This window comes from Rhodopseudomonas sp. RCAM05734 (assembly GCF_052658035.1).
In genome coordinates, this window is record NZ_CP199742.1 from 5,096,880 (window position 1) to 5,319,921 (window position 223,042).

Genomic DNA, 223,042 nt, shown 5'->3' on the forward strand with positions numbered 1-223,042 from the left:
GGTTGCCTTTATGGTATTCTCGGGATGTTTCGACGAGGCCGCTGCCAATGCGGTCCGTTGGACTTTTGGTCGGTTACGCGCCGTTGGGAAGATCACGATTTCGGCTGGCGGACGCCATCGGAACAATGGCAAGTCATCCATTGGAGGCATCCGAGCCTCCTTTGTCAGCAGCGCGCCAGCCTTCCGGGTCGTTTTCCCAGGCCAATATTTCACTGCGTCGGTACGCCACTTTGCGCGCACCTATTTTTATCCGCCGTGGGAAGCGACCGATTTTCTCGCGGCGCCAGCGCGTGGTGTCGCTGGTGAGGGTCCGCTTATCGACCTCATCGGGCAAAAAGAAGGGGGATTGGTTCTCAGTCATAGTCGGCTCCTGGTCTACGCCCCATTTTTTAAAGACCTGATGGTCCTTAAAAATGCTGCGTGGCCTCGAAGCCGATGGTTCTTGTGTCCTCCGGGCGGGATTCGCTGTCAATGGCGCCCGTTGGGTCGAACTGAAACTATCAACGGTTCAAAAAGAGTTCCCAAGCCTTCATCAATTCCCGACGCTTTGCGAGTGCTGTCCCTCGCCGGTAAGCTCGTTCGCTGTCATCACCGACGAGGTGGCTCAGGGCCGCTTCGGCCGTTTCCCGGGCAAACTCGGTTTCGTCGCCGGCCCAGTCGCGGAACGAACTCCTGAAGCCATGAGGCGTGAATGCGCCGCCACCGGCCCGCCTGAGCGCGGCGGCTAAGCTGGCGTCGGATAACTGGGTACCGAGCTTCTGGCCGGGAAATACAAGCTCCGATTGCCGCTTACCGGCAATACGCTTGGCGAGATCAAGTATTTCGAGCGCCCGATCTGCCAGCGGCACCACGTGTTCCCGGGCTTCCTTCATGCGCTCCGGAGGTAGGGTCCAGATCGCTCCCAAGCGATCGATCTCGCTCCAGGACGTCCCGCGCGTTTCACCGGAGCGGGCGGCGGTCAGGATGCCGAACTCCAGCGCCAAATTCGAGATGGAGAGGTTCTGCCGGAGTTTCTGCATGAACGCCGGCACCGCGGCGTACGGCATAGCCGCGTGGTGCCCACGGCTGAGTTTTGCCCGGGGAGCCAGCAGTGCCTGGAGGTGCCCCTTCCACCTGGCGGGGTTCTCGCCGGCGCGATACCCGCTTGCGCGTGCCGCATCCAAGACGCGCTCTATGCGCATGCGAGTCCGGCTGGCGGTTTCAGGCTTGTCGTTCCAAATCGGCCGCAGCACTCTCAGGACATCCTCAGTTTCGATCTCGTCGACCATGAGGGGCCGGAGCGATTTGGCGTAGACCTGCAGCGTCATCACCCATTGGGCACCATGCTTCGCGTTCTTCCAACTTGGCCGCAACGCCTCGATCAAATCGTCAGCGACCTTTCCGAAGGTCGGCCGGGCGCTCTGATCTCGTTTAGCGGCCAAGGGGCTCTTTCCCGCAGCCAGCAGTTCGCGCGCGCCCCGGGCCTTTTCCCGGGCCGCGGCGAGGCCTACATCGTCGAAGGGGCCCAACCCCATTTCGACCGTTTTGCCGCGCCAACGGTACAGGAAGACCCACCGTTTAGCGCTGGAATCCGGCGAGACGGAAAGGTACAGGTTGCCACCGTCAGCGTGCCGGCCGGGCTTTGAAGCCAACTTTTTGAGCGCTGGCTGCGACAATCGATTTCGAGATCTTGCTACCATCAGCCCTAGCACTAGCCCTAGCCCTAGCAATGTGCTGCAATTTCACGAAATCATGTGAAACGATTTGCGGACTCCTGACAATGGATATGTTGGAAGTTATGCCTCGGAAACGTAGGTTACTGCCGTCATCTGACGATTCAAGAAATCGATTGAAAGACTAAATTGAAATCCCTCCGGCTCCGCCACTACTGGGTTATTTGAAGCACAGAATCCCGTTTCCTATCCGACATGTGTGCCTGCAACACGCTTTCGACGGGACACACCGTGGCGCGAGCGAGTCCGCAACGCATCTGCATCTCCGATCGCCCTCACCGTCATTGCTGCTTTCGCAGGGCGGTAATGCCAGACGCGATTCCCGTCATGGGCAGCCGCCACATCCGATGTTCGCTGGAAACGAGCCGGTGCGAACTGGCCGGACGATGGTCCGGACGACGTGGTTGCGCTTGATCCTGTTTGCATCCGCCCGGTCCCGCGCGCGGCAGATCATGGACCAGCCTGTCGGCGGCATCGCGCGATCCTGAAGACCTCCGCACAACTCGCCGGCCCCCTCCTCCCGACAACCGCGAAACGATACCGGTGCAGGTATGCATCCTGGCAACGTTGCCGGCCGGAGGATGTTCGCGCGCTGCGGCGAACCGCACGCGTCGAGCCTGGCGCCTGGAAGCGCCCCCAGATGCAACTTCTGCGAAGCTTTTGTTGCAGCCGCCAAGCGGATACAGTTGCGCGTCACTTGGATGACATTCAACAGGAACTGTCGATGACGGAAATGACGAACTCTGCGAACGCCAGCCGCGAAAGCTTCATGGCATTGGTGCAGAATGAGCTGGCTGCATTTGAGAAGCGAGAGCATGCGCTTCGGAAGCAGGCAAAAAAGGATCGGGCTGCCGAGCTGCGGCTGCCGGTCAACATCGAGAGTTAAATGCACTGACGGGATATATCCGCTCGCCCGACCGGCGATGTCTCGACGTCGATCGGAAAATATGCAGCGGCGCTGAGCGACGACAACCAGCGCAGCGCCCCGACCTGGGAGAATCGCATCTCCCAGAGGTTCGCTTTCATCGTCCGGTTAATCTCGAATATGCAGATCGGAGCTTGAAGGCTCCGGTCGCGACGGGGTTGAAACCCTTGAGGCTCCCCCGCCCCTCACTCGGCGCCATATCGACAGCCGGTCCCCGGAGCTATTCCTGCCGAGCGTCAGTTCACAATGGTGATCGAGAACCGCCAATTGATCGGTTGCAGCAATTCAGGCGGCGGCGCCTCACCTATGTTGCCGCGCAAAGCCCGACGCCAGCCCACCCGCCTGTTGGAGAGACCATGTTCATCATCACCCTTCGCTTCGTCGACAAGACCAAAGCCCCGCGGTTCATGGACGGGCACAATGCCTGGATCAAAAGCGGATTCGACGATGGTGTCTTTCTGCTGGTCGGCGGCCTCCAGCCGAACGCCGGCGGCGCGATCCTTGCGCACAATGCTTCGCTGGAGGAGATCGAAGCACGTGTGCAGGATGATCCCTTCGTCGCCGAAGGTGTGGTCAAAGCTGAAATCCTCGCCGTCACTCCGGGCCGCACCGATGAACGGCTCGCCTTCCTGAAAGCCTGAGCTATCAGCGCGACGATTGCCGGTCCGGACGGATGCCCACGTTGCCGACGGCGTGCGGCGACGTCCGGGTTCTCAGCGTTGGCTCAAAAGCCGTCTTTGAGAACGTGCCGACGCGATGCGGCGCGAAGGCTCGCGATCAATGGGTGGTCAGCCAGGCGCGGGCGGCGCGCTGGGCCGCGGCGACCTCAACCTCGGACATCATTTCGGCGACTTCGCGACGCATCGCCAGAGCATCCGCACGGCCCTTCATGGCGGCAAGATTGAACCATTTGTGCGCCGCGACAAGATCGACGATGCCCGAGCGACCGCACGACCAGTGCATTCCGCGATCGAACAGGACGTCCTGGATGGCGCTGGTATCGACCGGCTCGGCGGCGTCGAAGTTGATGATTCCCTGAAACATGCGATCTCTCCTTTTTATCGTTGCCGCCTCGTTCGAGTGCGGCTCCTGTCTGACTGTCCAACGTCCCGTCGCCGTTTTCCGGCTTGTGGGGATGATCATGACCGATAAAATTTGAAGAGCAGTTTAAGTATCGCGATGAACGGATTCTGAACGCAATCCTCACCGCCCACCGGCGAGTCACGTGAGATGCTGGTTTTGCTGGGCTTTATCGCCGGCGGCAGATTTGGTTTACCGTGTCGGTGAGCAGACCGATAACCATCCTGCCATGCAGGCCGCCGCAGCATCGCAAGCGCCCGGCCCTGCCCCAGGCGCACGGAGTTCTGACGCCTCAGACGTCGGGTCGATATGTTCGTGAAAGGGAAACAGCGAGCCGGGGACAAGCCGCACCGGCAAAGGACGAGGGCGTCGGCGAACACGTCAGGATCAGATTCCAATGGCGGTGAGCGCCGCTGAAACTGCGGACCGGAGATCCGCAACGAACAAAGAGCCGCAAAGCCGAAGCGCCGCGTTCTTTGCCGAACCGCATCACAGGAGGACAAGCCCCGCATGAGATAACGGTCCGGCCGTTTGACCTGATGTCTCGCCGACACCCTCTTCGTCAGCCAGAGCCTGCGTGCCAGATCACTTCGAGAAGCAACTGTCGTGGAGGCTCTGTGACGTCGCCGGCAGCAAGCCGCCGGCAGTTTCAGAAGAAGAGTTACTTCTTCTTGGCAACCTTCTTCGTCTTCTTGGCAGTCTTCTTCACTGCGCTCTTCGTTGCCTTCTTCACTGCCTTCTTCGCCTTCTTAGCTTTCTTGGCCATGTTGCCCTCCTGAATAAAAGTGATCGCTAGTCGCTGCGTGCACTCGGGAATCGAGATGCACTACATCCCGAATACACCAACACATTAGAAAAAACAGTGTCCCGCTTAAGGAAGTGTTGATGACACGATGACGCCATGCGTCCCACGCGCGCAACGACAACTCGACGGCTCGTACACGGACAATGCCAGAAACGCGCGGAAACTCTACATCTGCGTTTGTCAAGATTGTAGGAAGTGGCTGTGTCACAGCCACAATTCAGATTCGTGATATCAGATAAATACAACATTTACCCGCGGCTTCGAGTCGGCGCCGACGCACGAAAATAGCGGTCGCGGACTCTGAGTCGCGTTTTTTGGCAATGAAAAAATTTTCGGGAAAATCGCGTTGGGGACTTATCGTCCGTCGCTGCAACCGCATTTTTTGACGAATCGGCATCCCTGATTCGTGCCGCTGTTGTCGCCCGCGCAGCACGACGTCGCTTGCCGAACAGTGGATCACGCAGGCTGCAGCGACGCCGCAAGCGCGGCGCCGCAGGCCGTTCAGATGCCGAGCTTGCGCTTCAGGAGATCGTTGACGGCTTGCGGGTTGGCCTTGCCACCCGACGACTTCATCACCTGACCGACGAACCAGCCCATCAATGCCGGCTTGGCCTGGGCCTGCGCCACCTTGTCGGGATTGGCGGCGATGATCTCGTCCACCACCTTCTCGATGGCGCCCATGTCGGTCACCTGCTTCATGCCGCGGGCTTCAACCAGCGCCCGCGGATCGCCGCCTTCAGTCCAGACGATCTCGAACAGCTCCTTGGCGATCTTGCCGGAGATGACGCCTTCGCCGATCAGGTCAACTATGGAAGCCATCTGGACCGCCGACACCGGCGAGGATGTGATGTCCTGGCCTTCCTTGTTGAGCCGACCGAACAATTCGTTGATGACCCAGTTGGCGGCCAGCTTGCCGTCGCGGACCTTGTCGGCCAGTTTCGAAAGCACCGTCTCGAAGAACTCGGCGCTCTCGCGCTCGCTGACCAGCACGGCGGCGTCATAGGGCGTCAGCCCGAAGTCGCCGATGAAACGCACCTTCTTCTCGTCGGGCAGTTCAGGCAGGTCGGCCTTCAGGGCGGCGACATAGGCCTCGCTGAATTCCAGCGGCAGCAGGTCCGGATCCGGGAAATAGCGGTAGTCGTGCGCCTCTTCCTTGGAGCGCATGGAGCGGGTCTCGCCCTTGCCGGCGTCGAACAGCCGCGTCTCCTGGTCGATGGTACCGCCATCTTCGAGGACACCGATCTGGCGGCGGGCCTCGTAGTCGATGGCCTGGCCGATGAAGCGGATCGAATTGACGTTCTTGATCTCGCAGCGGGTGCCGAGCGGGCCGCCCGGCTTGCGCACGGAGACGTTGACGTCGGCGCGCAGGCTGCCCTTCTCCATGTCGCCGTCGCAGGTGCCGAGATAGCGCAGGATGGTGCGCAGCTTGGCCACATAGGCCTTGGCCTGCTCGGCCGATCGCAGGTCGGGCTTGGAGACGATCTCCATCAGCGCGACGCCGCAGCGGTTGAGATCGACGAAGGTCGAGGTCGGGTCCTGGTCGTGCAGCAACTTGCCGGCATCCTGTTCCAGATGCAGCCGCTCGATCCCCACCGTGAAGCTGTCGCCGTCGTCGGTGTCGACGATCACCTCGCCCTCACCGACCACCGGCGACTTGTACTGGCTGATCTGGTACCCCTGCGGCGAGTCCGGATAGAAGTAATTCTTGCGATCGAAGGTCGAGCGCCGGTTGATCTGCGCCTTCAGGCCGAGGCCGGTGCGCACGGCCTGGCTGACGCAATGTTCGTTGATGACCGGCAGCATGCCCGGCATCGCCGCGTCGACCAGCGACACATGGCTGTTCGGCGCGCCGCCGAATTCCGTGGAGGAGCCGGAAAACAGCTTCGAGTGGGAGGTGACCTGGGCGTGGACCTCCAGCCCGATGACCATTTCCCAGTCGCCGGTGGCGCCCTTGATGAGTTTTGACGGTTTGACAGGTGCGTTCATAGGCCGCTTTTACCCCGATGGCGGAACCGAGAAAACCCTAAAGGTGACTTGCCGTGCCGCCGAGGGCCTGTGGTCGCGGTCACATCCTGGCGGCGAAGGCCTTGAACACCGGACTTTCGCGCAGCACGTCGCGGCCGGCGGCGATCACGTCGTCGACCTGTTGCTGCGGCAACTGGAACCGGGTCGGCACCGCTTCGAGCACCTTGGCGCGGGCCGGATCGAGCTGGTCGAAGCCGAGACGCCCGATGAAGAAATTCAATTCCTTGCAATTCCAGCCCGGCCGCGCGCCGTAACGCGCACGCTCGGTCGATGACAGGCCGCAGCGCCATTTGATCAGCGAGGTCTGCCAGTCCTTCATGGCGCGATCGAACGCCGAATAGCTGGAGCCGACGCTGGCGTCTATGGTCGTGTCCACCGCCGCCGACAGTAGCTCGACGCCGCTTGGCCCCTCCACGGTGTTGATCCAGTTGCCCGACAGGCCGGCCTTGGAGTCCACCACCAGGAACAGGGCCCGGCGCAGCCGCACGGCCTGCTGCGGGGTCAGCGGTCCATAGGCCGTCTCGGACGACTCGCGCTCGATGGTGAAGCCTGAGATACCGTAATTGTCGACCAATCCGCCATCCATCAGCTTGATGAATGGCACCGCGCCTTCGCGGTAGCGCATGATCGCCTTGGCATAGGCGCTCAGCGACGGCGAGGCATTGCGATTGGTGGCGGCCTTGATGATCGACGGCGGCAACGGATCGTTGCAGGTGCCGGGAAACGCCTTGATCACGGCCGGCGCAAAGGCGATCGGCACGGCAGCCGAGGCTGCCACCGCATTGGAAAGCGGGTAGCGCGTCAGGTCGCTGCAGATCGCCGTGAAGGCCGTGGCGCCGAACACGAACGGCACCCGGTTATAGATATCGGAGGCGTTGATCCAGATGCGCGGCTTGCCGCTGCGGAAATGCTCAAAGGTGGCACCTTCGAACAGGTTGGCATCGAGCCACTTGGTGAAGCCGGTGGAGTCGTTGATGCCGCCGGAGAAGGCGCGGCCGATGGTGCCTAGCGACAATTCCGTATTGAGCCCCTCCTCCGCATTGCGCAGCAGGAAGCGCTCACGGAAATCCGACAGCGCGGCGCGCTTCTTCAGCCCGAAATAGGCCGCGGTGACCGAGCCGCCCGACACGCCCGAGATAAGGTCGACGTGATCGAGCATCGAGCCGCCGGCACCGCGGGTCGGTACCCGGTCCAGTTCCTGCAACACGCCGAACGAGAACGCCGCCGCGCGGGTGCCGCCGCCGGAAAACGACAGGCCGACAAGGGCATCGTCGAGCGTGACGGGATCCTCGAAACCGATCTTTTCCTTATTGGCAGAACTGGCATCGCTGAGGGGAACGTTGATGGGCAGGTTATGTACCGAGGCACAGCCGAGCAGGAGTGCGGACGTCACGACGACGAGACCGATAGAACGCAACCCACTCATCAAATTCACTGCCTTCAAAACCATTCGTCGATACGGCCACGGGCCCGCCCACTGTTCAGTCCGGTCACGACCATGTTGGCAAGGCTCAACCCACATCTGACCGCAAAGCGTTGCCATTTGATGCTAGCGCCGGGACCGCCGCATATGCGTCAGCAACATGGCTAACGAATGATGAAGTCGGTTGAGCGGAACAAGTTCCGTGGTCGCCTAATTCGGCGGCGAGATCGGCGCGGCGTCGAACACCAGGGTGAACCAGGTCCCCTGCCCGCGAAGGCTGACGGCGTTGAATTTGACGTTCTTGGCATTTTCCTTGAGCGTCTGCAGGATCAGCGCGCCGAGCTTGCGCGGCGATGGCCATTCCTGGCCTTCGCCGAGGCCCACGCCATCGTCGGACACCACCGCCGTGACCTCGCCGCCTTCCTGCTTGCAGATCAGCTTGAGCTGGCCGCCGTTGCGCCCGACGAAGGCGTATTTCAGCGCGTTGGTCAGCATCTCGTTGACCAGCAGCCCGGCGGGCATGGCGACGTTGATCGACAACGGGCAATAACCGACCTCGAGCTTGAGCTCGATCCCCGGCATCGCGCTGGCCTGCATCACCGCGGTCGCGATGTCGGACAGATACTGGCCGAGATCGATCTCCGGCGCGGCGTTTTCCGCCGACAAGGTGCGGTACAACACGGTCAGCGCGTCGATACGGCTGGCGAGTCGCGCCAGCGCCACCGATTCCCCCTCGGCGGCGGAGCGCGCCTCCAGCCGGATCAGGGCGGTGACCAGTTGCAGGTTGTTCTTCACGCGGTGCTGCAGTTCGCGCATCAGCATATCGCGGTCGCGGATCTGGTTTTCGAACTGCTCGATCTGTGCCCGCTCGCGCCCACCCACATCAACCAGCGCCGCGATGCGAAAACTCTCGATGCCGTCGTCGCTCTCGATCACCGACGCGTAGGCCTGCACGACAACCAGGCGGTCGACCGGCACGGCCGGACGGAACACGCCGATGAAGTCCTCGCCGTCGCGGATCGCCTCACCCAAGGTCTGCTCCGCATTGTCCTCATTGAGAAAGCCGTCGAGGCTGGTCCAGCCATGGCCCTCGACATCGGCCGCTGTCATCGACATCAGGGCCTCGAAAGCCCTGTTGATGTAGACGACATGCTGCTCGGCGCCGGCCCCGCGCGACACGGCGACCGCGACCGGCGCATAGTCCAGCAGATGCTTGTACCTGTCGTTCTCGAGCGCCAGCGCAAGCTTGGGCGAGCCCAGAATCTGATCGACCTGCTGGGAAGGAGGAAGTCCGTCGTCGGCGCTCATGGAAGGTCCACGCTCATGGAGAAAGCATGACGAATGGTGGGCAAAAACGCAACGCTAAAGCCGCAGTGCAGCGTTGGGAATTCAGGCCCACCATTTCGTCGGGGAAAAGCGTCCGGCGGACTGCTCGATGACCTCACCGAGCGAGAACAGCGTCTCTTCGTCGAACGGTCGGCCGATCGGCTGCAGCCCGAGCGGCAGGCCCTGCGCGTCCTTGCCGGCGGGAACCGCAATGCCCGGCAGGCCGGCCATGTTCACCGTCACGGTGAAAATGTCGTTGAGATACATTTCCACCGGATCCGCGCCGCCCTTCTCGCCGATTCCGAACGCCGCTGACGGCGTCGCCGGGGTGAGGATCGCGTGGATGCCCTTGGCAAAGCAGTCCTCGAAATCCTTCTTGATCAGGGTGCGCACCTTTTGCGCGCGCAGATAGTAGGCATCGTAATAGCCGGCCGACAGCACATAGGTGCCGATCATGATGCGGCGGCGGACTTCGGCGCCAAAGCCTTCGGCACGCGTATTCTCATACATGGCGTCGATCGTGCGGCCGGGCACGCGCAGTCCATAGCGAACGCCGTCATAGCGCGCGAGATTGGACGAGGCTTCGGCAGGCGCCACGATGTAATAGGCCGGCAGTGCGTATTTGGTATGCGGCAGCGACACGTCGACCAGTTCCGCACCGGCTGCCTTCAGGGTCTCGGCGCCCTCTTTCCACAGCTTCTCGATTTCCGCCGGCATGCCGTCGAGACGGTACTCGCGGGGAATGCCGATCTTCATGCCCTTCACCGACTTGCCGATGGCCGCCTCGTAGTTTGGCACCGGCAGGTTGGCGGATGTCGTGTCCTTGGAGTCGAAGCCGGCCATGGAGCCCATCAGGATTGCGGCATCACGCACCGTCCGCGCGATCGGCCCGGCCTGATCGAGCGACGACGCGAAGGCGACGACGCCCCAGCGCGAGCAGCGGCCATAGGTCGGCTTGATGCCCACCGTTCCGGTGAAGGCTGCCGGCTGACGGATCGAGCCGCCGGTGTCGGTGGCGGTGGCACCGAGGCACAGGCCGGCCGCCACGGCGGACGCCGAGCCGCCGGACGAGCCGCCGGGGACCAGGTTGGTGTCGGAACCGTCGCGGCGCCACGGATTGACCACCGGGCCGAAGCAGGAGGTTTCGTTGGACGAGCCCATGGCGAACTCATCATTGTTGAGCTTGCCGAGCATCACCGCGCCATCGCGCCACAGTTGCGCGCTCACGGTGGACTCATACGGCGGTATGAAATTGCCGAGAATCTTCGAGCAAGCGGTGGTGCGGACGTCCTTGGTGGCGAACAGGTCCTTGATCCCGAGCGGAAGCCCGGCCAGCGGACCGCCCTCGCCCCTGGCGATCTTCGCATCGGCCGCAGCCGCCATGGCCCGCGCATGCACCGGCGTCTCCAGAACGAAGGCGTTAAGCACCCGGGCGTTCTCGACCGCTACAATATGCGCATCGGTCAGTTCGACCGACGTGAAGGATTTTTTCGCCAGGCCATCACGGGCCTCGGCGAGCGTCAGCGACGTCAGGTTTGTCATCTATTTATTGACCGGGCTGCAGAAGAACGGAGAAAGCGTCTTGTCGTTTTCCGGCGCATCGCGGCGGAGTTTGTCTCTGGCCTTGTCGGCCGCCTCGAGCTGGTCGAGCACGGCATCCATCGCCTTGTCGGGATCGACGATCTTGCCCTGCTTCTCGAGGGCATCGAGGTAGTCCATGTAGAGCTGATAGGACTTTTCGTCGTCGCAGAGCATGCACATGCGATTTTCCTGTCTCGTCCGGACCGTTACTCGACAACTTTCGGCACCAGAAAGAAATGGTCTTCGCTCATCGGCGCATTGCCGATCACCTTGTCGGCGATCTCGCCATCGTTGATCTCGTCGGCGCGCCTGGTCATTTCCATGGGGGTCACCGAGGTCATCGGCTCGACGCCCTCGACATCGACCTCTGACAGCTGCTCGACGAAGGCGAGCATGGCATTCAGCTCGCCCTGTAGATGGGGAACTTCATCCTCGGTGACCGCGATGCGCGCGAGATGCGCGATACGGCGAACGGTGGCAGCATCGACCGACATTATATAAGGCCTCTGGGGCGGAACGCCCACGCAGACCGCCGTATAGCAGACGGAGGTTTCGCGCCGCAACCGCGCGGCGCGCGCCATCAGCCCCGCAGCCCGGCCATCCGCTCCAGCGCCGCCGCGGCCAGCGACCGGGTCAGTTCCGCCGCCGGCAGCTCGGTGCCCAGACCGACCGCCTGCCCGGCCCACAGATTGGTAAAATCGCTGCGGCCGAGCTTCTCCGCCGCCGCCTTCAGCGGTCCCAGCGCCGTCGCGGCATGCGGGAATGCCGGGGCGTCGGCCGAGACCGGCCCGACCTCGCGCATCACCCGGTTGATCACGCCGCGCGCCGGGCGCCCGGTCATGACGTTGGTGATGACAGTGGACGCGTCGGTGCCGCCTTCGAGCGCCGCACGGCCGATCGGGCTCACCCTAGATTCCGGACAGCGCAGATAGGCGGTGCCGATCTGCACTCCGGCGGCACCCAGCGCAAAGGCCGCAGCGATGCCGCGTCCGTCACCGATGCCGCCCGCTGCGATCACCGGCACCTTCACCGCATCGACCACCTGCGGCAGCAGCGCGAACAGGCCGGGCTGGGTGGCAATGTCGTCGGTCAGAAACATGCCGCGATGGCCACCAGCCTCAGCGCCCTGGGCGATGACAGCATCGACCCCGCGCTGCTCCAGCCAGATCGCTTCCTCGACGATGGTCGCCGAGGCGATCACGCGGCAGCCGGCTGCCTTGACGCGGGCCAGCAGCGCCGGCTCCGGCAGACCGAAATGGAAACTGACCACCGCCGGCTTCAGCTCCTCGACCAGCTCGCACATGGCGGCATCGAACGGCGCACGATTGGCGGCATTGTTCGGCGCGTCGGGATCGATGCCAAGCTCCTGGTAATAGGACGCCAGCCGCTTGCGCCAGCCGGCCTCGCGCGCGGGATCGGCGTCGACCGCGGTGTGGCAGAAGTAATTCATGTTCAGCGGCGTCGAGACCCGCTGCCGGACGATATTGATCTGCTCGCGCGCCTTGTCCGGCGAGATCATCGCGCAGGGCAACGAGGCCAGCGCCCCACCCTGTGCGGCGCCGATCATGATGTCGGCGTCCTGCACGCCCGCCATCGGCGCCTGCACGATGGGAAACTCGATGCCGAACAGGTCGATCAGTCTGCGGTCAGGCCACATGGTGTGCTCACGAAGTGATGGGGATCGGCCCGCGCCTCATTGCCGTGCCGGAGGTAACCCTAGCACGGCGTATGCGAGGAGAGCTATGCGACGGCGCGGGGCCTGAGCATCCAGCGGCGCAGCGCGACGCCGGCCCAGATTGCCTCGACCAGTCCGAACGGCCAGGCGCCCTGCAGGAAGCCGTAGATCGATCCCAGCCCGCAGGCGACGGCAAAGGCCAGCACGAACCAGTGGCTGCGATCCTCCAGCGCATAACACACCAGCATGGCGGTGACGGCGAACAGTCCGTAAAGGGTCAGGGCGTCCATGGATGGGCTCAGGTCCGGTGGTCTGCAGGGCACCCTTAGCAGCCGCGCGGTGAGCCGCCAATCCGCGGCGATGGTTGCGGATCGTCGCAATCAGCATGTTTCGGATCACCGGCGCGCGTGTTAAGCGGAGCCATGCCTGCACCCATTCTGCCACTCATCGAGGCCGCCCCGCTCTGGCCCGCCCGCGGCGCGCTGATCGGTCTCGACCTCGGCACCAAGACCATCGGGGTCGCGGTGTCCGACCCCGACCGCCGGCTCGCCACCGGCGTCGAGACCGTTGCCCGCACCGCCTTCAAGGCGGATGCCGCGCGGCTGGTCGTGCTCGCCGGCCAGCGCGGCATCTGCGGTTACGTGCTCGGCCTGCCCATCAACATGGACGGCAGCGAGGGACCGCGCGCGCAATCCACCCGCGCCTTCGCCCGCAATTTTGCCCGCCTGACCGAGCTGCCGATCGCGCTATGGGACGAGCGGCTGTCGACCTCGGCGGTCGAGCGCGAATTGATCGCCAACGATGTCAGTCGCGCCAAGCGCGCCAAGGTGATCGACGAACACGCCGCCATCTTCATCCTGCAGGGCGCACTGGACCGGCTGACGGTCCTGAACAGACCGCCAGAGACGCGCTGACCATGCTGACGGTGTTCGGCGCCCTCGTTCCGGTGTTCCTGCTGATCGTGCTCGGCTTCGCGCTGCGCCGTCTGCTGCTGAAAAAGGATATCGAGTGGATCGGTCTGGAACAGCTGGTCTATTACGTGCTGTTTCCGGCACTGCTGATCGATACGCTGTCGCGCGCCAACCTGTCGTCGGTGCCGATCGCCGGTGTCGGCGGCGCGCTGCTGCTGGCGGTCCTGGCGATGTCGGCGCTGTGCCTGTTGCTGCGGCCTTGGTTGGCGCGCAGCCTGGATGTGGACGGCCCGGCCTTCTCATCGGTGTTTCAGGGCGCGACCCGCTGGCAAACCTTTGTGGCGCTCTCGGTGGCCGGCAATCTGTGGGGCGAACTCGGCATCACCCTGGCCTCGGTGGCGATGGTGGCGATGATCCCACTGCTCAACATCTTCGCTGTCTGGGTGCTGGCGCACTACGCCTCCCCGCAAAAACTGGCGTGGCCGAAAATCCTCCTGACCATCGCGCGCAATCCGCTGATCTGGGCCTGCGTCGTCGGGCTGACCATGAACCTCACCCATCTCTCCGTGCCGCGCCCGCTGCATGAATTCCTCGACGCGCTCGGGCGCTGCTCGCTGGCGCTGGGCCTGCTGGTGGTCGGTGCCGGCCTTCACCTCGAAGGCTTGCGCCGCCCCGGCGCGGCGGCGGCGCTGACCGTGGTGCTCAAGCTGGTGGTGATGCCGGCCATGGCCATCGCGCTCGGCATGGCATTTGGCCTGTCCGGCTCAAGCCTCGCAGTGGTGGCCTGCTGCGCCTCGGTGCCGTCGGCCTCGAACGGCTACATCCTGGCGCGCCAAATGGGCGGCGACGCGCCGCTGCTGGCGCAGATCCTGACACTGCAGACCATGCTGGCGGTGGTCACCATGCCGGTGTTCATCGCTTTCGTCGGCTGATCTCACGGGTGGCTGGCCAGCCAGATGCTCTGCACCGTCGCGGCAAGATTGTTGAGGCCGTGCACGAAAACCGTCAGCCAGATCGAGTTGCAGCGATAGCGTAGCCAGCCGAGCAGCAGGCCGATGGAAAACACCTCGCCGAAGAAGAACCAGTCATATTGCAGGTGCATCGCGGTCCACACTGCGGATAACAGCAGGATGGCCCCCGCCGGCCGCAGAAAGGATTCCGACCAGCCGCGATAGAGAAAGCCGCGAACGAAGAACTCCTCGGTCATCGGTGCGGCGACGCAGAACGCCAGCACCAGCAACCATAACGCACCGTCGGCCTGGGCAGAGCGCAGCACGTCAACCATGAAGCCCGGCGCCACGTTGCGGCCCAGCGCCCGCGACAGGAGATCCCAGCAGCCGACCAGCACCATCAGACTGATGGCGCCAAGCACAAAGTTTCTCCACGAGGTGCCACGCAGCGCCAGATAGTCGGCGAACGGGGTGCCGGAGATCCGCGTCGCCAGCCAGATCGCCGCGCAGACCGCCGGCAGGCCCATCATCACCGACAGCGAGATGGTGGTGCCACTGCTCAGCATGGTCCTGAGCATGGAAAAATCGAAGCTCGAATCTCCGCGCAGGATCAGCCAGGCCACCACCGCCAGTTGGCCGAGAAACAGGGCCGCGAAGATGACCAGTCCCCACAGCGTGGTGCCCCAGAACTTCCAGATTCTTGGCGCGCGGGGCGACTTCACGGGGGCTGAGGGATCGAGCGGCGTTTCCGTCGAGGTCATGCAGGCAGCGCCCGCTGCAGCAGCGCCCGGCTCTGCGCCGCGGTAAAATCGGCACCGCCGTACATCGTGCTGCGTCCACTGTCGAGCCGCGTCTTGACGAACAATTCCGCATGCAGCGGGTGGACGATGTTCAACGCCGCGGCGGCAGCCAGCATCGCCAGCGTTTCCACCGCCTGACGCGCGACACGTTCGTTGTCTGGCCGCAGCATGGTCTTGATCGCGAACGACGCCGCCTCCGCGGCAGCGGGCAGACCGCTGGTCTCCGCCATCAGGGTCTGCAGCACGGCGACCGCCGCATCGCCCTCGCGCGACAAGGCGCGCAGCACGTCGAGGCACATCACGTTGCCGGAGCCTTCCCAGATCGCATTGACCGGCGCCTCCCGGTAATGCCGGGCCAGGATACTGTCCTCGACATAGCCGTTGCCGCCAAGGCACTCCATCGCCTCATAGAGGAACCCGGGCGCCGATTTGCACACCCAGTATTTCACCGCCGGCGTCAGCAGCCGCATATAGGCGGCTTCCGTAGGATCGGTGGCGGCCTGGTCGAACGATCTGCAAAGCCGCATCACCAAGGCCGTGCAGGCCTCCACATGCAGCGCCATGTCGGCGAGCACGCTCTGCATCATGGGTTGGTCGGCAAGATGCTTCTGGAACACCGTGCGATGCCGGGCATGATGCAACGCATGCGCCAGGCCCGAGCGCATCAGCCCGGCCGAGGCCGTGGCGCAATCCTGCCGGGTCGGCTGCACCATCTGAATGATAGTGCGGATACCCTTGCCTTCGTCGCCGACGCGGAGCGCATAGGCGTCCCTGAATTCCACTTCCGAGGAGGCGTTGGAGCGGTTGCCGAGCTTGTTCTTCAGGCGCTGGAATTCGATCCCGTTGACCGAGCCGTCCGGCCGGAACCGCGGCATGAAGAAACAGGTCAGGCCGTCATCGGCCTGCGCCAGCACCAGGAAGGCATCGCACATCGGCGCCGACATGAACCATTTGTGGCCGGTGATCCGATAGGCATCGCCGTCGCGCATGGCGCGGGTGGAGTTGCTGCGCACGTCGGTGCCGCCCTGCTTCTCCGTCATGCCCATACCGATCGTCATGCCGCTTTTCGCACGCCATGGGGCGAAGGCGGGATCATAGCTGGTGCTGGCGATGATCGGCATGGCCTGCGCCAGCACGTCCGGCTGCGATGCCAGCGCAGCCACCGCAGCGCGGGTCATGGTGAGCGGACAAAGATGCCCGGTCTCGACTTGTGCCGCCATGTAGAAGCGCGCCGCGCGCAATACTTCCGATGCGCCGCCAGCCGGCTTGCCATCGGCGGTCCAGCCGGAATTGTGGATTCCGGCATCGACGCTGTGGGCCATCAGTTCGTGATAGGCCGGATGAAATTCGACCCGGCCGATGCGGTTGCCGCCTGCGTCGACGGTCGTCAGCACCGGAGGATTCTCGTTGGCGAGTCGACCGCGCTGCGCCATTTCGGCCGAGCCCCACAGCTGACCGAAACTGGAATGCGCGACGAAGCCAGAGGAGCCGTCATTGAATGCAACCGATTCCACCAGGGGGCGATCGGTTGCGAACAGGTCGATGTCCTCAAAGGGCGGCGACTGGTTGAATGCGTCGAGGTTCGCTGCAGACGTCATCGAGCAGTCCCGGCTGGAGAGATTCGCTGCAAGCTTACCCCAAATACCAGCGATTTCATGCCGGCGACTACGGGCTGCGCGGCACGGTCAATCGGCGAAGGCACTGTCCGTTTCAAATTGCACATCCTGGCGCTCCCGGTAGCCCAAACAGGGCGACAATGCGGCGGGTCCCGGCGGACAGATCGGGGGATAAGTCCGCAGCGCCGGACCGGACCCAGAATCGCCCTTGCCCCGCTTTTGAAGTCTCCTTATAGCTTTCGTTTTAATGACCCTTGCAACGAAATCGACCTTTGTCCTCGGCCACCGGCATTTGCTGGGCATAGAGGGCCTTTCCGCCGCCGAGATCACCGGCCTGCTGGATCTTTCCGAAGAATATGTCGAGCTGAATCGTCAGGTCGACAAGAAGCGCACCAGCTTGCGCGGTCGCACCCAGATCAATCTGTTTTTCGAGAACTCGACGCGGACCCAATCCTCGTTCGAACTCGCCGGCAAGCGCCTCGGCGCCGACGTGATGAACATGTCGGTGGCGTCGTCCTCGATCAAGAAGGGCGAGACGCTGATCGACACCGCGATGACGCTGAACGCCATGCATCCGGACATCCTGGTGATGCGTCATCACTCCTCCGGCGCGGTCGAGCTGTTGGCGCGCAAGGTCGACGGCTCCGTCATCAATGCCGGCGACGGCGCCCATGAGCATCCCACCCAGGCGCTGCTCGATGCGTTGACCATCCGCCGCAACAAGGGCCCGCTCGAAGGCCTCGTGGTGGCGATCTGCGGCGACGTGCTGCATTCGCGCGTGGCGCGCTCCAACATCATCCTGCTCAACGCCATCGGCGCGCGCGTCCGCGTGGTGGCGCCGTCCACCCTGCTGCCACCGGGCATCGAGCGCATGGGCGTCGAGGTGTTTCGCGACATGCGCGAGGGCCTCGAGGGCGCCGATATCGTGATGATGCTGCGGCTGCAGCGTGAGCGCATGAACGGCTCGTTCGTGCCGTCTAGCCAGGAATACTTCCAGTATTACGGCCTCGACCAGAAGAAGCTGGCCTATGCCAAGCCCGACGCGCTGGTGATGCATCCCGGCCCGATGAACCGCGGCGTCGAGATCGACTCCTCGTTGCCGATGGCGCACAGTCATTGATCCGCGAACAGGTCGAGATGGGCGTTGCCGTGCGCATGGCCGTGCTCGAAGCGCTCGCGCGCAACCTCCCGAATGCGTGACCTCATGCTGACCGATCGCCGCCCCATCCTGCTCGCCAACGCTCGCCTGATCGATCCCAGCCGCGATCTCGACGGCATCGGCGACGTGCTGATTGCCGATGGCGTGATCCGCGACGCCCGCCGCGGCATTGGCGCCGCCGGTGTCCCGGAAGGCACCGACATCGTCAACTGCGCCGGCATGATCGTCGCGCCCGGCCTGGTCGACATGCGCGCCTTTGTCGGCGAGCCCGGCGCCAACCACCGCGAGACCTTTGCTTCGGCCAGCCGCGCCGCCGCGGCCGGCGGCATCACCACCATCATCTGCCAGCCCGACACCTCGCCGGCCATCGACAATTCGGCCACCGTCGACTTCGTGCTGCGCCGCGCCCGCGACACCGCCATCGTCAACATCCATCCGATGGCAGCGCTGACCAAGGGCCTGCGCGGCGAAGAGATGACCGAGATCGGCCTGCTCAAGGCCGCCGGCGCCGTAGCTTTCACCGACGGCGACCACAGCGTGATGAATGCGATGCTGATGCGCCGCGCGCTGACCTATGCGCGGGATTTCGATGCACTGATCGTGCACTACACCGAGGACCCCCATCTGGTGGGCGAAGGCGTGATGAACGAAGGCGAGTTCGCGTCCCGGCTCGGCCTCACCGGAATTCCCAGCGCCGCCGAAGCCATGGTGCTGGAGCGCGACATGCGCCTGGTGGCGCTCACCGGCGGACGTTATCATGCGGCCTCCATCACCTGCGCGGAATCCATCGAAATCCTGAAGCGCGCCCGCGACGCCGGCTTGCGGGTCAGCGCCTCGGCCTCGATCAATCACCTGACGCTGAACGAGAACGACATCGGCCCCTACCGGTCGTACCTGAAACTGTCGCCGCCGCTGCGCACCGAGGACGACCGCAAGGCGCTGGTCGCAGCGGTGGCTTCGGGTCTCATCGACGTGGTGATGTCGGATCACAACCCGCAGGACGTCGAAACCAAGCGACTGCCGTTCGCCGAGGCCGAGGCCGGCGCCATCGGCCTCGAGACCATGCTGGTGGCCGGGCTGCGCCTGGTCCATGCCGGCGAACTCGATTACACCACCCTGATCCGCGCCATGTCGACGCGGCCGGCCGAACTGCTCGGCCTGCCCGGCGGCTCGCTACGCGCCGGCGCCGTGGCCGACGTCATCGTCATCGATCCCGACACGCCCTGGGTGCTCGATCCCGCCGAGTTGCAGTCGCAGTGCAAGAACACGCCGTTCGACGAAGCCCGCTTCACCGGCCGCGTCGCCCGTACTATTGTCGGCGGGCGCACGGTGTTTGAACATGTTTAGGCGCGACCAGCAAAAGTGGAATCCGGTTTTGCGTCCGGTCGCGCCTCATAGTGAGGCCCAATGATCGTCGTTTATGCCTTTGCCGCAGCACTCGGCTATTTCCTCGGCTCAATCCCGTTCGGCCTGGTGCTGACGCGCCTCGCCGGCACGCAGGACATCCGCACCATCGGCTCCGGCAATATCGGTGCCACCAATGTGCTGCGAACCGGCCGCAAGGGCCTGGCCGCCGCGACGCTGCTGCTGGATGCGCTGAAGGGCACCGTGGCGGTGATCATCGCTGGCAGCGTCGGCGGCCCCTATGCCGCGATGATCGCCGGATTATGTGCTTTCCTCGGCCACCTCTTCCCGGTCTGGCTGAACTTCAAGGGCGGCAAGGGTGTCGCGGTCTATATCGGCATCATGCTCGGCCTGTTCTTCCCGGCCGCCATCGTGTTCTGCCTGGCCTGGCTGGCCTGCGCCTTCACCTCGCGCTACTCGTCGTTCTCGGCCCTGGCCGCCAGCGCCATCACGCCCATCTTCCTGTGGTGGTACGCTTCACCACAACTGGCGATCCTGGCAACGATCCTGACCCTGCTGCTCTGGTACATGCACCGCGAAAACATCAAGCGGCTGCAGGCGGGGACCGAAGGCAAGATCGGCGCGAAGTAGCGCCTACACAACTAAATCTCCGATCCGCCTCAGCGCTTGGCCTTCTCCGACCAGCGATTGTGAAACGTGTTGCTGCATATTCGCGAGGCTCATCCATCCTGTCCGACGCCGATCGTATTCCTGCATGCGATCGGCACCAGCGGTTGGATGTGGGAGCGGCAGTTCAGCGACCTGACAGACTTTCATTGTCTGGCGCCGGATATGCCCGGACACGGCGGCAGCCGAGCCATTCGCTGGCAGTCGTTCGAGCAGTCTGCCGACCTGATTGCAGATCTCATCCGCCGCAAATTTCCGGGCAAACGTGCCACCTCGTCGGGCTCTCGCTAGGTTCCTATGTCGGTCTGCAACTGCTGGCGCGCCATCCCGAAGTCGTCGGGCGCGCGATCCTCAGCGGTCTCAATGTCCAGCCGCTGCCCCACAAATGGCTGCTGAATGCGGCGGCCTACCTGATCGCGCCGCTGATCAAAACAGGGTTTAGCGCCCGTCTCAACGCAAACGCACTCAAGATTCCGGCGGATCAGTTCGACGGTTACCGCCAGTCGCTGCAGGAGCTATCGCTCGGGAGCTTTATCACCGCCAGCCATAATGCGACGGCCTTCACTGTTCCAGCAGCGATTGCGCGCTTGCAAACCCCTACCCTGCTGGTGGCCGGCGCGCGCGAACATCCGATGATCCTGAAGTCGCTTAGTCAGCTTCACAGGCTGCTCCCGAGGTCACAGGCACTGCTCGCCCCGGACGCCGGCCATGGCTGGAACGGCGAGCGCCCTGCGCTGTTCTCCGCGATGGTCAGGTCGTGGTGCATGGCCGGCGAGTTGCCGCCAGATTTGATAAAAGTCCCTTTGTGATGATGCAGATTGGCTGGCCTGCGCCTTCAACTCGCGCTACTCGTCGTTCTCGGCCCTGGCCGCCAGCGCCATCACCCCGATCTTCCTGTGGTGGTACGCTTCACCACAACTGGCGATCCTGGCCACGGTCCTGACCCTGCTGCTCTGGTACATGCACAGCGAGAACATCAAGCGGCTGCAAGCCGGCACCGAAGGCAAGATCGGCGCGAAGTAGCGCCTCCGCGCAGCCGACCGAGATCGTGCCGATGCGGTCGCGGCGCCCGATGATGCGGCATCGGCCGGAAAATCCTGCCTTCTCCGGCAGGACTTTCCGACCTCGTGTCCGTAGCGATCAGCAAAAACACGAATAACTTCAATCCATTCCTCCCGGTCCGGCACTTGCATTAGGCTCTGTGCCGAAACACAAAATTTTGCCGGAAGGGGGCTCCCGTGATTGCAGGTACGTCCAACTACGCATCAGGTTACGTGCGTTTCGCACCACCCGTCTTTCGTCCGACATCGACGCCGGCCGACGCCCAGTCGGACCCATCGGCAGCAGCCGGCCAAACGAACGGCCAGCGATTTAAAGTCTCGGATCTTAAACTAATACAGGGGGCCCATTTCGTGTCCGAGGCCGACGTTCCCGGCTTGCAGGAGCGAATGGAGAAGAATGGGCTGAGGATCGACCCCACGCCACCGTCGGCCTCGAACGATGTGTTTCAAGCCGCCTACGCAGACGTGAAGGTCGACGGCAAGGTGGTCGCAACATTGCTGAACAACGGGACTGCCGTGATGACCAACGAGGCAGCAAAATCGATCGGCGACCAGGCCGACCCGCCCGGCCTCGCGGGACCGGATCTGGCGCAGTGGCGCGCCGACAGCTACGCAAGGTTGGTGGGCGGAAGCGTCGAGAAAGCGATCACAGCAATTTCGCAATCGCAATCCACACCGCCTCAAGCATCCTACGGCGCATCGCAAACGCAGGCCGGCGCCAGCACAGATTTCAGCGCCTGAGGCGCTGTACGCCTGACTTGTTGCGCACTACCTCAAGTTGCGGGATGCTGCCCTCGAGGGGCACCTGCGTGAACACCGACAACCAGACAGTTATCCATCTGACCGACGCCCAGCGGATCGACTGGCTGCGGCTGATCCGCAGCGACAACGTGGGTCCGCGCACCTTCCGCTCTCTGGTCAATCATTTCGGCAGCGCCCGGGCTGCATTGGAGCGGCTCCCGGATCTGGCGAAGCGTGGCGGCGCCGCCCGTCCCGGCCGGATCTGCAGCGAGGAAGACGCAAAGCGTGAACTTGCCGCCAGCCGGAAGCTTGGCATCGACTGGCTCGCACCCGGCGAAGCCGGCTATCCGCCGCGGCTGGCGGGCATCGACGATGCGCCGCCGCTGCTCGGTGTGCGAGGCGCACGCGACGCGCTGATGCGACCGATGATCGCCATCGTCGGCTCGCGCAATGCCTCCGGCGCCGGACTGAAGTTCGCGGAAAAACTGGCGCGCGATCTCGGCGACGCCGGTTTTGTCATTGCCTCCGGCCCGGCCCGCGGCATCGATCAGGCGGCGCACCGCGCAAGTATCAATAGCGGCACCATTGCGGTGCTGGCCGGCGGCCACGACAAGGTCTATCCGCCCGAGCACCTCGACCTGCATTTCGCCATTCTCGAACTCGGCGCGGCGATCTCGGAAATGCCGCTGGGGCACGTGCCGCGGGCGCGAGATTTTCCGCGGCGCAACCGGCTGATCTCAGGCGTCGCCCTCGGCGTCGCGGTGATCGAAGCGGCGCATCGTTCGGGCTCGCTGATCACAGCGCGGATCGCCGCCGAACAGGGCCGCGAAGTGTTCGCGGTCCCGGGCTCGCCCCTCGATCCGCGTGCCGCCGGCACCAACAACCTGATCAAGCAGGGCGCCATGCTGATCACCGAAGCCGCCGACATTATCAACGCCGTCGCGCCGATCATGGAACGGCCGGTCGATTTGCCCGGCCGCGAGCCGGATGAGGTCGCGTCGTTCGATGAGCCCGACAGCAGCGATCGCGCCCGCATCATCAACCTGCTCGGGCCGAGCCCGGTGGGCATCGACGACCTCATCCGCCTCAGCGACACAAAAGCGTCCGTTGTGCGCACCGTGCTGCTTGAACTCGAACTCGCCGGCCGGCTGGAGCGCCACGGCGGCGGGCTGGTGTCGCTGCTCTGAATCTCACTCGGTCGAATTGCGGCCGTCGAACTTTTGTCGCGCGGTCTCGATGTCCGTGAGGTGATGCCGGGCCCACGCGCCGAGCGCCATCACCGGCTCGCTCAGGCCGCGGCCGAGATCGGTGAGTTCATAATCGACCCGCGGCGGCACTGTCGGAAACACCGTGCGGGTGACGAGCCCGTCGCGCTCCAGTCCGCGCAGGGTCAGCGTCAGCATTCGTTGGGAAATACCGCCGACCATGCGCTTCAGCTCGTTGAAGCGGCGCGGCCGGTCGCCGAGCAGCATGATCACCAGCACGCTCCATTTGTCACCGACCCGCGCGAGCACCGCAGCGACGCCACGGCAATCGCTGTGGTCGGGCGTGCTCGGTGCCAGGACAGGCACATCGGTGTGCTCGAGTTTCAAAATTGTGCCTTCTTGTGCGTTCTTCGCCAGTCACTCATGTAGCGTCAGTTACAAATCTATACCAGAGGTGACTGATATGAAACTGCTCCACATCGACTCCAGCGTGCTCGGCCCCCACTCTGTCAGCCGGCAGGTGTCCGCGGCCATCGTCGACCGCCTCGTCAAAGCGACGCCCGGCCTCCAAGTGACCTATCGGGACCTCGCGCAGACGCCATTGTCGCATCTGTCCGGGGCGCATCTTGCCGCCGCTCAGGGCGCCACGCCGGATGCCGCACTCGCCCCCGACCTTGCCGCCGGTCAGGCCGTGCTGGAGGAATTCCTCGCCACCGACATCGTGGTGATCGGCGCGCCGATGTACAATTTCAGCATTCCGAGCCAGCTCAAGGCCTGGATCGACCGTATCGCGGTGGCCGGCAAGACGTTCCGATATAGCGCGGCCGGCGTCGAAGGCCTGGCCGGCGGCAAACGGATCGTTCTCGCCATGTCGCGCGGCAATTTCTATGGCGTTGGCGCACCGGCCGCGGCCTACGAACACGCCGAGACCTATCTGCGCGGCGTGTTCGGCTTCATCGGGGTCACCGACATCGAGGTCATCGTCGCCGAAGGTATCGGCGCCGGACCGGAGCATCGCGAGAAGGCGATCACGGGCGCCTTGCAGGCAGCAACGGATCTTCGCGCGGCATAGCGCCCTGTCATTCCCGGTTCGCGCGCAGCGCCAGCGCGCGCGAACCTCAGCGATTCCCATTGGAATGGCTGGAAATCCGGAGATGTTCAAACATATCGAGATTCCGGGTTCGCGGTCGGCTTACGCCGCCCGCGCCCCGGAATGACGAGCTTACCCGCGAAAGATCGGCGCACCGGCGGGCGACGCGGTGGCGCCGCCATCGACGAAGATTTCCGCGCCCTGGATGTTGGACGCATCATCGGAAGCGAGGAACAGCACGGTCTTCGCTACCTCCTCGGGCTTGCCGAAACGGCCGAGCGGAATCGCCTGTGAGATTCTTGCTTCGAGTGCAGTGACAGCGTCGGGCGTTGGCGCTGCCCGATTCCAGATCGGCGTGCTGGTGCCGCCGGGCGATACGACATTGACGCGGATGTTGCGCGGCGACAGTTCCGACGCCATCACCCGTGCCATGGCACGCACCCCGGCCTTGCTTGCGGCATAGGCCGCGTAGCCGGGATTGCCGAGCACCGAGATCACCGAGCCGTTGAGGATGATCGAGGCGCCGTCGTTGAGATGCGGCGCCGCCGCCTGAACCGTGAAGAACACCGCGGTGATATTGGTTTTCAGCACCGACTCGAAAACCTCCAGCGAGGTGCCGCCGACGGGCGTGCTGGCGCTGATGCCGGCATTGGCGAAGACGATGTCGAGCTTGCCGAATTGCGCCACCGCCCTGACGACCGCGGCTTCGGTGGCGGCCACGTCGGTGGCGTCAGCCACGATACCCAGCGCATTGGGCCCGAGTTCCTCGACAGCCGCATCCAGCCGCGCCTTGTCGCGGCCGGTGATCGCCACCCTCGCCCCCTCCGCCACGAATAGCCGAGCGGTGGCCAGCCCGATGCCGCTATTGCCGCCCGTGATCAGTGCCGTCTTGTTTGCCAGTTTCATCATTGCTCTCCGATCCAATCTGGTTGCATTTAAAAACCAGATAGACATTTAGAGTAAATGGTTTCATAATGCAACCACTTGGCCGCCGAAAAGCTTGCGCCCAGCCGGAGATGCGTCATGGCGAAACGAACAAGTCTGGAAACCGCCGCCTGCCCGATCGCCCGGGCGATGAGCGAAATTGGCGACGGCTGGTCGATGCTGATTATCCGCGACGCCATGATGGGCGTTCGCCGCTTCAGCGAATTTCAGAGGAAGCTTGGGCTGGCGAAAAACATTCTCGCCACGCGGCTGCGCGCGCTGGTGGCAAACGGCATATTGACGATGGAGGCGGCAGCCGACGGCAGCGCCTATCAGGACTATGTGCTGACGGCGAAGGGACGCGCGGTGTTTCCCGTTATGGTGGCGCTAAGGCAGTGGGGTGAAGATCACGCATTCGGCCCCGGCGGCTGTAACAACAGACTCGTGGACCGCCACACCGGCCAGCCGGTGCGAAGACTCGAACTGCGATCGGCCGATGGCCGGTTGCTCGGCGCGGGCGACACGGAAGTAAAGTCCACGATGTCAGGTGCCTGATGAGCTGGATCCGTTGCTCAGTCGCACCAGCACCTCACTGGCTTCCATCTGGGCCATGTCGAGCAGGTATGCGAGCGTCTCCAGGCCATGGCGGTGCGCAATCTGCGACAACTCGGTGATCGCATCCCGGAGATAATGGGCGGCCTCACCCGGGTCGCCATCGCGGACCGGCTCGTCGCCGCTGGATGACGTCATTGCGCTGGCCTTCCGTCGGTCACGGCTTGGGGCCGGCAAATGGGTCAAGTTTCGGCGCCACAATGCAACCAACGCGCGCAATTTACAACCATAAGTAAATGCGGCCTTGTGTTTTCCCTGTGCCATCAACACTTGACGATTTGACACGGGCATCCTCTAGACCCATGTTCGCCGCGAAACGGCCGACGCGACTCTCGCGGAACCGGCCCGAATTTCCCCTATAAGCTATTGGAATGACATGAATATCGTCATTGTCGAGTCGCCTTCCAAGGCCAAGACGATCAACAAGTACCTCGGCTCCGACTACGAGGTGCTGGCTTCGTTCGGCCATGTGCGCGACCTTCCTGCCAAGAACGGATCGGTCGATCCCGACGCTAACTTCCAGATGATCTGGGAGATCGACCCGAAGGCGGCAAGCCGGCTTAACGATATCGCCCGGGCACTCAAGGGCGCCGACAAGCTAATCCTCGCAACCGACCCTGATCGCGAAGGTGAAGCGATCTCCTGGCACGTGCTCGAGGTGCTCAAGGAAAAGCGCGCGCTCAAGGACCACAAGATCGAACGCGTCGTGTTCAACGCCATCACCAAGCAGGCGGTGACCGAGGCGATGAAGAACCCGCGCCAGATCGACGGCGCGCTGGTCGACGCCTATATGGCGCGCCGCGCGCTCGACTATCTGGTCGGCTTTACCCTGTCCCCGGTGTTGTGGCGCAAACTGCCCGGCGCCCGTTCGGCGGGCCGTGTGCAGTCGGTGGCGCTGCGCCTTGTGTGCGACCGCGAACTGGAAATCGAAAAATTCGTGCCGCGCGAATACTGGTCGCTGCTGACGACGCTGTCGACGCCGCGCGGTGAAAGTTTTGAGGCCCGCCTGGTTGGCGCCGACGGCAGGAAGCTGCAGCGCCTCGACATCGGCACCGGCGCGGAAGCCGAGGACTTCAAGCAAGCCATCGAAGCCGCGAAGTTCGAAGTCACCACCGTCGAGGCAAAACCGGCACGCCGCAATCCGCAGGCCCCCTTCACCACCTCGACGCTGCAGCAGGAGGCCAGCCGCAAGCTCGGCTTCGCGCCGGCGATCACCATGCGCATCGCGCAGCGTCTCTATGAAGGCATCGACATCGGCGGCGAAACCACCGGTCTCATTACGTATATGCGAACCGACGGCGTGCAGATCGACAGTTCCGCGATCGTGCAGGCCCGTGCCGTGATCGGCGAGGACTACGGCAAGCAGTACGTGCCGGAAGCTCCGCGGCAGTATGTGGCCAAGGCCAAGAACGCCCAGGAAGCCCATGAAGCGATCCGCCCGACCGACATGTCGCGACGGCCGGACAGCCTGAAGGGGCGGCTCGATAACGACCAGTACCGCCTCTATGACCTGATCTGGATGCGCACCATCGCCAGCCAGATGGAATCCGCCGAGATGGAGCGCACCACCGTGGACATCACGGCCAAGGCCGGCGCCCGCGTGCTGGAACTGCGCGCCACCGGCCAGGTGATGAAGTTCGACGGCTTCCTCGCGGTCTACCAGGAAGGCCGCGACGACGATTCCGAGGACGAGGACAGCCGCCGCCTGCCCGCCATGAGCGAAGGCGAGCCGCTGAAGAAGGAAAAGCTCGACGTCGCTCAGCACTTCACCGAACCGCCGCCGCGCTTTTCGGAAGCATCATTGGTGAAGCGCATGGAAGAGCTCGGCATCGGCCGGCCCTCGACCTATGCCTCGATCCTGCAGGTGCTGAAGGACCGCGGCTATGTGAAGCTGGAAAAGAAGCGCCTGCACGGCGAGGACAAGGGCCGCGTCGTCGTCGCGTTCCTGGAAAATTTCTTCGCCCGCTATGTGGAGTATGACTTCACCGCGGCGCTGGAAGAGCAGCTCGACAAGATCTCTAACAACGAGATCTCCTGGCAGCAGGTGCTCAGGGATTTCTGGGGCGACTTCATCGGCGCCGTCAACGAGATCAAGGACCTGCGCGTGACGCAGGTGCTCGATGCGCTTGACGACATGCTCGGCCCGCACATCTATGCGCCGCGCGAGGATGGTGGCGACCCCCGCCAGTGCCCGACCTGCGGCACCGGCAAGCTCAATCTGAAGGCCGGCAAGTTCGGCGCCTTCGTCGGCTGCACCAACTATCCGGAATGCCGCTACACAAGGCCGCTCGCTGCCGATAGCGAAGCCAGCGCTGACCGCATCCTCGGCAAGGACCCGAAAACCAACCTCGACGTCACCGTCAAGGCCGGCCGTTTCGGCCCCTATATCCAGCTCGGCGACGCCAAGGACTATGGCGAAGGCGAAAAACCGAAGCGCGCGGGCATCCCGAAGAACACCTCGCCCAGCGATATCGAACTCGATATCGCTTTGAAGCTGTTGTCGCTGCCGCGCGAAATCGGCAAGCATCCGGAGAGCGGCGAGCCGATCACCGCGGGGCTCGGTCGTTTCGGTCCGTTCGTCAAGCACGAGAAGACCTATGCCAGCCTCGAGGCCGGCGATGAGGTGTTCGACATCGGCCTCAACCGCGCCGTGACCCTGATCGCCGAAAAGATCATGAAGGGCCCGAGCGGCCGGCGCTTCGGCGCCGACCCCGGCAAGGCGCTCGGCGAGCATCCGCAGCGCGGCGGCACCATCACGGTGAAGAACGGCCGCTACGGCGCTTATGTCAGCGTCGACGGCATCAATGCCACGCTGCCCAGCGACAAGACGCCGGAGACCATCACGCTCGAGGAAGCCATCGCGCTGATCGAGGAGCGCGCCGCCAAGGGCGGCGGCAAGCCGAAGCGTGGCGCCAAGAAGAAAGCGCCAGCGAAGAAGGCTGCGGCCAAGGCCGATACCGCCGATAAGAAACCGGCCAAGAAAGCCGTCGCGAAAAAGGCGGCAGCGAAGCCCAAGGCCGAAGGTGCCGCGGCCAGCAAGGCGCGCGCGCCAGTCAAAGCCAAAACCACGCCGGCCAAGAAGGCCGCCAAAACTGTCGCGAAGAAGAGCGCGGGCAAGAACGGATAATTGTGAGTAAAAAGCGCGACACCGGCTTTCCGACCCAGGATGCGATCGTTGCGTTCGTGCGCACTCATCCCGGCAAGATCGGCACCCGCGAAATCGCCCGCGAGTTCGGCCTGAAGAACGCCGACCGCATCGAGCTGAAACGCATCCTGCGTGAGCTCGCCGACGCCGGCACCATCGCCAAGCGCGGCAAGACCATCGCCGAACCGCTGGCGCTGCCGCCGACCCTGATCGTCGATGTCACCGGTCGCGACAGCGATGGCGAGCTGATCGCCACGCCCGCTGAATGGGACGAAGTCGCCAGTGGCCCGGCGCCCAAGATCCGCATCCACGTGCCGCGCCGCCCTGCTGCCGGCACCGCCGCCGGTGTCGGCGACCGTGCGCTTCTGCGCATCGAGAAACTGGAAAGCGAAGGCGACACCGCCTCCTATCTCGGCCGCGTTACCAAGGTGCTGGACCAGTCACGGCCCCGCCTGCTCGGCATATTCAGAAAATTGCCGGATGGCGGCGGACGGCTGATCCCGGTCGACAAGAAGCAGGCCGGCCGCGGCGAACTCAATATTTCGAAGGCCGACAGCGGCGGCGCCGAGGACGGCGACCTGGTCAGCGTCGATCTGGTGCGCACGCGCGGCTATGGCCTCGCCTCCGGCAAGGTGAAGGAGCGGCTCGGCTCATTGGCTACCGAGAAGGCCGTCAGCCTGATCGCCATCCACTCCCACGAAATTCCGCAGGCATTCTCGCCTGAAGCGCTGCGCGAAGCCGAGGCCGCCAAACAGGCGACGCTGGCTGGCCGCGAGGACTGGCGCGACGTGCCGCTGGTCACCATCGATCCGCCGGATGCCAAGGACCACGACGACGCGGTCTATGCCGAGCCGGATCCGGATCCCGCCAACAAGGGCGGCATGGTGGTCATCGTCGCCATCGCCGACGTCGCTTTCTATGTGCGCCCGGGATCGGCGCTCGACCACGACGCGCTGATCCGCGGCAATTCGGTGTATTTTCCGGATCGCGTGGTGCCGATGCTGCCCGAGCGCATCTCCAACAACCTCTGTTCGCTGGTACCAGGCGAAGCCCGCGGCGCGCTCGCGGTGCGCATGGTGATCGGCCCCGATGGCCGCAAGCGCTCGCACAGCTTCCACCGCATCCTGATGCGCTCCGCGGCGAAGCTGAACTACGCGCAGGCGCAGGCCGCCATCGACGGCCGGCCGGATGATACCACCGGGCCGATCCTCGAGCCGATCCTGAAGCCGCTCTATGCCGCCTATGATCTCGTCAAGCTGGCGCGCGATGAGCGCGATCCGCTCGATCTCGACATCCCCGAACGCAAGATCCTGCTGAAGGCCGACGGCACCGTCGATCGCGTGATCGTGCCGCAGCGCCTCGACGCCCACAAGCTGATCGAAGAGTTCATGATCCTGGCCAACGTCGCGGCGGCCGAGATGCTTGAAAAGAAGGCGCTGCCGCTTATCTATCGGGTGCACGATGAACCGACTCTCGAGAAGGTTCACAACCTGCAGGAATTCCTGAAGACCCTCGACATGCCGTTCGCCAAGAGTGGCGCGCTGCGTCCGTCGCTGTTCAACAGCGTGCTGGCCAAGGTCAAGGGACACGATTCCGAACCGCTGGTGAATGAAGTGGTGTTGCGCTCGCAAGCCCAGGCTGAATACTCCTCCGAAAATTACGGGCACTTCGGCCTGAACCTGCGGCGCTACGCTCATTTCACTTCTCCTATCAGGCGATACGCGGATCTGATCGTTCATCGTGCGCTGATCCGTGGGCTAGGCCTCGGCGAAGGCGCCCTGCCCGATACCGAGACCGTGGAGACGCTGGCCGAAGTCGCCGCGCAGATCTCCGTCACCGAGCGCCGCGCCATGAAGGCCGAACGCGAAACCGCGGACCGGCTGATCGCGCATTTCCTCGCCGATCGCATCGGCGCCACGTTCCAGGGCCGCATCTCAGGCGTTACCCGGGCCGGCCTGTTCGTAAAGCTTGCAGATACCGGTGCCGACGGGCTGATCCCGATCCGTACGCTGGGCACCGAATACTTCAACTACGACGAAGCGCGACACGCGCTGGTCGGGACGCGCAGTGGCGCCATGCATACGCTCGGCGACGTGGTCGATGTGCGCCTGGTCGAAGCGGCGCCGGTGGCCGGCGCACTGCGCTTTGAACTTTTATCGGAAGGTCACGTTGAACGCAGAAGCCAGCGGCGCGAGGCGCGCGGCGATCGGTCTGCCGGCATCGGCCGGAACACGGGCGGCAGGTCCGCCAAGGGGGTCTCGAAGGGACCTTCGACAAAACCGGCCAAGCCACCGAAAAAGATCAAGCTTGGACGAAATGCCCGATTGAAGGCCAAGGCTGCGCAGGGCAACACGACGAACAGCAACGCCGGTGCATCGACAGCCGGCAAACCGAAAAAGCGGAAGGGCAAGTGATGACCGTTACGGAAACCAAGGTCTGGACCCCCGATGCCGTGGTCCCCGAGAAGCGCAATGTCTGGACGGCGATGAAGCGCGGCCTGCGCGGTCGCTGCCCGAATTGCGGCGAAGGCAAGCTGTTTCGTGCCTTCCTCAAGGTCGACGATCACTGTTCGAAGTGCGGACAGGATTTCACCCATCATCGCGCCGACGATCTGCCGGCCTATCTGGTGATCGTCATCGTCGGCCACGTGCTGGTGCCGGTGATTCTGTGGATCGAAACCGATTACGCGCCGGCGATCTGGCTGCAACTCGCTATCTACCTGCCGTTCACGCTGATTGCTTCATTGCTGCTGCTGCAGCCGGTGAAGGGTGCAGTGGTCGGCCTGCAGTGGGCCTTCCGCATGCACGGATTTGGCGACGGCAATCCGGACTGATACGCTGCCCCTCCGCGATCAAGAACAACAAGAAATTTCGGAGGATGGAATGAGCGAGGTCCAGGTCGGCAAGGAAGCGGATCACCATCCGTACAAGCGTCCGCGTGATGCCGCGACGCTGATGCTGGTGGACCGCTCCGGGCCGATCCCGAAAGTGCTGGTCGGCAAACGCCATGCAAACGTGGTGTTCATGCCCGGCAAGTTTGTGTTTCCCGGCGGCCGGGTCGATCCCACCGACAACAGGATCCCGATCGCCGCGCCGCTGCCGCCCGAACTTGAAGCCAATCTCGCCAAGGGCAGTCCGAAGACGCCGCCATCGCGGGCCAGGTCGCTCGCTGTCGCGGCAATTCGCGAGGCCTGCGAGGAGACCGGCCTCTGCCTCGGCCGCAAGACCGACGGCGTCGTGCCGAAACTGAGCGGCGGCTGGGAAGCGTTCAGCGATGCCGGCCTGCTTCCCGATCCCTCCGGTCTGTTCCTGATCGCCCGCGCCATTACTCCGCCCGGCCGCATCAAGCGTTTTGATACCAGGTTCTTTACCGCCGACGCATCGGCCATCGCGCATCGCATCGACGGCGTGGTCCATGCGGATGCCGAACTGGTCGAGCTGGTGTGGGTCGAACTCGGATCGGAGCACCTGGCCGACGCCCACGCCATGACCAAGAACGTGCTCAACCAGTTGCAGAAGCGCCTGGCCACCGGCCCGCTGCGCCATGACGCGCCGCTGCCGTTTTTCCACTGGTACGGCGGCAAGATGCAGCTCGACATACTGCCGGGCGAAGGCTGATTTCCGGGCATCGAAGCGACCGGTTTTCGAGTGATTAACCACTATTTTCATGGGATGGCCGGGAGCCACATACCGGCCCCCGCAGCGCTTGATCTCACCTTCAGGTTGCGATTGGATGCGCCCGGACCGGGCGTTTGCATTGTTCCAGCCGGAGAACGAACATGCGCGGCGTTGTGATCTTTGCAATCATGTTTGCCATCACGGGTGTCATCGATGCCGTGTACTTCAAGGGGCGCTACTTGAAGGATGCCGAAACGGCAATCACCGGGCTTGCATCGCTCGCGACCAAGATCGGCCATTGAACGCGCACTTGTCCCGGTGAAGTCGGCTGTGGACATCCGGCCGGTACTTAGCTCAAATTCAAATTTAATGAGCGACAGAATCCACGGGGCCGCTGAACATCGCGCGCCGCCGTTGCTCCATTGATGCGACGACGAGGTGCTACTCAACAAGTAGCCCGGCGACCTCTGACAAAATCAGCCCCAGTTTGGAAGCATTCTTAAAAACTCTCTAATGCAATCCGGCAAGGAAACCGCTAGCACTTGGATCTCCTGACGCGAGGAGTTCAGACGTGGGACAGTTGCACCGGATCGAAGAGGCCGAGCTTTCGACCTTCACTTCTGTATCGTTGCAATACCGTCAAACTGCAGCGGCGCTTGGCGTGCGGGCACATATGGAAGATGACCCGGTGAAAGTCCGCGCCATGCTTGATCTGGCTTTGGCCTGGATTCAACTCGCGGAGAACGAAGAGCTGATGGCGAGCGAATACCGCGCTGGCGACAACGAGTTCTGACGCTCGTCGCTGCGCCGAATTCGAATGGGCCACGACGCCGGCGGTCGGGGACAGCGGCGGGCAATTCTCACCTTCGACGCACGTAAATCGCAATAATCTTCTCGGTCCCCGGGGGTACCATCAGGCCGCGCTGTGCCTATCTCTGGCCGGTCATCACATGGGGATCTGGCAATGGCGAAGCGTCAGTTGCGGCTCGGGGCGTTCATGCGGCCGGTCAGCATTCACACCGGAGCCTGGCGTTATCCCGGCGCTCTCCCCGACGCCAACTTCAATTTTCCCGCTCTGAAGCAGATGATCCGGAAACTGGAGGCCGGCAAGTTCGACGCCTTCTTCATGGCCGACCATCTCGCCGTGCTCAACATGCCGATCGAGGCGTTGAAGCGCAGCCACACCGTGACATCGTTCGAGCCGTTCACCCTGCTGTCGGCGCTCGCCGCGGTCACCGACCATATCGGGCTGGTGGCCACCGGCTCCACCACCTTCGACGAGCCGTATCACGTCGCCCGCCGTTTCGCCTCACTCGACCACGTCTCCGGCGGCCGTGCCGGCTGGAACATCGTCACCACCTCAAATCCCGATGCGGCGCTGAATTTCGGCCTCGACGATCACATGGAGCATGCCGAGCGCTACAAACGCGCCCGCGAATTCTACGACGTGGTCACCGGCCTGTGGGATTCCTTCGCCGACGACGCCTTTCCGCGCGACGTCGAGAGCGGCATCTACATGAATCCCGACAAGATGCATGTGCTGGATCACAAGGGGAAATACTTCAAGGTGCGCGGACCGCTGAACATCGCCCGTCCCGTCCAGGGCTGGCCGGTGATCGTGCAGGCCGGCGCTTCGGACGACGGCAGGCAACTGGCAGCGGAAACAGCCGAAGCGGTGTTCACCGGCGGCGGTGCGATCGGCGATGCGCAAAAGCTCTATGCCGACATCAAGGGCCGTATGGACAGACTTGGCCGGAACCGCGACCATCTGAAGATCCTGCCCGGCGCCTTCGTGGTGGTCGGCGACAGCGTCGAGGAGGCCCGTGAGAAGCGCGCCCTGCTCGACAGCAAGGTGCACTACGCCAACGCCATCGCTTCGCTGTCGATCAGCCTTGGCACCGACGCCTCCGGCTTCGATCCCGATGGGCCGCTGCCCGACAATATTCCGGAGACCAACGCCAGCAAGAGCGGACGCCAGCGCGTGATAGATCTCGCTGCGCGGGAAAACCTGACGGTCCGCCAGCTCGCGCAGCGGCTCGGCGGCTACGGCGGTTCGGCCTTTGTCGGCACGCCCACGACCATTGCCGACCAGATGCAGGAATGGCTGGAGACCGAAGCCTCGGACGGCTTCAACATCATGTTCCCCTATCTGCCCGAAGGCCTCAACGACTTCGTCGACAAGGTCATCCCGGAACTGCAACGCCGCGGTATTTTCCGCACCGAGTACGAGGGAACCACCCTGCGGGAGAATCTGGGCCTGCCACGCCCCGAAAACCGCTTCTTTCCGGGCTAAAGGGCCGGATTCGGGCGGTTATTGCGACTGGAAAACCTTGACTTTGGGGCGTTCGAGGCTAGTTTGCGCCCCAACGCGGCCAGTGCTCTGGCTGTCACCGATTCCTGACATTCAGAGGTTTTGCCATGGCCAAAGCGGTCACCATCAAGGTTAAGCTCGTTTCCACCGCGGATACCGGCTTCTATTACGTCGCCAAGAAGAATTCTCGCACCATGACCGACAAGATGGTCAAGAAGAAGTATGACCCGGTGGCGCGCAAGCACGTCGAGTTCAAGGAATCCAAGATCAAGTAAGCGCTGTCTCTTCAGCTGCTGACGGATTGAACGGGACCCGAAAGGGTCCCGTTTTTTTGTTGTGCTGAAATGGACGCGTCGTCACCTTCAGGTGCGAGCCTTCGCGAGATCCGAAGGGCGACAGCGCGGGGCATCATCCTTCGAGGCTCGCCGAAGACGGCGAGCACATCAGGATGGCGGCGGAGATCGCAGAGCCGCTTACGCCGCCGCCGCAACCACGCGATTGCGGCCATCGTGCTTGGCACGGTACAGCGCCACGTCGGCGCGCTTGAGGACGTCGGCGATCGGCTCGCCCTTCTTTTCAAGCGTCGACAGGCCGATCGAGATGGTGACGTCGATCCGCTTGCTGCCCTTGTCGATGGAGAACGGCTCGCCGGCGATGGCACGGCGCAGCCGCTCCGCCACCATGCCGGCCACATGCTGGTCGGTCTCCGGCATCACGATGACGAACTCCTCGCCGCCGTAGCGACAAGCGAGATCGATGCCGCGGATCGACTTGCGGATACGCACCGCGAACTCGCGCAGCACGTCGTCGCCGGCATCGTGGCCGTGGTTGTCGTTGATCGATTTGAAGAAGTCGATATCGAGCATCATCAGTGCCAGCGGCTTGCCGCGCGTCGCGGCCTGCTCTGCCAGCGTCTCCAGATGGCTTTCCATGTAGCGGCGATTGTGCAGCCCGGTGAGGCCATCGGTGATGGCCATCTCGATGGAATTCTGCATGTTGTCGCGCAGGTGATCGGTGTAGCGGCGACGGCGGATCTGCGTGCGCACCCGCGCCAGCAATTCGTTCTTGTCCACCGGGCGCATCAGGTAGTCGTTGACGCCGATTTCCAGACCGCGCAACAGCCGGGCATTGTTGTCGGCGTCGGCGATCGCCAGGATCGGCACCTGCCTGGTGCGCTCCAGCGAGCGCGCCTGGCTGCACAGCCGAAGCCCGTCGAAATTTTCAAGGCTGAGCGAGACGATCAGCAGATCGTAGTTGCCATCGGCCGCATGGAAGAGCGCCTCGGCGGGGTTCGGCTCGACATCGACGGTATGCTCGGCCGAAAGCACCGGCGCCAGCCGCTCATAGGATGACGGCCGGTCGTCCACCAGCAGGATGCGGCCGCCCTTGCCGAGATCGGACACGGCGCTACGCTCGGGCGCCTGCACGCCGATTTCCAGCGAGGTGATGGCGCGCATGCGTAGTTCGTCAGTCATCATCTTCAGCCGGGTCAGCGACCGAACGCGCGCGATCAGCACCACGTCGGACACCGGCTTGGTGAGGAAATCATCGGCGCCGGCCTCGAGGCCGCGCACGCGATCGGCCGGGCTGTCGAGCGCCGTCACCATGACCACCGGAATGAAGTGCGTTGCCGGATTCGACTTCAGCCGGCGGCAGACCTCGAAGCCATCCATGTCGGGCATCATGACGTCGAGCAGAATGATATCGCATTCGGCGCGCGAGCAGATTTCCAGCGCCTGCGCGCCGTTCGATGCGGTGACCACATCGAAATACTCAGCCGAAAGCCGCGCTTCCAGCAATTTGACATTGGCGGGAATATCGTCGACGACCAGGATACGCGCGGACATCGAAAATCTCCCTACCCGATAAAACGTCGAACGGTTTCTATAAATTTGCCGACTGAAATTGGCTTGGACAGGTAGGCCTCGCACCCGCCCTCGCGAATGCGCTCCTCATCACCCTTCATAGCGAAAGCGGTGACGGCGACCACCGGAATCGCACGCAGTTCGGGATCGTCCTTGATCCAGCGTGTCACTTCCAGGCCGGAGACCTGCGGCAGCCGAATATCCATCAGGATCAGGTCAGGATGCAGCTTGCGCACAAGGTCGAGCGCTTCGAAGCCGTTGCTGGTGCCGGCGGTGTTATAGCCGTGGGCCTCCAGCAGATCGCGAAAGAGCTTCATATTGAGCTCGTTGTCCTCCACGATCAGGACGGTTTTGGCCATCCCATCCTCCAATCCCGAACGTCAACGTTCAATGACCGCCAGGCGAAGTGCGATCGCCGCGCAGCCAGACGTTTCCAAAGCGAATCCAGATGTCCGTCAGATCTGCTCCGGCCCACCCGACCAGAGCGCCTTTGTCACCTGTGCTATCTTCCACATCATGGAATCGCTCCGGTGACTTCGGCATGTTGCTTCAAAATAGAGACTATAAGTTACGGAAAGGCAAACGCAGGCGATGAAAAAAACCCGTCATAACCCGAAGGAAGTGGCTGAAATCGTTGCAATTCAGGCCCTTTCCTTTGTCGCCGGCGAGCCCGAGCGACTGGGCTTATTTCTGTCCGAGACGGGAATCGGGCCGGAGACGCTGCGGTCCGCTGCTACCGATCCTCAGTTCCTGGTCAGCGTACTGGACTTCGTGCTGCGCGATGACGAGACGGTGAAGGCGTTTGCCGCCGCCTCCGACCTCCACCCGACGACGATTGCGGCGGCGCGGCAGGCGCTGGGCGAATCCGACACACGTGACGCACCGTGACCGACCGCCCGCCAGAGCCGAGCGGACCGCGCTGCTTCTGCCGGGATTGCCTTGCTGACCAAAATGCCGGCGCGACGCGCTGCAGCGCCTGCGGCTCGCCGCGGCTGCTGCGTCACCGCGCCCTGCCCGCGCTGACCATGGCGCATATCGATTGCGACGCGTTCTACGCCACCGTGGAAAAGCGCGACAATCCGGACCTCGCCGACCGGCCGGTGATCATCGGCGGCGGCAAGCGCGGTGTGGTGTCGGCGGCCTGCTACATCGCCCGCACCTATGGCGTGCGTTCCGCCATGCCGATGTTCAAGGCGCTGGAACTCTGCCCCTCGGCCGCGGTGGTGCGGCCTGACATGGCCAAATATGTCCGCGTCGGCCGCGAGGTGCGCCGTGCCATGCAGGCGTTGACGCCGCTGGTGGAACCGCTGTCCATCGACGAGGCGTTCCTCGACCTCGCCGGCACCCAGGGCCTCCACGGCATGATCCCGGCAAAGGTGCTGGCGCGGTTTGCCGGCCAGGTCGAACGCGACGTCGGCATCACCGTGTCGGTCGGCCTGTCGGTGAACAAGTTCCTGGCCAAGATCGCCTCCGACCTCGACAAGCCCCGCGGTTTCGCGGCCATCGATCAGGCCGATGCCTGCGCCATGCTGACCGAGCGCCCGGTGGGCTTCATCTATGGCGTGGGACCGGCGACTGCTGAACGGCTGTCGCAGCGCGGCTTTCGCAAGATCGGCGACCTGCAGCGCGCCGACGAGGTCGAGTTGATGAAACAGTTCGGCGGCGAAGGCCGCCGGCTGTGGCGGCTGGCGCGCGGCATCGACGACCGCAAGGTGGTGCCGGACCGTGGCGCCAAGACCATCTCCAACGAGACCACCTTCAACGACGATATCCGCGACTTCGCGGCGCTCGAGAAGATCCTGTGGCGACTGTCAGAGAAGGTGTCGTCGCGACTGAAGAGCGGCGAACTCGCCGGCACGACGATCACGCTGAAACTGAAGACCGCCGACTTTCGCCAGCGCACGAGGTCGCAGTCGATCCATGCTCCGACGCAACTGGCGGCCAAGATCTTCGCGATCTCGCGCGAGATGCTGGCCAAGGAAATCGACGGCACCGCGTTCCGCCTGATCGGCACCGGCGTCAGCGCGCTGGTGCCGGGGTCGCAGGCCGGCGACACCGACATGATCGACCGCCGCTCCGCCGATGCCGAGCGGGCCATGGATGACCTGCGCAGGAAATTCGGCAACGCCGCGGTAATTCGCGGCATCGCCTATGACGGTCCTGAGAAGGCGAACGAGTAGCGGCGCCAAACGGCCTAGGCTCTTGCCCCGGACGCGATGCAATACCGAGTATAGCTTCGCAGATCCGGGGCCCATCTCATAGAAGCTGGCGTTCGTAGGGTGGGAAAAGGCGCTGTTGCGCCGTGCCCAGCATCACGCGCGGTAAGTAGACATGGTGGGCACGCATCGCGGCGCTGCGGGCGCCGATGCTTTGCCCACCCTACACCTACTTCACTTGCAAGGCTTGGAGTCCTTGACGTTGAACTTGCCCATGGTGCCGGAAATCACGAAATCATTGTAGTCCAGCACCAGCGAGCGCGACACGCCGTTCTCGTACAGTTCGAATGACATGGCATAGACCGGCGACTGTTCGCCGCTGCTGGGCTTGGCCGACTCGTCGTAATAGCTGACCGTCACCGGCCAGCGCGTCAGCGACTTCATCGCCTCGCTGGATGTCGCCGGGTCCGGCTCCTTGGCGGCGCGATCGCCGGGGATCGCCTGGCCGATCACGGTGAGCGTGTTGTAGACCTTCTCGCCGGTGTCGGAGCCGTCATAGACCTTGAGCTCGAGCACCGACTTGCCGTCGCGCGCGGCGGCGATGATGCGATGGATCTGCTCGGTGGGAAACACGGTGGCGCCATCGAGGTTGAACGTCTTCGTCACCGGCTGCTTCAGTTTCACGGTGATATGATCGCCACTGCGCTCGGCGATGCCATCGACCGCGCTGGGATCGCCGTCGTTCATCCGGGTGTCGATCTTGAACCGATAGCTCTTGCCTTCGCCGTCTTCCCAGCTGGTGGAGCGCAGGTCGCTGAGCGTGTTCTTGCCCTCGCCGCTCTCCAGCTCCGACACCTGGCGGAAATCCGAGGTGTAGCCTTCGCAGGCGCTGCCGGAGAAATTGTACAGGATGCGTCCGCGAGCGCTGTTGATCGCCGCGCTGCCGCGAGATTTCAGCAGGTTGAGTTCATACAGCGCCTGATGCGACAGGAACGGAGCATTGGCAGCGGCATGAGACGCGCGGATGCCAAGACCCGGCACGCTCGCAAGCACCACGGTTGCGAGCGCCAGCGAACCGAGGCGAAGGCGCGAGAGGGAGGATGGGCGGCGCATCATGTGTCCTCGAAGCAATGATTTGAACAATAAAGAGCGTCGCATTGCGCCGCAACTGGGGCTGATTGCCCGGAAAAGCAAAAATGGCTGTCGAAACGCCATATTTTCTGGTGCATGTCTGACTGCGATCAGCGAAACAGGTTGCGCCGGAACGTCTTGGCTTCAACCATTCGGCATTTACATCAATATCGGGGACGACAATGGCAGGAACGGTCGAGCAGAAACTTGCAGATCTGGGAATCACCTTGCATGAGCCGGTGAGCCCGGTGGCGAACTATGTCGGCTTCGTGCGCACCGGCAATTTGCTGTTCGTGTCCGGCCAGGTCTGCGTCAATCCGGAGGGCAAGCTGATTGCCAAGGGCAAGCTCGGCGCCGGCGTCACCGTCGAACAGGGCAGCGCCGCCGCGCGCGGTTGCGCCATCAACCTGCTGGCCCAGATCAAGGCGGCGCTTGGCGATCTCGACAAGGTCGTTCGCGTGGTCCGGCTCGGCGGCTTCGTCAATTCGGCGCCGGATTTTACCGACGGACCGAAGGTGCTGAACGGTGCCTCCGATCTGATGGTCGCGGCGTTCGGCGACAAGGGCCGCCACGCCCGCACCACAGTCGGCGTTGCCTCCTTGCCTGCCGATGCGGCGGTCGAGGTCGAAGGCGTGTTCGAAGTCGCCTGACGGAAACCCCCATGCGTGCACCCGACTGGTTGACCGCCCGCCCCGTGGCGCATCGCGGCCTGCACGACCGCGCCCACGGCGTGATCGAGAACATGCCCGCTGCGATTCGCGCCGCCATCGCGGGCAACTTCAGCATCGAGGTCGATCTGCAGCTCACCAGCGACGGCGAAGCGATGGTGCACCATGACGACATGCTCGGCCGCCTCACCGACGGCACCGGCGCGTTGCGTGACAAGACTGCCGCCGAGCTGCGACAGATCTGCTTCAAGGACACCGACGAGCGGATGATGTCGCTGAGCGATCTCTGCGCCATGGTCGGCGGTCGCGTGGCGCTGGTGCTCGAAGTGAAAAGTCACTTTGACGGCGACCGTAAACTCGTTGGGCGGGTTGCAGAAATCCTGAAATCCTATCGCGGCCCGGTGGCCGGCATGTCGTTCGACCCCGACCAGGTGCTGGCGCTGCGCCAGCAGATTCCGGACCTGGTGCGCGGCATCACCGCGCAGCGCAGCTATGACGACGGCGAGTGGAGCAAGCTCTCGGCGGCACAGCGTGCCGACATGCTTCATCTTCGCCACGCCTTCCGGACCCGACCGCATTTCGTCGCCTACTGGGTCAACCAGTTGCCGGCCCCGGAGCCGTGGATCGCCCGCCACGTCTTCGGTTGTGCCTTGCTCGCCTGGACCGTGCGCACCCCGGAGCAGCGCGCCGCCGCGACTGCCTATGCCGACCAGATGATCTTCGAGGGTTTTGTGCCTGGCGCCTGACCCTTGAAGTCATCAGCGCGATGCACAATGTTAGGGACGGTCACCGCGACGGCTGATCGCAACTGACCGGTTCAAGTGATTGATGACGTCATCGGACATAACCCTCGAAGCCCTGTCCTCCATCAGCCAGATCGCGGCTTCCGACTGGGACGCCTGCGCGACTTCGGGCAGCGACGTCGGCAATCTCCGCACGCTTGATACGCTGGCCTCCGCCGCCCCCGGCGGGCATCACTGCATTACCTCCGCTTCGACCTACAACCCATTCATTTCTCATGCTTTCTTGCTCGCATTGGAGAAGTCGAATTCGGCCTGCATCCGCACCGGCTGGGCCCCCCGCCACCTCGTCGCCAAACGCGGCGACGCGGTGATCGGCGTCGTGCCGGTCTATTTGAAATCCCATTCGCAGGGCGAGTACGTATTCGACCGCGGCTGGGCCGACGCCTATGAGCGCGCCGGCGGGCAGTATTATCCGAAGCTGCAGGCCTCGGTTCCCTTCACCCCGGCGACCGGACCGCGGCTGCTGATCCGCGATCCCCTCGATGTGGCACAGGTCGGGGCGGTTCTGGCCAACGGGCTGGTCGCGCTGTGCGGCGCCACCCATGCGTCATCTGTGCACGTCACCTTCGCGCGCGAGAACGAATGGAAGTTCCTGGCCGACAACGGTTTCCTGCAGCGGACCGACCAGCAGTTCCACTTCCACAACAACGGCTACGCCGGCTTCGACGATTTCCTCGCCACATTGAACTCACGTCATCGCAAGGCGATCAAGCGCGAGCGCCGCGATGCGCTTGCCAACGGCATCACCGTCCACGCACTGACCGGCGACGACATCACCGAGGATGCCTGGGACGCCTTCTTCGCCTTCTACATGGAAACCGGCTCGCGCAAGTGGGGCCGCCCGTACCTTACCCGCGCGTTCTATTCGCTGATCGGTGAAACCATGAGCCGTGACGTGGCACTGATCATGGCCAAGCGCGAGGGCCGCTGGATCGCCGGCGCCATCAACTTCATCGGCTCGGACACCCTGTTCGGGCGACACTGGGGCGCCGTCGAGCATCATCCGTTCCTGCATTTCGAGGTCTGCTATTATCAGGCGATCGATTTTGCCATCCGCCGCGGCCTCAAGACGGTGGAGGCCGGCGCCCAGGGCGAGCACAAGATCGCCCGCGGGTATCTGCCGCAGACCACCTACTCCGCCCATTACATCGTCGACCCCGGTTTCCGCCGTGCCGTCGCCGATTATCTCAAGCACGAGCGCGCCCACGTCGCCGCCGCGGTGCGCGAACTGACCGAGGCCGGCCCGTTCCGCAAGGGCGACATCGAGCGCACCGACGAAGAGCCGGCCTGAATTCTTCAGCCCGACTTGACCCGTCCCGTCGCGGCGGTGAAGAGTTCGAACAATGCTTCAGGAGGAACCATGACCGCCTACGATCCCAACAACATCTTCGCAAAAATCCTGCGCGGCGAGTTTCCCTGCTACAAGGTCTATGAGAACGACCATGTGCTGGCCTTCCTCGACATCATGCCGCGCTCGCCCGGCCACACGCTGGTGATCCCCAAGGCGCCTGCGCGCAATATTTTCGATATTTCGGCTGACGACTATGCCCACGTGGTCCGCGGCGCCCACAGGATCGCCGCCGCCGCGAAAAAGGCGTTCAAGGCCGACGGCATGACCATCGCCCAATATTCCGAGGCCGCCGGCGGCCAGGTGGTTTTCCACCTGCACATGCATGTGATGCCGCGCCACGACAATGTCGGCCTGCTGCCGCCCGCCTCGCGCAAGGAAGATCCAAAAGTGCTGGAAGACAACGCCACGGCCTTGATCGCGGCGCTGGAGAGCTTGTAAGCGAAAACGCCGGCTTTGCCGTCACCTCCACCGAAACCCAATTGCGTTTCGGTGGAGGTGCGCGCCTTGGGCGCCTCGAAAGGCGACGGCACCACGAGCGAAAGCGTTTCACCATGCATACTTCGAGGCTCGCCGAAATCGGCAAGCGCCTCAGGATGACGTTTGCGATTGTGGCGCGGTCTCACTCCGTCTGGACATCGCCGGGCTGCGGCGGCGCCAGCGGCGTGAATTCGCAACGATCGGGTTTGAGATCGAGCAAGGGCGTCTCGTCGAGACAATCCAGGCCGCGCACCAGCACCGTCGATCCCTCGATGCCGACCAGTTTCACCATCGACGTTCCCAACGGATTGGGCCGCACCGGCGAGCGCAAGGAGAATGTGCCGCGGGCACTACCGTCGTTCTTGGGGCTCTGCAACACCAGGTCGCGGCGCGACAAATGCAGCCAGTAGATCACTTCGAGATGCTTGTAGAGGTTCAGCCCCTGCAGCGCCGGCACCCAGGGCTCGAAGATCTCCAGCCGGCACACCGGCCCGTCATGGCGGCCCTGACGCGGCGTTTCCAGCCGCGATGTCCAGGGCGTGCGGATGCGTCCGATATAGACCAGCCCGGCGTGGTTCGGCTTCGGCGCATCGACCGCGGCTTCGCCAACCCTGACTTCACTCTCGCGAACCATCGGTCCCCCGTCTCAATCCAGCGAGATATTCTGCGCCTTGATCACCTTCGACCATCGCGCGCGGTCCTCGTCAACGAATTCCGCAATCTGCGCAGGCGTCCTCGGACGCAGCACCGGGAAGCCAATCTTCTCCAGCGCGGCGCGAAATGCCGGATCTTCCAGGGCGCGGTTGAGGCTGCCGCTGACCTTGCCGGAGATGTCGTCCGGCAGCCTGGCCTGCGCGGCGACGCCGAACCAGACACCGACGACATAGTCCGGATAGCCGCTTTCGGCCACCGTCGGCACGTCCGGAAGGTCGGGGCTGCGCTGCGCCGACGATACGCCGAGCGGTCGTAGCATGCCGGACTTCACCGGCGGGAGCGCCGTGGACAAGGTGTCGAACATCACCTGGATGTTGCCCGCCAACAGGTCGGTCAGCGCCGGACCTGCGCCCTTGTAGGGTATATGGGTCATCTCGACGCCGGTAATTTGCTTGAACATTTCGCCGGCGAGATGGATCGTGCCGCCGGTGCCAGCCGAGCCGAAATTCAGCTTGCCGGGATTGGCCTTGGCGTAGGCCACGAACTCCTTGACCGTCGTCGCCGGCACCGACGGATGCACCTCCATCACGACAGGGAGATCGGTGACGATGGCCAGCATCTTGAGATCCTTCTGTGGATCATATGGTAGCTTTTTGTAAAGCAGCGGGTTGAGCACCATGATGGATGCCGCCGTAACGAACAGCGTGTAGCCATCTGGCTCGGCGCGCGCCACCGTCTCCGCGGCAATGGCGCCCTGGGCACCCGGCTTGTTCTCAACGATCACGCTCTGCTTCAAGTCCCGGCCGACATAGTCGGCGAGCAACCGGGCCAGGACATCGGTGGGGCCGCCCGCGGCGTAAGGCACCACCAGCTTGACGGGACGCGTCGGATAATCGGCTGCGCCGGCAAATGGTGCAGCGAAAACCATTGCCGCAATGGTCATGCAGGACATCAGGGCGAATCTGGCGCGTGGCTTCATATCGTTTCCCCAGCAAATCTTATTTTTGAATTGGCTGGACAGTATCTGACAGCGATCAGCATGCAAGACCGGCAGGGCGCGGCGAAACCGCCGTCAGCCGAGCCACCATTTGCCGGCCAGCATAACGATCTCGCCCCACAGCACGCCGACGAAAATCGATCGCCGCGCCAGCATGAACACGACGAGCCCGACCGCCACCGCGCCGTAGCGCAACGGCGCGGGAATGCTGGCCAGTGCGCCGGGCGGCAGCACCAGGATCTGCGCGATCACGCCGGCGAGGATCGCGGTGGCCACCGCCCTCACCCACACCAGCAGTTCGGATTCCTCGTCAATGCCGCCGCCGAGCCAGAGGCCAAGCATGCGCCAGCTCTCGTTCGGCAGAAAGCCCGCCAGCAGCAGCACCAACAAGGCGTGCCAGTCGCCGATGAAGTCGCTCACCGCCGCCTCCACCGGTGCACGCCATAGGCGATGGTGCCGGCCGATATCCCACTGATCAGAATATCGACGCCGGTGTGCAGCAACGACACCAGCGGAAACAGCGCAAGGCCCAACACCAGCGCAACGACATCGGCAAGTTGCCGGCAGTTGCGCGCCGTGGACAGCAGGAACGCCAGCGGCGTCAGCAGCAGGATCGCCGCGCCGAACAGCGGCGGCAGATTGGCCGCGAGGTGATAGCCGATCACGGTCGCGGTCAGCGAGGTCGAGACCAGGCCGACACCGAGACCGTTGGTGAAGGCGATGCGTCGTTCGCGCGGCACCTGCGGCAGCAGCCGGAAGCACTCCACCCACAGCGTCACGGCGATGAAATGGGTCGGCAGGATCAACTGCCGTCGCCTGGTGGCCGGCGTCCTCATCATCGGCAGCACCGCCACCACCATGGGAAACAGCCTGACGGCGCTGACGGTGACCGCCAACGCCGCCTGCAACGCGGTGGCACCGAGGCCGAGGGTCGAGATCAGGATGATCTGCGCCGGGCCGGCCCAGACGAACAACGTCGATGCCATCGCCCAGCCGAGGCTGAAATGGGTGTCATGGGCCAGCGCGCCGATGCCGATATAGGTGGCGAACAGCACCAAGGTGAGCACGGTGGTGGCGATCGAGCGAACGCCGAACGCGAAGGCGGCCGCCGTATCGTGCCATTTCGCAGAGTCGAGTGCCGGAAGTCTCACTGGAGCCTTTCTTGACGAGGTTTAACGCCATACGCAGCCAAAAACGGCTTCGGTCAAGCGGCGGATTTACCTTAACAAAGCGTTTATCCGAGCGGGCCTGTTCAGAGGCCCACCACCTCAGGTAGCGTCTGAACGGTAACAGAGGATGGAAAATGCTTGATCGACGGCAGCATGTTCGCGGGCGGGTCTATTACGGCGGTCGCATCGCCTTCAACGGACGCAGTTCCACGATGGATTGCATCGTTCGCAATTTCTCCGATGCGGGCGCCAGGGTTGAGTTCGCCAATCCGGTCATTCTCGCCGGCGAGGTGGACCTGACCATCGAGCGCAAGCGCCTCGCCTTTCTCGCCCGCATGGTATGGCGGCGCAGGAACGAGGTCGGCCTGGTTTTCCGCCAGCCACGGCCGGTGCGGGAGGCGATGTCGCTGGACTGGGCGTTGCGGCTGCGTGCCAGCGAGCGAGCCAACCGCGTGCTGCGGCAGCACATCGCGACGCTGCGCTCCGAATACTGAGCGCTCAGCCCTTCATGGTCGAATTGCGCAGCACCAGGCAGGCCTGTCCGGCGCGCCGGATGCGGCCACAGAGTTCGTCGGCGTCGCCGCGCGTGTCGGTGCCGATGCGGACCTGGTAGAATGTCCGCGTTCCCCGGCTGCGCAGCAGCGTGCCCAGCAGGTTGGGATCGCGATCGCCGATCACGGCGCTGAGGCGCTTCATCGCGCGCGCATACATCATCAGCGCGCGATCGCGATTGAAGCCGGCGGCGAGCTGCACGCCCCACGGCCTGTTCTCGCCGAGTGTCACGTGCAGTTCGAGCTGTGTGACGAACGGATTGGGCGCGCGCTGCAGCAGCGCCATCAACGCGCGACAGTCCGACGGCGACGCGCGCTCCGGCACCTTGCCGTTCCGTCCCGCGGCCTGCCAGTCTTCTACCGTCGCGCCGGTGATAGCGCTCACGTAATTGCGCGTCTCGCCCGGCATGGTGCCCTTGCCGTCCAGCCAGTCCTGCACCCGCCGCGGTCCGGCATTGTAGGCGGCGGCCGCAAGACCGAGATTGCCGAACTGGTCGCGCAGTTCCTCGAGGAACTCCGCCGATTTCGGCAGCGCCTGCACCGGATCGAACGGATCGAGAAGCCGCCGCTCGTTCGCCGTGCCCGGCATGAATTGCGCGATGCCCTGGGCGCGCTGGCCGCCGCGCGTCAGCGGCCCGACCGCGTCGGCCTGAAACCGGCTCTCCTGCCAGATCACCCGGGCGAAGAACTCCAGCGGCAGATCATGGGCCGATGCCGCGGATTCGATCATCAGGCACATCGTCTCCCTTGTGCTCGAATTCTTCGCGCCGTCTTCCACCTTCGCCGGTTCGGGGGCGGCGTCGGCTTTCTCCGGGGGAATTGCCGCCGGCTCGCCCGGGCTGGCGGCTTCGACGGCGGGCGCCGGAGCGGCATCCTCGGCATGTCCGCTACCGCATCCGGCCGGCTGCGCGGCCAGCAAGAGCAGAGTCCCGATGATGGCTGAGATTCGCGTCATGCTCGGTCCGGCGGGCGCGTTCTTGACAGCGCGACCCCAGCAGCTAGCTATGGATGAAATGGGGCGTAAGCAGGAGTACTTGGGTTGACGACAACGCTCGATCTCGCAGTCCGGTTTCGCCGATGATGACGATGTCCCGATCCCCTATATGGCGCGCACCCGCGCCTATTATCAGGCAATCGGATACGACACGCCGTATCGCTGGGCGCATTATAATTCGGCGCCCTTTCAGCCGCTGAAGAAGCCGCTGGCGCAGGCGCGAGTCGCGATCGTCACCACCGCTGCCCCCTACGACCCCGCCAAAGGCGATCAGGGCCCTGGCGCGGCCTATAATGGCGGCGCGAAATTCTACCAGGTCTATGACGGCGCCACCTCTGACGACCACGACCACGACCACGACCTGCGCATCTCGCACATCGCCTATGACCGGGTGCACACCACAGCCGACGACAGCGGCACCTGGTTTCCCCTGCCCGCGCTCAGGCGCCTCGCCGCCGCCGGACGCATCGGCGAAGTCGCGCCGCGTTTCTTCGGCGCGCCGACCAACCGCAGCCACCGTGTCACCATCGACACCGATGCGCCGGAGATCCTGGCGCGCTGTCGCGCCGACGGCGTCGATGCCGTCGTGCTGGTGCCGAACTGCCCGGTCTGCCACCAGACCGTCAGCCTGGTGGCGCGGCATCTCGAAGCCAACGGCATCGCCACGGTGGTGATGGGCTGCGCCAAGGATATCGTCGAGCACGTTGCGGTGCCGCGCTTCCTGTTCAGCGACTTCCCGCTCGGCAATTCCGCCGGCAAGCCGCACGATCCGGAGTCGCAGGCCTTCACCCTGGAGCTGGCATTGCGCGTGCTGGAGTCCGCCCCCGGTCCCCGGACCACGGTGCAATCGCCGTTGCGCTGGCGCGTCGACGCCGAATGGAAACGCGACTACAACAATGTCGCGCTGCTCAGCGCCGACGAGCTGGCGCGGCGGCGCGCCGAATTCGACGCGCAGAAACAGATCGCACGCGGATTGCGCGACAGCGCTGCATAACATCACCCCAACGGCGGCTTCGTACCTGCCTCCCCCCTGTGGCCGCTCGCGGAAAATCCAGCGCCCCGGGCGCAGAGATTGATTGAATGCATCGACATGACGCGTTGATTCCCCCCAGCGCAGACGACGGCTTGTGCCGTCTCGGGTTTGGCCAGCGCTGCGAAAGGTTTGGTTTACGTTAACACCGCTTCCCTGCGCCTGCCCCGCGCCGGCATCTTCCCCCGGTTCCGGAACAGGATAGTGTCTGCGACTTATCCGAACCGGGGATGGACCATGGATGAACGTCGCAAGGGCCAGCGGGACAAGGTGATCTTTGGCGGCATCGCCTCCAGCCCGGATGGCGTGACCAAGGACTGCGTGGTGCGCAATATTTCGGAGTACGGCGCCCGCGTCGAGTTCAGGAATGGCATCCGGCCGCCGCTGGACAGGATGGCGCTGACCATCGCGCGAAAAGGCAAATCCTTCGTCGCCAAGATCATCTGGCTGCGCGACAACATCGTGGGCGTCGCCTTTACCGACCCGCCGGTCGACGCTGCGCCGCACTCCGATCTCGAAGAGCGGTTGCGCAAGTCCGAGAAGAAGAAGCGCCAGCTGCAGCGGCGCATCAAGGAATTGCTCGGCGAAGGCTGACGCGGTCGTCATTGCGGGGTCGCTCGCGGCTGCGTTCTCGCACCCCGGAATGACCATCCAAAACAAAACGGCCGGCGATCTCTCGCCGGCCGTTTTCGTTTGATACTGCGGCGCTCAGGCCTTGACCAGCGGCCCCTTCGAAGCCGGGCCCTTCGACCCGCCGGACCCTGATGGGCCCGACTTCGGCTTGCGCGACGCGGTGCGCTTGCCCGGCAGCTTTTCCGGCTTCGGCGTCACCGGGCCCTCAAGATACTCGAAGCCGATGCGCTCCTGCTCGATGCCGAGCAGAGGCTCGTCCTTGACCAGCACCACACGCACGTGGCCGCCGCCCTTCAGCTTGCCGAACAGCAGTTCGTCGGCCAGCGGCTTCTTGATGTGCTCCTGGATCACGCGAGCCATCGGCCGCGCGCCCATCTGCTCGTCGTAGCCATGCTGCACCAGCCAGGCCTTGGCGGGCTCGGACAGTTCGATCGTCACGTCGCGATCGGCCAGCTGGGCCTCAAGCTGCAGCACGAACTTCTCCACCACCATGCCGATGACGTCGGCATTGAGATGCGCGAACGAGACGATGGCATCGAGGCGGTTGCGGAATTCCGGCGCGAACTGCCGGTTGATCGCCTCGTGGTCGTCGCCTTCCCGCTTGCTGCGCGTGAAGCCGAAGGCCTGACGCGCCAGATCGGCGGCGCCGGCATTGGTGGTCATGATCAGGATCACGTTGCGGAAGTTGACCTGCTTGCCATTGTGGTCGGTCAGCCGGCCGTGATCCATGATCTGCAGCAGCACGTTGTAGAGATCGGGATGCGCCTTCTCGATTTCGTCGAGCAGCACCACGCAATGCGGATGCTGGTCGACGCCGTCGGTCAACAAGCCGCCCTGATCGAAGCCGACATAGCCCGGAGGCGCGCCGATCAGCCGCGAGACGGTGTGCCGCTCCATATATTCCGACATGTCGAAGCGAGATCAGCTCGACGCCCAGTGAGGCCGCAAGCTGCTTGGCCACTTCGGTCTTGCCGACGCCGGTCGGTCCCGAGAACAGATAGGAGCCGATCGGCTTCTCCGGCTCGCGCAGGCCAGCACGCGCCAGCTTGATCGACGCCGACAGCGCCTCGATGGCCTTGTCCTGCCCGAAGACGACGCGCTTCAGAGTCGACTCGAGATGCTTCAGCACCTCGGCATCGTCCTTCGACACGCTCTTGGGCGGGATCCGCGCCATGGTCGCAATCGTAGTCTCGATTTCCTTGATGCCGATGGTCTTCTTGCGCTTGTTCTCGGCCACCAGCATCTGCGCTGCGCCGGATTCGTCGATCACGTCGATCGCCTTGTCCGGCAGCTTGCGGTCGTGGATGTAACGCGACGACAGCTGCACCGCGGCCTCGATAGCCTCGTTGGTGTACTTCAGCTTGTGGTAGTCCTCGAAATACGGCTTGAGGCCCTTGAGGATGGCGATGGCGTCCTCGACCGTCGGTTCGTTGACGTCGATCTTCTGGAACCGGCGCACCAGAGCGCGGTCCTTCTCGAAGTGCTGGCGGTATTCCTTGTAGGTGGTCGAGCCCATGCAGCGGATCGTGCCCGAAGCCAAAGCCGGCTTGAGCAGATTCGAGGCATCCATCGCGCCGCCGGAGGTGGCGCCGGCACCGATCACTGTGTGGATTTCGTCGATGAACAGGATGGCGTTCGGGTGGGCTTCGAGCTCCTTGAGCACCTGCTTCAGGCGCTCCTCGAAGTCGCCGCGGTAGCGGGTGCCGGCCAGCAACGTGCCCATGTCGAGCGAGAACACGGTCGCCGCAGCCAAAACCTCCGGCACTTCGCTGTCGACGATGCGCTTGGCCAAACCTTCGGCAATCGCGGTCTTGCCGACGCCGGCTTCGCCCACGAACAGCGGATTGTTCTTCTGGCGCCGGCACAGCACCTGGATCGCGCGGTTGATCTCGGAGTTACGTCCGATCACCGGGTCGATCTTGCCGTCGCGCGCCTTCTTGTTGAGGTTGACGCAATAGGTGTCGAGCGCCTCGCCCTTCTTCTTGGACTCGTCGCCGCCCTTGTTGGTCTCAGTCTCCTCATCCACACCGCGCACCGGACGGGCTTCGGAAACGCCCGGCCGCTTGGCGATGCCGTGGCTGATGTAGTTGACCGCGTCGTAACGCGTCATGTCCTGCTCCTGCAGGAAATAGGCGGCGTGGCTTTCGCGCTCGGCAAAGATCGCGATCAGCACATTGGCGCCCGTCACTTCTTCGCGACCGGACGACTGGACGTGGATCACTGCGCGCTGGATCACGCGCTGGAAACCGGCCGTCGGCTTGGCATCGTCGGCGCCATCCGTCACCAGGTTTTCGAATTCGGTCTCGAGGTAATTCACCAGGCTGGTGCGCAGCTTGTCGAGATCGACGCTGCAGGCCCGCATCACCGCGGCGGCGTCGGAATCATCGACCAGCGAAAGCAGCAGATGCTCAAGCGTCGCATATTGGTGATGACGCTCATTCGCGATCGCAAGTGCGCGGTGGAGCGATTGTTCAAGGCTTTGAGAAAAAGTTGGCATTCCGCGTCCTCTTTGGCCCCCGCCATCATGATCGTCGTTGCTGCGTCAGGCAACAAGAACATTTCTCATATAGGTACGTATGATCGCGGCGGAAGATCGGGTTCCCGATGCTCGTTGTCTCTCCGAAGCCGACGCATGCCCCGCACCAGACATCCGCAAAGACGACTGGCCGACATACGCCGGAGCTCCGGCTCAAATGAATGCAAGACCCGTTCCTATTTCCGAGACTCGCAGCAAGGCTACTTCTTTTCCATCACGCATTGCAAAGGATGCTGGTGCTTGCGCGCGAAATCCATCACCTGGGTCACCTTGGTCTCGGCGATCTCGTAGGTGAAAATGCCGCACTCGCCGATCCCGTGGTGGTGAACGTGCAGCATGATCTGGGTCGCAGCCTCGACGTCCTTCTGGAAAAACTTCTCCAGCACGTGAACAACGAACTCCATCGGCGTGTAATCGTCGTTCAAGATCAGGACGCGGTAGAGATTCGGCTTCTTGGTCTTCGGCTTGACCTTGGTGATGACCGACGTGGTCGGCCCGCCCGGCGCGTTCGAACGACCCTCGTCGTCGGCCATCCCAACCGTACGGTGGTGGCTTCCGCGCTCGAGGGTGGGCTGAGTAGCCGGCATCTGCACCGCGCGTGGCGTGAATCTGTAATCTGTCTGGAACATGGCGTCTGTATTCGAAGCCCCAAGGAATTGCACCGCCCCAGGAACGGCCTCGCGAGGACGCCATCCCGATCTGGGGTAAATTTGCCGGATCGCCGCTTCCGATCGGCGCCGTCCCATCGGCTGGACCGACGAAGTGAATATGGGTTCCGGGGCGCCGGACCGCAAGCGCACCGACATGGCTTGTACCCAGTTCCGCGCTGGAGCGGCGGTGCCGCGACAACCGCGCAAGGGTTAACCGATCCTGTCCAATTTAGCGCAAATCGCGGTTCGACGCTTCAGCGGCTGTTGACCATGGCGCGCAAGGACCTCGGTCAGCGCGCCAGATAGACGGCTTTTTACCGGTTTTATCCGTCCGACTTTACCGCCTGTTTAGCCACGTGGGACGAAGTGGTATCCGGAAACTCAGCTTCTGGTGGTGGCGATGTCTATTCGGATGATTTCAGGTCGGCAGACGCTGCTGGCGCGGTTCGCCGGGCACCAGGGCGGCAACATTGCGGTCATGTTTGGCATCGCTTTGGTGCCAATACTCGGTTTCGTCGGCGCCGCGGTCGACTATTCCCGGGCTACTTCCGCCCAGGCGTCGATGCAGACCGCACTCGATTCCGCGGCGCTCATGGTGTCGAAGGACATCGGTGCATCCAACCTCTCGGCAAATGAGATTACGCAGCGGGCCAACACCTATTTCAAAGCGCTCTACACGAACAATGACGGCGTTCTTGCAAGCGCAGATGGCGTTCCAGCTATCACCGCAGTCTACACCCCCAGTACAGGCAAGGGCGCGACGGTGAAGCTCGATGTGGCAGCCACCGTAGCGACCAATTTCATGAAGATGGTCGGCACCCCGTCGATGACGATCAAAAGCGCGTCGACGACCAACTGGGGCAGCGTGCGGCTGCGCGTTGCGCTCGTGCTCGACACCACTGGATCGATGGAAGGCAGCAAGATCGACGCACTCAAAACGGCGACAACGAAATTGTTGGCTCAACTGAAGACGAGTGCCGGCAAGCCCGAAGATGTCTACGTTTCGATCGTGCCGTTCAGCCGATACGTCAACGTCAATCCGGCGAGTTACAATGCAACCTGGATCGACTGGAGCGGCTGGCTCGCCGCGCCGCCGAAAGGCACAACTCCAAGAAACTCAGTCGACTGGAAGACCGTCGGACCTGGTTCGACCTGTCCCTACTCCAGCAATACCCATGGCTTTTCCTGCATGGACCGGCCAGCCACGGACAAGGACGCGAAATCGGTCACAAAGATTCCGGCGAACGGCAATATTTGTCCGAGCAACGATGACGGCTCCCTGGACCGCCTGAGGTACGGGCGGCTTTACAACGGCTGCTACAACACCACCGGCAACTCCGGTTCCTACAAGCATATGTGGCGCCCAGCCGACTCGGTCAGTTCGCCAACGGCTACAGATATCGCCGCCACACCGGCGAAATCGACCTGGAACGGCTGCGTGACCGAGCGCGGCCTGTCGACAGGGCCCAGCAACGATTACGATCGGAAGGTCACGGCACCCGTGGCAGGAACGACGGCCAGCCTGTTTCCCGCCGAGCAAAATACGGCTTGCTCGCCGGTGATGCTATCGCTTGGCAATGACTGGGACGCCATGAATAATACCGTTAACGGCCTGTACCCCTTGGGGGGTACCAACCAGCCGATCGGCCTGGTGTGGGGCTGGCAGTCGCTGACCGGCGGAGGCCCGTTTCCGACCCCACCTGTTAAAGATATAAATTATGAGTATCAGGACATTATCGTGCTGATGTCCGACGGACTGAACACCCAGAATCGCTGGGATGGTGACGGCTATACGCCGGAACCAGACGTCGATAATCGGATGTACCAATCCTCGAGCGTCGGCACCTGCCCCAACATCTGGGCTGAAAAGATCATGATCTTCACGGTGCACGTCAATACCGACAACAGCACTGAATCGGCTTTGCTGAAGAATTGCGCGAGCACCAACAAGGATACCAAGGTGAAGGAATTCCAGATGGTGACGACCGCCAATGGTATCGGTGTGGCATTCGACAAGATCGCGACGCAACTCACCGCGCTTCGTATTTCAAAATAGGATCGCGCATCGCCTATAAAAAACGCCCGGCCGCGAGGCCGGGCGTTTCGATTCAGGATCGCGAAAGTCAGCGACCCGGCGTCATCTTGCTGACGAAACCTTCGAACGGCTTGTAAGCCTGCTTGGCGAGATCTGCGTAGAGCTCGCTGATCTTGTGAGATTCTGCGACGAATGCCTCATAGGCGGACTTGGCGTATTCGGTCTGGATTTCCATGGCCTTCTCCAGCGACTTCACGCCGGACAACTTGGCGACAAACGCGTTGCCGTCCTCGAGAGACTTCTTGGTGTAATCGCCGACCGAAGCGGCGATGGCCTGGGCACCGTTCTGCAGCGTGGTGGCCGAAGCGACCGCGCTTTCGAACTGCTCTTTGCCGTACTGCTGAATCTCTTCGACTTTGATCATTTGCAGAATCCTTTCCCAGACTGACGCATTATTATCGCCCGGGAGAAATTCCCCCGACGGCGTCATCTTCAGTGCGTTGCACAATGAAGTCAAATCGCCTGTGCGTTGCACAATAATACCTACCATCCGAGACAATTGCCGGGATGCTACGCAACAGTTCTTTAACCTTTTGGAAACCCGCCAGCCCTACCCTCAGCATCTGCATTGCTGCGATTCAGCCACGTATGAAAAGCCGCATGAGCACAGGCTCTTAGCCAGAATGGCCCACTGCTTTGCCATCCCGTCGATTGAGTTGCTCAGGCTGAACGCTACAACTGGAACAGGTTGCCGGCTTGCTGGGCATAATTTAGCCTCACGAGCCGGTGATTGAGACTGAAACTGGACGGGGAAGTTCATGCTTCGCACAAATTTGGCTTCCTCGCGCACGCTTCGAGTGTGCGCACTCGGGCTCGCCACGCTGACCGCCGCCGTCATCTTCACCACCGATACCGCAGACGCCCGCCGCCGACACCGCACGCGCCATCATCAGGTCAGCAATGGCGGCGGATACAGCCCCGCCTTCTCCTCGATCATCGTCGACGGCAATTCAGGCGCCATCCTGTCAGCCAACAGCCCTGACGGCTTGCGCCACCCGGCGTCGCTCACAAAGATCATGACCCTCTATCTGCTGTTCGAGAAACTCGAATCCGGCAAGATGTCGCTCGACACCGATATGAACGTCTCCTCCTACGCTGCAGAACAGGCGCCAACCAAGCTGGGCCTCCGCCCCGGCCAGACCATCAAGGTCGAGGATGCCATCAAGGGCCTGGTGACCCGTTCGGCCAACGATGCCTCGGTTGTCATTGCCGAAGCCATTGCCGGTGACGAGGATGATTTCGCCAAGCTGATGACCCGCAAGGCGCGCGCGCTCGGCATGACCCGCACGGTCTATCGCAACGCCAACGGCCTTCCAAACGACGACCAGGTCACGACCGCACGCGACCAGGCGACCCTCGGCCGCGCCATCCAGGACCGCTTTCCGCGCTACTACCGCTATTTCTCGACCGCCTCCTTCACCTTTCGCGGCCGCGCCATTAAGAACCACAACCACCTGATCGGCAGCGTGGAAGGCGTCGACGGCATCAAGACCGGCTACACCCGCGCTTCCGGCTTCAACCTCGTCAGTTCGATGCGCCGCGGCAACCGCCATCTGATCGGCGTGGTGCTGGGAGGCCGCAGCGGCGGCTCGCGCGATGCCATCATGCGCAACCTGCTGGCAGAGAACCTCGAAAAGGGCGCAACGCGCCGCACCGTGGCGGCCATCACCGAGCGCAATCCATCTGAAGCCAATACCGAGGTTGCCGAAGCCGAGGCGGAGGTCCGCCCGACCCAGACCGTCCAGGTCAATGGCGCCGTTCAGGTCGCTTCGGCCTCCCCCGATCCGGTCGAGACCCCGGTGCGACCGGCCGCGCCGGTCACCAAATCCGTGATCAGCGCTGCGACCGCCGCCTTGCCGGTCCCCTCCCGCAAGCCCGAGCCTGCCCCGTTCACCTCCGGCGTGATCCAGACTCAGCCGATTACCGCGATCCCCGGCTCCTCCGAGCCGATGAAGCCGGTCCGGGTTAAGACCGTTCAGGTCAAATCCGGCCAGTTCAAGCTGGCCTCGGCTGGTCCCGACCAGCCGGCGCCCCCCGTCACCAACACGGTCCAGCCGCGCAACGAGGCTGAAAACTCCAGCTCGCTGTATCAGCGCGCCGAGATGCCGCGGCAGCCGGCCAACCACGGAACCGGCCAGGGCCTGCTCGGCGTGCTGCCGGGCAACGGCCTCGGGCAAGGCGGCCAGACGATGGCCTATGCCGATCCGTCGCCGCGTACGCCGCCGCAGCCTCAGGCCGTCCAGCAGGCTGGCGCCATCAAGCCGGTGGCCAGCCACACCGGGTGGATCATCCAGGTCGGAGCGCTGGACAGCGAAAGCGAAGCCCGCCTTCGTCTCGACGCCGCGCGCGAACAGGCCCGCGGCCTGCTCGGCAAGGCCGACCCGTTCACCGAGCCGGTGGTCGGCAAGGGCGAGAAGAAGCTGTACCGCGCCCGCTTCGCCGGACTCGATCGCGACCAGGCCGAAGCAGTCTGCAAGACCCTGAAGCGCTCCGAGATTTCCTGCATCACCATCAAGAACTGATCACCACCACCGCATTCACAGACGTGCTGCCGAATGGCCGGGATCTTCCCGGCCATTTTGCATTTTGAAAGGCTGCCCTTCCGGGGCGCGAGGGCCCAGCCCGAGTGAACCCGGATCCGGCTTCGCCATCGGCCGCATCCTCAGCCCCGCCGCTTGGCGTGGCGGGGCATGACAAAGCCCCACAAATCCCCAGCGCGAAAACCTCTCGTCAAGACTTAGGCGCTACAAATTAACCACGGGGATGATCGACCACGCCGGACAACGGCGGGCGATGGGGCGTCCGGCGGAGAACAGAGCCAGCTCGCAGTTTGTAGCGTTGTTAGCGTGCTGGAGTTAGCTTTGATGAGTGCGAAGCAGAGTGTCCTTGGCCTCGTTTACACGGGCAGCCAGGTACGTAGACCCCCCTTGGTCGGGATGCAGTTTCTTCATGAGCGATCGGTGCGCCTTCCCGATCTCGTCACGCCCCGCCCCCGGCTTCAGGCCAAGGATCTGATAGGCCTCCTCAAACGTCATTTTGCTGCTCGACGCCGCGCCGCTTTGCCGCCCTGCCCCGTCAAACTGCGCGTCCTGACGCCAGGCGGGAAACCGGCGGTCAAGATAGCTTTCAAGTAACGCGATACTCTCGGCATCGAAGCTGGCGATCATTGCCGCCAGCTCCGGCAGGTCGAAGTCGTCGAGCGGCCGTCCCGCAAACGGGCCGGCCACGATGCGGCCGTTGAGCTGGCCGCTGTCGTGATCCAGCGTCATGTCGAGGAACTGCGATCGCACGTTCGAGGTCTGCCCCGCTGATTTGCGTGCGCTGCCACCACCGAATATGCCGCCGATATTGCTGAAGCCCGCGGTGCCGAACGGCGACCAGCCGAGCAGACCGGCACCGAAGATACCGAGCGGGATGGCCACCGCCAGCTCGCCCTTAATGCCGGTGAAAGCGGCCACTGCCAGCGCCACCACGCCGCCGCCGATCTTGACGCCGCGCGCCAGAATCGCGGGATTGGCCGCACGAAACATTTGCAGCAGCGTGTAGAGCACGAATACGGCGAGCGCGCCGGCGATCAGGGTAGGCATGAACCATACATAGTGCGTCACAGCCTGCCGCGAAAGCCGCCTGCCCGCGGCAACCGGCAGCGGGCTATTTCATTTGCCCGAGCAGCTGCGCAGCGCCGCCGCCGCTTTTCGCCAGCCGCAGCAGTGCCTCGCGGCCGCCTGCGGCATAGGCTGCGGCGGCGCGCAGCAGTTCGCGCAATTGCGCCGCGGCGCCGGGATCGAACCTGCACCAGGCGCCGCCGGTGAGCCGCGCCACCTCGCGGAACGCCTGTTCGGCGGCGCCGTCGTGGCCCTCCTGGAACATGAACACCGGCACCTTGAGCAGGCCCAACTCGCCAGCCCGGGCACAGAGGTCGTCCACGGATTCCTCCATGGCATCCCCCACGAAGACCAGCGCGCGGACGCCGGAGGCCACGGCCTCGCGGCGGGTCTCGGCGAGCACCTTGCCGATCTGGGTATGGCCGCCCTGGACCTGGATCTTGCCCATCAGCCGCGCCAGCCGGGCGGAGTCCGAGATCCAGCCACTGGCCCGGCACTCGTTCATGCCGCGATAGTAGACCAGCCGGATATCCAGGCTGCCGATCGCCGCCGCCTCGCGGAACATCTCGGCCTGCAGCGCGCAGGCCATGTCCCAGGTCGGCTGCCGGCTCATGGTGGCATCGAGCGCGAATACCAGCCTGCCCCGGCCACCGGCGCCCACAGGCGACAGCGCCCTGGCCTTGGCGACGAAGGCCGCGATATCGGCAGCGGCGGACGGCCTGGCCTCAGGCACCGCACCGCCGGAACCAGGTTGCTGCGTTCCGGAGCGGGTATTCGACTTGGAAACTGTGGGGTCAGTGGACATGGCGTCGCTCGGTTGGGCGAAGCCTATGTGGCGTGTGGAGCCGTCGCGGTCAATCAACCGGCAGGCCGGTCAATTGACCACCGGCGTGAACTGGGCGACCGGGCCGGGCGGAATCTCGGGGATCTTCACCTTGGTCCTGACCGGCGCCAGCTTGCTGTCGTCGTCAAGGAATTTGTCGAGCTGCCCCTGAATACGGGCCTTCAGAGCCTCCGGGCCCCGGTCGCTCAGGTCGGTATGCTGGGCACCGGTGTTGACCACGGTGATCCCGGCCTTCTCGCAAATGTCCTCGTCCGGCACCACGCCCGGATCCGGCTTGAACACGTTGTCGTGGGAGCGGAAAGACAGAATTTTGAACTTGCCGTCGGTCATGAACGGCACGCGCAGGTTATCCAGCGTCACGACTTTCCTGATCTGCTCAGGATGGATCTTGGCGAAGTACATCGAGATGTCGCCGCCATTGGAATGGCCGACCATGGTCAGATGATCGTAGTCCGAGTTCGGCTGGATCTCTTTCAGCTTCTTGATTGCGAATTCAATGTTGGCAACGCCGCGCTCATAGACCGGGAGTCGACCGACATAGAGTTCGCCGACCTTGGTGACCAGCGGCGCATCGCCGGCAAGATCGTGCTGGATGCTCACGGCCATATAGCCGCGCGCCGCGAACACGTTAGCGAGGAAAGAATATTCGGTGAACTTGACGGTATTGCCATGATTGAGCACGGCCACCGGCAGCGTGATCATCCCGGCATTGGCTTGCATTTCCTTGTCGCGACGCACGGCGACGTCAACTTCCACGGTTCGACCGCGGGCATCGTCGTAGAACGTCAGCGTTTCATGACGGATAGCCCACTTGCTCGCGGTGAGGTACGCGACAGCAGCCACTACGCAAACTGAAAGCAGGATCAGAATTCCGCGCTTCATGTTCGTCCCTTGGTCGGCCCTTCCGGGTCACAGCCTTTGGAGGATCAAATCCATCCGCCGCTTGTTCAGCATATATGTCACAGCGGCGTGACAGAAAGACCAAAATGTGTGATTCACCCGCTATAACGTTGTGCGACGCACCCTATTTATTGTGCAGACGCTAAGTTTCACATTGATCCACGTCAGCAATTTTAGACATTTTCGGTCCCCGTGATGGGCTGGAACGCCTATTATTGCAGTCCTAAATCAACTTCCGGCGGCGCCCTACGTTCCCGGGGAAGCAAATGTTACCTAAGTAGTTGGCTGATCCAAGAGGGACTTGGGAAATCGAACAGCACCCTCCTGCCATCGCCGGAGCGGCTAACCACAGCCAACCGTGCCGCCGGGCGGCGGCGAGTCGCCTGCCGACCGCGCTCAGGCGCCGAGGATATCGTGGACTTCCAGCGGCTGATCCAGCTGGGCATACCATTCGGCGCGGTTGGAAGCGCGTCGGCGGCCACGCTCATCGAGCGGCAGTTTGAGTTGGCGCAGCAGCCCGGTCACCTCTTCGCGGGCCGTCACATGGCCCATGCTGGGGCGCCGGCCGAGGGTGACTTCGTTGAGGTCATCGAGCGCCGTCAGGCCGCGGGGGAAGAACTCGCGATACACGACGCGCTCCGCAAATCCGTCGATCGCGCGGAAACCGAGCCGCTGCGACAACTGCTTCAGCCCGTCCGATACCAGTTGCTTGTTGTGCGACCCCAGCATCGACAACCGGTTGCGCACCACGATCCAGTCGGTCCCGGCGCCGTCAAGCTGGCGGCGCTTGCGACGTGCATCGCGCACCATCTCGGCATAGTGACTTGCGCCGGTCACCGCGTAGTCCACGGCATCGACGGTACCGAGTACGTCGAAGTCGAGGAAACTATCGTTGATCGGCGTCACCAGCGTATCTGCCATGGCATGGGCCAGTCGCATCAGATAGCTGTCGGAACCGGGCGTATCGATGACGATGAAATCACAGTCGCGCTCGACGGCGCTGACGGCAGCCATGAACTGCTCGAACTCGGCGGCTTCGTTGTCGGCGATCTGCATGGTCTCGCCGAGCTTGATACAGCAATGAAGCGGCACTTCGAGCTCGACGCCGCTGTGCCGCGCCCAATTGCTGCGGTTGGCGATGTAGCGGGTCAGGCTCTGCTGGCGGCAGTCAAGGTCAATGGTCGCAACGCGCTGCCCGGCCTTCAGCAGCGCGACGGCAATGTGCAGAGCAGTGGTCGACTTGCCCGACCCGCCCTTCTCATTGCCGAGCACGACGACATGCGCCGTGCCTTGCCTCTGACTGTTCTGCACCAGCATATCGCGATCCTTCAAACTATCTTCAAATCGCCCACGCCTGTGGTCAAGCTAAATGCGGATGTCCGGCGTCGGATCGCCCGCCATCCGTGCTTAATCATGAATCGCAGGGTGCGGCCGATGGCTGCAGCGGTCACGCCGGCGGGATCGGTTGGCGTCGAAGGCTTGGCGTCGAAGGCTTGGCGTAGAAGGCTTGGCGTCGACGGCCGCGCTTTGATAGAATGACAGCCCGGCCGCAAGGTCAGACCGCCCATGTTTTGACCCGAGATCGAGCCGCAATGTCACGTCCTCCCATCGTCGCCCGCACGCTCCCTGCCCTCCACAGAGCCCTTGACGGCCTGCGCGCCCGCAAGGCCACTTTGGCGATGGTGCCGACCATGGGCGCCCTGCACGATGGGCATCTGTCGCTGGTGCGGCTGGCGAAGCGGCGCGCCTCGAAGGTGGTGGTCTCGATCTTCGTGAACCCGGCGCAGTTCGCGCCCACCGAGGATTTCGGCGCCTATCCGCGAACCTGGAAGGCCGACATGGCCAAGCTTGCGGCCGAAGGCGTCGATCTGGTGTGGAATCCCGACGTCAAGATCATGTACCCGCCGGGCTTCGCCACCCGGATCATCACCGAAGGCCCGGCCATCGCCGGACTGGAAGACCGCTTCCGGCCGCACTTCTTCGGCGGGGTCGCCACCGTGGTCGCAAAACTGTTCGGGCAATGCCGGCCGGACCTTGCGCTGTTCGGCGAAAAGGATTTCCAGCAGCTCAAGGTGGTGACCCGGATGGCCGCCGACCTCGACCTCGGCGTCAAGGTCACCGGCGTGCCGACCGTGCGCGAGCGCGACGGTCTGGCGATGTCATCGCGCAACGTCTACCTCGCGCCCGCCGAGCGCGCTGCCGCGCCCGAGCTCTATCGAGCCATGAAGGCCACCGCGAAGCGTCTGAAGGCCGGGGACGACATGGAAGCCGCGCTGGCCGGCGGCGCCACCATGATCACCGACGCTGGCTTTGCGCTCGACTATTTCGAAGCCCGCCACGCCGAAACCCTGGCGCCGGTCGCCTCCATCAAGGATGGGCCGATCCGCCTACTGGTCGCGGCAAAAATCGGCAAGACGCGACTGATCGACAATGTCGGGGTTTGAACGGCGAGGCGCCGGTTCGAGCCAGGCCTAGAGCAAGCCGAGCTCGCGCAGTTCGCGGCGCATCGGCTCGGGCATTGCCTGGATGGAGGCAGCGGCCTTGCCGAGATCGGGCGGCGCGTCGCTGTCGGCGAGGTAGCGCCAGCCCTGGAACGGCCGCAGCGGTCGCGGCGCCACCGAGAACACCTTGGGCTGCATCACCAGCCGGCAGCGGTTGATGCCGGCTGAATCGCGGAACGGCTCGATGGCCAGCAGCTTCTCGCGCACCGCGATCTCGCCGCGGATTACCCAGTAGATCGAGCCGCCGTCGAGCAGTTCGGCATCCCGCTTCGGCACCATGCGGGTGATGTGGATGTGATGCTGCGGCGTGCCCTTTTCCTTGGCCACGCGAATGCGGTCCGCCACCCAGCCCTTGAACTCCTTGATAGAGTCGCAGCCGACGGCAAGCTTGATGAGGTGAAGGGCCATGGATCCGGGCGGCTGCAGCGACAGTTATGAGACGATCAGTTATCGGGTTCGGCGGCTGCCGGCGCAAGCTGCACCGGTGCGCTCTGCACAGGTGGGCGCGCCGGCTTCGGCGCCGGGGGCTTCTTGGCGGCCGGCGCGGCGGGACGCGGCGCCGCCGCCTGCGCATTGGCGGCGGCCGGCGGCGGACGCGGAGCCGACAGCGGCGGCTCGGGGGTCATGATATTGATGGGCGGAATCGAGGCGGAGGTCGGAAACTCGGCATTGGTCGGCTTGCCGGTGGGCACCGAGGCGGGCAGCGACGCCAGCCCGGTCAAGGGCTGCGGCGCGTTCCAGCCGGGCGCATAGCGGGAGACCAGACCGTCATAGGTGCGCTCCTCCATATTCGCGGCGATCTGGTTGTGGTCGGACAGCGCAGCATAGGCCGCGCAGGAACCCGGCTGGCAGCGATCGCGCGCCTGCAGCACATAGGCGACGAGGCCGTAGCGGTCGCGCTCCACGGCGCGGCGCAGCGCCGTCACACTGGCGGATATCTTCTTGTTGGCGGTAGCCACATCGCCTGCGGCGGTGAGCCGGTCGATCATCGCGCCGGTATAGGAAACCGCCGCCGCCACCGAGTCGGCCGAGCCGAACAGCACCTTCTCGCAGGCCGCCAGCACCGTATCACCGGCGATGTCGTCGACGCAGGCCAGCGCCGGCAGCGACACGGCAGGCTGCGCAAGGGCGGTCTCAGCCGATCCGCTGCTGCGCTCGCCGGCACCGAATCCGCGAATCGAGGCGGCCGCGGCGGCGCCGATCGCCAGCAGCGCGATCACCGCGAGCGCCCCGTTGGCAACGGATTTTTGGGCGCGCAACAGGGTGATCAGCACGATCAGTCCGAAGGACGCTGCCGCGCCCAGCGCCAGCCACATGGGGAATGTCGGCGATCGCCAGAGTTGTTCGAGCGACGTGGTCCAGGCCCAGTTCATCTATGAAGTCCCCGCTCGTCTGGCAGTTCGAAATCTGACGTTATGACCATCGCGCGTTGATCGACCGGTTCGATGGAAAATGATTGCGGAACGGCGGCTGCTTCCCCCGGACCAGCTTCACCGCAAGGCCAAACTGCGCGCGCAATATGCTGATGTTGTGGCGAAGCTGGCCGCCGCCAGAGTGACAGGCTCAGTCGATCTCGAACCTGTCGATCACGATGGTCTCGGCAAGACCCTCCCTGGTCCACTGCTGGAACGCCGGCAGGGCCATCATCGTATCCATGTAGCCGCGCACTTCCGGCGTGGTCGCTTCGACGGCGTAGGTCCGGAAACGGTGCACCACCGGCGCGTACATGGCGTCGGCGCCGCTGAAGGCGCCGAACAGATACGGTCCCGATTTGCCATAGCGCGTCCGGCATTCGGTCCAGCTCTGCTGGATCCGCGCGATGTTGGCCCGAGCATCATCGGACAGCGCCTTGGCGGCGATCGGCCGGTGCAGGTTCATGCCGCATTCGTTGCGCAGCGCCACGAAGCCCGAATGCATCTCCGCCGACACCGAGCGCGCATGGGCGCGGCCGGCGACATCCTGCGGCCAAAGTCGGGCTTCGGGAAAGCGCTCTGCCGCATATTCGATGATCGCCAGCGAGTCCCACACCGTGACGTCGCCATCGACCAGCGCCGGCACCTTGCCCGAGCGGGTGACGTCGAGAATGCGCTGCTTGTCTGCGGAGCCGGTATAGAGCGGAATCATCACCTCATCGAAGGCGATGCCGGCGGCGCGCAGCGCCAGCCACGGTCGCATCGACCAGGAGGAATAGTTCTTGTTACCGATCACCAGCTTCAACGTCATTTGCAGCTCCATTCGTGCTGCAGAGGTTGCCACGCATGCACGGCTGCGATCAAGCTGTACGGCGCATGCGGGTTGCCGCGACTCCGCATGCGTGCCAGCATTGCAGCCTGCCTGAGGATGAATTGATGATCGAATATTCGTGGATCGACGTATTTGCCGTCGGCTTTTTCATTTTGGAATGGGCCACCTACGCGATCACCCTGGAACGCAGCTCCTACGGTCGCGACAGCCTGTCGGCGCGGATGAACGTCTACCGCGAGGTGTGGATTCGCCGCATGCTGGAGCGCGAGGCCCGCATCGTCGACACCCACATCATGACCTCGCTGCAGAACGGCACCGCATGGTTCGCCTCGACCACGCTGATCGCCATCGGCGGCTCGCTGGCACTGCTGCGCGCCACCGACGAGGTGATGCCGATGCTGCAGAGCCTGCCGATCGGCTTCAGCGCCGCACCGGCAATGTGGGAGATCAAGTGCATCGGGCTGATCCTGATCTTCGTCTACGCCTTCTTCAAGTTCGCCTGGTCGTACCGGCTGTTCAACTATGTCGCCATCCTGATCGGCGCGATGCCGCTGGCCGAGAACCGCGACACGCCGGAAGCCGAGGCTCATGTGGTCCGTACCACCAAGCTGTTCGGCGCCGCGGCGCGCCACTTCAACCGCGGCCAGCGCGCATTCTTCTTTGCGCTCGGCTATCTCGGCTGGTTCGTCAGCCCGTGGGTGTTCCTGGTTTCGACCGCGGCGGTGGTGGTCGTTACCTGGCGGCGGCAGTTCGCCTCCAATGCCTGGGAGGCGATGGGGAAATAACAGCGTCGCGCGCTACCCGCCGGTGAAATCCTGCGGCGAGAAGACGAGATCGAGTATCTTCCATTCCTTGTACTTGGCGGCCGGCAGCATGGCGTAAGGCTGGCACGCCTGCAGCGCGCTGATCGCCGCCTGCATCAAGGCGGGCCCCTTGGCCGAAGCGCTGGCCTCGAGCAGCGTCGGCGGCCCGGCCAGCCGGCCGTCCGGCGCGAAATAGGCCCGCAGCACAATTCGCACCTTGTCGCCGGCCGCCACCGAGCCCGGCAGCGTCGAACAACTCTTCAGGTGCCGCCGGAAGGCGGCCGTATCCACCGGCGCGATGTCGGCCTTGGCAAAGGCCGCCGCGCCGATGCCGTCGCCATCGGGCAGCCCCAGCATCACGCCGTATTTGACAGTAATATCCGGTTCAGGCGCGGCGGGCGCTGGCTGCACCGGCGGCTGATCCGGCGACGCCGGCGGCTGGGCACTGGCTTGTGGCGCGGTCGCCTGAGGCTGTGTCTGAGCTTGCTGCTGCGGCGGCGGCGGTTGCGCAGGCGGCGGAGCGCCCTGTGGCGCGGCGGGCTGTGATGACGCCGCTTCCGGAGCAGCCTGCCGGGCGGCCTGCTGCGCCTGATGATCGAGATAAGAGAGTTCGGGCAGCCGGAACGGATCCGGCGGCTTTGGCGGCTCGGGCGCCGGAGTGGTCTCCGGGGCCTGCGGGGCTTCTGCCGGCGTGACTATATCGACTGCGATCGATTCAGATGGCACCGGCTCGAATGGCTGCGCGTCGGCCAGGATCAGGCCGGCCGCCAGCAGCAAATGACCGACCACCGAGACCACGATAGCCGCGCGAATGAGATGCCTTGGTTCCATTGCGATCTGAGACACTTCAACGCCACGCGATACCGCCCAGGCACGCCACCATAACCACCCTGCCGGGCCCCAGGGTCACTTATTTACCGCACCCGCCCGGACATTTCGACCCGGCGGCCGCCTCGCCTGCCCGCTGCGGCTTGCGCCTGACCGGCCGATGGCCCATGGCATCCTGATGTCAAAACCAGATTCGCGACCTGCTTCCGCCCCCTCCTTCGAAGAGTCCCTGCTCGATGCGCTGGCGCGGGCCGGCAGCGGCACGCTCAGCCCGCCGGAGATCGCGCATCTGCTGGCGCCCGAGGGCGACTGGCACGCATTGCTGATGCCGATCCGCCGTGCCGCCGTGAAACTGGCGCTGGCCGGACGGCTGGTGATCTACCGCAAGGGCAAGCCGGCCGACCCCAACGATTTTCGCGGCGTCTACCGGCTCGGCCTGCCGCGGCAGGACTGAGGCCTCGGCATCAATTGGCCCTCACGGCTCCGGCCCCGGAAACAGCGCATCACTCCGACCGGCCAGCCTGTAGGCCACCAGCCCGATCCATTCGTGCACGGCCACGTCGGCGCGCATCAGGCCCGCGCCCAGCATGTCGAACGGAATCGCCGCGTCCGACCAACCGCTGGTGCGCCAGTCGACGGGATAGGCCTCGACATCGAAGCCGGCAGCCCGGAACGTCCCGATCGCACGCGGCATATGGAATGCCGACGTTACCAGCAGCCAGCGCTCGCCGGGCTTCGGGTCCACCAGCCGGCGCGTGAAAACGGCGTTCTCGTCGGTGGTCCGCGACGCGGTTTCCAGCACGATGCGGTCTGCGGCGACGCCAAAGCTCTCCAGCAACTGGCCGGCAATGGGCGCTTCCGACATTGACGCCTGGATCAGGTTGGCGCTGCCGCCAGTGAACACGATGCGTGCTTTGGGATAGCGCCGCGCCAGTTCGAGCATCGCGAAGATGCGGGAGCCTGCTGCATCCAGTTCCAGGGCATGACGCGCCACCGATCGTTCTGAATCGATGGCGCCGCCAAGGACGATGATACCGTCCGGATCACGTCCGTCCGATTGCCAGGCCGGAAAACGCTCGCTCAGCGGCAGCATCAGCACGTTGGCGAGCGGCGAGTAGCCGAACAGCAGCAGCAACAGCACGCCGAAGGTCACCGTCAGCGTCCCGATACGTTGCCGCTTCATCAGCAGCAGCAAGGCGCCGATTGCGCAAACGCAGGCAATGGCGTTGGAAGGCAGGGTGATAAAACCCACAACCTTGGAGAGCGTGAAAAACATCGGCGATAACCGTCTGATGGACTGGCACCTGCATGGGCGATCCCGGCGCCAAGATCAATCCGCTGGCGACATCCGCGTCAGTCCCATTTCGGCGCGAAGCCGAAATCGGTGAGCCGGACGGCGGCGCGTCCCAGCGCGGAGATCCGCGCCATCTCGGCATCGGACAGCACGAAATCGAAGATCTCGATATTCTCCGACAGCCGCTCGATCTTCGAGGTGCGCGGGATCGCCACCACATTCTGCTGCACCAGCCAGCGCAGACAGACCTGCGTGGCCGACTTGCCATGAGCCTTGCCGATCGCGATCAGCGTCTCGTCGGTCTTGACCTTGCCCTTGGCGACCGGACTGTAGGCCACCATCGCCAAGCCGAGACGATGGCAGGCCTCCCTCACCTTGCTCTGGTCGAGATACGGATGGTACTCGACCTGATTGCAGACCAGCGGCTCCTTGCACAGCGCCACGGCCTCGTCGAGCAGGGCCACGGTGAAATTGGATACGCCGATATGGCGGGCGATGCCGAGCGTCTTGGCATGCGCCAGCGCGCCCAGCGTTTCCGCCATCGGCACATGCGCATTGGGCCAGTGCAGCAGCAGCAGATCCACTTCCGACAGCCGCAGCTTGACCAGGCTGTCCTTCGCCGAGCGTTCCAGATCGTTAGGCGCGAAATGCGTCGTCCAGACCTTGGTGGTCACGAAGATGTCGTCGCGCCGGACGCGCGAGGCGCGGATGCCCTCACCGATTTCTCGCTCGTTCTCATAAACCTGCGCGGTGTCGATATGGCGATAGCCGAGCCGGAGCGCCTGTTCGACAATCCGCGCGCAGGTCCGGTCACGCAGTTCCCAGGTGCCGAGGCCGAGGGCCGGAATCCTGGCGCCATTGGCTTCCACGACTTGCATCAGATCCTCCCGATCGGTTTGACGTCACGAGAACGGAAACTACGATCCTGATCATGTCCCGCATCGGCATGGACGGCAAATCGGCACAGATCCAGGCTCAGCTCGCGACGCCGGGCGCCAGCGCCGCAAACACGGTGTCCGGCGCGTGCGCGATCACTGCCAGCAGCGCGCGGGCCGGCCCACGCGGCATGCGCTTGCCCTGCTCCCAGTTGCGTATGGTCTCGACGGGCACGCCAAGCCGGGTGGCGAATTCGAGCTGGGTCAGTTGCGCGCGCTGTCGCAGGTCGCGCACCACGGGGTCGATCGACCGTGCTGCAACAGGCGCTGTCGATGCGGCAGGCATGTCCGGCGCGAGCGGTAACTCGCTTCCGTCGCGCAGTTCAACGATCCGTCCGTCCGCCTTGAGCCGCAAGCGCATGTTTGACCTCATCGACGAATGGTCGGACGATAGCGTTAAGGACAGGTGAAGACACCGATCGGATCGGTTCGCTCGCTTTCGCTGTTCCGGCGTGCCCGTACCGCATCGTCGATTGGCAACCGTACTTGCCGCCGACCTTTTGCAACGATATTGTTTGCAGATCGCTCTGGACCCGGTGAAAATCCGGGTGGCTCTTCCGGCCGCCGATCCGCTGGACCACGCACGCCGCTGCTGACAGGCCTCCCCCGCTTCATGCGGTGCCCGTTCGCGCGCTCCTGCGGAACTCTCTCTCATGAAATCGTCCTCTCCCCGCACCCACTCCGAGTGGTTTGGCGGCGCCATCAGCATCCCTCGCGATATTCTTGCCGGCATGGTCGGCACCTTCGCGCTGATCCCTGAAGTCATCGCCTTTTCCTTCGTCGCCGGCGTCGATCCGGAGGTCGGCCTGTTCGCTTCCTTCGTCATCGGCATTGTCATTGCGTTCGCCGGCGGTCGTCCCGCGATGATCTCGGGCGCTGCCGGTTCGGTGGCCCTGGTCGCCGCAGCGCTGGTCGGCAGTCATGGCCTGCAATATCTGCTCGCCGCCACGCTGCTCGCCGGGCTGCTGCAGGTCGTATTCGGCCTGCTGAAGCTCGACGTGCTGATGCGCTTCGTGTCGCGCTCGGTGCGCACCGGTTTCGTCAATGCGCTGGCGATCCTGATCTTCTCCGCACAGGTGCCGCAGATGCTCGGCGTCACCTGGCACACTTATGCGATGATCGGACTCGGCCTTGCCATCATCTATCTGCTGCCGCGCCTGACCACCGCGATCCCCTCGCCGCTGATCTGCATCGTCGTGCTGACCGTGATCGCGGTCGCCGTCCCGATGCCGATCCACACCGTCGCTGATCTCGGCCGCTTGCCGAACGCGCTGCCGGCGTTCAGCTTTCCCGGCGTGCCCCTGACCTGGGACACACTCCGCATCATCGCGCCCTATGCGCTGGCGATGGCCGCGGTCGGCCTGCTGGAATCGATGATGACCGCCAGCGTCGTCGACGACCTCACCGAGACCACCAGCTCCAAGGCGCGCGAATGCACCGGGCTAGGCCTCGCCAACATGGCCGCCGGCCTGTTCGGCGGCATCGCCGGCTGCGGCATGATCGGCCAGACCGTCGGCAATGTGCGATACGGCGGCCGCGGCCGGCTGTCGACGCTGGTCGCAGGCGTGTTCCTGCTGATCGTCATGGTGCCGCTGCGGCCGTGGGTCGCGCAGGTGCCGGTGGCGGCTCTGGTGGCGATCATGATCATGGTGTCGGTCAGCACCTTCTCCTGGGGCTCGATCCGCGACCTCGCCCGCCATCCGAAGGTGTCGGGCATCGTCATGCTGGCCACCGTGGCCGTGACCGTCGCGACCCACGATCTGTCGATGGGCGTCGTTGTCGGCGTGCTGCTCAGCGGCGTGTTCTTTGCCTTAAAGGTCACGCGCCTGATGGACGTGCAGGTCAGTCATGATGCCGTGACGGACACCCGGATCTACACCGTCTCGGGCCAGATCTTCTTTGCCAGCGCCGACATCTTTGCCGATCGTTTCGACCTGCGCGACACGGTGAGCGCGGTCCGCATCGATCTCACCGCCGCGCACCTGTGGGACATCACCGCCATCGCCGCACTGGACGACGTCGTCGGCAAGATGCGCCGGCACGGCATGGTGGTCGAGGTGATCGGCCTGAACCAGGCGAGCGCGGTACTGGTCCACCGCCACGCCCCGCTGTTGCGCGATCCACCGGCCGCGACTGTCTGATGGTGAAGGCTACTTCAGCCCGAACCACAATGTGGCGATGCCGAGGAAGGCGAAGAAGCCGACCACGTCGGTGACCGTGGTGACGAAGGTGCCCGACGCCACCGCCGGATCGGCCTTGACCTTTTCCAGCACCATCGGAATCAGGATGCCGCCCAACGCGCCGGCGACCAGATTGACCAGCATGGCGAGGCCGATGACCACGCCGAGCGCCGGAATCCTGAACCAGGCCACCGCGGCAATGCCGGTGATGACGGCAAAGGCGATGCCGTTGATCAGGCCGACCAGGCCTTCGCGGATGACCAGGCGCGTGGCGTTGTTGGGGTTGAGCTCGCGGGTCGCCAGCGCCCGCACCGCCACGGTCATGGTCTGGGTCGCGGCATTGCCGCCCTGGCTGGCGACGATCGGCGCCAGCACGGCCAGCGCCACCATCTGCTCCAGCTGGCCCTCGAACAGGCCGAGCACCGACGAGGCCAGAAACGCGGTTGCGAGGTTGACGATCAGCCAGCCGAACCGCCCCTTGGCGATGGTCCAGAAACTGTCGGACAGTTCTTCGTCCGACGTGACGCCGCCCAGCGCCTTGAGGTCTTCGTCGGCCTCCTCCTCGATGACGTCGACCACGTCGTCGATGGTGATGACACCGACCAGCCGGTTGTCGGAATCCAGCACCGGCGCGGCGACAAGGTTGTACTTGCCGAACATCCGCGCCACTTCCTCCTGGTCGTCGTTGACCGAGACGCGGCGGCGATCCTCGTCGATCAGGTCCGCCAGCGGCACCGGCCGGCGCGAGCGCAGCAGTGCGTCCAGCGACACCGCGCCCTGCCAGCGGCTGTCGCCGTCCACCGCGTAGATTTCATAGAACCGGTCCGGCAGGTCCGCGGTGTCGCGCATGTAGTCGATGGCCTGCCCGACATTCCAGTCCGGCGGCACCGCGATGAATTCGGTCTGCATCCGCCGTCCGGCGGAATTTTCCGGATAGTCCAGGCTGCGCTCGATGGCGATGCGCTCGGATTTCGGCAGCTTGTCGAGGATCTCGTCCTGGTCCTCCTCGTCCATGCCTTCGAGCAGCTCGACGGCATCGTCGGATTCCAGCTCGCGCATGCCCTCGGCGACGGTCTCCGGCTCGAGTTCCTCGAGGATCTCTTCGCGCACGGCATCGTCGACTTCGTTGAGCGCGGAAAAGTCGAAGTCGGCGCCGGTGAGCTCCACCAGGCTGACGCGCTCGTCGGCGTCGAGCGCCTCGATCAGGTCGCCAAGGTCGGCCTCATGCAGTTCGCCGACGATCTCGCGCAGGAACGCGCTGTCGGCCGCCTCGATCGCACGCGACACCGCCGCGACGAATTCGGACCGCAATTCGCCATGATCGTCGCGCATCGGCAGGTGGTGGGGCACCTTTTCCAGCACGGCGAGCTCGGTCCCATCAGCCATGCCGTACCTCGCCGGTTTGAATGCAATTGCGGAACTAGCGCGGTCTCGACAAAACGCGCTATCCATCGACGAGAACGAACCCGAAGCCGCATCTGGCATTACTCAATGGGCAAGGCCAAGCGCAATCGGAAATGTGCGGCGCGCGCGATGATCGGCCGGGAAAGTAACTTGATCGTGTTGAAGATTGCCATTGCTGTCCTGATCGCCTGCACCGCCGCCGCGCAGGCCGCCGACTGCCCGCGTAAGGACGCGCTGGGCACCGCCCGCGTTATGACGGTGGATCCGGCCGCCACTCCGCGCGTCGGCCTGCAGAGCTTTCCGCAGACCCTGCCGCTGGCGGACCATGAGGTGGTGCTGACCTTCGATGACGGCCCCAATCCGCCGACCACCGGAAAGATCCTCGACGCGCTGGCGCGCGAATGCGTCCATGCGACGTTCTTCCTGATCGGCCAGAGTGCGGCGGCACATCCGGCGCTGGTGCGGCGGATGGCGGCAGACGGCCACACCATCGGGCATCACACATGGTCCCACGCCAATCTCGGCGAGATCAGCCAGGCTGCGGCGATCGACCAGATCGAGCGCGGCATCGCGGCCGACGAGACTGCGCTGCAGGGCAAGCCGAGCAACAGCGTGCCGACCACGCCGTTCTTCCGCTTCCCCTATTTTTCATCGACTCCGGCGCTGCTCGAGGAGCTGCAAAAACGCAATATTGCCGTGTTCGGCGCGGACTTCTGGGCCAGCGACTGGAACAAGATGACGCCGCAGCAGGAATTGAAGCTGATCACCGACCGGCTGCAGGCGGCGCATCGGGGAATCATCCTGTTTCACGACACCAAGGCCCAGACCGCCGCGATGATGCCCGATTTCCTGCGCTATCTCCGCGACAACAACTACCGTGTCGTGAACATCGTGGCCGCCAGCGTCGACAAAACGGCGGCCCGGAAACCGGCCCCGTAGGCGCCGAAAACCCGGCAATCGCCGATATGATTAAGCGGGCGTTCATCGCCCTGCCGCTAGCTTCGATTTGCAATGGACAGAGTGACGGATCGCGTGATGACGAGAGTGGGGACGGGTCAACGGACAACACGGCTGACGCTGTGTCTGCTCGCCGGGATGACGCTGGCCACCGCTCGCACGGCCATAGCGGCCGACTGCCCCGGCAATCCCGGCGCGCTCGGCACCTCGCGCACCATCGTGGTCGATCCGACCGAACATCCGATCATCGGCACCATGCAGTACCGGGAAACACTGCCGCTCGAAGACCACGAGGTGGTGCTGACCTTCGACGACGGCCCGATCCCGAAATACAGCAACGCGGTGCTGGCGATCCTCGCCGAGCAATGCGTCAAGGCAACGTTCTTCGCGATCGGCCGCATGGCCCGGGAATATCCCGAAGGGGTGCGGAAGCTGATCGCCGCCGGCCACAGCGTGGGCACCCATAGCCAGAACCATCCGCTAAGCATGAACCGCATGCCGCTCGACCAAGCCAGGCAGGAGATGGACGACGGCATCGCATCGGTCAAAGCGGCGCTCGGCGACCCCGCGCGGCTGTCGCCTTTCTTCCGGATTCCCGGCCTGCTCCGCGCCGACCTGGTCGAGGACTACGCAAGATCCCAGGGCCTGCAGGTGTGGAGCGCCGATTTTCCGGCTGACGACTGGCGCCACGTGTCGTCGAAGACGGTTCACGATCTGGCGATGTCGCGGATCGCGGCCAAGGGCAAGGGCATCCTGCTGCTGCACGATATCCAGGCCCGCACCGTGGCAGCGCTGCCGCAGATCCTGGCCGACCTGAAGGCCGGCGGCTATCGGATCGTCCATGTGGTGGCAGCGACCCCCGACCGACCGAAGACGCCGACCACTCCGCAGCAATGGCAGTTGCATCCGACCTCGGAAACGGTGGCCATCTCGCGCTGGCAGAAGGTGCCGAGCTTTGCCTTTGCCGATGCGACCATGTTGCCCGCTCCCGCGGCCTTCGCCACAGACCAAGTGACCTCGTTGCCGGAATCCTTCAACAGCCTGCGGCTGCGCCGGCTGGCGCGCGGTGCCGTGCCGCTGCCGGAAGCCGCGCCATGGCCGCGGCCGACGACGCTCGAGCCGATGTTCGGCAAGGACACCTTGCCGGTGCCAGCGCAGGACCTGTTCCAGATCGGCGAGCGCAGCAACGTGCCGATCAAGGCGATGGTGCCGATGCCGCGTCAGGCGCGGCAGACGCCTGCCGCATCGCCGGCGCGCGCTGACAATCTTGCGCGACCGATTTCCATCGAAGCGGGCGCCGCGCGGCGCGCCATTCCCGGCAGCATGCCGGTGACCAGCCCGGGCCTGCAGCCGGGTCCGATCGGCGCACACTGAGCGTCAGGCGGTGGTGATCTTGGTCACGCAGAGGATCACGATCAGGCTGAGGAACAGCAGGTCGATATAGGCCTTCATCTCGCCGGACTGGCGCAGCTCCACCACTTCCTTGACGATGCCGCGGCGCGCGAGAGCCGCCGCCGGCCCCTCCCCGGAGAGACCGCCGAGCCGCCGCGCTTCGAGCTCAAGGCGCTCGATGCACTTGAAAAAGTAGAAGCTGCGCAGCGCCGATACCCCGCGCATCACCGCGTAGCCCATGATCAGACCGGCGAGAATCGCCCGCTGCTGGTAGCTGATATTGAAGTTGAGGCTGAAATAGACCATCGCCAGAAAGGCGAAGTTCGACGCGAAGCGGTAGGCGTAACTGAGATATTTCATGGTCCGCTCCAGTTTTGCTCCGACATCGATTGATCGGCGGTGCGGGCGGAGTGCTAATGGTAACTTGTTACAGGAAAACTAAGGCTGGACCACCAATTGCTCGGATCGCAATCATCCACAGGCCATCTAAGGCAGTCGATCATCGGTTCGGTCAACCATCAATTCCCAGGCGAGGATCGCGGCGGCAATCTGTAACATGCCGGTGGCAGTCTCCGCCCCGGACAGTGAATTGTCCACAGCTGCCGCAAGGGGGCCGCACCGATCAGCCGGCGACACCAAGGAAGTCGCTCATCAGCCTGGGATTGGCTGTGATGTCGGCAGGCGTCCCCTCGAACACAACATGACCGTTGTTGATGCCGTAGACGCGGTTCGCAAAGCTCAGCGCGGCCGCGACGTTCTGCTCGACCACGATCATGGTCCGGCCTTCAGCAGCCAGGTTACGCGCGACCTCGACCAGATCGCGCACAATCAGCGGTGCAAGTCCCTCGAATGGCTCATCCAGAAGGATAATGCGTGCGTCCCGGATCAGCGCCCGTGCGATCGCCAGCATCTGCTGCTCGCCGCCGGACAGGGTTCGCCCATGGGATTTGCGCCGCTCCTTGAGCCGCGGGAAGACCGCATAGATCCGCTCGAACGACCAGGCGTCCGGCGCAGTCAGTGCCGCGATGCGCAGGTTTTCCTCGACGGTCAGCCCGCCGAAGATGGCGCGCTCCTCGGGGACCAGTTGCACGCCCATGCTGGCGATGGCCGACGGCGGCAATCCCCCGATCTGCTTGCCATCGAGACGAATGCTGCCGCTACGCGGCGCCAGCACGCCCATGATCGAGCGCAGCGTCGTGGTCTTGCCGGCGCCGTTGCGACCGAGGAGCGCGACGACTTCGCCCTGCTCGACCCGCATCGACAGATCGAACAGGACATGGGAATCGCCATACAGCGTGTTGATCCGATCGATCTCAAGCAGGCTCATGTGCGTGCAACCCTCCCAGGTAGGCGTCCTGCACGGCCGCATTGCGCCGAATGTCATCCGCCGAGCCGTCGGCGAGCAGCCGGCCCTCGTAGAGCACGGTGATGCGCTCGGCCAGTTCGAAGATCGCATCGAGATCGTGTTCGACGATGACCACGGTCCTCGCGCGGGCGATATCGCGGATCAACGCACAGGTGGAAACCCGCTCGGCGGGGCTCATGCCGGCAAGCGGTTCGTCAAGTAGCAGCACGTTCGGACTGGTGGCCAGCGCCATGCCGATCTCCAGCCGCCGCTTCTCGCCATAGGCCAGAATATGCGCCGGCGTATCGGCGCGATCGCCGAGATCGAGCAGCGCCACGATGGCTTCGATCTGCTGCTCCACCGCGGGCAGGCTGTCGGCCCGACGCCACAGGTCGAGCCGCCACGCTCCACGCTGGCGGGCCAGTGCCGCGATACGCAGGTTCTTGCGCACCGACAGGTTGGCGAAGAGCTGGTTCAGCTGGTTGCTCTTGGCCACGCCAAGCTGGGCGGCCCGGCTGACGCCGACACCGGACAGCTTCTGGCCGAACAGCCGCACCTCGCCCGCTGACGGGCTGACCTCGTCGAGCAGCATCTTGAACAACGTGCTCTTGCCGGCGCCATTGGGGCCGATAACCGCATGGATGGTGCCACGACGCACCTTGAACGAGACGCCGTCGACAGCCTTGAGGCCACCATAGTGCCGCGCCAGCGCGCACGCCTCGAGGGCAATGTCGTCGGTGCCGGTCGCCGCCGCCGGCAACGGCAGGGTGATGTCGACAGGTCGCCTTGCGCCCGTGGCGACAACCACGCCCGCCTCGATAGCCTCTGTCCTGGCCTCCGCGGCGCGCAACCTGGCGAGGTTACGCCGCTCGCTCCACCAATGCGCGATCTCGCCGCCAATGCCCCGCCGCAATCCGATCACCAGAAGGATGAAGGCAATGCCGAGCACCAGCTTCCACAATGTCGCAAGACCGGGGATCAATTGCAGATTGTCGCGCAGCCACAGCCAGACCGCGGCACCGAGCAGCGGCCCGATCAGCGTCCCGGCGCCGCCGACGATGGTCTGCACGACGAGTTGCCCGGAGTGCTCCAGCGAGAACGCATCCGGCGGCATGTAGCTCTGAAACGTGCCCAACAAGCCGCCGGCAAGCCCGGCGTAAAGCGCGGCGATGACGAAGGCGGTCAGCTTGTAGGCCGGGACATGGTGTCCAAGCATTGCCACGCGGCCGGTGTTCTCCTTGATCGCGCGCAGGATGGCGCCGACCGGCGACGCGACGATGCGGCGCGCCAGCACATAACCGGCAAAGAAGATCACGGCGAACAGCACGTACATCGGCATGCCGGCGCTGATGCGCAGCGCGCTGGCGCCGAAGCCGAGCACCGGCACGGGAACGCCGGCTATTCCGTTCTCGCCGCCGGTGTAGTTCGACAGCGGCGAGTTCTCGATGAAATAGGCCATCTGGCCGAATGCCAGGGTGATCATCGTGAAGTAGATTCCGATCCGCCGCACCGCGAGCCAGCCGACCAGCAGCCCGAACACACCCGCGGCCAGCGTTCCCGCCAGCAGCGCCAGCCATACGCTGCCGAGCGTTCCGGACACCAGCAGGTAGGCGGTGACGAAACCGCCGACGCCGTAAAATGCCGCCTGGCCGAATGACAGCAGGCCGGTCAGTCCGAACAGGATATCGAAGCCGAGGCCGAACAAGCCCCAGTTCAGCACCCGGCTCAGCAAGTCCTGGGAGAATCCCAGATGCGGCAGCAGGACGGGCGCCGCAACCAGCGCCAGCAAAACCCCCAGTTCGGGAAGATAGGTGCGCACGGACCTGGACCAGAGGTCGCTCATACCCGACCTTCCGAACCGAACAGGCCCTGCGGACGCAGCACCAGCAGCAGGGCCATCAGCGCGTAGAGCATGACTTCCGAATAGGAGGAGTTGAAGGCGCTGGTCAGGCTGATGATCTCACCGGCGATGAGCCCGCCGACCACCGCGCCCGGGAACGAGCCAAGGCCGCCGAGCACGATCACCACAAAGGACTGGGCCATGAAATTGGCGCCCATATCGGGCGTCACCGAGACCACCGGCGCATAGAGCATGCCGGCGAGCCCGACGGCGACGACGCCGATGGCGAACACCAGCAGGAAGGCGCGGCGCACATTGATGCCGAGAATGCCGACCATGCCGGGATTCTCGATGCCCGCGCGCACCACCAGGCCCATCGAGGTGCGGTACAGAACGAGATAGAGACTGAGCAGCAGTCCGGCGATGATGGCGATCAGCTGCAGGCGATAGGTCGGATAGATCAGGAAACCGAGCTGGGTCGCGCCCTGCCCCCATGACGGCACCGGTACGCGCTGGGCGTTGCCACCGAAGCCGGCGCGGATGCACTCCACCAGCACGATGCCGATTCCGTAGGTGACGAGAATCTGGTCCTCATGCGGACGGTCGTAAAACAGACGGATAATGATGCGCTCGAGCAGGAAGCCGACCACCAGCATGAACACGCAGCCGATCGCCAGCGCCAGCACGAATGACGACGTGTATTGCAGGGCCACGAACACCGTATAGGCGCCCACGGCGAACAATGCGCCGTGGGCGAAATTGAGCACGCCGAGCGTGCCGAGGATGATCGTCAGACCGCTGCTGACCAGCGCCAGCAACGTGCCGAGGGCCAGACCGTTGAACGCCTGGGAGATGAGGACGGGCCAACTCGGCATTGCATTTCCTTCAGGTATAGGGGCCGAGCTTGCAGCCAAAGAAGTCCGGCGTGTTCATCACGCTTTCGCCATCGACCACATCGACGATATCGTAGAAATCTTCCGGATGCTTCATCGCCGCCGGCGCCTTGCCACGCAGGATCGGGATCGGCCGCACCATCTGGTGATCCTCGGCGCGGAAGTAGACCTTTCCGATGGTGGTGTCGTAGGGCGTCGCCTTGGAGGCTTCCATCGTCTTGATCACCTCGACCGGATGGAAGGTGTTGGCGCGCTCAACCGACATCGCCCACAAGTAAGTCTGCATGTAGCCGATATGCGCGCCCCAGCGCGGATAGTACTTGTTCTGGGCGACGAAGCTTTCCACGAACGTCTTGGCCAGCGGGTATTTGTCCTGCAGGCCCCACCAGAAATCGCAGCCGCCGTAGACGCCCTGCATCAGTTCGGCGCCGAGCTCCTTGTCCTGGAACGACGACAGGTTGGGCACCACCAGCTTCATGCGCTTCAGCACGCCGAACTGCTCGGCCTGCTTGGTGGAGGCCACCGCATCGCCGCCGAAGGCGATGTTGACGAACACGTCGGCGCCGCTGTTGGCGATGTTCAGCAGGGCCGAGCTGTAATCGGTGGTGCCGAGCGGCACGACTTCCTTGGCGACCTGCTTCCAGCCCTGTTCGGTCGAGAACTTGGCGAAGCTGTCGTAGACCGTGTGCCCGTAGGTGTAGTCCGGCACGAGGAAAGCGGCCTTGAGGTTCTTGCCGAGCGCCTTGGCGACGACGGGCGCGAGCGCCTTGGCGGCCATGTAGGCGTTCTGCTGCGAGCGGAAGCCATAGCGCTGGCAGTTCTTGCCGGTGATATCGTTGGAGCCGGCGATGCCGACCATGTACAGCACCTTTTCGCGGGAGGCGAGTTCTTCAAGCGCGATGGCGCTGGCTGACGACACCGAGCCCGACACCATGATGGCCTTGTCGCGCTGGATGAACTGCGTCGAGCTCTGCACGTCGAGGTTCGGCTTGCCTTCGGTGTCCGACACCTTGTAGCGGATCTGGCGACCGAGCACACCCTTGCCTTTCAGGCTCCAGGCCTTTGCGGCGTCGCTGCCGGCATTGATCTGCGCGATGGCCAGTTCGTAGCCGAGCTTGAGATCGCCGCCATCGCCGGAGAACACGCCGGTCAGGGGAATGGTCAACCCGACGAACACCGAGTCCGCGGTGACGCCGTCCGGAAATGTGCCGATGCTGGCCGGCGCCTGCGCCATAGCGCCGAATCCCGGCAATGCCAGACCTGCTGCGCCACCGACGCTTCCAAGCAAGAACTTCCGACGGTCAAACTGCATCACGCATCCCCTGTTTTCGATCACCGCCGGATGGCCGGTGAGCTGCGATTTCGACTGGGCCCGCGCCGGGCGGCGCGTGGCGGCGATGAGCGGCAGTTTCCGTTCACCCTGTAGCCTTTCACCTAGCAAGCATCGTGCCCTTCGCGCCGTCATGGCCGGTGCCGACCACCCATGCGCCGCGCGTGCGGCAAAATGCCTGCCTATCCTTCCAGTGCGAGCGGTTCGACGGGATCCGCGATCGCGGTTGCATCCGCCTCGTTGGTAAACGTCACCGGGTGAAGACGACGGCGGTTGACCCGCAGATCGAAAACGTCGAAGCGGTTGTAGTAACCGACCACATCGTGAAACTGCTTGGGCTCGACGCATTTGTTGAGATCGATATCAGCGTAGAGAATGCCCTCGTCCTCGCACAGCGACTCGCCGATCTGCTCGCCGGTGGGGTCGAGGAAGAACGACGCCGCGCGCGGCGTGCCGTCGAGCACGGCGGCGGCCGATGGATCGCGTGCCACCAGCATGTCGCGCGCCGCCTTGTCGAGCACGCCGGCAGTGACTAGGCCGAACACCTTGGCTTCGAAGCAATGCGCGCTGGCGCGAATGCGGGTCGCGGCGGCGATGTGGTAATTCACGCCATCGGAGGGCCGCCGCGTCGGCCACACCGGCGGCCAGCTCGAAATGTGAAACTGCTCGCCCTGCGCCATCAGCGCGTAGCGCGCGAGGGGATTGGTGTTCTCACCGCAGATCAGTTGCCCGATCCTGCCAATCCTGGTGTCGACCACGCGCAGGCCTGCGCCGTCGCCCGGACTCCAGATCAGCTTTTCGTAGAACGTCGGCACCAGCTTGCGGTGATGATTGAGGATGGCCCCATCGTCGCCGATCAGCAAATTCGAATTCCAGATCGCCCCGACGCTGGCCGGCGACTTCTCGCTGATGCCGATCGAGACGAAGATGCCCAGCGCCCGCGCTTCGTCGCGAATGGCCTTGACCTCAGGCCCGTCGACCAGCACCGACTGGTCGGCCATGCGCACGAACAGGTCGTGATTGTCGATCGGCGCCCACAGCGCGGCCCATACCGGGAAGGCCGGAATGAAGGTCTCCGGAAATGCCACCAGCGCCGCACCGTTGCCGGCTGCCTCACGGATGAGCGCCAGCGCCTTTTTCGTGGTCGCAGCCTTGTCCAGAAATACCGGCGCAGCGTGCACCGCAGCAGCCTTGAAGGTTGGAAGCATCGATCTGTCCCCTGTTCCTGGCAGGCTAGGTGGCTTGGCGCGCCGGCGGGTATAGGAAATTCTGCAACCCGGCTTGCAACCTGACCGCTGCGCCGCGATGCTGGCGATGCCGCGACGTTGGCACACCTCTTGCTGCTGGATGGCCATGCAGGATTTCAACGGACTCGACTGGGACGATCTCAAGGTCTTTCTCCACGCCGCGCGCGGCGGCAGCCTGGGCAGTGCCGCCAGACGGCTGCGTGTCGATCAATCCACCATCAGCCGCCGGATCGCGCATCTCGAGAGTACCCTCGGGATCGCGCTGTTCGAGCGGCTGCCGTCAGGCCTGCGCGTCAACGAGGCCGGCGACCGCCTGCTGTGCCACGCTGAGCGCATCGAGAGCGCGGTCATCGCCATGCGCGAGGACGTGCAATGCGGCGGCACGCAGATGGCAGGCCGGGTCCGGCTGGCCACCATGGAAGGCATTGCGTCGCTCTATCTCGCGGCGCGGCTATCGCGGCTGCGCCGGCAGCACCCCCACCTGACAGTCGAACTGCTGACGTCGCCGCAGACCGTGTCGGTCAACCGCCGCGAAGCCGATCTCTTCCTCAGCTTCTTCCAGCCGAGAGGGCAAGGCATGGTGTCCGAGCAACTCGGCAGCTTCCGGCTCGGCCTCTACGGTGCGCGGGATTATCTCGACCGCGAGGGAATGCCCGACAGCGCCGCCGATCTCGCACGGCATAGCTTCGTGACCTATATCGACGATCTGATCCAGCTCGACTCGGTGCGCTGGCTTGACGACATCATCAAGACGCCGAACGTCAGCTTTCACTCCAACAGCATGATCGCCCAGATGAACGCCGCTGCCGGCGGAATCGGTCTGGTGCTGCTGCCGAGTTTCGCGGTCGAGGGACGCCGTGACCTCATGCCGGTCCTGCCACGACAATTGTCAACCTCTCGCGAGCTCTGGCTCAACGTCCACACCGACCTGCAATTCGTGCCGCGCATTCGCGCGGTGTCGGGCTTCCTGAAAGCCACGTTCAAGGCGGATCCGACCATGCAGGCGAATACGTCCGGCGCGCAATTGCTCGATGCGTTGATGGACGGCGAACACCTCAAGCCCGTCATTCCTGCCCAGAGGCTGCAGGGTGCGGCGGCGATGGAGCGCGCCGCGCCGCGACGGACCACGCGCCTCTGATCGGATCGGTGACAGGAACAGGTGCGGATGATCACCGATCTAGATGATGGTCCGCATCGCGGGCTGCATTGCCTGACGCTCTATTTTCCCCAGCGCAGCACGACCGGATCGAGGCGCTTGGCAATCTCCAGAAGACCCGCGCGCGTCGCCGGATGCACGTTCTGCAGCGGATGGCGAACCATGTCCGACCCGATTACGCCGCCCTCCTTCATCAGGATCTTGCAGGCCTGCAAACCGCATTGCCGGTTCTCGTAATTGATCAGCGGCAGCCAGCGTGCATAGGCCGCCGCCGCCTCTTCACGTTGCCCGGCGAAATAAGGATCCACGATCTGCCGGATGCCGTCGGGGTAGCCGCCACCGGTCATGGCGCCGGTCGCGCCGGCATCCAGATCGGCCATCAGGGTGATGGCTTCTTCGCCGTCCCAAGGGCCGACAATGCTGTCGCCACCCGCCGCGATGAGATCGCGCAGCTTGGCGGCGGCCATCGGGACCTCGATCTTGAAATAGCTGACGTTGCCGATGTCCCTCGCCATGCGTGCCAGAAAGTCGACCGAGAGCGGCGTCCCCGCGACCGGGGCGTCCTGGATCATGATCGGGATGTCGATGGCATCGGAGACGACGCGATAGAAATCGAAGATCGCCTTTTCGGACACGCGAAAGGTGGCGCCGTGATAGGGCGGCATGACCATCACCATGGCGGCGCCGGCCTGCTGGGCCTGCCTGCTGCGGACGGCGCAGATCGACGAGCTGAAATGCGTGGTCGTGACGATGACCGGCACCCGGCCGGCGACATGCGCGAGCACCGCATGCATGATCTGGTCCCGTTCGGCGTCGGTCAGGACGAACTGTTCGGAGAAGTTGGCGAGAATGCAGATGCCGTTGGAGCCGGCGTCGATCATGAAATCGATACAGCGCCGCTGGCCATCGAGATCGAGCTCGCCGCGATCGTTGAAAATCGTCGGCGCGACAGGAAAAACGCCGCGATAGGTGCGAATGCTGGCTTGGCTCATCTTGGTCCTCTTCGGATGCGATTCTTGATTGTCGCGCGCCGCGAACCATCGCCGACCGGACAATCGACCGGTGGCGGCAGGATTGGCTCGCAGCCGGCGCAATCTCAACGCCATCGCCGGGCAAAAAGCAACTGCGGAGCCCGCCGCGCATACCGCGGGCTTGAACCGAAAGATGAGTGATTTCAACAAAGTATGAGGTGTGGTGCGCTCGGAGGGACTCGAACCCCCACCCTGTTACGGACTGCCACCTCAAGGCAGCGCGTCTACCAATTCCGCCACGAGCGCTAAAGAATCCGGCCCCGGACTTTCGCCCGACCGGATCAACCGGCGCCGATGTAACAAATCAATGATGGGGGGACAAGGGCTGCGGAGCGATCCGCACCACCTATCTGTGGTCTGCGCTCCGCGGCAACATTTGCTTGACTTCGACCGCGATGCGGTTGCGGTTGACCTGCACCACGCCGCTGGCGATCGGCAGGTTGTTGGCGAGGATCCGCACCTCATCCTGCTCGCCGGCATCCAGCTCAATGATGGCGCCGCGGCTGAGCCGCATCACCTGATGGACGGGCATCGAGGTGGTTCCGAGGACCACCATGATATCGACTGTGACATTATCGAGGGTTGGCACTGGGGACCTGAACTCACACATGCAAGATTGCATTGCCCAGAGATCAACACGTTATGGTTAGCCAATGGTTAATGATCGCCAGACCCTCGATTTGACGCCGTTTGCGCAGGCAACGGGCGCCGCAGCCGTGGAATGGCGGGTGTCCGACGCCCCCGTCGGCTATCCCGAATCCGTGGCGGCGATGGAATCACGCGCCGCGGCCATTGCCGCCGGCGAGGCGCCGGAACTGGTCTGGCTGCTCGAGCACCCCCCGCTCTACACCTCCGGCACCTCGGGCAAGGCCGGCGACCTGCTGGACGCGCGTTTCCCGCTGTACGAGACCGGGCGCGGCGGCCAGGTCACCTATCACGGACCGGGCCAGCGGGTTGCCTATGTGATGCTCGACCTCAAGGCGCGACGGCCGGACGTGCGGGCCTATGTGGCCGGCTTGGAAGAGATGATCATCCGCACGCTCGCCGCCTTCAACGTCAGGGGCGAACGGCGTGAAGACCGTGTCGGCGTCTGGGTCGCGCGGCCCGACAAGGGACCGGGTCACGAGGACAAGATCGCCGCCATTGGCGTCCGGCTGCGGCGCTGGGTCTCGTTCCATGGCATCGCCATCAATGTGGAGCCCGACCTCAGCCATTTTGAGTCGATCGTGCCGTGCGGCGTGGTCGATCCCCGCTATGGCGTCACCAGCCTGGTCGACCTCGGCCTGCCCGTTGGCATGACCGACGTCGACATCGCGCTGCGCCAGGCCTTTGCCGAGGTGTTTGGCGAAGCGGATGCGCGAATGGCGGAAACGACCGCCTGAATTTCCGATTCGAATGTCAAACAGCTAAGCGCTCTCGTTCTCGCGGCGCCTATGGCGTCCGAGGTGTGAGCAGTCCTCCCCTCCAGACATGAGGGGAGCGGCGCGCCGGCAGGCGCGGTTGTGGTAGTTGGGACGCGATCCGTCACGCCGTCGCAACGGCGAAGCGGGTCGCGGCGCCTGCAGGCGCGCCACCGCGGGGTTTATGGCGAGGGGACCGTGCTTCCGGGCTGGCACGTGAACTCCCTTTGGGAGCCACTCCGGCGGGATTTCGCCCGCCTTTCGCCATCCGCGTCCAGCCACTCAAGGCAGAGCCCCCGTAGTAGGGCCCGGACGGTGACCCCAGCCTCCCGGGGCGTGCTTGCGAGGCACGCGCGCGGGACACCGCATCCGGCTCCACTCTCAAGACGCCTCATGACAGCGCCCCTCGTTGAGCAGGACAAGGAGACTATAAGTCTGATATAGGATTTTTGTCAACGAGCATGTATCAACAAAATCAGATCGTCGATAGCACCGAAAACCGTTCGCCGGTGGCGCGCAGCTTTAAGGCGTCGGGATGGCCCTCCTCGTCAACCACGCCGTCGACGCGCGCCGCGGACGGGCCCTGGCGGCACAGCGCGATCATCTCCGCGACCACCTGTTCGGGGCCAGCGAGAAGCGCCTCGACACTGCCGTCGCGGCGATTGCGCACCCAGCCGTCGAGGCCGAGGCCTTCGGCGGTGAATTCCAGCCAGGCGCGATAGCCGACGCCCTGGACCCGGCCGCGGATGGTGACCTGACGGATCGCCTCGACCATCTATTTCTTCAGCCCAAGCACATCGGCGGCGCGCTGTTTGACGAGGGCCGCGCGGGTCACCCAGTCCATCAGATCCGATGACGCGAGGCCCTGCAACTCCTTGGGCGCAGCACCGTCGCGCACCGCCTGCAGGGTGGCGAAGATTGCCTGCGTCGCCGCGGCGATCGGCGCATGGCCCTGCACTGCGATGCGCACACGCTGCGCGGCCAGGAAGTCCCAGTCGGCCATCTCCTCGGTCGGGCCGCCGAGCACGATCGGCAGCGTGGTCGCGGCGCTGATCGCTTCGAGCTCGGCGCGCGTCTTGACGCCGGTGAACATCAGCGCATCGACGCCCTCGGCCTGATAAGCGCGTGCGCGCACGATGGCGTCATCCACCGAGGTGATCGACGCCGCACCGGTGCGGCCGACGATGACCAACGACGAGATCGCCGCGCGCCTGCAGCGCCGCCCTGATCTTGCCGACGCCCTCGTCATGCGAAATCAATTGCTGCTTCGAAACGCCATAGGCCTGCGGCAGCAGCGTATCCTCGATGGTGAGGCCGGCGGCGCCGGCCATCTCCAGCTCCTGCACGGTGCGGCGGACGTTGAGCGCATTGCCGTAGCCGTGATCGGCATCGACCAGCACCGGCAGCGTCGCCGCACGCGCCATGCGGCGCATCTGTTCGGCCAGCTCGGTGAGCGTGATCAGCGCGATGTCGGGATCGCCGAGCACCGCCAATGACGCCGCCGAGCCGCCGAACATGCCGACCTCGAAGCCGATGTCCTCGGCGATGCGCAGCGAGATCGCGTCATAGACCGAGGCCGGACGCAGGCATTTGTCGCCGGCCAGGATCTCCCGCAAAACGGCGCGGCGAGTGCGGAAGGTCATGCGAATTCGAGGATCAGCGCGTCGACCGCCAAGGTGGCGCCGGCGACAGCGTGGATCTTCTTGACGATGCCGTCGCGTTCGGCGCGCAGCACGTTCTGCATCTTCATCGCCTCCACCACCGCCAGCGTCTCGCCGGCCTTGACGTCCTGGCCCTCGGTCACCGCGATCGACACCACAAGGCCGGGCATCGGGCACAACAGCTTCTTGCCGGTATCGGCCTTGACGCCGACCGGCATCAGCCGCGCCGCGACCGCCTCGGCCTCGGTGAAGACATTGACGGCGACCTCATAGCCCTGGTGCGCGAGGCGGATGCCGTTGGGAATCGGCCGCACCTGCATGGCCACCACGTGGCCGTCGACGGTGCCTTCCCAGACCGGATTGCCGGGCGTCCACGGCGACACCAGCCGGTGCGGATTGCCGACGCTGCCGTCGGCCGCGACGAAGCGCACCGCCACGCCGTCGCCGTCGCGTGTCACGTCGAGCGCGATCTCGTCGCGCTCCAGCCACACCGCACGCCGGCCGGCCCGGGTCACGGCACGGCCGGTGAGCTGGCCGGAGATCTGTCGCTTGCGCTCACCGATCACATGGTCGATGGCCGCGGCCACCGCCGCGATGCGGCGCGCCACTTCGCCTTCCGGCGGTCGCGCGGCAAATCCCTTGGGGAATTCCTCGGCGATGAAGCCGGTGGAGAGGTTGCCCTCGCGCCAGCGCGGATGGTTCATCAAGGCCGACAGGAACGGAATGTTGTGACGGATGCCCTCGATGTAGAAGGCATCGAGCGCATGGGACTGCGCTTCGATCGCGGCGGCGCGCGACGGCGCGTGGGTGACCAGCTTGGCAATCATCGGGTCGTAATAGATCGAGATCTCGCCGCCCTCCTCCACGCCGGTGTCGTTGCGCACGGTGATGCCGTCGACGCTGCTCTCGGCGGGCGGACGATACTTGATCAGGCGGCCGATCGAGGGCAGGAAATTGCGGAACGGATCTTCGGCATAGACGCGGGATTCAACCGCCCAGCCGGTCAGCGTGACATCCTTCTGCGCCATCTGAAGCTTCTCGCCGGCGGCGACGCGAATCATCTGCTCCACCAGGTCGACGCCGGTGATCAGTTCGGTGACGGGATGCTCGACCTGCAGCCGGGTGTTCATCTCGAGGAAGTAGAAGCTCTTGTCCTGCGCGGCGACGAATTCCACGGTGCCGGCGGAATCGTAATTCACCGCCTTGGCCAGCGCCACCGCCTGCTCGCCCATCTTGCGCCGGGTGGCCTCGTCGAGCAGCGGGCTCGGCGCCTCCTCGATGACCTTCTGGTTGCGGCGCTGGATCGAGCATTCGCGCTCGCCGAGATAGATGACGTTGCCGTGCTTGTCGCCAAGCACCTGGATCTCGATATGGCGGGGGTCGACGATGAACTTCTCGATGAACACGCGGTCGTCGCCGAACGAGGACTTTGCCTCGGCGGTGGCGAGGCCGAAGCCTTCCTCGACTTCCGACGTCGAATAGGCGATGCGCATGCCCTTGCCGCCGCCGCCGGCCGAGGCCTTGATCATCACGGGATAGCCGATCTCGTCGGCGATCCGGATCGCGTGCTTGCCGTCGGTGATGACGCCGAGATGGCCGGGCACCGTGGAGACGTTGGCCTTGGCCGCGGCCTTCTTGGATTCGATCTTGTCGCCCATCGCGGCGATGGCGCCGGGGTTGGGACCGATGAAGACGATGCCTGCGGCTTCCAGCGCGCGCGGAAAGGATTCACGCTCCGAGAGGAAGCCGTAGCCGGGATGCACCGCCTCGGCGCCGGTCTTCTTGCAGGCCTCGATGATCTTCTCGATCAGCAGATAGCTCTCGCTCGCCGCCGGCGGCCCGATCAGGACGGCCTCGTCGGCCATCTCCACATGCAGCGCGTCGCGGTCCGCTTCGGAATAGACGGCCACCGTCTGGATGCCCATGCGGCGGGCGGACTTGATGATGCGGCAGGCGATCTCGCCTCGGTTGGCGATCAAAATTCGTTTGAACATGAGCTGTTTACTTGCAACCTTGGGGCGGGCTCCGGCCAAGCGGGCCGGCGGCGCAATGTGGCATGTGGACGCGGCTGTAACAATTCTGTCGCACAGAAAAACTACAGAATGGCAGCGGCCGAAACGGCCGGAACCGGTTCGAAATGGGGATTTCCATGCGCTGCGCCATCGCAATCTTGTCCGTTGGGCTAACCGTTCTTTCAGCCAACACGGCTTTCGCCCAAAATAGCCCTCCCCGCAACCTGATTTTGTTCGTTCCGGACGGCCTGCGGGCCCTCAAGGTGACCCCCGAAACCGCGCCGGCCATGGCCGCGCTGCGCGACAAGGGCGTCAACTTCAAGAACTCCCATTCACTGTTTCCGACCTTCACCATGGCCAATGCGTCGGGCATGGCCACAGGACATTACCTCGGCGACACCGGCACCTTCAGCAACTCGATCTATACTGGCCACCCCACCCCGGTGCAGAACGGCAGCACGATCCCGTTCATCGAGCATGACCAGGTGCTCGGCGACCTCGACGAGCAGTTCAATGGCGACTACCTCAACGAAGAGTCCCTGCTGAAGGCCGCGCGCAGTGCCGGCTTCAGCACCGCGGCCATCGGCAAGGTCGGCCCGACCCTGGTGTTTGACCACACAGAACGCACCGGCACCAAGAGCATCATCCTCGACGACCAGACCGGCGCTGTCGACAAGGACGGCAAGCTGATCGGCATTCCCCTCTCCGACGAGATCAAGGCGGCGCTGACCGCCGCCAACCTGCCGCTGGCGACGCCGTCGCGCGGCGACAACGGCAAGGCCGGCGATGCCAAGACTCCCGGCACCGTGGTCGCCAACATCGCGCAGCAGGGCTACCTCGCCGACGTCGCCACCAAGGTGGTGCTGCCGATGTTCAAGGCGCGCAACAAGCCGTTCGTGCTGGTGTTCTGGGCGCGCGATCCCGACGGCAGCCAGCACAACACCGGCGACAGCCTCAACACCGTGACGCCCGGTATCAACGGCCCGACCTCGATGGCCGCCATCAAGAACACCGACAACAACCTCGCGCAGTTGCGCAAGGCGCTCGACGATCTCGGCCTCGCCGCCTCGACCAACATCATCGTGTCCGCCGACCATGGCTTCTCGACGATCTCCAAGGAGAGCAAGACCTCGACGACCATCAAGGGCACCTACCCCGACACCCCGGCCGGCTTCCTGCCGCTCGGCTTCTTCGCCATCGACCTGGGAAGGGCGCTCGACCTGCCGCTGTTCGATCCCAACAGCAAGTTCGCTGCCGTCGCCGACAATGACTATCCGAAGGCCGGCAATGCCTACCTCGGCAAGGATCCCGCAAAACCGGAGCTGATCGTCGCCACCAATGGCGGCTCCAACCTGATCTACCTGCCGACCAAGGATAAGGCGCTTGCGGCACGTACCGTGAAGGCACTGCTGGCGCAGGACTATGTCAGCGGCATCTTCGTCGACGACTCGCTGGGCTCGTTCCCCGGCGCGCTGCCGATGTCGGCGATCAACCTGTCCGGCAAGGCGGTCACGCCGCATCCGGCCATCGCCGTCAGCTTCCGCTCCTACGCCACCGGCTGCGACGTCCCCACCAATTGCTCGGTGGAGGTCGCCGACACCGTGTTGCGCCAGGGCCAGGGCATGCATGGCAGTTTTGGCCGCGGCGACACCATGAACTTCATGGCAGCCATCGGCCCGGATTTCAAAACCGGATATGTCGACGCGCTGCCGGTCAGCAACGCTGACGTCGGCATCACCGCGGCCAAGCTGCTCGGCCTCAGCCGCAAGGCCAACGGTCACCTGATCGGCCGCGTCATGACCGAAGCCATGCCCAACGGCAAAACGCCGAAGGCGGTTTCGGACACCGTCCGCTCGAAGCCCGACGCCCAGGGCCTGCGCACCGTCCTGCTGTTGCAGCGCGTCGGCGAGCAGCGCTACTTCGACGTCGCCGGCTTCCCCGGCCGCACCGTCGGGCTCGATGCCGACAAGCCGAAGACGGCGGGGAAGTAAGCCCTGCTTAAGCTGCGGACCGGATCGGCTTCACCAGCAGCGAAGCGGGGATCTTCCACGCTTCGCTGATCGTGTGGATCATCTCCACGGTCAGCGCCCGGCGTCGGTTCAGTAGCTCGGACGCACGCGACCGCGAGCCCAGCAATTCCGCGAGCTCGGCCTGGGAATGGCCGAGCTCGTCGATGGCATAGTTCAGCACATCGATCGGATCAGACGCATCGGCATTCGGCCAGCGCGTGTCCTCGTACTTCTCGACAAGCGTTGCAAGAATGTCGAGCTTGTCGCCGTCTTCGGTGCCGACCGCGGCCCCCCAAAGCCGTTCAATTTCGCGCAGCGCGGCAAGATGATCGTCGTCGTTTCGAATGGGGTGAATGTCCATGATGCTACCCTTTTCAGAACTGCGAGACGGTCAAAGCGTCGATGCGATCATATTCGGCGTGCGTGCCAATGAACTTGATGAACGCAATGCGTCTGGCGAAATCAAATGCCACGATCATCCGAAAATTTCCGCCTGCGACTTCAAATCTCACACGCCTCCCGTCGAGAACCTTCGCACTCGGAGCAGCGCGGCGGACGTCATCCATCGAGCCCCAATCGCTTGCCCTGACCTGCGCTCGCCAGCGCATAAGCGCAATTATTGTCTCTGGATGTTTCTCTGCATAGGCAGCGAGCACGCGCCACGAGATAATGCGCATACAAAAGCATGTTCCCGGATCGGGAACATGGCAACAAAAAACGGCGGGACAAGCCCCCGCCGTTCTTCAAATTTAGATCTCGTGCGTCCGGCTTAAACGCCGAGGTCGAACACGTTCGGCAAAGCCAGCGGCATGGTGGCGGCGCCGACGATGGTGGCGACCAGGGTCATCAGCGTGCGGTTGCTGCGACGCTTGCCGCGCATCTGGCTGGCGATCCATTCCAGCACTTCGATGTTGACGCCGACGGCGCGGGTCGGCGCCCAGCTGTCGATCGCGGTGTCGGGCGACAGCGCCACGGCACGCGGCGGCACCGGCAGTCCGGATGCGGCGGCGGCGTGATGCACCACGGCCTTGGCAAACAGGTCGTCGAAGCGGCCTTCGTCGCTGCGATCGGCGGCGGCGTCGTTGATCTCGAACAGCGCCTCGGCCTCGTCGCGGCTGACCGGCTGGTTGGCGACACCCGCGGCCGTCAGGATGCGCGCGCACCAGGCGGCGTCATCGGCGTCCAGCGCGCGGGAAAAATGGATGCGGCCCCGGGTGGTCGGTCCCTCGCCGGTGATCACTCCGTCGCGCACGACCGCGAGGGCTTGCGCCGCCGTGATGCGATCCAGGATGCCGGAGGTCTCGATGGCGCCGATCTGTTCGGCGGGGGCTGCGGTGGACATTTGATTTTCTCTCATGGTCTTTTCATTCTGAACCCCAGCATTTTCATGCGGGTCTTAACGCTCGGTTAATAATCGGTCCCGTAGTCGCCCCGTCGTAAACAGGCGGTTATTGGTCGCTGCGGCGGGGTGCTTGGTTCAGGGATGTCGCAACCCGGTCAGGCGGGATTGGGCCGCCCAAGCGGCAATATCGCGGCGCCGCAGATTTGCCGCAGGCCGTGATTTTTCCGCCACCGCGGGGAGCGGTAAACGAAAGATTGCGGTCCGGAGCGCGCATGGAGAAGGATCTTGTCCTTTTTGCCGGCCGGTTCCCTTTGCCGTCCCTGCCCCGTATAGTCCCGTTGCGATTTTAAGCCGTAACTTGAACGAGATGAGGGCGAGACATGACACTCCAGATTGGCGCCGTGGCACCGGATTTCGAGGCCGAGACCACCGCCGGGCGCATCCATTTCCATGACTGGATCGGCAACAGCTGGGCGATGCTGTTCTCGCACCCCAAGGACTTTACCCCGGTCTGCACCACCGAGCTGGGCGCGCTGGCGAAACTGCAGCCGGAGTTCGACAAGCGCGGGGTCAAGCTGATCGGACTCAGCGTCGATCCGGTCACCAAGCACACGCTTTGGGTCGATGACATCAAGGAAACCCAGGGCTACGAGCCGACCTTCCCGATGATCGGCGACACCGACTACAACGTTTCGAAACTCTACGGCATGCTCCCGGCGGCCGTCTCCGGCGACGCCAACGTCCGCACCGCTGCTGACAACCAGACCGTCCGCAACGTGTTCATCATCGGGCCGGACAAGAAGATCAAGTTGGTGCTGGTCTATCCGATGACCACCGGCCGCAACTTCCAGGAAATCCTGCGGGTCATCGACTCCTTGCAGATGACCGCCAAGCACCGCGTCGCGACGCCGGCCGACTGGCAGCAGGGCGAGGACGTCATCATCGCCGGCTCGGTGACCAACGACGAGGCCAAGACGATCTATCCGGACGGATGGAAAGAACCGAAGCCGTATCTCCGCATCGTGCCGCAGCCGAAGTAGGTCGCCAGCACTGAACGACCAAGGGCGCCCCGCGATGCGGGGCGCCCTTTGATTTTCCGGAAGAGATATCAGCCACACAGTTCAGGCCGCCGTTGCCGCCCTCGCCGCTTCCGTGTCCCGGGCCGGCGGCAGTCCGAACATCCGGCCGTACTCGCGGGTGAATTGCGGCACGCTCTCATAGCCGACCGCGAACGCCGCGCTGCTCGCCGACAATCCCTCCGCAGCCATCAACCGCCGCGCCTCGATAAGACGCAACTGCTTCTGGAATTGCAGCGGCGACAGCGAGGTGACGCTGCGAAAATGCTGGTGGAAAGACGACGGACTCATTCCGGCTATCGCCGCCAGACGCTCGACCGGCAGCGGCCGCGCGAACTCGGTGCGCAGCACGGCGACGGCCCCCGCGATCCGCTGGGCGTGGCTGTCCTGCCAACCGAGCCGGCGAATGGCGGGGCCGTGCCGGCCGGCCAGCAGCCAGTAGTGCATCTCGCGCAGCATCTGCGGGCCCAGCACAGGCACCGCCGCCGGCCACTCCAGCAAATGCATCAGCCGCAGCGCCGCGTCGGCAACCTCGCCGTCTGTCGGTTCGACCCGCACCGCCGCACCTTCCGCCACGGTCAACGCCGCCATCTGCAACGTCAGTTCGGCGATCACCGCCAGATCCAGTTCGACAACCAGGGAAAGATAGGGCGCGGCGTCACTGGCGCGGGTGATCTGGCTGACAATCGGCACGTCCGCGGTGATCAGCAGCGAGTCGCCGGCGCCGAACGCAAAGAGATCGGACCCCATCGCCACCTGCTTGCTGCCCTGCAGGACGAGGCAGACCATCGGCTTCGAGATCGCGTGGACCAGGCCGCTTGGTGCGGTCGAACGGACGATCATCAGGCCACCAATGGGGCTCCGGGCAAACCCGGCCGGATCGGCAAAGGCCTCTGCATAGCGGCTGGCGACAATGAGCAAGGTTTCGGTCATGGCGCGATCCTAACCGATCGCCTGATGTCGCGCACCTGTCCTGGAGGAATAGGCAAGCATTGCCGAGGTTTCGGCAACGACGTCCGGAGGCCCGACCAGTATCCAGCCGGTCATCGCAACAGGAGTTGAAGCATGACCAGCATGACCAGCATCACCATCGTCACCGGCGCCAGCCGCGGACTCGGCCGCAATACCGCCCTCTGCATTGCCCGCCGCGGCGGCGATGTCATCGTCACCTATCAGAGCCGGGCGGAAGATGCGCAGGCGGTGGTCGCCGAGATCACCGCGATGGGCCGCACCGCAATCGCCTTCCCGCTCGACACCGGCAACATCGCCGGCTTCGCCGATTTCGCCGCCCGCCTGCGCGCCGCGTTGCGCACCCACTGGCAGCGCGACACGTTCGATCATCTCGTCAACAATGCCGGCCACGGCGACCATGCGTTGATCGAGCAGACCACCGCGGCGCAGTTCGATCGGCTGGTCGACGTGCATTTCAAGGGCGTCTACTTCCTGACCCAGGCACTGCTGCCGCTGATCGCGGACGGCGGTCGCATCGTCAACCTGTCGTCCGGCCTGACGCGAATGTCGTTCTCCGGCTATGCGGCCTACGCTGCAGTGAAGGGCGCTGTCGAAGTTCTCACCCGTTACATGGCCAAGGAACTGGGGCCCCGCGGCATTGCCGTCAATACGGTGGCACCGGGCGCAATCGAGACCGACTTCGGCGGCGGCGGGGTGCGCGACAATCCGGATATCAACAGGCTGTTCGCCGGCATGACCGCGCTCGGCCGCGTCGGGCTGCCCGATGACATCGGGCCGATGATCGCCAGCCTGTTGTCGCCGGACAACCGCTGGGTCAATGCGCAGCGGATCGAGGTGTCGGGCGGACAAGGCCTCTAGGACCTGATCGCCATGGAAGAAACCTTGTCCCGGACGCGATGCGGCACGAAGTGCTGCATCGCAGAGCCGGGACCGTTGCGAACTCCGGCTTCTGGTACGGTCCCGGCTCTGCGACGCACCGCGCTCCAAGCGGGGCGCAGTGCGTCGCGTCCGGAACACGATTCAGTAAAAGCCAATTCCGCTCTAGCCGGCGGCGCGCCGGCGGACAATGGCCCGCCGGCTCCCTACCTTACAGCTTCGGCACCAGCCAGTTGGTGATCAGCAGGCCGAGGCTCGCCGACAGCGCGGTGACGAAGCTGCCCCACGTCACGTCCACCAGTACCACCGGCCAGGTCCAGTGCTTGAGCAGCGAGAGCGACGTCAGCTCGAAGGTGGCGTAGCAGAAGAAGCCGAACAGCGCGCCATAGAGCAGCGTCGATTGCCAGGTGGCGTCGGGCGAGCCGCTGACGAAGACCAGGATGCCGACGATATAGAGCAGATAGAACAGGATCGCGGGCGCGAGGCGAACCTCGCCGAGCATGTCGCCGACCTGCGACTGGAAGAAACTCTTGGCCACGGTGCCGAGAAACAGGAAGTCGATGGGGATCAGGACGACGAACGTCGCCAGATAGAGAAATGCGTAGCGCTTCACGTCGGCCTCCGGAAAAGATCTGTTGCGCAATCTCATGATACGCGCCAGGGCGCACAAAGTTGCAAAAGATCGCTGGGGACGGACTGGAAACATTGCGCGTCGTCTGTGTTAAAAATGTCCGATGACCGACACATCTCCTTGCATCGTCTGGTTTCACGACGATCTCCGCCTCTCCGATCACCCCGCCTTGCACGCCGCGTCGAAGACCGGCGCGCCGGTGATCTGTCTTTATGTGCTCGACGAGCACAGCGCCGGCATCCGGCCGCCAGGCGGCGCGGTGCGCTGGTGGCTGGCGCAGTCGCTGCGCGCGCTGCTGACGAGCCTCGAGGCGATCGGTGGCACGCTGGTACTGCGCCGCGGCCGCGCCGCCGACGTGATCGCTGCCGTGGCGCGCGAGGTCGATGCGGCCCAAGTGTTCTGGAACGAGATCGCGCAGGTTCCGCATCTCGCCGTCGCCGACGAGGTGATCGCGGCCCTCGCCGACCTCAATGTCGGCGCGCAGAGTTTTGATGGCGACCTGCTCGCCAGGCCCGCCAGCGTGCGCACCAAGGAGGGCCGCGGCCTGCGCGTGTTCACGCCGTTCTGGCGGCGGGTGGTGGCGATGGGCGATCCAGCGAAGCCCCTGCTCGCACCGAAGGCGCTGAAGTCCGCCCCGAGAGTTGCGGGCGATTCCCTCGCTGACTGGCAGCTCGAACCATCGCGGCCGGACTGGGCCGCAGGCTTGCGCGCGACGTGGACGCCTGGCGAAGCCGCAGCGCACAAACGGCTGTGCAACTTTCTCAACAGCGGCATCGGCGGCTATGCGAGCGAACGCGACCGGCCGGATCACGACGGCACCTCGCGGCTGTCGCCGCATCTGCGGTTCGGCGAGATCAGCCCACGGCAGGTGTGGTACGCCGCGCGCTTCGCTGCCGCGGAACATCCAAAGGTCGCCACCGACATCGACAAATTCCTCAGCGAGGTCGGCTGGCGCGAGTTCTGCCGTCATCTCTTGTTCGACGTTCCCGACCTCGCCGAGCGCAATCTGCAGCCCGCGTTCGACGACTTTCCGTGGAAGGCCGACCGCAAGGCGCTGCGCGCCTGGCAACGCGGCCAGACAGGCTATCCGATCGTCGATGCCGGCATGCGCGAGCTCTGGCACACCGGCGTGATGCACAATCGCGTCCGCATGGTTGTCGCTTCGTTCCTCGTCAAGCACCTGCTGATCGACTGGCGCGAAGGCGAAAAGTGGTTCTGGGATACGCTGGTCGACGCCGATGCCGGCAGCAATCCTGCCAACTGGCAATGGGTCGCAGGCTGCGGTGCCGATGCCGCGCCCTACTTCCGGGTGTTCAATCCGATCCTGCAGGGAAAAAAATTCGATCCCGACGGACTCTACGTTCGACGCTGGGTGCCGGAGTTGAAGGCGATGCCCTCGAAGACCATCCATGAGCCGTGGAACGCTAGCCCGCTAGAGCTTGGCGTCGCCGGCGTCACGCTCGGCAAGAGCTATCCGACGCCGATCATCGATCACAAAGCGGGTCGCGAGCGCGCGTTGAAGGCCTATGCGGCGACACGAAACAGTTGACTACACGTCGCTCACACTTCATCTGAGAACCGAATCGGACTACCGTCAGAGAATCGATAACCTTTGGGGGATAAGATGAAAGACGACACTCCGATTTTGGAGCAGATGACAGACGCTCTCAGTAGCGCTGCCGATGCGACAAAAGAAGCCGCCACTTCCTTGGTGAAGAAGGTCCGCAAGGCCACCACCAAGAAAACGGCGAAGAAGCCCGCGGCAAAGAAAGCCGCAAAGAAGTCGACCAAGAAACCTTCGGCCAAGAAATCTTCGGCCAAGACAACCAAGAAAGCGAAAAAGACAGTGGCAAAATCAGTGAAGAAGACCGCCAAGAAGGCCTCCAAGGCAGCCAAGACCACCAAGAAGGTCGCCAAGAAGGCCGCGAAGAAGACCGTGAAGAAGGCTGCTCCGAAGAAGGCCAAGAAGGCCGCTCCGAAGAAGGCCAAGAAGGCTGCCAAGAAGTCCAAGAAGTAAGCATCACAGCCTCGCTGTGAAGTGAAAGCCTCCGGGTCCAAGCCCGGAGGCTTTTTCTTGGCCGGTGCTTCTTCACCTCTCCGCCGGTGGAGAGAGGCGCGATGAACATCGACGGCCCGATCCGGGCCAAAGGAAGCTCGCTCACGCCCCCGCGCGGTTGACGACCAGCACAGCAGCGCCGCAAGCGACCATGCCGATGATGGCGATGACATCGAGGGTCTCGCCGAACAGGATGTAGGCCATCAACGCGGTCACTGCCGGCACCAGATAGAACAGGCTGGCGACCCGGCTCGAGGCATGGCGACGCAACAGCCAGTACAGCAGGCCGACGGTGCCGATCGACAGCACGATCGCCAGCCAGCTCACCGCCAGCACGAACTGCAAACTCCAGTCGATCGTGCGACTCTCGAACAGCCACGCGCCCGCCGCCAGCATCAGCAGCCCGGCGATCTGCTGGATCAGGCTGCCGCTACGCCAGTCGATGTGGCCGCAGAAGCGCTTCTGATAGAGCGTGCCGAGGGTGATGGCGACCAACGCGGCGGCCGAAGCCAGCCAGCCCCAGCCGGCATCGCCGGAGATTGGCCTGCCGTACAGGATCAGCGCTACGCCAGCGAGCCCGAGCAGCAGCCCGCCCCACTGCAGCGGCGTGACGCGTTCGCCGAGCCAGCGATTGGCCAGCGTCGACGTCAGGATCGGCTGCAGTCCGGGGATCAGCGCCGACAGACCCACCGGCACCGAATGCGCCACCGTCAAGGCAGTGGCGGACAGATATACTCCCTGCACCAGCAGGCCGGCGACGATGCTGTGGGCGATGCCGGCGCGGTCCGGCCAGACCGGGCGCGTCAGGGTCGCCACCACGGCCATGATCGCGACCGCGATGACCATGCGCACCGTCAGGTAGGTGAACGGTTCCGCCCCCACCAGCGCGTACTTGGTGCCGATGAATCCGGTGCACCACAGCAACACGAAGACCACCGGTGCGGCGCGCGCCGCGACATCTGCAGGATGATGTTTCATGGATGCTGAGTGCCCGATCGTATGCTATGCGGCAATGGCGAATGATGCGGGGTACCTCACCGTCTCGCACATCGCCAGACATCGCCGACGTTGGAATTCCCATGAACGTTCGGAGACTGGCCGGTCCGCGATGTGGTGATGTTCTAACCGGAGATTGCCTTGCGCCTGCAATTCGAGACCGTCGACGTGTTCACCGCCGAGCAATTCAGCGGCAATCCGCTCGCGGTGGTGCTGAACGCCGAGGGCCTGTCGACGGCACAGATGCAGGCCATCGCAGCCGAGTTCAACCTGTCGGAGACCACCTTCGTGCTGCCGCCGAAGGACCCCGCGCACACGGCGGCGGTGCGCATCTTCACGCCGAAGGGTGAGATGCCATTCGCCGGCCATCCCAATGTCGGCACCGCCTATGTGCTGGCGCGGGCCGGCACGAGTTACGGCCGGCCGGTTGCCGGCGGGCGCGTGATGTTCGAGGAACAGGCCGGGCTGGTCCCGGTCGAGATCCTGCGCGATGGCACCGCAGTGACCGGCGCAAGACTCGCTGCGCCGCAGCGGCTGAGCATCGGCGCCGAAATTCCCGCCGAGCTGATCGCGGCGGCCTGCGGGATCGCCGTCGACGACATCGAAACCAGAAGCCACCGGCCGCTGATCGCCTCTTGCGGCGCGGCCTTCATCCTCGCCGAGCTGAAGAGCCGCGCCGTGCTGCAGGCCGCCATCGCCCATGCCGACGTATTCCGCCGCGAGGTGGCGAAACATCCGGTGACCAGCGTCCATCTGTACACTCAGGTCGACGAGCCCGCGCTCGACATCCGGACGCGGATGTTCGCGCCGCAGCACAACATCCCCGAAGACCCGGCGACCGGTGCCGCCAATGTCGCGCTGATCGGCCTGCTGGCGCAGCTGCAGCCGGAGCCAAACCTGACGCTCACCAGGCGCATCGCCCAGGGCGTCGAGATGGGGCGACCGAGCCTGCTGCATGCCGAAGCGACGAAGCAGGACGGCGCGGTGACGGCGACATTCATCGGAGGCAGTTGCGTGCCGGTGATGACGGGAACGATTGAATTGAATTGAGGCGCGACTGAGCGATAGCTGTCGCCCTCCGCGAAAGCGGGCGGCCCAGTATTCGCTGGCGTCCGCGATGATCGCAGGTGCTTCGGACTACTGGATCGCCCGGTCAAGCCGGGCGATGACAGCCGAGGGCGTTGCTGCGGCACCTCAAAAATCTTCCGGACAGGGATCGACGATCTTCCACAGCTCCATGCCGTTCTTGATCTTCTTCATCTCCGGGGTCAAGCCGCCGTTGCGGTTGATCCATTCCTTCACCGGCTGCGGGTAGTAGGACATCAGGTCCGAGGTGCCCTCGTAGCTGGTGACCTTGATGCCGAAGGTGAAGGCCTTGTCGTAATAAGCCTGGTGGAAGCCCAGGCTGGCACGCGGCGTGACGCAGATCTTGTTCATCGGCACGATGCCGAATACCATGGTGCAGGCGGAATTGCAGATGCCGTCGATGATCACCCGTTCCTTGCGGTCGCGGATGCGCTCGTACTTGGCCTTGTATTCGGTGACGTAGCCGCCGTGGTCGCGGGTGATGCGCAGATCCGCCTTCGCCGGGGTGGCGAGCAGCGCAAGCATCAGAAACGGGAGCAGCGGCAAACGCATGGAGCGATCGGGACCGGTAAGGGGCGGCGGACGGCAGGCATCCACCTGCCATCTGACTTTGGCCGGACTGTGTTGGCATTTGGTTAAGCATCGCAACAAAGCGAAAAATGGGCAGGCCACGTAGGGCGGATTAGCCGAAGGCGTAATCCGCCAGCAGATCCAACCCGGGCGCATCGCTCGGTTTAGCGAACAGATGCCTCTTAGTCACTGGGCACAATCTCGGCGGCGGGTTACAGCTTCGCCTAACCCGCCCTACCCGCTACGTCGCCAGCTAATCGCCTACCCGTTCAGGAACATCCGATACACCGGATTGCTGGTCTCGTCCTCATAGGGGTAGCCGAGCAGAGCCAGACGCTCGGTCAGCCGCGGTCGGTCGGCGGCGGGCACCTCGATGCCGACCAGCACGCGGCCGTAATCGGCGCCGTGGTTACGGTAGTGGAACAAAGTGATGTTCCAGTCCGGTCCCATCTGGTCGAGAAACTTCAGCAGCGCCCCCGGCCGTTCCGGGAATTCGAAGCGCAGGATCACCTCGTCGCGCAACGCCGGCGGGGCGCGGCCGCCGACCATATAGCGGATATGCAGCTTGGCGGTTTCATCGGCGCTGACGTCGAGCACCTTGTAGCCGAGCGCGCGCAACTCGGCGATCAGCGCGGCCTTCTTGTCGGAGACGTTGTTCAGCTTGAGGCCAACAAAGACATTGGCCTCCGCGGCATCGGCATAGCGATAGTTGAATTCGGTGATGGTGTGGTTGCCGATGGTCTGGATGAAGCGGCGATAGCTGCCGGGCTGTTCCGGAATGGTGACGCCGAGCAGGATCTCGCGCGCCTCGCCGATCTCGGCGCGCTCGGCGACGTGGCGCAACCGGTCGAAGTTGAGGTTGGCGCCGCTGTTGATGGCGATCAGCGCGCCGGTCCGCGTCGGATGGGCGGCCACGTAGCTCTTCAGCCCGGCCAGTGCCAGCGCGCCGGCAGGCTCGGACAGCACCCGCGTGTCCTCGAAGATGTCCTTGATGGCGGCGCACATCTCGTCGGTGTCGGCGGTGATGATGTCGTCCAGCAGGTCGCGGCAGATGCGGAAGGTCTCGACACCGGCCTGGCGCACGGCGACGCCGTCGGCGAACAGCCCGACGCGGTCCAGCACCACGCGCCCGCCGGCCGCGATCGCCGCCTGCATGGAGGCCGCATCGGCCGGCTCGACGCCGATCACCTTCGTCTCCGGCCGCAGGAACTTGATGAAGGACGCCACGCCGGCCGCCAGCCCGCCGCCGCCGATCGGCACGAACACCGCCTCGATCGGATCGGGATGCTGCTGCAGGATCTCCATGCCGATGGTGCCCTGCCCGGCGATCACATCGGGATCGTCATAGGGATGCACGAAGGTCAGGCCGCCCTCCTTCTCGAGGTGCCGGGCATGGGCCGAGGCTTCGTCGAAGGTGTCGCCGAACAGGATGGCGTTGCCGCCCCAGTAGCGGACGGCATCGACCTTGATCGGCGGCGTGGTGACCGGCATCACGATGGTCGCCTTGATGCCGAGCCGCTGCGCCGACAGCGCCACGCCCTGGGCGTGGTTGCCGGCCGAGGCGCAGATCACGCCGGCGGCGCGCTGCGCCGGCGAGAGTTGCGCGATCTTGTTGTAGGCGCCGCGGATCTTGAACGAGAAGATCGGCTGCAGGTCCTCGCGCTTGAGCAGCACCGGGCAATCCAGCCGCGCACCGAGCCGCACCATCGGGTCGAGCGGGGTCCGCAGCGCCACGTCATAGACCCGCGTATCGAGAATTCTGCGAACGTAATCGGTCACGGTTGATCCTTAAGCGGGAACGTCGCCGAGCAGCGACAACCGCCGGGCGTCAAGACGGCCATCGGGGTCTCTTAGGCCATCTTACCGTCGATCTCCAGCCCGACCCGGCCGGGACCAACTACCGCTCGCTACGTACCAGATGCACGCCGGCCGCGGCGGCCATGGCCGCCAGCGCAAACCAGGTGACGGCATAGACCAGATGATTGTTGGGAAGGCTGATCACGGTCAGGCCGCCCACCGGCCCGGCCGCGCCCGGAGTCGCAGCGGCATCGATGAAATATGGCGCGACATCGGTAAGGCCCCGCGCCGCGGCGATGGCGGCGACGTCACGGGCGTACCAGCGATCGGCGGCGGGATCGTTCGACCTGAGAAAACCACCTTTGGGCTCGGTGATGCGCAACAGGCCGGTGATCTCGACGCGTTGACCCACTGCGCCTGTTGCTGCGGGTTTATACTCCGACGAGACAAAGCCGCGATTGATCAGGATGGTAAAACCGGCGTCGGTGCGCAGCGGGGTCATCAGCCAATAGCCGCCGCCCAGCGCGGTGACCGCCTGCACCAAGGTGTCGCGGCCGGTGAGCCAGGTGCCGGCGGCACGGACATGGCGGTAGGCATCGGTGGATGCCGAGATGGCGGGCCAGGCAGCCGGCCCCGGGGCGTCAACGAGGGGGGCATCCACCCGTTGGTCGATCTGGCTGATGAGATTCAGCTTCCAGACCCGGCGCTCGAGCTGCCAGACGCCGAGCGCAGCCAGGCCGGCCCAGATGAGCGCAGCCAACGCGCACAGCAGATAGAGCCGCAAGCGCGAGCGAGGCGAACGTGCCGCGCCTGCGCCCGCTTTGGTCACGGCATCTGCTTCATCATGTCCGGCGACATGGGCATCATGTTGGTATTCAGATGGAACATGACCCACAGCGAGCCGCTGAGCGCGATCACAATGATCACGATCGTGAACAGCAGCGCCATGATGGTCCAGCCGCCCTCCGACTTGGTGTCCATGTGCAGGAAGTAGATCATGTGGACCACGATCTGCACCAGCGCGAAGCCTATCACCAGAAACGCGGTGACCTGCTTGCTGGTGATCACGCCGGACATCACCAGCCAGAACGGAATCGCCGTGAGAATCACCGAAAGACCGAAGCCGATCAGGTAGCTCCTGCGCGTGCCGTGGGACGGCGCATCGGCGGCATGGTGGCCAGCGTCGTGGCCAGTTTCGGCGTGGGCGGTCATCGCAGCATTCCCAGAAGGTAGACAAAGGTGAAGACGCCGATCCAGATCACGTCGAGGAAATGCCAGAACAGGCTGAGGCACATCAGGCGGCGCTTGTTGGCCGCGATCAGGCCGTGCCTGGCGACCTGCGTCATCAGCGTCACCAGCCAGACCAGGCCGAAGGTGACGTGCAGGCCGTGGGTGCCGACCAGCGTGAAGAACGCCGACAGGAAGCCGCTGCGCTGCGGCGTGGCACCGGCATGGATCAGCGTGTGGAATTCGTGCAGCTCGATGCCCAGAAACGCGAGGCCGAACAGGCCGGTCAGGGCCAGCCAGATCTGCATGGAGCGCTGCTTGCCTTCCTCCATCGACAGCATGGCGAAGCCGTAGGTGATCGACGACAGCAGCAGCATGGCGGTGTTGACGGCCACCGTCGGCAGCTCGAACAGGTCCTTCGGCGAAGGACCTGCGGCATAGTTGGCGCCGAGCACGCCGTAGGTCGCGAACAGGATCGCGAAAATGAGACAATCGCTCATGATGTAGATCCAGAAGCCGAGCATAGTGCTCATGCCTTCGGGATGATCGTGCTCGTCGGCCACATAGAAGGCCGGCAGCTCGGTGTCGGCCGCGGGAATGATGTTGGCGCTGGACATCGATCAGGCTCCGGCCGCGAGCAGTTGCGTGCGCGCATCTTCGGTCGCGATCACCTCTTCCACAGGAATGTGGTAGTCGCGGTGATAGTTGAAGGTGTGGTGGATGGCGACGGCGAGCAGCGCCACGAAGCTCAGCGCCGCCAGCCACCAGATGTACCAGATCATGCCGACCCCGAACACGACACTGAGGCCTGCGAGAACGACGCCGGTGCCGGTGCTCCTCGGCATGTGGATCGCCTTGAAGCCGGAGACCGGACGGACATAGCCGCGCTTCTTCATGTCGGCATAGGTGTCGCCGTCATAGATCACCGGGGTGAAGGCGAAATTGTAATCCGGCGGCGGCGATGACGTCGACCACTCCAGCGTACGGCCGTTCCAGGGATCGCCGGTGACGTCCCGCAGACGCTCGCGGTCGCGAATGCTGACGAAGAACTGCATCAGCATGGCGCCGATTCCGATCGCGACCAGCACGGCGCCGAAGGCGGCGATCATGAACCAGATCTGGTACGACGGATCGTCGAAGTGGCGCAGACGGCGCGTCACGCCCATCAGGCCGAGCACGTAGAGCGGCATGAAGGCGAAATAGAAGCCGACCACCCAGAACCAGAACGAGATCTTGCCCCAGAACGGATCGAGCTTGAAACCGAACGCCTTCGGGAACCAGTAGTTGACGCCGGCGAAGATGCCGAACAGCACGCCACCGATGATCACGTTGTGGAAATGGGCGATCAGGAACAGGCTGTTGTGCAGCACGAAGTCGGCCGGCGGCACTGCCAGCAGCACGCCGGTCATGCCACCGAGCACGAAGGTGATCATGAAGGCGATGGTCCACATCATCGGCAGCTCGAAACGGATGCGGCCGCGATACATGGTGAACAGCCAGTTGAAGATCTTCGCGCCGGTCGGAATCGAGATCACCATCGTCGTGATGCCGAAGAACGAGTTGACGCTGGCGCCCGACCCCATGGTGAAGAAGTGATGCAGCCAGACGAGGTAGGACAGGATGGTGATGACGGCGGTGGCGTAGACCATCGAGGTGTAGCCGAACAGGCGCTTGCCGGCGAAGGTCGAGACGACTTCCGAGAAGATGCCGAACGCCGGGAGAACCAGGATGTAGACCTCGGGATGGCCCCAGATCCAGATCAGGTTCACGTACATCATCGGGTTGCCGCCGAGATCGTTGGTGAAGAAGTTGGTGCCGACGTAGCGGTCCAGCGACAGCATCGCCAGGACCGCGGTCAGCACCGGGAAGGACGCGACGATCAGAATGTTGGTGCACAAGGAGGTCCAGACGAAGATCGGCATCTTCATCCAGGACATGCCGGGCGCGCGCATCTTGACGATGGTGGCAATCAAGTTGATGCCGGAGAGCGTGGTCCCGACGCCGGCCACCTGCAGCGCCCATATGTAATAATCGACGCCCACGTCCGGACTGTAGCCGATGCCCGACAGCGGCGGATAGGCCAGCCAGCCGGTGCGGGCGAACTCGCCGACGAACAGCGACATCATCACCAGCACGGCGCCGCCGACGGTCATCCAGAAGCTGAAATTGTTAAGGAACGGAAACGACACGTCGCGGGCGCCGATCTGCAGCGGCACCACGAAATTCATCAGGCCGGTGACGAACGGCATCGCCACGAAGAAGATCATGATCACGCCGTGCGCGGTGAAGATCTGGTCGTAATGATGCGCCGGCAGGAAACCGTCATTGGCACCGAACGCCATGGCCTGCTGGGCGCGCATCATCAGCGCATCGGCGAATCCGCGCAGCAGCATGATCAGGCCGAGGATGCAGTACATGATGCCGATCTTCTTGTGATCGACGCTGGTCAACCATTCCTTCCACAAATAGCCCCACAGCTTGAAGTACGTCACCGCGCCGACCACCGCGACGCCGCCCAGCAGCACTCCGATGAAGGTGACCAGCAGAATCGGCTCATGCAGCGGGAAGGATTCCAGCGTGAGGCGGCCGAATATCGGGCTAGTCGCAAGTTCAGGCGTCGACATATTCAAAACCGTTTCGAAGGTGTGATTGGCTGGGCTGGCCGATTAGCTGGGCTGACCGAGGCCGGCAATGCTGAACGGCCGCAGGCGCGGCAGGCTTGCATTTGAAAGACCTGGCTTCGGCAAGCCCGCTCCGGTGATGCCAGCCGGATCGCGCGGAAAGATTCGCGACGACGAAGTGTCGGCGCTTACGACGCCCATCGGCTCCGCGACGGTACAGAGCGCAGCGACAAAGGTTGGTGACGCGGTGAGCGGCGAAGCGCGGCGGGCATATTTGTCGGCGGCCTGCGGCAGCACGTTGTTGATGCTGGCCACGCCGCCACCGCCTTTGGCGTCGATGTGCATCATCTCGTCCATGCACATCTTGCCGGGTTGCACGCACATGTTGAGCGCAGCGTGGTAGAGATCCGCGTCCACCGAGGCGTAATAGCGCACCGGCTCGTTTTCGCTGGGCTTCTCGAGCGCGAGGTAGCCATCGCGACCGAGCGCGCCGCCAGCCTTCCTGACCTTGGCCACCCAGGCATCGAAGTCGGCGACACTCTGACCGTGGAAGCGGAACTTCATCCCGGAAAAGCCCGCGCCGCTGTAATTGGCGGAGAAGCCGTCATAGTCGCCCGGCGCATTGATCACGGCGCTGAGCCTCGTCTGCATCGCCGGCATGGCATAGATCTGCCCGGCCAGCGCCGGAATATAAAACGAGTTCATCACTGTCGCGGAGGTGATCTCGAAGCTGATCGGCCGGTCCACCGGCGCGGCCAGTTCGTTGACGGTGGCAATGCCAAGCTGCGGATAGATGAACAGCCACTTCCAGTCGAGCGCCACGACCTGGACCTTCAGGGGCTCCGTGCCGGGCTTGACCGGCTGGCCGGAGACGATCCGCTCGATCGGCCGGTAGGGATCGAGCAGATGGGTTCCGGTCCAGGTGATGGCACCGAGGCAGATGATGATCAGCAGCGGCGCGCCCCAGATCGCCAGTTCGAGCTGCGTCGAGTGATCCCAGTCCGGCTCATAACGCGCGTCGGTATTCGCCGCGCGATAGCGCCAGGCAAACAACACGGTCAGCGCGAGCACAGGAATGATGATAAGAAGCATCAGCCCGGTGGAGATCAGCAGCAGGTCACGCTGCCGTGCGGCCACGTCGCCGGCGGGGCTAAGGACCACCGCGTCGCAGCCAGACAACAATACCGCAAGCGGAGTCAGAATTGCGACGCGACAGAGGGATGAGCGGCTCAGCAGGCCGTGAAGAGATATGCGCATCAGCGGGCGATATACCCGCCGTGCCGCAGCGCACATTGGACATTTTGTCCAATCACGCACCGCGCCCGAATGGCGTACCCCGACGCTAGGCAGGGCTGCGGCTTCTGTAGATCAAGACCAAGGAATGACTGACGTCATGAGTTCGATGCCCGCCACCGACACGACGACGATTGAACATGATGCGCGGCGCATCAACACCCGCCATGACGCGCATGTCGCGCCCGGCGAGATCGCCATCGGCGTCATTATCGGACGAACCTCGGAATTCTTCGACTTCTTCGTTTATGCCATCGCGTCGGTGCTGGTGTTTCCGAAACTGGTGTTTCCCAATACCGACCCGCTGACCGCCACGCTGTATTCTTTCGCCATTTTTGCGCTGGCGTTCATCGCCCGCCCGATCGGCTCGCTGATCTTCATTTGGGTCGATCGGGAATATGGCCGCGGCATCAAGCTGACGATCGCCATCTTCCTTCTTGGCGGCTCGACCGCCGCAGTGGCCTTCCTGCCCGGGCATGCAGAGATCGGCGCCTGGTCGGGCATTTTGCTGGCGCTGTTTCGTCTCGGACAGGGCGTGGCGCTGGGCGGTGCCTGGGACGGACTCGCCTCGCTGCTGGCGCTGAACGCACCGGAAGAAAAACGCGGCTGGTACGCCATGATTCCGCAGCTCGGCGCGCCGATCGGCCTGATCATCGCCAGCGCGCTGTTCGCGTTCTTCATCACCAGCCTGTCGGCGGCCGACTTCCTGGAATGGGGCTGGCGCTACCCGTTCTTCGTCGCCTTCGCCATCAACGTCGTCGCCTTGTTCGCGCGGTTGCGCATCGTCTCGACACAGGATTACGCAAACCTGTTCGAGAGCCGCGAACTGCAGCCCTCCCCGGTGATCGAGACCGTGCGCCATCAGGGCCGCGACATCGCGATCGGCGCCTTTGCGCCGCTGGCCAGTTTCGCAATGTTTCACATGGTGACCGTGTTCCCGCTGTCCTGGGTGTTCCTGTTCACCAAGGAAGATCCGACCCGGTTCCTGGTCATCGAGATCGTCGGCGCCGTAGTCGGTATCGCCGCCACCATTGCATCGGGATTGATTGCCGACCGTTACGGCCGCCGCGCCCTGCTCGGCGTCTCCGCCGTGGCTATCGCGGTATTCAGCGGATTTGCACCGCAATTGCTGGACGGCGGCGCGGTCGGCGAAGTGGTGTTCATGGTCACCGGCTTTGCCCTGCTCGGACTGTCGTTCGGCCAATCGTCCGGCGTGGTGTCGTCCAATTTCAGCAGCATCTACCGGTACACCGGCGCGGCGCTGACGTCGGATCTGGCCTGGCTCGTCGGAGCCGGTTTCGCCCCCTTCGTGGCATTGTTCCTGTCATATCATTTCGGACTGCTCGCCGCCGGCGCCTATTTGCTGTCCGGCGCGGTGGCCACCCTCGCCGCCCTGGGAATCAACACCGAGCTGGCACGCAAGATTTCCTGATCGCACGGCAAGACCGCAGCGCGCGCATCGCACTCGCGATGCGGCTCACGCCATGCTAGCGTTTGGCCACCTTTCCGCACCGTGCTGCGTTCTGTGGGCCAGCCGCTATCAAGAGACTGCCGTGACTTTGCCACAGGCTTCGATTCAGGAGATCACCAACAGCAAGAACCTGCTGCTGCTGGTGACGCTGCGCTGGCTGGCGATCGCGGGGCAGATCGGCGCGATCGCCATCGCGACGCTCTGGCTCGACATCCCCCTGCCCGTTTTGCAGATGGCTTCGATCATCGGGTTTCTGATCGCGCTCAACCTGATCACCCTGTATCGCTACAGCAGCGGCGCCATCATCACCAATACCGAGCTGTTTCTTGATCTTCTGCTCGACGTCGTCACACTGACGGCGCAGCTCTACCTGAGCGGCGGCGCGACCAATCCCTTTGTTTCGTTGTTCCTGCTGCAGGCAGTGCTCGGCGCCGTGCTGCTGCAGACCTGGTCGACCTGGACCATCGTTGCCGTAACCAGCGGATGCTTCATCTGGCTGACTACGTCATACAACGAGATCGGATTTTCGGAGCCGATGCACAGCGGTGCGCATTCGCGGCTGTTCGCCGTGCACATCTACGGCATGTTCATCTGCTTCCTGCTCGCTGCCGTGCTGCTGGTGCTGTTCATCACCCGCATCAATCGCAATGTCCGCGACCAGGACCTGCGCCTCGCGGAATTGCGCCAACAATCGGCCGAGGAGGAACATATCGTCCGCATGGGGCTGCTCGCCTCGGGTGCAGCGCACGAGCTGGGAACACCGCTGGCAACGATGTCGGTGATCCTCAACGACTGGGAGCGGATGCCGGCGCTGCGCGCCGATGGCGAACTGGAGGCCGAGCTCATCGAGATGCAGACCCAGCTCAAGCGATGCAAAACGATCGTATCCGGCATCCTGCGCTCCTCCGGCGAAGAACGCGGCGAGAATTCCGAACGCACCAGCATCGTTAACTTCATCGACGGCGTGGTCGATGACTGGGAGGAAAGCCGCAACCCGAGCCGGTTCGAATACACCAACCGTCTTGTTGGCGATTTTGTGATCGCCTCCGACGTGCTGCTGCAGCAGATCCTGTATAATGTCCTCGACAACGCCTTTGAAGCCTCGCCCGCCTGGGTCGGCATCGACATCACCCAGAGCGGCGAGATGTTGAGCATCGCCGTCCGCGATGCCGGCCCGGGCTTTGCGCCGGATATGCTCGCCGAATTCGGCAAGCCGTATCGCTCGACCAAGCAGAAGCCGGGCAGCGGGCTTGGGCTGTTTCTTGTGGTCAACGTGCTGCGCAAGCTCGGCGGGCAAGCGACCGCCACCAACGTCCCGACCGGAGGCGCCATCGTCGAGTTGCGTTTGCCGATCTCCGCTTTGTCCGTCGAGGCCGCACATGTCCATTGATCCATCGCTGGTGATCGTCGAGGACGATGCGTCGTTCGCCAAGGCGCTCAAGCGCTCTTTCGAACGGCGCGGCTACCGGGTCACGGTGTGCGAACGTATCGAGGATCTGAGCGCACTCCTGGAGACGACGCCGTTGCAATATGCGGTGGTCGACCTGAAGCTGAACGGATCGTCTGGGCTGGAATGCGTCAAGATCCTGCGCGCTCGCGATCCCGACACCAAGATCGTGGTGTTGACGGGATTTGCCAGCATCACCACCGCCGTCGAAGCGATCAAGCTGGGCGCCTGCCACTACCTCGCCAAGCCGTCGAATGCCGACGACATCGAGGCCGCGTTCGACAAGGCGACGGGAGACAGTACGGTGGCGCTCACCAACCGCCCGACGTCGATCAAGAGCCTGGAATGGGAGCGCATTCACGAAACGCTGGTGGAAACCGAGTTCAACGTCTCCGAGACCGCGCGACGACTGGGCATGCATCGCCGCACCCTTGCGCGAAAACTGGCGAAGCGATCGTTGAGTTAGACCTTTATCCGATCGAGCGAACTCAGCACGACGTCCGGCGCAAATAGATCCGCTCGATCTCGGCTGCAAAACGATGTTCCAGCGCGGTCCGCTTGTTCTTCAGCGTGGGCGTCAGCAGGCCGGCGCCAATGGTCCATGGGTCCAGGGTCCACCACACCGCGCGCGGCGTCGCATAGGCCGGATAGCTTTTCACGGCGTCGGCAATCCGCCTCAGTAGAACTCCGGCTTCCGCCTGCGATCCCGGCTCCCCGCCCGCGGCCACCTTGCGCTTCTCCTGCTCCCAGACCTTCGGATTGAGCACCACGAGCGCCGCGAGAAACGGACGCCCCTCGCCGATCAGCATGGCCTGCTCGAACAGCGGGTCAGCGAGGATCGCGGTCTCGATATCGACGGGGGCGATCTTCTCGCCCGTGGAGGTCACCAGGATGTCCTTGATGCGGCCGGTGATGACGATGCGGCCGTCCTCGATGCGCGCCTGGTCGCCGGTGTGCAGCCAGCCATCGGCCTCCTTGACGCGGCTGGTCTCCTCCGGCTTGTGCCAATAGCCGAGCATCACGCTCGGACCCCTGACCTGCAGTTCCTGATCCCGACCGATCCTAATCTCGACGCCGTCCAGCGGGCGGCCGACCGAACGCGGGTCATTTTCCTCCACGGTATTGACCGCTATCACCGGCGACGTCTCGGTCATCCCATAGCCCTGCAGAACGTCGATACCGCACGACAGGAACATGCGAACGACGGTCTCGGCAATCGGCGCACCGCCGCTGACCGCCGCGCGCAGGCGACCGCCGAATTCGGCCTGCACCTTGTCGGCCACCAGGCGCTTCAGGACCGGCCAGGCCAGCCGGTCAAGCGGGTGCACGTCGCGGTTCGCGCGCTGTCGCGCGTCAAAGCGCCGTCCTCCGACGGCAACGGTCAAGTCAAACAGGGCACGTTGGACACCGCCGGCGGCTGCACGCCTCTGCATGATCAAAGCGTGGACGCGTTCATAGATCCGCGGCACCGAGACCAGCACCGTCGGCTTCACCTGCTTCAAATCCTCGGAGAGAAGCTGCACCGATCGCGCATAGGCCACGCATGCGCCCGCCGCGATCGGATAGTAATAGCCTGCGGTGCGCTCGAACGTATGCGAAAGCGGCAGGAAGGACAGGAAGAGATCGTCCTGGCGCGCGGCAATCCGGAGATGGATCGCCTTGACGTTCGCCACGATATTCTCGTGCGAAAGCATCACTCCCTTGGGCCGCCCGGTGGTGCCGGAGGTGTAGACGATGGCGGCAAGATCGCCCGGCTGAACCTCCACGTCATTCATCGCCGACGAGACGGCGGAACCGGGTTCGAGCCAGCGATCAAGCGCAACGATGCGGCTGTCGGTCGCGGCCGGGACGGACGTCCCGGGCAGGTTGGCACAGACCACGCGCTTGAGATTTGCGACGGCGTTGCCCGTCGAGACGATCGCCTGCCAGCGCTCTTCGGAATCCACCAGTAACAGAGAGGCCTGAGAGTCCTGCAAGATGTAGGCGATGCTGTCGGGATTATCGACGGCGTGCATGGGCACCGGCACGAGGCCGCGCGACAACGCCGCCTGGTCCATGGCGATGTGCGCGATTCCGTTCGGCATCAGGATGGCGACGCGTTCTCCGGTGGCAAATCCCTCCGCGGCCAGTGCATGTCGCCATCGCTCGAATTCGGTATCGATCTCCTGCCACGAATAGTCGACCCAGCGCCCCAGCCCCGCATCGAAATGGCGATACGCTGCGGCGCCGGGCGTCAGACGGACACGGCGGCGCAGCGGCTGGGGCAGCGTTCTTACGCCCGCAAGCGCATCCACGCCGCCTTGATCCTGCGTCACCGTGCCAGCCATGGAGTGCCCTTCGAATCCCACACCGCCTCCTGACGAGGCCGAGCGTTCATTCTATCCGGCTTCCATCACCCTCGACATTGATCCTCCGCATGGCGGCCACGCGATCGGATAGCAGCCAACGGCTATCCAAGCCACGCGTCGAGCCGCACCATCGGGAAATGATCGGTCAGACTCGCTGCGAGCCCGACGGCTGCCCGCGGTCGCGCGGATCGTCACGCTGGGCGGACGTGCAGCCGGAAGACGCACCGGCCCACTCAACGGCCCGATCGGTTGCTCACCATTCTGTCAGCAGCGCGCCGGCGCAGCGACGGCAGATTTCGCAGCTCATCGCGCAATTCCTGCCGCGCCCGCACCAGGGCCTGCCGACCGGCCAACGCCCGTCCCCGCAGCGACTGTTGCAGCGAGACATCGCCGAGGTGATCGATGACCTGATCGACCGCGTCGAGATGCCGGGAAAGATCATGCAGCCGGCCTTCCAGCGTCGCCGAACAGGACATCACATGGATCACGGCGTCATCCAGCCGCAGGTTGGGATCCAGGACGCCATCGTGACGTTCATTTGCAAATAGCAGGACGACGTTGCTCATGATGCAATCTCCGGGACGTGCGCATCCCGCTCAACCAACCGATATTTTCTACAACCTATCCGAGGCGGATGTTAAGCGTCGTTAACTTGCCTGCCCGTGAAACTACGGACCAGCGAGCGTCTTCTGCTGCCGACAGCAGACGATGCGATACGCGTGCCCACACTGCTATCGACGCGCCGTAAATCTGATCTGCGTCGAACTGCCGAAGGTCAATCGAATGTAACTTAGATTTTACACCCGCGAGCGCGGGTTCGCAGATCTGAGCAGTCGTTCAGGATCTCGCGTTCAGAGAAAACTCCGGTCGCGGACGCACGAGGTGGCGGTCTGACCGGTCAAACGACGCCCGCTCGCTACCTGACAAGAACGTGAATGAACCCGTCTGCAGAACACAGTGACCGCGCCCGGCTTGAGCGCCTGTTGAGAATGATCTCGCCAGGCGACAGCGTGGATGTCACGATCAACATGCTTCACCACGTCACCCTGCCGACCGGGTCCGACGAGAAGCGGGCGCCCGATCACCTGATCGAGTGGTTTCGCTCGCGCATGGCGTTTGACTGCACCGTAACGCCTGACCGTCAAGACGAACCGTCAAGGTGGACCTTCTACCGGCCGCTACCACACGGCGCCGCAGGACCGGCGTCAGACACCAGCACAACGGCCTGACCGCTGCAGCAATCTGCCGGCCGAGCTACAGATGCACCGGCGGCGCCTGGGTTCGCGCGCGCGGCCCGTAGTTACTAGCGGAAGCTGCGAAGGTCGTTCCCTCCGGCTGCTTCCTCGCCTCGCGTTTGCGAATGCGCTCGGCTTCGGCCGCATCGAGCGCACGGCGCAATTGCGCACTGCACAGCTTCATTTGGTTAATGGCCTCACGCCGCTCGAAGCGGGTGATCGATGGATTGGCAAGATCCTTCCAGACCACCGTAAGCAGGCGCTGGAGGCCGGCGATGTCATGGTCCAGTCCGTCGATCCCGGGCATCGAGAGGCTTTCAATCAGATGGGCAATATTGGGGAACTATCGCTGATTCTTGCCCTTTTGAAACGGAAGATAGCGCCCGTAATACTACGGCCCCCCTGCGATGCGGCGATTGCCGCGCCGAAACTAGCAGCCTGTTAAGCACATTTATCAACGTCGTTTTGCGACTCTCGTTGACGGTGCCCGCGTCCGCATTAAACGATGGCGCAGGACGGGGCATTCAGGCGATCTCGTCACATTTCAAGTTGGCAGGAGTTTATCATGTCTCGCGCATTTGCCGTCATCCTCGCGACCACCCTCGCCGCCGCGGCGGCGATCCCGACGGCGGCCTCCGCCGGCTGCTACAACTGCTACGTCCAGCCGCAGCCCTGCGTCACCTGCTATCAGCAGCAGGTTGTCCCGCCGCAGTACCGCACCGTCCAGGAAACCGTGATGGTCGCGCCAGGCCGCGTCATCGCCCACCGCACCCCCGCGCAATATCGCACGGTGATGGTACCGAAGACGGTGATGGTCGCGCCCGAAGGCGTGCAGTACGAGCAGGTGCCGCCGCAATACGCCACCCAGCAGCGCGTCGAGATGGTTGCGCTCGCCCGCGCCTACTACGTTCCGGTTGCGCCGCGCTGCGGCTCCTGCGGCTATTGAGACCGCAAGGCGGCAAGCGGGGCCGATCGACAGCCCCGCGCCGCGTCAAGAAATAGCGCCGATGAACTGGGCCAGCTCCGGCGTTCGGGGCGTGGCCATCAGGTCCTTCGGCGCCCCCTCCTCGTGCACCTTGCCGTGATGCATGAACACCAGCTTGGTGCCGACGTCGCGCGCAAACCGCATCTCGTGAGTGACCAGCATCAGCGTCATGCCTTCGGACGCCAGTCGCTCGACGACCTTCAGCACTTCGTTCACCAGCTCAGGATCCAGCGCCGAGGTGATCTCGTCGCACAGCAGCACCGTCGGCTGCATGGCGAGCGACCGGGCGATGGCCACGCGCTGTTGCTGACCGCCGGACGGCTGGCTCGGATAGCTGTCGAACTTGTCGGCCAGACCGACCTTCTCCAGCAGCGCGCGGGCCTGATCCCTGAGTTCGAGCGGCTGCCCCCTGTTGACCACCGACGGCGCCAGCATCACGTTCTGCCCTGCCGTCAGATGCGGGAACAGATTGAACTGCTGGAACACCATGCCGACATGGCGGCGCAGCTCGCGCAGATTGGTGGTCGAGCCGCCGACCTCCATGCCGTCCACGGTGATCGAGCCGGAATCGTAGGTCTCAAGGCCGTTCACGCAACGCAGCAGCGTGCTCTTGCCGGAGCCGGAGCGACCGATGATCGACACCACATCGCCGCGGCCAACATCGATGGAGACGCCCTTGAGGACTTCATTGGCGCCGAAGCTCTTGCGGACATCGGTGATCTTAACGAGCGGTGGCGACATCGGCTTTTCCTTCGAGGTGCTTGGCGTACAAGGACAGCGGGAAACACAGGCAGAAGTAGATCAGCGCGACCAGCGCATAGACCAGGAACGGCCGGAAGGTCGCATTGTTGAGCATGGTGCCGGCCTTGGTCAGTTCGACGAAGCCGATGATCGACGCCAGCGCCGTGCCCTTCACCACCTGGACCGAGAAACCGACCGTCGGCGCGATGGCGATCTTGGCGGCTTGCGGCAGGATGACATAGCGCATCTGCTCGACGAAGCTCATGGCAAGGCTCGATGACGCCTCCCACTGCCCCTTGGGAATGGCCTCGACGCAGCCGCGCCAGATCTCGGCCAGAAACGCTGCCGTCCACAGGCTGAGCGCGAGGCCCGCCGCGACCCACGGGCTGATCTCGATGCCGAACAGGGAAAGGCCGAAGAAGAACAGGAACAGCTGCATCAAGAGCGGCGTGCCCTGGAAGAACTCGATGAACATCTTGGTCAGGACCTCGAAGGTCCTGACCCGCGAGACCCGCAGGAACAGGATAGCGAGACCGACCAGGCCGCCGAGGGCGAACGCAACAAGCGACAGGACGATGGTCCAGCGCGCCGCCCACAGCAGGTTCGACAGGATGACCCAGAAACTGAAATCGCTCATGGCTCAACCTTTCGGGAATGCGAGGCGGCCGACGCCGCGCAGGATGAAACGCGCGACGATGGCGAGCAGCAGATAAAGCAAGGCAGCCACCACATAGACTTCGAAGGCGCGAAAATTGCGCGACTGCACGAAGTTGGCAGCATAGGTCAGGTCCTCCGCCGAAATCTGCGACACCACCGACGAGCCGAGCATCACGATGATGATCTGCGATGACAGCGCCGGATAGACTTTCTGGAATGCCTGCTTGAGCACGATGTGGCGGAAGATCTCGAACCGGGTCATGGCGAGACTGTCGCCGGCCTCGATATGGCCGGGAGGCACGGCCTTGATCCCGGCGCGGATGATCTCCGCCGAATAGGCGCCGAGGTTGATGACCATGGTCAGAAAGGCGGCTGTGGTCTCGTCGAGTTTGACGCCGAGCGCCGGCAGTCCAAAGAAGATGAAGAACAATTGTACGATGAACGGCGTGTTGCGGATCACCTCGACATAGCCGCGCACGATGGCCCCGGCCCATTTCGGCCCGAACGTCCGCGCCCAGGCACAGGCAGTGCCGAGCGCCACGCCGGCCACGGTCGAGACGGCGGTCAGCACGATCGTGAAGATCAGGCCTGCCAGGATGACGTTCCAGTAAGGCAGCAGATCGGAGAAATTGAGTGCGAATTTCATCGGGGACATCTCTCGCTGGCTGGTGACACCGAATGCCGGGGATCGCGGCCCGCTGCGTCCATCGCCGGAGCGATGAACGCAGCGGAAGCGCGCAACCTCAGATGTTGGCGGGGATCGGCGCCTTCAGCCACTTCTCGGAGATCTTGTTCAGTTCGCCGTCGGCCTTGGCCTTGGCGATGATCTCGTTGACCTTGGCCAGCAGCTTGTCCTCGCCCTTGTTCATGCCGACGAAGCACGGGCTGTCCTTGATCACGAATTTCGACACCGGCGCGCGGGCCGGGCTCTTTTCGGCAATCGCCGCGGCGACGATGTTGCCGGTGGCGATGATGTCCACCTGCCCCGACAGGAACGAGGCGATGGTCGCATTGTTGTCCTCGTAGCGCTTGATGGTGGCGGTCGGCGGCGCGAGCTTGGTGATTTCCTGCTCCTCGATGGAGCCGCGCGTGGCGCCCACGGTCTTGCCGGCGAGATCTTCCGGCTTGGCGATCTTGGCATCCTTGAGGCCGAACACGCCCTGGAAGAACGGCGCATAGGCATTCGAGAAGGCGATCACCTTCTCGCGTTCCTCGTTCTTGCCGAGGCTCGAAATCACCAGCTCGACCTTCTTGGTCTGCAGATACGGAATGCGGTTGGCGCTGTTCACAGGAACGACTTCAACCTTCACACCGAGTTCCTTGCCGATCAGATTGGCCATGTCGATGTCATAGCCGACCGGCTTGAGATCGGGCCCGGCGGAGCCGAACGGCGCAAAGTCCTGCGGCACGGCGATGCGGATGACTTTTGCCTTCATGACGTCGTCGAGCGCATCGGCGCGTGCACCGGCCGCGAAGCCTGCCGTCGCGGCGACGAGCGAGAGGGAAAGGGCAATCTGTCGGATATTCATGAGTCGGTCTCCTTTGGATGGGTTGCAAAGCCGGGCCGGCGACGGCCCCGAAAGGCGCGGGTGGACGTGAAAAAGGGCGTCTATTTTTCTGACGGGTGCGTGGCCTCCGCGTTGATGGGCTCCAGCGCCCGGCGCAGTTCTTCCAGCGGATCGAGCTCCGGCTTGACGCGCACGGTCAGGCCGGCTTCGACATTGCCGATGTGCGCGGCCATCAGCGCGATGGCGCGGTCGCGGTCGCCGCCTTCGAGGGCGGCCACGATTTCCTCGTGTTCGTTGCAGGACTCGGTGGCGTCGTGGCTCGACTGGTAGAGCATCGAGATCAGCACGGTGCGCGCGGTCAGATCGCGCAAAATCTCCGCCAGCACGTTGTTGCCCAGCGCGTCGGCCATGCAGACATGAAAATCGCCAAGCAGATAGCTGCGCGCGGCGACGTCGCCGGTGGTGATGGCGTCATTCTCCTGGCCGATATGCGCGCGCAGCCGCTGGATGGCCTCGGCCGAAATGGTCTCGACCGACAGCAGCAGCCCGATCTCAATGGCCCGGCGCGCCTGAAACGCGGTGCGCGCTTCCTCGATGGAGGGTTCGATGATGAACCAGCCCCGCTTGGAGCTGACCTGCACCACGCCGCGGGTCTCCAGCCGGATCAGCGCCTCGCGCACCACGGTGCGCGACACGCCGAACAATTGCACCAGCGACTGTTCGCTCAGGCGCGTGCCGGCCGCGATCCGTCCCGCCAGGATGGCGTCGATGATCCGTGCACAGATATCGGTCGATTGGAGCATTCCAGGCCTGCATACAGTGGTCGTGTACAGGACTTGTCAGCAAGGCTTGTGCCAATTGGCGACCTTCGAACAACTCTCGAAATATCAGGCACTTGACGAAAGTGGATGAATTTGGCGCCACGGTGATCCCGCCCGAGCCGCTTGCAGATGCCCGTTTTCCAGACAATTGCGGCTGCCGAGGTCGCGGCCAAATGATCGACGGAATGGGCCGCCTGCCCTGCCGCGGTGGCAGGCTTCATCCAGGCTTGATCGCCGTGTTCATCGCGCGCGGGTCGGCCCCAGGCCCTGGCAGCACGACACCATCAGCGGTTCGCCGTTATGCCGGCTGGGCCGGGCTTAGCGGTCAATCGGGCGGTTCGAAACGACCACGGCTATCCCAATAATTGGTCGCGCCAACTTCATGATCGTTTCCGCTCGGCGGCGCACGCGGAGTGTGCAGAAATGCGCGGTAGAGAATTACTAGAACCCCGATCAGCAGCAGCGTCGGAATGATCCAGTCTGGCATCGATCCATCCTTGTTGAGACTTCCGATGGGACTTCAGCTTTTCGCATTCGGTTCAATTGCCGGCAAAGCGCGTCGCCCGCAGCCGCCATGATGGCAAGGATCGGTTGGCGGATACGGGCACAACGATGAATGCATCTTGGCTCGTGGCCCTGCTCGCAAGCGCTACGTCACCGTTTCGCGAACGAAGCGGCGACAGCTGTTCAGAACAAGCACGGAACGGTTGTTCAGAACGACAACCGGGAAGCGTCGAAATTGCTTCGAATCAGATGGATAATTGGTGCGCCATTCTGAACAAAACTACGAACTCCTATGTCATTGAAATCACGATATAATTAAATTGGCGAGCAGTCCGTGCAGGCCTGGCTCGGCACATGCAACCCGATTCTTGCGATTGGTCGAGGGCACTATTCCTAGGCTCGCTTATGCCATCCCGACACCGCCGGCTGCGAGCGGCTGTCGATGCGACAATTTCAGTCACCCCGTATATCGCGGAAAGTCACCACTGAAACGCGATGCGTCAGAACGGGGCACTGAATCGATTGACCACAAAATCAATAAAGCTACGCAACTTAGGCGACATGCGGCAGTCGCGCAGATAAAGGAGATTCATCGGCCGAACGGATGGGGCGTAGCCCAACAGCAGGCGCGCGAGACGGCCGGACGCGATATCCTCCGACACCATGATTTCCGGCAGCATGACGATGCCCATGCCCGCCAGAGCGGCGCGACGCAACCCTTTGGCGCTGTCGGTCTGAAGGCGAGGGGCGAACGGGATACTGGTCTCGCCATCTGGACCAATCATCCGCCACACGGCCTGAACCGATCGCCATTCTGATCGCGGGGAATAGCTATAGGCCGGACAATCATGCCGGCCTAAACCCTCTGGTCTCATCGGTTCACCTCGCGCAGCCGGATAGGCCGGCACTCCGCAGATCGCCAGTCGGGGCGAAAGTGGCCGGGCGACCAGATCGGCGTCCGGCCTGATCGAGGTGGCCAAGCCTTACGCGGCCGATCGCGGAGCGGGATGCGAAGACGGCGGCTAAGGCCGCTCGTAAGGCTGTTTCAGAGTCGTCGGCACGTCAGGCTGCGCGAACTTCGGTGACGAAGCGGTTCACCTCGACCGTCAGATGCCCCGCTTGTTGCGATATCCTCTGCACGCGTGGTCAGGATTTCGACCAGGCTCCCGACCGTGGCCTCGAACGCGCTGACCAGTTGTTCCAGATGCACGGTTCGCCGCTCCCGCGCATGGCGTTCGGCCGCCTGTTCCGCCTCGAGCCGCCGCGCCTCCATTGAGCGTTGCTGCAACACACCGATGGCGCGGGATAGCACGCCAATTTCATCGCGCCAGGCGTCATAGCGTATGTCTGGCGCCAAATCGCCGCTCGCGACGCGCTCTATGCTGGCGGTCAGGTGGAGGATCGGCTTGGTAATGCGGCGCACGACGAGAACAACTACGCCGGCGACCACCACGATGACCATGAGCACAACCGCTGCCGCCAGAGCCAACTGGCGCCATGCGTCGGCGCGTTCATCGGCGATAGTCGTTGCGGCTGAATCATAGGCCGCATCGCGCAGGGCGATCAGCGTCTTCCACATCGGACCTACTTTGAGGTTATAGTCCGCAGCCCCATAGGGGAAGTCGCCCGTCGCGAAATGCCCGACCAGCATGCGCCGCTCGGCGCCGTAGCCGTTGATATAGGTTTCATGAATGCCGCGGACTGCCTGGTCCAACGCGGCTGGTGTGGACGGCGCGCCTTCCAACGTCACCAAGCTGTCCCAGATATGGTCGATGCAGCCTTGCAGGGTCAACAGCAAGGCGCGTTCAGCCTCGGCCGGCGGTTTATGGGCGCCGACGATATTCTGTAGCATGCCGGCCTGGCGACCGCCGCTGTCGCGCAGCTCCGTCACTGCACTCGCGACCTGTATGAAGCGGGCTGTCGCGCCGTCCTGCATCTGGATCTGCAACTCCTGCTCACGCATCAGGCCACCCACGGCCGCCGTGACAGCGGCCACTTTCACGGTCAACTCGTTGGCGGCATCGCCGCGCTGGTCGATCGCGCGCTGCATCTGCGCTGCGGTAAAGGCCCGCGTGTCCTCGAACTGCCGCACGATATCGGCCATTTTGGCCTGGAGTTTGTCGCCTGCAAAAGTGTTTCCATCGTTTCTGCGACGGCAGAAGCCCCAGCCGATGCAGTTGATGCGCTCCGACTGATTTCCACCGTGGCCGATCCCTGCTGTTCCACAGCCGAAGCGGCCCGAGGGATCCCGATCCAGCCGATGCTGGGTGCCGGTCGCATGCCCACATTCATGCAGCCACACGCCATAGAATGACGCTGCGTCGCGAAAGCGCTCGAATGCCGGCTTGACCACGGTGTCCGTCGAAGGACGATAGAACGCTGTGGGCCATCGGTGATCGTTTTGATGCCAAGGTTATTGATGAAAGCCTCGGCGTGATCGAGGCGCTCAGCCTCATCGAGAACAGGCACAGGCTTGGGTTCATAGCCATCGACCTGTGCCAAATTGAAGACCGAAAACGCCTTCGCAAACATCCGGCTGCGATCAGTGTCGGTGTCCTCACCGCTAGAATCATCGCCGTTATCGGAAGATCGCATTTCCTTCCAGAGAACGACGGTCGTCGCCTTCTCGCCCTTGCGCACCTGTGCCCCAAGCGCGCCCCACTGCCGGTAGGTTCCCCAAAGTCCACTGTCGTAGCCGGCGCTCAATGCGGCCACCCACAGCGCCAATGTATTGACGCTTCGATATTTGTTGCCGGTCGTTACATTGATCGGTCGGGCTGCGGCAGCCCCATCATGATGCCAGGGCATCTTGAATTCGCCGACACCGGCCTCAATGGCGGTCATGATCTCGGCGGTCACACGGGCATAGACATCGGCACGGCTGGCAGAACCAGAATTCTTGTCCATCTCGGGAACTCCCACGACGAGCGTTCGCGAGCCTCTCTCTCGAACCCGATCTCGTCACGGACCTTCCCGCTCATCTCTCGCTCTCATGTCTCGGCCTGACGCCAATTCAGGCCTCGGCAGTGAGTTCGGGCACCCGAATTCTTGTTGGCAGTCGTTTGAGGTTCACATGCTGGCGGCCGATCTTGCACCCCTCGACAGCCAGCAGGCCGCGCAACATCCGCAAACCGGCGAAGGGAAGCTCTAGATGTATCGACCTCGCTAGGCTCGGGACCCATTAATTTCTTGAGGTCTGATTGATCTGCTGATTCATTGGCGACGTGAGGAGGCGTTGCCAATGGGCGATTTGTTTCTGCTCTCGGAGGCGCAGATGGGCCGTATATGGCGGCCGGCCCAATGTCACCGTCAGGCTGCGCGAACGGTTGCTAGGAAGCTCTGTACCTCCGTCTTCAGGCGGGTGCTTTCCACCGAGAGCGATTGGGCCGCCGAGAGCACCTGCGTTGAGGCGGAGCCAGTCTCGCCTGCACCACGTTGGACATCAGCGATATTCGAGCTGACCTGCATCGTGCCCTGAGCCGCCTGCTGCACGTTCCGGGAAATTTCCTGTGTCGCCGCGCCTTGCTCTTCCACCGCAGACGCGATGGTCGAGGAGATCTCCGACATCCGACCGATGATCTCACTGATCTCCTTGATGGCGTCGACCGACTCGTCAGTTGCTGCCTGCATTCCTGCGATCTGTTTACCGATCTCCCCCGTTGCTTTCGCCGTTTGCTCCGCGAGCGCCTTGACCTCGGACGCCACGACCGCAAACCCGCGACCCGCCTCGCCGGCGCGCGCTGCCTCAATGGTCGCATTGAGTGCCAGCAGATTGGTCTGTCCCGCGATGGTATTGATGAGTTCGACGACATCGCCGATGAGGCTCGCCGCCTTCGATAACTCACCGACCCGATCGTTGGTCTTGTGCGACTGGTCGACCGCCTCAGTGGCTATCCTGGAGGACGCCTGAACCTGACGACCGATCTCGTTGACCGATGAAGTCAACTCTTCGCTGGCCGATGCTACCGACTGCACGCTTGCCGAAGCTTCCTCTGCCGCCGCCGCGACGACGGTCGACAGTTCCTGCGTCCTCTCGGCGGTCGTCGTGAGCGAATTGGCCGACGCTTCCATCTCGGTTGCGGCTGACGACACCGTCTGGATGATCTCGCCAACGGCGCCCTCGAAATCGTCGGCCAACTTGTGCATATCTCTTTTGCGCTGCAAGCTAGCGATACGATCCTGCTCTGCCTTGGCTTCGGCCTCCTGGCGGGCCTTTTCCGCCAGCATCTCCTTGATCTCGTTGACCGCGCGAGCAGTCTCGCCGATCTCGTCGTTGCGTTCGGTCCCGGTGATCTCGATGTCCTCACCCTTCGCAAGCCGTTGAAGAAGGCCAACCAGAGCCCGCATCGGCTTGGCGATTCCGAACTGGCCGATCATGAAGCCGGCGGAGACACCAAGCAGGACGCCGACAGTTGCCGCGACGATCATCAAGCGGGAGACTGTCTCATACTTCTCGGTCGCCGCCCTTGCAAAATCATCGACCCGCTCGTTCAGGCGGTTGACAACTTGCGCGATGTTGGTCTTCAGCTTTTCTGCTGTGACCATGCTTTTTGCGGCTGAGTCGCGCAACTGTCGGGTCTGGTCGTTCAACTGCATGTTCTTTGTGCCATCGGCGAGGCGAAGCATGTCCTCGGTGTCCTTCGCGTAGGCCGCCATGGCTTCGTGGACCGCCGGCATCATTGCTTTCGCCTGTTCGTCGCGAGTTGAGGCGACATCCTCGATGCGTTCGCGGTAGAGCTTCATTTCCGCATCGATGATTTTGCGGACTTGCGCGCGATTCTCGGGACTTGGATCTAGCGCGAGACTGAACTCCGCCCGGTTGATCGCGATCACGTTCTGGTTGGCGCGCGCTCCCTTCATCGTGCGGCGCGCGGCGACATTCATGTTGTCGGCCCCGTCATTGAGCTCACCCAATGCGCGGATGCCGAGCCAACTCATCGCAGCGGCAATGGCGGACATCAGGATGATAACTGCAAGGATTTTCGTAAGAACGCGGAAGCGGGCGAGAAAGGTCATACTACCCTCCGAAAAATGTGCTGCCCTCAATGGGATATTCCATAAAGGATAGCTCAGTGAACTTGCGCTATGGCGCCGTTCATCATTGGCACCGAATGCCGCGCGCAAGCGTTGCATCGAAGAACCGCCAATGATTGCAGATTGAATCGCCGGCGTTAAAAGCAGGTTAACTATCACTCCCGGACAATTACGGGCTGCAAGCGGGAAAGGGGTGCGTCTCATCGTGCAGCGAACTCCGTGCGCCCGCACGAAATCTCTATCGGCGAATTCCGCATCCAGATCGTCTTGGCGATCTCCCGCCTCGACAGGGTTAGTCCAGTCCGTCCACGTTCGGTCAAAAAATAGAACTGATACCACAGCCCGGACTCGACAAAAGGAGCGACGGGAATGGCGGCCTTTGCGATATCCTGGATGAGATAGCTGTTTACCGAGGCGAGCCCCCCACATCGGTCCGGCCGAAGTGCCGCGGCAATGCAGGCCGCCCGGCCGCCCCAGTCATAGCCGGCGAGTGCGATCTCCTCGTGGAGCTTGGTGTCGGGGTAGCGCCGGTTTGAAGACACCGGTCACAGGATCCCGTAGCGCATCGCGCTCCAGTGTTGCAATACGGAAAAATTCCCCGGTCGTGGCTAGCGAAAGCCGTGCGACTTCCATCACGAAAATACCACCAGTCTTCAAAATAAGGGCGCTGATGAAATCCGCAGCCGTCAGCAGCGATCCTAACTGTAGATGACCAAAAACGGCGTCGATATGAAAGTTCCATTTTTGTCTCTGGCAGGAAGAAGAAGATTCCAGGTTGAAACCTTCACTCTCGTTCAATCGGTACGTTAGAATTGGATCCTAGGAAACTCTCGCAACTTCGATCTTTCGATTGGTTCAGCTGATATTCAGGATGCGCAACCCCGGTTCAGCAGTTGAGGTTCTGGTGAGGACCGCTAGAGAGACTGCCGCTACAGATGGGGTAATTGGACCTCGTTCTTCGAAACTAAAGCAGTCAACCGCATGACCGTCGAGGCGGGTTGCTTTGGACTGAGTCAGCCATATGCTGCGCATCTTCAAACGAGATTGGACTTGGCTGACAATGCCAAAACGCTCGGGCCAGTTTACCAATTCTAAGGAGGGCCTGCTTAAATTTGAAAGAAATATTTGAAATGAGCCAGCACATTTTTCTTGGCGGAGGTCATATGGAAGAGCAATTCGATCTAGCCACCGTGCAATCGGCTGGTGCAAAGGAGACGATACGATCAAACGCGTTACGCTCGGCCGGTATCCTTGATAGCCGGCCTTCTCTGGACTTCGATTCCATAGTCCATCTCGCGTGCTCCATCTTTGACGCCCCAATCGCGCTTGTTTCACTTGTTGACGCCGACCGTCAATGGTTCAAGGCGAAGAAAGGGATCAACTTCGGCGAAGCACCCCGGGCGCTCTCGTTCTGCGGCAACGTTGTTGAAACGATGGAGCCGCTTATAGTTCAGAATGCGGCGGCTGATGGGCGCTTTTCGGCGAACACTTTTGTGTCAGGCCCTACTGCCGTCAAATTTTATGCGGGGGCTCCGCTACTTGAAGGTGGTATATGCTATGGTAGCCTGTGTGTGATGGACGTACGCTGCCGCACCTTCACCGAAGAAAATATGGAGCAGCTTGAAAGCTTGGCAACCGTTGCTGTTGGATTAATCCGGGGCCATAGCAAGAAAATGCGGATGCGCGAACAGCAGCGCGAACTCGAGCTTAGGCAGGCGCGGTTTGAGCAGACGGAGCGATCGGCCAAGGTTGGCGGCTTCGAGATGAATCTTAGAACTGGTGCCATAACCTGGTCCGATCAGGTCTTCCGCATCGTCGGCTTGCCCATTGGAACGCCGTTGAACGCAAAAAGAGTGATTGCCTGTTATGCTCCTGAAGAACGTGCGTCTGTCAAAGAGAGAATTCTCAATGCGAGAGGCGGTGCTGCAAGTGCACTCGACCGTCAATATCGAATCATCACGCCAAGTGGCGATGAGCGTTGGGTTCATATCGTCAGCGATATGGAAATTATTGAGGATGAGCCCCGTCGGCTGTTCGGCATCATCCAGGACGTCACTGAACGTGTCCTTCACGAGAGGAAACTTGTCGAGGCGGCTTGCACAGATAGCCTGACCGGACTTGAGAACCGTGCAGCCTACCTGTCGCACGTGTCAGAGATCATGATAGGCAAAGATCCGCACTTCGGATTATTGCTCATCGACGTCGATCATCTGAAACAGGTGAATGACACGTTGGGTCACGCGGCCGGCGATATGTTGCTGACGAGATTGGCCTCAAAGTTGAAATCGCAGCTCGGTGAACGTGGGCGGATTTTCCGTTTGGGCGGCGACGAGTTCGCTGCCGTTCTTTCAAGGCAGGTAACGCCCAAAGCTATGGCCGCGGTCGCTCGCCAGCTTATCCAACAGATTGCAGACCCTTTGACTGTTGCAAGCTCAACGCTTTTGCCAAAAATAACGATTGGGGGCGCGATGCTAGAACCCGGCATGGATGCTGCTGCACTCTCGCAAAACGCCGATTTTGCTCTCTATCACGCTAAGGAAATCTGTCGCGGCGGTTATCTTGAATTTGAACCGCGTATGCGGACGAGTATTGCGCGTCGCATTCACCAGACGAGGGAGGTTGAGAAGGCGCTCGTAGCAGGCCGTTTTGTTCCATACTACCAGCCGACAGTGCGGAGTAGCGACGGCGATATTTGCGGATTTGAGGCACTAGCGCGGATGAAGACTGACGACGGATCGGTCATTTCCGCCGGAGAATTCAGCGAGGCGCTCACTGATCCCAGTATATCATATAACCTGACGACGATCATGCTCGGCCACGTTGCCTCAGACATGCGTAAATGGATCGATAGAGGTGTTGATTTCGGTAGGATTAGTATCAACGTCGGTGCAGCTGATTTCCAGCGCGGTGACCTTGAATCCCGAATCCACGCAGCTTTGATCAAGAAGGGAATTAAACTCGACAAAATCGTCATTGAAGTGACCGAAACGGTATTCATGCAAGGACTTGAGGAAGCCGTTGCCGCGACGCTGCAGCGGCTTCGGGGGAAGGGTGTGCTGGTCGCTCTCGATGACTTCGGAACCGGTTATGCTTCGCTTACACATTTGCGAAGCCTGCCCGTTGACATCATAAAAATCGACAAGAGTTTTGTTGATACCATGTCTAGGGATATCTCCAGTCGCGCTATCATCGAGCTGGTGAACAAACTTGCGCTACAGCTCAAAATGAAGGTTACCGCAGAGGGCGTGGAAACCTTTGGCCAAGCCTCGTCCTTGCTCGAAATGGGCTGCAGCTCCTTGCAGGGGTTTCTCTTCGCAAAGCCTATGGAAGCCGAACTGGTAGAGCCGTTTATTTCACATAGGAGGTCCACACTTTACAAGAAATTTATTGGTAGAGATTGTTCCGCTTCAACCCCATTCAGACAAATTGAGGGACTTCCCGAAGTGTGAATCTGCGTGGAATAAAGGCTCTGACGCAACTTCGATGACGGTGTACCGCAACTAGGTGGCGCCTATCGGCCGGGCTTGCAGAAGATCGATCATCGCCCTTCCATACCGAAGCATCAAGCAGCGGCACTATCGCATCGCTGAGCACCAGATCAGGCGCCTCTTCGCGAACGGCGGCGACTCGTGCCGGCGAAAAGCCGCAGTGGCCGATCTCTTTGAAATGACTCTCCGTTTTCGGATATGGTGCAGCTGACGGAAGCGCGAGTGACACGCGTCACTGCGTTTACCGCTCTTGGCAGCCAGGTTCTTGAACTGATTCATTAGATCGAGCTACCGAGCAACGATGCGTCATCAAAATTGCGTCAGAGCCCAACTTCGATGCTTATTCACAGCCTATGCGCTCGACGCTGGCAAGGCCGCTCGGCTCTGGGACGTTTCGCAGCAGCTTATTGCGAATTCGGGGAAATGATCGGCGGCGACATGTCGTACATCGATCGATTGGCTTTTAAAACTTAATGGTCGTCCGCATCCCGAACACCAAGGCATCCGGAACTGGCGATGTGCTGGCAGGACGCCGAAGCGGCCGTCATAACCTGCCCCCTGCAGCACCCCGCCCACAGGGTTTCCAAAAGGGTCACTGTAGTAGGAAAACGTGAATTGCAGTCCTGCTTGCTCCAATCGGGGGCGAAGCCCTCCCGGATCGGTCAGTTGACGCAGGGGTCCGACCAGCGAGGACTCCATAAACACGGGCGTGGACACCGCTGTTCCGGGCTTTGATGAGTCATTTTGCGCCAACGCAGCACCACTAGCAAATGCAGCAACGGCGGCGACAATCGCACGCCTCGCAATGGAAGCGATGCGCTCCGAACAGGCCATCTGAACCATCTCGGTGTCTCCATAAACCACTTGCGCGAGGACTGTTCCCCGTCAGCACCCGTGAGACAAATTGAGGGACTTCACGAAGGGAGGGTTTCTGGTTCATCCGCGCGGCGTGCGGCGTTAATCGGCGTGGAGTCCCACGCCCTGTTCGGAGGAGTCGGTGGTTGGCATGACAAATGCGTCAAGCTGAACAAACGGAATTGCTGGCTTCATCGGCTAGGGCGGCCGATCTTCCTGAAAGCATCACACCGCGTCCATCGATCAACATTCGCAAAAAAGTCGGAGCGCCCGACGTTTTACGAATACGAAAATTTGCCTCGACGCGATGTTCATGTTATGTTCTTTTGCCGCGAGACTGAGCCGTTCCTTCTGGTAAACCGCAATGCCTGCGCAGATCGTCATCACCGAGAAAACCAGCCAGGCAAAAGATGTCCGTGCCGCCGTTGGCTCACGCTACGGGGATATCCTTCCGGCCGAAGGCCATCTGTTCGACCTACTCGAACCCGAGGATGTTGTTCCGGAGTGGAAGCGGTGGTCAGCGATCCTTTTGCGGCCGGAAGGCCTTTACGACACTCGCCCAGCAGAGGGCGGCAACAAAGCCGCCAAGCTCAAAGCCATTCGCGAGGCCCTTCGTACCGCCAAGCGGGTTTGGCTCGCCACTGATTGCGACCGCGAAGGCCAGCTAATCGGCCAGGAAATTCTTGAGCATTACAAATATAGCGGCGAAGTCCTGCGGGTGCTGTTTACTGCGCAGGACTCGCAGACCATCCGCGATGCATTCGGCCGGGCAAAGCCAAATGCCGAATACGCCCGCCTTTACGCCGCTGCCGTCGCGCGCCGGCAGGCCGACCAAATCTACAACTTGTCACTCACCCGGACTGCAACCGTCATCCTGGGTCGTGGCACGCGGAGAGTGATCGGCGTCGGCCGGGTGAAGACGCCGACCTTGGCCATTGTGTGCAAGCGCGAGTTGGAGATCCGGAACTTCGTGCCCCTCGCCTATTTTGAAGTTGTAGCCACAGCGAAAGTGGAGGGAGGCCGATTTCAGATGCGGCACGCGCCGCAGGATCGGATCGTTCGACGCGAGATTGCCGAAGAAGTCGTCAAAGCAGCCGAAGGCTTCGAGGGCGCGCTCGCTGTGCGTGTCGAAGATAAGCGACAGGGACCGCCCAAGTTGCACGATTTGCCGTCGCTGCAGAAACTCTGCGGCTCTCGCTTCGGCTGGTCCGCCAGCAAGACGCTTGAGGTGGCGCAGGAGCTCTATGATGGCCAGGGCAAGAAGATCATCACTTACCCGCGCGCCGAGGTGCGCTATTTGCCGGCGAGCTTGATTTCGGACGTGCCGCGGATCGTGGCCGGCCTGCGGGTGGGCCAATCGTTCAGCACGATCCCCATGCCCGAGCCGCCAGTCATCCGCAAGGGTGCGAGCGGCAACTTCTACGACAAGGGGCTGGAAGGCGCGAGCCATCACGCCGTCATTCCCAACGTCAACGCGATCGAAAAACTGCCGGAGGTCTGGCCTCGTCTGTCGTCTGACGAGAAGAAACTGTTCGATGTCATCGCGCGGGCATATCTGGCCGCCCTGATGCCTGACTTTCGCTACCGGCAGACAACCGCAACGCTCGACGTGCGCCGCTTCGAATTCCGCGCTGCCGGTCGCCAGCCTATCGATCTCGGCTGGCGAGCCGCCTTCCCAGAGTGGCAACCCGCCGACGAAAAAGGCGATGAGGCGCAATTGCTGCCGCCGCTGCGTAACGGCGAGACCGCACAACTGCAGGACCCCAAAATTGAGGACAAGGAGACCCGACCGCCACCGCGTTACAACGAAGGCACTCTGATCGAGGCCATGCAAAATGCCTGGCGCTTTGTTGAGGATGAGATTCTGCGGGACCGCCTGAAGGAAGCTAAGGGCATTGGCACGCCGGCGACCCGGGCTGAGATCATCGGCGGCCTGAAGAAGCAGGGTTTTCTGATTGCCCAGGGAAAGCACATCGTGCCGACCGAGGCCGGCCTATCGCTGTTCGGTGTTCTCAAACAGGCCGATCCGGCGCTAGTCGATCCGGGCGTGACTGCACAACTCGAATGCCTGCTCGACGATGTCGTCGTCGGCAAGCAGGAGATGGTCGGCGCAATCGACGCCGTGTGTGATGTCGCCCAACGCATCATCGGCAAGCTCATGGAAGGCGCCGCCGTCGGAGGGCCTCCCTTGCTTGGCGCCTCAATAGACAACGGTGCTGCAGCATATCCACCCACGCCTGCGATGAGGCGCTTTGCCGACAGCCTCGCCCGGCAAAACGGCATCAAACCTCCGCCCGGCTACAAGACGTCGATATCGATCTGCGGTGCGTTTCTCAAGCAGCAAGCCCCCAAGAAAGCCGACGGAAAAGCGCTCGGGAAGGCAGAACCGAAATCGATCAGTCCGGCACAGTTTTTGTACGCAACGAAGATCGCGCTCGGGAAAGGCGTCGTCATTCCCGACGAGGCCAAGGCCAATTCGGCTGCCATGGCGGCGTGGATCGGCTCGAACAAAGGCACGAAGCGCCGCAAGAGCGGTCGCAAGACCGCCTCCAGACCGCCGGGATCGACTGCGCCTCAATCGACAGCACCGAGAAAATTAGCCCGAAAACGAAAGGCTGATGCTGCCGCCGGCGCATCAATGCCCACCCAACCATATCCGGCGGCAGGGACGCCGCTGCGGATTCCTTATGGCAACAAGGATCTCGCTCTGAAGCTTGGCGCCCGGTATGGCTCGACGGGATGGTATGCCCCGCCTGGAGTTGATCTCTCTGCATTTGGCGAGCGGGGCTGGCTGTAGCGCTCGGCCGCTTCTGATGGTGACCCCCAGAGGAAATTCTATCGCCCCAGTTTGCATTGACAGTACAGGGACAACTTTGCGTCCCCGGCGTATCCCCAGCGCAAATTGAGACACACGTCGTGCAGCCAAATACGTCAGAGATAGCTTAGTTAGTTAGTCTATTTTGACACCATTCAGAATAGCAATTCTGAACTCTTATGTCATTGACATAGCAATATAATTTTTGGCGACCGATTTCATTGGGAGCCCCGCCTCACTGCCAAATCCCCGAATTCGGCGAAAAGGCAGCGCAAAACGCGTCTGCGGCTCTTTCACATCGGCCCAGCGCTCCTGAGCACCGCGATCGTCCGCAATGCGATATCGCGCATCAACCCGATCTCGGTCATGTCCCGTCCATCGGCGAGCGCTTTTGCGACGATCGCGAGCTCGCGCCAGCATAGGTCGGCCTCCGGTGGAGCCTCGCGCATCCATAGGGCCGTGCGCAAAACAATGTGAGCCCATTTATCACGATGTCGGGCGATGACGCTCTGCAATAGATAAGTAACAAGTTTGGCACGATCACCGCCGCGGGCGCGCTCCACCGCTTGAGCGACCAGCGGGTCGTCCTCGAACCAGGATTCTGCGACGGCCTCTAGCTCGGCAAGTTCGTTGCTCATCCGAAGCACCGATCCGAGCGTGGCGGGCTCACACATCGCCTTGGGGACCTCGGCGAACAGCCCGGCGAGCGTTTCACCAAAGGCCATACGCGCGGGCTGCCAATCGGCACCGCCGATAGTTTCGGCGACTTGGAGCAGGCCGAACGGCGGCGCTTCCCGTTTCTCGATAGTGAGCGCCAGTTCGTGCGCAACGATGCGATCGAGATATGATCGGGATACGGCAAGTGTTGGGGTATCCATCCCGGCGGCGGCGAGACTCATCTCGATCTGGCGGCGCGATTCCGGCTCGCCGCTCCAGGCATCCGCAATCCCGCCTTTGGTCAGGACCGACGATATCCGCTTTTTCCGTCCGGCCGGGGATATCAGCAGGAATCCCTGCGCTGTGGCACCATCGACGGCGGTGGCGACGATTGCCTCGATGCTGCCAGCGCCCCATGGCGCGCAATCGATCCCAGCCGCCCGCGCCTTGCGGATGACCGCGTCGACTTCGGCTCGCTCGTTCTCTGGTCGCCAATTGCGCATTGCGATCAGCCGCCGAACCTCTGTCGGCGTCAGCGAGGCAGCGACCTGTGCAAGCGCGCCGGCAACCGCCCGGCGCACAGTCGAATTTGGGTCGAGCAGGAACAGAACCGCGGCGCCACGCGCTTCGGGGATGCCGGCAAGCGCCAAGCCCACGGCAAAGGCGCTGCGGGTTTCCGTCGGCATGGCATGACCGCTTTCGATCAGCGAGCCCATGGCCAGAAACGGATCGCCGTCGCAGGCTTCGAGGATGCCGGCGAGAGCCGCGTGGACGTTGGTCGGAAGCGGACCGCCCTCGTCCGGGTAGACGGGCTGCCTTGCCGACGCCGCCGCAAGCTCAGGCGATGCCGAGATTTTCGACTGGTGCAGGGCTCCTCCCACAAAGGCAAACATACGGCCGTCGACGTTTCCAGCCTCGACCTGCGCGACGACGTCGGCCTGAAAATCCGCGATCAGTTTGGCTGCGTCCACGTAGCCGCGATCGGTGCGATAACGCAGATGCTCGAGCAGCCGCTGCAGCAGAACCAGATAACCGATCGCAAGCGGCTCATCCCGGCCGGCAGGGGGCATGTGGCGAGCCGCGCCCGTGAAGGCGGCAAAGATTTCGCGTGGAGAGCTTTCGCAATACCGATCGAAGGCATCATTGAATGGGGGCGGTCGACCCTTGGCGATCGCCTGCGCAATCCGTCTCGCATACTCATCCGTCGGCGAGGATTTTGGCTGGGTTCGGCTCATCGAGGCGCCTCCGCGAATCATTGGCAATGATAGCCGGGAGTTGGTTTCGCTCCTTTCAGATCTGGCGATATCCACTCACAAAATCGGCGCCCTTGGCGTCGGACAGGCTGAAAAGGAATTGCCCTGCTTGGCGGCCTCCTGTAATTCCGCCCGAGCTCTTCTAACTATTTGGTCGCCTGGCTATCGCGTAGCGAGTGCGCTCGATGTTACCACCTGATCGGAAAACAGATCGCGCGCACCCAATATCTTGTATCCAATTGACTGATAGCCAATGCGGCGTTTCGCAGCCATACGGGCCAGAACCGGCACTCTCATGTCGACATAATCATATATGATCACCTCGCGCTTGGCGTCGTTGAGACGATGCAGCCGGCCGGCGTACTGGGCAAGCGTGCCTTTCCATGCAATCGGCATGGTAAGAAAAAGGGTATCGAGGCGAGAATCATCGAAACCCTCGCCGAGGTAGCGTCCGGTCGCGACTATGACACGTTCCTCGCCTTGAGGAATTGCTGCGAGCCGCGCGGCGCTGTCGCGCCGCTGCTTCTCGCTTTGCCCACCGCGCAATACGACCACATGCCTAGCAAAACGCTCAAGACGCTTTGCGATGGTCTCCAAATGGGCGGTGCGCTCAGTTATCACGACGGGGGAGCGGCCCGCCTCAAGAGCACACAAGACGTCATCGAATATCAGATCATTGCGCACTTCATCATCAACCAACTCCTTGAAAACATCCTGAATGGAAGGAGCAGGGGTCCCCAATGTGGCTTGAAGTTGGAAGCTGGTATCCCGGATCCGCACCACGTGATCGAATGGGCGCTTGGCTGCCTCGGTTCGTGCATCCACGCGATGGCGAACGGGACCACATTGCATAACGATGATCGGGTGATGTCCGTCTTTTCGCGTAACCGTTGCTGACAGACCGAGAATGTAGCGAGCCTTGCTGCGGCGCGCGACCAGTTCAAAGCTTACCGCCGACAAATGGTGGCATTCGTCGACTACGAGATGCCCATAATTGCCGACGATATCGTCGACTTCTCCCTTGCGAACCAGGCTCTGGATCAGGGCGACGTCAACCTGACCTTTCGGCTTGCGACGACCGCCGCCGATCATGCCGATCGCGTCACGCGGCATAGCTGAGAACGCTGTGAGCCTCTCGATCCATTGATCCATCAGCTGACGGCGGTGAACGAGCATCAATGTATTGCGTCCGCGCTCGGCCATCATCCGGATGGCTAGGATCGTCTTACCTAACGCCGTCGTTGCCGCGAGCACGCCGGTGTCATGCGGCAACAGGGCTGTGATCGCGGCTTCCTGATCGGAGCGTAATGCGCCAGTGAAGGCAAATGGGATCGGCGCACCGATAGCGCGGCAATCTTCGATCGTTACTGCAATTCCAACTGACACGAGGAGATCGCGGACGGCGTCGAAGCAGCCGCGAGGTAAAGCAATGTGACGGCTGGTCAACTCTGCGCAGGAGATGATCCGAGGCTTGTCATGGGTCGATCGTCGCATTGCTTGTGCAGCGTAGAATTCTGGGTTCTGGAACGCCGCGAGACGAATAAGGCGCGCGGTCAAGGGTGGCGGTAGCGCGTGACGCAGGATGTAAATCTGGTCGGCCTGCACGATGGTGATCGCGCTTGGCAGTGGCTCGCTTATTGCTGGCGTTGGTTGTCGGCGCGATGGTGGGGCAAGCCACGGTTCTTCGTCTTCGTCGACAAGAGGAATACGTACGCCGAGAATTTTTCCAGATGCACTCGCTTCCTCGACCAGATGATCCACCCTCGATCGCGCGATAGGTTCAATCGCTGACAGGAAGGCCCATTGATCCAGATATGGCGAACAAGACTCGTCGATGAACACGCTGTTGCCAGCACTTCGCGCGAGTCCCTGAAGCGGCAAGGCAATCAAATTACCGAAGCCACCCGCAGGCATTGTATCTTGGCTCGGGAAAAACCGATCGTAGGATCCGAATCCGATATCGGGGACACGTTCCATCGTGTCGGTGATTAGGAAGGCCCCGAGACGGCGCGCTGACGCCGCCGGTATCGGTTCCTCGAAAAAAATCCAAGCGTGAGCACCGTTTCCGGATCGCGACCGCTCGACGGCAACAGGAATTTTGTGGCGCTGACAGGTCTCCCTGAACGCGAAGACATCTCTTCGCCATTCCCCTTCGTCGAAATCCGCGGCCAGGAACGAACAGGTATTATCCGCAAGCATCGGATAGACACCCATAACGAACGGGACGCCATTCGTGTCAGTCCCGCGTAGATGGCGATCGATCGACACTTCATCTACGGCCCGGAATGCCTGATTTGGACATGCCGAACATTTGACTTTTGGTTTTTCGCAAATCCCACGCTGCCACTCATTTGCACAGGCAGGTGCGTACCCGCTGCGCCCCGTCGTGCGATTCTCCCAACGGATGGGGAAGACATCTGAGCGGCCGCGGAAAAGCCGGCGAAACAGAGCAATCTTGTTTTCGATTGTCGAATTCCGGTCGATGGGATCGCCGGCTTTTGCCGAAGGGACCGCTTTGATGGCCGCGGCCTCTTCACTCAGCACCGATCGCAGGGTGTTAATCTCGGCTAAGATCTCCGCGCGCTCGCGTTCCAGCGCCGTGAGCCGCACCACGAGTTCGGTGATTCTGGCGTCCATTTGAGTCATCGTGAAGGTTGGCTTGCGCCAATATTATCCAATATCAGCTTGACGCAATTTTGCTTCGCCGGATAGCCCGCGCAAGAAGGGGGCCGATCACAATCGGCCGATCCAAGTCCCGAGTTCGCAGTTTTATTCTGAATGGTGGCAATTTGGCGCACTCGGAGCGATTCGAACGCCCGACCCTCGGAATCGAAATCCGATGCTCTATCCAGCTGAGCTACGAGTGCAGTGGCCGCACCATAGCTGCGAAAGCGGCGAAAGCCAGCCCCCGCGGCGGCGTGAACATCCGGTGCCCGCGGGTTCTCCACGGCGCCGGACCTAATGCCCAAGCGCGCTGGCTCCGCACGCGGTTCCCAGGCAACCGGCTTTCATGCCGGACGCGCCGCCCCGTGGCATGCCTCCTGCATAAATTACCCCGGGTCCATCGCTGCAACGATACGGGGGGTATCATGACGAATTCCGAATTCCGGGCCGATGATCACAGCATCGCGCCAATTCCCGACGCTGACCGGGACTCCACCGGGCCGCAGCAGATGTGGATCTGGGCGGGGGCCAATATCGCGCCGGTGAACTGGGCGCTGGGCGCGCTCGGCATCATCCTCAAGCTCGGCCTGATGGAGACCATCGCGGTCATCGTCATCGGCAACCTGTTCGGCTGCGCCATCTTCGCCGCCTTCACCGTGATGGGCCACAAGACCGGGGTCAACCAGATGGTGCTGGCCCGCTCGGCCTTCGGCCGCCGCGGCGCCTATCTGCCCAGCCTGCTGATGTTCCTGATGACTTTGTGCTGGATCGGCGTGAACACCTACTTCCCGGTCAAGATCTCCATGGCCATCCTCACCCCGTTCGGCGTCCCCGACAACGGCATCGCCACCTTCATCGTCACCACGCTGGTGATGGTGGTGCAGATGTGGATCGGCATCTACGGCTTCTACGCCATCCGCACCTTCGAGAAGTATACGGTGCCGGTGACGGTCGCCATCATGGTGCTAATGAGCGTGCTGGCCTGGAGCCAGGCCGGCGTCGTCAACTGGGGCCTGAAGAGCTCGCTGCCGCCGGGCGCCCATCTCGCTATGCTGTCGCTGCTGATGACCGCGGTCGGCGTCGGCTGGGGCATTTCCTGGGTCACCTGGGCGTCGGACTATTCGCGCTTCGTGCCGCGCAGCGTCTCGTCGAAAGAAGTGTTCTGGTACAGCTATATCGGCATGTTCGTGCCGAGCGTGTGGCTGGCCATCCTCGGTGCCACCATTGCATCGGTGACGCTCGACGCCGATCCCGCCAAGATGGTCTCTGCGGTGTTCGGCGGCTTCGCGGCGATCCTGGTGTTGCTGATGGTGCTGCACGGCCCGATCGCCAGCAACATTCTGAACGTCTATTCGGCGGCGCTGGCAGCGCTCAGCATGGGCCTGAAACTGTCACGCACAATGCTGGCGCTGATCGTCGGTATCGCCGGCTATCTGGTGACCATCTACTTCATCCTTGCACCGGACTTCGCCAAGGCATTCGACAATTGGATGATCAGCCTGCTGATGTGGATGAGCCCCTATGCCGGCGTCATCCTCACCGACTTCTACATCAAGCGCAAAGGCGTCATCGACGTGCCCGCGCTTTACGCCTCGCCGGAGACCAGCATCTATGGCGACATCAACTGGAACGGCATGATCGCCTTCGTCGCAGGCCTGGTCTGCGGCTGGCTGTTCCAGGACGGTCTGGTGCCGGCGCTGCAGGGGCCGATCTCCATCAATCTGCTCGGCGGTGCCGATCTGAGTTGGCTGGCCGGCATCGGCGTCGCCGGCGGCACCTATCTGCTGCTCGACAAGCGGACCGCGCCCGCGCCGATCGCCGTCACCGCCGGCGAATAACGCGGGCGGATCGCACACACAAAGGTCGCCGGCATCAGAAATGCCGGCGTCCTTCGAATGAGAAAGGGTTGGGCCGGAGCTGGCTATTCCACGCGGCTGAGCAACTCCCGCGATGCCAGCTTGACGTAGTCACGCTGCAGCGCCTCGTAGTATTCGCGCGCATCCGGGCAGCTCTCCTGCTCCGCCATGGTGCGGTACTTCTCGGCCTCTTCACGATAAAGCTCGGACTTGTCGGTGGTCATGGCATTCGCCTCCACCAGGAAAACCTCTCAGCGGCCGAAACGTTCGCTTTCCCGCGCGCGAGATATCTCGGGTTCCCCGGGGAACAGGGACCGGCGCTGATGCGTTTGCCTGAACGCGTGAGTTGCGGTGCGTGCGGACAACCGATCAGCGGGAGCGCCAATGAAGGATTTTTCCAACGCCTCCTTTTCCCCGGGCATGATCTCGGTCATGCAGCAGGCGCTTGACGGCGCGGTCGCGACGCTGCCGCAACCGGTCAGCTCCTCTCATGTGCAATCCATTGCCGAGTCGATCCTGCGCACCACCAAGGAAGGCGAGCGCGATCTGACCGCGCTACGGACCATCGCCCTGCTGGAATTGCAGATCGTCGATCGCAAGTAGCCCCCTGCGCGATCCCGGACGACATGTGCCGATCCCCGAACCTTACCGCGATTGAGGACACGTGGCCGGCGACGGTGGCGCGCAGCAAGCCCGACGAAAGTTGGTCTTGCTGCAGTGCAACCAGATGCATAAATGCGCGTTATCGCCTCATCACGGAGGTCGCCATGTCCTACGCACTGTTCTCCAATACCGTCCAGGTCAGCCAAGCCTTCCGCACCAAAGCGGAGGTGTGGAAACATGCCGCCGACAGCGGTCTGGTGATCGAGGTGTCTTCCGCCGAGGAAGATCCCCCGCGCCGCATTCTCGCCAAGGGCTATACTATCGACGCCTGCGCCCCGGATATCGCAGCCGGGCCGGCGGTCGGCGCGCTCAGCCTGGCGCCGATCATCACCGGCTGTTCGGTCAATCAGCCGTCGGCAGCCGCCGCATCGTGAATTCGATGGCACCGTCCGGCAATTCGCGCCAGCGCTCGACCTCGGTCATATAGGCCTGCCTGGGAAAACGATCGAAGAACGCCCGCGCGATCTGGCGGGCGTTTTCGCGCGAGTCCGTGAAGGTCTCCCGCAGGAAGCCATCTTCGGATGTCGGCGCGCGGCGTTGCCTGTCTCGCCGGCCGGCCATGCGTTCCGCCAGATCGCGCGGCGATTTCGGCATCGCGACTGCTCCACGAAAGATCGACCTTAGCTTGCCATGGCGGGCGTGCCGGTCAAGCCGCGGCAACAAGAAAGGGCGCCCCGTTGCCGGGGCGCCCTTTCCGTCTCGCTGAACCAAGGCGCTAAGGCGCCCTTTGCCAGGCTCATCACTGAGCGTTAGCGGGCGGCCTCAGCGAGGTGACAGCGCTTTGAGTGAAACACTGGATCACCTCCTTTCGTTGTTGATGGTCCCAACAGTATAGGAACGGTTTTCGCTTCTGTTAAGGGGCCATCGCGGCAGCGAGCCATGCATTCACGTCACGGAACCGGTCGGCCGACGAGCAGAACGCGAGCTGGATCCAACTCCCCAGAAGCGTGTCCCGGACGCAGCGCACTGCGCCTCCGTCAGGAGGCGTAGTGCGCTGCAGATCCGGGACCCGCCACAAACGATAGCGCCTGATACGGTCCCGGCTTTGCGGAGCGGCATAGCGGCGATGCAAGAGCATCGCCTGAGAATGCCGCACCGCGTCCGGGACAAGATTGGAACGCTTCAGTCTTGATGGCTCAGACTCTAGGTCATGCTGCCCGGCATGAAGCAACGGATGAGAATTCCGGTATCGCCCCGCATCGGCCAGACCATGGTGCGGCCCACGCGGTTGGGCGCGGTGATCACCGCTTCGTCGGGCACGTCCAGCCATTTGCCGTCGAGCCGCACGCGATAATGTCCGCCGCTGGACTCCCAGTCGACATCGCTGACCGCGCTGCCATCGGCATCGGAGCAGCACGGCCCCTTGCCTGATCGCAGACTGTCGAACCACGCCTTCAGATCCGGCGACGTGGCGGCGTACTGACCGTTGTCGCGCGCCATCACCGCATGCGACAACGGCAATGCTGCAGCGGCAAGTATCAGGACGCGTGCCGGCAATGATATCCGGCGACGTCTGCGGTGCCTGCCGCAGCGCGGTTGTTGGTATCTGGCTGCTTCGTCACGCAGACACGGCGCATCGGCGCCGGACATCATCCAGTCGCTCATTGCCTTGCTCCAGCTCCCGGCCAGTGCAACTATCGTCAAGAAACGTTATGCATTTCGCGGGCCATATTCCCGCGGCTTTTCGCGACGCTCACGCAAATCTCATCAGATCGTAAGAAGACGTCGGCAGCGACACCGACGCTGCAGGCAACGCAACACCTCACCCGCCATGCCGGCCAGGTTATTCCGCAGGGCGGTCACGACACACGCTGCACGCGGTCGAAATCACGCGCCGAAAGAGCTGTCAGCGATCGCCTGGACTGAGTCGATCGCGCCGCGGCTCTTGCGCCTGCCGCCCAAATCCGTCGGCGGACTGCTTCGATTACATCACAGCAGACTACGCGATTCCGGCCCAACCATGTCGCTACTCTTTGCGGTGCAGCGCAATTCAGCGTGATGAAAGCGCCCGCCCCCGCGCAACCTGCTGCCGGTGCGCGGGATTCGTTGACGCTGGTCCCCGGAATTTGGCATAAACACATTTGCGCGACTGGGGGACACGGTCGCGCCACCGGGACATTATGAAAAACGCATTGTATTCGATCCACGTCGATTTGCTCGATGGGCGCTCGGGCAAGGGTAGCGGTGTCGTGGTTTTTCGCGACGGCCAGATCCTCGGCGGCGACGCCTTCCTGTTCTATACCGGCAGCTATGTGATCAACGCCGAGGCCCGCACGCTCAAGGGCGAGATCACGGTCAAGCAGCACACGCCGAGCCCGGCCATGAGCCCGCTGTTCGGCGGCCCGCAGCCGGTCGGCATCGGCGTCACCGGCACCTACGACGACAAGTCCGCGGTGATGAACGGCACCGCGCTGGTCGGCAAGCACAGCCAGATTTTTCGCGCGACGCTGCGCTGGCTGGCCGATACCGAATGACTCTCCGCCGGTGAACCGGTCGCGACGCGGGCGCCCCAACCCTGCCCGCAACAGGCGCAGCGCTATTCCGCGACCACATCGGGCGGCGCCACCCGCGGCAGGATGATCTGGATCCGGGTGCCGTTGCCGGGATCGGAATGCAGGTTGAGCCGGCCGCCGAGGCGATTGGTGACGATGCTGTAGACGATATGCAGGCCGAGCCCGGTGCCGCCCTGGTCGCGGCGGGTGGTGAAGAACGGATCGAAGGCGCGGCGGCGCACCTCCGGCGTCATGCCGACGCCGTTGTCGGCGAACAGGATCTCCACATGGTCGGCGCCGGACTCCTGGATCCGGACCTCTACCTTGCCGCCCCCGCCGCTGGGAAAGGCATGCGCCACCGCATTGAGAAACAGGTTGGTCAGCACCTGGCCGTAAGGGCCGGGATAGGAGTTCATGATCAGGTTGGGCCGGCAATCCACCGACAGCGCCAGGTTCTGCGACCGCAGCCCCGGCTTCAGGCTCATCACCACCTGCTCGGTGAGATCTGCGAGGTCGAACTCGCGCTGGTCGGAATAGTTGCGGTCGGCCGCCACCTGCTTGAACGACTGGATCAATTCGGCCGCGCGGTTGAGATTGCCGACCAGCCGCGACGCGGCATCGCGGTTGGATCTCGATGAAGTCCATCAGGCTGGAGCGGCGCAGCTCGCCGCGCGCCACCTCCTCCGCGAACGTGGCGATCTTGCGCTCCAGCGACGACGCCACCGTGAGGCTGATGCCGACGGGATTGTTGACCTCATGGGCGACGCCGGCAACGAGGCGGCCGAGAGCCGCCAGCTTCTCCGCCTCGATCAGCGAGTTCTGCGTCTCGCGCAGATTGCGCAGCGCTGCCTCGGCGGCGTCCTTGGCCTTGCGCATCTCCTGTTCGCTGCGCTTGCGCTCGCCGATGTCCAGCGCCACCGTGACGATATTCTCGATCTTGCCGTCGGGCGACAGCAGCGGCTGCTTGTTGACCAGCCACTGCCGCATGGCGCCGGCCGCGTCCTGATATTCCTCCTCGTAGAAACCGAGGCCCTCCCCCGAGGCCAGCACGCGCTTGTCGGGGTCGCTGGTCTTGGCCGAGCCGTAGCGTGACATCAGTTCGCCGGTGGTGCGGCCCAGCGCCTCGTCCGGCTCGATGCCGAAGATGCCCGCCATGTAGCGATTCATCAGCACGTAGCGCAGCCGCTTGTCCTTGACGTTGATGACGGCCGGCACGGTGTCGATGACCTGCTGCAGCAGCCGGCGGCCTTCCTGCACCGCGGCCTCGGCACGCTTCTGGTTGGTGATGTCGCGCACGGTGCCCTCGTAGCGGACCACCGCGCCGGTCTCGTCGCGGACCGCGGTGGCGCTGTCGGAGAGCCAGAGGATCGTGTGTTGCCGCTGCCGCACCTGGTATTCGAACTCGCGCACCATGCCGTCGCGCTCCATCCGCATCTGGTATTCGGCGCGCGCGGCGGGATCGACATAGATGGAGCCGGCAATGTCGAGAGTGGCCCGGATCAATTGCTCCGGCGACTCGTAGCCCATCATCCGCGCCAGTGCCGGATTGGCATTCAGCAGCGCGCCCGCTGGAGTGGTCACATAGATGCCGTCGACGGAGCCTTCGAACAGCTTGCGGTAGCTCTCCTCGGCCAGGCGCTGTTCGGCCAGCGCGTGCACCGCCGCCTCGCGCGCGGCGTCGGCGTCCACCAGGGTCCGGCGGAACACTTCCGCGGCACGGGCGATGTCGCCAATTTCGTTGTCGATCTCGGTGGCGGGGATCGAAATATGCTGGGCGCCGCCTTCCAGCGCGCGCATGGCCCGGGCGATGGCCTTCAGCGGCCGCACCGTGCGGCGCACCACGAACAGGGCCGCCAGCAGCCCGACCAGGACGCCGGCACTGCCCAGCGCGATGCTCTGCCACTTCGCCTCGGTCAGGGTGCGCGCAAAGTCCCGCGACAGCACGCGCCCGCGCCGCGCGCTGAGTTCGCGCAGCAGTTCGGTGACGCGTCCGATCAGCCGACCCTCGGTGCCCAGCACCTCCTTGTCGAGATCGCTGATCTCGCTCTCGGTCCCGGCAATCGCAACGATGGCATCGGCATAGTCGTCGGCGGCGGTGCGCAGCGCGGGGTCGCCGATGGGCAGCGCGCGCATCCGCTGCGCCGCCTGCTCGGCGCCGAGCGGATCGCGCGCCAGCAAGGCGGAGCTGACCTCGTTCTGCCCCCTGAACAGGCTGCGGGCGGTGCCCCGGTCGGGCATCTCGCCGATCGCCGCCTCGAATTTCTCGCGCAGCGGCGCCAGCGTGCTGACCAGGCTGGCACGGCGGGCAATCAGCGCCGAAACCCGCTCAATCCCCTCCCGATAGCTGGCCAGCCTTGCGGCGACGCCGTCGATCATCTCGCGCTGCTCGGGCGCCAGCTCGATCCGGGTCTTCTTCAGCAGCTCGCCCAGCGTCGCGGCGGCTTGCGACACCCGCTCCGGACGGGCGTCGGGATCGGTGACGAAATCCCGCGCCGCCAGCCGCAGCCCGTTCATGCGACGGTCGATTTCCTCGGCGAGATCGCCCAGCGACTGCAGCCGCTGCAATTCCCCGAAGGTGTTGTCGATATGGCGGATCGCGACCACGCTGCCGATGCTCGTCACCAGGATGACCGCCAGCACCAGCAGAAACCCGCTGAAAGTCAGCTGGCCGATCGTAAGCGAGGACGAGCGGACCCGCCGAAAAAACGCCGCGACTGCAGAAAGCATGATGGGTACGACCGGCTCCAAACCGCGGCAATATAAGCCGAGTTTGGCCTGCGGGGGAACGGCCAAGCGTCGTCATGGCAGCTTGCGGGCGGCCCTTGCCTGACTATGATCGCCGGCCAAGAGGCGCGCAAGCGTCCGCATCGTTGATCACAGGGAGAACGCCATGAATATCACCCAGGGCCTGCGCCGGGTGCTGCAGACCAATCCGCTGGGCATCGCGACGGTTGACGGCGGCCGCCGCCGGAGCTGGCGTGACGTCGGCGACCGCGTGGCGCGGCTGGCGGGCGGGCTCAAGGGCCTCGGTCTCAAACCGGGCGACCGCGTGGCGGTGCTGATGCTGAATTCCGACCGCTATCTGGAGCTCTATCTCGGCGTCGCCTGGGCCGGTGCGGTGATCGTGCCGACCAACGTGCGCTGGAGCGCAGCCGAGATCGCCGACTCGCTGGTGGATTGCCGGGCTTCGGCGCTGGTGGTGGACGCCACCTTCGCCGCGATGGGCGTCGACCTCGTCAAGGCCATGCCGGCAACGGTGAAGCTGACACTGATCCATGCCGACGACGTAGCCGGCCCCTCCGAGGCCCATGATTACGAGCGCCTGGTCGCGGGCAGCGCCCCGGTGCCCGACGCCATGCGCGGCCGCGAGGACCTCGCCGGCATCTTCTACACCGGCGGCACCACCGGCCGCTCCAAGGGGGTGATGCTGAGCCATGGCAACATCGTCGCCAATTCGCTGCACATGCTGGCCGAGGGATTCCTGCCGGACGGCACGATCTATCTCAACGCAGCGCCGATGTTTCACGTCGCCAATGGCGGCGCCATGTTCGCCCAGCTGATCTCCGGCGGCACCAACGTGATCGTGCGGATGTTCAACCCCGAACTGGTGATGCAGGTGATCGAAAAGGAAAAGGTCACGTCGACCCTGATCGTGCCGACCATGATCCAGATGCTGACCGATCATCCGAATTTCCACACCGCCGATCTCTCCTCGATGGAGCAGATCATGTACGGCGCCTCGCCGATCAACCAGGCGCTGCTCAACCGCGCCATGGCCGGGCTGCCGAACGTTGAATTTCACCAGCTCTACGGCATGACCGAACTGTCGCCGCTGGCCACCCACCTGCCCTGGCACCAGCACTTCGGCGAGGAAGCCACGGCCAAGAACCGGCAGCGCGCCTGCGGCCGCGCCGCCATCGGCTGCGAAGTGCGCATCGTCGGCCCGGACCGCAAGCCGGTCGGCACGGGTGAGGTCGGCGAAGTCGCGGTGCGCGGCGACAATGTGATGATGGGCTACTGGGAGCGGCCGGAGGAAACGGCCAAGGCCGTGATCGACGGCTGGATGCACACCGGCGACGGCGGCTACATGGACGAGGAAGGCTACGTCTACCTCGTCGACCGCATGAAGGACATGATCATCTCCGGCGGCGAGAACGTCTATTCCATCGAGGTGGAGAACGTGGTGGCGCAGCATCCCGCGGTGGCGCAATGCGCGGTGATCGGCATTCCCGATCCGCAATGGGGCGAGACCGTGCACGCCATCGTCATCGCCAAGGCCGGCGCGCAGCTCAACGCCGCCGAACTGGTGGCGTTCTGCAAGGACCGCATCGCCGGCTACAAATGCCCGCGTAGCATCGACGTGCGCTCCGAACCGTTCCCGTTGTCCGGAGCCGGCAAGGTGTTGAAACGCGAATTGCGGCGGCCGTTCTGGGATGACACCGCGGCGGCGGTTCAGGCGAAAGCGGGATAACCTACCCGAGCCCGCCACACCCACCCCACCGTCATCCTGAGGCGCCGTCGCGTAAGCGACGGCCTCGAAGGATGGGCCGCAAGTTCCGACGCTCGTCGCCGCATCCTTCGAGGCTCGCCGTGGCGGCGGAGCAAGAGCTCCGCCTGAGGCGAGCGCCTCAGGATGACGGCTGTTGTATTTGCTGCGGCCTACGGCGCGCCGGTCATCTCAAACACCTCGCCGTCGTAGCCGGCCTCGGCGGGAATCCGCAGTTGGCGCTTGTCGCCGTCGCGGCTGACCACCGGCATGACGGTGACGATGGTGCTGGCGCGCGCATGGTCCAGCGCCGACTGCACGCCGGGCTGCTTGCCGAGCTTGATCAGGCTGCGGGTGGTCGGAAACGGCAGCGTGAACCGGCCGTTGTCGCCGCCTTCCAGCGCCTCGCGCGGCGACAGCCAGATCGAGTCGGTGGATTCCTTGCCGTCATGCATGCCGAGTTGCTCGGGCGGCGCGGCGGCGAGGAAGAACCAGGTGTCGAAACGTTTCTTCATGCCTTCCGGCGTGATCCAGTGCGCATAGGGCACCAGCAGATCGAGCGCCAGCACCAGGCCATTGTCGGCCAGAATCTGCGCAAAACTGATCTTGCCTTCGTTCAGCGCATCGCGATGGGCGTCGGCAATCTCGGCCGCCCGCGCCGCCGGGATCAGGTCGTCCGATCCGCGCAGCCGCGCCAGCAGGATGCGGCTTTCCTCGAAAGTCTCGCGAATCGCGGCAATGCGGAAGCTCAGCGTCGTGGCGTCGAGGCCGTCGCTGCCGGCATAGAGTTCTGGCCTGCCGATAATCTCGTGATCGCCAGCATCGACGCTGCCGCCGGGAAACACCAGCGCGCCGGAAGCAAACTCGATCTGATAGTGCCGCACCATCATGAAGACTTCGATGGCGTCCGACGCGCCTTCCCGCAGCAGCAGGATGGTGGAGGCAGGACGCGCAACGCCGGGCTCGCTGGCCATTCGAATTCACTCCCTGATCGGCATTCTTGGGGATGCTCAATCTGTAGGATGGGTAGAGCGTAGCGAAACCCATCACGTTCGCAACAACGATGGGTTTCGAGAACAAGCGCTTCCGCGCTTGCTCTCTCTACCCATCCTACAAGGTTATTACTCCGCCGCGCTGGCCTGCGGCGTCAGGTTGGCGCGCTTATCGAAACGGGCGACGCGCGACAAGAGATAGTCGATCTCCGCCTTGGCCATCGCGGTGATCGCCGAGCCGGGCTTGCGCTGCGCGGCCGAGGCAATGGCGCCGCGCTTGTGAAGCACGTACTTGCGCGCGGCGAGGCCGATGGCTGGCTGCTGCTCGTAGCGGATCAATGGCAGATGCGCGTCGAACAGGTCGTGCGCCTCATCGCGCTTGCCCTGCTTCGACAGCTTCACCACGTCGACCAGCAGTTCCGGGAAAGCATAGCCGGTCATGGCGCCGTCGGCGCCGCGCTCCATCTCGAAATCGAGGAACAACCCGCCATTGCCGGTGAGGATCGACAGCTCGCGCAGGGAGCCGTCCTTCTGGAAGCCGCGCAAGGCGGAGATCTTCTCGAGGCCCGGCCAGTCCTCGTGCTTGAGCATCACGCAGGACTTGGAGTCCATGACGATCTTGCGGATCACCGCCGGCGTCATCACCACCGTGAGGGTCAGCGGATAATCCTGCAGCACCCAGGGAATGTCGGAGCCGATGGCCTCCTCGGCCTGCTTGAAATAGCTGGTGATCTGGTCGTCGGTGCGCAGCGTCGGCGGCGGCGCGATCATCACGCCGGCGGCGCCGGCATCCATGGATGCCCGGGCCAGCGCGCGCATCGCGGCAAAGCCCGGCGAGGAGACGCCAACGATGATCTGCATCTTGCTGCCGGCACGCTTGACGAAGCGCGTGGCGACCACCTGGGCCTCCGCAGCCTCGAGCTTGGGGGCTTCGCCCATGATGCCGAGCACGGTGATGCCGCCGCAGCCGGCCTCGGCATAGAAATCGGTCAGCCGGTCGATGGACGCATCATCGACACGGCCGTCGTCGTGGAACGGGGTCGGTGCGATGGCAAAGGTGCCGGCGGCTTGGGGAGTCAGTTTCATCATGGGCCTCTGTGGATGGATGGGACCATTCTAGAGGGAAACATCGGGCTTGTCCGCCCCCTGTTCGTGTCCCGGACGCGATGCGGCATCTCAGGCGATGCCCTTGCATCGCCGATATGCCGTTCAACAGAGCCGGGACCGCCCAAAGCGCCGGCGTATCGGCCCCGGATCTGCAGCGCACCACGTCGCTTCGCGACGCATTGCGCTGCGTCCGGGGCACCAGTCCGTGCCTACGCCAGCACCGTCTTGCCGCTCTTGATCACCGTGACGTTGCGCTCTTTCACCTTGGCCTCGAACGACACCACGTTGCCGTCCTTCCACAGCTCCATGGTCACCGTCTCGCCGGGATAGACCGGCGACGAGAACCGCACCGCATGCTGCTTGAATGCCGACGGATCATAGTCGGCATAGGTCTGCAGCACGCCGCGGCAGGTGATACCGTAGGTGCACATGCCGTGCAGGATCGGGCGTGGAAAGCCGGCGCGCTTGGCGAATTCCGGATCGGAATGCAGCGGGTTGCGGTCTCCGCACAGGCGATAGACCAGCGCCTGATCGGGCCGCGTGGTGATATCGACGGTCTGGTCCGGCGCGCGGGTCGGCACCTTGTGCGGCTCCGGCTGGCCCTCAGAGGGACCGCCGAAACCGCCGTCGCCACGGGCGAAGCGCGACGCCACCAGCGTGGCCAGCGCCTCGCCGGCCTCGTTGCGCAGGATGGTCTGGTGGCGGATCACCGCGCCCTTATCCTTGCCCTTGTCGAAGACGGCGAGCACGCTGGAATCGGCGGTGATCTTCGCCGCCACCGGCAGCGGCCGGTGAAAGGTGATGTCGCGTTCGCCGTCGACCACCATCAACTTGTTCAGGTTCATCTCGCCGGGACCCGCCCCCCAAGCGGCCACCGACGCGAAGGTCGGCACCACCTTCAGCGGCCGCGGCGTGTAGGTGCCTTCATTGACGAAAGCCAGTTCCTTCTCGTCCATGGGATCGGCGCCCATGCCGATGCCATAGGCGTAGAGCATGACCTCGCGATCGGTCCAGCCATAAGGCTGTCCGATGTTCTTCATCGCCATCAGCGCGTCGTAGTTGATCGGCATGGGTGGTTTCTCCCTTTTTTTGCAGCGCTCATGATGGCGCCCTCTCAACATTCTCCGTTGTCGCCCCCGCGAAGGCGGGGGCCCAGTAAACACTGCCGTCGGTGTTTATTGGATCCCCGCATGCGCGGGGATGACACCTGAGGGTGCGGCAGCCGCAAGCATCTACGCCGGCGTGAAGAACGGCAGCGGTGCGCCGTCGGTGGGCTTCCACACCACCTTGACCTTCTGCCCGATTTTCAGCGTATCCATGTCGCAGTCGACGATGTTGGTCTGCACCGACGGGCCCTCCTTCAGCGTCACATAGGCGATGGCATAGGGACCGGTGGCGGATTTGCGCATCAGGCTGAAGGTGTAGATCTCGGCCTCGCCCGAACTCTCTTCCCACACGGTCTGGTCGGAGAAGCACAGCGGGCAGATCGAGCGCGGAAAATAATGCGCCTCGCCGCAGGCGGTGCAGCGCTTGATCAGGAACTTGCCCTGCTTGGCGGCGTCCCAGAACGGCTGCGTCTCGGGATTGCCCACGGGGGCCGGATACTTCTTCGCTTCAGTCATCACACGCGCTCCAGAATGGCGGTCGAGGCGGCGTGGCGCACGCCGAGCAGGCCGCCGGTGCCATGGGCGATGGCGAGATCGCAGTTCGGCACCTGCACCTTGGGATGGGCTTCGCCGCGCGGCTGGCGCACGGCTTCGAGGATCTTGGTCATGCCGCCGCGGTTGACGGGATGATTGCTGCACAGCCCGCCGCCGTCGGTGTTGAACGGCAGCTTGCCGACGCCTGAGATCAGGTTGCCGTCGGACACGAACTTGCCGCCGTCGCCCTTCTTGCAGAAGCCGAGATCCTCGAGCTGCATCAGCACGGTGATGGTGAAGCTGTCGTAGATCGAGGCGTACTTCATGTCCTGCGGCGTCACGCCGGCCTCCTCGAAGGCGCGCGGGCCAGACCACACGCCGGCGGAGTAAGTGAGGTCGAGATCCTTGCCGCCGCGCGGACCCTTCATGGCCTCGCCATGGCCGATCAGGCGCACCAGCGGCTTCTTCAGGCTCCTGGCGATTTCCGGCGTGGTCACGATCATCGCGCCGCCACCGTCTGAGACCACACAGCAGTCGAGACGGTGCAGCGGATCGGAGATCATGGGCGAATTCAGCACGTCCTCGACAGTGACGACATCCTTGAGCATCGCATGGGGATTCCACTGCGCGTGATGGGATGCTGCGACCTTGATCCAGGCGAGCTGTTCGCTGGTGGTGCCGTAGTCGTGCATGTGGCGCATGGCACACATGCCATAGGCATTGTGGGTGGTGGCGCCATAGGCAGTCTCGAAATCCGCCTCGGCGCCCTGCTGGCGCGGCGGCATCACGCCGGTGCGCGGCTTGCCGGCCAGCGTCACCAGGGCGATCGAGCATTTGCCGGCGGCGATGGCCTGCGCGGCGTGGCCGAGATGGATGATGTAGGAGCAGCCGCCGGTCTCAGTGGAATCGACGTGTCGCGGCTTCAGCCCGAGATAGTCGACCATCGGCCAGAGGCCGCCCGGCGCATCGCCGGCGCAGAAATAGCCGTCGACGTCCTTGTGCGTCAGCCCGGCATCCTCAAGCGCGCCCCTGGCGACTTCGGCATGCAGCCGCGCGACCGACTTATCGGGTGCGTGTCGTGTCGGGTGTTCGTAGATCCCGGCAATGTAGGCCTTGCCCTTGATGCTCAAGAAATTCTCCGCTGGCGTTACGTCCCTGTCGGTTTTTCTGACCTGTCGGGCACGCCTTGGCAAGCGCAACATTTCACGATGCGGATGCGAATTTCTCAGTGCGGAATACAGTTGCGAAATGGAATGCTGTCGTCGCCCGGCCTGCGCGCAATCGCGCGCCAGGACCGGGCGACCCAGTAAACATTGCCGCCGGTGTCTAATGGGTCACCCGGTCAAGCCGGGTGACGACACCAGAGTGTTCGGCTACGTCGTCGTAACACCCGCGGCATCGGCCCTACTCCGCTGCGATCTGCCGCGGTGCCGGCGGCGGATTGGCGAGATCGGCGGCGAGCTGCGCGTAGCGCGCCTTGCCGTCGTGCACCGACTTCTCCTTCACCGGGCCATAGCCGCGGATGGTGTCGGGCAGCGACAGCAACTCCACGGCGATGTCCAGCGTTTGCGGCGACAGCAGCGTCAGCACGGTGGCGACGTCCTTCTCGTAGCCGGCGATCAGGTCGCGTTCGAGCTTGCGGTCGGCGCTGTAGCCGAACACATCGAGCGCGGTACCGCGCAGGCCACGCAGCCCGGCAAGGATACGGAACAGCGGCAGCATCCATGCGCCGAAGGCGCGCTTCTTCGGCCTGCCCATTGCATCCACGCCGGGCAGCATCGGCGGCGCCAGGTTGAAGTTGATCTTGAAGTCGCCCTCGAACTGGTCAAGCACCTGCTTCTCGAAACGACCGTCGGTGTAGAGCCGCGCGACTTCGTACTCGTCCTTGTAGGCCAGCAGTTTGGCGTAGTTGATGGCGACCGCGCGCGGCAGCGCCTCGCCATAGCCATCGGAGGCTGCGCGCACCTGCGCCACCAGTTTGCGGTAGCGGTCGGCCAAAGCGACATTCTGGTAGTCGGTCAGCAGCGCACCGCGATGGACGATGATCTCGTCGAGTGACATCTCGTCCAGCGTCTTCGGCGCGATGGTTTCGTCGGCGCCTTTCAGCATGTCCGCCAGTCGTGCCGGATCGGCGGCGGCCAGGCGCCCGAGTTGGAACGCCAGCATGTTCATCTTGATCGACACGCCGTTGAGCTCGATGGCCTGCTCGATCGAGGCCGCCTGCAGCGGCAGCAGACCCTGCTGATAGGCAAAGCCCATCATTATCATGTTCGTGGCGATGGAGTCGCCGAGCAGCGCTTCGGCCGCCTTGGTGAAATCGAGGAAGGTCGACTCCTTCTTCAACGAGGCTTCCAGCACGTTATTGACGCGGCGGGTCTGGAAATTGAAATCGCGGTTGCGCACGAAATCGGCGATCGGGATCAGATGCGTGTTGACGATGCCGAAGGTTCGGCCCGCCTCACACAGTCCGATCGTATCCTTGGCAACGGCAACCACTTCATCGGCTGCGATCAGGAGATCGGCAGTGCCGGTGACGATGCGCGAACAGGTCACCTCCTCCGTGGTCTCGGCGAGACGAACATGGCTGAGCACCGCGCCGCCCTTTTGCGCCAGGCCCGACATGTCCAGGATCATGCTGGCCTTGCCCTCGATATGCGCGGCCATGCCGAGCAGCGCGCCGATGGTCAGCACGCCGGTGCCGCCGACGCCGCCAACGGCGACGTTGTAGGGCCGCTCGAGACCCGGTCGGCGCAAGGGCTCAGGCAACGCGCCGATAGTGCCGAGTTCGACCGGCGTCTTGCGCTTCAACTTTCCGCCATCGACGGTGACGAAGGACGGGCAGAAGCCCTTGAGGCAGGAGTAGTCCTTGTTGCAGCTGGACTGGTTGATGGTGCGCTTGCGACCCAGCGCGGTTTCCAGCGGCTCCACCGAGATGCAGTTCGACTGCACCGAGCAGTCGCCGCAGCCTTCGCAGACCGCGGGATTGATGATGACGCGGCGCTGTGGATCCTCCAGCGTGCCCCTCTTGCGGCGGCGGCGCTTCTCGGCGGCGCAGGTCTGCACGAACACGATGGCCGAACAGCCCGGCACCTCGCGCAGCGTCTTCATGACATGGTCGAGTTCGTCGCGATGCGCGAGCTTTGTCCCCGGCGCAATGGACGCGGCCGGATAGGCGTCGGGATTTTCCGAGACCAGGTAGATGTCGCGGATGCCCTCGCTGTGGAGCTGAAAAGTAATCTGCTGCGGCGACAACTCGCCGTCATGCTTCTGGCCGCCGGTCATGGCCACGGCATCGTTGTAAAGGATCTTGTAGGTGATGTTGGCTTTTGAGGCGATCGACTGGCGGATCGCCAGCGAGCCCGAATGGAAGTAAGTCCCGTCGCCGAGATTGGCGAAGATGTGCTTTTCGTCGGTGAACGGTGCGATGCCGGTCCATGGCACGCCCTCACCGCCCATATGGGTAAAGGTCTCGGTGTTGCGGTCCATCCACAGCGTCATGAAGTGACAGCCGATTCCGGCCAGCGCGCGTGAGCCTTCCGGCACCTTGGTCGATGTGTTGTGCGGACAGCCCGAGCAGAAATACGGCGTGCGGGTGATCGGCACCACGGCCTGCACCTGCGAGGCATCGCGGCCGTGAAACCAATCGGCCTTGGCGCGCAGCAGCGCGGCCACCTCCGGATCGATCTCCATGGCCAGCAGACGATCGACCAGCGAGGTCGCGACCTTGGCGACGCTCAGTTCCTCGGCGAACGGAAGGAAGCGGTGATCCTTGTCGTCCATCTTGCCGATAATGCGCGGGCGCACGTCGTCGCGCCAGTTGAACAGCTCCTGCTTGACCTGGTTCTCGACGATCTCGCGACGTTCCTCGACGATGAAGATCTCCTCGAGACCCACCGCGAAGCTGCGCACGCCTTCCGGCTCCAGCGGCCACGGCATGCCGATCTTGTACAGCCGCAGCCCGATCTTCGCCGCCACCTGTTCGGTGATGCCCAATTCGCGCAGCGCCTGACGCACGTCCTCATAGCTCTTGCCGGACGCCATGATGCCGAACCGGGCATTCGGCGAATCCATGGTGACGCGGTTGATGTTGTTGGCGCGGGCGAAGGCGATGGCGGCAAAGCCCTTGTAGTCCTGCAGGCGGCGATCCTGGTCGTACCGATCGTCCGGCCAGCGCAGGTTCAACCCGCTCGGCGGAATTTCGAAATCGGTGGGAATGTTGAACGGCTTGAGTTCGTTGTTGAGGTCGATCTCCGCGGTGGTCTCCACCGTCTCGGTGATCACCTTCATGCCCACCCAGCAGCCGGAATAGCGCGACATAGCGATGCCCAGCAGACCCATTTCGATCATCTCATGGATCGACGACGGATAGAGATAGGGCATCAGCGCCGACATGAAGGCGTGGTCGGACTGGTGCGGCACGGTGGACGATTTGGCGCCGTGGTCGTCGCCGGCGAGGCACAGCACGCCGCCGAATTTGGCCGAGCCCGCGGCGTTGCCGTGGCGGAACACGTCGCCGCAGCGATCGACGCCCGGCCCCTTGCCGTACCAGATGCCGACCACGCCATCATACTTGGCGCCGGGGGAGAGATTGAGCTGCTGGGTGCCCCAGATTGCGGTGGCCGCGAGATCCTCGTTGACGCCCGGCTGGAATTTGACGCCGTAGGTGTCGAGATGTTTTCGCGCCGCCATCAGTTGCTGGTCATAGCCGCCGAGCGGCGAGCCGCGATAGCCGGTAACGAAGGCGGCGGTGTTGAGACCGGCGGCGCGATCGCGGCGGACCTGAGCCATCGGTAGCCGCACCAGCGCCTGGATGCCGGTCAGGAAGATGTGGCCGGAACCCTGGGTGTATTTCTGGTCGAGACTGATCGGCCCCTGATTGATTCCCATTCCGCCCTCATTCGCTGCGATACTCGCTGGTCTTGCAGCGGCGCTGTTGTTGATCTTGAGACGGAGTCATCGACTCCATTAGAAACAGTCTATGTTGGTTTCCGAGGCCGGCGCACCTCAATTCTCCGCAACGGAGGTCCGCGAAACAACAACGCAATTTCGTTCTGGAACCGGCGACAGAGGCGACGGCTTGTGTCGCTGCAGGGCCGCCCTGCGCAAGGACGTAAGCCCCCTGCTCGCTCTGCGGCAGCGCAGCAAGGCTCCGCAATCGCAATAGTGCTGCGAATTAGGCAGCAAAAGGCGGAACATTGGCCTTTACCAGCCATTGGCTAGGGACCACCCTGACCACTCAGGCGAGGAGGATCATATGGCGCATGAGATTCACAGCGGCGCTCCCAGCAACAGCCCGGGCGCGACCGACTTCGGGACGGTTCATGATCACAAACCGACCAAGGCCATGATTGGCGTGGCGCTCATGATCGTGCTGGGATTCGTCTTCTACGAGCTGGGCGGCAAGTCACCCGCCGTGCACTCGTCATCCGCGCCAGTGGCGCACCAGACAATGGCGTCCAGCCACTAGCCCTCGACAGCTTCGGTTGCGTCGGGCACCGCATGCAGCGCCATCCGCCGACGCTGCGGCGCCGATACAATATGCCGCAGAACGGGCATGCTACGCCCGCGAATCGTCTGGTGAATCGCGCTGGCGGCGTCGGCAGCCTCCTCACGACGGGCGCCCCAGCGCATGGCACGCTGCACGAGGGGTTGCGACTGCGTCGACAGCGGTCCGGCCAGACGCCAGAACATCTGCATCACGCGGCCGAGGGCCAACTCTTCAAGCCCGTGCAGTTCGATGTCCTGCGGGACCGGAAACATCTCGACATCGACGATCGGACCGGCATCATCGCGCGGCGTCATGCGATGCGCGGTCGCGCCGAAGTGCCGTGCGCCGTCCTGCAGCGCGAGTCGCGCCGGCGCGGCGTCGGGATATTGCGGCGATCCCGGATGGAAACGATAGGCGCCGAAGCCGAGCTGTTCGAGCGTTTCGGGCGGCACGGTCGTCGGCGTCGCGAAGGCAATCAGGCGGGCGCGCTGCAGCCATTCGGACTCGATGGCGGCAAGATCGGCGACGGTGAAGACCGGATGGACCAGCAACTGCGAATTATAGCCGCGCAACACCGATGCCAAAGCGGCCTGCTCGACCGCGCCAGCGAGCAAAATGATCGTATCAAACATTTACGACGCCAGCCTGTTCAGATGAATCACTGCGCTGATTCTCGCAGCCAGCTGTTAAAATCTGATTAGCCATCGCCCGGCGCGCGGAACACCTGCCCGGCTCCGCTGTTTATCTTCCCGCACAGGAGGATCCGACATGGCCAACCCCATCAACCCGAACGATCCCTATCGCCCGAATGGAGCCGACGACGAGATGACGCGCCGCGCAGACCGCCTCGAGAAAATCCAGCCAGATCCGCAGCTCGCGGAGGCGCCGGCCAATGGCGGCCGGATCGCGATGGCGGCGCTTGGTATTGCCGTCATTCTCGGTGCGGTGTTCTATGGCCTCAATGCGGGGTCAATGAATCCCGCGGACAGCTCGAAGTCAGCGACGCAGAGTGCGCCGGCCGTTCAGGACAACGCCCAGACGACGCCCCGAACGCCCACCAACAACATCGCCGACTCCAAGCCGCCGGTGTCTCCGGGAGTTCGCGACGTGACGCCGCACAACAACCAGAACAACCAGCCCGGCGTAACCACGGGCGCAGCACCGTCGCGACCGCAGCCGCCGGCTAACGGGCGCGATGGCGCCGACGGCGGTACGCGAAACTGACTACGATCTGGCAGATCGTATTGACATCCCGGCCGGCGCTTCGACAAGCGTCCGTCCGGGCTGTGACGATCAGAGACCGTCGTGTCTGGTGCGACTATCGCTCGGTGCTTCTGCACGGTCCGTCATGCCATAGTCGCGGATAATGCCGGCGATGCGCAAACGATAGTTGGCAAAGATCTGCGCACGGCCGCGGCCCTGGGTCGCGCGGTGCTCAGGCGTATTGCGCCACGCAGCCACTGCCGCCTCGTCCCGGAACAGCGAGAGAGACAGTATCTTTCCAGGCTCGGTCAGGCTCTCAAACCGCTCCACCGAAATGAAGCCGTCGATCGTCGCAAGCAGCGGCTTCAGCTCGGCAGCAAGATCGAAGTACTGCTGACGATGTTCCGGCTTCGGCCAGACTTCAAAGATGACGGCAATCATCACAACCTCCCTTTTCCATCTGCCTAGCTCAGCTCGTGACCATACGCAAAAGCTGCGCCCCTGCGCCGGTGATGGCCAGCGCCACCGCCCGGGAAGATAGCCCGTTGGTGCCGCGTCACGGTCCATCGATGCTTCGGCTCTTTGCTATCGACGCATGACGTCACGGCCCGACAGCGCAATGAGTGCTGCCCTGTTCTGTGCGGGCACAACCTCGTCAGCGTCGCTGCCCTGCATCACCTCCGGTTGCCGAGCCATAACCGCGCCAAATACCCCCGGGGGTTGTACGACCCGAAAACTTCACCCTTAATTAAATGCAAGAGCCGACCGTGAATCCCGGAGGCAAAGGTAAAGCCCCACTCAAAACTCTCAAAAAATAGGGGGGCGTCTCTTGGCCCGGCTCAACTTTCGCATCGGCACCAAGCTTGGCCTGACGGCAGGCATCGGCGTATTGCTCATAGCGGGCATGATGACCAACGAGATCATCGGCAACGACTCGATCGCATTGTCGAGCCGGATGGTCCTCGTCAATACGTCCAACAAATCCGACCTGCAGGGAACCGACGTGTTGCTGGCGCGGACCGAGCTCGCGATGCGCAATATCGGCAGTGCCAACACGGTGGCCCAGATGGAGAATGGCCTGAAGGAGGTGCGCGGGCATCTCGCCGGAGCCAGCGCACTTCTGAACGCCGCCGAGCAGCGCGCCACACGGCAGCCGACGAAAGACGGCTATCGCGCGATCCAGGTGATCTTTCAGAAATATCTGACTATCGCCGCTGACCTTGCCGCGGCAAGGAAAGCCGCGCTCGATGGCGGTGTGGAACGCGCCCAGGCAACGCTGAACTGGGACCGCGCCTTCGACGGATTGCTGGCCTCCCCTGCTTTGGCCGCGCTACCCAATCATCGGGATATCGAGCTTGAATTGCGGACAGCGGACGGCGCCTACAACGCAGCGCGCGCCGCCGTCTGGCAGTTTGCTGCTGCGGCTGAGCCAAAGCAGATCGAACTCCTCTCCAGCGAGGCCGTCGTGGCGATCGACTCGCTCAAACGCGCGCGCAAGCTGGCCGGCGAAGCCGGTCAGACCGCGGTCATCGACACGCTGGTCGCGGCAGCCGTCAAGTTCAAGAGCTCAGCGGAAGCCGTCGCCAAGGCCGAAGACCGCAAATTCCACATCCGCGACGAGCAGGCAGCCCCGCTTGTCGCAGACATCGGCAGCCGCATCGTCAAGCTGACCGAGGTCGCCAACGGATTTGCCGCCATGCGGCAGGCCGAATTGCTCGCGGAACTGAGCCACGTCGCGACGGTTACGCTCGCGGTCGGCGCGCTGGTGGTGCTGGTGCAGATCGGCTCTGCGCTGTTCTCGGTGCTGACCATCGCCCGCCCGATCCGCCGCATCGGCGAAGTGCTGCTCGACCTCGCCGGCGGCAACAAGGCAGTCGCCATCCCCTATACCGAGCGCGGCGACGAAGTCGGCGACAATGCCCGCGCGGCACGCACCTTCCGAGACAATCTGATTCGCATCGAGCAGATGGAAGCGGAACAGAAGGATCTGGAGGCCGCCACTGCTGGTCGCCGCAAGGCCGAAATGGCCAAACTGGCAGACGCGTTCCAGGCGGCGGTGGGCGGCATCGTCGAATCCGTATCGTCGGCCTCCGGCGAACTCGAGAAGGCCGCGGGCACGCTGTCCGGAACGGCGGAAGAAACCCAGCAACTGTCCGGCCTGGTCGCCTCGGCCTCCGAGGAAGCTTCGGCCAACGTGGAATCGGTGGCCTCCGCCGCCGAAGAAATGAGCGCGTCCGTCACCGAAATCAGCCGACAGGTGCACGATTCCAGCCGCATCGCCGGCGAAGCCGTCAAACAGGCCGAGCTCACGGACGTGCGCATCAACGAATTGTCGGAGGCCGCCGGCCGCATCGGCGACGTTGTCAAGCTGATCACTGCGATTGCCGAGCAGACCAACCTGCTCGCACTCAACGCCACCATCGAGGCGGCCCGCGCCGGCGAATCCGGCCGCGGCTTTGCCGTGGTCGCCAGCGAGGTCAAGGCGCTGGCGGCGCAGACCGCGAAGGCCACCGACGAGATCAGCGTGCAGATCACCGGCATGCAGGCGGCAACCAGAGACTCCGTTGGCGCGATCAAGGAGATCGGTTCGACCATCAGCCGCATCGCGGAGATCGCCTCGATCATTGCCGCCACCGTTGAAGAACAGGGCGCAGCGACCTCCGAGATCGCCCGCAATGTCGGCGAAGCGGCCAAGGGCACCGCCCAGGTCGCGGAGAAGATCACGCAAGTCAACCGCGGGGCCAGCGCCACCGGCTCGGCCTCGGCCCAGGTGCTGATGTCGGCCCGCTCGCTGTCGAAGGAGAGCGGCAGCCTCAAGAGCGAAGTCGAGAGCTTCCTGCAGACTGTCAGGGCAGCCTGAACCACCACCGGGGTGCAATCGCCGCATCGCGCCCCGGCCGCCTCGTCGATCACCTCACTACAGCAAGCCGGCCGTCAGAGCTGGCCATGCGAAGCCTTGCCTTTTGTACGCAAGCATCCGGTCGTCAGGAGAGAAAAATGAAGATCAGCATCGTTGGCTGCGGCGCGACCGGGATCGCCATCCTGCGGCATCTTGCCGAACTGGCCTGTTCAGGCGGGGATCGCAGCCCGGTGTCGGAGATCCGGCTGTTCGACAAGTCGGGTTTTGACGGCGGCATGGCCTATCGCACCCAGAGCGATCAGCATCTGCTCAACATGCGGGTGTCGACCATGTCGATCCGCGCCGGCGACAGTCAGGACTTCCTGCGCTGGACATCGCGGGCCGGCGTTCCCTGCGAGGCCAACGATCACCTGCCACGCAAGGTCTATCGCGACTATCTCGAGGACGTCAGGCAGTCCGCCATCGAGCGCTGCCGCAATGTCGGCATCCGCGTCTCGGTCGAACATGCCGAAGTCGTCGCCATGCACCTCACCCCCGCCGGCGACATTGTGCTCGAGACGGATCGCCATGAAAGCTACGTGTCGTCGGTGATGGTATTGTGCACCGGGCACAACGTGCCCAGCGACAATTACAACCTCGCCGCCAGCAAAAACTTCGTGCCCGATCCCTATGCTGACTTCAGCTTCGCCGATCGGAGCGACCTGGAGGTCGGCATTCTCGGCAGCGGCCTGACCGCCATCGACAGCGTGCTGGCACTGGCGCGTAGCCATCCCTCCATCCGGATCACCTGCATGTCCCGCAGCGGCCTGTTTCCCACCGTGCAGGCGATCAGCAAGCCGGCTGCCGACGGCGAATTCCGCGACGCGCTGCGTCGCTACGTCGACGGCATCGGCCGGACCGAGGCCGACGACCTGGCATCCACCATCTCCCGCCTGCTGTACGCCACCACGGGATTGCGCTGCAACCTGTCGTTCAGCAACGACCATGCCGATGCACTCGCCGACCTCGAGCACAATATCGCACAGACCGAAGCGCGCGCACCGAACGTGACCTCCTACCTGACCGGCGTTGTCGACATCGTCTGCGACGCCTGGAGCAAGATGGATCACGGCGAGAAATCCCGCTTCATGACCTACTACAACTCCGGCTGGCTCAGGAACCGCTCCGCAATGCCGCTGGCCAATGCCCTCAAGGTGCGCGACCTGCTGCGCACCGGCCGACTGTCGACCCGTTCGTCGCTACGCACCGTGACCGCCATCGGCAGCCGCTTTCGGGCGACATTCGGAACCGGCAGCAGTTGCGATATGGATCATGTGATCGCCGCCACCGGCCCGTCCTATCAGCTTGATGCGCTGCCGCTCTATGCCGACATGCAGCGCCAGGGTCTCGTCGTTCTCGATGCGCATGGCGGCATTCGCTGCGACTACGACGACAGCCGCGTCCTCGACGAGCGCGGCAGCAAGCACAGCAACATCTTCGCGGTCGGCAGCCCGACCAAGGGCACGCACTTCTATGCCGGCGCGGTCGACATCAACCTGCGCCGCGCCGAATCCGTCATCGACACCATCCTTCGCAATGCAGAGCAACTGCGATCGCGCAGCACCGGCGCCGAGACCGCCGCCAAACTCGAAGCCGTGGACTGACCTTCCGTCATCAAGCCCGCCAGGAGCACCGCACATGAACTCCGTGACCACCCCCATCGACGAACTCGAACGCCTCGCCGATCTCGTGCATCGCCAGCATCCCTCCGTGAACACCCAGCTGCTGATGCCCGACGACAAATACCAGACCCGCACCGTCACCCTCGACGCGGTGATGCGCGAAGTCACCGACTGCATTGCACAGGAATTTCGCGGTCGTCGGGCCGCGGACTTCCCGACGCTGTATTGCGCCTGGGGCAAGTGCCGCGTCGGATCGACGGCGCTGACCAACCTGTTCGGTGTCGCCGGCATGCCGTCCTACTTCCAGCCGGTGAAGGTGGTGCTCCGCCACGCGCTGATGGGTCGTGCCGGCGCGCCGTGGGACCTGCCCTTCGCCGCCGACCACCCGGTGGTGTTCAGCAAGGAAATGGCTGGCCCTTACGCGCTGGCCGAGTGCCTGTTCCAGCCGCTGCAGCCATTGATCGAAGCCGGCTACCCCGCCGACAAGTTGCACTTCATCATGCTCGATCGTGATCCCGCCAGCTCGCTGGCATCGTGGATCGAGAAATGGTCGGACCGCGTGCCTGACGCGACCCTGATGCAGAACTTCGTCATCTCTTCGCTGAACACGCTGCGCGTCGAGACCTATGCCCGGCGCCAGGGCGTGCCGGTCACGCACTACGTTTACGAGGCCAGCAAGGAGCCGGTGCCATCGATCCGCGCCCTGTTCACACGGCTCGGGCTGGCGCATCGCTTCACCGAGGATGCGGTGACCGAATGGAACGAGATGGGCAGACTGGAATCCAAGGACGCGCGCATCACCTTCGTCAAGGAGCCCACGGTCTACACCGTCCCCGGCCTGCATGGCGAGGACACCGCCTATCGTTACCGGACCCGCAAGACCAGCGGGCTGAGCGCGGACCGGCTGGACCTGCTTGACCGCTTCGGCATCAACGGCATCTACCGGACGTCGGTGGAGGCCTGCATCCGCGACCTCGGCTTCGATGCGGCGACGGCAGAGCGTTTGTTCGGCGACGTGCTCGGTGTCGACGCATGATCGACACCATCGACTCTCCCGACATCGCGCCGGCAATCGCACGCGGCACCACCAGCCACCTGCAGCGGCTGGAGGCGGAGAGCATCCACATCCTGCGTGAGGTGGCGGCGGAATTCCGCAAGCCGGTGATGCTGTATTCGATCGGCAAGGATTCCTCGGTGCTCCTGCATCTGGCGATGAAGGCGTTCTTTCCCGGCAAGCCGCCCTTTCCGCTGCTGCATGTGGACACCACCTGGAAGTTTCGCGAGATGATCGCGTTTCGCGACCAGCGCGTCCGCGACCTCGGCCTCGATCTGCTGGTCCACATCAATCCCGACGGCATCGCGCAGGGCATCGGCCCGTTCAGCCACGGCTCGGCCGTGCATACCGACGTGATGAAGACCCAGGGGCTGCGCCAGGCGCTCGACCTGCACGGCTTCGATGCCGCAATCGGCGGCGCGCGGCGCGACGAGGAAAAGTCCCGCGCCAAGGAGCGCATCTTCTCGCATCGCAGCGCCGCGCATCGCTGGGATCCGAAGAACCAGCGGCCTGAGCTGTGGAGTCTGTACAATACGCTGCTGGCGCCGGGCGAAAGCATGCGCGTGTTCCCGTTGTCGAACTGGACCGAGCTCGACATCTGGGAATATATCCTGCTGCAGGATATCCCGATCGTGCCGCTGTATTTCGCCGCCCCACGGCCGGTGGTCGAGCGCGACGGTGCGCTGATCATGGTCGACGACGCGCGCATGACGATGCGGCCGGGCGAGACGCCGGAGCTGCGTTCAGTGCGGTTTCGTACGCTCGGCTGCTATCCCCTCACCGGCGCGATGCCCTCCACCGCCGCGACGCTGCCGGAGATCGTCCAGGAGATGATGGGCTCACGCACGAGCGAGCGCGAGGGCCGCGTCATCGACCGTGACAGCGCCGCGTCCATGGAACGCAAGAAAGCGGAGGGCTATTTCTGATGACCATGACCGATGAGCCGCTCGACCGCGCGCTCGACGCGCTGCACTTCGACCATGGCGACCGCCCGACCCTTCGCTTCGTCACCTGCGGCAGCGTCGACGACGGCAAGAGCACGCTGGTCGGCCGGCTGCTGTACGATTCCAAACTGCTGCTTGACGACCAGCTCAGCGCGCTCGAGGCCGAGAGCAGTATCGCAGGCAGCAGCGGAGCGCTGGATTTCGCGCTGCTGGTGGACGGCCTGCAGGCCGAGCGCGAGCAAGGCATCACCATCGACGTCGCCTATCGCTTTTTCGGCACCGCCCGGCGCCGCTTCGTGGTCGCCGATACGCCGGGCCACGTCCAGTACACCCGCAACATGGCCACCGGCGCCTCGCACGCCGAACTGGCTGTGGTGCTGATCGATGCCCGCAAGGGCGTCATCACCCAGACCCGCCGCCACAGCCATATCCTCGGCCTGTTCGGTATCCGCCACGTGGTACTTGCGGTGAACAAGATGGATCTGGTCGGGTTCGACGAGGATCGCTTCACCGAGATCGCCGTCGAATATCGCCTGCTCGCGGAAAAGCTCGGCATTGCCCACGTGCAGTGCATCCCGGTGGCGGCGCGCGACGGCGACAACATTTTTACGCCGAGCGCGCGGATGCCCTGGTACACCGGCCCCACGATCATGGCACATCTGGAGACCGTCGATGTCTCCGGCGATGTCGCAAGCCGGCCGATGCGCTTTCCGGTGCAGTGGGTGAATCGGCCCCATGCGGAGTTTCGTGGTTTCAGCGGCCGTATCGCCAACGGCACGGTGCAGCGCGGCGACGCGGTGACGGTGCAGCCGTCGGACCGCCGCAGCCACATCGCCCGCATCGTGACGGCCGACGGCGATCTTGACGCGGCCGTGGCCGGACAATCGGTGACGCTGGTGCTGGCCGACGAGGTCGACGTCAGCCGCGGCGACGTGCTGACGTCCGGTGCGCCGCCGCTAGTGTCGGACCAGTTCTCCGCGCATCTGGTGTGGTTCGACGACGCCGTCCTGCTGCCTGGTCGTCGCTATATCCTGAAATGCGGCAGCGCCACCACCGGCGCGGTGATCACCACGCTGAAGCACAGCGTGGCCATCGACACCATGGAGCATCAGGCGGCCACCACGCTGGCCGCCAACGAGATCGGCTGTGTCAATCTCAGCCTCGACAGGCCGCTGGTGTGCGAGGCCTATGCCGACGATCGCGCGCTCGGCAGTTTCATCCTGATCGATCCGATCAGCCATTGCACCGCGGCAGCGGGGATCATCGATTTCGCGCTGCGCCGCGCCAGCAACATCCAGTGGCAGACGCTGGATGTCGACAAGACCGTACGCGCCCGCCTCAAGCAGCAGAAACCCTGCGTGCTCTGGCTGACCGGCCTCAGCGGCGCCGGCAAGTCGTCGATCGCCAATCTGGTCGACCGCAGGCTGTGCGAACTCGGCCGCCACGCCTATTTGCTTGACGGCGACAATCTTCGCCACGGCCTCAACAACGATCTCGGCTTCACCGCGGAAGCAAGGGTCGAGAACATCCGCCGCGTCGCCGAGGTTGCAAAGCTGTTCATCGACGCCGGCATGATCGTGCTGGTGTCGCTGATCTCGCCGTTCCGCAGCGAGCGCGACATGGCGCGTAGCCGCCTTGCTGCAGGCGAATTCATCGAGATCCATGTCGCGACGCCGCTCGACGAATGCGAACGCCGCGACCCCAAAGGCCTGTATCGCCGCGCCCGCGCCGGCCAGCTGCCGAATTTTACGGGCATCGACTCGCCCTATGAGGCGCCGGAACAACCGGAGATCGTGCTCGACACCGCGGCGCTCTCGGCGGAAGCCGCCTGCGAGCGCATCATGGCCTATCTGCAGGACCATCGCTACGTGTAGTGGCCTCGCCGCTGCACGGCTGCATCCCCGAAACGTGAGGAGCTCTCACCTTACCTTCGCCACAAGCAGGCACCAAGCAGGCGCATCAATTGCCAACCGGATGTTCCCCGATGAAACGCCTGCTGCTGTCCGCCCTGCTCGCCACGCTTCCACTCTCTTTTGCCCATGGCGCCGAGCCGATCGCGCGTGAACCCTACGGCATCGGCCTCGAGGGTTTCGCCTATCCCTACCCCGTCAAGATGCTGCCGGTCGTCAATGACGGCGAGCAGCTCAACATGGCCTATATGGACGTGAGGCCGACGGCGAAGCCCAACGGCCACACCGTTCTGCTGCTGCACGGCCGCAACTTCCCGTCGAGCTACTGGGCGCCGGTGATCGCCGTGCTCAGCGACGCGGGCTACCGCGTCGTCGTGCCGGACCAGGTCGGCTTCGGCAAATCCTCGAAGCCCGCGGGCGACCTGCATTTCGACACGCTGGCGCGCAACACGATGGCCCTGATGAACTTTCTGGCCATTCCGCAGTTCGACATCGTCGCGCATTCGCTGGGCGGTATGCTCGGCGTGCGCCTGGCACGCGCCAATCCCGACAATGTGGATCACCTGCTGCTGGCCGCGCCGATCGGCCTCGAGGACTACCGCCTCTACGTGCCGCCGACACCTACCGAGAAGATCATCGAGACCGAGGACAAACTCACCGCCGAGGCGTACCGCAAGCAGCTGGAGGTCAATTACGCGCTGAAGCTGCAGCCGGACCAGGTGACGCCGTTCATCGACGCGCGATTCAACATCAAGGGCGCGGCCGACTATCCGCGCTGGCTGCGGGCCTTCGCGAGCTCGGCGCAAATGATCTATCGCGAGCCGGTGGTTCACGAGATCCCGCTCATCGCGCAACCGACCCTGTTCATCATGGGTGCCGACGACCACAACGCACCGGGCAAGCCCAACGCGCCCGAGGCATTGCGGCCGAAGATGGGCCAGAACGCCGATCTGGCCAAAGCGCTTGCCGCGCAGATGCCCAAGGCCAGGGCCGAGGTGCTCCCCGACGCCGGACATCTGGTGTTTCTCGATGCCGCACCGAAATTCAACGAGCTGATGCTGGCGTTCCTGGCGAGCAAATAGCGAAAATTGCAGCGCGGACGGGTCGGACGCACGTCGGTATATTCATCCCGTATTCAGGCAGAATCAGTTATCTGCGATAGTACGTGAAGGCTGACCGACGTCCGGACCTTCGCCACGCACCGACACGATCGCGGGCGTTTCGTTTGCAGTGCCGCCACGCGGCCAATGGAGGAAACCATGAAGAAGCTCTTTGCCGCGGCGGTGTTCGCCGCCACCGTCGGCGGACTCGGCGCAGCCAGCGCCATGCCGCTCGCGCCGTTGAACGCCGCCGACACCGCCGCCGTGATTCAGGTGGCGCAGGGCTGCGGCCCCGGCTGGGCGCGCGGACCGATGGGCCGTTGCCGCCCGATGGGACGCGGTCCGGTTGTGGTGGTGCGCCGCCCGGCGCCGGTGGTCGTGGTGCGTCCCGGCCGCGGCTACCGGCCGGGCTACGTCTACCGCCACGGCCGTCACTACTGAGCGGCGCGAATCCGAACACGGAAAACCCCGCTCACGCGGGGTTTTTTGTGCGCATCCATGCCGGCTATCTGCAGCTCTCGCTGCCGCCGGCAAACTGCGCGGCTTGGCCTTCGATCGGCCGCAGGCAGACATACCAGCCCTTGGCGCCCGGCGGAATCTGCTGGCTGCACGAGACCGTCTCGGTGCCCGCGGGCGTGGTGAAGCGGCACTCGACCTTGCAGGTGACCGGCCGGGTAGATTCATTGTCGGTCTTGACGATCACTGAATCCTTTGCCGGCGATACCGCGCAGCTATAGGCCCCCGCCGGCGGCGCCGCCGTCGTGCCGGCCAGGATCGCCATCATCGCTGCCATTCGCAGCTCACGTCCCCGCCGGACGGGCTCGCGGTTTGTGGGTGTCGCAAACACTGACATGGAACGGGGCACGGCAGACCTTCGGGTAATTGGCGCGGGATTGCACCGAACGGCATCGTTCGGCGCGATCCCGATTGGTCGCCCCTGCCGACCGAAGGTTCATACCGAAGGCGAACACCATCGCGCGCTGCGCCACCGCCGGACGACAGGGCGTCAGAACGCCCTACGCGTTGTCGCTGTCATAGACGAATTTAGGCATTTCTAGTTTGAGCCGGATCGCGAGCAACCGGAATGTCAGCCCGACCGCGAAGGCCGCGGCGATGACGAGATCCGGGCTGACCTGCAGCTTGATGCCGCCGATATACAACAGCCCGGTGACGATCGACACGCTGGCATAGAGCTCGCTGCGAAACAGCAGCGGCACGTCGTTGCACAGCACGTCGCGGAGCACCCCGCCGACGCAGCCGGTGATCATGCCGGCGACCACCACGATCAGCAGCGGCTGGTTCATGCCCAGCGCGATGTTGCACCCCATGATGGTGAAGACCACAAGGCCGATGGCGTCGAGCAGCAGAAAGATCGCATGGAAGCGATGCACGAAACGGGCAAGGCCGATGGTCAGCAGCGCAGCGCCGCCGGTCACCAGCAGAAGGTACGGGCTGTCGACCCACCACAGCGGATAGTGACCGAGCAGAACGTCACGCACCGAACCGCCCCCGAGCGCGGTGATGCAGCCGAGCATGGCGACGCCGAGCCAGTCCATCTTGCGACGCCCGGCGGCCAGCGCCGCCGTCATGGCCTCGGCCACCAGCGCAATCATCGCCAGCGGAAACAGCAGTGCTTCGGTATGCGGCATGAGAATCGACCAGAGTGGATGAATGCACTCTGTAGCACGAAACCGACGGACCGCCGCGCCGGCTGCTTCCCACGCATTGTCGCCACCGCGTTGGGAACCCGCAATGCCGTGTGAGTCCGAGGCCCGCATCAGCGAAGGTGATATGCGGGACTTGATGGGTCGTGTTTTAAACCCGGATGTCGCTTCGCTCGTCCCGGCTACGCTGACTTGGTTACCTTGCCGAAATCGCCGATTTTCCCTGCAGCATCCCAGCGATGCTCAGGTCCTCGTCAATCTCGGGCCAGTGAATACCCATCGGCATGATCTCGTAGTTGGCGCGCTGCGCAGGCGACGCCTGATCGAGGCGCGGGTACCAGGCGAGCGGCGTCGCGATCCTGCGACCATCGCGCAAGGTCACGATCAACTCCGTCGTAGTGCATTCGACCGACTGTGCTCGAAGATCGCCAACATCAATTTCCAAAGTGCTCATTCCACGCATCCATAAGGTCGGCTTGATGCATACGAAGATGACGGATGATACCGCCAATCTCGTGCGGCCGGAAGCCAATGTTAACGGCAACTGTCAGGTCGTGAAGCCAAAATTTCACTTCCATGTCTCCGCTGCGGACGTGCACGTGCGCTGGCTCTGCGCCATCCGCAGAATAGAAGAAGGCGCGATACGGTCCCCATCGCAAAACCGTCGGCATCTACCCTCCAGGTGCAGCCAGCCCCCCGATGGCACCTAACGACTCACAACGGCATGTTGTCGTGCTTCTTCATCGGCACATCCACCGCCTTGTCCTTCAGCATCGCCAGCGCGCGGGCGATGCGGCGGCGGGTGGAGTGCGGCATGATGACGTCGTCGATGTAGCCGCGTTCGGCGGCGACGAAGGGCGACAGGAAGCGGTCCTCGTATTCCTTGGTGCGCGCCGCGATTTTTTCGGCATCGCCGATGTCCTGGCGGAAGATGATCTCCACCGCGCCCTTGGCACCCATCACGGCGATCTGCGCGGTCGGCCAGGCGTAGTTCATGTCGGCGCCGATTTCCTTCGAGGCCATCACGTCGAACGCGCCGCCATAGGCTTTTCGCGTGATGACCGTGACGAGAGGCACGGTGCACTGGCTGTAGGCGAACAAGAGCTTGGCGCCGTGCTTGATCAGGCCGCCATATTCCTGCGCGGTGCCCGGCAGGAAGCCCGGCACGTCGACGAAGGTGACAATGGGAATGTTGAAGGCGTCGCAGAAGCGCACGAAGCGCGCCGCCTTGCGCGAAGCGTCAGAGTCGAGCACGCCGGCCAGCACCATCGGCTGGTTGGCGACGAAGCCCACGGTCTTGCCGGCGATGCGGCCGAATCCGGTGACGATGTTCTTGGCGAAGGTCTCGGCGATCTCGAAGAAGTCGCCCTCGTCCACGACTTTCAGGATCAGCTCCTTGATGTCGTAGGGCTTGTTGGGATTGTCGGGGATCAGCGTGTCCAGCGAGTAGTCGACGCGCTCGATGTCGTCGAAGCTCGGCCATTCCGGCACGCCCGACATGTTGTTGGCCGGCAGGAAGTCGATCAGCCGGCGCATCTGCAGCAGCGTCTCGACGTCGTTCTCGAACGCGCCGTCGGCGATCGAGGAGCGCGTCGCGTGCACGCTGGCGCCGCCGAGCTCTTCCGCTGTGACCACCTCGTTGGTGACGGTCTTCACCACATCCGGACCGGTAACGAACATGTAGCTGGTGTTCTTCACCATGAAGATGAAGTCGGTCATGGCCGGCGAATAGACATCGCCGCCGGCGCACGGACCCATGATGACCGAGATCTGCGGTATCACGCCGGACGCCTGCACATTGCGACGGAACACGTAGGAATAGCCCGCGAGCGCCGCGACGCCTTCCTGGATGCGCGCGCCGCCGGCGTCGTACAGCCCGATGATCGGCGCACGGGCTTTCATCGCCATGTCCTGGATCTTGACGATTTTCTGCGCGTGGGTCTCGGAGAGCGAACCGCCGAACACGGTAAAATCCTTGGCGAAGACGAAGGTCTTGCGGCCGTTGACGGTGCCCCAGCCGGTGACCACGCCGTCGCCGGGGATCTTCGACTTCTCCATCCCGAATTCGACCGAGCGGTGCTCGACGAACATGTCGAACTCCTCGAACGACCCCTTGTCGAGCAACAGCTCGATGCGCTCCCGCGCCGTCAGCTTGCCCTTGGCATGCTGCGACTCGATGCGCTTCTCGCCGCCGCCCAGCTTGGCGCCGGCACGACGGTCTTCGAGGGTGTCCAGGATGTCTTTCATGCGAGTCCCCAATGGCCGCGCGGGCCCTGCCGTTTCGTGGTTGGCTGCTGTCTAGCATGCGTTGCACGGGCTGGAAAATGCCCTATTCGGCGACCCGCCCGGCCCGGCAATTGACAGCGCAGCGGCGGCCCCGCTCAATGGCGGCCAAATCGCCGCCGGCCGCACCATTGCGCCGGACGAGCTAAAATGGAGGATTCCCCGATGCGCCACGCCTACGCAGCGATCGCAGCGGCCCTGCTGCTGAGCTGGCTTCCCGCTTCCGCCCAGGAGCCCTCGTCCAGACAGATCGCGGCCCGGGTCGAACTGCATCCGATCCCGTCGCTGACCCTGTCCGACCAGCAGTTTCTCAGCGGCGACGGCAATGGCAAGCCGGTCACCGTGACCGGGGAATTCCGTGTCGCGCAAGGCACCGGTCGAATGCCGGTGATCGTGCTGATGCACGGCTCCGGCGGCGTCGGCCCGAATGTGGAGCCGTGGACCCAGCAGTTCAACGCCATGGGCATCTCGACTTTCGTGATCGACGGCTTCACCGGCCGCGGCCTCACTTCGGTCAATACCGATCAGGCGCAACTCGGCCGGCTCAATTTCATCATCGATATCTACCGCACCCTCGACATTCTCGCCAAACACCCGCGCGTCGATCCGGACAGGATCATCCTGATGGGATTTTCGCGGGGCGGCCAGGCCGTGCTCTATGCCAGCGTCGCGCGCTTCCAGAAGCTTTGGAACAGGTCGGGATTGCAGTTTGCCGCCTACATTCCCTTCTACCCGGACTGCGGCACGACCTACCGCACCGACGCGGACGTGGTGGACCGGCCGATCCGGATCTTCCACGGCATGCCTGACGACTATAACCCGGTGGCCAGTTGCAAGGCCTTCGTGCAGCGGTTGCAGGACGCCAAACACGACGTGGTGCTGACCGAGTATCCCGACGCCCAGCACGGCTTCGACACGCCACTCAATGTCGGCACGGTGACGGTGGCCACCGGTGCGCAGTCCGTGCGCGACTGCAAGATCCAGGAGGCGGACGGCGGCGCGCTGGTCAATGCCGCCACCGACAAGCGGTTCACCTACAAGGATGACTGCGTGCGGCTCAATCCTCATGTGGGCGGCAACGCCGCCGCCACCCAGGCGGCGCGCCTCGCCGTCGGCGATTTCGTCCGCAAGGTGCTCAAGCTGGAGTGATCGCAGGACGATGGCTTTGCCGCGCGATTCGCCCTATACGCCGGTTCCAAACTTGGAGCAGGCGATATGGCGTATAGCGAGACCAACGTGACCAACGAGATCAACGGAGCTGCGACCGGCGGCGTGCTGTCGCTGCTGCGCTGGGAAGGTGTGGCGCTGTTTATCGGCTCGACGCTGTTCTACTTCATCTCCGGTGCGCCGTGGACCCTTTACGCGGTGCTCTTCCTGGCGCCCGACCTCAGCTTCCTCGGTTATCTGGCCGGCCCCCGCATCGGCGCCTTCGTCTACAACGCCCTGCACGCCACCATCGGGCCGCTGCTGCTGGTGCTGGTCGGACTGGCGTTGGCGGAGCCGATTTTCGGCTCGATCTCGCTGATCTGGCTGGCCCATATCGGCCTTGACCGCGGGATCGGCTACGGCCTGAAATATACCACCGGCTTCGGCTTCACCCACCTCGGCCGCATCGGCAAGGCCGCCGCCAAGGCCTGAGCGATCGCGGTGCGTCAGATCGCGCCGATATCGCTCAGGCACTGCTGCGTCAGCGTCATTCGGCTGGCCACGTGCCTGGGCTCGCGGACGTCGCAGTTCAGGGCGAACACGGTTTGCTCGGTGCCCTTCTCGGCCCAGCCCACCACCCAGCCGAGGCTGGGCTTGCCCAGTTCGGCGCCCAGCAGTCCGGTCTTGTAGCGGATGGTGGCATCGCCGACCTTCACCACCGGCAGGATGTCGCGCACCAGTTGCTGGCTGCGCGCCGCCGCCGGCAGCACGCCGCGGCGCAGCCGGTCGATGAAATCCATCTGCTCCATTGGATCGATGCGCAAGTCACCGGTCAGCCAGAACTGGTCGATGCCGCCGCCGATGTTGGAATTGCCGTAGTCGAATGCATTGAGATATTTCTGCATCCGTTCGGCGCCGATGCGTCGCGCGATCTCCTGATAGACCGGCACCGCGGATGCCGCGATCGCCGACCGTAGCGTGTGATCCTGATTCCATGCCGCGATGTCGCGCTTGACGCCGTCCCACTTGAACACGTCCTTGTCGGGATCGTCGACCACGTCGGTGTCCAAGGCGATCAGCGAGTTCGGAATCTTGAAGGTGGAAGCCGGCAACATCGCCTCGCCCGAACGCTCCTTGTCGCTGGCGACGATCAGGTAGTCCTCGGTCCTGTAGCCGACGAAGGTGCCGGCCGTCCCCTCATCGGCGAAGCGCTTGGCGAGACTGTCGCGTATCTCGCTGCGCTGTGGCGCGACATGGGCGAAGGCGCGCGACGGCATAGCGGTCGCAGCGGCAAGCAGGCCGAGGGTCTGGCGGCGGTTGATCAAGGCGGCACCCGATGCGAAGGACAATGCCGCACGTTGCGCGCCGCATCGTGGTAAAACGATGACGGCGCCCAGAAGTAGCCAAAGACTAGCGCAGGCCGCGCGACAGCTTGAGCACGAAGATCAGCACCTCGGCCACTGCCTTGTAGAGCTCGGCCGGAATTTCGTCGCCGATCTCCACGTTGGACAGCGCGCCGGCCAGCATTTCGTTTTCCTCGATGGGGATGTCGTGGGCGCGGGCGACCTCGACGATCTTGGCGCCGATGGCGCCCCTGCCCTTGGCGACGACCCGCGGCGCGCCGGTCTTGTCGTAGTGCAGCGCCACCGCAATCTGGTTCTTGGTCTGCACGGTCATAGCGCGCGGTCCAGGAAATGTCCGGCGGAAGCCGGCGCCGGCTGCGACGGCGGCGCGCCATCGCGGATCACGATATCGCCGGGATGCAGTTCGGCGCGAACCAGTGCCTGATTGAGCTGGCTGGCGCCATCGCGAAGCTGCTGCGCTGTCGCCGGCCGCTCTGCCCACATGCGCACCGAGGTCTTGTCGCCCTGCAGCGAGACCAGCGCATGCACCGGCCCGGCCGGCTCGACGTCGAGCGAAAACCGCGCCCGCCACACCTGCTGCGCCGCCTCGGTCGGATTGTCATTGCCGCCATCGCGCGAGATCTCGAACTGCGCGATCGCCGTGCCCTGCGGCATGGCGAAGGGAATTTCGAAGCTCCAGCGCGGCGAGGCCGGATCGATCCGCATCGACGATGCATCGCCGCGGTCCGGCAAGGAGGCGACCTGCATCAGCGTCTGCCGCGCGAGGGCGGCGTCGGTGTCGGCGAGCAGATGGCGAAGCGTGGTCTCGGGCGGCGCGTTGGCGACGATGGTCGCCGGCATCACCGGCTGCGCCGTAGGCAGCGCGCCGCGCAATGGCGGCGGCGGAATGTTGGTGTGCACGGTCGCGCTGTCGTCGACCTTCTGGGTTCGCATGCCCGTCACCGCCGGCAGCAAGGACAGCATCAGGCTGTCGCTGAGCCCCGCTTTTCCGGCGCTGGCCGCAAAGGCCGGATTGGCCTGCACGGCTTCCTGCAGCAGCGTCAGCGCGGCGCTGCCGGCCGCGGCACGCGCCGCGGACTCGGCCGGCGTCGGCGGTGTGAGGATGACCTGAACCGGCGCAGTATGACCGGCCACCTCGGCCGGAATCTCCGCAGCGGCGTTTGGTGCCGGCGACGCAGCTGTTTGCGCGGCGGGCAACGACGTCGCGATGGGCGCATCCGCCGTCTGCATAGCCAACAGAAAGGCCGTCTGCCCGTTCAGCACGACATCGGCCGCAACGCCCTGCGGGACGGCTGCAGCTATTCCCTGAGCGCCCTGCTGCATCGGCGCTGTTGCGGGCGCCGTCGCCATGTTGCCCAGCGTCGCGGTGAGGACCTGACGCAGCACAATCAGCGATGCCTTGAGATCCGGCGTGCTGGCCGACGGTGCTGCACCTGAGGCCAAGGAGGCTTCCAGGAACAGGCCAGATTTTTCGAACGCTTGCTGCACGGCAGCGCCGGTGAGGTTGGGATCGAGGTTGGGGCGCTGCGCCAGCAGCCGCGCCATGGCCTGCTGCAATTGCGGCGGCAGGTTCTGCAGCCCGCCGGCGGCGCCGAGATTGGCGAACAGCGGCGCCAGACTGGCCTGCTGGGTGGCAGCGATCTGCGTCGCGGTGGTGACCGCAAGCGCCTCCTGCGGGGTGAGCGGGCTTTTCACCAGAAGGATGGACGGAGCCTGCGCCGCAATGCTGTGCGCCGCGTCGGGCGCCAGCGTGACGACATCGCCCGATGCCGCGTTGGCGGGAGCGGGCAAGGCCTGCTGGTTGACCACGGCCAGCCTGATACCGTCAGACGTCTGCGACACCGCCAGTTGCAGGCTCTGGCCGGCCTGCAGCGGGACCTGCGTCTGCACGTCCAGGGATTGGCCGCCGATCGAGATCCGCGCCTGATCGGCGCCGAGCACCTGCAGCACCCGGGCGGTAATCACGCTGCCGGGCTGCATGACCACATTGGACACGCCGGGAATGGCGATGACCGGCGAGACGGGATTGACGACAAGCGACATGGGCTGCACCGGCTGATGGCCGACAAAGCCTAGCGCAACGGCGTAAACCTCTCGTTAACCCGGATTGGGCGCCAGCGCCCGCAAAACGCTTGCGGCGGCCTCGAAGTCGACCTTCTTGGCGGCGCGGCGGGCGGCGACTTCCTCGTCGATGCCCCACTGCTCGATGTTCCAGTCCTCGTCCACATGGGCCGCGGCCCAGACCTGATCGGCATCGAGCCGGCCGCGCAGCAGCGCCACTGCCAGCAGCGCCGAGCCGGTCACGGTCGTCACCAGATGCAGCGCCGCGACGCGCCACGGATCGGACGGCAACACCGCGCGCACCGCCGCAACGGCCGCATCGGGCTGGCGGACGTGGATGATGCCTTCGGCGAGGATGAAATGCGCGCCAAGCTCTTCGGCGGCCCAGAACAGCACCGGATCCCACGCCCTGGCCTCGCGCGCGACCAGCGCCTCGGGATGACCGGCGCGATAGAACAACAGGTCGGTGCCGACATATTTCGCGATGTCGTCGGCCACTGCAGCGACGTTGTCGCCGACCGCATCGATGACGCTGTTGGCGAGCCGCGTCAGCGGCATGGTCATCGGATTGATGAACTCCTGCTGCGCGTCCCATTCGGCGGCGATGGCCGCGGCGATGTCGCGGTTCGGCGCCGCCAGCGGTTGTCGCGACGGCGTGCGCACTGTCCTGCCATCGAGGGTGATAGCAAAACCCTCCGGCGTCTCATCGAAGCCGGCCTTGACGTGAAAACGCTTGCGCTGCGGCCCGCGCGTCGACTTGCGCACCGCCTCTTCCGGATCGAGCCCCGCCTGGCCATAGACCTCGTCGAACAGTTCACGCATCGATCAATTCAATCCCGGTTGAGCGGCTGAGTTTAGCTGAAGCATCGGTGCAGGCAAAGACGGCCTACCGGTTGGCGCAGGACCGCGAATAGGCGGCGCGTTCGTTGGGTCCAAGTCCGGCGGCAGCGCCATCCTGCAGGCAGCCGGTGACGCGATCGCCGAACGATCCGCGCGACTCGATCCCCGCTTTCGGACTGGCCGGCGTGGAATCCAGTTGCGGAACCACCGGCACGGTGATGGCGGGCGGCGGCGGTGGGGCCGGCGGCGGCGGCGCCAGCATTCCGCCGCCGGGCGGCAGGATCTGCGCCGAGGCAGCGCCGCCGGCAGCGAGCGTCACGGCGATGATAGCAGTCAGAATGAGGGAGGCGCGTTTTACCATCGCTTTCATGTCGTGCCGCCGTCGCGCGCGCTCAAGGGGCGCCGCCTCAACGCCGGACAATGTGATCGCCCGGCGGCTGGCGTCGTTCCCAGCCGACGCGCTCCAGTTCCGGACGATCGTCCTCGGCCCGGGGATAGCCAATGCAGAGATAGCCGATCAGCCGCCAGTCGCGGGGGACGCCCAAGGCGAGCGCGACAACGGCGGGATCGAGGATCGAGACCCAGCCGACGCCGATGCCCTCGGCGCGCGCCGCCAGCCACAATGTCGAGATCGCCGCGACCACGGAATAGTCGGCCATCTCCGGCATGGTGCGGCGGCCGAGACCATGGCCGACCTCGGTTGCGCGTTCGCAGAACACCGCGAGATGGCACGGCGCCTCGCGCAGCCCGGCGAGCTTGAGGCTGGCGTAGCGCGACGCCCGCTCGTCGCTGCAGGCGCCCAGCGCTTCGGCATTGCAGGTCGTGAAATTGTCGAGCACCGCCTGGCGACGCGCGGGATCGTCGACGATGACGAAACGCCAGGGCTGGCTGAGGCCGACCGACGGCGCCAGACAGGCGATCCCGATCAGGCGCTCGATCGTCCCATCGGGCAAAGCATCGGTGCGAAAATGCCGGATATCGCGACGCCAGCCGAACAGGTCATGCAGGCGCGTGCGAAAGGCGTCGTCGAACTCCGGCGCGGCGTGCGGGGGCATCGGATTCATGTCGCTGCCATCGTTCGCCGGACGCGGTGCACTGCGCCGCTTATTAGCGGCGTGGTGCGCCGCAGATCCGGGGCCCAGCTTTGCCAAGGAAGAAACCGGGATCCCGGATCTGCGGAGCGGCACTTCGTGCCGCACCGCGTCCGGGACACGATACCGAGTTCTACTCAATTCGAACGGATCAAGCTCCGACATCGTCACCGTTTTACTCTTCCGGCGCGTTCTCGATCGGATCGAAGCGATCGGCTTCGAGGCCGAGCAGATTCCACGACTGCAGCATGTGCGGCGGCAACGGTGCGGTGGCGTCGATGGTGCCGCCGCGCGGATGCGGCACCACGATGCGCCGCGCCAGCAGATGCAGCTTCTTCTGGATGCCGCCGGGCAGCCGCCAGTTTTCCTTGTTGAAGTATTTGGGGTCGCCGATAATGGCGTGGTCGATATGCGCCATGTGCGCGCGCAGCCGATGGGTCCGCCCGGTCACCGGCTTCAGCGACACCCAGGCCAGTTTTTGCGCGGACGTTTCGACCACCGCGTAGTACGTCACCGCGTGGCTGGCGCCCTCGTCGCCATGCTGGGCGACGCGCATGATGGTGTCTTCCTCGTTCTCTTCCTTGGCGAGATAGGTCGAGATGCGGCCCTGCTTCGGCTTCGGCACGCCGGCCACCAGCGCCCAGTAGATTTTTCGCGCCGAGCGCTCGCGGAACGAGCCGGTCAGCTTGGTGGCGGCAAAGCGCGTCTTGGCGATCAGGAGACAGCCGGCGGTGTCCTTGTCGAGGCGATGCACCAGGCGCGGCTTCTGGCCCTTGGCGTCGCGCATCACTTCCAGCATGCCGTCGACATGACGCACGGTGCCGGAGCCGCCCTGCACGGCGAGGCCGGCGGGTTTGTTCAGCACCATCACGTCGGCGTCCTCGAAGATGATCATCTCCTTCAGCGCGGCCAGCGTTTTTTGCGCGGCTTCGGAGAGTTCGCCGCCGCCGACTTTTGGCGTGTCGAGCTTGAGCGGCGGGATGCGGACGGTCTGCCCCTCCTCCAGCCGGTCCTTGCTGTCGGCACGCTTGCCGTTCACGCGCAGCTCGCCTTTGCGGACGATGCGCTGGATGTGGGAAAACGACAGGCCTTCGAAGCGCGCTTCGAGGAAGCGATCGACGCGCATGCCGGCCTCGTCGGCCGTGACGACAGCCATCTCCACCGCGGTCGGCAGCGGCGCCTTGGGCACCACCACCTTGGGCTCCGGCACGAAGGTCTCGGGATCGTAGGGCGGACGCTCGCGCTTCGGCTCGCGCTCGCGCGGCACGCGCGCCGGCGGACGGCCGCCGCGCGACGGCGGGCGGTCATTGCCGAACCGCTCGGTGCGCTGCGGACGCTCGGTACGTTCCGGACGCGCGGTTCGCGCCGGACGCTCGCTGCGGGCGCCACGGTCCGGGCTCTCGAAGCGGGCATCGCGCGGCTCGCGTGGCGCGCCTTCGCCCCATTCGGAGCGCTCGAGCGCGGCATCGATGCGGTTGCGCGACGGACGCACGGCGCCCGGGCGCTCGCCGAAGCTGCGATCAGATTTGGCGCGCTCCGGGCGCTCGGGACGGCCTTGCGTGCGTTCGCGCGGCGGACGCGCCGCCTGCGACCTGTCGCCAAAGCTGCGTTCGGGACGTTCGGATCGCTCGCTGCGCTGCGGACGCTCGGAGCGTTCGAACCGCGCCGGCCGCTCACCACGTTCCGGGCGCTCGGCCCGCTCCGGGCGTTCGCCGTCGCGGGCGCGCGGCGGCCGGGCGCTCATCGGACGATCGCTGCTGATGCGCCCGGCCTTGCCGAACGACGGCCGCTTGCCTTCGGGGCGCTCCGCGCCGCGGTCGCCCTTGGGGCGCGAGGTCTTGGAGCCCGTGGTGGTCCCCGCCGTCTTCGGACGCCCGCCCTTGCCGCGCGCGCCGGCAGGGCCGCGGGATTTGGCGAGGGGTTTCTTGTCGCGACGGCTCATGATGGGGCTCCGGGAGGTTGGCTTTGCGTAGCGCATAAGCGCTCAGGGGTCACGGTTTAATCGCCTGTCACGGGCAAATCGGCGCGTTCCCGCGGCTCGACGAGCCCGGGTTTTGCTGGGAGTCCGCCCCTCCGGACATGAGGGGTGGCGGCGCGCCTTGAGGCGCGATGGGTGGGTTGGTCACGATCCCTGCTGCGCCGTCTCGACGACGAAGCGGTGATCGCGTCGCCTCTCGGCGCGCCACCGCGGCGATTTTGGGCTCCAGGGCCGTGCTTCCGGGCCAGCACGTGGCTTGCGCCACTCCGGCGGGCTTTCCCCCGCCTTTCTCTGTCCGCGTCCAGCCACTCAAGGCAGACCCCCGCAGTAGGGTCGGACGGCCACCCAGGGCCTCCCGAGTGCGCGGGGATACGTCCTCCCCCCGCCCGCAGGCGCCGCCTCCCGCCCCACTCCAGACGCCTCATGAAGCGCCCCTCGTGGACGGGACGGATATGGATTATAGTCTTATGGGAATTTTGTCAATACTTGTTGAACAATTTGCGGCCACATGGCTGAGAAAACGTGAAGCTCGCATTTTCCCAAAAGCACTCTGTTTCGCACGACCACCAGCTTGCAATACTTGAGCTGAGCGGATGTCTAGTCTGCCCAAACCATTGCTTCCGTTGCAATACCAATCGATCGCAGAATTTGAGGATTGGTCCTGGAAAGGGCTCGCGCAAACTTTCTAGAGAACCAAACCCATTTCGACAAAGCATTTGTATTGTCGCCTTGCTTAAGATTATCGACGTTACTCTTTAACATCTGGACTATTTCGTCATACCACTCCTTTACACGAACTGAGTGGTCCTCGCCCGGCGCCGCCGCGGATCCCAGCAGGTGAAATATGTAGTCAAGACATGCGACACCATCTTCACCACGACTAATAAGCGAGACTCCCCTGGGTGACGATCGAGCGATCGAGACAGAGACGGAGATAGAACAACACGTGGATATATAGCGACCCGTGACTCAAGCTCATAGGCCTCGACCATTGCTGATCCAAAAACGACACCGTTAGAATGGTACAGTGGACCTTTGGAAACTCCGCCGCGAATGAGGAAACCAATGCTAAGTGCGGCGGCAGCAATTCTGGCAATTCTCAGATTTATGTCGAACAAAACAAGCCCTAGCGTCGTCTGCTCATCCTGACCAAGATCGATACGGCTCATCGGATAGCTAGCAACAATATGATCCGAAAATGTACTAATTGTTGGACGCAATCGAATTGCGCTCATGTTCGCGCCTGGTGGATCAGAATCGTTGGAAAATTCGCCTCTCATTGTTGAGATTGCGCGAAGGAGAAGCAGAAGCTTTAGTTGAATCGACTCGTCCAACTGGACGCTGGCACTACTGAATCCGAGAAAGTCGACGAATACGGTTACCTGATCTTCAAAGATCGCTTCCAAACTAATCTTCCCTATGATTGTGACAGCATTCACAGACGGCATACACCGTACCGCTCGTATACAATATTTCCACCCACTCAATCGAGCCTTCTTAGAAGCGGGAAATAGCGAGCACGGTTCGCCGGCTCTAATTTAGAGCAGACAACCAGCATAAATCTAAATTTACTTATACTTTTCGATTTGAATCGACCAGCAAGCGTAGGGTGGGTTAGGCCCCCTTGCGCCGTAACCCACCATCGTGAGCCGCGATCCGGAATCGGCGGGTTACGCCCTCGGCTAACCCGCCCTACTCGCTAGTCGATAATGTGGGCGGTACCATCCGCTTTCATCCGGGCGAGCCCGTCCTTCATCTGTCGCAACCGTTCGACGGTGTGTCCTTGCCAATTTGTCACCTCGGCAATAATCCGTAGAGGATCACGGGAACGATAGGACAGCGTTGGATTTCCCGGAAACTTCTTATCGGTCAGGTTGGGGTCATCCTCGATCGTTCCGGTGGGCTCCACTACATAAATGCGTTGCGGCGATTGGCCAGCGGCAAGCTCGGCGCCCCAGATCGCCGCGTCCAGCGTGCTCGCAAAATAAACCCAGGATAATGGTTTGGCATCGGTGAAATTTGACTTGTGGCCGGCGACGATCAGGTCACCGGCTTGCAGATCGGCACGCGTCCCGTGGAAAAACGATTGAGCGAACATGCTGGCGAGAGCTGACATGGGCCAGAATCCTTTTCAAACGAATCAAGGATCAACTCAATGGCACGGGAGCCCCAACTTGACGCAAGTCCCACCTCACGTTAGACAACAATAGTGGAAAGACGCCGATTTCCCCTTCTCCAAAATGATTTGAAATAGCGCCGGATCGGCGACTGCCTGCCGGCAGAGCCAAGCGTATTGTAGTAACACTACACTACACAATATGCGGTCCGGAAATATTGGGTTACGCGCTGAGCGCTAACCCGCCCAACTCGCTCTGCACGGACTTCACCGGGACCCCGGCTCTGCGAAGCAACACTGCGTGTTGCATCGCAGAGCCGGGGCACGATCCAGCGTGGCAAGCAAGCGTAGGATGGGTAGAGCCACCGGGTCGCGCGAAGCGCGCCCGATGATAAACTCCGCGAAACCCATCGCTCCCGTGCCGGTGGTTGATGGGTTTCGCGAAGACGCTTGACCCATCCTGCGCGCCCTCGCCCTACGCCGGCTGCTGCGGAATGCGCGCGATGACCTTGATCTCGAAATCGAAGCCCGCCAGCCAGTTGACGCCGACCGCGGTCCAGTTCGTATACGGCGGTTCGCCGAACGCGCGCTGCCTGACGGCGTTGACCGCATCGAACTGCGTGGCCGGATCGGTGTGGAAGCTGGTCACGTCCACAATATCGTCGAACGTGCAGCCCGCCGCCTTGAGCACCGCCGCCAGGTTGTCGAAGGCGAGCTGGACCTGCCGGTCGAAGACCGGCTCGGGCGAGCCATCCGCGCGGCTGCCGACCTGGCCCGAGACGAACAGCAGATCGCCGGAGCGAATGGCTGCCGAATAGCGGTTGATGTCGTAGAGGGCCTGCCGGCCCGGCGGAAAAACGGCGTCGCGCTTGGTCATCAGTGAAGTCCTTTCAATCGCGGGCGGCATCGGTTTGATCACGCCCCCCGCAGTAACGGATTTTCATATACGCTCCGTATGTGAGCAGGTTGTACACATACGGCGCGTATGTCAATATCCGCAGGCGCGGAACTTTGGAGTGCGCAGAAGCAATGCTGGCGACACGGCGGACGGATATGATGCAGGTGACCCGGGCCAAGCTCATTGCAGCGGCCCGGCAAGCCTTCGCGACCAGGGGCTATGCGGCGGCCTCGATGGACGACCTCACCGCGCAGGCCGGCCTGACGCGCGGGGCGCTCTATCACCATTTCGGCGACAAGAAGGGCCTGCTGCAGGCGGTCATCGCGCAGATCGATGCGGAGATGCTGGCGCGCGCCCATGCAGCACGGCTGCCCGCAAAGACGCCGTGGCTCGGATTTCTCAACGAGTGCGTCGCCTATATCGAGATGGCGTTGGAGCCGGAGATCCAGCGCATCGTGCTGCTCGACGGCCCCGCCGTGCTCGGCGATCCCTCGCAATGGCCGAGCCAGACCGCCTGCCTGCGCGCCACCACGCAGACCATCCAGGCGCTGATCGATGACGGCACGGTCAAGCCCGTCGATGCCGAAGCGGCTGCGCGGCTGATCAACGGCGCGGCGTTGAATGCCGCGCTATGGATCGCCGCGGCCGACGATCCCCACGCGGTGTTTGCCAAAGCTGTCGCAGCGTTCCGCCATCTGGCGGCCGGTCTGCTGAGGCAAGCGTGAGATTTTGCAGCAACGCGAAGCCCGCATGAGCGTAGCGACAACCGCCGCGCAAATTGGAACCGTTACCCCACCCATTACTTGGTGAGGCGCCAAGGGATGCGCGACGTCACGTCGCAGCAGGCATGAGGATACGGGTCATGAGCCATACCGCCGCCAGGATTTCAGATATCGGGCCGAAGCCGCAATCGTTCGACATTGAAAGCGCAACCAAGGCCAATACGGACTATCGATCCGTCGCATGGAGCGGGCGCTACTTGCAAGTGACACTCATGTCGATCCCGCCAGGCGGCGACATCGGCCTCGAAGCCCATCCGGAGACCGACCAGTTCATCCGCCTCGACGCGGGCCGCGGCCGCGTGCAGATGGGAGCCGCGAAGGACAAACTCTCCTTTGAAAAGGATGTCACGGACGGCTGGTGCGTGCTGGTGCCGGCCGGCACATGGCACAACGTCACCAACACCGGGACGACGCCCATGCAGGTCTACACGGTCTACGCGCCCACCCACCACGCGGCCGACAAGGTGCAGGCGACGGCGGCGGTGGCCAAGGCCGACAAGAAGGATGAACCGCCGGCATGGTCGGTGCAGCCCAAGCACGGGGTGGACAAGCATTGAGCAAGCGTGGGGTGGGTCAGGCGCCCTTGCGCCGTAACCCACCATCGTGAGCCGAGATCCGGAGTCGGCGGGTTACGCCTTCGGCTAACCCGCCCCACTCGCTACTCGCCCGCCGCGCTCATGCGGGCTACTTGCGACTAGCTAGCGTCGCACGCCGGAGAACGGCGACAGCGCGGGCAGCAGCGGCGAATTGATATCGCTGTCGCCCGATCCCTGCTGGGTGACGCTGGCCTCGAACGACAGGGTGACATTGGCTGTCGGCTGGAACGCGACGCCGGCGCGGGCGCGGTAGCCGGCGTTGATGCTGGCATCGCTCGAGAACGGCGCTAGCGGACTGCCGATGCCCGGCCGGTAGTTCAACTTGTCGAAGCCGACATAGACGCTGGACGGCAGATCGCCGGCGCCCTTGAAGGCGTAGCCCGACAGCGCGCTCTGATAGGAGAGCCCGCCGAAATCGGAGGCAGCGCCGTTCAACCCGAGACCGTTGAGACCGATATTGCCACTCTGGCTGCCGGCAAACATGCCGGTGCGAAAATTGTCGCGCCAGTCCGACGAGGCATCCTGCGCGACATAGCGGGCATCGAAACCCGGAAAGTTGCGATAGGTGCCGGCGCCGCCGGCATCGGTCCAGCCGCCGCCAAAACCAAACAGCCCGTTGGGCAGCCAGTATTGCACCGGCGCGACCTGGGCATGCGCCGGCGCGGCCGGGCATAGCGCGGCAAGGACGACGGCAAGCGTGCAGCAACGTGTGACAATCGACATCGGGCACCCGTGAAAACGCTTCGCGATCATACGCCCGGGAGGCCGCCAAGGCCAGCGAGCGCGCGACGGGAACCGCGACGCCTGGTCGCATTCCAGGGCGCGAGCCCGTGGGCGAGCGGACCCGGAATGACAGACGCGAACCTCGAAGAACATCGTAGGGTGGGTTAGCGCGCATCCACCTTCGCCCTGAGGGCTTCGGCGGACGAGCGCGCGTAACCCACCGTTTTTCGGATCGCAATGGCGGGTTACGGCGCAAGAGCGCCTAACCCACCCTACTCGTCCGCGTTCTTCGCTGCGCGCAGCCTTGCCCAGTAGTCGAGCCGCTTGCGGATCTCGCGCTCGAAGCCGCGGTCGGGCGGGTCGTAGAATTGCTGGCGGCCCATCGCTTCCGGGAAGTAGTCCTGGCCGGAGAAGGCTTCCGGCGTGTCGTGGTCGTATTGATAGCCGCCGCCATAGCCTTCGGACTTCATCAGTTGAGTCGGCGAATTCAGGATGTGTTTCGGCGGCAGCAGCGAGCCGCCCTGTTTCGCAGCAGCCGTCGCCGCCTTGTAGGCCATGTAGACCGCGTTGGATTTCGGCGCGGTGGCGATGTAGACGACGGCCTGCGCAATCGCCAGCTCGCCTTCGGGATGACCGAGAAAATCATAGGCGTCCTTGGCGGCGTTGCAGATCACCAGCGCCTGCGGATCGGCGAGGCCGATGTCCTCGACCGCCATGCGCACCACGCGACGCGCCAGGAATAGGGGATCCTCGCCGGCATCGAGCATGCGGCAGAGATAGTATAGTGCGGCGTCGGGATCAGAGCCGCGCACGGATTTATGCAGCGCCGAGATCAGGTTGTAGTGGCCGTCGGCGGACTTGTCGTAGATCGGCGCGCGGCGTTGCAGGATATCCTGCAACTGCACGGCGTCGAAGGTCTCGCCTTTTCGCGCGGCGCGCCAGACTTCCTCGGCCAGCGTCAGCGCGGCGCGGCCGTCGCCGTCGGCCATGCGCACCAGCACGGCGCGGGCTTCGGCGTCGAGCGGCAGCTTCCGGCCTTCGATGGCTTCGGCGTGGGCGTAGAGCTTTTCGATCGCCGCCGAGTCGAGCGACTGGAACACCAGCACGCGCGCGCGCGACAAAAGCGCCGCGTTGAGCTCGAAGGACGGGTTCTCAGTGGTGGCGCCGACCAGCACCACGGTGCCGTCTTCCATGACAGGCAGAAACGAATCCTGCTGGGCCCGGTTGAAGCGATGCACCTCGTCGACGAACAGCAGCGTGCCCTTGCCCATCTCGCGGCGGGCGCGCGCGGCCTCGAACACCTTCTTGAGATCGGCGACGCCGGAGAACACCGCGGAGATCTGCTCGAAATGCAGTTCGGTGGCATCGGCCAGCAGGCGTGCGACAGTGGTCTTGCCGGTGCCGGGCGGGCCCCAGAACACCAGCGAGCCCAGCGTGCGGGTCTCCAGCATGCGCGTCAGCGCGCCGTCGGGGCCGAGGATGTGATCCTGGCCGACGACATCCGCCAGCACCCGCGGCCGCAGCCGCTCCGGCAGCGGACGCGGCGCGTCATGCTCGAGGCCGGCGGCGGCGAACAGATTCGTGGACTGGGGATGTTTCGGGCTCATCAGCGCTGACCAACCTTGTCCCGGACGCTGCGCAGCGCGCGGGATCGCGCATCGCGCGGGCCAGCGTGGTGCGCTGCAGATCCGGGACCGTCAGAATCGACAGCGTTCGGTACGGTCCCGGATCTGCGGAGCAGCGTGAAGAACGCTGCACCGCGTCCGGGACACGAAAGATTTGCGTGCAATCTCATCCGCCGAGCGTGACGTTGAGCTGCTGGCCGCCGCGGACCAGCACGATGCGCCAGATCCGGCTGGGCTCGCGTACCGCCTTCTGCAGGTCGCTGGTCTTGGCGATCTTCTGGTTGTTGACTGCGAGGATGATGTCTCCCTTCTGGAAGCCGACGCTGGCCGCGGTGGCGTCATCGGCGAGCTCGGTCACCACCACGCCTTCGATGCTGGAATCCAGCCGCAGCTCGTCGGCGAGCGCCGGCGAGCTGTTGGCGACCTTCGCGCCCTGGAACGGCGAGCGGCCGGAGATGACGACCTCATCACGGCCGGTGTCCGGCGCAGTTTCCAGGGGAACCGTCAGCGTCACCGGCTTGCCGTTGCGCTGGACCTCGAGCTGCGCGGTGCCGCCGAGCGGGCGCGTGGCGAAGCGGTAATCGAAGGCATTGATGTCCTCGATCTTCTGGCCGTCCACCGCGACAACGAGATCGGAGAGCTTCAGCCCTGCCCGCGCCGCCGGACTGCCCGGCGTGACGCTGGCGACCAGCGCGCCGCTCGGCGCCTTGAGCCCGAGCGTTTCGGCAATCTCGGGGGTCACCGATTGCAGCCGCGCGCCGAGCCACGGCCGCTTCACGGCCTTGCCGCCGCTCTTGGCGGAAGCAACCACGACGCGCACCATGTTGGCGGGAATGGCGAAGCCGATGCCCTGCGAGCCGCCGGAGCGCGAGAAGATCGCGGTGTTGATGCCGACCAGCTTGCCGGTCATGTCGACCAGCGCGCCGCCGGAATTGCCGGGATTGATCGCGGCATCGGTCTGGATGAAGAACTGATAGTCGGTGATCCCGACCTGGGTGCGCGCCAGCGCCGAGACGATACCGTGGGTCACGGTCTGTCCGACGCCGAACGGATTGCCGATCGCCAGCACGACGTCGCCGACCAGCAAGTCGTCGGAGTTGGCGAAGTCCAGCGTCGGGAACTTTTCCTTGCCGTCCTTGATGCGCAGCACCGCAAGATCGGTGCGGCTGTCCTTGAGCACGATCTCGGCCTCGAATTCGCGCTTGTCGGCCAGCGAGATCTTGACCTGGTCGGCGCCCTCGATGACGTGGTTGTTGGTGACCACCAGACCGGACGAATCGACCATCACGCCGGAGCCCAGCGAGCGCTGCATCTGCTCGGGCTGCGGGCCGCCGCCGCCGAAAAAGCGGCGAAACAGCGGATCTTCCATCAGCGGATTGCGCACCTGCACGGTCTTGGCGGCGTAGACATTGACCACAGCCGGCTGCACCCGCTGCACGATCGGCGCATAGGACAGCCGGATCTCGTTCGGCGAGACGGGAACGCGGCGGTCCTGCGCCAAGGCACCGCCGGTCGCGGCAGACAGCAGGGTGGCACAAAGGGTCAATGTCGCAGCAGCGCGAAGATTGGGGAACATCAGGGCCTCTCAGGGAAATTACCGGCAATATAGGCCGTTCGCCGGCGCAATAGAAGGGTGCGTTGCCGGTAATCCCGGCCCACCGATCGGTTCGACCGGCGACCCCGCAGACCGGATCCGGGCGCCGCGAATGGCTTCAATGCGCGCATCACATGACGACCGTCATCTGTTTGTCAAAACAGTCTCGATGGGGCTCCGGAAAGACACAGTCGGCCACAAAAGACGGCGCTGCGATGCCGAACTTCAAAAAGGTGACTTCCCTTGAATCGCGATTGGCGCAACCAATTGGCCATCGCATCATCAGGGGTGATCTCATGAAAATCACGAGGAAGGCGGCCGCCGCTGCGGCTGGAGTTCTGGGCGTTCTCGCAGCATGTCCGGCGCGCGCCGAAACCGCCGGCGCCGACACGGAGATCGCGCTGCTGAAGCAGCAGCTCAAGCTGATGGAACAGAAGCTCGACAAGTTGCAGAAGCAGACGACGGCCAACACGGCGGCCGCCGCGCATGCCAACGCCAAGGCCACGACCGCCGAAGCAAAGGCCGACGTCAAGGTCAGCGTCGCCAATGCCAATGCGGCCTACACCAAGGGGCCGATCGCACCGCCGTCCGGCGTTGTCGTCACCATGCCGAACAATCGCCCGACGATCTGCAGCGCCGATCAGCAGAACTGCGTCGCCATCACCAGCCGCCTGCATTTCGACGCCGGCGGCTACGACTATCATCCGAATTCAGCAGCGACCTCGCCGCAACGGCTGGACAACGGCATCAACACCCGACGTGCCCGCATCGGCCTTGTCGGAAAATTCTTCGGCGACTGGAACTACTCTCTGGTCTATGACTTCGGCGGCAGCTCGGACGGCTTCGGCGGTGCGGCGGCAGGCTCGCTGCCGGGCGGCGGCGTCTCCGGCGTCGAGAACGCCTATCTCAGCTATACCGGCTTCAAACCCTTCGGCGGCAAACTCGCCATCGAAGGCGGTATCATGGATGTGCCATACACCCTCGACGAGGCCACCAGTTCCAACGATATCCTGTTCATGGAACGCGCTTCCGCGGGGATCATCGCCACCAACATCGCCGCCGGCGATTTCCGCTCGGCGTTCGGCGCCCGCTGGTACAATGATTCATTCTGGATCGGCGCCTACGCGACCGGACCATCCTCGGGCGCCATCCATTCGGCGTCGAGCGTGACGCCGAACGGCGCTACCGAGCAGTTCGGCACCGTCGTACGCGCCGCCGGCCTGGTACTCAGCGGCAAGGACTACTCGTTCCATCTTGGCGGCGACGCACAGTTCCTGATCGAGCCTTCGCACAATCTGGTCACCGGAGCGAAGACGCTCACGCTGAGCGATCGGCCCGAGCTTCGTCTCGACCCGACCTCGCTGGTTTCGACCGGAGCGATCGCAGGGGTTTCCGGCGCACAAGTCTATAGCGCTGAAGCGGCGGGCACCTACGGGTCGCTGTATTTCCAGGGCGAGTACTTCTGGTACAACATCGACCGCACCGCTTTTGCGGCGCTGCCGAGCCTGAAATTCGACGGCGGCTATGTCCAGGCGAGCTACGTGCTGACCGGTGAAAGCCACGCCTACAACGCGGCCACGGCCTCCTATAGCGGCATCAAGCCGGCAAACCCGTTCTCGGCGACCGGCGGCGGCTGGGGCGCCTGGGAAATCGCCGGACGCGTGAGCACCGTCAACCTCAACGACCAACTCGCGACCGCCAACGGCATCGCCGGCGGACGACAGACGGTCTACACCGCCGCGCTCAACTGGTACGTCAACGGCAACATCCGCTTCATGTTCGACTACCTGCATGGCGATGTCGCCAGGCAGATCAGCGCGGTCAATGCCGGCGATGCCGGGTCGAAGCTCGACGCCTTCGCGATGCGGACCCAGGTCGCGTTCTGATACGCCGCCTGAGACAAAGACGGGGGCAGCGCGGGCTGCCCCCGGGCACCGGATTGCTTGCAATTGGCCGGCTGCCGCGCCACTCCACCCGCACAGTCACGCGCGATCAGGAGATCCGGAATGAAGGCCGTCGGTTACAAGACATCCCTGCCCATCGATCAGGCGGACTCGCTGGTCGATTTCGAAGCTGCAAAACCGGAGCCGGCCGGCCGCGACATCCGCGTCGCCGTGAAGGCGGTCTCGGTCAATCCGGTGGACACCAAGGTGCGCATGCGCGCCGCGCCGCGCGACGGCGAGCCCAACAAGATCCTCGGCTATGACGCCGCCGGCATTGTCGATGCGGTCGGCCCCGACGTCACCCTGTTCAAGGCCGGCGACGAGGTGTTCTACGCCGGCTCGATCCTGCGCCAGGGCACCAATGCCGAGTTCCACCTGGTGGATGAGCGCATCGTCGGCCTGAAGCCGAAGACGCTGTCCTTTGCCCAGGCCGCGGCCCTGCCGCTCACCTCGATCACCGCCTGGGAACTGCTGTTCGACCGGCTCGGCGCCCTGCCCGGCCGCAGCGTCGACCCGCGCACCCTGCTGATCGTCGGCGGCGCCGGCGGCGTCGGCTCGATCCTGATCCGGCTGGCGCGGCGGCTCACCGGGCTCACGGTGCTGGCAACCGCGTCGCGGCCGGAGACGGTGAAGTGGTGCCGCGAGCTCGGCGCCCATGCCGTGATCGACCACAGCAAGCCGATGAAGGACCAGATCGCGGCGCTAAAGCTCCCGGAGGTGGCGTTGATCGCCAGCCTCACCGGCACCCAGGATCACTTTCCGGCGCTCGCCGACATCCTGGCGCCGCAGGGCAAGATCGGCGTGATCGACGATCCCGCCTCGGTCAACTTCTCGCTGCTGAAGGGCAAGGCCGGATCGCTGCACTGGGAATCCATGTTCACCCGCTCATCGTTCCAGACCGCGGACATGATCGGCCAGCATAGACTGCTCAGCGACGTCGCCGACATGATCGACAAAAGCGTGCTGCGCACCACGCTCGAGCAGACCTTCGGCACCATCAATGCCGCCAACCTCAAGCGTGCGCACGCGCTGATCGAGTCCGGCAAGTCGGTCGGCAAGATCGTGCTGGAAGGCTGGTAGCGCTCGAACGCACACAACTGTCGTCGCCCGGCCGGCGCGCAATTGCGCGCCAGGACCGGGCGACCCAGTACACTCAGGCCTGCGTGTACTGGGTCCCCGCTCCGCGCGCGCCGAAGGCGCGCTAGGCGGGGACGACAATCGTGGCCGGCGTCAGGCAATTGTCTGCACGATGCCGCCTTCGGCGCGCAGCGCCGCGCCATTGGTCACTGACGCTTCCTTCGAGCTGACATAGACCACCATGTTGGCGATCTCCTCGACGCTGGCGAAGCGCTGGATCAGCGAGGTCGGCCGGTTCTGCTTGACGAAGTTGGCCGCAGCCTCGTCCAAGGACTCGCCGTTTTGCCTGGCGAGATCCTTGACGAAGGTCTCGACGCCTTCCGACATGGTCGGCCCCGGCAGCACCGAATTGACGGTCACCGCCGTGCCGCGCGTCAGTTCGGCGAGACCGCGCGAGATCGCCGGCTGCGCCGTCTTCGACATGCCGTAATGGATCATCTCCTTGGGGATGTTGAGCCCGGACTCCGACGAGATGAAAACGATGCGGCCCCAGTTGCGCTTCAGCATGCCCTGCATGTAGGCGCGCGACAGCCGCACGCCCGACATCACATTGACTTCGAAGAAGCGGGTCCAGTCCTCGTCCGGAATGTCGAAAAAGCCCTTCGGCTCGAAGATGCCGGCGTTGTTGATGAGGATGTCGACGTCAGGCAATGCTGCGACCAGCTTTGCGCAGCCGGCGGCGGTGGAGACGTCGGCCGCGACACCCTTCACCTTGGCGCCCGGCACGGCCTTGACGATCTCCGCGACCGCGGCGTCAACCTTCGGCTGGGTGCGGCCGTTGACGACGACCTCGGCGCCGGTCGCCGCCAGCCCCCTGGCGATGGCGTGGCCGATGCCGGAGGTCGAGCCGGTGACCAGAGCCGTTTTTCCGGAAAGATCGATCTTCATCATTTTCTCCCGCTCGTCATGAGTTGCATCGCGCCGGCGACGTTCTGCGAAACACCTGCCCCGCCACTCGCAAGCTGAAAGTTTAGCTAGTGAGCCGGACCGCGCGACGGAAGGCCTGAATTGTCAGATCGCCCGAGCCTCTTACGCAACCGCAACGCAGGCTGCTCGACATATCGCGCAGAAAGGATGGCCAGGATGGTCACGATCACGACGACCATGCCGAGCCGGATCCAGAAACTTCCGGACCAGTTCGACACCAGTTGCTGGACCGGAAACGCGTACAGGTAGACGCCGTAGGAAATGTCCGCCCTGGGCATCAGCCAGGACGGCAGCGGCACCCGGTTCAGCACCACGCAGCCGATGACGACTGCGACAAGAAATCCCGCACTGCCACTGTCGCCAATCGCGAACCCCAGCAACAGCAATGCCATCGTCGCCAATGCCGGGACCAATCCGATCCGTCGCTCGAGCAGCGCAAGGCCGGCGCCGGAGGCAAAGATGACCGCGAAGGTGGCAAGATATTTCCCGTCGAGCAGCGGTGCGAGCGGCCGCGCCAGGCCGAACAGCATCAGCGCCGCAACGCCGGCAATCATGACAACGGCAAAGACCATCGGCTTGAACCGGCAACAGACCGCAATGATGGCCATTGCGAGGTATAGCTTCACCTCGTGCGGCAGGGTCCAGAGCGAGCCGTTGACGGCCCTCGGATAGATGTTGGCGTCGAACACGCCGGGAAGCTCGTAGTCGAGCCCGAACAACAGCGTTGAATTTCGCCACAGGAACGATAGCGGTGCGTTGCGCGCGAACAGGCCGCCTTCCGGCAGCAGATAGGCTGGCCACTCCCGCGTGGTGACGCAGGCGCCGAGAACGATGCAGAACGCGACGCAGACGACCAGCGCCGGAAAGATGCGGAACGCGCGGCTGGTCAGAAAGACGGCGACCGACTGCGACCTGAACAAGCTCTGCGCATTCAGATAGCCGCTGATGGCGAAGAAAATCAGGACGCCGAATCCGCCCCAGGTGGCGGCCCATGGAATCGCCTGCTCCGGAAAACCGGTCAGCGCGAACTGGTGCGACCACAGCACCATGAACGAAGCGACCAGGCGCATCAGATCGAAATTTCCAGACCGCTTGTTCATCCGGGCGCTCAATAAAAAAGCGGCGCACAAGGCGCCGCTTTTAAAAACCGCGATGGAAGTGGCTTACGCCGCTTCCGACTTCTTTTCCTGGGTCGGACCGGAATCGAGGCCCTTGGCATCCTCGTCGCGATCGACGAACTCGATGACGGCCATCGGCGCGTTGTCGCCGTAGCGGAAGCCTGCCTTGATGATGCGGGTGTAGCCGCCCTGGCGGTCGGCGTAGCGCTTGGCGATCACGTCGAACAGCTTGCGGACCTGATCCTGATCCTTCATTTCGCTGATCGCCTGGCGGCGCATGTGCAGGCCGCCCTTCTTGCCGAGGGTGACCAGCTTCTCCACGATCGGGCGGAGCTCCTTGGCCTTCGGCAGCGTGGTGACGATCTGCTCGTGCTTGATCAGCGACGCGCACATGTTGGCGAACATCGCCTTGCGATGTTCAGCAGTGCGGTTGAGCTTACGATGAACCTTACCGTGACGCATGATGTGTAGTCCTTATTCAATTGCCACGACGGTTCGTCGGACATGTTTCAGGTGGGCTGCCTGCGTTCGCCCCGAAGCGATGGCCGGGATGACCCGGCCACGCCAATTCGATTCTAGTAGTGGTCTTCGAAACGCTTGGCCAGCTCGTCGATGTTTTCCGGCGGCCAGCCGGGCACTTCCATGCCGAGGTGCAGACCCATCTGTGCCAGCACTTCCTTGATTTCGTTCAGCGACTTGCGACCGAAGTTCGGGGTGCGGAGCATTTCGGCTTCCGACTTCTGCACGAGATCGCCGATGTAGACGATGTTGTCGTTCTTCAGGCAGTTTGCCGAACGAACCGACAGTTCGAGCTCGTCGACCTTCTTGAGGAACGCCGGGTTGAAGGCGAGATCCGGAATGATCTCCTGCGCGACTTCCTTGCGGGGCTCTTCGAAGTTCACGAACACGTTGAGCTGGTCCTGCAGGATGCGCGCGGCATAGGCCACGGCGTCATCCGGCGTGATCCCGCCATTGGTCTCGATGGTCATGGTCAGCTTGTCGTAATCGAGGATCTGGCCCTCGCGGGTGTTCTCGACCTTGTACGACACCTTGCGCACCGGCGAATACAGGCTGTCGACCGGGATCAGGCCGATCGGCGCGTCTTCCGGACGGTTGTGCTCGGCGGCGACGTAGCCCTTGCCGGAAGCGACGGTGAACTCCATGCGGATCTCGGCGCCCTCGTCGAGGGTGCAGATCTGCAGATCGGGGTTCAGCACGGTAACGTCGCCCACGGTCTGGATGTCGCCGGCGGTGACGGCGCCCGGGCCCTGCTTCTTCACGACCATGCGCTTCGGGCCTTCGCCGAGCATCTTGATCGCGATGTCCTTGACGTTCAGCACGATGTCGGTGACGTCCTCGCGGACGCCCGCGATCGACGAGAATTCATGCAGCACGCCGTCGATGTGCACCGACTGCACGGCTGCGCCCTGCAGCGAGGACAGCAGGATGCGACGCAGGGCGTTGCCCAGCGTCTGGCCGAAGCCGCGCTCGAGGGGCTCCGCAACCAGGGTCGCGAAACGGGTCGGGTCGCTGCCGGGGGTGACCACAAGCTTGTTGGGTCGGATCAGTTCTTGCCAATTTTTCTGGATCGTCACTGTTTCACCCATCACTGCCAAGAGATCCTGCCGTCAAGATCACTGGCGTTGGAGAGCGCGGATCAGCCCGCGCGATACACATCAAACAAAAAAGTCGCGGACAGCCGGGCTGTCCGCGAGCATCAAATCAAACGCGCCGACGCTTGCGCGGACGGCAACCGTTGTGCGGGATCGTGGTGACGTCGCGGATCGAGGTCACCGTGAAGCCCGCGGCCTGCAGAGCGCGCAGCGCCGATTCGCGGCCCGAACCGGGACCAGCGACTTCGACTTCCAGCGTGCGCATGCCGTGCTCCTGCGCCTTCTTCGACACGTCCTCTGCGGCGACCTGCGCGGCATAAGGGGTCGACTTGCGCGACCCCTTGAAGCCCATCGTGCCGGCCGACGACCAGGCAATGGTGTTGCCCTGCGCGTCGGTGATGGTGATGGTCGTGTTGTTGAACGACGAGTTCACGTGCGCAATGCCGGATGCAATGTTCTTGCGTTCACGACGGCGGACGCGTGTGGCTTCCTTGCCCATATCAAACCTTTCAGAGGATCTCGAACGCCGCCGTAGTGCCAGCGGCTACACCAAAAATAACGACAGAAGCGGACCGAGGCCCGCTCCTGCTAATTCAAACCAGCAGATTACTTCTTCTTACCGGCGATCGACTTGGCCGGACCCTTGCGGGTACGCGCATTGGTATGCGTGCGCTGGCCACGAACCGGCAGACCGCGACGATGACGCAGGCCGCGATAGCAGCCGAGGTCCATCAAACGCTTGATGTTCATGCCGGTCTCGCGACGAAGATCGCCCTCAACCATGTAGTCGCGGTCGATCACTTCACGGATCTGCAGAACTTCAGCGTCGCTGAGCTGATTGACGCGGCGATCCGAAGGGATCTTCACCTTCTCGAGGATATCGGCCGCGTGCTTCTGGCCGATGCCATGAATGTACTGCAGCGCAATCAGAGCGCGCTTGTTGGTCGGGATGTTCACACCGGCGATACGGGCCAAGACTTCTCTCCTGTCACCAGTCCATCACGGACCGGCATTATATTCATTCTGTCGGGCGGGTTACCGCAAACGCGATACACGACGCCCGTCCCCTGAATTGGTGGGGCCCGGCATCGTTGGAAATACATCCGACTGGATACGGGGCCTTATTAAAGGATTCAACTTCGTTTCGTCAACCGCCTCTAGCGCTTGCTGCGCTTTTTCGCGGACTTCTTGGCGGTTTTTGCCGCTTTCTTGGTCACTTTCCGGGCCGCCGGGCCGGCCGACTTGGCCTTGGTCCTGGCGGAACTCGTTTTCGCCGCCTTGGCGGTCGATTTCTTGCTCGTCTTGGCCGGCTTCGTAGCCTTCTTGGCCGTTTTGGCGACCTTGGCCGCCGGCTTCGAGGCCTTCTTGGCCGCCTTTTTGGCAGTTTTCTTGACGGTTTTCTTGGCTGCCTTGGGGGCCGATTCGGCCTTCACGGCGGATACCTTCCTGGCGGACTTGCGCGCCGACTTCTTGGTCGTCTTCTTCACCGGCTTGTCGCTTGCCATCATGGCGGCGAGCACCCGGTTGACTTCCTGCGTCACCTCCTCGATCGGCATCATGCCGTCGATGGTGACCAGCTTGCGCTTCTCCGAATAGTAATGGACCAGCGGCTCGGTCGAGGTGCGGTAGCTTGCCAGCCGCTTGGCCAGCACTTCCGGCGTATCGTCGACGCGAACCACTTCGCCGCGCGCGGTCATTTCGGCGACTCGCGCCTCGACCCGCTGCAGCAGCGCGCTTTCGTTGACACGCAGTTCGACCGCGGCGTCGAGCTTGAGGCCCTTGGACTTCAGCAGGCTGTCGAGCGCCTCTGCCTGCGGCACGGTGCGCGGAAAGCCGTCGAGGATGAAACCGTTGGCGGCGTCGGGCTGTTCGATGCGGTCGGAAATGATGCCGATCACAACCTCATCAGGCACCAGGCCGCCGGCGGCCATGATGTCCTTGGCCTTGAGGCCGATCTCGGTCTCGGCCTTGACGGCGGCACGCAACATGTCGCCGGTGGAGAGTTGAACGATGTGGTGACGCTCTACGAGTCGAAGTGCCTGCGTTCCCTTGCCCGCCCCCGGCGGCCCGAGAAGAATCAACCTCATTTGCGGCGGCCCCTCAGCTTGGATTTACGGATCAGTCCTTCGTACTGGTGAGCCAGCAGATAGCCCTGCACCTGCGCCACGGTATCCATGGTCACGCTGACCACGATCAGCAGCGACGTGCCGCCGAAGTAGAACGGCACCGAGGCGTAGGAGATCAGGATCTCGGGAATCAGACAGACGACCGCCAGATAGGCCGCACCCAGCACGGTGATGCGCGACAGCACGTAGTCGATGTATTCGGCGGTGCGCTCGCCCGGACGGATGCCCGGAATGAAGCCGCCGTGCTTCTTCAGGTTGTCGGCGGTCTCGGTCGGATTGAACACGATCGCCGTATAGAAGAACGCGAAGAACACGATCAGCGCGATGTACATGACCAGGAACAGCGGACGGCCATGGCCGAGCTGGGTCGTGATCCACTGAAACCACTCCGGCCCCTTGCCGGCGTTGAAGTTGGCAACCGTGGCAGGCAGTAGCAGCAGCGACGACGCGAAGATCGGCGGGATCACGCCCGAGGTGTTGAGCTTCAGCGGCAGATGCGAGGACTGGCCCTCGAACATCTTGTTGCCGACCTGGCGCTTCGGATACTGGATCAGCAGCCGACGCTGGGCCCGCTCCATGAACACGATGAAGGCGATGACGACGACGGCCATGACGATCACGACCAGGATCAGGCCGGTCGACAGCGCACCCTGGCGCCCGAGCTCGAGCATGTTGGCCAGCGCCGACGGCAGTTCGGCGACGATGCCCGACAGGATGATCAGCGAAATGCCGTTGCCGATGCCGCGCGAGGTGATCTGTTCGCCCAGCCACATCAGGAACATGGTGCCGCCGGTGAGCGTCACCGAGGTCGAGATCAGGAAGAACATCCCGGGCTCACTGACCACGTTGCCGGCGCCCTGCAGGCCGACGGCGATGCCGTAGGACTGGAACGCGGCCAGGATGACGGTCAGGTAGCGGGTGTACTGGTTGAGGGTCTTGCGGCCGGATTCGCCCTCTTTCTTGAGGGCTTCGAGCTGCGGCGACACGGTGGTCAGCAGCCGAATGATGATCGACGCCGAGATATACGGCATGATGTTCAGCGCGAATATCGCCATGCGGTTGATACCGCCGCCGGCGAACATGTTGAACATGCCGAGAATGCCGCCCGCCTGCGACTTGAACACCTGCTCCCAGGCCGACGGATCGATGCCCGGCAGCGGGATGTAGGTGCCAAACCGATAAACAAGAAGCGCACCCAGTGTGAACCAGATCCGCTTCTTCAGTTCATCGGCCTTGCCGAGGGCCGAAAAGTTGAGGTTTGCTGCGAGTTGTTCTGCTGCAGAGACCATTATTGTCTTTCTCCCGCGCCCTTCGCGCCGTCATGCCCCGAAAATCGGGGCACTCGGCAGACGCCGGACATCATTTGGTGCTCGGCATTGATAAAATCTACCGCCACATCGCGCAAGGCCGTCCGCTGTCGCGGACGATGACGCAGATGTTACGCCGCTTCGCCTTCGTCCTTGGCCTTCTTGGGGGCCGCCAGGATCTTCACGGTGCCGCCAGCCTTCTCGATGGCTTCGATCGCCGACTTCGAGGCGCCGTGGACTTCGATGTTCAGCTTGGCCTTGATCTCGCCGCGGCCGAGCACCCGGACGCCGTCCTTGACGCGACGGATGATGCGGGCCTTGACCAGCGATTCCGCGTTGATCACGGCCGAGATGTCCAGCGTCTTGGCATCCACGGCGTCCTGCAGACGGTCCAGGTTGATCTCGGCGAAATCGAGCCGGAAGATGTTGTTGAAGCCGCGCTTCGGCAGACGACGATGCAACGGCATCTGGCCGCCTTCGAAGCCCTTGATGCGCACGCCTGAACGAGCGGTCTGACCCTTGCCGCCACGGCCCGAGGTCTTGCCCTTGCCGGAGCCGATACCACGGCCGACGCGCATACGCTTTTTGCGGGAGCCGGCGTTATCGGCGATATCGCTGAGCTTCATCGTTCTTTTCCCTCTATCGAGCCGCCGTCCTGAGGCCGCGGTCATCCCGGGCCTCGAAGGAGCGTCGGTTGTCACCTGGTACAGCCGACCCTGCGGCTGCCTAAAGGCGACGTGAGCTTACTTATCCTCGACCACGCGGACGAGGTGCTGAACCTTGGCGATCATGCCGCGAACCGAAGGAGTGTCCTGCAGTTCGGTGACGCGACCGATCTTATTGAGCTTCATGCCGATCAAGGTCTCGCGCTGCGAATGATGGCGGCGGATTGCGCTGCCGATCTGCTCGACCTTGATCATCTTTACGGCCTTGGCCATCGTGGTAACTCCAAAAGTCGTGATTACTCAGCGACCACTTCAGCGTCACCGCCGACGCGGCGCGACTGCAGGGTGGACACCTTAATGTTGCGGCGAGCGGCAACCGAGCGCGGCGAATCCTGATGCTTCAGCGCGTCGAACGTGGCGCGAACCATGTTGTAGGGATTCGACGAACCGATCGACTTGGCGACGACGTCCTGGACGCCGAGGCTTTCGAACACGGCGCGCATCGGGCCGCCGGCGATGATGCCGGTACCGGCGGGCGCTGCACGCAGATAGACGCGGCCCGCACCGTGGCGACCAGCGATATCGTGGTGCAAAGTGCGACCCTCGCGCAGAGCGACGCGCGTCAGGTTGCGCTTGGCCGACTCGGTGGCCTTGCGGATGGCTTCGGGAACTTCACGTGCCTTGCCGTGACCGAAACCGACCCTGCCCTTCTGATCGCCGATCACGACCAGCGCGGCGAAACCGAAGCGCTTGCCGCCCTTGACGACCTTCGCCACACGGTTGATGTGGACCAGCTTGTCGACGAATTCACTATCGCGCTCTTCCCGGCCGCCCCTGTGGCCGCCACCGCGCTCGCGTTCACCTGCCATGGTGTTTTCCAATCCTTGAGAAGCTTTCGCCTCTGTCCTTGTGTCCGTTCAATATCAATTCGAAGCCAAAGTCGCTTAGAAGCTGAGCCCGCTCTCGCGTGCCGCATCCGCAAGCGCCTTCACGCGACCATGGTAGAGATAACCACCACGGTCGAAGACCACTTCCTTGACGCCATTCTTGACCGCGCGCTCTGCCAGCAGCTTGCCGACCGCCTTCGCCGCATCGACGTCCGCACCCGTCTTGCCGGTATCGCGCATCGCCTTTTCCAGCGAAGAAGCTGACGCCAGCGTCTCCCCCTTCAGATCGTCGATCACCTGGGCATAGATATGCTTCGACGAGCGAAAGATCGACAGGCGCGGCCGACCGTTGGCGGTCCGTCGCAGCGAGAGCCGCACGCGTTGCTTGCGCCGGGCATTCGTAATCTTGAGTTTCGACATGACCGGCTCCGTTACTTCTTCTTGCCTTCCTTGCGGAAGATAAACTCGTCGGAATATCTGACGCCCTTGCCCTTGTAGGGCTCCGGCGGACGGTAGCTGCGGATCTCCGCGGCGACCTGACCAACGCGTTGCGAGATCGTTTCCGGAAATCAGGATCTCGGTCGGCTTCGGCACCGTGACCAGGATCCCTTCCGGGATATCGTAAACGACATCGTGGCTGTAGCCGAGCGCGAGCTGCAGCTTCTTGCCCTGCAGCGCGGCACGATAGCCGACGCCGGTGATGTCGAGCTTCTTTTCAAAACCCTTGGTAACGCCTTCGAGCAGATTCGCAATCTGCGCCCGTGCGGTGCCGTAGAGCGCGCGTGCGCGGTTGGTCTCGACCCGCGGTGCCACCGTGATGGAACCGTTGTCGAGCTTCACCGACACGTCGTCGTGCACAACGAACTGAAGCTGGCCCTTGGGCCCCTTCATCTTGACGACCTGGCCTTCGACGGTCGCGGTAACGCCCGCGGTAACCGTGACTGGCTTTTTGCCAACGCGTGACATGGCTAATCCTTCCTCAGAACACCGTGAAGAGAACTTCGCCGCCCACGTTCGCTTCGCGCGCTTCGTGGTCAGCCATAATTCCCTTGGGTGTCGACAAAACCGAAATGCCAAGACCGTTCTTCACGCGCGGCAGGTTCTTCACCGAGACGTAAACACGACGTCCTGGCTTGGAAACGCGATCGATTTCACGGATGACCGGTTCGCCATCGAAATACTTCAGCTCGACTTCGAGCTCGCTGCGGCCGCTCGAATGCTCGACGCTGGCGTAGCCACGGATGTAGCCCTCGTTCTTCAGCACTTCGAGCACATTGGCGCGCATCTTCGAGCCCGGGGTCGAAACCTTCGGCTTGGAGCGCATCTGCGCGTTGCGGATACGGGTGATGAGATCGCTGATTGGATCGTGCGTTGACATGCCCGCCCCCTTACCAGCTTGACTTCACGAGCCCGGGAACCAGGCCGCGAGAGCCCAGGTCACGCAGCGCGATACGGCTGAGCTTGTTCTTGCGATAGACCGCACGCGAGCGGCCGGTGATTTCGCAACGATTGCGAATGCGGACAGCCGAGGAATTGCGCGGCAGCTCGGCGAGCTTCAGCGTTGCGGCGAACCGCTCTTCCATCGGACGTTCCTTGTCGGCGATGATGGCCTTGAGCTTCGCACGCTTCGGCGCGGCGTTCTTGGTCATTCTCTTCCGACGATTGTTCTTCTCGATCGAACTCTTCTTTGCCATGCTTGGCTCCTGGGTTTCCGCGTTTGAGAGGCTTGTCAGCTTCTCACTGCCGGAACGGGAAATTGAAAGCGGTCAACAACGCACGGGCCTCGTCATCGGTGGTCGCAGTCGTGCAGACCGTGATGTCCATGCCCCACGTCTCCCCCATCTTGTCGAAGTCGATTTCGGGGAAAATGATGTGCTCTTTGATGCCGAGCGAGTAGTTGCCGCGGCCGTCGAAGCTCTTCGGGTTCAGGCCGCGGAAATCGCGGACGCGCGGCAGCGCGACGTTGATCAGCCGGTCGATGAACTCGTACATCTTCGCCTTGCGCAGCGTCACCTTGGCGCCGATCGGCTGGTTTTCACGCAGCTTGAAGGTCGCGATGGCGACGCGCGAATAGGTGATGATCGGCTTCTGGCCGGCGATCAGCGCCAAGTCGGCGGCAGCGGTGTCGGCCTTTTTGCGATCGTTCACGGCTTCGCCGATGCCCATGTTGAGCACGACCTTGTCGAGACGCGGAACCTGCATGACATTCTGATAACCGAACTGCTCGGTCAGCTTGCCGCGGATTTCCTTGTCGAACTGTTCGCGTAAACGCGGAGTGTATGCGGTCTCAGACATCGATCTCAGCTCCCGAGCGCTTGGCGATACGTACCTTCTTGCCATCCGCCTGAATTTTGAAACCCACGCGGGTCGGCTTGCCGTCCTTGCCGACGATGGCAATGTTCGACAGCTGGATCGGCGCCTCTTTCGAGATGATGCCGCCTTCCTGCGCCTGGGTCTGCTTCTGGTGCTTCTTCACGAGGTTGACGCCGCGAACCAGCGCCTTGCCGTCGGTCGGACGAACCTCGAACACCTCGCCGGTGCGCCCCTTGTCGCGACCGGTGAGCACGATGACCTTATCGCCCTTGCGAATCTTGGCAGCCATTACAGCACCTCCGGCGCAAGCGAGATGATCTTCATATGGTTCTTGGCACGCAGCTCGCGCGGCACGGGCCCGAAGATGCGGGTTCCGACCGGCTCGGACTGATTGTTGATCAGCACGGCGGCGTTGCGGTCGAAGCGGATGACGGATCCGTCGGCGCGGCGAATGTCCTTGCGGACACGAACCACGACGGCCTTCATGACGTCGCCCTTCTTGACCTTCCCGCGTGGGATGGCTTCCTTGATTGACACGACAATTACGTCGCCAACTGTAGCATAACGGCGCTTGGAACCCCCAAGAACCTTAATGCACATAACACGGCGTGCGCCTGAATTATCGGCCACGTCGAGGTTGGTCTGCATCTGAATCATTGATGCACCTCGTCCTCTTTTTAATGCGCAAAGTCGCGCGTAGATCTGATGCGCAAGGCGCGCTTAGGCTGTTTTCTTCTGTTCACCCCGGACAACCGTCCAGCGCTTCAACTTCGAGATCGGCTTGCTCTCCTCGATCCACACCATGTCGCCCGGCTTGAACTCGTTGTTCTCGTCGTGCGCGTGATAGTTCTTCGAGCGGCGGATGGTCTTCTTGTAGATCGGGTGGGTGAAGCGGCGATCGACGCGCACCACAACCGTCTTTGCTTGCTTGTCGCTGACGACCACGCCCTGAAGCGTACGTTTCGGCATGTTCGGCCCCTTACTTCGACTTCGCGTCGCGCTTCTGCGCGGCGACGGTCTTGATGCGTGCGATATCGCGGCGAGCTTCGCGCAGGCGCGAGGTGTTTTCCGGCTGCCCGGTGGCGCGCTGGAAGCGAAGGTTGAAGCGCTCTTTCTTCAGGTTGACGACGGCGTCTTCCATCTGATCGGCGCTCATTGCGCGGATATCGGCGGTTTTCAAATCGGCCATGACTTTACCCTTATTCCGCAATGCGCGTAACGAAACGCGTCTTGATCGGCAGCTTGGCGGCGGCCAGCGTGAACGCCTCCTTGGCGACCTGCTGGGTGACACCGTCGATCTCGAAGATCACGCGGCCAGGCTTGACGCGCGCAACCCACAATTCCGGCGTTCCCTTGCCGGAGCCCATTCGGACTTCGGCGGGCTTCTTCGACACCGGCAGATCCGGGAAGATGCGGATCCACACGCGGCCGGCACGCTTCATGTGACGGGTCAGCGCGCGGCGGGCAGCCTCGATCTGACGGGCGGTGAGACGCTCGGGTGCCATCGCCTTCAGGCCGAACTGACCGAAGGACAGTGTCGCACCCGAAGTCGCAACGCCGTGAATCCGGCCCTTATGCGCCTTCCGGAACTTGGTCTTCTTTGGTTGCATCATGGCTTACGCCCTCAAACCTTCTAATTTGAACCGCTCAGGCGGCGTCGCGACGCGGCCGCGAATTGTCACCCTCGGCCATACGCTTGTCCTGGGCCATCGGATCGTGCTCAAGGATTTCGCCCTTGAAGATCCAGACCTTGACGCCGCAAGTACCGAACGTCGTGAATGCGGTGGCGACGCCGTAGTCGATGTCCGCACGCAGCGTATGCAGCGGCACGCGACCTTCGCGATACCATTCCATGCGCGCGATTTCGGCGCCGCCGAGGCGGCCCGAGCAATTGATACGGATGCCTTCGGCACCCAGGCGCATCGCCGACTGAACGGCGCGCTTCATGGCGCGGCGGAACGCGACGCGGCGCTCGAGCTGCTGCGCGATCGACTCGGCGACCAGGGTCGCGTCGAGCTCCGGCTTGCGGATTTCGACGATGTTGATCACCACGTCGGAGGCGGTGATGTCGGCAACCTTCTTGCGAAGCTTGTCGATGTCGGCGCCCTTCTTGCCGATCACCACACCCGGACGAGCCGAGTGGATCGTGACGCGGCACTTCTTGTGCGGGCGCTCGATGATGATCTTGGCGACAGCAGCCTGCTTCAGCTCCTTGTGCAGCACTTCACGGATCTTGACGTCCTCGTGAAGCAGCTTGCCGTATTCGTTCTTGCCGGCATACCAACGTGAATCCCACGTACGGTTGATGCCAAGACGCAGACCGATTGGATTGATCTTCTGACCCATCGTATTCTCCCGCGCCCTGCTTAAGCTGTCGCTGCTTCGACCTGACGAACAACGATCGTCGGCTGCGCGAATGGTTTAAAGATGCGTCCCGAACGGCCACGGCCGCGCGGGGCGAAACGCTTCATGACAATGCCCTTGCCGACATGGGCCTCGGAGACGATCAGATCGTCGACCTCGAGGTCATGGTTGTTCTCGGCATTGGCGATCGCCGACTCCAGGCACTTCTTGACGTCGACTGCGATCCGCTTGCGCGAGAACTGCAGGTCGGCGAGCGCGGCCGAAGCCTTCCGGCCGCGAATCATCTGCGCGACCAGGTTAAGCTTCTGCGGGCTCACCCGCAGCATTCGGGCAATCGCCTTCGCCTCGTTATCGGGGAGGCTCCGTTCGCGCTTTGGTTTGCTCATAACTTACGTCCTTAAGCCTTCTTGGCTTTCTTGTCGCCCGAATGACCGTGGAAGGTCCTGGTCGGCGAAAACTCGCCGAACTTGTGACCGACCATCTCTTCATTGATGGCGACAGGTACATGCTTTTGGCCGTTGTAGACGCCAAAGGTGAGACCGACGAACTGCGGCAGGATCGTGGAACGTCGGCTCCAGATCTTGATGACGTCATGACGGCCTGACGCGCGGGCGACATCTGCCTTCTTGAGCAGCGAGCCTTCGACGAACGGGCCTTTCCAGACTGAACGAACCATGTCCGGCGATCCTTACTTCTTCCGCTTGTGGCGGCTGATGAGAATGAATTTCGTGGTCGACTTGTTCGAACGCGTCTTCTTGCCCTTGGTCGGCTTGCCCCACGGGGTCACCGGGTGACGACCGCCCGAGGTGCGGCCTTCGCCGCCGCCGTGCGGATGGTCGATCGGGTTCATCGACACGCCGCGGTTATGCGGGCGACGACCAAACCAGCGCATACGGCCGGCCTTGCCCATCGAGGTGTTCATGTGGTCGGGGTTCGACACGGCGCCGATGGTCCCGGTGCAACGACCGTGAACCAGGCGCTGTTCGCCGGAATTCAGGCGGACGATCACATAGTCATGGTCGCGGCCGACGAGCTGGGCATAGGTGCCGGCGGAACGGGCGATCTGCCCACCCTTGCCGATCTTCAGCTCGACGTTGTGAATGATGGTGCCGATCGGCATGTTGCCCAGCGGCATGACATTGCCCGGCTTCACGTCGACGTAGTTTCCGGCAATCACCGTGTCGCCAACCGCGAGACGCTGAGGCGCGAGGATGTAGGACTGGGTCCCGTCTTCGTACTTCAGCAGCGCGATAAAGGCGGTGCGATTCGGATCATACTCGAGTCGCTCGACCTTTGCAGGCATATCGACCTTGGTACGCTTGAAATCGACGATACGGTAGGTCTGCTTGTGACCGCCGCCGCGAAAACGAACGACCGTGCGACCGGTGTTGTTGCGACCGCCCGAGGAGTGCTTGCCCTCGGTCAGCGACTTGACCGGCTTGCCCTTGTAGAGCCCGGAGCGATCGACAATGACCAGCTGACGCTGACCGGGTGTCGTCGGATTGAATTTTTTAAGTGCCATCGTCGTTCTGCCTTATAGACCGGTCGTGACGTCGATGCGGTGGCCCTCTTCGAGTGTCACGATCGCACGCTTGACGTCCGACTGTGAACCGAAGGTGCCGCGGAAGACTTTCGTCTTGCCCTTGCGCACCAGGGTATTCACGCTCTTAACCTTGACGTCGAACAGCTTCTCGACGGCTTCCTTGATCTGCGGCTTGGTGGCTTTCGAGGCCACCTTGAACACAACCTTGTTGTGTTCGGACGCAACAGTCGCTTTTTCCGTCACCACGGGGGCAACGATGATGTCGTAATGGCGCGGGTCGATATTCTTCATTTGAAGCGCGCCTCCAACGCATCGAGCGCCGCCTTGGTCAGAACCAGCTTCTGACGACGCAGAATGTCATAGACGTTGATGCCCTGGATCGGGAGCACGTCGATGTTCGGAATGTTACGGGCCGCCTGGGCGAAACCGGTGTGAACTTCGGCGCCGTCGACGATCAGCGCATTGGTCAGGCCGAGACCCGAGAAATGACCAAGCAGAGCCTTCGTCTTGGCGGCTTCCAGAGTTGCCGACTCGATCACGATCAAGCCGCCATCCTTGGCCTTGGACGACAGCGCATGCCGCAGGGCAAGCGCGCGAACCTTCTTCGGCAGATCAAACGCATGGGAGCGAACGACCGGACCGAATGCACGGCCACCGCCGCGGAACTGCGGGACACGGGCAGAACCGTGACGCGCACCGCCGGTGCCCTTCTGCTTGTACATCTTCTTGCCGGTGCGCCAGATCTCGGCGCGACCCTTGGTCTTGTGCGTGCCAGCCTGGCGCTTGGCGAGCTGCCAGTTGACGCAACGCTGGATGATGTCGGCGCGGGGGTCGAGACCGAAGATGGCATCCGACAGCTCGATCGAGCCGGCGTCCTTGCCCTCAAGCGTGGTGACGTTCAGTTTCATCTCACACGCCCTCCTTCTCGGCGACAGGCGCCTCGGCAGGTGCTTCCTGCTCGGTGCCCGCATCGGCCAGGCGGAACTTGCCGGGCTTCGGCGCTTCCTTCGGAAGTGCCTTCTTCACGGCGTCACGCACTGCGATCCAGCCGCCCTTGGAGCCGGGAACGGCACCTTCGACGAGGATCAGGCCGCGTTCCACATCCGTCTGCACGACGCGCAGGTTCAGCGTGGTAATCTTGTCGACGCCCATATGGCCGGGCATCTTCTTGTTCTTGAAGGTCTTGCCGGGATCCTGACGTCCGCCGGTCGAACCGATCGAACGATGCGAGACCGACACGCCGTGGGTGGCGCGCAGACCGCGGAAATTCCAGCGCTTCATGCCGCCGGCGAAGCCCTTACCGACCGAGGTGCCGGTGACATCGACGAACTGACCGACCACAAAGTGGTCCGCCATGATCTCGGCGCCGACCGGGATCAGCGCGTCTTCCGACACGCGGAATTCCGCGACCTTCCGCTTGGGCTCAACCTTGGCAACGGCGAACTGGCCGCGTTCTGCCTTCGGCAAATAGACGGTCTTGCGTGTGCCCGAACCGAGCTGCAGCGCAACGTAACCATTCTTCTCGCTGGTGAGGTGACCTAACACCTGGCAATTGCCCAGCTTTAGCACGGTCACTGGAATGTGCTCACCGGTCTCCGTAAAGACCCGTGTCATTCCGACCTTTTGTGCGATCACTCCGGAGCGCATCGGCGTGCTTCCTGTTCTTTCTGTCCGTATGACCGGACTGGACCTAAAATACGTGTCTGAGACTCAACCCGCTTGTGCAGGAAGCGTCAGAGCTTGATCTCGACATCGACACCGGCGGCGAGGTCGAGCTTCATCAAAGCATCGACAGTCTGCGGGGTCGGATCGACGATATCGAGAAGACGCTTGTGAGTGCGCATCTCGAACTGCTCGCGGCTCTTCTTGTCGACGTGCGGCGAACGGTTGACAGTGAACTTCTCGATGCGGGTCGGCAGCGGGATTGGTCCGCGAACCTGTGCACCGGTACGTTTCGCCGTGCTGACGATCTCGCGGGTCGATGCATCGAGAATCCGATGATCGAACGCCTTGAGCCGAATGCGGATATTCTGGCCGTTCATGCCGTTGTCTTTCTTTGTCGACTTAACTTCGCGTCTGGTCGGGGATAGCGGATCGTAATCCGCTATCCCCTGCCCGACTTGTTACTCGATGATGCTTGCGACGACGCCTGCACCCACCGTGCGGCCACCCTCGCGGATAGCGAAGCGCAGCTTCTCTTCCATGGCGATCGGCACGATCAGGTGCACTTCCATGGCGATGTTGTCGCCCGGCATGACCATTTCGGTCCCTTCCGGCAGATGAACCACACCGGTCACGTCGGTGGTGCGGAAGTAGAACTGCGGACGGTAGTTGGTGAAGAACGGGGTGTGACGACCGCCCTCTTCCTTGGTGAGGATGTACGCCTCAGCCTTGAACTTGGTGTGCGGCTTGACCGAACCCGGCTTGCACAGCACCTGACCGCGCTCGACTTCCTCACGCTTGGTGCCGCGCAGCAGCGCGCCGATGTTGTCGCCGGCCTGGCCCTGATCGAGCAGCTTGCGGAACATTTCCACGCCGGTGCAGATGGTCTTCTGGGTGTCGCGGATACCGACGATCTCGATTTCCTCGCCAACCTTGACGATGCCGCGCTCGACGCGGCCGGTGACGACGGTGCCGCGGCCCGAGATCGAGAACACGTCTTCCACCGGCATCAGGAACGGCTGGTCGATCGGGCGTTCCGGCTGCGGGATGTAGGCGTCGACCGCCTTCATCAGCTCCAGGATCGCGTCGTGACCGAGCTTCTGGTCGGAGTTCTCGAGGGCGGCCAGCGCCGAACCCTTGATGATCGGAATGTCATCGCCCGGGAAGTCGTACTTGGAGAGAAGTTCGCGAACTTCCATTTCCACCAGTTCGAGCAACTCGGGATCGTCGACCATGTCGCACTTGTTGAGGAACACGACCAGCGCGGGAACGCCGACCTGGCGGGCCAGCAGGATGTGCTCGCGGGTCTGCGGCATCGGGCCGTCAGCGGCCGACACGACGAGAATGCCGCCGTCCATCTGCGCCGCACCGGTGATCATGTTCTTCACATAGTCGGCGTGGCCGGGGCAGTCGACGTGGGCGTAGTGGCGGTTGGCGGTCTCGTACTCGACGTGAGCGGTCGAGATCGTGATGCCGCGGGCCTTCTCTTCCGGCGCCTTGTCGATCTGGTCGTAGGCCGTGAACGTCGCACCGCCCGTCTCCGCCAACACCTTGGTGATCGCCGCCGTCAGCGACGTCTTGCCATGGTCGACGTGACCGATCGTACCGATGTTGCAATGCGGCTTGTTACGTTCGAATTTTGCTTTAGCCATAACTCTCTCCGTTCAGTCGTTAACTGTCGCCAACGACAATCAGGCAAACTTCTTTTGGACTTCCGCCGACACGTTTGCCGGTGCTTCCGCGTAGTGATCAAATTGCATCGTGAAGGTCGCGCGCCCCTGGCTCATCGAGCGCAGGTTATTCACGTAACCGAACATGTTCATGAGCGGCACCATCGCGTTGATGACGTTGGCGTTGCCGCGCATGTCCTGGCCCTGGATCTGGCCGCGCCGCGAATTCAGATCGCCGATGACCGAACCGGTGTAGTCTTCCGGGGTCACGCATTCGACCTTCATGATCGGCTCGAGCAGGACGGACTTGCCCTTCTGCAGCGCTTCGCGGAAAGCCGCGCGCGATGCGATTTCGAAGGCCAGAGCCGACGAGTCGACGTCATGGTAGGCGCCGTCGATCAGGGTGACCTTGACGTCGACCACCGGGAAGCCGGCGACAACGCCCGAACCCAGAACCGAGTTGAGGCCCTTTTCGACGCCGGGGATGTATTCCTTCGGCACCGCACCGCCGACGACCTTGGATTCGAACTCAAATCCCTTGCCCGGCTCGTTCGGCTCGACCACGAACTTGACCCGCGCGAACTGGCCGGTACCACCGGTCTGCTTCTTGTGGGTGTAGTCCACTTCGGCCTTCTTGGTCACGCGCTCACGGAACGCCACCTGCGGCGCGCCGATGTTCGCATCGACCTTGTAGGTACGGCGAAGGATGTCGACCTTGATGTCGAGATGCAGTTCGCCCATGCCCTTGAGGATGGTCTGACCGGATTCCACGTCGGTGGAGACGCGGAACGACGGATCTTCCGCAGCGAGCTTCGCCAGAGCGACGCCCAGCTTTTCCTGGTCGGCCTTGGTCTTCGGCTCGATCGCGATCTCGATCACCGGCTCCGGGAATTCCATCTTCTCCAGGATGACCTGCTTGCCAGCGTCGCACAGGGTATCACCGGTGCGGGCCTCCTTCAGGCCGGCCAGAGCGACGATGTCGCCGGCATAGGCTTCCTTGATGTCTTCGCGGTTGTTCGCATGCATCAGCAGCATGCGGCCGATGCGCTCCTTGCGGTCGCGCGTCGAGTTGACGACGCCGGTGCCGGAGATCAGCGTGCCGGAATAGATGCGGCAGAACGTGATGGTGCCGACGAACGGATCGTCCATGATCTTGAAGGCCAGCAGCGCGAGCGGCTCGCTATCCTTCGGCAGACGGATGATCTCGTTGCCTTCGTCATCCACGCCCTTGATGGCGGGAACGTCGACGGGCGACGGCAGGTAATCGACAACTGCGTCGAGCAAGGGCTGCACGCCCTTGTTCTTGAACGCCGAACCGCACAGCACGGGATAGAACGCGCTGGTCAGCACGGCCTTGCGGATCAGACGCTTCAGAGTAGCTTCATCCGGCTCAACGCCATCGAGGAAAGCGGACAAGACTTCGTCGTCGAGCTCGACGGCGGCTTCCACCATCTTCTCGCGATATTCCTTGGCCTTCTCGAGCATGTCCTCAGGGATATCGATGTCCTTGAAGTTCGCACCCAGGGCTTCGTCTTCCCAGATCACGCCCTTCATGCGCACCAGATCGACCAGGCCCTTGAAATTGCTCTCCTCGCCGATCGGCAGCTGGATCGCAATCGGCTTGGCGCCGAGACGGTCGATGATGTCCTGCAGGCACTTGTAGAAGTCAGCGCCGGTCTTATCCATCTTGTTCGCAAACACGATGCGCGGCACGCGGTACTTGTCGCCCTGACGCCACACGGTTTCGGTCTGCGGTTCAACGCCCTGGTTGCCGTCGAGAACGACGACCGCGCCGTCGAGCACGCGCAGCGAACGCTCGACTTCGATGGTGAAGTCGACGTGGCCGGGAGTGTCGATGATGTTCAGACGCTTGCCGTTCCAGAACGCAGTGGTTGCTGCGGACGTGATCGTAATGCCGCGCTCCTGCTCCTGCTCCATCCAGTCCATCGTCGCTGCACCTTCGTGCACTTCGCCGATTTTGTGGCTCTTGCCGGTGTAGTAAAGGATGCGCTCGGTGGTCGTGGTCTTACCTGCATCGATATGCGCCATGATACCGAAATTTCGGTAATCCTCGATGGCATGTACGCGGGGCATGGGCTCGTCCTTAAATCCGTTGTTTCGCCGTTACCAGCGATAGTGCGAGAAGGCGCGGTTGGCTTCAGCCATCCGATGCACGTCTTCGCGCTTCTTCACGGCATTGCCTCGGCCGTTCGACGCATCGAGCAGCTCGGCGGAGAGGCGCTCCGTCATCGTCTTTTCGTTGCGGTCACGCGCCGCAGTGATCAGCCAGCGAATGCCCAGCGCCTGGCGCCGAACGCTGCGGACTTCGACCGGAACCTGGTAGGTGGCACCACCAACGCGGCGCGAACGCACCTCGATGGTCGGCATCACGTTTTCCAGAGCCTGCTCGAACACCGGCAGCGGGCCTTGCTTGGTCTTGGCTTCGATCATTTCGAGCGCACCGTAAACGATGCTCTCGGCGGCAGACTTCTTGCCGTCATACATGACCGAGTTCATGAACTTCGTGATGATGATATTCCCGAACTTCGGATCCGGGTTCACTTCACGCTTTTCAGCAGAATGGCGACGAGACATCGATAATCCCCGTTACTTCGGACGCTTCGCGCCGTACTTCGAACGACGCTGCTTACGGTTCTTGACGCCCTGGGTATCCAGCACGCCGCGGAGAATGTGGTAACGCACGCCGGGCAAATCCTTGACGCGGCCGCCGCGGATCATGACCACGGAATGCTCTTGAAGGTTATGACCTTCGCCCGGAATGTATCCGATGACTTCGAAGCCGTTGGTCAGACGCACCTTGGCAACCTTACGAAGCGCCGAGTTCGGCTTCTTCGGGGTCGTGGTGTAGACGCGTGTACAAACGCCACGCTTCTGCGGCGACTGCTGCAGTGCGGGCACCTTCTTGCGCGACTTCTGAACGACACGCGGACTTGCGATCAGCTGGTTGATCGTCGGCATCTTCGCCTTCACCCTTGTTCGCGCGAAACCATAACGGCTTCGCAAAATTGTTCGGGGCCACCTACCCCATCGCACGCCTCACATGAAAGGATTCACGCAAAACGAAATCACGCCAACCGCTCATCACTGAGCAGAAAGCGCTTCACGCCACAGAGGACCGCGATCGTGACCACCCGGCTTTCGCCTGATAGCCTGCACCGAGGTCATGCTTCCGAATTAAATCTCGAGAGATTTTGCTCAGGAGATAAACGTCGTTTTGGCAGCCTAGCTATAATCGACAGCGTTTGAGCTTCTTGGGTCGAGGTTGGTGCCCGCTCCGGTCCCAAAAGACTGGGTCTTGAAAGACTTAGAGGGTGGTCCGTTCCGACACTTGCGAAGCTCACCGCCTGTCGGTGAGTGCGCGGGTTTTATCCTCGGGGTCCGCCCAAGTCAACACTAAAGCGCAGTTGTAGAAACCCTTGTCCCACGCTGACTTCTCGCATGCCTGCGTAGCAGAAACATACCCGATTGTCAGCCCAATCGTCCATCGGGCGGCAGAATCGGTCGCAGCGGGTTTTGCAGTTTGATGACGCGGCGCGTCGATTCGGAACAATGCCGGGGGTGAAATGGCGCCTGCCGGTGGACCCGCGACGACGGCAGACCATGGCCGCCCCCACCGAGCGTAAATTTCACCCGGATATTATTCATTTGAGGCTGGCGGCATCCCGGAACCCGGCTTGCTGTTGGGGCGCGACAGCCACTTCCGCGACCGTAGCTGGTTCCGCAATGCCCGCAGCCGGTAATAGGCACGGCGCCGCGCAGTCTCCAGAGCGAAGGCGAGGGAATTTCGGGGCGTCACGTTGATCAGCAGGTCTGCCATGGAACGCCGCCCGGCCCAGAACTGTGCCATGAAGCCGGAACCGTCCGAGCAGGAGTTGATGCTCTCGATGCCGGGGACGGCGAACAGCCCCTCGGTTGCCTTGTCGACTAGCAACGCTCCCGGCGAATACCTGGCAAAGGCAGGGTCGTAGGCGATCTTCCAGGTATCGGCGGTGGTGCCGCAATACAGCAGCACCTGCGCGGCAATCACCCGCCCATCGACGCGCAGCAGCGCCACCGAGGCATTCTGCTGGTCGGCCAGGGTTCCGATCAGACGCCGGACGAAGGCGGCGTGGTCCAGGTTGCTCAGCACGGCGGTTCCCCGGGCGCCCTTCCAGCCTGCGGCTTCCAGCGCCAGAAAGGATTCGAAGGCCTCGCGCACCTGCCCGGCCGTCCTGTCATTGACGACCTCGACCGATCCGGCAACTGTAATTTTCGTGATCAAGCGTGAAAGGGCGCTTGATCACGAAGCACCGCATTGAGGGTGACGAGCAGCTTGCGAGCGACGGCGATCAGGGCGATTTTGGCGGGTTTGCCCGCGTCTCTCAGGGCACGATAGGCTGCTGCGAACCGGGATTTGGTTCGAGTGACGGAGACGGCCGCCATGTAGAGGGCTTCGCGGACCCGGCGCCTGCCGCCGTGGATCTTGCGGGCACCGCGGAACTTGCCGCTATCGACATTGAAGGGCGCCAGTCCAGCCAAAGCGGCGATGGCCTTTGGCGAGCGGGAGCCGAGTTCCGGCATCAGTGCCAACAGCGTGGCGGCGCAAACCGGGCCGATGCCCGGCACCGAGCGCATCAGGCGTTGTGCGGCGTGCAGGCCCTGCTGCCCGGCAATCAGGGTGGCGATCCGCCGATCGATGCGCTGGATAGCCTGATCGAGCCAGGCGATATGCTGCATCAGCTCGTCCAGCAGGTCGGCGCCGGTTGCGGCAAGGCGGGTGCGCTCCTGCTTGCGGCAGGCGACGAGCTGATCGCGGCGCTTGTGCAGGTCGGCAAGCTGCTCCCGCGCCGGGTCGGTGGTGCCGTCGGCGCCGGGCCGCAGGCATTGGGCCATCGCCGCCAGCATCCGCGCGTCGATTGCGTCGGTCTTGGCGAGCAAGCCGATGGAGCGGGCGAAATCCCGGGCGCGGGCGGGGTTGACCCTCGCGAAAGCGATGCCGGCCGCGATCAAGGCCCGGCGCAGCGCCTTGTCGTAGTGGCCGGTGGCCTCGAACAGCACGAATACATCGCTGCCGGCCCACCCCGCGATCAAGGCGTTGACCGCCTCGGGGAGGTTGTCGATGCGGCGCACCGTGCCGATGTTGCTGTCGAAGACGTCAAGAAAGTCCTTGGAGATATCGATTCCAACGAAGCCAGGATGTATGATCATGATGCCTGTCCCTGTGCTGCGAGGTCCGCGGCGAACGGCCTCGATCAACTGTTCAGGTGTGGGTAATGTAGCGCGGGCGGGTGCCAAGCCGGATCACGGTCTTCATGACCAGGGGCCCAACGGCATCCCGCCCGCACCCATCATGTCAGATCCCGACTACACAGGGGGCCGACAGCCGGTTCCAGTCCTGCCGCAGCTTCTTGCGCGTCGACCCAGACTTCTTGACGCCGAAGGCGCGCGTCACGACCGGCCGCTCGCTCGCTCGCTCGCTTCAAGTATGACCGGGCGTTGACCGTGCACAGCCAGTGCCGCGATCATCGGACCATGGCTCGGGCAGTCCGTATCGAATTGCCGCAGGCTGATGATACCCGGCAGTTTGCTGCTGGCCACCTCCGCCAGGAACGCCGGCATCACCTCCGTCACGAAGGCCGGGTCGACCACCGGGCTGGACAGGAAGGCATAGTCGTAAGGCAGCGCCTCGAGGTGCGCTGGCCAGAACGGCGCGATCCTCCGAAGCTGCAGCGCCCAGAGCCCGACCAGCCGCGCCGGCGTCGCCCCCTCCTCCCACGCCAGCAGCACGTGGACGTCGGCGAATTTCAGCTCGGCCGCGGCTTGCAGGGCGGCAGGGTTCATGAAGACGTTCGACGACGCGCGCCGGACGAGATCGTCCCACGGCGCGGCAACGAGCAGGCCCGGCAGGCAAATCTGCACAGAAATCATCGACGAACGCCCGCCCGTAGCCGCGAATACCACCTATCTTGGCGCTGCCAGCTTGCTTTTCAGTTAAGCCCAAGCACCGCTGCCGGGGGCCCTGCTCAGCATTCTTTTGCATTTCCAATATATTGACCTGCTTGCGTAGAGGTCACCTCATGCAAAACACGGATGTTGCCATCATCGGTGGCGGACTGGCCGGCTCCATCGCTGCAGCGATGCTGGGACGCGCCGGTATCAAGGCCGTGCTTGTGGATCCGTTTCCGAGCTATCCGCCGGACTTCCGCTGCGAGAAGCTTGGCAGCAGCCAGATTGCCTTGCTGAGCAAGACCGGACTCGCGGAGCACACGCTGCCCGCCGCCACTCTCGATGGCGAAGTGTGGGAGGCACGGTTCGGCCATGTGGTCGCCAGGAAGCCGAGCGACCAGCACGGCATCATGTACGACACACTCGTCAACACCATCCGCACGGCGATCCCGGCCGATATCCCCGTGGTCCATGCCAGGGTGACCGGCATTGCGACCAGCGCCGACCGCCAGAAAATCACGCTCTCCGACGGCGACGAGATTTCGGCCCGGCTGGTGGTGCTGGCCAACGGGCTGAGTGTCGCACTTCGCGATATGCTGGGGCTGGAGCGACCCGTCATCAGCCCATGCCATTCCATCACCATCGGCTTCGACGTGGCCCCCGTCGGGCGCGAGGCATTTGATTTTCCGGCGCTGACCTATTGGCCCAAGCGATCGTCCGACCGGCTCGCTTATATGACGCTGTTTCCGATCGGCAGCGCGATGCGCGCCAACGTGCCGGTGTATCGCCAGATGGACGATCCGTGGCTGCGTGAATTCCGTCGTGCTCCGGAAGCCACCATGCGCGCGCTGATGCCGAACCTGCAGGGCATGATGGGCGATTTCGCCGTGGTCGGTCCGGTCAAGATACGTCCCGCGGATCTGTATGTCACACAGGGCCACCGGCAGGCCGGGGTGGTGCTGGTCGGCGACGCCTTCGCGACATCCTGCCCCGCCGCGGGCACCGGGACCGACAAGGTGTTCACCGACGTCGCGCAACTCTGCACCGTGTACATCCCCAACTGGCTCGCCACCGGCGGCATGGGCGCCGAGAAGATCGCGGCATTCTATGACGACCCGATCAAGACCAGTTGCGATGCGCGCTCGCTCGCCAAGGCCCATCACCTTCGCTCATTGACGCTCAGCAACAGCCTGGCTTGGCGCGCGCAGCGCTGGGCGCGTTTCGTGGTGCGGCTCGGGCTCGGCACGCTGCTGGCGATCCGCAAGCGTCTGGGCGTTCGCAGCGCCTCGCAGCGAAGCGCTGTGCCGCCTCAGCCGCATTTCGACGCCGCGACGCGGTAGCGCGCATCACTCGTCATCGTCGTCATCATCGTCGGCGGTTGCCGCGTGCGGCTGATGGCCCTGGTCGTCCCACAGCTTGCGATAGGTACCGCCGAGCGCCAGCAGTTCGGCGTGCGAACCGCGCTCGATCGCCCTGCCGCCGGCGATCACGATGATCTCGTCCATCTCCACCACCGAAGTCAGGCGGTGCGTCGAGAAGATCATGGTGCGCCCGCGGGCGAGCTTGAGCAGCGTCTTGTTGATGGCCGCTTCTGTGGTCTGGTCGAGGGCCGACGTCGCCTCATCCAGCAGCAGCACCGACGGATCGCGCACGATGGCGCGCGCAATGGCGATGCGCTGGCGCTGGCCGCCCGACAGCGTGTCGCCGCGCTCGCCAACCGAGGTGTCGTACTTTTCCGGCAGGCTCATGATGTGGCGATGGATCTCGGCTTTTCGCGCAGCCTGCTCGACTTCCTCGTCGGTGGCGCCCTCCTTGCCGAGCCGGATATTTTCGCGGATCGACATGTTGAACAGCATGTTCTCCTGGAACACGACGGCCATGCTGCTGCGCAGGGATTCGCGCGTCACCTTGCGGATGTCGACGCCGTCGATGGTCAGCTTGCCCTCGTCCGGCACGTAAAGCCGCAGGATCAGGTTGAGCAGCGTGCTCTTGCCGGAACCGGAGGGGCCGACGATGGCGATGGTCTTGCCGACCTTCAGCCTCAAGCTGAGATTGTCGAGCACCGGCGTCTGGCTGCCTTCGTATTTGAAGGTGACGTGATCGAAAGTGATGTCGTTGACGATGCGCGGCAGGTCCGGTGCGCCCGGCCGGTCGGCGCCGCGGGTCGGCTCGTCGAGCATCTCCTGGATATGCCGGACTGCGGCGGCAGACTGGATCGACACCGGGATGAAATGCATCACATGAGCGATGTTGTAGGACACCTCCCAGAACGCGCTCTCGAAGGTCACGAAGGTGCCGACGGTGATCTGGCCCTTGGTGGCGAGATAGGCACCGATCGCCAGCACCACGAGATGCAGCAGCAGCACGGAGATGGTGACCGAGCGCTCCACCATGGTGGACAGGAAGGTCGCAGCGGCGATTTTCCGGCTGGCGTCGTCGTTGCGTAACCGGAACCAACCCATGGTGCGGCGCTGCAGGCTGAATGCCTTGATCACGGCCTGCGCCGCGACGTTTTCCTGGACCATGCCGAGCAGCGACGATTCCTGGATCTTCTGATCGTAGTTGGCCTGCACTGCCTTGGGCGTCAGGATGCGAGGGCCGATCAAAGTGATCGGAAACACCAGCAACGCCACCGCCGCGAGTTGCCAGTTCAGGAACAGCATCAGCAGGATGCCTGCAATGAGTTCGAGAAACGGCAGAACGGCGCTGTTGGAAACGCTTTTGACCGAGCCTTCATAGGCCGCCAGATCGATGGAGAACCGCGACAGGATCTCGCCGCGCTTGGTTCGCGCGAAATAGGCCGACGGCAGATTCTGGATATGCTCGAACAGCCGCATGCGGACGTCGGAGATCACCCCCGCCGCCAGCTTGGCGTCCCAGCGCTCATACCAGACCGCCACGATGGAGGTGAAGATGCCGGCGACGCCGAGCACCGACAGGATCCAGACCAGCGCCTGAAAGTCTTCCTCGCCGAGCGCATCGTCGATCAGATATTTCAGGCTGAGCGGCATGATGACGTTGAACAGCGTCTCCACCACCACGCCGAAGCCGACGATGGCCAGCATCTTCTTGTATTTCGTCAGGAACGGCCGGGTGAAGGCGTAGATGGTTCCCAGAGCGCCGGCGGCCTCGCGCGCGGTGAAGACGACGAGATCCTCGTCCTCATCGTCGTCATCTCCGGCGTCCGTCTCGTCGTCTTCGTCGTCGTCCTCATCATCCTCGTCGTCATCCTTGACGACCGGCTTCGCAGCCCCCTTGGCCTTCTCCGGCTTTGTGGGCAGCGGTGGCTTGGTGCTGGGAACGGGCGCCGCGGTGGCGCCGACCGGAAGCGCGAATTTGTCATCCAGCGGTGACGCCGGGAGTTCGCCTGGGACGGCCAGTTCCTTGTCGCCCGGAGCCGGTGGCTTTGGAGGTGGCTTTCGGGCCATGAATCGAACCGTTGCTGCACGGCCTGCATGACCGCAAGAATCGCTGTCGTGGCACTGCCCGCCACGGTGTCGATCCTATGCGATCAGATCGCTTTGGGCAAAGCAACGGGGAGCCGCAGACGCAACGGATTGGAATGCAACCGCACTCTCCACCGGTCTTCCCCGCGAAGGCGGGGACCCATACCCTCAGTCGCGGGAGCAGGAACGTCGCTGTTTCCCGAGCCTCACCGAACACTTGGTGTTTATGGGTCCCCGCCTTCGCGGGGATGACAGACTCAATCCTCGCTATCGACCTTGTCGAAGAACGAATAGCGCAGGCTGTCGGCGTCGGCGTACCAGTGGCCGGGGCCCTTGCCGGCGGCCAGCGTGGCTTCCCACACCGCCTCGGTGCAATCGCGCCGGTGCATCGACAGATCGAAGCCGTTGCCGAAGAACAGCTCCGACCATTCCCACCAGGTGCCGAGTTTCTTGACGCCGCGCAGCAGGTCGTAACGATCGATCAGCGCCGGTGCCATGTCGGAGGTGACCGATCCGAACACCACGCCCGTCTTGACCACACGGTTGAGCTCGCGCACCGCCTTGGCGACCTGCTTCTCGCCGACGTGGCACAGGCAGGTCTCGAACACGAAGTCGAACTGCTCGTCCTTGAACGGCAGGTCGGTCACCGAGCCCAGCAGGTTGTACTTCTTCAGTGCCTTGGGCGTCTTGGCGTGGATGCCGCGGTTGTTCTCGATGCCCCAGGCATCGATGCCACGCGCCCGCAGCGCGCCGACCAGTTCGCCGCTTGCGGAACCCGCGACCAGAAGCTTGTAGCCCTTGACCCGGTTCCAGACGATCTTGATCAGGCTGCCGAGGTAGGCCGGGTCGGTGAACTGGCTCCACGACTCGCTGTACGGACCGAGGCCGCGATAATTCTCGAAATAGGCACGATCTATCTTGTCCGAGGCCGGCGGCCCGCCCTCGCCGCGCGCGCGGCGCAGCCGCATCATCTCGGTGAGGATGATGTCGGTGGCGGCATCCGAGGAATCGAGCAGCCCGTTGAGGGTGGAGTCGAACAGATAGTCGCCGACCACGACGATGCCGGGATGCTCCTTCGGCTCCGGCCGGTGGTTGGTCATGACGTCGCGCGCCGGCAGACCGCCCGGAATCGCGTTGACCGACGACAGCCAGCGATGGGTCTTGCCCTCCAGGAAATGCGCGCGCGCGTCGCCTAACGAGGCCGGCAGCGATTTCAAGGCAGCGTCGATCAGTTCCTGATCGCTGAGATTGGCGAAGGCCAGCCCATCGGAGCCGGCGATCAGCCAGTTCAGCACGCCGTGCTTGCCGACGTCGTGGCGCGAGCCCTCGTTGTAGACGCAGCAGCCGCCGAACGCTTCCGACATGAACCAGGAGCCCGGAATCTGCTCGCCCCAGAACGGCGTGTCGAACAAGATCGAGACGCGCAGGTAATGCGCGGGGCGATCGAAGTAAGCCACGTGCTTGACCATCGACTTGCGCAGCTGTTCGCCTTCCCAGCGCATGGTCGCCAGCCAGGAGTGCGGCAGGCACATCACCACAAGATCGAAATCGCGCGTCTCGGCGCCCTTGCCGTTCATCATGTCGAGCTTGTAGCGGCCCGCCTCGGTCTTGCCGACCTTCAAGACGCGATGATTGAGCTGGATATCGGCGTCGACTTCCGACTGCAGGCAGCTGATCAGTTGCTCATTGCCGTTCTGGATCGAATACAGGCCGATATAGCCGTCCACATCCATCACGAAGTTCTTGAGCGCGTTGAGCCCGTTGGTGTTGTGGCTCTCGGTGGCGATGTCGGAGCGCGCCATCACCTTGAGGAAACGCTTGGCGGTGGCGTCGTCGACTTCCTTGTCGAGTAATTCCTCGCAGGTCATCCAAGCCCACGGATGCTCATTATCGTGGGCGCCGACGCCTTCGTAATACTCGACCGGCGACACCATGGTGGTGCACAGCTTGCGAAAACTCTCGATGGCGGCGGCCGTCTTGGCGCCGTAGACCCGGCGCATGCCAGGCACGTCGTTGAGCAACTGCCCGTCGAGCATCACCTGCTCGGCATCCATGGGAATGGTCTGCAGGCCGAAATGCTGGATCAGTTCGCGCAGCGGGTCGGGGCCGGTCATCGAGTAGTCGTAGATCTCGGCGACGCCGGCCTCGTACATCGCCGGTGCTGTGTCGAAAGTCTTCGTCAGGATCTTGCCGCCGACCCGGTCGGACGCTTCATAGATGGTCACGCGGCACAGGTCGCCCAGCTTCTTCTTCAGATACCAGGCGCTCATCAGGCCGCCCGGACCGCCACCCACAATTGCAAGATCAAGCATCGGTTTCTTTCACGCGCCGTGTCCGCCGCGGCGGCAACATCCGGCAACAGTCGCTGTAACGGATTCCGGCACAAAACGAAATCCAGCCGGTCGCGGAATCGCTGACGGCCGTACAGCCGGATCAAACCACTCCAAACAAGACCATTTTTCACCTGAAGGAAAGATGAACGGAACGCGACGCTGGGTTGCAGTGCACGTAAAACGCGAAAAAGGGGTGACAGTGACGACTTTTCACTCAGCCGGCACAGCGGTTGCCTAGTCAGCGGCGGCCGAAAGGAGCCGCTCCATCACGATGGTCCGTTCGTCCCCGTAAAAGACCTCGCGAACAACGGTGTAACCCAGCCGGGCGTAAAACGACTCGGCCGAGATGCTTGAGTTGAGACGCAGCAACGGGATTTGCCGCTCGCGTGCGATCGCCTCGACGGCCTGCATAAGCCGTCGGCCCACGCCGCGGCCCTGCACATCCGGAGTGACGAACACTGTCCGCACCTTGTCACCATCCAGGCCTGCCGTCCCGACAATGCGGTGATCCAGCAGCCCGACGAGAATATCCCGCTGCGCGATCAACTGCTGCACGGCCGACGGGCTGAAACCCAGTTCGAGCCGGGCGATAATCTCGGGCTTGTAATCCTTTGCATTCGTCTCGCGTAACGCGCTGATAATGACATGACTGATGTCATTGGCGTCGCCGATTTCTGCTCGCCGAATCTGCTGCTCCACGTCTTCGCTCCGTTATCCCTTCAATCGCGCGATCCTAACAAAGAAAAAGGCCGGCTTACGCCGGCCTTTTCCAGATGTGCGATGCGGGACGCTTATTCCGCCGAGGGCGGCAGCGCCAGCAGTTCCGGCTCCGGCGCGGCAGGCACGATGGTCGCCTGCTTTTCGCGCTCGTCCAGGATCATCTTGTCGCGCTTGACTGCGACTTCGCGGATCTTCGCCATCGAGGCGCCGGTGCCTGCCGGGATCAACCGGCCGACAATGACGTTTTCCTTGAGGCCTTCCAGCGGATCCACCTTGCCGTTGACGGCGGCTTCGGTGAGCACGCGGGTGGTCTCCTGGAACGAGGCCGCCGAGAAGAACGAGCGGGTCTGCAAGCTCGCCTTGGTGATGCCGAGCAGAACCGGCGTACCCGTGGCGATCTTCTTGCCCTCTTCCTTGGCGCGCGCATTGAGCTGGTCGAATTCGATCTTGTCGATCTGCTCGCCCGAAATCATATCGGTCTCGCCCTGATCGGTGATCTCGACCTTCTGCAGCATCTGACGAACAATCACTTCGATGTGCTTGTCGTTGATGAGCACGCCCTGCAACCGGTAAACTTCCTGGATTTCGTTGACCAGATAGGCAGCGAGTTCCTCGATGCCCTTGATCGCCAGAATGTCGTGCGGCGCCGGATTGCCTTCGACGATGAAGTCGCCCTTTTCGACGATGTCACCATCCTGCAGATGGATGTGCTTGCCCTTCGGAATGAGGTACTCGCGGGTCTCCTCGTTCTTGTCGATCGGCTCGATCGAGATCCGGCGCTTGTTCTTGTAGTCGCGACCGAACCTGATGGTGCCGCCGATTTCCGCGATGATCGCCGCGTCCTTCGGCTTGCGCGCCTCGAACAGCTCGGCCACCCGCGGCAGACCGCCGGTGATGTCGCGGGTCTTGGCACCCTCGGTGGAGATACGCGCGAGAATGTCGCCCGTCTTCACCTTGGTCCCGGTGTCGACCGACAGAATGGCGTCGGGCGACAGCATGTAACGGGCCTCGCCGCCACGCGCCAGCTTGAGGATCTTGCCGTCCTTGCCCTTGATGACAATGGCCGGACGCAGATCCGCACCGCCGCGCGAGGAGCGCCAGTCGGTGACCACGCGCTTGGCGATACCGGTCGACTCGTCGAGCGTTTCCGAGATCGACTGGCCATCGACCAGATCCTCGAAACCGATCACGCCTTCGACTTCGGTCAGCAGCGGACGGGAGTACGGATCCCATTCCGCGATGCGCTGGCCGCGCTTGATCATGTCGCCTTCGGCCACGTGCACGCGCGCGCCGTACTGAATACGATGCGTGGCGCGCTCGGTGCCGTCGGCGTCCGAGATCGCGATCACCATGTTGCGGACCATGGCGACCATGTGGCCTTCGCCGTTCTTGGCGATGGCTTCGTTCTTGATCGTGACCTTGCCGTCGAAATTCGACTCGATCACCGACTGCTCGTTGATCTGCGCCGCGCCGCCGATGTGGAACGTACGCATGGTCGGCTGGGTGCCGGGCTCACCGATCGACTGCGCGGCGATGACGCCGACAGCTTCACCGTGGTTGACCGGCGTGCCGCGGGCGAGATCGCGGCCGTAGCACATGCCGCAGATGCCGTTGACCAGTTCGCAGGTCAGGGCCGAGCGGATCTTCACTTCCTGGATGCCGGCCTGCTGGATGGCGTCGACGTGGGTCTCCTCCATCAGCGTGCCGCGCTTGACCACGATCTTGTTGGTCGCGGGATCGCGCAGATCCTCGCCCGCGGTGCGGCCGAGAATGCGCGAGGCCAGCGACGCAACCACCGAACCGGAGTCGATGATGGCGCGCATCTTGATGCCGAGCTTGGTGCCGCAATCGGACTGCGTGATGATGCAGTCCTGCGCCACGTCGACCAGACGACGCGTCAGGTAGCCCGAGTTCGCGGTCTTCAACGCGGTATCGGCGAGACCCTTGCGGGCGCCGTGGGTCGAGTTGAAGTATTCGAGAACCGACAGGCCCTCCTTGAAGTTCGAGATGATCGGCGTCTCGATGATCTCACCCGACGGCTTGGCCATCAGGCCGCGCATGCCGGCAAGCTGACGCATCTGGGCCGGCGAACCGCGGGCGCCCGAGTGCGACATCATGTAGATCGAGTTGATCTGGGTCTCTTCACCCTTGGAGTTCTTCTTGACCGAAGAAATCTCCTTCATCATCTCCTTGGCGACTTCTTCACCGGCCTTCGACCAGGCGTCGACGACCTTGTTGTACTTCTCGCCGTGGGTGATCAGACCGTCGTTGTACTGCTGCTCGAAGTCCTTGGCGAGCGCGCGGGTGGTGTCGACAATCTTCCACTTCGACGCCGGCACGACCATGTCGTCCTTGCCGAACGAAATACCCGCCTTGAAGGCGTTGTAGAAGCCGAGCGCCATGATGCGATCGCAGAAGATCACGGTCTCTTTCTGACCGCAGTGACGATAGACCTGATCGATGACGCCGGAGATTTCCTTCTTGGTCATCAGCTTGTTGATGACGTCGAACGGCATCTTCACCGACTTCGGCAGGACCTGACCGAGCATGGCGCGGCCAGCCGTGGTGTCATACCAGCGGGTGACCTGCTTGCCGGTCTCGTCGAGACCTTCCCAGCGATACTTGATCTTGGTGTGGAGGTGGATGACCTTCGCATGCAGCGCATGCTCGATCTCGGCCATCTCCTTGTACAGCTTGCCCTGGCCGGGCAGACCGTCGCGCATCACCGACAGGTAATACAGACCAAGCACGATGTCCTGCGACGGCACGATGATCGGCTGGCCGTTGGCGGGATGCAGGATGTTGTTGGTCGACATCATCAGCACGCGCGCTTCCAGCTGCGCTTCGAGCGACAGCGGAACGTGCACGGCCATCTGGTCGCCGTCGAAGTCGGCATTGAAGGCCGCGCAGACCAGCGGATGCAGCTGGATCGCCTTGCCTTCGATCAGCACCGGCTCGAATGCCTGGATGCCCAGACGATGCAGCGTCGGCGCGCGGTTCAGCAGCACGGGATGCTCGCGAATGACCTCGTCGAGGATGTCCCAGACCTCGGGACGCTCTTTTTCAACGAGCTTCTTCGCCTGCTTCACCGTGGTGGACAGACCCTTGGCGTCGAGCCGCGAGTAGATGAACGGCTTGAACAGTTCGAGCGCCATCTTCTTCGGCAGGCCGCACTGATGCAGGCGCAGCTCGGGACCGACGACGATGACCGAACGGCCGGAGTAGTCGACGCGCTTGCCGAGCAGGTTCTGACGGAAGCGGCCCTGCTTGCCCTTGAGCATGTCGGCGAGCGACTTCAGCGGACGCTTGTTGGCGCCGGTGATGACGCGGCCACGGCGGCCGTTATCGAACAGTGCGTCGACGGCCTCCTGCAGCATGCGCTTTTCGTTGCGGATGATGATGTCCGGCGCGCGCAGTTCCATCAGCCGCTTCAGGCGGTTGTTGCGGTTGATGACGCGACGGTAGAGATCGTTCAGATCCGAGGTGGCGAAGCGACCGCCATCGAGCGGCACCAGCGGACGCAGGTCCGGCGGGATCACCGGCACCACCGTGAGGATCATCCATTCCGGCTTGTTGCCGGAATAGCGGAAGGCCTCGACGATCTTCAGGCGCTTGGCGAGCTTCTTGTGCTTGATGTCGGATTCGGTCTCTTTCATATCGACGCGCAGCTGCGCATCGAGCTTCTCGAGCTCGAGACCCTTCAGCAGTTCACGGATCGCCTCGGCGCCGATCATGGCGGTAAAGCTGTCCTGGCCGTATTCGTCCTGCGCGCGGAGATATTCT

General features: G+C 63.6%; 219 protein-coding genes, 2 tRNA genes, 8 pseudogenes and 1 other annotated feature (2 of these 230 only partly in view). Of the genes and pseudogenes, 74 read left to right on the forward strand and 155 right to left on the reverse strand.

Annotated features, from left to right (window positions below; all coding sequences use genetic code 11):
• From ACUXVA_RS24115 to ACUXVA_RS24125, 3 genes are all read right to left on the reverse strand, one after another.
• Positions 1 to 150, reverse strand: the 5' portion of a protein-coding gene (locus tag ACUXVA_RS24115) for a DUF6074 family protein (RefSeq protein WP_445488622.1). The gene continues 135 nt to the left of window position 1, outside the view; only the first 150 of its 285 coding nucleotides appear in the window; it begins with the start codon at positions 148 to 150; its stop codon lies off the left edge, out of view.
• Positions 134 to 361: a helix-turn-helix transcriptional regulator gene (locus tag ACUXVA_RS24120; protein ID WP_445488624.1), complete on the reverse strand. Its 228-nt coding sequence runs from the start codon at positions 359 to 361 to the stop codon at positions 134 to 136. Before ACUXVA_RS24120 ends, ACUXVA_RS24115 begins: the two co-directional genes overlap by 17 nt.
• A 139-nt stretch (positions 362 to 500) precedes the next feature.
• On the reverse strand, positions 501 to 1,655 hold the full coding sequence (locus tag ACUXVA_RS24125; protein ID WP_445488626.1) for a tyrosine-type recombinase/integrase: 1,155 nt from the start codon (positions 1,653 to 1,655) through the stop codon (positions 501 to 503).
• 781 nt (positions 1,656 to 2,436) lie between these two features.
• On the opposite strand from ACUXVA_RS24125, the gene ACUXVA_RS24130 reads away from it, so the two are divergent.
• On the forward strand, positions 2,437 to 2,598 hold the full coding sequence (locus tag ACUXVA_RS24130) for a hypothetical protein (protein ID WP_445488628.1): 162 nt from the start codon (positions 2,437 to 2,439) through the stop codon (positions 2,596 to 2,598).
• Between the two features lie 395 nt (positions 2,599 to 2,993).
• A complete protein-coding gene (locus ACUXVA_RS24135; RefSeq protein WP_265083314.1) occupies positions 2,994 to 3,278 on the forward strand; it encodes a YciI family protein in 285 nt (94 codons plus the stop codon).
• 136 nt (positions 3,279 to 3,414) lie between these two features.
• Here the strand turns inward: ACUXVA_RS24135 and ACUXVA_RS24140 are convergent, their stop codons facing one another.
• The 9 genes from ACUXVA_RS24140 to ACUXVA_RS24180 form a co-directional block, all read right to left on the reverse strand.
• Entirely contained in the window at positions 3,415 to 3,681 is a 267-nt protein-coding gene (locus ACUXVA_RS24140) for a hypothetical protein (RefSeq protein WP_445488630.1), read from the reverse strand.
• A gap of 1,342 nt (positions 3,682 to 5,023) precedes the next feature.
• Complete coding sequence (gene gatB, locus ACUXVA_RS24145; RefSeq protein WP_445488632.1) at positions 5,024 to 6,508, reverse strand: Asp-tRNA(Asn)/Glu-tRNA(Gln) amidotransferase subunit GatB; 1,485 nt, start codon at positions 6,506 to 6,508, stop codon at positions 5,024 to 5,026.
• A gap of 79 nt (positions 6,509 to 6,587) precedes the next feature.
• The gene (locus tag ACUXVA_RS24150; RefSeq protein WP_445488634.1) at positions 6,588 to 7,973 is read right to left on the reverse strand and encodes a patatin-like phospholipase family protein; all 1,386 of its coding nucleotides are present in this window, start codon (positions 7,971 to 7,973) and stop codon (positions 6,588 to 6,590) included.
• A gap of 207 nt (positions 7,974 to 8,180) precedes the next feature.
• A complete protein-coding gene (locus ACUXVA_RS24155) occupies positions 8,181 to 9,278 on the reverse strand; it encodes a sensor histidine kinase (protein WP_445488636.1) in 1,098 nt (365 codons plus the stop codon).
• An 81-nt stretch (positions 9,279 to 9,359) separates the two neighbouring features.
• Positions 9,360 to 10,838 carry an Asp-tRNA(Asn)/Glu-tRNA(Gln) amidotransferase subunit GatA gene (gene gatA / locus ACUXVA_RS24160; RefSeq protein ID WP_445488638.1) on the reverse strand — a complete coding sequence of 493 codons (1,479 nt, stop codon included), beginning with the start codon at positions 10,836 to 10,838 and terminating at the stop codon, positions 9,360 to 9,362.
• Complete coding sequence (locus tag ACUXVA_RS24165; protein WP_265083308.1) at positions 10,839 to 11,057, reverse strand: hypothetical protein; 219 nt, start codon at positions 11,055 to 11,057, stop codon at positions 10,839 to 10,841. It abuts the gene before it with no gap.
• A 26-nt stretch (positions 11,058 to 11,083) separates the two neighbouring features.
• On the reverse strand, positions 11,084 to 11,371 hold the full coding sequence (gene gatC, locus ACUXVA_RS24170) for an Asp-tRNA(Asn)/Glu-tRNA(Gln) amidotransferase subunit GatC (RefSeq protein WP_265083307.1): 288 nt from the start codon (positions 11,369 to 11,371) through the stop codon (positions 11,084 to 11,086).
• A gap of 86 nt (positions 11,372 to 11,457) precedes the next feature.
• The gene (locus ACUXVA_RS24175; RefSeq protein ID WP_445488641.1) at positions 11,458 to 12,534 is read right to left on the reverse strand and encodes an NAD(P)H-dependent flavin oxidoreductase; all 1,077 of its coding nucleotides are present in this window, start codon (positions 12,532 to 12,534) and stop codon (positions 11,458 to 11,460) included.
• Between the two features lie 83 nt (positions 12,535 to 12,617).
• On the reverse strand, positions 12,618 to 12,842 hold the full coding sequence (locus ACUXVA_RS24180) for a hypothetical protein (RefSeq protein WP_265083305.1): 225 nt from the start codon (positions 12,840 to 12,842) through the stop codon (positions 12,618 to 12,620).
• 132 nt (positions 12,843 to 12,974) lie between these two features.
• Here ACUXVA_RS24180 and ruvX point away from each other — a divergent pair, with 132 nt between their 5' ends.
• Complete coding sequence (ruvX, locus tag ACUXVA_RS24185) at positions 12,975 to 13,466, forward strand: Holliday junction resolvase RuvX (protein ID WP_265083304.1); 492 nt, start codon at positions 12,975 to 12,977, stop codon at positions 13,464 to 13,466.
• A gap of 2 nt (positions 13,467 to 13,468) precedes the next feature.
• Complete coding sequence (locus ACUXVA_RS24190) at positions 13,469 to 14,395, forward strand: AEC family transporter (protein ID WP_265083303.1); 927 nt, start codon at positions 13,469 to 13,471, stop codon at positions 14,393 to 14,395.
• Between the two features lie 2 nt (positions 14,396 to 14,397).
• Here ACUXVA_RS24190 and ACUXVA_RS24195 read toward each other — a convergent pair whose 3' ends face one another.
• Both ACUXVA_RS24195 and ACUXVA_RS24200 read right to left on the reverse strand, forming a co-directional pair.
• Positions 14,398 to 15,174 (reverse strand): CPBP family intramembrane glutamic endopeptidase, encoded by a 777-nt coding sequence (locus ACUXVA_RS24195; protein WP_265083302.1) that lies wholly within the window; start codon positions 15,172 to 15,174, stop codon positions 14,398 to 14,400.
• The gene (locus tag ACUXVA_RS24200) at positions 15,171 to 16,811 is read right to left on the reverse strand and encodes an acyl-CoA dehydrogenase family protein (RefSeq protein ID WP_445488644.1); all 1,641 of its coding nucleotides are present in this window, start codon (positions 16,809 to 16,811) and stop codon (positions 15,171 to 15,173) included. The genes ACUXVA_RS24195 and ACUXVA_RS24200 overlap by 4 nt, the downstream gene beginning before the upstream one ends.
• 265 nt (positions 16,812 to 17,076) lie before the next feature.
• Between ACUXVA_RS24200 and ACUXVA_RS24205 the strand changes: the two are divergent.
• From ACUXVA_RS24205 to dprA, 7 genes and pseudogenes are all read left to right on the forward strand, one after another.
• Positions 17,077 to 18,029, forward strand: a pseudogene (locus ACUXVA_RS24205) (aspartate carbamoyltransferase catalytic subunit).
• A gap of 4 nt (positions 18,030 to 18,033) precedes the next feature.
• Positions 18,034 to 19,335, forward strand: coding sequence for a dihydroorotase (locus ACUXVA_RS24210; protein WP_445493348.1), 1,302 nt, complete (start codon positions 18,034 to 18,036; stop codon positions 19,333 to 19,335).
• A 60-nt stretch (positions 19,336 to 19,395) separates the two neighbouring features.
• Positions 19,396 to 19,983, forward strand: coding sequence for a glycerol-3-phosphate 1-O-acyltransferase PlsY (plsY, locus tag ACUXVA_RS24215; RefSeq protein WP_265083300.1), 588 nt, complete (start codon positions 19,396 to 19,398; stop codon positions 19,981 to 19,983).
• A 147-nt stretch (positions 19,984 to 20,130) separates the two neighbouring features.
• Positions 20,131 to 20,310, forward strand: a complete 180-nt coding sequence (locus tag ACUXVA_RS24220; RefSeq protein ID WP_445493349.1) for a hypothetical protein — start codon at positions 20,131 to 20,133, stop codon at positions 20,308 to 20,310.
• A gap of 528 nt (positions 20,311 to 20,838) precedes the next feature.
• Positions 20,839 to 21,042, forward strand: a pseudogene (locus ACUXVA_RS24225) (glycerol-3-phosphate acyltransferase); the annotation flags it as partial.
• Between the two features lie 389 nt (positions 21,043 to 21,431).
• Complete coding sequence (locus ACUXVA_RS24230) at positions 21,432 to 21,821, forward strand: hypothetical protein (RefSeq protein WP_445488646.1); 390 nt, start codon at positions 21,432 to 21,434, stop codon at positions 21,819 to 21,821.
• A gap of 44 nt (positions 21,822 to 21,865) precedes the next feature.
• A complete protein-coding gene (gene dprA, locus ACUXVA_RS24235; RefSeq protein ID WP_445488648.1) occupies positions 21,866 to 23,008 on the forward strand; it encodes a DNA-processing protein DprA in 1,143 nt (380 codons plus the stop codon).
• Between the two features lie 3 nt (positions 23,009 to 23,011).
• Here the strand turns inward: dprA and ACUXVA_RS24240 are convergent, their stop codons facing one another.
• The gene (locus tag ACUXVA_RS24240; protein WP_265083297.1) at positions 23,012 to 23,413 is read right to left on the reverse strand and encodes a winged helix-turn-helix transcriptional regulator; all 402 of its coding nucleotides are present in this window, start codon (positions 23,411 to 23,413) and stop codon (positions 23,012 to 23,014) included.
• Positions 23,414 to 23,489: 76 nt separating this feature from the next.
• Here ACUXVA_RS24240 and ACUXVA_RS24245 point away from each other — a divergent pair, with 76 nt between their 5' ends.
• On the forward strand, positions 23,490 to 24,098 hold the full coding sequence (locus tag ACUXVA_RS24245) for an FMN-dependent NADH-azoreductase (protein WP_265083296.1): 609 nt from the start codon (positions 23,490 to 23,492) through the stop codon (positions 24,096 to 24,098).
• Between the two features lie 150 nt (positions 24,099 to 24,248).
• Here ACUXVA_RS24245 and ACUXVA_RS24250 read toward each other — a convergent pair whose 3' ends face one another.
• On the reverse strand, positions 24,249 to 25,022 hold the full coding sequence (locus ACUXVA_RS24250; protein WP_445488651.1) for an SDR family oxidoreductase: 774 nt from the start codon (positions 25,020 to 25,022) through the stop codon (positions 24,249 to 24,251).
• Between the two features lie 117 nt (positions 25,023 to 25,139).
• Here ACUXVA_RS24250 and ACUXVA_RS24255 point away from each other — a divergent pair, with 117 nt between their 5' ends.
• The gene (locus ACUXVA_RS24255) at positions 25,140 to 25,595 is read left to right on the forward strand and encodes a winged helix-turn-helix transcriptional regulator (protein ID WP_265083295.1); all 456 of its coding nucleotides are present in this window, start codon (positions 25,140 to 25,142) and stop codon (positions 25,593 to 25,595) included.
• On the opposite strand, the gene ACUXVA_RS24260 is transcribed toward ACUXVA_RS24255, so the two are convergent.
• The gene (locus ACUXVA_RS24260; RefSeq protein ID WP_265083294.1) at positions 25,584 to 25,790 is read right to left on the reverse strand and encodes a hypothetical protein; all 207 of its coding nucleotides are present in this window, start codon (positions 25,788 to 25,790) and stop codon (positions 25,584 to 25,586) included. The two genes, ACUXVA_RS24255 and ACUXVA_RS24260, sit on opposite strands and share 12 nt — an antisense overlap.
• A gap of 238 nt (positions 25,791 to 26,028) precedes the next feature.
• Here ACUXVA_RS24260 and topA point away from each other — a divergent pair, with 238 nt between their 5' ends.
• The 8 genes from topA to rpmG all read left to right on the forward strand — a co-directional run bounded on the left by topA (position 26,029) and on the right by rpmG (position 35,000).
• The gene (gene topA / locus ACUXVA_RS24265) at positions 26,029 to 28,779 is read left to right on the forward strand and encodes a type I DNA topoisomerase (RefSeq protein ID WP_445488654.1); all 2,751 of its coding nucleotides are present in this window, start codon (positions 26,029 to 26,031) and stop codon (positions 28,777 to 28,779) included.
• A 2-nt stretch (positions 28,780 to 28,781) separates the two neighbouring features.
• The gene (gene rnr, locus ACUXVA_RS24270) at positions 28,782 to 31,211 is read left to right on the forward strand and encodes a ribonuclease R (protein ID WP_445488656.1); all 2,430 of its coding nucleotides are present in this window, start codon (positions 28,782 to 28,784) and stop codon (positions 31,209 to 31,211) included.
• Complete coding sequence (locus ACUXVA_RS24275; RefSeq protein ID WP_265083291.1) at positions 31,211 to 31,630, forward strand: DUF983 domain-containing protein; 420 nt, start codon at positions 31,211 to 31,213, stop codon at positions 31,628 to 31,630. Before rnr ends, ACUXVA_RS24275 begins: the two co-directional genes overlap by 1 nt.
• 49 nt (positions 31,631 to 31,679) lie before the next feature.
• Positions 31,680 to 32,414 (forward strand): NUDIX hydrolase, encoded by a 735-nt coding sequence (locus ACUXVA_RS24280; RefSeq protein ID WP_265083290.1) that lies wholly within the window; start codon positions 31,680 to 31,682, stop codon positions 32,412 to 32,414.
• Positions 32,415 to 32,575: 161 nt separating this feature from the next.
• A complete protein-coding gene (locus ACUXVA_RS24285) occupies positions 32,576 to 32,716 on the forward strand; it encodes a hypothetical protein (protein ID WP_265083289.1) in 141 nt (46 codons plus the stop codon).
• 269 nt (positions 32,717 to 32,985) lie between these two features.
• Positions 32,986 to 33,207, forward strand: a complete 222-nt coding sequence (locus ACUXVA_RS24290) for a hypothetical protein (protein ID WP_265083288.1) — start codon at positions 32,986 to 32,988, stop codon at positions 33,205 to 33,207.
• Between the two features lie 171 nt (positions 33,208 to 33,378).
• Positions 33,379 to 34,707, forward strand: coding sequence for an LLM class flavin-dependent oxidoreductase (locus ACUXVA_RS24295; protein ID WP_445488660.1), 1,329 nt, complete (start codon positions 33,379 to 33,381; stop codon positions 34,705 to 34,707).
• A 125-nt stretch (positions 34,708 to 34,832) separates the two neighbouring features.
• The gene (rpmG, locus tag ACUXVA_RS24300; protein ID WP_265083286.1) at positions 34,833 to 35,000 is read left to right on the forward strand and encodes a 50S ribosomal protein L33; all 168 of its coding nucleotides are present in this window, start codon (positions 34,833 to 34,835) and stop codon (positions 34,998 to 35,000) included.
• 198 nt (positions 35,001 to 35,198) lie between these two features.
• Here the strand turns inward: rpmG and ACUXVA_RS24305 are convergent, their stop codons facing one another.
• Both ACUXVA_RS24305 and ACUXVA_RS24310 read right to left on the reverse strand, forming a co-directional pair.
• On the reverse strand, positions 35,199 to 36,572 hold the full coding sequence (locus ACUXVA_RS24305; protein ID WP_265083285.1) for a PleD family two-component system response regulator: 1,374 nt from the start codon (positions 36,570 to 36,572) through the stop codon (positions 35,199 to 35,201).
• An 11-nt stretch (positions 36,573 to 36,583) separates the two neighbouring features.
• Positions 36,584 to 36,949 (reverse strand): response regulator, encoded by a 366-nt coding sequence (locus ACUXVA_RS24310; RefSeq protein WP_445488663.1) that lies wholly within the window; start codon positions 36,947 to 36,949, stop codon positions 36,584 to 36,586.
• A gap of 232 nt (positions 36,950 to 37,181) precedes the next feature.
• Between ACUXVA_RS24310 and ACUXVA_RS24315 the strand changes: the two genes are divergently transcribed.
• Positions 37,182 to 37,478 carry a DUF3572 domain-containing protein gene (locus tag ACUXVA_RS24315; RefSeq protein ID WP_445488665.1) on the forward strand — a complete coding sequence of 99 codons (297 nt, stop codon included), beginning with the start codon at positions 37,182 to 37,184 and terminating at the stop codon, positions 37,476 to 37,478.
• Positions 37,475 to 38,770 carry a DNA polymerase IV gene (locus ACUXVA_RS24320; protein WP_445488667.1) on the forward strand — a complete coding sequence of 432 codons (1,296 nt, stop codon included), beginning with the start codon at positions 37,475 to 37,477 and terminating at the stop codon, positions 38,768 to 38,770. Before ACUXVA_RS24315 ends, ACUXVA_RS24320 begins: the two co-directional genes overlap by 4 nt.
• 210 nt (positions 38,771 to 38,980) lie before the next feature.
• On the opposite strand, the gene ACUXVA_RS24325 is transcribed toward ACUXVA_RS24320, so the two are convergent.
• On the reverse strand, positions 38,981 to 39,859 hold the full coding sequence (locus tag ACUXVA_RS24325; RefSeq protein ID WP_265083282.1) for a cell envelope integrity EipB family protein: 879 nt from the start codon (positions 39,857 to 39,859) through the stop codon (positions 38,981 to 38,983).
• 200 nt (positions 39,860 to 40,059) lie between these two features.
• On the opposite strand from ACUXVA_RS24325, the gene ACUXVA_RS24330 reads away from it, so the two are divergent.
• The 4 genes from ACUXVA_RS24330 to ACUXVA_RS24345 all read left to right on the forward strand — a co-directional run bounded on the left by ACUXVA_RS24330 (position 40,060) and on the right by ACUXVA_RS24345 (position 43,137).
• On the forward strand, positions 40,060 to 40,527 hold the full coding sequence (locus tag ACUXVA_RS24330) for a RidA family protein (protein ID WP_265083281.1): 468 nt from the start codon (positions 40,060 to 40,062) through the stop codon (positions 40,525 to 40,527).
• A gap of 11 nt (positions 40,528 to 40,538) precedes the next feature.
• Positions 40,539 to 41,291 carry a glycerophosphodiester phosphodiesterase gene (locus tag ACUXVA_RS24335; protein ID WP_265083280.1) on the forward strand — a complete coding sequence of 251 codons (753 nt, stop codon included), beginning with the start codon at positions 40,539 to 40,541 and terminating at the stop codon, positions 41,289 to 41,291.
• An 82-nt stretch (positions 41,292 to 41,373) separates the two neighbouring features.
• Complete coding sequence (locus tag ACUXVA_RS24340; protein WP_445488670.1) at positions 41,374 to 42,639, forward strand: GNAT family N-acetyltransferase; 1,266 nt, start codon at positions 41,374 to 41,376, stop codon at positions 42,637 to 42,639.
• Positions 42,640 to 42,708: 69 nt separating this feature from the next.
• Entirely contained in the window at positions 42,709 to 43,137 is a 429-nt protein-coding gene (locus ACUXVA_RS24345) for an HIT family protein (RefSeq protein ID WP_265083279.1), read from the forward strand.
• Between the two features lie 181 nt (positions 43,138 to 43,318).
• Here the strand turns inward: ACUXVA_RS24345 and tsaA are convergent, their stop codons facing one another.
• The 4 genes from tsaA to ACUXVA_RS24365 all read right to left on the reverse strand — a co-directional run bounded on the left by tsaA (position 43,319) and on the right by ACUXVA_RS24365 (position 45,978).
• Positions 43,319 to 43,810, reverse strand: a complete 492-nt coding sequence (tsaA, locus tag ACUXVA_RS24350) for a tRNA (N6-threonylcarbamoyladenosine(37)-N6)-methyltransferase TrmO (RefSeq protein WP_265083278.1) — start codon at positions 43,808 to 43,810, stop codon at positions 43,319 to 43,321.
• Positions 43,811 to 43,822: 12 nt separating this feature from the next.
• Positions 43,823 to 44,809 (reverse strand): Bug family tripartite tricarboxylate transporter substrate binding protein, encoded by a 987-nt coding sequence (locus tag ACUXVA_RS24355; RefSeq protein WP_265083277.1) that lies wholly within the window; start codon positions 44,807 to 44,809, stop codon positions 43,823 to 43,825.
• A gap of 93 nt (positions 44,810 to 44,902) precedes the next feature.
• Entirely contained in the window at positions 44,903 to 45,247 is a 345-nt protein-coding gene (locus tag ACUXVA_RS24360; RefSeq protein WP_265083276.1) for an AzlD domain-containing protein, read from the reverse strand.
• Positions 45,244 to 45,978 carry an AzlC family ABC transporter permease gene (locus tag ACUXVA_RS24365; RefSeq protein WP_445488674.1) on the reverse strand — a complete coding sequence of 245 codons (735 nt, stop codon included), beginning with the start codon at positions 45,976 to 45,978 and terminating at the stop codon, positions 45,244 to 45,246. The genes ACUXVA_RS24360 and ACUXVA_RS24365 overlap by 4 nt, the downstream gene beginning before the upstream one ends.
• Before the next feature lie 152 nt (positions 45,979 to 46,130).
• On the opposite strand from ACUXVA_RS24365, the gene ACUXVA_RS24370 reads away from it, so the two are divergent.
• A complete protein-coding gene (locus ACUXVA_RS24370; protein ID WP_265083274.1) occupies positions 46,131 to 46,490 on the forward strand; it encodes a PilZ domain-containing protein in 360 nt (119 codons plus the stop codon).
• A 4-nt stretch (positions 46,491 to 46,494) separates the two neighbouring features.
• Here ACUXVA_RS24370 and ACUXVA_RS24375 read toward each other — a convergent pair whose 3' ends face one another.
• Positions 46,495 to 47,502, reverse strand: coding sequence for a transglycosylase SLT domain-containing protein (locus tag ACUXVA_RS24375; RefSeq protein ID WP_445488677.1), 1,008 nt, complete (start codon positions 47,500 to 47,502; stop codon positions 46,495 to 46,497).
• A gap of 148 nt (positions 47,503 to 47,650) precedes the next feature.
• Here ACUXVA_RS24375 and ACUXVA_RS24380 point away from each other — a divergent pair, with 148 nt between their 5' ends.
• Both ACUXVA_RS24380 and ACUXVA_RS24385 read left to right on the forward strand, forming a co-directional pair.
• Entirely contained in the window at positions 47,651 to 48,535 is an 885-nt protein-coding gene (locus ACUXVA_RS24380; RefSeq protein ID WP_265083273.1) for a glycine/sarcosine/betaine reductase selenoprotein B family protein, read from the forward strand.
• Positions 48,536 to 48,808: 273 nt separating this feature from the next.
• Positions 48,809 to 49,165 (forward strand): PilZ domain-containing protein, encoded by a 357-nt coding sequence (locus tag ACUXVA_RS24385; protein ID WP_265083272.1) that lies wholly within the window; start codon positions 48,809 to 48,811, stop codon positions 49,163 to 49,165.
• Positions 49,166 to 49,279: 114 nt separating this feature from the next.
• Here ACUXVA_RS24385 and clpA read toward each other — a convergent pair.
• Together clpA and clpS are read right to left on the reverse strand one after the other, a co-directional pair.
• Positions 49,280 to 51,701: pseudogene (clpA, locus tag ACUXVA_RS24390) on the reverse strand (ATP-dependent Clp protease ATP-binding subunit ClpA).
• A 239-nt stretch (positions 51,702 to 51,940) separates the two neighbouring features.
• Entirely contained in the window at positions 51,941 to 52,273 is a 333-nt protein-coding gene (clpS, locus tag ACUXVA_RS24395) for an ATP-dependent Clp protease adapter ClpS (protein WP_265083271.1), read from the reverse strand.
• 517 nt (positions 52,274 to 52,790) lie between these two features.
• On the opposite strand from clpS, the gene ACUXVA_RS24400 reads away from it, so the two are divergent.
• Positions 52,791 to 54,446 carry a pilus assembly protein TadG-related protein gene (locus tag ACUXVA_RS24400; protein WP_445488680.1) on the forward strand — a complete coding sequence of 552 codons (1,656 nt, stop codon included), beginning with the start codon at positions 52,791 to 52,793 and terminating at the stop codon, positions 54,444 to 54,446.
• Positions 54,447 to 54,513: 67 nt separating this feature from the next.
• On the opposite strand, the gene ACUXVA_RS24405 is transcribed toward ACUXVA_RS24400, so the two are convergent.
• The gene (locus ACUXVA_RS24405) at positions 54,514 to 54,849 is read right to left on the reverse strand and encodes a phasin family protein (protein ID WP_265083268.1); all 336 of its coding nucleotides are present in this window, start codon (positions 54,847 to 54,849) and stop codon (positions 54,514 to 54,516) included.
• 394 nt (positions 54,850 to 55,243) lie between these two features.
• Here ACUXVA_RS24405 and ACUXVA_RS24410 point away from each other — a divergent pair, with 394 nt between their 5' ends.
• Positions 55,244 to 57,007, forward strand: coding sequence for a serine hydrolase (locus ACUXVA_RS24410; protein ID WP_445488683.1), 1,764 nt, complete (start codon positions 55,244 to 55,246; stop codon positions 57,005 to 57,007).
• A gap of 333 nt (positions 57,008 to 57,340) precedes the next feature.
• Here the strand turns inward: ACUXVA_RS24410 and ACUXVA_RS24415 are convergent, their stop codons facing one another.
• From ACUXVA_RS24415 to ACUXVA_RS24430, 4 genes are all read right to left on the reverse strand, one after another.
• On the reverse strand, positions 57,341 to 58,072 hold the full coding sequence (locus ACUXVA_RS24415; RefSeq protein WP_445488685.1) for a DnaJ domain-containing protein: 732 nt from the start codon (positions 58,070 to 58,072) through the stop codon (positions 57,341 to 57,343).
• Positions 58,073 to 58,136: 64 nt separating this feature from the next.
• A complete protein-coding gene (locus ACUXVA_RS24420; RefSeq protein ID WP_445488687.1) occupies positions 58,137 to 58,895 on the reverse strand; it encodes a VWA domain-containing protein in 759 nt (252 codons plus the stop codon).
• A 69-nt stretch (positions 58,896 to 58,964) separates the two neighbouring features.
• Positions 58,965 to 59,816, reverse strand: coding sequence for an alpha/beta fold hydrolase (locus tag ACUXVA_RS24425; RefSeq protein ID WP_265083266.1), 852 nt, complete (start codon positions 59,814 to 59,816; stop codon positions 58,965 to 58,967).
• A 414-nt stretch (positions 59,817 to 60,230) separates the two neighbouring features.
• Complete coding sequence (locus ACUXVA_RS24430; protein WP_445488689.1) at positions 60,231 to 61,151, reverse strand: division plane positioning ATPase MipZ; 921 nt, start codon at positions 61,149 to 61,151, stop codon at positions 60,231 to 60,233.
• A gap of 275 nt (positions 61,152 to 61,426) precedes the next feature.
• On the opposite strand from ACUXVA_RS24430, the gene panC reads away from it, so the two are divergent.
• The gene (gene panC, locus ACUXVA_RS24435; protein WP_265083265.1) at positions 61,427 to 62,278 is read left to right on the forward strand and encodes a pantoate--beta-alanine ligase; all 852 of its coding nucleotides are present in this window, start codon (positions 61,427 to 61,429) and stop codon (positions 62,276 to 62,278) included.
• 27 nt (positions 62,279 to 62,305) lie between these two features.
• Here the strand turns inward: panC and ACUXVA_RS24440 are convergent, their stop codons facing one another.
• The 3 genes from ACUXVA_RS24440 to ACUXVA_RS24450 form a co-directional block, all read right to left on the reverse strand.
• Positions 62,306 to 62,743 (reverse strand): DUF1489 family protein, encoded by a 438-nt coding sequence (locus tag ACUXVA_RS24440; RefSeq protein ID WP_445488691.1) that lies wholly within the window; start codon positions 62,741 to 62,743, stop codon positions 62,306 to 62,308.
• A gap of 35 nt (positions 62,744 to 62,778) precedes the next feature.
• Positions 62,779 to 63,708: a hypothetical protein gene (locus ACUXVA_RS24445; RefSeq protein WP_445488693.1), complete on the reverse strand. Its 930-nt coding sequence runs from the start codon at positions 63,706 to 63,708 to the stop codon at positions 62,779 to 62,781.
• Positions 63,709 to 63,898: 190 nt separating this feature from the next.
• Positions 63,899 to 64,558, reverse strand: a complete 660-nt coding sequence (locus ACUXVA_RS24450; protein WP_445488695.1) for a glutathione S-transferase family protein — start codon at positions 64,556 to 64,558, stop codon at positions 63,899 to 63,901.
• Between the two features lie 125 nt (positions 64,559 to 64,683).
• On the opposite strand from ACUXVA_RS24450, the gene ACUXVA_RS24455 reads away from it, so the two are divergent.
• The gene (locus ACUXVA_RS24455) at positions 64,684 to 65,364 is read left to right on the forward strand and encodes a DUF599 domain-containing protein (protein WP_445488697.1); all 681 of its coding nucleotides are present in this window, start codon (positions 64,684 to 64,686) and stop codon (positions 65,362 to 65,364) included.
• Positions 65,365 to 65,376: 12 nt separating this feature from the next.
• Here ACUXVA_RS24455 and ACUXVA_RS24460 read toward each other — a convergent pair whose 3' ends face one another.
• Positions 65,377 to 66,228, reverse strand: a complete 852-nt coding sequence (locus tag ACUXVA_RS24460) for a hypothetical protein (protein ID WP_445488699.1) — start codon at positions 66,226 to 66,228, stop codon at positions 65,377 to 65,379.
• 160 nt (positions 66,229 to 66,388) lie between these two features.
• Here ACUXVA_RS24460 and ACUXVA_RS24465 point away from each other — a divergent pair, with 160 nt between their 5' ends.
• A complete protein-coding gene (locus ACUXVA_RS24465) occupies positions 66,389 to 66,664 on the forward strand; it encodes a DUF3253 domain-containing protein (protein ID WP_445488701.1) in 276 nt (91 codons plus the stop codon).
• Positions 66,665 to 66,685: 21 nt separating this feature from the next.
• Here ACUXVA_RS24465 and ACUXVA_RS24470 read toward each other — a convergent pair whose 3' ends face one another.
• The 3 genes from ACUXVA_RS24470 to ACUXVA_RS24480 all read right to left on the reverse strand — a co-directional run bounded on the left by ACUXVA_RS24470 (position 66,686) and on the right by ACUXVA_RS24480 (position 68,800).
• Entirely contained in the window at positions 66,686 to 67,486 is an 801-nt protein-coding gene (locus ACUXVA_RS24470) for a YdcF family protein (RefSeq protein WP_445488703.1), read from the reverse strand.
• A gap of 77 nt (positions 67,487 to 67,563) precedes the next feature.
• Positions 67,564 to 68,382, reverse strand: a complete 819-nt coding sequence (locus tag ACUXVA_RS24475; protein ID WP_445488705.1) for an aldo/keto reductase — start codon at positions 68,380 to 68,382, stop codon at positions 67,564 to 67,566.
• A gap of 97 nt (positions 68,383 to 68,479) precedes the next feature.
• Positions 68,480 to 68,800: a helix-turn-helix domain-containing protein gene (locus ACUXVA_RS24480; RefSeq protein ID WP_265083260.1), complete on the reverse strand. Its 321-nt coding sequence runs from the start codon at positions 68,798 to 68,800 to the stop codon at positions 68,480 to 68,482.
• Positions 68,801 to 68,965: 165 nt separating this feature from the next.
• Positions 68,966 to 69,021: a sequence feature (sul1 is cis-regulatory element that is thought to sense ions involved in sulfur or methionine metabolism; They are found in Alphaproteobacteria), on the forward strand.
• Positions 69,022 to 69,092: 71 nt separating this feature from the next.
• Here ACUXVA_RS24480 and ACUXVA_RS24485 point away from each other — a divergent pair.
• Positions 69,093 to 70,580, forward strand: coding sequence for a SulP family inorganic anion transporter (locus tag ACUXVA_RS24485; RefSeq protein WP_445488707.1), 1,488 nt, complete (start codon positions 69,093 to 69,095; stop codon positions 70,578 to 70,580).
• A 9-nt stretch (positions 70,581 to 70,589) separates the two neighbouring features.
• On the opposite strand, the gene mgtE is transcribed toward ACUXVA_RS24485, so the two are convergent.
• On the reverse strand, positions 70,590 to 72,005 hold the full coding sequence (gene mgtE, locus ACUXVA_RS24490; protein WP_445488709.1) for a magnesium transporter: 1,416 nt from the start codon (positions 72,003 to 72,005) through the stop codon (positions 70,590 to 70,592).
• Positions 72,006 to 72,173: 168 nt separating this feature from the next.
• Here mgtE and ACUXVA_RS24495 point away from each other — a divergent pair, with 168 nt between their 5' ends.
• Together ACUXVA_RS24495 and ACUXVA_RS24500 are read left to right on the forward strand one after the other, a co-directional pair.
• Entirely contained in the window at positions 72,174 to 72,962 is a 789-nt protein-coding gene (locus ACUXVA_RS24495) for a polysaccharide deacetylase family protein (protein WP_413776477.1), read from the forward strand.
• A gap of 96 nt (positions 72,963 to 73,058) precedes the next feature.
• Positions 73,059 to 74,354 carry a polysaccharide deacetylase family protein gene (locus tag ACUXVA_RS24500; protein ID WP_445488712.1) on the forward strand — a complete coding sequence of 432 codons (1,296 nt, stop codon included), beginning with the start codon at positions 73,059 to 73,061 and terminating at the stop codon, positions 74,352 to 74,354.
• A gap of 3 nt (positions 74,355 to 74,357) precedes the next feature.
• Here the strand turns inward: ACUXVA_RS24500 and ACUXVA_RS24505 are convergent, their stop codons facing one another.
• The 6 genes from ACUXVA_RS24505 to ACUXVA_RS24530 all read right to left on the reverse strand — a co-directional run bounded on the left by ACUXVA_RS24505 (position 74,358) and on the right by ACUXVA_RS24530 (position 80,988).
• Entirely contained in the window at positions 74,358 to 74,732 is a 375-nt protein-coding gene (locus ACUXVA_RS24505; protein WP_265083257.1) for a hypothetical protein, read from the reverse strand.
• A gap of 262 nt (positions 74,733 to 74,994) precedes the next feature.
• Entirely contained in the window at positions 74,995 to 75,699 is a 705-nt protein-coding gene (locus ACUXVA_RS24510) for an ABC transporter ATP-binding protein (protein WP_265083256.1), read from the reverse strand.
• Positions 75,686 to 77,560 carry a branched-chain amino acid ABC transporter ATP-binding protein/permease gene (locus tag ACUXVA_RS24515; RefSeq protein ID WP_265083255.1) on the reverse strand — a complete coding sequence of 625 codons (1,875 nt, stop codon included), beginning with the start codon at positions 77,558 to 77,560 and terminating at the stop codon, positions 75,686 to 75,688. Before ACUXVA_RS24515 ends, ACUXVA_RS24510 begins: the two co-directional genes overlap by 14 nt.
• A complete protein-coding gene (locus ACUXVA_RS24520; protein ID WP_265083254.1) occupies positions 77,557 to 78,432 on the reverse strand; it encodes a branched-chain amino acid ABC transporter permease in 876 nt (291 codons plus the stop codon). Before ACUXVA_RS24520 ends, ACUXVA_RS24515 begins: the two co-directional genes overlap by 4 nt.
• 10 nt (positions 78,433 to 78,442) lie before the next feature.
• Positions 78,443 to 79,762, reverse strand: coding sequence for an ABC transporter substrate-binding protein (locus tag ACUXVA_RS24525; protein ID WP_445488716.1), 1,320 nt, complete (start codon positions 79,760 to 79,762; stop codon positions 78,443 to 78,445).
• 200 nt (positions 79,763 to 79,962) lie between these two features.
• Positions 79,963 to 80,988, reverse strand: coding sequence for a carbon-nitrogen hydrolase family protein (locus ACUXVA_RS24530; protein WP_445488718.1), 1,026 nt, complete (start codon positions 80,986 to 80,988; stop codon positions 79,963 to 79,965).
• Positions 80,989 to 81,133: 145 nt separating this feature from the next.
• On the opposite strand from ACUXVA_RS24530, the gene ACUXVA_RS24535 reads away from it, so the two are divergent.
• Positions 81,134 to 82,165, forward strand: coding sequence for a LysR family transcriptional regulator (locus tag ACUXVA_RS24535; protein WP_445488720.1), 1,032 nt, complete (start codon positions 81,134 to 81,136; stop codon positions 82,163 to 82,165).
• Between the two features lie 80 nt (positions 82,166 to 82,245).
• Here the strand turns inward: ACUXVA_RS24535 and ACUXVA_RS24540 are convergent, their stop codons facing one another.
• The 3 genes from ACUXVA_RS24540 to ACUXVA_RS24550 form a co-directional block, all read right to left on the reverse strand.
• Complete coding sequence (locus tag ACUXVA_RS24540) at positions 82,246 to 83,175, reverse strand: dihydrodipicolinate synthase family protein (protein ID WP_445488722.1); 930 nt, start codon at positions 83,173 to 83,175, stop codon at positions 82,246 to 82,248.
• Between the two features lie 200 nt (positions 83,176 to 83,375).
• Positions 83,376 to 83,460, reverse strand: a tRNA-Leu gene (locus tag ACUXVA_RS24545).
• Between the two features lie 100 nt (positions 83,461 to 83,560).
• The gene (locus ACUXVA_RS24550) at positions 83,561 to 83,824 is read right to left on the reverse strand and encodes a FliM/FliN family flagellar motor switch protein (protein ID WP_445488724.1); all 264 of its coding nucleotides are present in this window, start codon (positions 83,822 to 83,824) and stop codon (positions 83,561 to 83,563) included.
• A 43-nt stretch (positions 83,825 to 83,867) separates the two neighbouring features.
• Between ACUXVA_RS24550 and lipB the strand changes: the two genes are divergently transcribed.
• Positions 83,868 to 84,596, forward strand: coding sequence for a lipoyl(octanoyl) transferase LipB (gene lipB, locus ACUXVA_RS24555; RefSeq protein ID WP_445488726.1), 729 nt, complete (start codon positions 83,868 to 83,870; stop codon positions 84,594 to 84,596).
• Positions 84,597 to 85,089: 493 nt separating this feature from the next.
• Here the strand turns inward: lipB and ACUXVA_RS24560 are convergent, their stop codons facing one another.
• The 3 genes and pseudogenes from ACUXVA_RS24560 to ACUXVA_RS24570 all read right to left on the reverse strand — a co-directional run bounded on the left by ACUXVA_RS24560 (position 85,090) and on the right by ACUXVA_RS24570 (position 88,269).
• Positions 85,090 to 85,389, reverse strand: a complete 300-nt coding sequence (locus ACUXVA_RS24560; RefSeq protein ID WP_265083248.1) for an acylphosphatase — start codon at positions 85,387 to 85,389, stop codon at positions 85,090 to 85,092.
• Positions 85,390 to 86,257: pseudogene (locus ACUXVA_RS24565) on the reverse strand (isocitrate lyase/PEP mutase family protein).
• The gene (locus ACUXVA_RS24570; RefSeq protein WP_445488728.1) at positions 86,254 to 88,269 is read right to left on the reverse strand and encodes an acetyl-CoA carboxylase biotin carboxylase subunit; all 2,016 of its coding nucleotides are present in this window, start codon (positions 88,267 to 88,269) and stop codon (positions 86,254 to 86,256) included. Before ACUXVA_RS24570 ends, ACUXVA_RS24565 begins: the two are co-directional and overlap by 4 nt.
• A gap of 155 nt (positions 88,270 to 88,424) precedes the next feature.
• Between ACUXVA_RS24570 and ACUXVA_RS24575 the strand changes: the two genes are divergently transcribed.
• Entirely contained in the window at positions 88,425 to 90,278 is a 1,854-nt protein-coding gene (locus ACUXVA_RS24575) for an alkaline phosphatase family protein (RefSeq protein ID WP_265083246.1), read from the forward strand.
• Between the two features lie 7 nt (positions 90,279 to 90,285).
• On the opposite strand, the gene ACUXVA_RS24580 is transcribed toward ACUXVA_RS24575, so the two are convergent.
• The 3 genes from ACUXVA_RS24580 to ACUXVA_RS24590 all read right to left on the reverse strand — a co-directional run bounded on the left by ACUXVA_RS24580 (position 90,286) and on the right by ACUXVA_RS24590 (position 91,638).
• Entirely contained in the window at positions 90,286 to 90,657 is a 372-nt protein-coding gene (locus tag ACUXVA_RS24580; protein ID WP_445488731.1) for a helix-turn-helix domain-containing protein, read from the reverse strand.
• 13 nt (positions 90,658 to 90,670) lie between these two features.
• The gene (locus ACUXVA_RS24585; RefSeq protein WP_265083245.1) at positions 90,671 to 90,973 is read right to left on the reverse strand and encodes a type II toxin-antitoxin system HigB family toxin; all 303 of its coding nucleotides are present in this window, start codon (positions 90,971 to 90,973) and stop codon (positions 90,671 to 90,673) included.
• Between the two features lie 92 nt (positions 90,974 to 91,065).
• Entirely contained in the window at positions 91,066 to 91,638 is a 573-nt protein-coding gene (locus tag ACUXVA_RS24590) for a hypothetical protein (RefSeq protein ID WP_265083244.1), read from the reverse strand.
• Positions 91,639 to 92,018: 380 nt separating this feature from the next.
• Between ACUXVA_RS24590 and ACUXVA_RS24595 the strand changes: the two genes are divergently transcribed.
• The gene (locus ACUXVA_RS24595) at positions 92,019 to 92,678 is read left to right on the forward strand and encodes a peroxiredoxin (protein WP_265083243.1); all 660 of its coding nucleotides are present in this window, start codon (positions 92,019 to 92,021) and stop codon (positions 92,676 to 92,678) included.
• An 81-nt stretch (positions 92,679 to 92,759) separates the two neighbouring features.
• On the opposite strand, the gene ACUXVA_RS24600 is transcribed toward ACUXVA_RS24595, so the two are convergent.
• A complete protein-coding gene (locus ACUXVA_RS24600; RefSeq protein WP_265083242.1) occupies positions 92,760 to 93,647 on the reverse strand; it encodes an AraC family transcriptional regulator in 888 nt (295 codons plus the stop codon).
• 141 nt (positions 93,648 to 93,788) lie between these two features.
• Between ACUXVA_RS24600 and ACUXVA_RS24605 the strand changes: the two genes are divergently transcribed.
• On the forward strand, positions 93,789 to 94,544 hold the full coding sequence (locus ACUXVA_RS24605) for an SDR family NAD(P)-dependent oxidoreductase (protein WP_265083241.1): 756 nt from the start codon (positions 93,789 to 93,791) through the stop codon (positions 94,542 to 94,544).
• A 229-nt stretch (positions 94,545 to 94,773) separates the two neighbouring features.
• On the opposite strand, the gene ACUXVA_RS24610 is transcribed toward ACUXVA_RS24605, so the two are convergent.
• Positions 94,774 to 95,175 carry a DUF2177 family protein gene (locus tag ACUXVA_RS24610; protein WP_265083240.1) on the reverse strand — a complete coding sequence of 134 codons (402 nt, stop codon included), beginning with the start codon at positions 95,173 to 95,175 and terminating at the stop codon, positions 94,774 to 94,776.
• Positions 95,176 to 95,296: 121 nt separating this feature from the next.
• Between ACUXVA_RS24610 and ACUXVA_RS24615 the strand changes: the two genes are divergently transcribed.
• Positions 95,297 to 96,742: a cryptochrome/photolyase family protein gene (locus tag ACUXVA_RS24615; RefSeq protein WP_445488735.1), complete on the forward strand. Its 1,446-nt coding sequence runs from the start codon at positions 95,297 to 95,299 to the stop codon at positions 96,740 to 96,742.
• A gap of 11 nt (positions 96,743 to 96,753) precedes the next feature.
• Here ACUXVA_RS24615 and ACUXVA_RS24620 read toward each other — a convergent pair whose 3' ends face one another.
• Positions 96,754 to 97,068, reverse strand: a complete 315-nt coding sequence (locus tag ACUXVA_RS24620) for a hypothetical protein (RefSeq protein WP_445488737.1) — start codon at positions 97,066 to 97,068, stop codon at positions 96,754 to 96,756.
• On the opposite strand from ACUXVA_RS24620, the gene ACUXVA_RS24625 reads away from it, so the two are divergent.
• Positions 97,052 to 97,210 (forward strand): hypothetical protein, encoded by a 159-nt coding sequence (locus tag ACUXVA_RS24625; protein WP_265083238.1) that lies wholly within the window; start codon positions 97,052 to 97,054, stop codon positions 97,208 to 97,210. The two genes, ACUXVA_RS24620 and ACUXVA_RS24625, sit on opposite strands and share 17 nt — an antisense overlap.
• A 141-nt stretch (positions 97,211 to 97,351) precedes the next feature.
• On the opposite strand, the gene ACUXVA_RS24630 is transcribed toward ACUXVA_RS24625, so the two are convergent.
• Complete coding sequence (locus ACUXVA_RS24630; protein ID WP_265083237.1) at positions 97,352 to 98,227, reverse strand: DMT family transporter; 876 nt, start codon at positions 98,225 to 98,227, stop codon at positions 97,352 to 97,354.
• A gap of 159 nt (positions 98,228 to 98,386) precedes the next feature.
• On the opposite strand from ACUXVA_RS24630, the gene ACUXVA_RS24635 reads away from it, so the two are divergent.
• Positions 98,387 to 99,295 (forward strand): PhzF family phenazine biosynthesis protein, encoded by a 909-nt coding sequence (locus ACUXVA_RS24635; RefSeq protein WP_445488740.1) that lies wholly within the window; start codon positions 98,387 to 98,389, stop codon positions 99,293 to 99,295.
• 144 nt (positions 99,296 to 99,439) lie between these two features.
• Here ACUXVA_RS24635 and ACUXVA_RS24640 read toward each other — a convergent pair whose 3' ends face one another.
• The 7 genes from ACUXVA_RS24640 to cyoA form a co-directional block, all read right to left on the reverse strand.
• Positions 99,440 to 99,883 (reverse strand): DUF1402 family protein, encoded by a 444-nt coding sequence (locus ACUXVA_RS24640; protein WP_265083235.1) that lies wholly within the window; start codon positions 99,881 to 99,883, stop codon positions 99,440 to 99,442.
• 279 nt (positions 99,884 to 100,162) lie between these two features.
• Entirely contained in the window at positions 100,163 to 101,680 is a 1,518-nt protein-coding gene (gene ilvA / locus ACUXVA_RS24645) for a threonine ammonia-lyase, biosynthetic (RefSeq protein ID WP_265083234.1), read from the reverse strand.
• Between the two features lie 118 nt (positions 101,681 to 101,798).
• Positions 101,799 to 102,527, reverse strand: a complete 729-nt coding sequence (locus ACUXVA_RS24650) for an SURF1 family protein (RefSeq protein WP_445488742.1) — start codon at positions 102,525 to 102,527, stop codon at positions 101,799 to 101,801.
• Positions 102,524 to 102,910: a cytochrome o ubiquinol oxidase subunit IV gene (cyoD, locus tag ACUXVA_RS24655; RefSeq protein WP_265083233.1), complete on the reverse strand. Its 387-nt coding sequence runs from the start codon at positions 102,908 to 102,910 to the stop codon at positions 102,524 to 102,526. The genes ACUXVA_RS24650 and cyoD overlap by 4 nt, the downstream gene beginning before the upstream one ends.
• The gene (cyoC, locus tag ACUXVA_RS24660; protein ID WP_265083232.1) at positions 102,907 to 103,542 is read right to left on the reverse strand and encodes a cytochrome o ubiquinol oxidase subunit III; all 636 of its coding nucleotides are present in this window, start codon (positions 103,540 to 103,542) and stop codon (positions 102,907 to 102,909) included. Before cyoC ends, cyoD begins: the two co-directional genes overlap by 4 nt.
• A 3-nt stretch (positions 103,543 to 103,545) precedes the next feature.
• Complete coding sequence (gene cyoB / locus ACUXVA_RS24665; protein WP_265083231.1) at positions 103,546 to 105,549, reverse strand: cytochrome o ubiquinol oxidase subunit I; 2,004 nt, start codon at positions 105,547 to 105,549, stop codon at positions 103,546 to 103,548.
• Positions 105,550 to 105,591: 42 nt separating this feature from the next.
• Entirely contained in the window at positions 105,592 to 106,803 is a 1,212-nt protein-coding gene (gene cyoA / locus ACUXVA_RS24670) for a ubiquinol oxidase subunit II (RefSeq protein WP_445488745.1), read from the reverse strand.
• A gap of 124 nt (positions 106,804 to 106,927) precedes the next feature.
• Between cyoA and ACUXVA_RS24675 the strand changes: the two genes are divergently transcribed.
• The 3 genes from ACUXVA_RS24675 (at position 106,928) to ACUXVA_RS24685 (ending at position 110,223) form a co-directional block, all read left to right on the forward strand.
• Positions 106,928 to 108,271 carry an MFS transporter gene (locus tag ACUXVA_RS24675; protein ID WP_445488747.1) on the forward strand — a complete coding sequence of 448 codons (1,344 nt, stop codon included), beginning with the start codon at positions 106,928 to 106,930 and terminating at the stop codon, positions 108,269 to 108,271.
• Positions 108,272 to 108,392: 121 nt separating this feature from the next.
• The gene (locus ACUXVA_RS24680) at positions 108,393 to 109,700 is read left to right on the forward strand and encodes an ATP-binding protein (protein ID WP_445488749.1); all 1,308 of its coding nucleotides are present in this window, start codon (positions 108,393 to 108,395) and stop codon (positions 109,698 to 109,700) included.
• Positions 109,690 to 110,223, forward strand: a complete 534-nt coding sequence (locus ACUXVA_RS24685; protein ID WP_265083229.1) for a response regulator transcription factor — start codon at positions 109,690 to 109,692, stop codon at positions 110,221 to 110,223. Before ACUXVA_RS24680 ends, ACUXVA_RS24685 begins: the two co-directional genes overlap by 11 nt.
• Positions 110,224 to 110,245: 22 nt before the next feature.
• Here ACUXVA_RS24685 and ACUXVA_RS24690 read toward each other — a convergent pair whose 3' ends face one another.
• Both ACUXVA_RS24690 and ACUXVA_RS24695 read right to left on the reverse strand, forming a co-directional pair.
• Positions 110,246 to 112,084: an AMP-dependent synthetase/ligase gene (locus ACUXVA_RS24690; protein ID WP_445488752.1), complete on the reverse strand. Its 1,839-nt coding sequence runs from the start codon at positions 112,082 to 112,084 to the stop codon at positions 110,246 to 110,248.
• Positions 112,085 to 112,338: 254 nt separating this feature from the next.
• The gene (locus tag ACUXVA_RS24695) at positions 112,339 to 112,671 is read right to left on the reverse strand and encodes a hypothetical protein (protein ID WP_445488754.1); all 333 of its coding nucleotides are present in this window, start codon (positions 112,669 to 112,671) and stop codon (positions 112,339 to 112,341) included.
• Positions 112,672 to 113,040: 369 nt separating this feature from the next.
• On the opposite strand from ACUXVA_RS24695, the gene ACUXVA_RS24700 reads away from it, so the two are divergent.
• Positions 113,041 to 113,334: a hypothetical protein gene (locus ACUXVA_RS24700; protein ID WP_445488756.1), complete on the forward strand. Its 294-nt coding sequence runs from the start codon at positions 113,041 to 113,043 to the stop codon at positions 113,332 to 113,334.
• Between the two features lie 25 nt (positions 113,335 to 113,359).
• Here ACUXVA_RS24700 and ACUXVA_RS24705 read toward each other — a convergent pair whose 3' ends face one another.
• Positions 113,360 to 113,647 carry a hypothetical protein gene (locus ACUXVA_RS24705; protein WP_445488758.1) on the reverse strand — a complete coding sequence of 96 codons (288 nt, stop codon included), beginning with the start codon at positions 113,645 to 113,647 and terminating at the stop codon, positions 113,360 to 113,362.
• Positions 113,648 to 113,905: 258 nt separating this feature from the next.
• Here ACUXVA_RS24705 and ACUXVA_RS24710 point away from each other — a divergent pair, with 258 nt between their 5' ends.
• Entirely contained in the window at positions 113,906 to 114,286 is a 381-nt protein-coding gene (locus ACUXVA_RS24710; protein WP_265083224.1) for a hypothetical protein, read from the forward strand.
• A 45-nt stretch (positions 114,287 to 114,331) separates the two neighbouring features.
• Here the strand turns inward: ACUXVA_RS24710 and ACUXVA_RS24715 are convergent, their stop codons facing one another.
• The 12 genes and pseudogenes from ACUXVA_RS24715 to ACUXVA_RS24770 form a co-directional block, all read right to left on the reverse strand.
• Positions 114,332 to 115,066: an amino acid ABC transporter ATP-binding protein gene (locus ACUXVA_RS24715; RefSeq protein ID WP_445488760.1), complete on the reverse strand. Its 735-nt coding sequence runs from the start codon at positions 115,064 to 115,066 to the stop codon at positions 114,332 to 114,334.
• Positions 115,047 to 115,703 (reverse strand): amino acid ABC transporter permease, encoded by a 657-nt coding sequence (locus ACUXVA_RS24720; protein ID WP_265083222.1) that lies wholly within the window; start codon positions 115,701 to 115,703, stop codon positions 115,047 to 115,049. Before ACUXVA_RS24720 ends, ACUXVA_RS24715 begins: the two co-directional genes overlap by 20 nt.
• A gap of 3 nt (positions 115,704 to 115,706) precedes the next feature.
• On the reverse strand, positions 115,707 to 116,369 hold the full coding sequence (locus ACUXVA_RS24725) for an amino acid ABC transporter permease (protein ID WP_265083221.1): 663 nt from the start codon (positions 116,367 to 116,369) through the stop codon (positions 115,707 to 115,709).
• A gap of 97 nt (positions 116,370 to 116,466) precedes the next feature.
• Positions 116,467 to 117,252 (reverse strand): transporter substrate-binding domain-containing protein, encoded by a 786-nt coding sequence (locus ACUXVA_RS24730; RefSeq protein WP_265083220.1) that lies wholly within the window; start codon positions 117,250 to 117,252, stop codon positions 116,467 to 116,469.
• An 80-nt stretch (positions 117,253 to 117,332) separates the two neighbouring features.
• Positions 117,333 to 118,034, reverse strand: a complete 702-nt coding sequence (locus tag ACUXVA_RS24735; protein ID WP_265083219.1) for a GntR family transcriptional regulator — start codon at positions 118,032 to 118,034, stop codon at positions 117,333 to 117,335.
• 343 nt (positions 118,035 to 118,377) lie between these two features.
• Positions 118,378 to 118,539 (reverse strand): hypothetical protein, encoded by a 162-nt coding sequence (locus ACUXVA_RS24740; protein WP_445488763.1) that lies wholly within the window; start codon positions 118,537 to 118,539, stop codon positions 118,378 to 118,380.
• Between the two features lie 517 nt (positions 118,540 to 119,056).
• A complete protein-coding gene (locus tag ACUXVA_RS24745) occupies positions 119,057 to 119,536 on the reverse strand; it encodes a LysR substrate-binding domain-containing protein (protein ID WP_320109731.1) in 480 nt (159 codons plus the stop codon).
• A gap of 65 nt (positions 119,537 to 119,601) precedes the next feature.
• Positions 119,602 to 120,660, reverse strand: coding sequence for a HAMP domain-containing protein (locus ACUXVA_RS24750; protein ID WP_445493350.1), 1,059 nt, complete (start codon positions 120,658 to 120,660; stop codon positions 119,602 to 119,604).
• Between the two features lie 183 nt (positions 120,661 to 120,843).
• Positions 120,844 to 120,909, reverse strand: a pseudogene (locus ACUXVA_RS24755) (hypothetical protein); the annotation flags it as partial.
• A gap of 212 nt (positions 120,910 to 121,121) precedes the next feature.
• Positions 121,122 to 121,463, reverse strand: a pseudogene (locus ACUXVA_RS24760) (ArdC-like ssDNA-binding domain-containing protein); the annotation flags it as partial.
• A gap of 402 nt (positions 121,464 to 121,865) precedes the next feature.
• Entirely contained in the window at positions 121,866 to 123,572 is a 1,707-nt protein-coding gene (locus ACUXVA_RS24765; RefSeq protein WP_445488765.1) for a methyl-accepting chemotaxis protein, read from the reverse strand.
• Between the two features lie 218 nt (positions 123,573 to 123,790).
• Positions 123,791 to 124,132, reverse strand: coding sequence for a hypothetical protein (locus ACUXVA_RS24770; RefSeq protein ID WP_445488767.1), 342 nt, complete (start codon positions 124,130 to 124,132; stop codon positions 123,791 to 123,793).
• A 588-nt stretch (positions 124,133 to 124,720) separates the two neighbouring features.
• Here ACUXVA_RS24770 and ACUXVA_RS24775 point away from each other — a divergent pair.
• Positions 124,721 to 127,039, forward strand: a complete 2,319-nt coding sequence (locus tag ACUXVA_RS24775) for an EAL domain-containing protein (protein WP_445488769.1) — start codon at positions 124,721 to 124,723, stop codon at positions 127,037 to 127,039.
• Between the two features lie 390 nt (positions 127,040 to 127,429).
• On the opposite strand, the gene ACUXVA_RS24780 is transcribed toward ACUXVA_RS24775, so the two are convergent.
• Entirely contained in the window at positions 127,430 to 127,921 is a 492-nt protein-coding gene (locus ACUXVA_RS24780) for a hypothetical protein (protein WP_445488771.1), read from the reverse strand.
• 376 nt (positions 127,922 to 128,297) lie between these two features.
• Here ACUXVA_RS24780 and ACUXVA_RS24785 point away from each other — a divergent pair, with 376 nt between their 5' ends.
• Positions 128,298 to 130,730 (forward strand): type IA DNA topoisomerase, encoded by a 2,433-nt coding sequence (locus ACUXVA_RS24785; protein ID WP_445488773.1) that lies wholly within the window; start codon positions 128,298 to 128,300, stop codon positions 130,728 to 130,730.
• Positions 130,731 to 131,041: 311 nt separating this feature from the next.
• Here the strand turns inward: ACUXVA_RS24785 and ACUXVA_RS24790 are convergent, their stop codons facing one another.
• From ACUXVA_RS24790 to ACUXVA_RS24800, 3 genes are all read right to left on the reverse strand, one after another.
• Positions 131,042 to 132,640: a hypothetical protein gene (locus tag ACUXVA_RS24790; RefSeq protein WP_445488775.1), complete on the reverse strand. Its 1,599-nt coding sequence runs from the start codon at positions 132,638 to 132,640 to the stop codon at positions 131,042 to 131,044.
• 180 nt (positions 132,641 to 132,820) lie between these two features.
• Positions 132,821 to 135,295: a TOTE conflict system archaeo-eukaryotic primase domain-containing protein gene (locus tag ACUXVA_RS24795; RefSeq protein WP_445488776.1), complete on the reverse strand. Its 2,475-nt coding sequence runs from the start codon at positions 135,293 to 135,295 to the stop codon at positions 132,821 to 132,823.
• 153 nt (positions 135,296 to 135,448) lie between these two features.
• Positions 135,449 to 135,525, reverse strand: a tRNA-Arg gene (locus tag ACUXVA_RS24800).
• Between the two features lie 222 nt (positions 135,526 to 135,747).
• Between ACUXVA_RS24800 and ACUXVA_RS24805 the strand changes: the two genes are divergently transcribed.
• Positions 135,748 to 137,160, forward strand: a complete 1,413-nt coding sequence (locus ACUXVA_RS24805; protein ID WP_445488778.1) for a purine-cytosine permease family protein — start codon at positions 135,748 to 135,750, stop codon at positions 137,158 to 137,160.
• Between the two features lie 83 nt (positions 137,161 to 137,243).
• Here ACUXVA_RS24805 and ACUXVA_RS24810 read toward each other — a convergent pair whose 3' ends face one another.
• The gene (locus ACUXVA_RS24810) at positions 137,244 to 137,402 is read right to left on the reverse strand and encodes a hypothetical protein (RefSeq protein ID WP_265083207.1); all 159 of its coding nucleotides are present in this window, start codon (positions 137,400 to 137,402) and stop codon (positions 137,244 to 137,246) included.
• A 160-nt stretch (positions 137,403 to 137,562) separates the two neighbouring features.
• On the opposite strand from ACUXVA_RS24810, the gene ACUXVA_RS24815 reads away from it, so the two are divergent.
• Together ACUXVA_RS24815 and ACUXVA_RS24820 are read left to right on the forward strand one after the other, a co-directional pair.
• A complete protein-coding gene (locus ACUXVA_RS24815; protein ID WP_445488780.1) occupies positions 137,563 to 137,781 on the forward strand; it encodes a hypothetical protein in 219 nt (72 codons plus the stop codon).
• Positions 137,782 to 137,945: 164 nt separating this feature from the next.
• Positions 137,946 to 138,215, forward strand: coding sequence for a hypothetical protein (locus tag ACUXVA_RS24820; RefSeq protein WP_265083205.1), 270 nt, complete (start codon positions 137,946 to 137,948; stop codon positions 138,213 to 138,215).
• Here the strand turns inward: ACUXVA_RS24820 and ACUXVA_RS24825 are convergent.
• Entirely contained in the window at positions 138,184 to 138,435 is a 252-nt protein-coding gene (locus ACUXVA_RS24825) for a hypothetical protein (protein WP_445488782.1), read from the reverse strand. The genes ACUXVA_RS24820 and ACUXVA_RS24825 overlap by 32 nt on opposite strands.
• Before the next feature lie 549 nt (positions 138,436 to 138,984).
• The gene (locus tag ACUXVA_RS24830) at positions 138,985 to 139,446 is read right to left on the reverse strand and encodes a hypothetical protein (RefSeq protein ID WP_265083203.1); all 462 of its coding nucleotides are present in this window, start codon (positions 139,444 to 139,446) and stop codon (positions 138,985 to 138,987) included.
• A 515-nt stretch (positions 139,447 to 139,961) separates the two neighbouring features.
• Here ACUXVA_RS24830 and ACUXVA_RS24835 point away from each other — a divergent pair.
• Positions 139,962 to 140,315, forward strand: a complete 354-nt coding sequence (locus tag ACUXVA_RS24835) for a GrlR family regulatory protein (RefSeq protein WP_265083202.1) — start codon at positions 139,962 to 139,964, stop codon at positions 140,313 to 140,315.
• A gap of 62 nt (positions 140,316 to 140,377) precedes the next feature.
• Here ACUXVA_RS24835 and ACUXVA_RS24840 read toward each other — a convergent pair.
• Positions 140,378 to 143,060: pseudogene (locus tag ACUXVA_RS24840) on the reverse strand (PAS domain S-box protein).
• 163 nt (positions 143,061 to 143,223) lie between these two features.
• Here ACUXVA_RS24840 and ACUXVA_RS24845 point away from each other — a divergent pair.
• Entirely contained in the window at positions 143,224 to 144,804 is a 1,581-nt protein-coding gene (locus ACUXVA_RS24845) for a long-chain-fatty-acid--CoA ligase (RefSeq protein ID WP_445488785.1), read from the forward strand.
• Positions 144,805 to 144,992: 188 nt separating this feature from the next.
• On the opposite strand, the gene ACUXVA_RS24850 is transcribed toward ACUXVA_RS24845, so the two are convergent.
• The 6 genes from ACUXVA_RS24850 to ACUXVA_RS24875 all read right to left on the reverse strand — a co-directional run bounded on the left by ACUXVA_RS24850 (position 144,993) and on the right by ACUXVA_RS24875 (position 153,445).
• Positions 144,993 to 145,793 carry an NUDIX hydrolase gene (locus ACUXVA_RS24850; RefSeq protein WP_445488787.1) on the reverse strand — a complete coding sequence of 267 codons (801 nt, stop codon included), beginning with the start codon at positions 145,791 to 145,793 and terminating at the stop codon, positions 144,993 to 144,995.
• A 147-nt stretch (positions 145,794 to 145,940) separates the two neighbouring features.
• Positions 145,941 to 146,897: a dihydrodipicolinate synthase family protein gene (locus ACUXVA_RS24855; RefSeq protein WP_265083198.1), complete on the reverse strand. Its 957-nt coding sequence runs from the start codon at positions 146,895 to 146,897 to the stop codon at positions 145,941 to 145,943.
• A 230-nt stretch (positions 146,898 to 147,127) separates the two neighbouring features.
• Positions 147,128 to 147,988 carry a MaoC/PaaZ C-terminal domain-containing protein gene (locus ACUXVA_RS24860; RefSeq protein ID WP_445488789.1) on the reverse strand — a complete coding sequence of 287 codons (861 nt, stop codon included), beginning with the start codon at positions 147,986 to 147,988 and terminating at the stop codon, positions 147,128 to 147,130.
• A 162-nt stretch (positions 147,989 to 148,150) separates the two neighbouring features.
• Positions 148,151 to 148,540, reverse strand: coding sequence for a Zn-ribbon domain-containing OB-fold protein (locus tag ACUXVA_RS24865; RefSeq protein WP_265083197.1), 390 nt, complete (start codon positions 148,538 to 148,540; stop codon positions 148,151 to 148,153).
• Positions 148,540 to 149,688 carry a thiolase domain-containing protein gene (locus ACUXVA_RS24870; RefSeq protein ID WP_445488790.1) on the reverse strand — a complete coding sequence of 383 codons (1,149 nt, stop codon included), beginning with the start codon at positions 149,686 to 149,688 and terminating at the stop codon, positions 148,540 to 148,542. Before ACUXVA_RS24870 ends, ACUXVA_RS24865 begins: the two co-directional genes overlap by 1 nt.
• A 274-nt stretch (positions 149,689 to 149,962) precedes the next feature.
• Positions 149,963 to 153,445 carry an indolepyruvate ferredoxin oxidoreductase family protein gene (locus tag ACUXVA_RS24875; protein WP_445488792.1) on the reverse strand — a complete coding sequence of 1,161 codons (3,483 nt, stop codon included), beginning with the start codon at positions 153,443 to 153,445 and terminating at the stop codon, positions 149,963 to 149,965.
• Between the two features lie 367 nt (positions 153,446 to 153,812).
• Between ACUXVA_RS24875 and ACUXVA_RS24880 the strand changes: the two genes are divergently transcribed.
• Entirely contained in the window at positions 153,813 to 154,025 is a 213-nt protein-coding gene (locus ACUXVA_RS24880; protein ID WP_445488794.1) for a hypothetical protein, read from the forward strand.
• Here the strand turns inward: ACUXVA_RS24880 and ACUXVA_RS24885 are convergent.
• Positions 154,022 to 154,678: a methionyl-tRNA formyltransferase gene (locus ACUXVA_RS24885; RefSeq protein ID WP_265083193.1), complete on the reverse strand. Its 657-nt coding sequence runs from the start codon at positions 154,676 to 154,678 to the stop codon at positions 154,022 to 154,024. The two genes, ACUXVA_RS24880 and ACUXVA_RS24885, sit on opposite strands and share 4 nt — an antisense overlap.
• Before the next feature lie 136 nt (positions 154,679 to 154,814).
• Here ACUXVA_RS24885 and ACUXVA_RS24890 point away from each other — a divergent pair, with 136 nt between their 5' ends.
• Complete coding sequence (locus tag ACUXVA_RS24890) at positions 154,815 to 155,270, forward strand: hypothetical protein (protein ID WP_265083192.1); 456 nt, start codon at positions 154,815 to 154,817, stop codon at positions 155,268 to 155,270.
• 69 nt (positions 155,271 to 155,339) lie between these two features.
• Here the strand turns inward: ACUXVA_RS24890 and ACUXVA_RS24895 are convergent, their stop codons facing one another.
• On the reverse strand, positions 155,340 to 155,690 hold the full coding sequence (locus ACUXVA_RS24895; RefSeq protein ID WP_265083191.1) for an antibiotic biosynthesis monooxygenase family protein: 351 nt from the start codon (positions 155,688 to 155,690) through the stop codon (positions 155,340 to 155,342).
• A gap of 388 nt (positions 155,691 to 156,078) precedes the next feature.
• Between ACUXVA_RS24895 and ACUXVA_RS24900 the strand changes: the two genes are divergently transcribed.
• The 7 genes from ACUXVA_RS24900 (at position 156,079) to ACUXVA_RS24930 (ending at position 165,219) form a co-directional block, all read left to right on the forward strand.
• Positions 156,079 to 158,109, forward strand: coding sequence for a methyl-accepting chemotaxis protein (locus ACUXVA_RS24900; RefSeq protein WP_445488797.1), 2,031 nt, complete (start codon positions 156,079 to 156,081; stop codon positions 158,107 to 158,109).
• A 137-nt stretch (positions 158,110 to 158,246) separates the two neighbouring features.
• Positions 158,247 to 159,752, forward strand: coding sequence for an FAD/NAD(P)-binding protein (locus ACUXVA_RS24905; protein WP_445488799.1), 1,506 nt, complete (start codon positions 158,247 to 158,249; stop codon positions 159,750 to 159,752).
• Between the two features lie 34 nt (positions 159,753 to 159,786).
• The gene (locus ACUXVA_RS24910; protein ID WP_265083188.1) at positions 159,787 to 160,806 is read left to right on the forward strand and encodes a sulfotransferase family protein; all 1,020 of its coding nucleotides are present in this window, start codon (positions 159,787 to 159,789) and stop codon (positions 160,804 to 160,806) included.
• Positions 160,803 to 161,750 carry a sulfate adenylyltransferase subunit CysD gene (gene cysD / locus ACUXVA_RS24915; RefSeq protein WP_265083187.1) on the forward strand — a complete coding sequence of 316 codons (948 nt, stop codon included), beginning with the start codon at positions 160,803 to 160,805 and terminating at the stop codon, positions 161,748 to 161,750. The genes ACUXVA_RS24910 and cysD overlap by 4 nt, the downstream gene beginning before the upstream one ends.
• Positions 161,750 to 163,642 carry an adenylyl-sulfate kinase gene (gene cysC, locus ACUXVA_RS24920; protein WP_445488802.1) on the forward strand — a complete coding sequence of 631 codons (1,893 nt, stop codon included), beginning with the start codon at positions 161,750 to 161,752 and terminating at the stop codon, positions 163,640 to 163,642. Before cysD ends, cysC begins: the two co-directional genes overlap by 1 nt.
• Before the next feature lie 110 nt (positions 163,643 to 163,752).
• Complete coding sequence (locus tag ACUXVA_RS24925; protein WP_320109730.1) at positions 163,753 to 164,760, forward strand: alpha/beta fold hydrolase; 1,008 nt, start codon at positions 163,753 to 163,755, stop codon at positions 164,758 to 164,760.
• 177 nt (positions 164,761 to 164,937) lie between these two features.
• Positions 164,938 to 165,219 (forward strand): GCG_CRPN prefix-to-repeats domain-containing protein, encoded by a 282-nt coding sequence (locus ACUXVA_RS24930; RefSeq protein WP_445488804.1) that lies wholly within the window; start codon positions 164,938 to 164,940, stop codon positions 165,217 to 165,219.
• A 64-nt stretch (positions 165,220 to 165,283) separates the two neighbouring features.
• Here the strand turns inward: ACUXVA_RS24930 and ACUXVA_RS24935 are convergent, their stop codons facing one another.
• The 5 genes from ACUXVA_RS24935 to ACUXVA_RS24955 all read right to left on the reverse strand — a co-directional run bounded on the left by ACUXVA_RS24935 (position 165,284) and on the right by ACUXVA_RS24955 (position 168,689).
• Complete coding sequence (locus ACUXVA_RS24935) at positions 165,284 to 165,571, reverse strand: hypothetical protein (protein ID WP_265083185.1); 288 nt, start codon at positions 165,569 to 165,571, stop codon at positions 165,284 to 165,286.
• Positions 165,572 to 165,794: 223 nt separating this feature from the next.
• Positions 165,795 to 166,427, reverse strand: coding sequence for a trimeric intracellular cation channel family protein (locus ACUXVA_RS24940; protein ID WP_445488806.1), 633 nt, complete (start codon positions 166,425 to 166,427; stop codon positions 165,795 to 165,797).
• Between the two features lie 211 nt (positions 166,428 to 166,638).
• Positions 166,639 to 166,896: a DUF2442 domain-containing protein gene (locus ACUXVA_RS24945; protein ID WP_445488808.1), complete on the reverse strand. Its 258-nt coding sequence runs from the start codon at positions 166,894 to 166,896 to the stop codon at positions 166,639 to 166,641.
• Positions 166,877 to 167,113 carry a DUF4160 domain-containing protein gene (locus tag ACUXVA_RS24950; protein WP_265083182.1) on the reverse strand — a complete coding sequence of 79 codons (237 nt, stop codon included), beginning with the start codon at positions 167,111 to 167,113 and terminating at the stop codon, positions 166,877 to 166,879. Before ACUXVA_RS24950 ends, ACUXVA_RS24945 begins: the two co-directional genes overlap by 20 nt.
• A 43-nt stretch (positions 167,114 to 167,156) precedes the next feature.
• Complete coding sequence (locus tag ACUXVA_RS24955) at positions 167,157 to 168,689, reverse strand: acyl-CoA carboxylase subunit beta (RefSeq protein WP_265083181.1); 1,533 nt, start codon at positions 168,687 to 168,689, stop codon at positions 167,157 to 167,159.
• A 201-nt stretch (positions 168,690 to 168,890) separates the two neighbouring features.
• Here ACUXVA_RS24955 and ACUXVA_RS24960 point away from each other — a divergent pair, with 201 nt between their 5' ends.
• Together ACUXVA_RS24960 and ACUXVA_RS24965 are read left to right on the forward strand one after the other, a co-directional pair.
• The gene (locus tag ACUXVA_RS24960) at positions 168,891 to 169,874 is read left to right on the forward strand and encodes a dienelactone hydrolase family protein (protein WP_445488811.1); all 984 of its coding nucleotides are present in this window, start codon (positions 168,891 to 168,893) and stop codon (positions 169,872 to 169,874) included.
• Positions 169,875 to 169,940: 66 nt separating this feature from the next.
• Complete coding sequence (locus ACUXVA_RS24965; RefSeq protein WP_265083179.1) at positions 169,941 to 170,363, forward strand: DUF4260 domain-containing protein; 423 nt, start codon at positions 169,941 to 169,943, stop codon at positions 170,361 to 170,363.
• 14 nt (positions 170,364 to 170,377) lie between these two features.
• Here the strand turns inward: ACUXVA_RS24965 and blaOXA are convergent, their stop codons facing one another.
• From blaOXA to ACUXVA_RS25015, 10 genes are all read right to left on the reverse strand, one after another.
• A complete protein-coding gene (gene blaOXA, locus ACUXVA_RS24970; RefSeq protein WP_265083662.1) occupies positions 170,378 to 171,196 on the reverse strand; it encodes a class D beta-lactamase in 819 nt (272 codons plus the stop codon).
• Between the two features lie 85 nt (positions 171,197 to 171,281).
• Entirely contained in the window at positions 171,282 to 171,548 is a 267-nt protein-coding gene (locus ACUXVA_RS24975; RefSeq protein ID WP_265083178.1) for an EscU/YscU/HrcU family type III secretion system export apparatus switch protein, read from the reverse strand.
• Positions 171,545 to 173,278, reverse strand: a complete 1,734-nt coding sequence (fliK, locus tag ACUXVA_RS24980) for a flagellar hook-length control protein FliK (RefSeq protein WP_445488814.1) — start codon at positions 173,276 to 173,278, stop codon at positions 171,545 to 171,547. Before fliK ends, ACUXVA_RS24975 begins: the two co-directional genes overlap by 4 nt.
• Positions 173,279 to 173,332: 54 nt before the next feature.
• Positions 173,333 to 174,118, reverse strand: coding sequence for an ATP12 family chaperone protein (locus ACUXVA_RS24985; RefSeq protein ID WP_265083176.1), 786 nt, complete (start codon positions 174,116 to 174,118; stop codon positions 173,333 to 173,335).
• 64 nt (positions 174,119 to 174,182) lie between these two features.
• Entirely contained in the window at positions 174,183 to 174,506 is a 324-nt protein-coding gene (locus ACUXVA_RS24990) for a hypothetical protein (RefSeq protein WP_445488816.1), read from the reverse strand.
• Positions 174,507 to 174,543: 37 nt separating this feature from the next.
• Positions 174,544 to 175,200 carry a 5,6-dimethylbenzimidazole synthase gene (bluB, locus tag ACUXVA_RS24995; RefSeq protein ID WP_445488818.1) on the reverse strand — a complete coding sequence of 219 codons (657 nt, stop codon included), beginning with the start codon at positions 175,198 to 175,200 and terminating at the stop codon, positions 174,544 to 174,546.
• Positions 175,201 to 175,402: 202 nt separating this feature from the next.
• Entirely contained in the window at positions 175,403 to 176,719 is a 1,317-nt protein-coding gene (locus tag ACUXVA_RS25000) for an RluA family pseudouridine synthase (protein ID WP_445493351.1), read from the reverse strand.
• Positions 176,720 to 177,993: 1,274 nt separating this feature from the next.
• A complete protein-coding gene (locus ACUXVA_RS25005; RefSeq protein ID WP_445488820.1) occupies positions 177,994 to 178,611 on the reverse strand; it encodes a hypothetical protein in 618 nt (205 codons plus the stop codon).
• A gap of 293 nt (positions 178,612 to 178,904) precedes the next feature.
• The gene (gene arr / locus ACUXVA_RS25010) at positions 178,905 to 179,321 is read right to left on the reverse strand and encodes an NAD(+)--rifampin ADP-ribosyltransferase (RefSeq protein ID WP_445488822.1); all 417 of its coding nucleotides are present in this window, start codon (positions 179,319 to 179,321) and stop codon (positions 178,905 to 178,907) included.
• Between the two features lie 475 nt (positions 179,322 to 179,796).
• The gene (locus ACUXVA_RS25015) at positions 179,797 to 180,198 is read right to left on the reverse strand and encodes a RidA family protein (RefSeq protein WP_265083658.1); all 402 of its coding nucleotides are present in this window, start codon (positions 180,196 to 180,198) and stop codon (positions 179,797 to 179,799) included.
• Positions 180,199 to 180,374: 176 nt separating this feature from the next.
• Between ACUXVA_RS25015 and ACUXVA_RS25020 the strand changes: the two genes are divergently transcribed.
• Together ACUXVA_RS25020 and ACUXVA_RS25025 are read left to right on the forward strand one after the other, a co-directional pair.
• Positions 180,375 to 180,944, forward strand: a complete 570-nt coding sequence (locus tag ACUXVA_RS25020; protein WP_445488824.1) for a TetR/AcrR family transcriptional regulator — start codon at positions 180,375 to 180,377, stop codon at positions 180,942 to 180,944.
• Positions 180,945 to 181,081: 137 nt separating this feature from the next.
• Positions 181,082 to 181,558: a cupin domain-containing protein gene (locus ACUXVA_RS25025; RefSeq protein WP_265083172.1), complete on the forward strand. Its 477-nt coding sequence runs from the start codon at positions 181,082 to 181,084 to the stop codon at positions 181,556 to 181,558.
• A gap of 141 nt (positions 181,559 to 181,699) precedes the next feature.
• On the opposite strand, the gene ACUXVA_RS25030 is transcribed toward ACUXVA_RS25025, so the two are convergent.
• The 3 genes from ACUXVA_RS25030 to ACUXVA_RS25040 form a co-directional block, all read right to left on the reverse strand.
• Positions 181,700 to 182,320: a hypothetical protein gene (locus ACUXVA_RS25030; RefSeq protein WP_265083171.1), complete on the reverse strand. Its 621-nt coding sequence runs from the start codon at positions 182,318 to 182,320 to the stop codon at positions 181,700 to 181,702.
• 272 nt (positions 182,321 to 182,592) lie between these two features.
• Positions 182,593 to 183,927, reverse strand: a complete 1,335-nt coding sequence (locus ACUXVA_RS25035) for a replication-associated recombination protein A (protein ID WP_265083170.1) — start codon at positions 183,925 to 183,927, stop codon at positions 182,593 to 182,595.
• A gap of 184 nt (positions 183,928 to 184,111) precedes the next feature.
• Entirely contained in the window at positions 184,112 to 185,521 is a 1,410-nt protein-coding gene (locus ACUXVA_RS25040) for a DegQ family serine endoprotease (protein WP_445488827.1), read from the reverse strand.
• Between the two features lie 314 nt (positions 185,522 to 185,835).
• Between ACUXVA_RS25040 and ACUXVA_RS25045 the strand changes: the two genes are divergently transcribed.
• Together ACUXVA_RS25045 and ACUXVA_RS25050 are read left to right on the forward strand one after the other, a co-directional pair.
• Positions 185,836 to 187,425 carry an OprO/OprP family phosphate-selective porin gene (locus ACUXVA_RS25045; protein WP_445488829.1) on the forward strand — a complete coding sequence of 530 codons (1,590 nt, stop codon included), beginning with the start codon at positions 185,836 to 185,838 and terminating at the stop codon, positions 187,423 to 187,425.
• A 120-nt stretch (positions 187,426 to 187,545) separates the two neighbouring features.
• A complete protein-coding gene (locus ACUXVA_RS25050; RefSeq protein ID WP_445488831.1) occupies positions 187,546 to 188,562 on the forward strand; it encodes a zinc-binding alcohol dehydrogenase family protein in 1,017 nt (338 codons plus the stop codon).
• Between the two features lie 150 nt (positions 188,563 to 188,712).
• On the opposite strand, the gene ACUXVA_RS25055 is transcribed toward ACUXVA_RS25050, so the two are convergent.
• The 36 genes and pseudogenes from ACUXVA_RS25055 to ACUXVA_RS25230 form a co-directional block, all read right to left on the reverse strand.
• Positions 188,713 to 189,507, reverse strand: a complete 795-nt coding sequence (locus tag ACUXVA_RS25055) for an SDR family NAD(P)-dependent oxidoreductase (protein WP_445488833.1) — start codon at positions 189,505 to 189,507, stop codon at positions 188,713 to 188,715.
• A gap of 86 nt (positions 189,508 to 189,593) precedes the next feature.
• Entirely contained in the window at positions 189,594 to 190,646 is a 1,053-nt protein-coding gene (locus tag ACUXVA_RS25060) for an acyltransferase family protein (protein ID WP_265083165.1), read from the reverse strand.
• Between the two features lie 63 nt (positions 190,647 to 190,709).
• Positions 190,710 to 191,126: a 50S ribosomal protein L17 gene (gene rplQ / locus ACUXVA_RS25065; RefSeq protein ID WP_265083164.1), complete on the reverse strand. Its 417-nt coding sequence runs from the start codon at positions 191,124 to 191,126 to the stop codon at positions 190,710 to 190,712.
• Positions 191,127 to 191,239: 113 nt separating this feature from the next.
• Positions 191,240 to 192,271 (reverse strand): DNA-directed RNA polymerase subunit alpha, encoded by a 1,032-nt coding sequence (locus ACUXVA_RS25070; RefSeq protein ID WP_265083657.1) that lies wholly within the window; start codon positions 192,269 to 192,271, stop codon positions 191,240 to 191,242.
• Positions 192,272 to 192,386: 115 nt separating this feature from the next.
• Positions 192,387 to 192,776: a 30S ribosomal protein S11 gene (gene rpsK / locus ACUXVA_RS25075; protein ID WP_006021048.1), complete on the reverse strand. Its 390-nt coding sequence runs from the start codon at positions 192,774 to 192,776 to the stop codon at positions 192,387 to 192,389.
• A gap of 107 nt (positions 192,777 to 192,883) precedes the next feature.
• A complete protein-coding gene (gene rpsM / locus ACUXVA_RS25080) occupies positions 192,884 to 193,252 on the reverse strand; it encodes a 30S ribosomal protein S13 (RefSeq protein ID WP_265083163.1) in 369 nt (122 codons plus the stop codon).
• A gap of 182 nt (positions 193,253 to 193,434) precedes the next feature.
• Positions 193,435 to 194,364, reverse strand: a complete 930-nt coding sequence (locus ACUXVA_RS25085) for an adenylate kinase (RefSeq protein WP_445488837.1) — start codon at positions 194,362 to 194,364, stop codon at positions 193,435 to 193,437.
• Complete coding sequence (gene secY, locus ACUXVA_RS25090; RefSeq protein ID WP_445488839.1) at positions 194,361 to 195,692, reverse strand: preprotein translocase subunit SecY; 1,332 nt, start codon at positions 195,690 to 195,692, stop codon at positions 194,361 to 194,363. Before secY ends, ACUXVA_RS25085 begins: the two co-directional genes overlap by 4 nt.
• 149 nt (positions 195,693 to 195,841) lie before the next feature.
• Positions 195,842 to 196,336, reverse strand: a complete 495-nt coding sequence (gene rplO / locus ACUXVA_RS25095) for a 50S ribosomal protein L15 (protein WP_445488841.1) — start codon at positions 196,334 to 196,336, stop codon at positions 195,842 to 195,844.
• A gap of 117 nt (positions 196,337 to 196,453) precedes the next feature.
• A complete protein-coding gene (rpmD, locus tag ACUXVA_RS25100) occupies positions 196,454 to 196,648 on the reverse strand; it encodes a 50S ribosomal protein L30 (protein ID WP_265083160.1) in 195 nt (64 codons plus the stop codon).
• 23 nt (positions 196,649 to 196,671) lie between these two features.
• The gene (rpsE, locus tag ACUXVA_RS25105; RefSeq protein ID WP_265083159.1) at positions 196,672 to 197,244 is read right to left on the reverse strand and encodes a 30S ribosomal protein S5; all 573 of its coding nucleotides are present in this window, start codon (positions 197,242 to 197,244) and stop codon (positions 196,672 to 196,674) included.
• Between the two features lie 75 nt (positions 197,245 to 197,319).
• Positions 197,320 to 197,682 (reverse strand): 50S ribosomal protein L18, encoded by a 363-nt coding sequence (gene rplR / locus ACUXVA_RS25110; RefSeq protein ID WP_445488844.1) that lies wholly within the window; start codon positions 197,680 to 197,682, stop codon positions 197,320 to 197,322.
• 11 nt (positions 197,683 to 197,693) lie between these two features.
• Positions 197,694 to 198,228, reverse strand: a pseudogene (gene rplF / locus ACUXVA_RS25115) (50S ribosomal protein L6).
• Positions 198,229 to 198,241: 13 nt separating this feature from the next.
• Positions 198,242 to 198,640 carry a 30S ribosomal protein S8 gene (gene rpsH / locus ACUXVA_RS25120; protein ID WP_265083158.1) on the reverse strand — a complete coding sequence of 133 codons (399 nt, stop codon included), beginning with the start codon at positions 198,638 to 198,640 and terminating at the stop codon, positions 198,242 to 198,244.
• Positions 198,641 to 198,650: 10 nt separating this feature from the next.
• Positions 198,651 to 198,956, reverse strand: a complete 306-nt coding sequence (gene rpsN / locus ACUXVA_RS25125; protein ID WP_265083157.1) for a 30S ribosomal protein S14 — start codon at positions 198,954 to 198,956, stop codon at positions 198,651 to 198,653.
• Between the two features lie 43 nt (positions 198,957 to 198,999).
• Positions 199,000 to 199,557 (reverse strand): 50S ribosomal protein L5, encoded by a 558-nt coding sequence (gene rplE / locus ACUXVA_RS25130; RefSeq protein WP_265083156.1) that lies wholly within the window; start codon positions 199,555 to 199,557, stop codon positions 199,000 to 199,002.
• Positions 199,550 to 199,864, reverse strand: a complete 315-nt coding sequence (gene rplX / locus ACUXVA_RS25135; protein WP_265083155.1) for a 50S ribosomal protein L24 — start codon at positions 199,862 to 199,864, stop codon at positions 199,550 to 199,552. The genes rplE and rplX overlap by 8 nt, the downstream gene beginning before the upstream one ends.
• A complete protein-coding gene (rplN, locus tag ACUXVA_RS25140) occupies positions 199,864 to 200,232 on the reverse strand; it encodes a 50S ribosomal protein L14 (protein ID WP_011473865.1) in 369 nt (122 codons plus the stop codon). Before rplN ends, rplX begins: the two co-directional genes overlap by 1 nt.
• A 63-nt stretch (positions 200,233 to 200,295) precedes the next feature.
• Positions 200,296 to 200,544 carry a 30S ribosomal protein S17 gene (rpsQ, locus tag ACUXVA_RS25145; RefSeq protein ID WP_009797129.1) on the reverse strand — a complete coding sequence of 83 codons (249 nt, stop codon included), beginning with the start codon at positions 200,542 to 200,544 and terminating at the stop codon, positions 200,296 to 200,298.
• A 10-nt stretch (positions 200,545 to 200,554) separates the two neighbouring features.
• On the reverse strand, positions 200,555 to 200,764 hold the full coding sequence (rpmC, locus tag ACUXVA_RS25150) for a 50S ribosomal protein L29 (protein WP_445488849.1): 210 nt from the start codon (positions 200,762 to 200,764) through the stop codon (positions 200,555 to 200,557).
• Between the two features lie 10 nt (positions 200,765 to 200,774).
• On the reverse strand, positions 200,775 to 201,188 hold the full coding sequence (gene rplP / locus ACUXVA_RS25155) for a 50S ribosomal protein L16 (RefSeq protein WP_265083153.1): 414 nt from the start codon (positions 201,186 to 201,188) through the stop codon (positions 200,775 to 200,777).
• 34 nt (positions 201,189 to 201,222) lie between these two features.
• Positions 201,223 to 201,921, reverse strand: a complete 699-nt coding sequence (gene rpsC, locus ACUXVA_RS25160; RefSeq protein WP_265083152.1) for a 30S ribosomal protein S3 — start codon at positions 201,919 to 201,921, stop codon at positions 201,223 to 201,225.
• A 20-nt stretch (positions 201,922 to 201,941) separates the two neighbouring features.
• Positions 201,942 to 202,325: a 50S ribosomal protein L22 gene (gene rplV / locus ACUXVA_RS25165; RefSeq protein WP_445488852.1), complete on the reverse strand. Its 384-nt coding sequence runs from the start codon at positions 202,323 to 202,325 to the stop codon at positions 201,942 to 201,944.
• Positions 202,326 to 202,336: 11 nt separating this feature from the next.
• Positions 202,337 to 202,615, reverse strand: coding sequence for a 30S ribosomal protein S19 (gene rpsS, locus ACUXVA_RS25170; protein ID WP_265083150.1), 279 nt, complete (start codon positions 202,613 to 202,615; stop codon positions 202,337 to 202,339).
• A 12-nt stretch (positions 202,616 to 202,627) separates the two neighbouring features.
• Positions 202,628 to 203,461: a 50S ribosomal protein L2 gene (rplB, locus tag ACUXVA_RS25175; protein ID WP_265083149.1), complete on the reverse strand. Its 834-nt coding sequence runs from the start codon at positions 203,459 to 203,461 to the stop codon at positions 202,628 to 202,630.
• 12 nt (positions 203,462 to 203,473) lie between these two features.
• Entirely contained in the window at positions 203,474 to 203,773 is a 300-nt protein-coding gene (locus ACUXVA_RS25180) for a 50S ribosomal protein L23 (RefSeq protein WP_265083148.1), read from the reverse strand.
• A complete protein-coding gene (rplD, locus tag ACUXVA_RS25185) occupies positions 203,770 to 204,390 on the reverse strand; it encodes a 50S ribosomal protein L4 (protein ID WP_265083147.1) in 621 nt (206 codons plus the stop codon). Before rplD ends, ACUXVA_RS25180 begins: the two co-directional genes overlap by 4 nt.
• Before the next feature lies 1 nt (position 204,391).
• Positions 204,392 to 205,129: a 50S ribosomal protein L3 gene (rplC, locus tag ACUXVA_RS25190; protein WP_265083146.1), complete on the reverse strand. Its 738-nt coding sequence runs from the start codon at positions 205,127 to 205,129 to the stop codon at positions 204,392 to 204,394.
• An 86-nt stretch (positions 205,130 to 205,215) separates the two neighbouring features.
• Positions 205,216 to 205,524 (reverse strand): 30S ribosomal protein S10, encoded by a 309-nt coding sequence (gene rpsJ / locus ACUXVA_RS25195; protein ID WP_013166261.1) that lies wholly within the window; start codon positions 205,522 to 205,524, stop codon positions 205,216 to 205,218.
• Positions 205,525 to 205,605: 81 nt separating this feature from the next.
• Positions 205,606 to 206,796 carry an elongation factor Tu gene (tuf, locus tag ACUXVA_RS25200; RefSeq protein ID WP_265083127.1) on the reverse strand — a complete coding sequence of 397 codons (1,191 nt, stop codon included), beginning with the start codon at positions 206,794 to 206,796 and terminating at the stop codon, positions 205,606 to 205,608.
• Positions 206,797 to 206,835: 39 nt separating this feature from the next.
• A complete protein-coding gene (gene fusA, locus ACUXVA_RS25205) occupies positions 206,836 to 208,908 on the reverse strand; it encodes an elongation factor G (protein WP_265083145.1) in 2,073 nt (690 codons plus the stop codon).
• Between the two features lie 30 nt (positions 208,909 to 208,938).
• Positions 208,939 to 209,409 (reverse strand): 30S ribosomal protein S7, encoded by a 471-nt coding sequence (gene rpsG / locus ACUXVA_RS25210; RefSeq protein WP_265083144.1) that lies wholly within the window; start codon positions 209,407 to 209,409, stop codon positions 208,939 to 208,941.
• A gap of 12 nt (positions 209,410 to 209,421) precedes the next feature.
• Positions 209,422 to 209,793 (reverse strand): 30S ribosomal protein S12, encoded by a 372-nt coding sequence (rpsL, locus tag ACUXVA_RS25215; protein WP_011473880.1) that lies wholly within the window; start codon positions 209,791 to 209,793, stop codon positions 209,422 to 209,424.
• Between the two features lie 679 nt (positions 209,794 to 210,472).
• Positions 210,473 to 211,096, reverse strand: coding sequence for a GNAT family N-acetyltransferase (locus tag ACUXVA_RS25220; RefSeq protein WP_445488858.1), 624 nt, complete (start codon positions 211,094 to 211,096; stop codon positions 210,473 to 210,475).
• Entirely contained in the window at positions 211,093 to 212,022 is a 930-nt protein-coding gene (locus ACUXVA_RS25225) for an IS110 family transposase (RefSeq protein ID WP_445488860.1), read from the reverse strand. The genes ACUXVA_RS25220 and ACUXVA_RS25225 overlap by 4 nt, the downstream gene beginning before the upstream one ends.
• A gap of 240 nt (positions 212,023 to 212,262) precedes the next feature.
• On the reverse strand, positions 212,263 to 212,742 hold the full coding sequence (locus ACUXVA_RS25230; protein ID WP_445488862.1) for a hypothetical protein: 480 nt from the start codon (positions 212,740 to 212,742) through the stop codon (positions 212,263 to 212,265).
• A gap of 149 nt (positions 212,743 to 212,891) precedes the next feature.
• Between ACUXVA_RS25230 and ACUXVA_RS25235 the strand changes: the two genes are divergently transcribed.
• Positions 212,892 to 214,100, forward strand: a complete 1,209-nt coding sequence (locus ACUXVA_RS25235; RefSeq protein WP_445488864.1) for an FAD-dependent monooxygenase — start codon at positions 212,892 to 212,894, stop codon at positions 214,098 to 214,100.
• 6 nt (positions 214,101 to 214,106) lie between these two features.
• Here ACUXVA_RS25235 and ACUXVA_RS25240 read toward each other — a convergent pair whose 3' ends face one another.
• The 4 genes from ACUXVA_RS25240 to rpoC all read right to left on the reverse strand — a co-directional run.
• Complete coding sequence (locus tag ACUXVA_RS25240) at positions 214,107 to 216,188, reverse strand: ABC transporter ATP-binding protein (protein WP_445488866.1); 2,082 nt, start codon at positions 216,186 to 216,188, stop codon at positions 214,107 to 214,109.
• Between the two features lie 275 nt (positions 216,189 to 216,463).
• Positions 216,464 to 218,518 carry an FAD-dependent oxidoreductase gene (locus tag ACUXVA_RS25245; protein ID WP_265083142.1) on the reverse strand — a complete coding sequence of 685 codons (2,055 nt, stop codon included), beginning with the start codon at positions 218,516 to 218,518 and terminating at the stop codon, positions 216,464 to 216,466.
• A gap of 255 nt (positions 218,519 to 218,773) precedes the next feature.
• A complete protein-coding gene (locus tag ACUXVA_RS25250) occupies positions 218,774 to 219,238 on the reverse strand; it encodes a GNAT family N-acetyltransferase (RefSeq protein WP_265083141.1) in 465 nt (154 codons plus the stop codon).
• Positions 219,239 to 219,330: 92 nt separating this feature from the next.
• Positions 219,331 to 223,042: the 3' portion of a DNA-directed RNA polymerase subunit beta' gene (gene rpoC, locus ACUXVA_RS25255; RefSeq protein ID WP_445488869.1), read on the reverse strand. The gene runs 491 nt beyond the window's last position; 3,712 of the gene's 4,203 nt are visible here — the last part of the coding sequence; the start codon falls outside the window, past its right edge — the gene reads right to left on this strand; it ends in the stop codon at positions 219,331 to 219,333.

Excerpts from the sequence above, each read along its gene's own strand:
- rpsJ (WP_013166261.1), bottom strand. The coding sequence starts at position 205,524 with ATGAACGGCCAGAATATCCGCATTCGGCTCAAGGCGTTCGATCATCGG.
- ACUXVA_RS24260 (WP_265083294.1), bottom strand. The coding sequence starts at position 25,790 with ATGACGTCATCCAGCGGCGACGAGCCGGTCCGCGATGGCGACCCGGGT.
- ACUXVA_RS24275 (WP_265083291.1), top strand. The coding sequence starts at position 31,211 with ATGACCGTTACGGAAACCAAGGTCTGGACCCCCGATGCCGTGGTCCCC.
- ACUXVA_RS25045 (WP_445488829.1), top strand. The coding sequence starts at position 185,836 with ATGAAAATCACGAGGAAGGCGGCCGCCGCTGCGGCTGGAGTTCTGGGC.
- ACUXVA_RS25025 (WP_265083172.1), top strand. The coding sequence starts at position 181,082 with ATGAGCCATACCGCCGCCAGGATTTCAGATATCGGGCCGAAGCCGCAA.
- ACUXVA_RS24790 (WP_445488775.1), bottom strand. The coding sequence starts at position 132,640 with ATGAGCCGAACCCAGCCAAAATCCTCGCCGACGGATGAGTATGCGAGA.
- ACUXVA_RS24450 (WP_445488695.1), bottom strand. The coding sequence starts at position 64,558 with ATGACGTTGAAGCTGGTGATCGGTAACAAGAACTATTCCTCCTGGTCG.
- rpsK (WP_006021048.1), bottom strand. The coding sequence starts at position 192,776 with ATGGGCAAGGAAGCCACACGCGTCCGCCGTCGTGAACGCAAGAACATT.
- ACUXVA_RS24895 (WP_265083191.1), bottom strand. The coding sequence starts at position 155,690 with ATGATTGCCGTCATCTTTGAAGTCTGGCCGAAGCCGGAACATCGTCAG.
- ACUXVA_RS24415 (WP_445488685.1), bottom strand. The coding sequence starts at position 58,072 with ATGCCTACCCTGATCGCCGGCGCGCTCGCCGTATTCGTGCTCTACACG.
- ACUXVA_RS24985 (WP_265083176.1), bottom strand. The coding sequence starts at position 174,118 with ATGCGTGAACTGTTCGACGAGGTCTATGGCCAGGCGGGGCTCGATCCG.
- dprA (WP_445488648.1), top strand. The coding sequence starts at position 21,866 with ATGCTGCCCTCGAGGGGCACCTGCGTGAACACCGACAACCAGACAGTT.
- ACUXVA_RS24380 (WP_265083273.1), top strand. The coding sequence starts at position 47,651 with ATGGCGCGCACCCGCGCCTATTATCAGGCAATCGGATACGACACGCCG.
- fusA (WP_265083145.1), bottom strand. The coding sequence starts at position 208,908 with ATGCCCCGCGTACATGCCATCGAGGATTACCGAAATTTCGGTATCATG.
- ACUXVA_RS24285 (WP_265083289.1), top strand. The coding sequence starts at position 32,576 with ATGCGCGGCGTTGTGATCTTTGCAATCATGTTTGCCATCACGGGTGTC.
- tsaA (WP_265083278.1), bottom strand. The coding sequence starts at position 43,810 with ATGGTTCGCGAGAGTGAAGTCAGGGTTGGCGAAGCCGCGGTCGATGCG.
- ACUXVA_RS25050 (WP_445488831.1), top strand. The coding sequence starts at position 187,546 with ATGAAGGCCGTCGGTTACAAGACATCCCTGCCCATCGATCAGGCGGAC.
- ACUXVA_RS24780 (WP_445488771.1), bottom strand. The coding sequence starts at position 127,921 with ATGGTTCAGATGGCCTGTTCGGAGCGCATCGCTTCCATTGCGAGGCGT.
- rpsN (WP_265083157.1), bottom strand. The coding sequence starts at position 198,956 with ATGGCAAAGAAGAGTTCGATCGAGAAGAACAATCGTCGGAAGAGAATG.
- ACUXVA_RS24815 (WP_445488780.1), top strand. The coding sequence starts at position 137,563 with ATGAAGGATTTTTCCAACGCCTCCTTTTCCCCGGGCATGATCTCGGTC.
- ACUXVA_RS25245 (WP_265083142.1), bottom strand. The coding sequence starts at position 218,518 with ATGCTTGATCTTGCAATTGTGGGTGGCGGTCCGGGCGGCCTGATGAGC.
- ACUXVA_RS24540 (WP_445488722.1), bottom strand. The coding sequence starts at position 83,175 with ATGAGCCAAGCCAGCATTCGCACCTATCGCGGCGTTTTTCCTGTCGCG.
- rpsQ (WP_009797129.1), bottom strand. The coding sequence starts at position 200,544 with ATGCCGAAACGTACGCTTCAGGGCGTGGTCGTCAGCGACAAGCAAGCA.
- tuf (WP_265083127.1), bottom strand. The coding sequence starts at position 206,796 with ATGGCTAAAGCAAAATTCGAACGTAACAAGCCGCATTGCAACATCGGT.
- gatB (WP_445488632.1), bottom strand. The coding sequence starts at position 6,508 with ATGAACGCACCTGTCAAACCGTCAAAACTCATCAAGGGCGCCACCGGC.
- ACUXVA_RS24950 (WP_265083182.1), bottom strand. The coding sequence starts at position 167,113 with ATGCCGACGGTTTTGCGATGGGGACCGTATCGCGCCTTCTTCTATTCT.
- ACUXVA_RS24475 (WP_445488705.1), bottom strand. The coding sequence starts at position 68,382 with ATGCAAGTCGTGGAAGCCAATGGCGCCAGGATTCCGGCCCTCGGCCTC.
- ACUXVA_RS25235 (WP_445488864.1), top strand. The coding sequence starts at position 212,892 with ATGCAAAACACGGATGTTGCCATCATCGGTGGCGGACTGGCCGGCTCC.
- ACUXVA_RS24130 (WP_445488628.1), top strand. The coding sequence starts at position 2,437 with ATGACGGAAATGACGAACTCTGCGAACGCCAGCCGCGAAAGCTTCATG.
- rplO (WP_445488841.1), bottom strand. The coding sequence starts at position 196,336 with ATGAAGCTCAGCGATATCGCCGATAACGCCGGCTCCCGCAAAAAGCGT.
- ACUXVA_RS24150 (WP_445488634.1), bottom strand. The coding sequence starts at position 7,973 with ATGAGTGGGTTGCGTTCTATCGGTCTCGTCGTCGTGACGTCCGCACTC.
- ACUXVA_RS24305 (WP_265083285.1), bottom strand. The coding sequence starts at position 36,572 with ATGTCCGCGCGTATCCTGGTCGTCGACGATATTCCCGCCAATGTCAAA.
- cysC (WP_445488802.1), top strand. The coding sequence starts at position 161,750 with ATGACCATGACCGATGAGCCGCTCGACCGCGCGCTCGACGCGCTGCAC.
- ACUXVA_RS24255 (WP_265083295.1), top strand. The coding sequence starts at position 25,140 with ATGGCGAAACGAACAAGTCTGGAAACCGCCGCCTGCCCGATCGCCCGG.
- ACUXVA_RS24785 (WP_445488773.1), top strand. The coding sequence starts at position 128,298 with ATGCCTGCGCAGATCGTCATCACCGAGAAAACCAGCCAGGCAAAAGAT.
- ACUXVA_RS24935 (WP_265083185.1), bottom strand. The coding sequence starts at position 165,571 with ATGGCAGCGATGATGGCGATCCTGGCCGGCACGACGGCGGCGCCGCCG.
- gatC (WP_265083307.1), bottom strand. The coding sequence starts at position 11,371 with ATGTCGGTCGATGCTGCCACCGTTCGCCGTATCGCGCATCTCGCGCGC.
- ACUXVA_RS25240 (WP_445488866.1), bottom strand. The coding sequence starts at position 216,188 with ATGGCCCGAAAGCCACCTCCAAAGCCACCGGCTCCGGGCGACAAGGAA.
- ACUXVA_RS25020 (WP_445488824.1), top strand. The coding sequence starts at position 180,375 with ATGATGCAGGTGACCCGGGCCAAGCTCATTGCAGCGGCCCGGCAAGCC.
- ACUXVA_RS24735 (WP_265083219.1), bottom strand. The coding sequence starts at position 118,034 with ATGCTCCAATCGACCGATATCTGTGCACGGATCATCGACGCCATCCTG.
- ACUXVA_RS24775 (WP_445488769.1), top strand. The coding sequence starts at position 124,721 with ATGAGCCAGCACATTTTTCTTGGCGGAGGTCATATGGAAGAGCAATTC.
- ACUXVA_RS24575 (WP_265083246.1), top strand. The coding sequence starts at position 88,425 with ATGCGCTGCGCCATCGCAATCTTGTCCGTTGGGCTAACCGTTCTTTCA.
- rplB (WP_265083149.1), bottom strand. The coding sequence starts at position 203,461 with ATGGCACTTAAAAAATTCAATCCGACGACACCCGGTCAGCGTCAGCTG.
- ACUXVA_RS24700 (WP_445488756.1), top strand. The coding sequence starts at position 113,041 with ATGAACCCGTCTGCAGAACACAGTGACCGCGCCCGGCTTGAGCGCCTG.
- cyoC (WP_265083232.1), bottom strand. The coding sequence starts at position 103,542 with ATGTCCAGCGCCAACATCATTCCCGCGGCCGACACCGAGCTGCCGGCC.
- gatA (WP_445488638.1), bottom strand. The coding sequence starts at position 10,838 with ATGACAAACCTGACGTCGCTGACGCTCGCCGAGGCCCGTGATGGCCTG.
- secY (WP_445488839.1), bottom strand. The coding sequence starts at position 195,692 with ATGGTCTCTGCAGCAGAACAACTCGCAGCAAACCTCAACTTTTCGGCC.
- ACUXVA_RS24335 (WP_265083280.1), top strand. The coding sequence starts at position 40,539 with ATGCGTGCACCCGACTGGTTGACCGCCCGCCCCGTGGCGCATCGCGGC.
- ACUXVA_RS24880 (WP_445488794.1), top strand. The coding sequence starts at position 153,813 with ATGGCGCATGAGATTCACAGCGGCGCTCCCAGCAACAGCCCGGGCGCG.
- ACUXVA_RS24820 (WP_265083205.1), top strand. The coding sequence starts at position 137,946 with ATGTCCTACGCACTGTTCTCCAATACCGTCCAGGTCAGCCAAGCCTTC.
- ACUXVA_RS24385 (WP_265083272.1), top strand. The coding sequence starts at position 48,809 with ATGGATGAACGTCGCAAGGGCCAGCGGGACAAGGTGATCTTTGGCGGC.
- ACUXVA_RS24690 (WP_445488752.1), bottom strand. The coding sequence starts at position 112,084 with ATGGCTGGCACGGTGACGCAGGATCAAGGCGGCGTGGATGCGCTTGCG.
- ACUXVA_RS24965 (WP_265083179.1), top strand. The coding sequence starts at position 169,941 with ATGGCGTATAGCGAGACCAACGTGACCAACGAGATCAACGGAGCTGCG.
- ACUXVA_RS24505 (WP_265083257.1), bottom strand. The coding sequence starts at position 74,732 with ATGAAATATCTCAGTTACGCCTACCGCTTCGCGTCGAACTTCGCCTTT.
- ACUXVA_RS24325 (WP_265083282.1), bottom strand. The coding sequence starts at position 39,859 with ATGCGCCGCCCATCCTCCCTCTCGCGCCTTCGCCTCGGTTCGCTGGCG.
- rplX (WP_265083155.1), bottom strand. The coding sequence starts at position 199,864 with ATGGCTGCCAAGATTCGCAAGGGCGATAAGGTCATCGTGCTCACCGGT.
- ACUXVA_RS24165 (WP_265083308.1), bottom strand. The coding sequence starts at position 11,057 with ATGTGCATGCTCTGCGACGACGAAAAGTCCTATCAGCTCTACATGGAC.
- cyoA (WP_445488745.1), bottom strand. The coding sequence starts at position 106,803 with ATGCGCATATCTCTTCACGGCCTGCTGAGCCGCTCATCCCTCTGTCGC.
- ACUXVA_RS25015 (WP_265083658.1), bottom strand. The coding sequence starts at position 180,198 with ATGACCAAGCGCGACGCCGTTTTTCCGCCGGGCCGGCAGGCCCTCTAC.
- ACUXVA_RS24330 (WP_265083281.1), top strand. The coding sequence starts at position 40,060 with ATGGCAGGAACGGTCGAGCAGAAACTTGCAGATCTGGGAATCACCTTG.
- ACUXVA_RS24375 (WP_445488677.1), bottom strand. The coding sequence starts at position 47,502 with ATGACGCGAATCTCAGCCATCATCGGGACTCTGCTCTTGCTGGCCGCG.
- mgtE (WP_445488709.1), bottom strand. The coding sequence starts at position 72,005 with ATGGCTGATGGGACCGAGCTCGCCGTGCTGGAAAAGGTGCCCCACCAC.
- ACUXVA_RS24525 (WP_445488716.1), bottom strand. The coding sequence starts at position 79,762 with ATGCAGTTTGACCGTCGGAAGTTCTTGCTTGGAAGCGTCGGTGGCGCA.
- rplQ (WP_265083164.1), bottom strand. The coding sequence starts at position 191,126 with ATGCGTCACGGTAAGGTTCATCGTAAGCTCAACCGCACTGCTGAACAT.
- ACUXVA_RS24730 (WP_265083220.1), bottom strand. The coding sequence starts at position 117,252 with ATGAATATCCGACAGATTGCCCTTTCCCTCTCGCTCGTCGCCGCGACG.
- ACUXVA_RS24465 (WP_445488701.1), top strand. The coding sequence starts at position 66,389 with ATGTCAAAACCAGATTCGCGACCTGCTTCCGCCCCCTCCTTCGAAGAG.
- ACUXVA_RS24420 (WP_445488687.1), bottom strand. The coding sequence starts at position 58,895 with ATGTCCACTGACCCCACAGTTTCCAAGTCGAATACCCGCTCCGGAACG.
- ACUXVA_RS24710 (WP_265083224.1), top strand. The coding sequence starts at position 113,906 with ATGTCTCGCGCATTTGCCGTCATCCTCGCGACCACCCTCGCCGCCGCG.
- ACUXVA_RS24850 (WP_445488787.1), bottom strand. The coding sequence starts at position 145,793 with ATGGCCAGCGAGCCCGGCGTTGCGCGTCCTGCCTCCACCATCCTGCTG.
- rplN (WP_011473865.1), bottom strand. The coding sequence starts at position 200,232 with ATGATTCAGATGCAGACCAACCTCGACGTGGCCGATAATTCAGGCGCA.
- ACUXVA_RS24865 (WP_265083197.1), bottom strand. The coding sequence starts at position 148,540 with ATGACTGAAGCGAAGAAGTATCCGGCCCCCGTGGGCAATCCCGAGACG.
- panC (WP_265083265.1), top strand. The coding sequence starts at position 61,427 with ATGTCACGTCCTCCCATCGTCGCCCGCACGCTCCCTGCCCTCCACAGA.
- ACUXVA_RS24675 (WP_445488747.1), top strand. The coding sequence starts at position 106,928 with ATGACTGACGTCATGAGTTCGATGCCCGCCACCGACACGACGACGATT.
- rplD (WP_265083147.1), bottom strand. The coding sequence starts at position 204,390 with ATGAAACTGAACGTCACCACGCTTGAGGGCAAGGACGCCGGCTCGATC.
- ACUXVA_RS24810 (WP_265083207.1), bottom strand. The coding sequence starts at position 137,402 with ATGACCACCGACAAGTCCGAGCTTTATCGTGAAGAGGCCGAGAAGTAC.
- rpsS (WP_265083150.1), bottom strand. The coding sequence starts at position 202,615 with ATGGTTCGTTCAGTCTGGAAAGGCCCGTTCGTCGAAGGCTCGCTGCTC.
- ACUXVA_RS24440 (WP_445488691.1), bottom strand. The coding sequence starts at position 62,743 with ATGGCCCTTCACCTCATCAAGCTTGCCGTCGGCTGCGACTCTATCAAG.
- cysD (WP_265083187.1), top strand. The coding sequence starts at position 160,803 with ATGATCGACACCATCGACTCTCCCGACATCGCGCCGGCAATCGCACGC.
- ACUXVA_RS24570 (WP_445488728.1), bottom strand. The coding sequence starts at position 88,269 with ATGTTCAAACGAATTTTGATCGCCAACCGAGGCGAGATCGCCTGCCGC.
- ACUXVA_RS24640 (WP_265083235.1), bottom strand. The coding sequence starts at position 99,883 with ATGCGTTTGCCGCTGCTCCCGTTTCTGATGCTTGCGCTGCTCGCCACC.
- ACUXVA_RS24855 (WP_265083198.1), bottom strand. The coding sequence starts at position 146,897 with ATGAAACTGACTCCCCAAGCCGCCGGCACCTTTGCCATCGCACCGACC.
- ACUXVA_RS24905 (WP_445488799.1), top strand. The coding sequence starts at position 158,247 with ATGAAGATCAGCATCGTTGGCTGCGGCGCGACCGGGATCGCCATCCTG.
- ACUXVA_RS24585 (WP_265083245.1), bottom strand. The coding sequence starts at position 90,973 with ATGCGCATTATCTCGTGGCGCGTGCTCGCTGCCTATGCAGAGAAACAT.
- ACUXVA_RS24600 (WP_265083242.1), bottom strand. The coding sequence starts at position 93,647 with ATGACCGAAACCTTGCTCATTGTCGCCAGCCGCTATGCAGAGGCCTTT.
- ACUXVA_RS24405 (WP_265083268.1), bottom strand. The coding sequence starts at position 54,849 with ATGATCAAAGTCGAAGAGATTCAGCAGTACGGCAAAGAGCAGTTCGAA.
- ACUXVA_RS24340 (WP_445488670.1), top strand. The coding sequence starts at position 41,374 with ATGACGTCATCGGACATAACCCTCGAAGCCCTGTCCTCCATCAGCCAG.
- ACUXVA_RS24955 (WP_265083181.1), bottom strand. The coding sequence starts at position 168,689 with ATGAAAGACATCCTGGACACCCTCGAAGACCGTCGTGCCGGCGCCAAG.
- ACUXVA_RS24890 (WP_265083192.1), top strand. The coding sequence starts at position 154,815 with ATGGCCAACCCCATCAACCCGAACGATCCCTATCGCCCGAATGGAGCC.
- ACUXVA_RS24795 (WP_445488776.1), bottom strand. The coding sequence starts at position 135,295 with ATGGACGCCAGAATCACCGAACTCGTGGTGCGGCTCACGGCGCTGGAA.
- ACUXVA_RS24535 (WP_445488720.1), top strand. The coding sequence starts at position 81,134 with ATGCAGGATTTCAACGGACTCGACTGGGACGATCTCAAGGTCTTTCTC.
- ACUXVA_RS24485 (WP_445488707.1), top strand. The coding sequence starts at position 69,093 with ATGAAATCGTCCTCTCCCCGCACCCACTCCGAGTGGTTTGGCGGCGCC.
- topA (WP_445488654.1), top strand. The coding sequence starts at position 26,029 with ATGAATATCGTCATTGTCGAGTCGCCTTCCAAGGCCAAGACGATCAAC.
- rplC (WP_265083146.1), bottom strand. The coding sequence starts at position 205,129 with ATGCGCTCCGGAGTGATCGCACAAAAGGTCGGAATGACACGGGTCTTT.
- ACUXVA_RS24180 (WP_265083305.1), bottom strand. The coding sequence starts at position 12,842 with ATGGACGCCCTGACCCTTTACGGACTGTTCGCCGTCACCGCCATGCTG.
- ACUXVA_RS24860 (WP_445488789.1), bottom strand. The coding sequence starts at position 147,988 with ATGCCGATCAACTACGACGCGCTGATGGCGATGAAGAACATCGGACAG.
- ACUXVA_RS24945 (WP_445488808.1), bottom strand. The coding sequence starts at position 166,896 with ATGAGCACTTTGGAAATTGATGTTGGCGATCTTCGAGCACAGTCGGTC.
- ACUXVA_RS24250 (WP_445488651.1), bottom strand. The coding sequence starts at position 25,022 with ATGAAACTGGCAAACAAGACGGCACTGATCACGGGCGGCAATAGCGGC.
- ACUXVA_RS25230 (WP_445488862.1), bottom strand. The coding sequence starts at position 212,742 with ATGATTTCTGTGCAGATTTGCCTGCCGGGCCTGCTCGTTGCCGCGCCG.
- ACUXVA_RS24140 (WP_445488630.1), bottom strand. The coding sequence starts at position 3,681 with ATGTTTCAGGGAATCATCAACTTCGACGCCGCCGAGCCGGTCGATACC.
- ACUXVA_RS25085 (WP_445488837.1), bottom strand. The coding sequence starts at position 194,364 with ATGAGGTTGATTCTTCTCGGGCCGCCGGGGGCGGGCAAGGGAACGCAG.
- ACUXVA_RS24550 (WP_445488724.1), bottom strand. The coding sequence starts at position 83,824 with ATGTGTGAGTTCAGGTCCCCAGTGCCAACCCTCGATAATGTCACAGTC.
- ACUXVA_RS24875 (WP_445488792.1), bottom strand. The coding sequence starts at position 153,445 with ATGGGAATCAATCAGGGGCCGATCAGTCTCGACCAGAAATACACCCAG.
- ACUXVA_RS24695 (WP_445488754.1), bottom strand. The coding sequence starts at position 112,671 with ATGAGCAACGTCGTCCTGCTATTTGCAAATGAACGTCACGATGGCGTC.
- ACUXVA_RS24805 (WP_445488778.1), top strand. The coding sequence starts at position 135,748 with ATGACGAATTCCGAATTCCGGGCCGATGATCACAGCATCGCGCCAATT.
- ACUXVA_RS24705 (WP_445488758.1), bottom strand. The coding sequence starts at position 113,647 with ATGCCCGGGATCGACGGACTGGACCATGACATCGCCGGCCTCCAGCGC.
- ACUXVA_RS24120 (WP_445488624.1), bottom strand. The coding sequence starts at position 361 with ATGACTGAGAACCAATCCCCCTTCTTTTTGCCCGATGAGGTCGATAAG.
- ACUXVA_RS24135 (WP_265083314.1), top strand. The coding sequence starts at position 2,994 with ATGTTCATCATCACCCTTCGCTTCGTCGACAAGACCAAAGCCCCGCGG.
- ACUXVA_RS25055 (WP_445488833.1), bottom strand. The coding sequence starts at position 189,507 with ATGAAGATCGATCTTTCCGGAAAAACGGCTCTGGTCACCGGCTCGACC.
- ACUXVA_RS24975 (WP_265083178.1), bottom strand. The coding sequence starts at position 171,548 with ATGACCGTGCAGACCAAGAACCAGATTGCGGTGGCGCTGCACTACGAC.
- ACUXVA_RS24370 (WP_265083274.1), top strand. The coding sequence starts at position 46,131 with ATGCTTGATCGACGGCAGCATGTTCGCGGGCGGGTCTATTACGGCGGT.
- ACUXVA_RS24455 (WP_445488697.1), top strand. The coding sequence starts at position 64,684 with ATGATCGAATATTCGTGGATCGACGTATTTGCCGTCGGCTTTTTCATT.
- ACUXVA_RS25060 (WP_265083165.1), bottom strand. The coding sequence starts at position 190,646 with ATGAACAAGCGGTCTGGAAATTTCGATCTGATGCGCCTGGTCGCTTCG.
- bluB (WP_445488818.1), bottom strand. The coding sequence starts at position 175,200 with ATGAATCCGATGCCCCCGCACGCCGCGCCGGAGTTCGACGACGCCTTT.
- fliK (WP_445488814.1), bottom strand. The coding sequence starts at position 173,278 with ATGTCGCTTGTCGTCAATCCCGTCTCGCCGGTCATCGCCATTCCCGGC.
- ACUXVA_RS24445 (WP_445488693.1), bottom strand. The coding sequence starts at position 63,708 with ATGAACTGGGCCTGGACCACGTCGCTCGAACAACTCTGGCGATCGCCG.
- rplR (WP_445488844.1), bottom strand. The coding sequence starts at position 197,682 with ATGTCGAAACTCAAGATTACGAATGCCCGGCGCAAGCAACGCGTGCGG.
- ACUXVA_RS24510 (WP_265083256.1), bottom strand. The coding sequence starts at position 75,699 with ATGAGCCTGCTTGAGATCGATCGGATCAACACGCTGTATGGCGATTCC.
- lipB (WP_445488726.1), top strand. The coding sequence starts at position 83,868 with ATGGTTAATGATCGCCAGACCCTCGATTTGACGCCGTTTGCGCAGGCA.
- ACUXVA_RS25225 (WP_445488860.1), bottom strand. The coding sequence starts at position 212,022 with ATGATCATACATCCTGGCTTCGTTGGAATCGATATCTCCAAGGACTTT.
- ACUXVA_RS24315 (WP_445488665.1), top strand. The coding sequence starts at position 37,182 with ATGAAAAAAACCCGTCATAACCCGAAGGAAGTGGCTGAAATCGTTGCA.
- ACUXVA_RS24470 (WP_445488703.1), bottom strand. The coding sequence starts at position 67,486 with ATGTTTTTCACGCTCTCCAAGGTTGTGGGTTTTATCACCCTGCCTTCC.
- ACUXVA_RS24725 (WP_265083221.1), bottom strand. The coding sequence starts at position 116,369 with ATGAAATTCGCACTCAATTTCTCCGATCTGCTGCCTTACTGGAACGTC.
- ACUXVA_RS25030 (WP_265083171.1), bottom strand. The coding sequence starts at position 182,320 with ATGTCGATTGTCACACGTTGCTGCACGCTTGCCGTCGTCCTTGCCGCG.
- ACUXVA_RS24410 (WP_445488683.1), top strand. The coding sequence starts at position 55,244 with ATGCTTCGCACAAATTTGGCTTCCTCGCGCACGCTTCGAGTGTGCGCA.
- rpsC (WP_265083152.1), bottom strand. The coding sequence starts at position 201,921 with ATGGGTCAGAAGATCAATCCAATCGGTCTGCGTCTTGGCATCAACCGT.
- ACUXVA_RS24885 (WP_265083193.1), bottom strand. The coding sequence starts at position 154,678 with ATGTTTGATACGATCATTTTGCTCGCTGGCGCGGTCGAGCAGGCCGCT.
- ACUXVA_RS24740 (WP_445488763.1), bottom strand. The coding sequence starts at position 118,539 with ATGCCAGACTGGATCATTCCGACGCTGCTGCTGATCGGGGTTCTAGTA.
- cyoD (WP_265083233.1), bottom strand. The coding sequence starts at position 102,910 with ATGACCGCCCACGCCGAAACTGGCCACGACGCTGGCCACCATGCCGCC.
- ACUXVA_RS24630 (WP_265083237.1), bottom strand. The coding sequence starts at position 98,227 with ATGAAACATCATCCTGCAGATGTCGCGGCGCGCGCCGCACCGGTGGTC.
- ACUXVA_RS24530 (WP_445488718.1), bottom strand. The coding sequence starts at position 80,988 with ATGCTTCCAACCTTCAAGGCTGCTGCGGTGCACGCTGCGCCGGTATTT.
- ACUXVA_RS24825 (WP_445488782.1), bottom strand. The coding sequence starts at position 138,435 with ATGCCGAAATCGCCGCGCGATCTGGCGGAACGCATGGCCGGCCGGCGA.
- ACUXVA_RS24295 (WP_445488660.1), top strand. The coding sequence starts at position 33,379 with ATGGCGAAGCGTCAGTTGCGGCTCGGGGCGTTCATGCGGCCGGTCAGC.
- ACUXVA_RS24195 (WP_265083302.1), bottom strand. The coding sequence starts at position 15,174 with ATGACCTCGACGGAAACGCCGCTCGATCCCTCAGCCCCCGTGAAGTCG.
- ACUXVA_RS24210 (WP_445493348.1), top strand. The coding sequence starts at position 18,034 with ATGCTGACCGATCGCCGCCCCATCCTGCTCGCCAACGCTCGCCTGATC.
- ACUXVA_RS25070 (WP_265083657.1), bottom strand. The coding sequence starts at position 192,271 with ATGGGTGAAACAGTGACGATCCAGAAAAATTGGCAAGAACTGATCCGA.
- ACUXVA_RS24590 (WP_265083244.1), bottom strand. The coding sequence starts at position 91,638 with ATGTCCACCGCAGCCCCCGCCGAACAGATCGGCGCCATCGAGACCTCC.
- ACUXVA_RS24615 (WP_445488735.1), top strand. The coding sequence starts at position 95,297 with ATGACCGACACATCTCCTTGCATCGTCTGGTTTCACGACGATCTCCGC.
- ACUXVA_RS24910 (WP_265083188.1), top strand. The coding sequence starts at position 159,787 with ATGAACTCCGTGACCACCCCCATCGACGAACTCGAACGCCTCGCCGAT.
- ACUXVA_RS24155 (WP_445488636.1), bottom strand. The coding sequence starts at position 9,278 with ATGAGCGCCGACGACGGACTTCCTCCTTCCCAGCAGGTCGATCAGATT.
- ACUXVA_RS24425 (WP_265083266.1), bottom strand. The coding sequence starts at position 59,816 with ATGAAGCGCGGAATTCTGATCCTGCTTTCAGTTTGCGTAGTGGCTGCT.
- ACUXVA_RS24990 (WP_445488816.1), bottom strand. The coding sequence starts at position 174,506 with ATGAAAGCGATGGTAAAACGCGCCTCCCTCATTCTGACTGCTATCATC.
- clpS (WP_265083271.1), bottom strand. The coding sequence starts at position 52,273 with ATGGCCGACGACGAGGGTCGTTCGAACGCGCCGGGCGGGCCGACCACG.
- ACUXVA_RS24280 (WP_265083290.1), top strand. The coding sequence starts at position 31,680 with ATGAGCGAGGTCCAGGTCGGCAAGGAAGCGGATCACCATCCGTACAAG.
- ruvX (WP_265083304.1), top strand. The coding sequence starts at position 12,975 with ATGCCTGCACCCATTCTGCCACTCATCGAGGCCGCCCCGCTCTGGCCC.
- ACUXVA_RS24200 (WP_445488644.1), bottom strand. The coding sequence starts at position 16,811 with ATGACGTCTGCAGCGAACCTCGACGCATTCAACCAGTCGCCGCCCTTT.
- ACUXVA_RS24520 (WP_265083254.1), bottom strand. The coding sequence starts at position 78,432 with ATGCCGAGTTGGCCCGTCCTCATCTCCCAGGCGTTCAACGGTCTGGCC.
- rplV (WP_445488852.1), bottom strand. The coding sequence starts at position 202,325 with ATGAGCAAACCAAAGCGCGAACGGAGCCTCCCCGATAACGAGGCGAAG.
- ACUXVA_RS24480 (WP_265083260.1), bottom strand. The coding sequence starts at position 68,800 with ATGCGCTTGCGGCTCAAGGCGGACGGACGGATCGTTGAACTGCGCGAC.
- rpsL (WP_011473880.1), bottom strand. The coding sequence starts at position 209,793 with ATGCCGACGATCAACCAGCTGATCGCAAGTCCGCGTGTCGTTCAGAAG.
- rplP (WP_265083153.1), bottom strand. The coding sequence starts at position 201,188 with ATGATGCAACCAAAGAAGACCAAGTTCCGGAAGGCGCATAAGGGCCGG.
- ACUXVA_RS24560 (WP_265083248.1), bottom strand. The coding sequence starts at position 85,389 with ATGGTCGAGGCGATCCGTCAGGTCACCATCCGCGGCCGGGTCCAGGGC.
- rpmG (WP_265083286.1), top strand. The coding sequence starts at position 34,833 with ATGGCCAAAGCGGTCACCATCAAGGTTAAGCTCGTTTCCACCGCGGAT.
- plsY (WP_265083300.1), top strand. The coding sequence starts at position 19,396 with ATGATCGTCGTTTATGCCTTTGCCGCAGCACTCGGCTATTTCCTCGGC.
- ACUXVA_RS24220 (WP_445493349.1), top strand. The coding sequence starts at position 20,131 with ATGTGGGAGCGGCAGTTCAGCGACCTGACAGACTTTCATTGTCTGGCG.
- rpsE (WP_265083159.1), bottom strand. The coding sequence starts at position 197,244 with ATGGCAGGTGAACGCGAGCGCGGTGGCGGCCACAGGGGCGGCCGGGAA.
- ACUXVA_RS24190 (WP_265083303.1), top strand. The coding sequence starts at position 13,469 with ATGCTGACGGTGTTCGGCGCCCTCGTTCCGGTGTTCCTGCTGATCGTG.
- ACUXVA_RS24595 (WP_265083243.1), top strand. The coding sequence starts at position 92,019 with ATGACACTCCAGATTGGCGCCGTGGCACCGGATTTCGAGGCCGAGACC.
- ACUXVA_RS24750 (WP_445493350.1), bottom strand. The coding sequence starts at position 120,660 with ATGGCCGATATCGTGCGGCAGTTCGAGGACACGCGGGCCTTTACCGCA.
- ACUXVA_RS24175 (WP_445488641.1), bottom strand. The coding sequence starts at position 12,534 with ATGTGGCCTGACCGCAGACTGATCGACCTGTTCGGCATCGAGTTTCCC.
- ACUXVA_RS24310 (WP_445488663.1), bottom strand. The coding sequence starts at position 36,949 with ATGGCCAAAACCGTCCTGATCGTGGAGGACAACGAGCTCAATATGAAG.
- ACUXVA_RS24345 (WP_265083279.1), top strand. The coding sequence starts at position 42,709 with ATGACCGCCTACGATCCCAACAACATCTTCGCAAAAATCCTGCGCGGC.
- ACUXVA_RS24845 (WP_445488785.1), top strand. The coding sequence starts at position 143,224 with ATGAATATCACCCAGGGCCTGCGCCGGGTGCTGCAGACCAATCCGCTG.
- rplE (WP_265083156.1), bottom strand. The coding sequence starts at position 199,557 with ATGTCTGAGACCGCATACACTCCGCGTTTACGCGAACAGTTCGACAAG.
- rpsH (WP_265083158.1), bottom strand. The coding sequence starts at position 198,640 with ATGTCAACGCACGATCCAATCAGCGATCTCATCACCCGTATCCGCAAC.
- ACUXVA_RS25180 (WP_265083148.1), bottom strand. The coding sequence starts at position 203,773 with ATGAAGAATATCGACCCGCGCCATTACGACATCATCGTTGCCCCCGTG.
- ACUXVA_RS25035 (WP_265083170.1), bottom strand. The coding sequence starts at position 183,927 with ATGAGCCCGAAACATCCCCAGTCCACGAATCTGTTCGCCGCCGCCGGC.
- ACUXVA_RS25040 (WP_445488827.1), bottom strand. The coding sequence starts at position 185,521 with ATGTTCCCCAATCTTCGCGCTGCTGCGACATTGACCCTTTGTGCCACC.
- ACUXVA_RS24400 (WP_445488680.1), top strand. The coding sequence starts at position 52,791 with ATGTCTATTCGGATGATTTCAGGTCGGCAGACGCTGCTGGCGCGGTTC.
- ACUXVA_RS24245 (WP_265083296.1), top strand. The coding sequence starts at position 23,490 with ATGAAACTGCTCCACATCGACTCCAGCGTGCTCGGCCCCCACTCTGTC.
- ACUXVA_RS24355 (WP_265083277.1), bottom strand. The coding sequence starts at position 44,809 with ATGAAGCCACGCGCCAGATTCGCCCTGATGTCCTGCATGACCATTGCG.
- arr (WP_445488822.1), bottom strand. The coding sequence starts at position 179,321 with ATGTCAGCTCTCGCCAGCATGTTCGCTCAATCGTTTTTCCACGGGACG.
- rpmD (WP_265083160.1), bottom strand. The coding sequence starts at position 196,648 with ATGGCCAAGGCCGTAAAGATGATCAAGGTCGAGCAGATCGGCAGCGCA.
- ACUXVA_RS24430 (WP_445488689.1), bottom strand. The coding sequence starts at position 61,151 with ATGCTGGTGCAGAACAGTCAGAGGCAAGGCACGGCGCATGTCGTCGTG.
- ACUXVA_RS24685 (WP_265083229.1), top strand. The coding sequence starts at position 109,690 with ATGTCCATTGATCCATCGCTGGTGATCGTCGAGGACGATGCGTCGTTC.
- ACUXVA_RS24605 (WP_265083241.1), top strand. The coding sequence starts at position 93,789 with ATGACCAGCATCACCATCGTCACCGGCGCCAGCCGCGGACTCGGCCGC.
- ACUXVA_RS24580 (WP_445488731.1), bottom strand. The coding sequence starts at position 90,657 with ATGGACATTCACCCCATTCGAAACGACGACGATCATCTTGCCGCGCTG.
- ACUXVA_RS24515 (WP_265083255.1), bottom strand. The coding sequence starts at position 77,560 with ATGAGCGACCTCTGGTCCAGGTCCGTGCGCACCTATCTTCCCGAACTG.
- cyoB (WP_265083231.1), bottom strand. The coding sequence starts at position 105,549 with ATGTCGACGCCTGAACTTGCGACTAGCCCGATATTCGGCCGCCTCACG.
- ACUXVA_RS24940 (WP_445488806.1), bottom strand. The coding sequence starts at position 166,427 with ATGCCGCATACCGAAGCACTGCTGTTTCCGCTGGCGATGATTGCGCTG.
- ACUXVA_RS24500 (WP_445488712.1), top strand. The coding sequence starts at position 73,059 with ATGACGAGAGTGGGGACGGGTCAACGGACAACACGGCTGACGCTGTGT.
- ACUXVA_RS24715 (WP_445488760.1), bottom strand. The coding sequence starts at position 115,066 with ATGTCGCCACCGCTCGTTAAGATCACCGATGTCCGCAAGAGCTTCGGC.
- rpmC (WP_445488849.1), bottom strand. The coding sequence starts at position 200,764 with ATGGCCGATTTGAAAACCGCCGATATCCGCGCAATGAGCGCCGATCAG.
- ACUXVA_RS24720 (WP_265083222.1), bottom strand. The coding sequence starts at position 115,703 with ATGAGCGATTTCAGTTTCTGGGTCATCCTGTCGAACCTGCTGTGGGCG.
- ACUXVA_RS24835 (WP_265083202.1), top strand. The coding sequence starts at position 139,962 with ATGAAAAACGCATTGTATTCGATCCACGTCGATTTGCTCGATGGGCGC.
- ACUXVA_RS24960 (WP_445488811.1), top strand. The coding sequence starts at position 168,891 with ATGCGCCACGCCTACGCAGCGATCGCAGCGGCCCTGCTGCTGAGCTGG.
- ACUXVA_RS24930 (WP_445488804.1), top strand. The coding sequence starts at position 164,938 with ATGAAGAAGCTCTTTGCCGCGGCGGTGTTCGCCGCCACCGTCGGCGGA.
- ACUXVA_RS24925 (WP_320109730.1), top strand. The coding sequence starts at position 163,753 with ATGAAACGCCTGCTGCTGTCCGCCCTGCTCGCCACGCTTCCACTCTCT.
- ACUXVA_RS24830 (WP_265083203.1), bottom strand. The coding sequence starts at position 139,446 with ATGAGCGACTGGATGATGTCCGGCGCCGATGCGCCGTGTCTGCGTGAC.
- ACUXVA_RS24765 (WP_445488765.1), bottom strand. The coding sequence starts at position 123,572 with ATGACCTTTCTCGCCCGCTTCCGCGTTCTTACGAAAATCCTTGCAGTT.
- rpsG (WP_265083144.1), bottom strand. The coding sequence starts at position 209,409 with ATGTCTCGTCGCCATTCTGCTGAAAAGCGTGAAGTGAACCCGGATCCG.